The sequence below is a fragment of the Paenibacillus glycanilyticus genome (assembly GCF_023715145.1).
Classification (GTDB): Bacteria; Bacillota; Bacilli; order Paenibacillales; family Paenibacillaceae; genus Pristimantibacillus; species Pristimantibacillus glycanilyticus_A.
The window spans coordinates 288,358-519,043 of sequence record NZ_JAMBNP010000005.1; the positions used below are offsets into that span (position 1 = coordinate 288,358).

Genomic DNA, 230,686 nt, shown 5'->3' on the forward strand with positions numbered 1-230,686 from the left:
AGGAAAAGAATAACCGAGGTTCCCTGTCCCGGCTCGCTTTCAATGCGGACAATATCCTGCCTATTATAAAAGAGCCTCAGCCGCTTAATTACATTGCGGGTACCAAAGCCCATTGAATTTTTCTTAATCGGAGCCGTTTGAGGAGGATCCTGAAGAGCAAGAAGCGCATCCCGTTCTTCCATCCCCATGCCTGCTCCATTATCAGCGATCGTTACCTTAACGTCCTCGCCTGCTTGCTCCATCGCCAGCCGTATGACACCTCCGGACTCCAGACGCTCCACGCCATGAACAAAGGCATTTTCCACAAGCGGTTGAATCGTCAGAGCGGGGATCAGCACCCCCAGTACGGACTCGTCAATCTGCTGCCGGATTTCTACGCGGCTTCGGAAGCGGGCTTGCTGAATCGTGAAATATTCCCGAACATGCCTCAGCTCATCCCCGAGAGTAACGGGCCGGTCCAACCGGCTCAGATTATACCGGATCAGCTTGGACATCGACACGATCAAATCGCTTGTCTGATCGGCTCCTTCAAGGAGCGCCAGCTTGGACAGCACATTTAGCGTGTTAAATAAAAAATGCGGATTGATCTGGCTCTGCAGAGCCTGAAGCTCAAGCTCTTTAACGAGGCGCTCCGACTCCATGCGTTCTTTATCCTTGCCCATCAAATCCTTCAAATCCTTGATCATATGCCGGAACGATTCCGACAGGATGCCAAGCTCGTCATTGGAGCGCTCGGGAAGATATTCGGCATCAAGCTCCCCCTTGGACAGCTGCTGCGCGGTAAGCACAAGACGGTCCACCGGACCGGTAATGCTTCTGGAGATCCATAGCGCAAGCACAATACTGAGCAGGGTATTAATGATAAAGACTGCGGGCCCAAGCCAGTCCATTCGTACGATTTCCAATTGAATGCTCCGGTATACCGGCTCGTACGCGCTAAGCTCCAGATCGATGAGACGGCGCTCCTCCTCCCGGATGAAAGAGCTTGTCCTCTCCGCGTTCTCGTAATAGGAGAGCGCTTCGGTTGGAGACTCGGATTTTCCGGCAGCCTGCTCCTGCTCGGCCAGCGTTTCCAGCATATGAACATAGCCTTGCAGGACGCCGGCGATATCGGATTCCGTCCGCTGGCCCGCGAGCCGCTCCTTGATCCGGTAAAGTGCCGCCTGCTGCTGCTCAAGAGCCAGACGGCCGCTTTCTTCGGGATTAAGCAAATACGTATACAAAGCACGGACATTATCATCGGCGGTTTGCGCGGATTGCGTATACAGGAGCATGCGGTCCATCATCGTATTATAGCTGTGCTGCACGGTTTTGGAGCTTTCGAACAGGAAGAAAGTCACGCCGTTCGTAAGCAGAACCAGCAGCGGAATAAAGAACAGCAGTTTTTTGCGGAGCGTCATGGGGCCGCGACCTCCTTTTCCGTTATAACGGAAATCGGAGTGTACTGCTCCGAAGGGATAGGCTGCCCATGGAAATAGTCATTTAGGATGGCGACGGCTTTATAACCCATTTGAGAGGGCTTCTGCACAATAGAAGAGACGATCTCTTTGTTTCCGATAGCGGCCAGCGTGTCCTCCAAGTTATCAAAAGCATAGATCTTCACGCCTCCTGGTCTGGTCCGGGCAACCGCTTCGGCCATCCCGATTCCGTCCAGGGAGCTGAAGCCTACCAGGTAAATGATCTCCGGATGCTCCTTCAGCATTTGCTCAGCCTGCTGCGCGGCTTGAAGCCGGGAAATATTCGAGGAACGCACCTCGGCGATGGACAGCCCTTTGTAGGTAGCAATGACGGATTGAAAGCCTTCAAGGCGGAGCCGCTGATTGGCAGCCTCCTTGCTTCCGACAAGGACCCCAATCGCTCCGCTGGTTTCCTTGTTGCCCTCCGCAATAAGCCTTCCCATCTCTTCTCCGGCATGGGTATTATTGGTGCCAACGTATGCGAGGCGCTTGCTGCCCGGCTCATCGGTGTCCACCGTGATGACCGGTATGCCAAGCGCATTTGCTTTTTCGATTAATTGACGATCCTGCTCTGACCCGATCCCCTGCAGAATAATTCCATCCATCTTGGAGGCGATGGCTTTCTCCAGCAGCTTCATCTGCTCCTCGGCATTAATGCGGAAGGGTCCCATGTATTGCAGCTCCATATGAAATTGTCCGGCGGCTTCCAGGGCCCCTTGTTCGACCGACCGCCAGAACGGATTGTCCAGCTCCTGCGAGATGAGGGCAATCTGCAGCCTCGCGTCTTTATCCTGAACGCCTGCCTCAAGCGGGGTGACAAGTCCCCTGATCCGCCCGGTAGACAGATAGAATTGGACCAGCACATACACAAATACGATAAGCAATAGAAGAACGCCGATATTCCATCTTTTCCGGTTAGCCATCGCTTCTCATGTTCTCCTCAGATGACTGAATAATAGCCACATTATACATGAACGGCCTATAAACCCAAAATTAATCTAATTTCAATGATCATGTAAGCAGGGGATTCCTTCACTTTGTGGAATTGTTTTGAATAGCGATCACTTTGACTTCGAAAAGGTGGAAAATATTCGAATGGACAAGCATGGTCATTTTATGAAGCATTTCTTTATGGAATCCATATGGAATAATATCCCCGACGGGATTGTCGTGATAGATTTGGATGAGAACGTTCTTGATGTAAATCCGGGATTTGAAGCGCTCCACGGATGGACAAGGGATGAGCTGATCGGCAAGCCTTGCTGCTTCACGCCCGTTCATCTGCTTGAAGAGAGAAGGCTGATGATCGAAAAGGTAAAAAGGGGAGAGTCCCTGCAAAGCCAGGAAACGTTCAAGCTGCGCAAGGACGGTACGATGGTATACGTCAGTATTACCATTACCGCCCTGAGGGATGACAACGGAGAGATGATCGGGCTGATCGGGATCGAGAGGGATATTTCGGACCGGATCAAGATGGAAGCCTCTTTATTCGAAGCGGAAAGCTTGTACAGTCATCTGGCTGATAGCGCGCTTGCCGGCGTATTCGTCGGACAAAATAATCGTATTTTGTATGCGAATCCTTATTTGGCCGCGCTTTATGGTTATACGAATGAAGAATTGCTGAGGGTTAACCTGGAGCAGTTGATGCTGCCCGGCGAGCTGGATGCCGTCACGCGTGATGCGGAGACGACATTGCTCGAGCAAAAACAGATCTATTATCATTTCAATATAACAGGGGTGAAGAAGGACGGCTCCCCTGTCCACCTCGAAGGCAACTCCTGCCTGATCTCCTTCCAAGGCAAGCCGGCGCTGCTTGGCACCGTACAGGATATTACAATCAAGAAGGAGAAAGAACGATCTCTTCGAGACAGCGCCAATATGTATCAGCGGATTATCAAGTTCCTCCCTGAGCCGATTGTCTTGATCGACAACGGGGAGATTGTCTACGCCAATAAATTAGCGGTCAAGCTGATTGGCGCGGCGGATGACAGCGAGATGGTCGGAAGACCTATCCTGGATTACGTCGATCCGGCTTACAGCCGTAGTCTGACCAAAGTGCTGAACAAAGTAATCCACACCGATGATCCAACGAATTTTATCGAGAATAAGCTTTTGTGCAAGGACGGCCAGACCATTGACGTGGAGATGTCTAGCATCCGGATTCACAATTACCGCGGTAAAATGGTTATCTTGACCGTTATCCGCGATTTGACGGACCGCAAGCGGTCAGAGGAGATGCTCGTCCGCTCCGAGAAGCTTTCCGTAATCGGCCAGCTTGCGGCGGGCGTAGCGCATGAAATCCGCAATCCCTTAACCGCGCTTAAAGGCTTTACCCAGCTGCTTAAGTCAAAGGCGGAGGGCAATTCCTTCTACTATGACATTATGACAAACGAGCTGGACCGGATTAATTTTATCGTGAACGAGTTTATGACGCTTGCGAAGCCGCATTTCTCCAAGTTTAGCACGCGCAGGCTGGATCATATCCTGCATGCGGTCATCTCCATCCTGGAGACGCAGGCTATCCTGATGAACGTGTCGATCCGAACCGAGTTCGAGAATTGCATTCCGTCGATCTATTGCGACGAGAATCAGCTGAAGCAGGTGTTTATCAATATTATTAAAAATGCGATTGAAGCGATGCCATTGGGGGGACAAATTACGATTTCGGCGGCAATGGAGCCTGACGAGAAGCGGGTAAGGCTCACCATTCGCGATGAAGGAATAGGAATCCCGGAAGCCATTATTCATCAGATTGGGCAGCCGTTCATTACGACCAAGGAGAAGGGGACCGGTCTTGGCCTGATGATCAGCTCCCGGATTATTGAGCAGCATCAAGGGTTGATGAATATTTCAAGCGTGCCCGGCGAAGGGACTACGATTGAAATCATCCTGCCGTTAAACATGGAAGAGGAATAACGAAGAAGGCTGGGCGAATAGGCTCAGCCTTCTTTCTCTATTCATGAAATCGTAGAGACCGACCGGCGGATGATTAATTCCGCGGGCAGGACGATTTTTTTCCAAGGACCGGCTTCATCCTTGTTCTGTATCCGGTCAATCAGCATCTGCATGCCGAGATAGCCGAACTGGTAAGCCTGCTGCGCGGCAACGGTCATAAACGGGTCCACCTCCGAGTATGGCCCGAAATCGTCAAAGCAGACAATCGAGATATGCTCGGGAATGCCGAGATTCCGCTTCCGCAGCAGGCGGATGACCTCGATTGCGAGCACATTGTTGCCGGCTACGATGGCTGTCGGAAGCGGATCCAGCGAGTCCATCCAAGCTTCCATCTCGGACAGATCGGTGCGCGGACCATAGCTGGTCTCAAAGACAATCTTCTCATCATAGGTCAGTCCGTTCAGAATTAACGCCTCCCTGTACCCTTCGAGACGAAGACGGGCGCTGGATATCGTGTCCGAACCGTTCACCATGGCAATCCGGCGATGTCCTTGACTGGCCAGGTGGTTAACCAGCTGCCGGGCGCCTTCCTTGCTGTCTCCGAGCACAATGTCGCATTCCACTCCCGGCACTTCACGGTCCAGCAGGACGAACGGAATGTTATGCCGCTGCAAGGATTCGAGGTGGGGAAGCGAAGGATCACCGGCAGGAGCGATCATAACGCCGTCTACTCGGGTCGTCAGAATGGTATTAATATAATCGGCTTCCTTCTCCAGACTTTCGTCGCTATTGCCAAACAGCAGCCGGTAGCCGTTCTTGGTGGCGGCATCCTCAGCCCCCCGCGACAGCGTTGTATAGAATGGGTTCGTAATATCGGTAATAAGCAGGAACAAGCTCCGGGTCTGCTGCAGGACAAGGCTGCGGGCCATTTGGTTCGGAACGTAGTTCAGCTCCTCCATCACCTTTTTAACCTTCGCCCTCGTTTTGTCGCTTATTCGGCCTGTGTTATTGATAACTCTAGAAACGGTCATCGCGGATACGTTAGCCTTCTCCGCAATATCATAGATGGTAACCATACAATACTACTCCTCATCGACAATTCATGCTTTTATCTTACAAGAGAAAACGATTGACAGCAACAGGACGCCTTGCTAAATTAGAGTTATCGATAACATTTTTATATGCTTTTTATCTTATTATCATTCATGTGGAGGGGTATTAATGACGGACATCGCTTATCGCTTTCAGAATGGTTTTCCTAAGATCGGAATTCGGCCTACGATAGACGGACGCCGCAAGGGCGTTCGCGAATCGCTTGAAGTGCAAACCATGAACATGGCAAGGTCGGTTGCGAATCTGATCGCCGAGCATTTGCGTTACCCGAATGGCGAACCGGTGGAATGCGTTATTGCGGATACCACCATCGGCGGAGTTGCGGAAGCAGCGGCATGCGCGGACAAATTCGCCCGCGAGAATGTAGGGGTATCGATAACCGTAACGCCTTGCTGGTGTTATGGAACGGAAACGATGGATATGAACGCCGCCATCCCGAACGCGGTATGGGGCTTTAACGGAACGGAACGTCCGGGCGCGGTATATCTGGCGGCCGTGTTGGCCGGTTACGCGCAGAAGGGGATTCCGGCATTTGGCATTTACGGCGAGGAAGTACAGGAAGCGTCGGATACATCCATTCCCGATGACGTAAGAGGAAAGCTGCTGTCGTTTGCAAAAGCAGGCCTTGCGGTTGCTTATATGCGCGGCAAATCGTATCTCTCGATGGGCTCGGTCTCGATGGGTATCGCGGGCTCAATTGTAAGCGATTCCTTCTTCCAGGAATACCTCGGCATGCGTACGGAATATATCGATATGTCCGAGTTTGTCCGCCGCTTCGAAGAGCAGATTTACGATCCTGCCGAATTCGAGAAAGCATTGTCATGGGTGAAAGAGAACTGCTTGGAAGGTCCAGACAACAACCCGGCAGCGATTCAAACCTCCCGTGAGAAGAAGGATCAGGATTGGGAGACCGTCGTGAAGATGACGATTATCGCCCGTGACCTTATGATCGGCAATCCGCGTCTTGCGGAGCTTGGCTTTGGTGAAGAAGCAATGGGTCATAACGCGGTTGTGTCCGGCTTCCAGGGACAACGCCAGTGGACGGACCATTTCCCGAACGGCGATTTCATGGAGGCGATCCTGAACTCCTCCTTTGACTGGAACGGCATTCGTCCTCCGTTTATCGTGGCAACGGAGAATGACAGCCTGAACGGTGTCGTTATGCTGTTTGGTTACCTGTTGACCAATACGCCGCAAATTTTCGCGGACGTGCGTACTTACTGGAGCCCGTCATCGGTAGAGCGGGTAACGGGGCATAAGCTTGAAGGTCTGGCGGCTAATGGCATCCTTCATTTGCTTAACTCCGGATCGGCAACGCTTGATGGCAGCGGCGAGCAGCAGATTGACGGCAAGCCGGCAATGAAACCATTCTGGGACATTACGGAGAAGGAAGCGGCAGATTGCCTTGCGGCTACTTCTTGGAGACCGGCGGGCGTTGAATATTTCCGCGGCGGCGGCTTCTCCTCCGACTTCTTGTCCCGCGGCGGCATGCCGATGACTATGTCCCGGATCAATTTCGTAAAAGGCGTTGGGCCGGTGCTGCAAATTGCGGAAGGTTACTCCGTTGAACTGCCAAGCGAGGTTCATGACAAGCTCGACAACCGGACAGATCCGACTTGGCCGACAACCTGGTTCGCTCCGAACCTGACAGGCAAAGGCGCGTTCACTTCTGTTTACGATGTGATGGATAACTGGGGAGCTAACCACGGCTCGATCAGCTATGGCCATATTGGCGCGGAGCTGATTACGCTTGCTTCCATGCTGCGTATTCCGGTGAATATGCACAACGTTCCGGAAGAGGATATTTTCCGTCCTCGCGCATGGGGTTTGTTCGGAACGAATGACAAAGAGGCGGCTGATTACCGCGCCTGCTCGAACTTCGGACCATTGTACAAGTAAGGGCCATGCTTTCGAAGTGAGAATTACCCAATATGTCCACTGGTGGTCCGAAAATATAGAATTTCTATTTAGGGGATGAGTGAGATGGATATCCGGCAGGAGCTGTGCAAATACGCAAGAAAGACGGTAGCAAACAAGCTGGTCGTTGGGCCGGGAGGCAATATCAGCGCAAAGCATGAAGGGAAAATGTATTTGTCCCCAAGCGGCTTTGCGCTCGACGAGATTGAACCGGACCAATGGGTAGCCGTTGATATTGAGAGCGGTGCCGTGGAGGATAACGGACTTCGTCCGTCCTCCGAAGTGCTCATGCATTTGTATGCCTATCGGGCCAACCCTTCCATTGGGGCGATCGTGCATACGCATCCGCCGTATTGTATTGCTTTCACGCTGGTGGAGGAGGAGCTTCCGGTTATGTTCCCGGATCAGGCAGCGCTTGTGGGCAAGACCGTCTACATTCCTTATGTATTGCCAACGACGGAAAAACTCGCGGAGGCGCTTGCTCCTAAGGTGAAGGAAGCAAGCAGCATTCTGCTTGGCAATCATGGTCTTGTGACGACGGGACGCAATCTGCGTGAAGCGTATTACCGGACTGAGGTTGTAGAGGAAAGCGCGAAGATCTTCCTTATTGCCAGCCAGGTGAAAGAGCCGAAGGTGCTCACGAAGGAAGAGTTCGAGGAAATTGCTTCGCTTGAGAGCGAGGCTTACCGGATTAAGCTGCTGCAGAAGCAGCAGTAACGGATAACGGCGGCTGCCGCTGCGAGGAGGAAGTCTGGCATATGACACAAACTTTGGCGTTTGATCTTGGAGCGAGCAGCGGCAGGGCGCTGATTGGCAAGCTGACGAGAACCGAAGCCGGGGAGCACAAGCTTGAAGTTGAAGAAATTCACCGTTTTCCGAATGTACCGGTCCAGGTTGGCCGACACTTGCACTGGGATATCCTGCGGCTGCTGCAGGAGATGAAGCATGCGCTGCGCAAAGCGTTCCAGCTCGGGTATCATCCGGTTAGCTTTGGCGTGGATACGTGGGGCGTTGACTTTGGTCTCCTGGATGCGAACGGCGAGCTGCTCGGCAACCCCTATCATTATCGGGATCCCCATACTGAGGGGCTGATTGAGGAGCTTGAAGCCCGATTTGGCAGAGAGGAGCTGTTCCGGCAGGGCGGCCTGCAGTTTATGCCGTTTAATACGGTTTATCAGCTGTATGCCATGAAGAAGGCAGCCTCTCCCAAGCTGGATACTGCGAGGACGCTGCTTCTTACGCCGGACTTGCTTGTGTATTTGCTCACGGGCCAGCGGATTTGCGAGTTCTCGATGGCGACTACCACGCAGCTGCTGCATCCTGAGAGCAGGCAATGGAATAAGGCCTTGATGGAGCAGCTGGGAATCCCGGAAGACTTGTTCCTTGATCCGGTCTATCCGGGTACCCGGATTGGTCCGCTGTCGGAGGAGGTCCGCGAGGAGCTGGGCATTCCGTCGGTTGAGGCGGTTGCGGTTGCCACACATGATACGGAGTCGGCGGTAGCCGCTATTCCTGCTTCGGCTGGCCCGTTTGCCTACCTTGTATGCGGCACCTGGTCACTGGTTGGGACTGAATTAGATCAGCCGCTTCTGACGGAGGAAGCCATGAAGCTGGAGTTCTCGAATGAAGGCGGAGTTGGCGGCAAATACCAGCTGCTCAAAAATATTATGGGGCTGTGGATTTTGCAAGAGTGCAAGCGGGAATGGGATGAGCAGGGAAGAGTCTACTCCTTTGCCGAATTGGCAAGTATGGCGGAGCAGGAGGAAGCCTTCCGCTTTCTTATTAACCCGGATGACCTTCGGTTCTTTGGCCCTTCCAATATGCCCGAGAAGGTAAGAAGCTATTGCCATGAAACAGGGCAGCCTGTACCGGCAACGGAGGCGGAGGTTGCTCGTTGTATCATGGACAGCCTTGCCCTCAGGTACCGGAGTGCGCTGGAGCAGATTGAACAGCTGCTCGGAGTTCGCTATAGCGGCATGCATATGGTTGGCGGCGGCATTCAGAACAAGCTGCTATGCCGCCTGACGGCCAATGCGATCGGCCGCCCGGTATGGGCTGGTCCGGTGGAAGCCAGCGCGATTGGCAACATGCTGGCACAGTTCATGGCGCTGGGAGAATGCGCGGATCTGGAGGAGGCGCGGCAGCTGTCCGCGGCTTCCTTCCCGGTTGATAGCTATGAGCCAGCGGATATGGATGTATGGAATGAGGCGTATGAAAGATTCAAGCAGATGAAGTAGCTGATCGACATGGGGAGGAGCACAGGCGATGTTAAACGGTATTCCGAAGATCATTTCACCCGAGCTCTTGAAGGTATTGGCAGAAATGGGGCATAGCGACGAAATCGTGCTTGCTGACGGTAATTTTCCGGCGGTGAGCCATGCGCAGCGTCTTGTCCGCTGTGACGGACATGGCGTGCCCGAGCTGCTGGATGCCATTCTTCAGCTGTTCCCGCTTGATCAATACGTGGAGAAGCCGGCAGCCCTGATGCAGGTCGTTCCCGGTGATCCCGCGGAGACACCGATCTGGGAAGAGTATAGAGCGATTATTACGCAGCGCAGCGGCCTCAAAGAGCCGTTTGAGGAAGTGGAACGGTTCGCGTTCTACGAGCGTGCGAAGAAGGCTTACGCCATCGTCGCAACCGGCGAAAGCGCCATCTACGCCAACCTGATTTTGAAAAAAGGCGTCATCAAATAGTTAATAACGAGAAGCTGCCCATTTGGGCAGCTTTTTTTGTTATCGGCAGATTCACTAGAGTTGAAAAGCCAAATAGCATGGAAAAACCGTGCTACAGAGGACGGATCGAGTTACCTTGGGATGGGAACAGCCAAATAGCAAGGAAAAACCGTGCTACAGAGGACGGATCGAGTGACCGTGGGATGGAAGCAGCCAAATAGCACGGAAAAACCGTGTTACAGAGAACGAATCTAGTTACCGTGGGGTAGAAGCAGCCAAATAGCACGGAAAAACCGTGCTACAGAGGACGGATCGAGTTACCTTGGGATGGGAACAGCCAAATAGCAAGGAAAAACCGTGCTACAAGCCGCAGAGGGGGCATACGTGGAGGGAGAGTGAACCATTAAAAGGCCGTGCCGAGAGTACGATCTCGGGCACGGCCTTCTGCGTTTATGAAGTCGTTTTGAACGTATAAGATTTGCGGGAGGCTTCGCGGTTCTTCGAATCGTAGACGATGATCTCGATTTTGTGGCTGCCTGCTGTCAGCTTGTCCGGCTGAATCGGGAAGGTGTAAGGATATTGCTGGCGTGTCAGAACAACAGCGCCATCCACCTTGATGACCACTTTTCCGATGTAAGGATCATAGGTTTTTACCCATACAACGCCGGTGGCGGCCTTCCCAATGGTGCCTTGGTTAGCGAACTTGCTCACGCTTTTCGTATAGCTGCTTGATCCCGATGCTACCTTCGATAAGTAATAAGGATCTTCAATCATCTTACTGTAGGAGCTGAGCAATGCCGGGCTCTCCGTCAAGCTGAAGTTGTTCAGGCTGCGTTCCGCGCTGTAGGAATCCGTCAGCGTATTGAGACTGAACCAGTTGATGGATTTCACCCGCGGATATTTCAGCTTTGCTCCGTGGTAGAGCATGTTCATCTTCGTGATGGCAAAATTCACGGCTGAAGTATTGCCCGCTTTGCTGAAGTGCGTGGCGCCAAATTCGCTGATCATCATCGGCTTGCGGGAAGCGTACAGCTTGTAGGTATAGTCCACGGAATCAAGCGGATTGACCTGGTCGGCAGGCTCTTTAACGTTGCCGTTGAAATATTTGACGCTGTAGATGCTAAGGCCTACCCAATCGACCCAATCGTCTCCGGGATAATAAGCGGCGATTTTTTGCTTCGGATTAGCCGCAGGCGACCAGACCATCGCGACATTCGGAGCTTCTTCCTTCATCACCTTCGAGACGAGCCGGAACTTTTCGATGTACAGCGACGGATTGCCGTTCCACTTCACCCAGCTGCCGTTCATTTCGGAGGCGAACCGAAGGAAGATCGGTACGCCGGCAGCTTTGGCATCGCGCGCAAATTTGCGTAAATACGCATCATCCTTGACCGCGGTTAGCCCGTTGTCAGGCTGCAAGGCAAGCTGAATAGCTCCGCCGGCTTTCTTAACCGTATCCGCCCAATGATAAGGAAAAGCGCTGCCGTATTTATGATAATTGAAATAGATAGCATGCTGCTTGCCGGCCAGCTTGTTGAAGGCGCCAAACTTGCCGTCCTTGGCCTTTTCAACACCGCTGTCTTTTTCGATATAAGCACCGATGTACATCCCCGATGCCGGCTCGAACTTCGCTAAATTGCCGGATCCTGAGGAGGAGGCACCGGCTTTCTCCAGGTAAAGATCAATCTGCGTATTAAGCGCGTCGGCTTTGGCCAATACGGCAAAATACGTGTTCAAATCGCCTGATTTTTCACCAATGGCCTTATGAATCTTGGCTTCCCGGTAATAGGCGTCGGCTGCCTTCTGGAACTGGTTGTCCTTCGTATAAGCTTCTGCCAGCTTCCGCAAATATCCGGCTTGCGCCGATTGGGCAACGGCAAGCTCAAACTCCCTGATTGCCAGCTTAATCTGACCTTTATTCATATAAGCAACGCCATTCGTATAATGCTTCCAGTGGTGAACGGTATCGGCTGCGCTTGCTGTCCGAGCAAACGGCTGTACCGTTAAGGCCAGAATAAACGCCATCACAAGAATGAGGCGTAATCCCCGCCAGCCTTTCTGCCGAGCGATTGTCATTTGTCATGCCCTCCTAATTTGTCCTATAGCTTGTTCTGTCTGCCTGGAATAGGCATATCTTTCTACAGTTATCGGCTTCATGCCTATACAGGTGAATACTTGTCCGCAATTGCCTACTTAAGACCTAGTAAGCCTTATTACACATGTACCTTTAAGTTTGAAACGGATCATAATCAAGCGCGCTTAAGCAACCTTTTTCTGGAAAATAAAGTCTATTACATGAATGATGAAAAAGGGAGGCTTAACGGATGAAGCTAACTGCTGTAACGAACAAAGTATTCATTGTTCTTGTCCTTCTATCGGGCTGCAGTTATGATCCAACTCCAAGCAACAAGGCCGTTGCGCCGCCAATAACCAAGGCTTCTGCCGTCAGTGATTTGCCGCCGGCATCTATTGAGCCCGCTGCTAGCGGAGATTTGCGAATAAATAGAGTCAAGCATAATAACGGCTTCTCCTTTCCTTTACATATTTCGGAAGGAGTTAACGGTTTTGTCGCACAAACATTGCCTGCCCCTCATGATCATAATCTTGTTGCCCATCTTGTTCGGAGGATTACGGATGAGGCGGAGGGCAAAAGGTTCCAGCTGGATATCGTAACCATTAAGCCCAAGGCGGAAGAATACCGCGTATTTCCGGTTGCGGATGTAATCGTACAGGATGATTACTCCGTGGATTCCATTGCTAGAGCATATGGATATAACGATGATGATCAGCTTGTTCTTGTCCAGCCTAAGGAACGGGATGACGGGCAGAAGGGCGTGCAATACAATGTGGTCTCAATCGATCTTTACACCGGCCGAATCCAGAATATTGCTGCGGATGCGGTGCCCGATGTATCGCCAACCTTCTTCGCGAAAGGATGGATGAACGATTCCGGGCAGCTGTATTTGAACAGCTATTCGGATGGCCGTATGTGGTCCGTAGATACGAGAAGCGGTCAGGTTCGGGAATTTGAAGGAAGCTTCAAGAATGAATGGCCGTTGTATCTGCTTACCGCTTCGCCAAACGGCAATCTATTCTGGCATGAAGAAGACGAGGGCTTCCGGCTGTACAATCGGAACGGGGAGCTTCTTAAGGTCATTCCTCAGACGCTTGGCTTTCATGCCTATCCGGCTTTCGAATGGAGCCCCGACAGCCGTTATGCGGCCTTAGCCTTTACCTTAAGCGACAGCCAGGGCAATGTTTTGGGCGGAGAAGAGGCGTACCTCATTGCTCCTGAAGCGGTGGCTTTCTATGACGAGAGCGGGAATTTAACTTGGGATGTGCAGGCGAAGCCTAAGGAAGGTCTGACGAATGTGGATTGGAACGGCTGGCTCGCGGAAGGGGATGAAGGAGTTCTGTCCTGGTACCGGCTGGAACGTTCGGAAGAGGGAGAGGCTCCCCGCAAAGCAGATCTGAGCTACGCCTTGGCTAATGTGACAACGGGCAAGGTGACTGAACTAACGCAAGCGGAACAGCTGGAAGAGTTGAAGTTGCCGGTTCCGGTAGTAAACAAGTCAGACCAGCTTTTGTTTATTGACCGTGAAGAGGGGCTGTACTGGTTACCGGGAGAAGCCGCGCAGGCGATCTATTATCAACTTCTCTCCAAACCAACGGATGCACAGCTCGTGTGGTCCATGTATGATTTTGATACGGGAAAAACGACGGTAACCCGCTATAATCCGGCGACTCATGCCGCATTTGCAACGGTACTTGAAGACCAGCTTGGGTATGAGCTCCAGCTGATCGACGATACGCTGATTGTCGACAACAAGATGAATTACAGATGGATACATGAAATAAAATAGAAAAGGCTAATAGCCTGCCCTCGCATTTAACGTTGGCAGGCTATCTTTATGGTCATGCTATATGAGTACCGCATCAGCTTCCACTGGTTATGCGGGCATTCTGTTGTTGTTTGCAAATGATTTTTCGTAAGCTGTCCCCGGATAAAAAATAAACCCGCTCAAGGTCAGCGATTGACTGCCCCTTGCAATATTCCGCATAGATCTCATCGTTGCGATCGTTGATCCGCGCTTTGGTGCCGCTCAGCTGTCCCCAGCCGGCACGCTCCTCGCTTTGTTTCGGAATGTAAAGCAATTCGCCATCAATATATTGCTGGATTTGCTTAAGCAGAGTCTGGGGAAGCACATCTTTCCCGTTTTTGTAACGCCCCATCGAGGCCCTCCTCTAAAATTTGATTCTTTTGGCTTTCGTTGGCTTGTTTAGCGTTAAACATGGCTAACCCTCCTCCTTTCGTATTTTGCATTGCAATTATATTCGAAATTGATGGGGGAACCGGGTAGGTTCCCCCTATATGGGACATTCGCTTACGCGAATGCCACCTCCTGGATCTGAATCATTTCGTTCAGCCTCCTTTCCGTTCATTTCGTCGGCCCGACATCTATATTAACGCATACAAAGGCGGCATCCCGCAAGGTCAAAAACGGTTAAATTTGTATTTTGCCAAAATCTAATTTTAAAAACATTCTCGCTTATGCTTCGTCTCAGCCGAATGCAGCGCGCCTCCAGTTGACATTCTTAAAATATTTAAATAAGATTCACCTATCTGACAGGTATAAAGGATGGTTGAAAGATGGACCGTAAAATTAAGAAGCAGCATACGCATGAACTCGTATCCGAAGAAATTATCAAATATATCGCGGAGAAGGAGCTGGAGGAAGGGGACAAGCTTCCGTCCGTTGACGAGCTCGTTAACATGTTTGGGGTCGGCCGTTCTTCTTTGCGCGAAGCGCTGCGATATTTGGAAGCGATTGAAATCGTCAAGGTCATTAACGGCAAGGGAATCTATGTAAGCGATTCGGGTTCTTACCGATACAGCGGGAAAGTGAAAATCGACAACGAAAAATCGTTCCTGCTGGATATTCTGGATGTCCGGAGAGCGCTGGAGGGCAAGGCCGTGGAGCTTGCCGCAAGGCGGATAACGGACGGCAAAATCGAGGAGATGAAGGCCTGCTTGGCGGAGTACGACGAGCGAAAACAGAAAGGCCTGGATACGTCCGCGATCGATTACGAGTTCCACCAGCATATTTACGACGCCGCAGCCAATCCGCTGCTTCACAGCGTGTATGATTCCATATCGGAGCTGGTCAAAAGGTTCTTTTCGGGTCCGTTTGGGGTGAAAGAGCTGTTCGATAATACGTATCCGTTTCACCGCACCTTATTCGACGGTATTGAAAGTCATGATTGGAAGCATGCGCTCAGCGAATTTAACAAAATGATGGATATTATCGAAGAAACGATACGGGATTATTGACTGAAAATTTAGATATTGACAATTCGTAAATACCTCACTTATATTAAACCTATCAGACAGGTATACAGTATGATACTCAAATATGAGGGGGATTCCAATGCATCAAAAGTCTTGGAAGAAATCGCTGTTATCCGTATCTATGATTGGTTTGGCACTCAGCTTGACAGTGACGGCCTGCAGCTCGTCCGGATCCAAGAATGGAGACGGTGGAGACGGCAAGGTAGTCACGCTTCGCATGATTGAAAGCTTGACGAGCCCTAACCGCACCGCAATTATTCAAGAAGGCATCAAGGCATTTATGGATCAGAACCCAAACATTAAGGTTGAATTGATTTCACCGCCGTTTGATCAGGCAGACAACAAAATCAGAACGATGCTAAACGCTAAGCAAGAGCTCGATGTGCTTGAGGTTCGCGATCTCAACGTGGCGGAATTCGTGAACAATGGCTACGTGGAACCGCTGAACGAGTATACGAAAAGCTGGGATGACTTCGGTACCGTCACCTCCGTTGCCCAGTCCGTCGCTTCCGTTGGCGACAAGCTGTATTTTATCGCGAACGGGCTTTATCAGCGGCAGCTGTTTTATCGCGCGGATTGGCTGAAGGAAGCGGGCATCACGGTTCCGGCTACATACCAGGAGTTAATTGATGCTTCCGTGAAGCTGACCGATCCTTCCAAGAACCGCTTCGGCTTCTCGTTCCGCGGAGGCTCCGGCGCAAACGCGGTTCCGGATACGATGATTCAGGCGTACGACTCGGAGAAAATCAATATCGATGACGCGATGTTCCTGAAGGACGGCGGCACCATCTATTCGTCTCCCGAAGCGAAGGAAGCGGTTGAGCAGTACGTGAAGCTGTATAAGGAAGGTTCTCCGCCGGACTCCATTAACTGGGGCTTCCAGGAACAAGTGCAGGCGTTTACGTCCGGGGTAACGGCATTCCTTCTGCAGGATCCGGATGTTATACAGACTTTAACCGACAGCATGGAAGAAGGCACATGGGCAACCGCCCCGATGCCGAAGGGTCCGCAGGGCAAGGCGCTGATTTCAGCCGGCGGAGCGGGCTGGGGCATTACTTCTTACTCCAAAAACAAAGAAGCAGCCTGGAAGCTGATCAGCTTCCTGTCCTCGCCGGAAGAGAACACGAAGCTGTCGAAGAGCCATGGCACCGTGCCTATTCATTCTTCCGCCACGGAGGACGCTTTCTTCCAAAGCGGTCCATACAAGACACTGCTGGATATGACGGATCAGCCGGAAACGTTCATTAACTTCAAACCGCCTTTCCAATATCCTGCCAACGGACAATGGGGTACGGTTGCCATGGAATCCGGACAGAGTATGCTGCTAGGCCAGACAAGCGTGGAAGACACGCTGAAGAAATGGGACGAATACTGGGTGAAAGCGAAAGCACAATTGAACAACTGATCGGCATAAGCGGTGGGCGGCATACGATCCGCCCGCCGCATTTTACGAGCGGGGAAGGTGTTTGGTGTGAGCAAGCAACGAACGTACATATTACTCAGTCTACTCCCGGCATTGGCATTGCTGCTGGTGTTCACGTTCTATCCTTTCTTGCAAGGGGTAGTGATGGCGTTTCAAAATTATGTGCTGTTTGACCTGACGAACGTTCAGTTCATCGGACTTCAAAATTTCGAAACCGCGTTTCGGGACGCGAAGTTTCTTTCGGCGCTCGAGAACAGCGCGTATTGGGTGTTTTTCTCCCTTGTCTTGCAGTTCCTGGTTGGATTGTCGCTTGCGCTTCTGCTGCGCAAGAACTTCAGAGGAAGAGGCGTCTATCAAGGCTTCGTTTTCTATTCATGGGCTTTGTCCGGCTTCCTGATTGGCCTCATCTGGAAATGGATGTTCAACTCGCAGATTGGCGTCATCAACGATCTGCTCATGCGGGTGGGCTTCATCGATACGCGTATCGGCTTCCTTTCCGATCCGAAATGGGCCATGACGTCGGTTATCATTGCGAACGTTTGGTACGGGATCGCTTTTTTTGCCATCATGCTGCTGGCCGCGCTGCAATCGGTACCCGCGGATTTGTACGAAGCGGCGGAAATGGATGGAGCCGGCGGGCTGCGCAAGTTTTTTAACGTTACGTTTCCTTATATTCTGCCGACGGTTATTGCCACGACATTGCTTCGCGCTATATGGATATTCAACGATCCGTCCATTATCTATGGTCTTACGAATGGCGGGCCTGCCGGAACGACCCACATTCTCTCCTCGCTCATGCTGGAGAAGATTATCTATGGCGGGGATTACGGGATGGCAGCGGCGATTGGCGTTATCATGATCATCATTCTTATGCTGTATACCGTGTTTTATTTATTCGCGACCAGGTCCGAAAAGGCAGGTGACTTCTAGATGAAGCTGCGCGTGCTGACTGGTCTGAAGATGCTGTATCTAGCCGGTTATTTCCTGATCATGGTTTTTCCGTTGTATTGGATCGTGATCACTTCGCTAAAGCCGAAGAAAGAGATTTTTTCGTTGCCGATCCGGTATTGGCCGGAGAGGTTTACATTCGAAAATTACGCCAACATTTTTAAAGTATCAAAGTTCCATGTCTATATCGGAAACAGTCTGCTCATATCGGTAATTGCTGCTGTTATCGTGATCTGCATTGCGACGTTAAGCGGATATGTAATGGCGCGGTTTCAATTCCGCGGGCATAAGCAGATCATGATGGCATTTTTCTCGACGCAAATGCTTCCCGGTTTTATTTCGCTCGCGCCGCTGTATCTGCTCATGTCCGACATGGATCTGATCAACAACCGGCTGTCCCTGGTTCTTACTTATACGGTCATGCTTATTCCTTTCTCTACGATCATGCTGCGAGGTTTCTTCCAGCGCATTCCGAGCAGTCTGGAGGAAGCGGCGATGATCGATGGCTGCTCCCGTTTGACGGCGTTGATCCGGGTCATTATTCCGGTCATGCTGCCGGGGATCGCATCGACTTTTATTTTTGCATTCGTGCAAAATTGGAACGAGCTGTTTATGGCGGTTATGTTTATTGACGACGAAAGCCTGAAGACGCTGCCCGTGGCTATGAATTCCTTTGTCATGAAATTCGACGTGGATTGGGGCTCCATGTCCGCCGGCACCGTATTGTCGGTTATTCCGACGGTTGTTCTGTTCGCGTTCGCGCAGCGCTATATCGTGGAAGGGCTGACGCAGGGTGCCGAGAAGGGTTAACGCCGGATTGCACAATAACGGAAGGAAACAAACCTAGCAATGATACAAACAAAGGGATGTATACCTATGGAGAGAAAACAAATGGATGAAGGACTGCATACCAAAGTGTCACATGACGGAGTGGATACGAAGCATCACGGCGCCGTCAACATCCCGATTTATCAAAACAGCCTGTTCGCGTTCGAAAACTATGAGTCTTTCGAACAAGCCATGCAGGACGTATTGGCGGCCACCGTCTATTCCCGGGGCAATAATCCGACGGTTCAATATTTGGAGGGTAAAATCGCCGATCTGGAAGCGGCGGAGCGGGCGCGCTGCTTCGCGTCGGGGATGGCAGCCATCGCCGGCTCCCTGCACGCGCTATTGCGATCTGGCGACCATGTGATCTGCGTCAATCAAGCCTACGGTCCGACGAGACAGTTCCTGGACGAATTGTCCGAACGGTACCGGGTCGAAGTCACCTATGTCGACGGAAGTCTGCTATCCGACTTCGAAGACGCCATGCTGCCAAACACGCGTCTGATCTATCTGGAGAGCCCGACATCGGGATTGTTCCAGCTGCAGGATCTGGAGGGGGTCGCTGCGCTTGCCAAACGGTCGAACATTCTCACAATGATTGATAACAGCTGGGCGACGCCATGCTTCCAGCGTCCGCTGACCTCAGGCATTGATCTTGTGCTTCACTCGATGTCCAAGTATTTCTCGGGTCATAGCGATTGCTTGGGAGGCGTCGTGGCAGGGCGCGCGGACCTGATTAACGAAATAGAAAACAAAGGGTACATGCTGTTTGGCGGCGTCATGACTCCGCACACGGCCTCCCTTATGATACGCGGGCTGCGAACGCTGCCTTTACGGATGGAGAGACATCAGCGGAACGGCTTGATTATCGCGGAATATTTGGAGAAACATCCGCTCGTGAACCGGGTGAATCATCCCGGCTTGCCTTCGCATCCGCAGCACGCGCTTGCACGCAAGCAATTGGACGGGTTCAGCAGTCTATTTTCCTTCGAGACGCAGCTGCCTGTGGAATCACTGAAGAAATGGGCGGATGCCTTGCGTTACTTCCGAATCGGTGTCAGCTGGGGCGGCTTCGAGAGTCTGGTGACGGTCGGCCAAACGCCGGCGAACCGCAATTTGACGGGGACCAACCCTTCGGTAGCCCGTTTGTTCATCGGTTTGGAGGATCCGCAGACATTAATCGAGGATATCGAGCAGGCTTGGCGGCAAGTCATCGGAACATAGTTTCTATATGGATTTGAATGAAAAGAGAAGGATCGCAGGAGATGGACTGATCCCGCCGCCAGGCGGGGTCTTTTTTATGCTTTTGCAAGGTTAAGCCGTGCATTGGAGTCCTGTTACTTAATTGATTTTAGGAAATGATATACAATTAACTGCCCGGAAAAGTAGTGGGGCTTTGGCGCATGTGTTATTTTTATAGTGAAGGACAGGAATCTATTTAAGGAGAATCAATGAAATGAAATCATCCCTTCCAATTATTGTAAGATCAACCGAGATAGATATCAACGGGCATGTCAACAACGCAAAATATCTGGAGTATTTCGAATGGGGACGCGAGGAATGGTACGAGCTATGCGAACTCCCCTATGAAGCGTTCGAGAGCATGGATATACAAACGGTTACCGTGAACATTAACGTGAATTATAGAAAAGAATGCAGACAAGGTGACAAATTAACGGTCACCTGTCAGCCCGAGAAGATGGGTCGTTCCAGCTATGTTTTGAAGCAGGAAATCAAGGACGAGCGCGGCGAAGTGCGGGCGGATGCGTTTGTAACAAGCGTTACGATGGATCGTTCAACCCGCAAAAGCCGCGAGGTTCCTGACGAGTTAAGGAAGTTCTTTGCGATTGAGGAGTAGCGCATTACCCCGCCTGTTTCAGGAATAAACGGCCTCATTGTGTAAACCGCAGGCTTCAAGCACCCCGGTCATAATCTGTATCATCTTCTCCACCTCTTCAGCCGTTACGATAAGCGGCGGCATTAAGCGGATTGTGCGCGCGTTAGGCGCGTTCACAAGAAGTCCTTCCTTCATACATTCGGCGGCAAGCACCGGGGCAGTTCCTTCCGGAATGTCAAAGGCTAGAAGAAGCCCTTTGCCGCGGATCTGGCTGACCGCGTAATCCTCGGACAGCGCCGTCAGCTTCTCCTGGATCAGCGCGCCTTGCTTGGCAGCATTCTCCGCGAGCCCTTGCTGGAGGATCTCGCTCACAACCGCATGACCGGCCGCCATGCTGATTGGCGCGGCGCTATAGGTGCCTCCCTGGTCGCCAGGCTCAAACAGGTCATACTGCTCGGTGGTCAGCATAGCCGAGAGCGGGAAGCCGCTGCCGATTCCTTTGGCCAAGGTCATGACATCAGGCTTCACGCCGTAATGCTCATAGGCAAACAGCTTGCCCGTTCTCCCCAGACCGGTCTGCACCTCGTCGAAAATCAACATAATATTGTATACATCGCAGGCTTTGCGCAAGGCTTGCAAATAAGGAGCCTCCACCGAATGGACGCCGCCCTCCCCTTGCACAAGCTCCAGCATAATCGCACAGGTACGGTCGCTGATCGCCGCGAAGCAGGCGTCGAAATCATTAATCGGCACATGCTTGAAGCCGGGAACTTTAGGCTCGAACAAGGGCTCAAACGCCGGCTTCCCGGTTGCGGACATCGTAGCAAGCGTTCTTCCGTGGAAGCTGTTCGTCATTGTAATTATCTCGTAGGCACCGTTCAAATGGAGAGAGCCGTGCTTGCGGGCAAGCTTTATCGCGCTTTCGTTCGCTTCGGCGCCGCTGCTTGCGAAAAATACTTTATCAAACCCGGAAATCTCCGTCAGAAGGTCCGCAAATTCAATCATGGGCCTGTTAAAGAAACCCGGGCTTGCATGCACCAGCTGACTGCTCTGATAAGCCAATGCCTCTTGCAGGACGGCAGGAGAATGCCCCAGACTGGTTACCGCCCAGCCACCGATGTAGTCCAGATAGGACTTGCCCTCGGTATCCCACAAATACATGCCTTCCCCGCGGGTCATCACAACATCAGGACGATTAGCCGTATATAGCAGCGATTGCTTGGCGGACGCGAGCAAGCTGTCGGTTGTTTTGTTTAACGATTGCATGAATGATCGAACCTCCATCTCTTACATGATGTGAATTAATATACAGTATAGTGAATAATAATTCAATATCCAAACCAGCCCTTTGCAAAAAGAATATTTTTCCGGCATAAGCGCATAAAAAAAGCCAACCTGCATAAGCAGATTGGCCGCTGGCGCTGAATTAACCGATTGTAATTTTACCTTCCGGATGACGGTAAAGCTCTCTCGACTGATTGGGTACTAATGTATAAGCAAGGGTAAGAGGGCCCATACGTCCGATAAACATTACGATAATAATCAAGATTTTGCCGATATCGGTCAAGTGTGGAGTGAGTCCCATCGATAAGCCCGTTGTTCCGAAGGCGGAGGTGACTTCAAACATAACGGTTAAGAAATCCGTCGTTTCCGTAGCCGATAAAATCATCGTAAACAAAACGATGGTGGCAACGGATACAGCCGTAATCGTCAAGGCTTTATGAACGCGGTCCTTTGCCAACCGGCGCTTGAAGAAGACAACATCGTCTTTCCCCCGGATCATGGCGATAACCGCTCCTATCAGAATGGCAAACGTGGTGACCTTAATGCCGCCTCCGGCAGATCCCGGGGATGCTCCGATAAACATCAGAATAATAAGCAGGAACTGGCTGGCATTCCGCATGTCCGCAATATTGAGCGTATTGGCTCCTCCCGACCGTGGCGAGATCGACTGAAACAGGGAGCTGTACAGCTTGCCGGCAAAGCTCAGCGGCTCCAGCGTATTGGTGAACTCGAAGATGAAGAGGAGAACCGCTCCCCCAATGAACAGAAATCCGGAGGTGTACAGCACCACCTTGGAGTGGAGCGACAGCTTGCGGATTTTGGGATAATCAATGACCTCGGCAAGCACGATAAAGCCGATGCCGCCAAGAAAAATCAACATCATCAATACCGTATTAATGACCGGATCATCCACATGATTGGTAAAGCTGTTAAAAGGGCCATGAATGGGTCCCATAATATCGATGCCGGCATTGGTGAACATCGAAACACTATGAAAGACGCCGTAATACAAAGCTTTATCAAACGGCATAATGGCTGACCAGCGTATCGCCAGCAGCAAGGCACCGGCAAATTCGATCGTAAACGCGTAGATCAGCACGCGGCGGATAAAACGAACGATCCCTTCAAGCGAAGTATGACTCATGGATTCCTGCAGCCATAACCTCTCCCGGAGCGATATGCGCTTGCGGAAGGCAAGCGCGAATAAAGTCGCCATCGCCATAAAGCCCAGGCCGCCAACCTGCATCAGCATCAAGATGACAACCTCACCGAATGACGAGTAATGCGTTCCGGTGTCCACGACAACCAGCCCGGTTACGCAAGCCGCTGTTGTGGCCGTGAAGAAGGCGTCGATAAAGGGAGTATGGCTGCCGTCTTCCGCGGCATAAGGCAAGGACAGCAGAATGGAGCCGATCAGAATAATGACAATAAAGCCTGCGGTCAGGATTTGGGGCGGACTGATTTTCGTTAGCAGCGATTTCTTCAAGCCTATATCACCTTTCATGGAAGCATCGGACTTAAGCCGAATTCTAAGTTCTCAATATTATCTGGTATAATTAGTATAAAGCAAACGGTACAGGAGGACTACAGCTTCATGAAATCGAGATATATTGCGAGTTTGTCACTGGCCATTATGTTTATTGGCTTCATCGTAACCAAATGGTGGCTGCCGGATAATTGGTGGATACGGCTCCTTGAGAGCGGCTTTGAAGCAGGGCTTGTCGGAGGGATCGCCGACTGGTTTGCGGTAACGGCTTTGTTCCGTCATCCGTTTGGCATTCCGATCCCGCACACCTCTCTGCTGCTGAAGAACAGGGATAAGATCGTCAATTCCCTTATTTCGGCGATGGAAAACGAGCTTCTGAACAAGGAAAGCATCAGCAAAAAGCTGAAGGAGCTGAAGCTGTTCAAAGGAATAGCGTCGGCGATAACCGGACTTATCAGCAGAAGAAAATTACGGGTAAGCCTGCTTCGGTTCGCCCAATCCGCGCTTGAGCAGATCCCGCTCGAGAAGCTGAGCATCAAGCTCCAGGAGGTTGCCGTCGATTATATCCGCAAACAGGATATCGTTCCGGTCGTAGATAAGCTTACGGACAAATTGGCCTATGACGGCTGGGATGAGAAGGCATTGGATTTCGTGCTGCTGCAAGGCAAGGAATGGGTGAAGAAGCGGGAGACCGAGCAGTTCTTCGGTAGACTCGCCCACAGCAAGATGGAGGAGCTGCAGGTCGGCGGTTTTATGGGCTTTGCCGTACAGGCTTTTGTTGGCTTTATGAGCCCGGAGAAGCTTGGGCCAATCATTCAGGGCATGCTGCTCTCCAGCATCAAGGAGCTTGGCACGCCGGGCAATCCGAACAGGCAGAAGCTGCTTGAAGAACTGAAGAAGCATGCGCTGGGCTTGTCTGCGAACGAAGAACTGATGGCACGGCTGAAAGCCGGAATAGAGTCCGGCGCCGAAAGCGTTGGGGTAGAGCGGTTTATTCATCTTCGTCTGGAAGAGCTCAGGCAGCTTCTGCTCGACAAGCTGGAGCAGGAATGCTCAAACGGCGGCCGCTCGCTTGTGAGAGGATATCGCTTCTTAATTGAGCAGGCGAAGAGCAAGGAGGAGCTTATCAACCGCTGGGAGCAGGCTGTTCTTGGATACATGGTAAGCTGGATCGAGAAGAATCATTACCGGATCGGCATGCTGGTCCGCGACAATGTCAACCAAATGGACGATCAGGCATTGGTTCATATGCTGGAGCAGAAGATCGGCAAGGATTTGCAGTGGATCCGCGTAAACGGCGCGGTATGCGGCTTTATTGTGGGCGTTATCCTTTTCTTCTTCTAATTTAGAATTGGAGGAGAGTCTGCTTTGCAGTTAAAGTTAAATGATATTTCGAAATCTAAATTTGATAGTCAGAATCAATGGTTATTTCGGGGGATTACGGCAGAGATCGGTCCGAATGACCGGATTGCCCTGATCGGAGGCTCCGGCCAAGGGAAAAGCACTTTGCTTCGCATTCTTTCGCTGCTTGAGCCGTTTGACGGGGGCATACTGCAGCTGGACGGTCAATCAAGCTCGGCATCTAATCCGCAAAGCTGGCGCAAGAAGGTCACTTATGTAGCGCAGAAGCCGGTAATGCGAAGCGGCAGCGTCGGGTTTAACCTCCGTACAGTCAGCGAGCTTCATAACCTACCCTTCCAAGAAGAGCTGGCACGCCGGTATATGGAAGCTGTGGGGCTTGGGCAGACGGATTGGAACAAACAAGCCGCAGACCTGTCCGGAGGCGAGCAGCAGCGGCTTGCTCTTGTTCGCTCCCTGATGCTCGATTCCCAGCTGCTGCTTCTGGATGAGATCACCTCTTCGCTTGATCCGGGAAGCAAGCAATCCGTCGAAAAGCTGCTCCTCGAATGGGTTTCCGGAACTGCCAACGGAGCAAACAAAGCTTATGTTTGGATAACCCATGATTTGGAACAGGCTCGCGCTATCTGCAATCAGGTATGGTTTATGGCTGAAGGGTGTCTGCTTGAGAAGGCGGAGACAGAGGGCTTCTTCAGCAATCCGGCTACCGAACAGGCCAGACAGTTCATTGCCGGTCTGCAGGAGGAAAGGGTGGAAAAACAATGAGCAATATGGCCCTGATCTGCACGGTATGCTTTGTTGCGGTTGCCGCATTTATTTCCATGAAGCAGAAGCTTGGATTGGAAAAGGAAATCCTGATTGGCACCTTCCGCTCCGCCGTCCAGCTTCTGTTTATCGGATATGTCCTTCATTTTGTGTTTGAGACAAGCCATCCGGCGTTTATCGTTATTATTATTCTATGTATGATTCTGGTTGCTGCATGGAATGCCGGGGCCAAGGCTAAGCATGTTCGCGGGATACGCAGCCGGATTGCGATAGCGCTTGCCTGCACGGAAGGGGTAACGATGGCGATTCTGCTTGGTTTCCGGATCATTTCGCCAACACCGCAATATATCATTCCGGTCAGCGGGATTATTGTCGGAAGCTCGATGATCGTATGCGGCTTGCTCTTAAATCACATGAAAAGAGAGATGGAGACGGCAAGGGGAGAGATGGAGATGCTGCTCGCCCTTGGTGCAACGGAAAAGCAGGCGATCCACAGCTCCTTGCGGCGCTCCGTCAGGGCCAGCATGATTCCGACGATTGACGGCATGAAGACGGTTGGCTTGGTACAGCTGCCCGGCATGATGACCGGGATGATTGTTGCGGGAGCAGATCCGGTTGAAGCGGTCCGCTACCAGATTCTGATTATGTTTGTGCTAGCTTCCTCGGCGGCAATGACCGCAATGGTGCTTAGCTTGATCAGCTATCGGTTATGGTTTGCGAAGGATGCCAGACTGCTGCCCTTGCAGCCAGCCGAGAAGCCGTAACGGGTTACCTATTGCGACGGAATGGCACTCCCCGCCAAGGGAGGTACTCGCATCCTGAAATCCAAACAACATTAAATATGGCATCTGGTCATTGTAAAAACAGAGGATGCGAATACCCGGGGCTTAATGGGAAGGGTACAGCCAAGAAACCCAATAAGCCAAACATACCAATGTAAAAATAACGGTTGGCGGTATAACGAGAAACGTTACTTTCACATAGTCCTTCCAGCTAATCTTCACTTTGTACTGCTTTAGAATATGAAGCCATATGAGTGAAGCCAAAGTGCCGATCGGAAGCAGAAGGGATCCGATATCACTGCCGATAACGCTCGCCAGGTAGGCAATTTTCAGCGTCAACGGGTCCAGCTCCATATGGGTAAGAGTCAAGGTTCCTACCATGAGGGCAGGGTGGTTATTAAAGAGCGTTGACAGAAGCGAGATCAGAGTGCCCATTAATAAGCTGGCATTCATCAAATTCCCGGAGACAAGCGGCTCAAATACATGAACAAGCAGATTGGTTAATCCGATATTATTCAAGCCGTATATGATGACATACATGCCAAAAGCGAAGATCAGAATATGCCAAGGGATCTTCTTGAGTACATCCTTCGGCGGCATTTTCAAGTGAATCCAGCGCCATGCCAGCAGGATTAGCGATCCGGTAACGGCAATCCACTCAATTGGAATATGAAGATAGGAACCGGCAAATAAGCTGATGCGTACGGCAAACACAAATAATAAAATATTGCGCATAAAGCTGTTGCTGTATTTCCGGTTATAGCGTTCATCGGAAGAATGTCGCAGGGGATGGCTCGTAATGGGAAGGCGGGGAATGGTAACGGTCATCGGGATTTTCTTCGGCAGCTGGCGGTAAAAGTAAAAGAACATCAAGGTGACCAGGAACAAGAGACCTAGGGTTGCAGGTACAAACATCATTAGGGTATGCATGTACAAGTCCATATGAACGATCTTCAAAGCGATCAGATTGACGATATTGCTGACGCCTATCGGCGCGCTTGAAGCGGTGGCAACTAACGCCCCGGATAACAGATAAGGGATTTTCTGGCGGTTCTTGAGGCCAAGATGCTGGAGCATGATTAACAGTATAGGCGTTGTAATGAGGATGCTCCCGTCATTATTAAAGAAGAGAGTCATCAAAAAACATAGGAGATTGACATACCAGAACAAACGGATCCCCGAGCCACGCGCCCGTACAGCTAGTCCTTCGGCTGCCCAAATAAAAAAGCCAAAGCTCTCCAGGACAATCGCCATAACGATAGTTGCCATAATCGTTATTGCCGCTCCGCTTACCGTAGTGCCAATCTGTGCAAGATCCTGAAAGGATACTGCTCCGCTTAGTATGACCAGCACTGCGCCAATGGTCGCGGGTACCGCCTCGTTAAGGCCTCTTGGCCTCCAGAGGATAAGCAGCAAAGTAAAGGCAAATGAAAGTAGCGTGATTGTGACCGCAGCGGAATTTACCATTTGTAATCACCTCATTTCAGACTGGATGCTTTTGCGGTTTCCAGCCTCCTTTCCTCCTTATTCTCTACCACAACTATCCCTAGTAGATATTGATAGTATATTTATATGTGCCTTGTTATCGGGACGTACTAGTCTAATGAATCTATTAATCTATAAATCCGCGATTGATATAGAATGAAAAGACTATATGTTAAATTTTTATTGATGAATTGAAAGTTGCGAACATTTGTTCTATAATGAAGGCGGTAAGCTGAAAACAGCCAAATAAAAAAGCCCGCCTTTTCCCTGACGGAAAAGACAAGCTTTTATAAAGGTATTGTATTATTCAGAAAGGACTGCCGCCTGCTCCATGGGGATCCATTCTTGCGACCACTTCTGAATTTCTCTCACTACAGGCTCCAGTGCTCGCCCCTTCTCGGTTAAGGAATATTCGATGCGAACAGGAATTTCAGGATAGACCACTCGAGTGACGATCCCTTCATACTCCAAATCCTTGAAGCGTTCGGATAACAGCCTGCCGCTTATCGGAAGCGCGGCTTGAACAGCGCAGAAACGCTGCGGCCCTGCTAACAGCTGATAAATAATCAGGCCGATCCAACGTTTTCCAATGAGATCCATCCCTTTCTGCACGCGCGGACAAAGGTCAGATTGCTCCATAAACGATCACCTCGGGTTGATTTCCACTTCATTATAGTCACAATATCAAATGATTACAAGCAAACTTTTGTAGGGCTTGTAACTTGACGTCACTTAATTATGAATTTATAATTAGTTACTATTAGTAACGAAGATGTAATAAATTTTTCCATACCAGCCCGGTTAGGCTATTGGCGGATGGACCAGCCGCCTGTTGCGCGATTGCTTAATTCTCAATATACTGGTATCTACTGCAAGGATTTGGTCAATTATATGTGGTTTATTATTCAGCTAAAAAGAAGGTGCGGTAAACATGTCTAATCAACATATCTTATCGATATTAAAAAATAAAATTAAAACGATCGACAACGGCGATCATTCGATCCATGTCGTGGGTCCAATTAAGCTCCCGGTCGACCTGGACGGAGAGACCGTTACATTCCAATGGTACAGCTGGCTGCGCCGCGATATTCAGAAGAGCGAATCCGTTGAAGAGCTGATCACAGAGCTGAACAGCGTTCATTACGCAGATTTCCAGCAATCCAGCGTTCTTGTCTACGGAGACTTTGAGCAAGAGGAAGAAGTACTTATCCGGATGCACAGCATCTGCCATACCGGCGATATCTTCGGCAGCCAGCGTTGTGACTGCGGCTTCCAGCTTAAACAATCCATGCGGATGATTATGGCAAACGGTGCAGGGGCATTGTTCTATCTGGCGAACCATGAGGGCCGCGGAATCGGCTTGTTCAGCAAAGCGATGGCCTATCTGCTGCAAGAGGAAGGGCTCGATACCGTCGATGCGAATCTTGAGCTTGGTTTTGCAGAGGATGCACGGGATTACTGCGAAGCGATTCATGTCTTGAAGCTGCTCCGTCAGGCGCCTGTATCGATTATTACAAACAATCCACGCAAAGTGGAAGCCTTGCGCGAAGCGGGTATGAATATTGTGTCCCGGGTCCCGTTATGGGGAGAGGCTTCGGTTCATAATGAGAAATATTTGTCTACAAAAGTTGTCCGTTCGGGCCATTTCGAACGGGAGCTGGCGGTGAAATAAGGAACAGGCCGGACTATCGGCCTGTTTTTTTTTGCATGATGACCGAAACCAATCGATCTGTCCTGTCGTCTAATGGATATGCTCAATCTGGCATACACTATATGGAACGGAAGGTTGGGTGCATATGAACTCTCGTCTAAAACAATCCTTATATATATTACTGACGATCTGTATCGCTTTGGGTCTGATGGGATGCAGTAAAGCAAAGCAGAATGAAGATGCCGTTCGGGGAGTCCAAGAAGCCAAGGAGCCTGCTTCCATTGATGCCGTTGAGAAAAACTCGGATCAGGACGACCTTATACATAAATTCAATACGGTGGTCGGCACCGCCAAACAAGCATCGGATATTGTGTCCTTCCTAAATGAGAATTTGAACAAAGCGGGGCAGAATAATGCGGACCAGATGGTAAGGAAGCTGTATGCTTTCTATGCCAAGGATCTGCAGTCATCCCAGGAAGCTTTCTTTGGCGAGAATGTGCAAAAGGTACTGACGGAGATGGATTGGCCCATTACATCCGCCAATGCGGGCTCCATTCCCGATGAGACGGTCAGGCAGCTTGTCGTGACCAAATTATCAGGGGGCTATAAGCTTGTATGGGTAGAAGGGACTATCTATCCGATTGTGGATTACAGCAACCAACAGAAATACAGCATGTACTTGTCCAAGCCGTTAAACAGCTATATCGCCCTGAAGGCAGCGGAATCAACCGGACCGGCCGCTATGGATGCCGGACTAGTCATTACGTGGAATGAATTAGAGAACAGAGCCATAATGGCGGAGACCTTCCTGAAGGACTATCCGGATACCCCGGAATATCCCGAAGTGGAGGGGATTTATTTGGACGGCTATTTAAAAATGTATATGAACGGGCTTCCAAACACGCCAATCTTTAATTCAAGCAGCTTGAAGCTGGTAAAGGACGTGAAGGCAAGTTATGTTAATGCATCAAGCAATAATCCGAATATGATTACCGGCATCATGGCAAGCCGCTTCCTGGAAATATTGGAGAAGACTGGGGGTGTAGCCATGGTCCGCGGACCGGGCGGAATACAGCTGCTGCCGGAGGTCGATCAATTCCAGAAAAACTATCGGAGCGAGGCTTTGAAGCTTCTGCACGATACCTGATGATCATCCAAAAAACGACAAAATTATTTTGCGTTCCTCATCCATTTCAAGTATGATGGGATGTAATATATCGAACTAGAAGGAGTAGGACATGAACTCGAAAACTAGCCATTGTAAAATTGTCGATTGTACAGTCCGCGACGGCGGCCTTGTGAACAACTGGGATTTCAGCGTTGAATTCGTTCAACATCTTTATAAAACCTTGAACGAAGCTGGCGTAGATTATATGGAGATCGGCTACAAAAACTCGCCGAAGCTGCTGAAAGGCGCCGACACGGCTGGTCCTTGGCGTTTCCTGGATGACAACTTCCTGAAGCAAGTCATCCCGAACAAAGGCAACACGAAGCTGTCCGCTCTTGTAGATATCGGCCGCGTAGACGAGAATGACATCTTGCCGCGCAGCGAAAGTCTTCTCGACCTGATCCGCGTAGCCTGCTACATTCAGGATGTTGACAAAGCTCTTGAGCTGGTTCAATTGTTCCATGACCGCGGTTATGAAACAACGCTGAACATCATGGCGCTCTCCAATGTAATGGAGAACCAACTGATTGAAGCTTTCGAACTGATCAAGGAAAGCGTAGTGGACGTTGTCTATATCGTTGACTCGTACGGAAGCCTGAAGCCTAACGACTACAGCTACCTGATTGATAAATTCCAGCATTATCTGCCTAACAAACGTCTGGGCATTCATACGCATAACAACATGCAGCTTGCTTTCGCAAACACGCTGATTGCTGCCGAGAAAGGCATCGAGCTGTTGGATGCTTCCGTATACGGCATGGGCCGCGCGGCAGGCAACTGCAACACGGAGCTGCTCGTTGCTAACCTGCAAAACGCGAAATACAATGTACGTCCGGTTCTCGACATGATCGAGAAATACATGATTCCCCTTCGTGAGAAGGAAGAGTGGGGCTACATCATTCCTTACATGATCACCGGCATGCTGGATGAGCATCCGCGCTCGGCCATGGCGCTGCGCGATTCGGAGGACAAAGATAAATGCGTGGACTTCTACGATCGTCTGACGACTCCGGAAGTTGCTCATAGTAAATAGTTGTTTAAGGGCTGCCTGGGTTTAAGGCAGCCCTTGTTTATTTGGTTATTGTTTCGGGGATTGTTTATGCTCAGGAAGAGGCGTGCTTCGGGATGCTCAGGCCGGGAGATGTACCTCCTTCGGCTGCTGTTGCCATTCTGAATATGGTACTTACTCGTCTAACGAGTATTCAGAATGGCAAAGGCAGACGCTCCGCTCCTCAGGAGGTACATCTCCCTTTCTTCGCACCCTTCGCACTCTTCACATACACAACCTTCCTTGCTTCTCATAACCCATAAAGAAAGGGCTGCCTTAAAAATAGGCAGCCCTTTTTTGGGTGAGGCGTTAGTGGCGCCTGACAATGGACAGGCGCCTGTCTGAAAGAGGCAAAGAAAGGAGCTGCCGGCAATCGGCAGCTCCTTGGGAATTATAACGTTTTTTTCATGGTAACGTGGGGGATACCCTCTTCCAGGAAGATATCGGAGACCGTGCGATAGCCCAGCTTGTTGTAGAAAGGCTCGGCATGGGTCTGGCCGTTCAGCTTGGCTTCTTTGAGGCCTCCGTCGCGGGCGATGGATTCCAATGCTTCCATGACAGCGCGGCCAAGACCGTACTTGCGGTGGGACTCAAGGACGCAGATGCGCTGCAGCTTCGCAACGCCGTCTACTTCTCTGAGGCGTCCTGTTGCCGCAGGTTCGCCATTATAGAGGACGAGAACATGCTTTGCTGTTTCGTCGAATTCGTCGTATTCATTTTCCGCCGGTACGCCTTGCTCGTCCACAAATACTTTTTTGCGGATATCAAAAGCCGCCTTCAGATCCTCTTCGTTGGTAATAAGTCTCGAAGTAATTGACATGTTGTTCTGTTCTCCTTCCATATGTACAAGAGGCTTTAAGTTTCGCGCAGCTCTCCGTCTCCCCGAAGAGCAGCCGCCTGATGCGGCTCGTTCGGATGCAGATAGGCAGTTCCGTTAAAGGTCCGACCGTCCGTCGCCGTAGCGTATAGCTCGACCCGGATGTCCTCGCTTTGTCCAAACCACTCGAGCAGCTCGGTATCTTGTACCCCGTTCACATCCACATACCAGAGCCTGGAACCGTAATCCGACACCAGTACAAGCTCAGCTGACCGAAACGGAAGCTCCTTCATCTGCTGCTGGTACACAATCTCAATGTCCTCTAATTGAATAGTTTCCATTATTGCAGCCCTCCATGACTGGCATAGAACGGCGTCCGATATTGTCTGCCGGGGATGCCTGCTTTTGATTGTAATGTTGATTGGCGGTTAATGCAACAATCCCTCTTTTGGTTGCGTCTAATTAGAAAAAAAGGGGGTTTATGGAAAATGGGAATACATGATATTAAAAGCAAACTCATGACCATGATCATTTCTCTGCTTGCGCTCCTTCTGATTCTGGGAGGCTGTTCTGCTTCTAACGGGAATAACGGCGCAGCGGCTGACAAAGGCGCTCCGGCGCGCGGGACCGACAGCAGCACAACCGAATCTGCTGCCGATGACCGGGGGCGGGTCGAGAACAAGGCTTCCGAACCGGAAGCACACCAGGAAGAGGTGCGCCGCCAGGGACGGACAGACGCGCCTATCGAGGCAGGTCAGCTGACCGCGGGCGAATGGGATGATCTTGCCGCCTGGGAACGTTTCAATAATGTAATGAACAGCTATGAAGGAAGTAACAGCTCCACGCATTGGGGCTTTGAATATTTTAACCGGCTGGAGGTGTTGGTGACTTCGGACGGCCGGGCTGTATCCGATGCGACGGTTAAGCTGATCGGACAGCAGAAGGAAATCGTATGGGAAGCGAGGACCAATGCCGAAGGCAAAGCGTATTTGTTCGCCGGCTTGTTCCGGGACCATAACGACGAGCAGTTTAATCAGAGAACGCGTTATTCCGTGGAGGTGCTGGCGGAACAACAGAAGAAAAAGGTGTCCAATATCGAGGTTCCGGGTCAAGGCGCTCTGAAGGTGGATCTTGACGGCGAGCTGCCTGTATCGGATCAGGTGGATGTGATGTTTGTCCTGGATACGACAGGCTCCATGCAAGACGAGATGGACTACCTGGAAGCGGAGCTGAACGATGTCATCACGCGGGCCAAGGAGCAGCATGCCAATCAGCTGGATATTCGGATGAGCACGAATTTTTACCGGGATATTCATGATGACTATGTCGTGAAGGCGAACCCTTTTACAACCAACATAGATCAAGCGGTACGGCTCATCGCGATGCAAAAAGCGCAAGGCGGCGGCGATTATCCGGAAGCGGTTGAGCAGGCTTTGCGAAACGCGGTCAGCGAGCATAAATGGAGCGAGAATGCGAGGGCCAGATTGCTGTTCCTTGTACTGGATGCGCCGCCTCACCACGAGACCCAGATCATGCAGGAGATGCATAGCGTCATAGCCGATGCGGCGAAGGAAGGCATCCGGATTATCCCGGTCGCGTCAAGCGGGGTTGATGCGGATACGGAGTATTTGCTGCGGTTTGCGGCTGTTGCAACGGGTGGCACTTATTTGTTCCTGACCGATGACAGCGGTATTGGCAGCGATCACCTAGAGCCTGCGGTAGGCGAGTTTGAGACCAAGCTGCTGAATGATCTGCTGGTTGAAGTTATTAACCGGTATGTGCATTGATATCATTAGCAAGGGCTTAATCATGGGAGAAAAGGAGCTGTCTTCATGGGACAGCTCCTTTTTCTGCGTTCGGGATGGCCGCCATCACGGATTTCTTTTACAATGGGGAGAAAGATGAGAGCGGGGGTGCGGATCATGACTGTTCAGGTAACACCGCTTGGCGACCGGGCAATTGTTCTAAAGCAGGATGATGCAGCGGGCGCGGCCGGCTGGAAGCAGATGGCGGATCTTGCTTGGGCGCTTGAGCAGCAGGGCGAAGCATGGATTATTGAAATCGTGCCGGCTTACGAGACCGTAACCGTGGTGTATGATTCCGCCTTGCTGTGGCGGGAGATTGAGATCGGACCGGAGGCAGACAGCCTTCTGCCGTACCAATTGGCGGAGCGTAGGCTGAGATTGCTTATCAAGAATGGAAGGACGGCGGCTGAGCGGGATGTACAAGGAAGAAGGATTGATCTTCCGACCTATTACGGAGGAGAATATGGCCCGGATCTGGAGGAGTCGGCAGCGCGTGCGGGGATGACGGCGAGCCGGTTCATCGAGGAGCATTCCAAGGCGGAATATACGGTAGCCATGATCGGGTTTATGCCGGGTTTTCCGTACTTGAGCGGATTGCCCGAGAAGCTGGAGCAGCCGAGAAAGCCGGTGCCGAGAGCTGTTGTGCCTGCTGGATCCGTTGGTATTGCCGGGAAGCAGACCGGCGTTTATCCGATTGCGACACCGGGAGGCTGGCAAATTATCGGTTACACGCCAATTGCGATGTTCAACAAGGAGCGGAAGGACCCAGTGCTGTTAAGAGCGGGGGACCGCATCCGGTTTATTCCCATATCCGGAGGTGAAGGCAGCATATGAAGGAGCAGGGCAATAGAGGCGAAGCTGCTGTAAATATCGGGGCGGAAGGCTCGCGCGGCGGAATAAAGGTGTTAAAAGCCGGTCTGCTTACGACGATTCAGGATTTGGGAAGAACGGGCTACCGCTCGTCCGGGATTACGACAGGCGGGGCGATGGACGCTTATGCGCTCCGGATGGCCAATCTTCTTGTTGGCAATGAAGAAGGGGAGGCCGCGCTTGAGGTAACGCTTATTGGACCGGAGCTTGAGGCGAACACCGATCTTCTTATCGCCGTCTGCGGCGCTTACTTGGAGCCAACAATGGACGGCGAAGAGCTGCCGATGTGGCGGCCGGTCTTTGTGCCGCGCGGCGCGGTGCTTCGCTTTGGCCGCGCCGTCAGCGGCTGCCGCGCATACATAGCGGCAGCGGGGGGCTTCGGCGTGCCGCGCGAGCTCGGCAGCCGCAGCACGGATGTGCGCGCCGCTCTGGGCGGGCTGGCCGGGCGGCGCCTTGCCGCCGGCGATGTCCTGCCCTGCGGCGCAGGGCAAGGCGCAGCTGCCCCGTCCCGCTGGGCAGCTGCTTGGGCCACGGCGCTGGCGCGGCAGGGCGAAGCCGCCGCCGCGTCAGCGCCGGAAGCGGCCGGCCGCCGCCTGCCATGGGCGGCCGCGCCGTGGTTTGCGCCGCCGGGAGCCTATAGCGGCGGCGACGGCGAAGACGGCATCGTGCTTCGCGCGATGCCGGGGAGCGAATACGGGCAGTTCAGCGTTGCTGCCCGCGAAGCCCTGTTCCGGGAGCGGTATACCGTCGCTCCCGCCTCGGACCGGATGGGGTGCCGCCTGACGGGCACCCCGCTTGCAAGAGAGACCCGTGCGGAGCTGCTCTCGCACGGGGTAACGCCCGGCGCCGTGCAGGTTCCGCCCGGCGGCGGGCCGATCATTCTGGCCGCCGACTGCCAGACAACCGGCGGGTACCCCAAAATCGCGCATGTCGCAGCCGTCGACATGCCGCTTCTGGCCCAGGCGAAACCGGGGGATACGATCCGGTTTCAGCCTGTCACACTAGCCGAAGCGCAGCGGCTGGACCGCCGTCGCGAGCAGGACATCCGCTATCTGGCCGCTGCAATACGCAGCCGCCAGCCATAAATGAAAGGAGCACGACATGGCTTCTACGACTAATCGCGCAGTTGATCTCAATTGTGATTTCGGAGAGGGGTATGGCATCTATTCCTTCGGACAGGATGCCGAGCTTCTCCAATATGTAACAAGCGTAAATATCGCCTGCGGCTTTCATGCCGGGGATCCGCATACGATGCGCACCGCCGTCAAGCAGGCAATAGCAGCCGGCGCTGCGATTGGCGCCCATCCCGGTCTTCCGGACCGGCTTGGCTTTGGCCGCCGGGAGATGCTGGTAACGGCATCTGATGTCTATGACTTTGTCTTGTATCAGCTTGGCGCACTTCAGGCATTCGTCCGGGCTGCAGGCGGGAAGCTTGCTCATTTGAAGCCGCATGGCGCGCTTTACCATATGGCGAACCGGGATAAGCCGATCGCGGAAGCGATCGTGAAGGCTGCGCTGGCTATGGATGACCAGCTGATTGTTTACGGCCAATCCGGAAGCTTGCTGCTGGATACGGCTAAGGCTTGCGGCCTGCCTTCCGCCTCCGAAGTATTTGCGGACCGGGCATACGAGCCGGATGGCAGCCTCGCATCCCGCGGCAAGCACGGAGCTGTTTTGCAGGATGCCGATGAAGCAGCTGCGCAGGCGGTAGCCATGGCATCCCAGGGTACCGCGTTTACGCCTGAAGGTGCGCCGGTCAAGGTTCAGGCAGATACGATATGCCTGCATGGCGATGGCGCTCACGCGGCTTTGTTTGCTTCCCGTATCCGGAAAGCGCTGGTCAAGGCCGGCATCACTCTCCAGGCACCAGGCAGGACATGAGGCATGGAGACGCGAGAGAAAATAACCGTATTTGTGTACGGCTCCTTGCTGCCCGGCCTAATCAACCATTTTGTTATCGCCCCTTTCCTAATAGACAGTGAGGAAGGCGTGATAGCCGGGAGGCTGGTGGATGTCGGGGCTTATCCTGCCGCGGTAAGGGATCAGGCAGCCCGGCTGAGCGGCTCACTTATTCAAGGCGTATGGTTCACGATTCACCGGAAGGGACTTGCTGTCCTCGATGAGCTGGAGGAGTTTGTCGGCATTGAGGAAAGCAATGACTATGAGCGGGTTTGGGTCCAGGATGAGAGAAATCCGCAGCGTGCGGGCTGGGTTTATATTTGGCCGGAAGACCGCGGATTTCCGCCGGTGCCCGGTTCCTTTTGGCCGGACCATCTGGATCAATTGACCAGTAAACCAAAGCTTTCATGAAATGTTAATTTTCTGCTAGACTGGAATCACAAAATCTCCTAAAATTAGATATGATGTAGTGGCATGATCTAGGGCTAGGGGAGAGATTAACTATGACTGAAGATGGTATTACGGGAGAATTCTTTGAAGGTTATAAGGTCACCTTCCCCATGGGACGATATGATGTATCGGTCTATATGACGAAGGTATATTATGAAGCCTGGAAATACTTCAGAGATGCCGAAATTACAGATGTCTGGGTGGAAGAGGTTAAGCTGGATCTGGTGAAATTTTTGAAATAAGCGGATAGATGTTAACAGGAGGATGCGCCTTGCGGAGGGCATTCTCTTTTTTTTTTTTTTTTTTGCTTCAAAAGTCTGGAAATCCCAAATTTTGTACTAATTCACATTAGGTCAAATCTCCTGAAATAAGGATTGATTATGTTGTTAAATTATGGAATTAGTGGAATAAAGCGAAAAGCTCTTAACTTTTAGGAAACGCATCCGAGTTATGTATCGAACTCACGACAAGAGGTGTAGGAATGAAGTTGACCGTAAGCAGGAAGTTATTTATGGGGTTTGCCATTAAGAAGGAGCAGCTTAATGCCAGGGGGTATCTGATTGTTAAGGACGAGTCCTCCGCGCAAAAGTTCAACACAGCTCATGAAAGCTTCTTGACGTTGAGCAGAGAGCTCGGCGATATCATCAAGCTGCCTGAAGCGAAAAAGCTGCTTGCGGAGCTGATTGAACTGGAGAAGCAATTCCGTGAGATTGCGGTTCGGGAGATGCAGCTGAAGGATCAGGATAAAACCGATGAGTACTTGAAGCTGCTTACCACGCAAGGACATGAAGTCGCTGCGTCGTTTGACAGCAAGATGGATGAGCTGACGGCGTATCAGCAGAACGTTATGGATGAAGGTCACAAGTCAACATCCGTTCCCGAACAGCAAAAAATCTCGGACAATTCCTTTCAAAGGAACAGTCCGAGGTTTTTTTATCCGCTTAAGCCTGAATCGTAACATCCTTGCGTTCCGCAAGATGTCTTTTAACCCGGATAGCCATCAGTGAGGCGAAGAAGCAGGTGAAGCCCGCAATTACAAAAGCCTGCGAGTAGCTTCCGAGCCAGTCGCGCATGACGCCAGCGCCATAGGCAGCGACTGAAGCGCCGATCTGATGGGCCACGACGATCCATCCGAAGATCATGCCCGACTTCTCTCTGCCGAATGTTTCACCGGCAAGCTTCGCCGTTGGCGGCACTGTAGCGATCCAGTCCAGACCGTAGAACACCGAGAAAACAACAAGCATAGCCGGAGTGGCATTAAGCGCATAAGGAAGGAACAGCAGGGACAACCCTCTCAGCCCGTAATACCAGAACAGCAGCCAGCGGCTGTCGAACCGGTCCGACAACCAGCCGGAGATCGTTGTGCCAAAGAGATCAAAGATGCCCATCATTGCCAGCAGTCCGGCAGCGGCCACTTCCACCATCCCATGATCGCCACAGGCCGCAATGAGATGAGTGCCGATCAGGCCGTTTGTCGAAAACCCGCAGAAGAAGAAGGTTCCGGCGAGTATCCAGAACGTTTTATTTTTCATCGCGTAAGCAAGATTCTGAATAGGAGACAGGAACAGATTCCCCCGGAACGGCGTTGGCTCAACGATCTCTTCCGTTCCGTAAGGAGCGGCACCAACATCGGACGGATGATTCTTCATCCAGATCGCAACAATGACGAAGACCGCAATGATACCGGCAACCGCCGTATACATCGCATACCGCCAGCCGTAATCGGAGGTCATCTTTGCAAGCAGCGGCAGGAACAGCAGCTGACCGGCGGCAGCGCTCGCTGTAAGCATCCCGACAACCAGCCCTTTTCGTTTCACAAACCACAGATTGCTGACCGTTACGCCAAGCACGTTCGCCATCATCCCTGTTGCAAGACCGGAGACAACGCCCCACAGCAGATCAAACTGCCACAAGGCAGTAATGAACGGGGTGACCGCAAGGCTGACCGCAAGTACCGACAAGGATAAGAGAACAACCTTGCGGATGCCGAAGCGCAGGAGCAGGGCGGCAGAGAACGGACCAACCAAGCCGTACAATAGAATGCCGATGGAGGCAACACTTGAGATTTCACCCCGGCTCCAGCCGAATTCCTCCTGGAAAGGAATCATGAGTACGCTAGGCATGGATCGGATGCCTGCCGACACCAGCAGCGTTACGAAAGTGAGCAGAACGATGATCCACCCGTAATAAAATTTGCTTTTAACCTGATTCATTATTCCGCACCTCTATTTTGTTTGTACATACAAACGTATGATGGTACAAAGTCCCCATCAAGGAACTTCGCTTGGGACCTTGCCTGGAACAATTATGCACTTACTTTTCTAACTGCTCGCTTGTAGACTCTTGGGTTTGCGTCAACATCCTTGCTACATCAGAACCGAGAATCTCTTGATAAGTATCATGAAGCCGCTTGGAAGCAGCACGTATGGAAGGCTCCAGCTCACGGCCTTTATCCGTCGGATAGACGAGGACGGTCTTCCCCTGCACCTTGCGCTCTACAAGTTGTTTGCCTTCCAGCTTATCGATAAACCGGGTTAGAGTGGAGGGAGTAATATACAGCTTTTCGGAAAGCTCCTTTTGCGTAATGCCGGGCTTTGCGACAACGAGCCGAATCACATAACCGTAGCCTGGCGCAAGGCCTGTCGTTGCAAAAGCTTCATCTGCCATCCGGGTAATCGCTCTGCTCAGCCGATTAGTTGTGAAATAGAGACAGCTATGCAGAAAGCCTTCATTATCCTCTTCGTACGCCGGGAGATTTATTTCGTTTGTCATATCCTATGCCCTCCTTGCCTATTGATGACTTTTATTTTGTATGTACAACAAAGATAAGTAAAAAATAGTTCCCTGTCAATAGAAAAAACGCCCCCGAGCCAGAAGCGGAGGCGTAAAGCAAGTAAACTACTTATTATCGTCCTCAGACTCATAAGCGATTAAGCTGATCGTGGATCCCATCTGATCGGTCAGCTTTTGCTCCAATTGACGAATTTCTTCAAGTGCTTCGGTACGGTCCTCGAGCTCTGCCAGCTTGAAATGGTTATTAGTCATTTTGCATCCCCCCTCTATTTCTCATTGTGCTCGCAGTCGAACGTTCTTATACGAATTGTTCTTTGTGAAAGGGTCTAGTACACTTGGAGAAGCAGCCTTTTCCATTACCCGGGAAATGTTATCCACATTAATCATTTATTACGTTTAATTGGCCCGTTTACGGCCATCAAATCCGCAATTCATTTTAGGAGACGCTTACGAAGTATGAATCGCTTTAATCGGCCAGTTTTACGGCCATCAAATCCGCAATTCATTTTAGGAGACGCTTACGAAGTAAGAATCATCACAAATGGCCCAAATATGGCCGCTTGTGTGATCATTCTTTTTAGGAGGGCATCATGTCCTACAAATCGCTGAAATTTTTAATTTTATGGATACCTACTATCGTGGTTGGCTTATGGGAGTACGTCCGGCATGTCTTCCTGCTGCCGTACATTTCCATGGAGCTTGGCAACTTCCTGGCCCCGGTTCTTGTCTTTCTCTTCACCCTGACTTTATTGCGCGGGCTGTTCGCCAAGCTGGAGCAGACACAGGAGGCGCTGCAGAGGGAGCGGATGTCCAAAGCGTCCTTCCAGCAGCGGGAGCAGCTTGCCCGCGAGCTTCACGACGGCATCTCTCAATCGCTCTTCCTGTTGTCGGTTAAGCTGGACCGTCTGGAGCATATGGAGCTTAATGATGAAGCGAAGGAGACTACGGTCCAAATTCGCAAGACGGTAAAGCATGTCTATGAGGATGTGCGGCACTCGATTGCGAATTTGCAGTCGCCTTCCGTTGCAGCGGATGATTCCTGGCTGAACGCCATCCATAGCGCGGCCTATGACCTGCTGCAGAACAGCGGAGTTCGCGTTCAGCTGGACTGGCGGCTGCCGGAAGGAATATTAACGAACAAAGAGCTGGTGGAGCTGCAGGCGATTATCCGGGAAGCGATGATGAATGTACGCAAGTACGCGCAAGCGACGGAGGTTCAGGTCATAAGCCGCCAGCAGGGGGATGAACAGTTTTATTGCGAAGTGAGAGATAACGGAATCGGCGCCTTGCAAAGCGAGCTTGATTCCAAAGACCGGTACGGCGTCCGGATGATGCGGGACCGGGCGGAGCAGATGGGCTGGACGTTTGAGATTCGTAGCACGGAAGGCAAAGGGACAATGGTTCTTATTCGATCTGGAGGTGACAGGCAGTGAATGAAGCGGGAGCGCAGATTCGAGTTTTTCTGGTGGACGATCATCCGCACGGAAGAGAAGGCATGCGGGAGATTATCGGCACTGGCCCGGAATTTACGGTAGTAGGCGAAGCGGCGAGCGGGGAAGAAGCAATTGCCCGGATTGACGATGTCTTGCCCGATTTGGTTCTGATGGATATTAATATGCCCGGCATGGGCGGGCTTGAGGCAACGCAGCAATTGAAGTTTCTCTACCCGTCTCTTAAGATTGTGATGGTGACGGTCTCCGACGACATTACCCATCTGTTCGAAGCGATCAAGAGAGGCGCGCAAGGCTATTTGTTCAAAAACCTGTCGCCTTCGGCCTGGCGGGAATACCTCCGTGCAGTGGTGGATGACGAAGCGCCGATGTCGAAGGAAATTGCCTTCAAGCTTCTGCAGGAATTCTCATCTGCTGCCTCGTCGAGCGGGGCAAGCGCCGCAAAATCAGGCGGCCAGCCCGCCGTCAGTGATCCATCCGTCATGACTACGCCGCTTACTTCCCGCGAGAAGGATATTCTGGAGCGGGTGGTGACGGGAGAATCCAATAAGGAGATAGCAACCGCCTTTGGATTATCCGAGCATACCGTCAAAAACCATCTCAAAAACATTTTGCAGAAGCTGCATCTCGACAACCGCGTTCAGCTTACCCGTTATGCCTACGAGCAGGGGCTCTTGAAAAAATAAGTTTGTACGGCAGTGAATGGTTGCAAGGAAATGCGGAAATGCATATAATATAGATTATTGTGTCCAAGTGTAAACGGTTATGCTATTCTAAGGAGCAGCATGCGTTTCGCGGGTGAAATTTTTAATAATCATCAAAGCTTTGATGGAGATAAGTAAGCAGAGCTTCCGTACAGGGAGAAGGCGCCATGGATTGCGAGCGTCTTTACGGGATTAGGCTGCCGAAGTTCACTCCGGAGCAGACGCCTGAACCGCTGAAGCAGCTATGCCGAGGCAAAGTAGGGAAGGTCCGGTTCCCGCCGTTAACGGGGCTAGAGGGATTGTCTTTGCGCCTGCGTTCGAAGCAGGAGGAATCGGCAATCCGAATTAGGGTGGTAACACGGTCTTTCGTCCCTTACGGGGAGGGAGGCCTTTTTTTGTTGATTGAAATTCAATGATGGAGGCGAGATTTTACGATGAAAGAACGTTTGGAAGCATTGCGCGCAGAAGCGCTGCAAGAGCTGCAGTCGGTCGATAATCCGCAGCAGCTGAATGATTTGCGAGTAAAGTATTTAGGAAAAAAAGGGGCGCTGACCGAGATTTTGCGCGGCATGGGCGGCTTAAGCGCTGAAGAGCGTCCGATTATCGGCCAAGTGGGCAACGATGTTCGCGCGGCTATTGAAACGGTTATCGACGAGAAGCAAAATGCTTTCCTTGCCGCGGAGACAGAGAACCGTCTTCGCGCCGAAACCATTGACGTGACGCTGCCAGGCAAAGCTTTGCCTACGGGCGCTGTGCATCCGCTGAACAAAGTAGCGCAGGAAATCGAAGACGTATTCGTAGGCCTTGGTTATTCCATTGCTGAAGGTCCGGAAGTGGAAACAGACTACTTCAACTTCGAAGCTCTTAACCTGCCGAAGAACCACCCGGCCCGCGATATGCAGGATTCGTTCTATATTACCGAGGATATTCTGATGCGCACGCATACGTCTCCGGTTCAAGTTCGGACGATGCAGCAAATGAACGGCAAGCCGATCAAAGTTATCTGCCCGGGCAAAGTATACCGCCGCGACGATGACGATGCGACGCATTCGTTCCAGTTCAATCAGATTGAAGGACTTGTAGTTGGTCCTAACATCCGCATGAGCGACCTCAAAGGCACATTGCTTCAATTTGTGCAGCAAATGTACGGGGAGCAGGCGCAAATTCGCCTTCGCCCAAGCTTCTTCCCGTTCACGGAGCCAAGCGCGGAGGTTGACGTAACCTGCGTACAATGCGGCGGCCATGGCTGCCGGATGTGCAAACAAACGGGCTGGCTCGAAATTCTCGGCTGCGGCATGGTGCATCCGCGCGTTCTCGAGATGGGCGGTTACGATCCGGCAGAAGTGAGCGGTTTTGCATTCGGTATGGGTGTGGAACGTATCGCGCTTCTGAAATACGGCATCGACGATATCCGTCATTTCTACACGAACGATCAGCGGTTCTTAAGCCAATTCGCGAGAATGTAAGGGGAGGGGAAACAAGCAATGAAAGTATCTTACCAATGGTTGAATAAATATATTGATCTGACCGGCTTCACAGCCGAAGAGCTAGCGGAAAAAATGACGCGCGGCGGTATTGAAATCGACGGCGTGGAATCTCTGAATAAAGGCGTAACCGGCGTTGTTGTCGGCTATGTCAAATCCCGGGAGAAGCATCCGGACGCCGACAAGCTGAGCGTCTGCAAGATTGATGTGGGTACGGGAGAAGAGCTTCAAATCGTATGCGGAGCCAAAAACGTCGATGCCGGTCAAAAAGTGCCGGTAGCGACGATTGGCGCTAAGCTGCCTGGGGATTTCGCAATCAAACGCGCGAAGCTGCGCGGCGTGGAATCGCAGGGCATGATCTGCTCGGCGAAGGAGCTTGGCATTAACGACAAGCTGCTGCCGAAAGAGCAGCAGGAAGGGATCCTTGTGCTGCCGGAATCGACGCCGGTTGGCACGCCAATCGGCGATGTTCTCGGCATCAATGACGAAGTGCTCGAGCTGGATCTGACGCCTAACCGTTCGGACTGCCTCAGCATGCTGGGCGTAGCTTATGAGATTGGTGCCTTAACGGGCCGCGAAGTACGCCTGCCCGAGCCTGCTGTTAACCATGCGGCCGATCGTGCAGACAGCCATATCGCGGTATCGATCAGCGCCAAGGAGCAATGCTCGCATTATAGCGCGCGTTACATTAAAAGCGTTAAGGTAGGCCCGTCCCCGCAATGGCTGCAAAACCGCCTGATCGCTGCGGGTATCCGTCCGATCAGCAATGTGGTTGACGTGACAAACTTTGTTATGCTCGAGTACGGCCAGCCGCTTCATGCCTTTGACGCCGATTCCATTACAACGGGCCGCATTGATGTCCGTTTGGCTAATCCGGGCGAGAAGCTTGTCACGCTGGATGACCAGGAGCGTACGCTCGAGCCTCATATGCTTGTCATTACGGACGGCGAGAAGCCTGTAGCCTTGGCGGGCGTAATGGGCGGAGCGAACTCGGAAGTATCCGAGAAGACCGTTAACATTCTGCTTGAGTCGGCGAAGTTCGACGGCGGCACCGTTCGCAAAACATCCCGCCAGCTTGGACTCCGTTCGGAATCGAGCATCCGCTTCGAGAAGGAAGTGGATCCTGCCCGCGTCATTCCTGCCTTGAACCGCGCTGCGGCTTTAATTGCAGAGCTTACCGACGGTCTGGTTGCAGAAGGCATCGTTGAGGTTGTTGCTGCGGAAGCGAAGCCTGCTGTCATTGACGTAACGCTGGGCAAAATCAACGGTTATCTGGGCACGGAGCTGTCGCGTCTTGAAGTTCAAACGATTTTCGACCGCCTGCACTTTGCATACCGTTTGTCCGATGCGAATGATTTGTTCTCCGTAACGGTACCTACCAGACGCGGCGATATTACGCGCGATGTTGACTTAATTGAAGAAGTAGCCCGTTTGTTTGGCTATGACAATATTCCTACTACTCCAATTCACGGCGATGTGACCCCTGGCGCGCTGACTAAGCCGCAGAACATCCGCCGCGATCTTCGCAGAAGATTGACCGATGCGGGTCTGCATGAAGTGATCAGCTACTCGTTCACGGGTCCATCCCGTACAGAGCTGTTCCCTGATCTGTCCGGCAAGAATCTGAAGCCGGTGAAGCTCGCAATGCCGATGAGCGAGGACCGCAGCGTTCTTCGTACAACCTTGATCGCGCAGCTGATCGAGACAGCTACGTATAACCGCAACCGTAAGAACGAATCGTCTGCTATTTTCGAGATCGGCAGCGTATTCCATACCGAGGAAGAACAGCTTACGCGTCTTCCGCAGGAGAAGCATCGTCTGGCTGTTCTGCTGACAGGCAACCGCGTGGATGCTCAATGGAACCGCAAATCGGCTCCGGTTGATTTTTACGATGCAAAAGGCGTTCTGGAGACTGTCGTTGACGTGCTTGGTTTGACATCGAAAGTGCGTTACGAATCGGCTCGGCCTGCTAACTTCCATCCGGGCAGAACGGCAGCCGTTATCGTGGATACGGCTCATGGTCCGGAAACGATCGGCTATGTCGGCCAATTGCATCCAACGCTGCAGCATGAGAGCGATCTTGCCGATACGTACGTGGTCGAGGTTGAACTGGGCCTATTGTATGAGCTTGCCGATCCAGGCATTGAGTACAAGGCGCTTCCTCGTTACCCGGCTATGCAGCGCGATATCGCCGTTGTGCTTGACCAGGCTGTTCCGGCAGCGAAGCTGACGGCAACCGCTTGGGCGGTTGCGGGTGAACTGCTCGAATCTGTCAAAGTGTTCGACGTGTTCACCGGAGAGAAGCTGGGCGCGGGTAAAAAGAGCGTTGCTTTGTCGCTCGTTTACCGTCATGAAGGCCGCACGCTGACCGATGAAGAAGTGACGGAACTGCACGGCAAAGTCGTTGCGGAACTTGAACAATCTTTTGCGGCAGAATTAAGAAAGTAGGCAGGAAACCTTTTAAGTCGCATCGAAATAGTTCCTTGTGAACTTTCGATGCGGCTTTTTTGTGCTTTTTGCCCTTAAAAACGGCTTGAAAGATGAGTTTTTTCACATATTTGAAACTTTCGCAATCGATTTTTGTTACATAGATGAAGGCAGATTGTTCGATTTGCTTAGCAATTCATAAAAACATAAGAAAGTATAAGATTCCGATGTGCTTTTCTTATTTTGATCCGGGACATATTTTAATAGGAGGTTACCCAGAATGGATACTGATCAAACCGTTGTTACCGTTGATATATACGGTCATCAATATAAGCTAAAGGGCCACAACAATGCTGATTATATTAAAAGGGTAGCCGGCACGATAGACGATGCAATGAAGAAGCTTGCGATCGGCTCGCCTCGTCTTGATATGCCAAAGCTGGCTGTGCTTGCTGCCGTGCAAATGACGGAGGAAGTGTTCCGTCTGCGCCGTGAAAATGATAATTTGCATGACGTGGAGGCAAAGCGTCTTGTGCTGGTTGATTTGCTGGAACAGGCAAGCAGGCTGGAAATCTCGCTTCGCGAGGAGCTGGCCGCTGTTCAGCAGAAGTCGAAAGTCGAGCTTGAAGAGCTTCGCAGCGAATATGAGACGGAGCTTGCTGCGGTCCAGGCTGCCGCAGCCGAAGAGCTTGCCGCAAAGCTGGAGGAAGCGGCGGAGCTTCTTGCATTAGCCCAAGCGGAGGCGACGGAAGAGATCGAGCGCGTTCAGGCGCTGGCCGCAGAGCAGCTTGAGCAGGAGCTCGAAGCAGCCTATGCGAAAGCGGAAGCTGATCTGGAGCGCGAGCGCGCGAAGGCAAAGGAAGCGTTGGCGCAGCAGCAGGCGCAGGCGGAGCAGGAGCTTGACCGCGAGCGCAGAAGAGCCGTGGAAGCGGCTGAAGAACTGGCGCTGGCGCAAGCGCTGGCGGCGGAGGAGCTCGAAAGCGAGCGCGCGAGAGCCGCGGAAGTGCTGGCGGAGCAGCTGGAGCGTGAGCGAGCGAGAGCCGCGGAAGCGTTGGCGCAGCAGCAGGCGGCAGCGGCGCAGGAGCTGGAGCTGGAACGCGCAAGAGCGGCGGAAGCCGCGGACGAGCTGGCGCTGGCGCAAGCGCTGGCGGCGGAGGAGCTCGAAAGCGAGCGTGCGAAAGCGGCGGAAGTGCTGGCGGAGCAGCTGGAGCGAGAGCGTGCGAGAGCCGCGGAAGCGTTGGCGCAGCAGCAGGCGGCAGCGGCACGGGAGCTTGCGCAAGAGCGTCTGCGAGCTGAGGAAGCTGCCGGCGAGCTCGAACTCGAGCGTGAGAGAGCAGCGGAAGCATTGGCGGTATTACAAGCGGCAGCGGCGCAAGAGCTTGAGCAAGAGCGCCGGCGTGCAGTAGAAGCGGCTGAAGAGCTGGCGTTAGCCCAAGCATTGGCCGCTGAGGAACTCGAAAATGAGCGTGCGAAAGCCGCTGAGGTATTGGCAGCGCAACTGGAACGCGAGCGAGCGAGAGCAGCGGAAGCGTTAGCGCGGCAACAAGATGCGGCCGTGCAGGAGCTTGAGCAAGAGCGCGTAAGAGCGGCAGAAGCATTGACTCAGCAGCAGGCGGCAGCGGCACAGGAGCTTGAGCAGGAGCGTCGTCGGGCAGTAGAAGCGGCTGAAGAACTGGCGCTGGCGCAAGCGCTGGCATTGGAGGAGCTCGAACGCGAGCGTGCGGAAGCTGCGGAGATGTTAGCGGAGCAACTGGAGCTTGTGCGGGCGAGAGCCGCGGAAGCCCTTGCTCAGCAGGAGGCGGCAGCGGCGCAGGAACTGGAGCGAGAACGTGCGAAGGCTGCGTCAGCGGCAGAGGAGCTGGTGCTGGCCCAAGCATTGGCCGCGGAGGAATTGGAACGCGAACGTACGAAGGCCGCGGAAGTGCTGGCCGAGCAAGTGGAGCGCGAGCGTGCTAGAGCTTCGCAAGTACTTGCGGAGCAGCAAGCTTCGGCAGACCAAGCGCTTGGAATCGAACGTGCCAGATTGCAAGAAGCGGCTGAAGAATTAGCTTTGGCGCAAGCTTTGGCAGAGGAGGAACTGGAGCGCGAGCGTGCAAGAGCCGCTGAGGCGTTAGCGGAGCAGCTATCGAAAGCAGCACAAGAACTGACTATGGCAAAAGCGCTGGCCGCTGAAGAGCTTGAGCATGAACGTGCGAAAGCTGCTGAGCTGGCAGAAGAGCTGGAGCGCGAGCGCGCAAGAGCGGCGGAAGCCGCAGAAGAGCTGGCATTAGCGCAGCTGTTGGCCGCGGAAGAAATCGAGCGTGAACGTGCGAAAGCGGCGGAAGTCCTAGCCGAGCAGATGGAGCGCGAGCGTGCAAGAGCCGAGCAGCGCCTTGCGGAGCAGCAAGCTCAGGCGGCACAGGAGCTTGAAAACGTGCAACTGAAAGCAGCGGAAGCCGCAGACGAGCTTACGCTTGCTCAGGTGATCGCAGCCGAGGAGCTTGAGCAAGAGCGCGCGAAAGCGCTGGAGCTGCTGCAGTCTAAGGAGCAGCAGTGGCAGGAACAGCTAGCTTCGCTTGAACAATCGTTAAAGGCTGATCTGGAGCGCCGCCGCAACGGCTGGATCGAGGAGCGTACAAGGCTGCTCACGAAAGTGTCGGAGCTGGAGCAGGCATGGAATAAAGATAAGGAATTGCATGAATTGCGTCTTCAGGCTGCTGATGAGCATCTGATGCAGGCAATGGAGCAGGAAGAGGCGCTTCGTGCTACCATTCAGGTTATGGAGCAGAGAGCACAGGAGCTTGACCAGCTGAACTCGGATATCAAAGAACAGCTGGAGGAAGTGTCCGGACATTTTGCGAAATCGCTTGAGTCGATCGGGCAATTGGAACAGCAAGCTGCCAAGCAGCAAGAGCTGCAAACCGCTGTGGAAGTATTGGCTGCGGAACAAACCGGGAAGCTCCAGCAATTGCAGGCGCAATACGACCTTCTTCAAGATGAAATGGAGAAGCAGCATCGCGGGTTCGAAGCGGAGCGTTCAGCCATTGAGCAGCTTCATGCGGATCGATATAATGAAGCGGAGCGCCGTCTGGAAGAGCAGGCTCGTCAATTGAAAGAAGCCTCCGCTATTTTTGAAGAGAAAGAGCTTGAACTGGAGCTTCAATATGAAGAAGACAAGCATAAGCTGGAGCGCAAATATCAAGAGCAGCAGGAACAGCTTGAATTGCGCAGCGCTGAGCAGCAGTTTGAACTCAAAGAACGTTATGAGAAGCAGTTTGCCGAGCTTAAGCAGCAGCTGGAAGAGAACCAGTTGACGCAGCAGGAGCTGGAAAGCCAGCTGCAGGCACAGCATTCAGCAATGGAAGCACAGCATGAGCAGAAGATCGCCGAGCTGGAGCAGCGTCATCAAGAGCAGCTTCGTTCCCTTGAGAAGCAGTTTACGGAGCAAAACGAATTACTGGAGCTTCAATATATGGAGCAAGTGGACCAATTGGAACGCCGGGAGCGGGAGCTGAAAGCCGAGTGGGATGAACGGGAGCAGGAGCATACCCGTAAATTCGATCAGCAAAAACAGCAATACGAGCATCGCTACGAAGAACGACTTTCCAAGGCGGATGAGCGTTACTCCGAGCTTATGGCGAAGCAGGAAGAGCAGCAGCATAATCTGCGTGCTCGGATCGGAGAGCTGCAAGCAGCGATAGAAGAAGCAGAGCTCCGCGGACTTGAAAAGGAAGAACAGCTCGAACTCTCCTCGAAACGCGAAAACGAGCTTATGGAGCAGCTTGAGTACACAGCAGCCCGGGAACGGATTACGGTACAGCAGATCGAGGCGGCTTCCCAACAAATCCAGAGCCTAAGCGAGCAGCTTCAAGCCGAGCAGCGGCTGGTGCGGCAAGCCAAGCAGGATGCGGAACGTTTAACGGAATCCGAGCGTGCCCGCGAAGCGGAAGAAAAGTCCCTTCTCGAACAGCTGGAAGCGGCACGTAAAGAAGCGGCTGCAGCCGCTGAGCTTCGTGTATTGCTGGACGAGCAGGCGCAATCGCTGTCCGTTGAGCATCGGGATGCATCCGGTGAAACGGAAGCGCTTCGTGAAGAATTCCGTGCTCTCTCCGTGAAGCATGAGAAGCTCGAGATTGAGTACCGTAAGCTTCAAACCGAGTACAATGAATGGATTGAACTCATTGAACATAGTTAACCAAGCGTTGAGAAGAGCCATCAGCTTACGGGCAGATGGCTCTTTTGTTTGGCCGCCGACCGATTCGATCAGCCAATTAAGATGTAAAAACCGTGCTACAGAGGTTGGACGGTGCGCACCAAAAAAGCCCGTTCCAATTGGAACGGGCTTTCTCACGGTTTAACCATAGCTTACTATAGTCCCCGTAGGACCGCCTACCGGCAGGCTGGCCAGGCGGATGAGATCCGGGGTTACGACGGCCGGATCTTTGCCTGTAGCGTGCATTTCGGTACGCAAGGTACCGGGATTATAGAGATTGACGAGAATGCCATGCTCGTGCTCTTCATCGGCGAGAGTACGGGTCAATGATTCCAGGCCGGCTTTCGCTGCGCTGTATGCGGCGTAACCGCCAGCTCCATTCCAGGATAAGCCGGAAGTTATATTGATAATGCGGCCGTATTTGCTTTTGCGCATAGCGGGAAGCACGGCTTTTGTCAGAAGGAATGGTCCTGTCAGGTTCGTCGCCACTTGCACATGCCAGTCTTCAGAGGTTAACTCCAGCACAGAGCCAGCCTCAAATACGGCAGCATTATTTAGTAGTACATGAATGGAACCCCATTGGTCGATAACCTGCTGGACAGCGGCTTGTATTTGTTCTTCCTGTGTAATATCGGTAGGGATGATAAGCGCCTCTCGGCCCGTGGTCTGCTTGATTAGCGCGGCAGTTTCCTGCAGCTTGCTCTCACGGCGGCCTAACAAAGCAACTTCGGCTCCCTCTTTTGCGAATGACAGGGAAGTTGCCCTGCCGAGTCCAGAGCCTGCGCCGCTCACGACGGCAATCCGCCCGTTTAATAAGCTCATATGATCACCCTCCTTAAATGAATAATCCAATAATAGCCATATAAGAGCTATTGATGATTATTCATACCTCGTAAGCATCAGCTAATGAATAATCCAATAATAGCCATATAAGAGCTATAGATGATTATTCATACCTCGTAAGCATCAGCTAATGAATAAACGAAATCCTAAAAATAGCCAAGCATGAGCTATAGATGATTATTCATACCTCGTAAGCATCAGCTAATGAATAACCCAATGCTAGCCATGCATGACCTGTGGATGATTATTCATACCTCGTAAGCATCCGCTAATGAATAATCCCAATCCCCAAATAGTCATGTATAAGCATTGGTTAAGATGGATTTATGAATCATCTTATCAGACCGGAAGGTGATAGGGGAAGTGTTGCAACCATCAGTCTTTCTTACCCTTTTGTAAAGGAATCATTATAATTCATATGTGGCTTGGAGCCATGCCATGTCGTGAAAACAAAAAAGACCTCTTCGCAAAGAGGTCTTCATTCCTTCATAACCTAACATTCCTTAAGCTTCTTCAACAATAAGCTTCGCCGTCATCTTCGAGTGTCCCTGACCGCAAGGGATGTTGCAGCTAATTTCGTATTCCCCGGCATCGAGGGTAACGGTTTTTATTTTATTTTGAGCCAGCTTAAGATTGGATTTCTCGATTTCGACGCCGTGCACGCCATCAATAAGCTCGAGCTTTATCGACTGGCCTTTCTTAATATGATATTCTGGTTGATCGAATTCCCAGCTGCTTGCTTTAATAACAACGTCTGCAACCGTCGAGCTTGCCGCGTTTGATCCGTCATTATTGCCATTGCTGTTTGAACCGCAAGCGGCAGCAACGAACACAAGGCAAAGCACGGATGCAAAAATGAGCCACTTCTTCATTACCAATACCCCTTTCGTAGCGATAAAGCTAGAAAATTGAATTCTTTTCCTATTGTAGCTTATCCCCATCCGTTTTGCAGTGACAGCCACGTGACAAATAAAAAAAGCCCCTGCCTATCGTCTCCGATAGGACAAGGGCGGGAGGGGGAAGGCTGCTAGTCGCGATTGCGGTAATCGCTTCTGCCAGCTTCGTACGGGGTTGCGACCGGTATGAACAGGTCGATGATCCCGATAACAAGAGCTGCTAAGATGGCGCCAAGCCATGTTACAGACACTCCGCCTACGATAAACTGCGCAATCCAGATGACAGCTGCGCTGGCGATGAAACCAACTATACCGCGTCCGAACGGGGTAACTTTTTTGCCGAAAATGCCTTCAATGATCCAGCCAAGCGCCGCGATAACCAGAGCCAGCAGGAGTGCACTCCAGAATCCGCCGACACTGAACTGCGGAACGATCCAGCCGACAACCATCAAGACGATGGCCGCAACGATAAAACGGACTACATGACCAAGAAAACTCATATCGTTAGCCTCCTTATGTTAGGTTAGCCTAAGTATGGTGCGTTTCCCCTCCTATTATGACCATAAATCCGTTAAACATGTATGAAACGGGATGTGACATCGTGCATCCTAAACCTTGATCAGCTATAATAAAAGGGCGAGAGGAGTGTTCACTTGGACAGCAAAATTTTATCCACTTTGGAATTCCATAAAATAACGAATAAATTAGTGCACCATGCCGCTACATCGCTTGGGAAAAGCGTAGCGGAGCAGCTTGCTCCGAATTCCGATTTGGAAGACGTCAAGCTCATGCTGCAAGCGACCGACGAGGCTTACAAGGCTGACCGTTTGAAAGGCAATGCACCGTTTGGCGGGATTGTTAATATTAGCGCTTCCCTGCATCGCGCGCGGATCGGCGGAACCCTGAACCCGGTGGAGCTGCTGGATATCGCTGCGACGGCCAGAGGGGCACGGCGCGTTAAGAAGCATATCGACAATCTGCATGAGGATGATCCGATTCCCCTTCTGTTCCAGCTCACGGAGCAATTGTCCGAGCACAAGCCGCTGGAGGATGCGATCTTTGACTGCATCGACGATCAAGCCGAGGTTATGGACAGCGCAAGCCCGGAGCTGGCGTCCATCCGGCGCGAGCTGCGCAGCGGGGAATCGCGGATCCGCGAGAAGCTGGAGCAGATGATCCGTTCGTCCTCGGTACAAAAGATGCTGCAGGACGCGATTATTACGCTTCGGAATGACCGTTATGTTATTCCAGTCAAGCAGGAATACCGTTCGCATTTTGGCGGTATCGTTCATGATCAGTCCGGCTCCGGCGCTACGTTGTTTATCGAGCCGGAAACGGTGGTAGCGATGAATAACAAGCTGCGGGAAACAAAGGCCGCCGAGCTGCGCGAGATCGAGAAGATCCTGCAAAAACTGACCGCCCGTGCCGCAGAGCATGTAGAGGATCTGCTGTACAACCAGGATCTGCTCGGGAAGCTGGATTTCAATTATGCGAAAGCACGGCTTGCGCATGAAATGAAAGCTACCTTGCCGCGCATGAACGACAGAGGCTTCCTCAAAATCAAGCGCGGCCGTCATCCGCTTATTGCAGCGGACAAGGTAGTGCCGCTTGACGTAGAGCTTGGCAACCAATTCACGGCCATTATTGTCACCGGTCCAAATACCGGCGGCAAGACCGTGTCATTGAAGACGGTAGGACTGCTCAGCCTGATGGCAATGTCTGGTCTTTTTGTACCGGCTGAAGACGGCAGCCAGCTTTGCGTATTTGATTCGATCTACGCGGATATCGGCGATGAACAAAGCATCGAGCAAAGCCTCAGTACATTCTCCAGCCATATGACGAATATTATCCGGATCTTAGGATCCATGACATCCAAGAGCCTTGTGCTGCTGGATGAGCTTGGTGCGGGAACAGACCCTGCCGAAGGTTCGGCACTTGCGATCGCCATTCTGGAGCATATCCACAAGCTCGACAGCCGGATCATTGCCACAACGCATTACAGCGAGCTGAAGGCTTATGCCTATAATCGTAAAGGCGTCATTAACGCCAGCATGGAATTTGATGTGGCTACCCTCAGTCCGACTTACCGGCTGCTGGTTGGCGTGCCTGGCCGAAGCAACGCTTTCGCGATAGCAGAACGTCTTGGTCTCAGCCAAGCGATTATTGATCATGCGCGCGGCGAGGTAAGCGAGGAAGATCTGCGCGTTGAGAACATGATCGCGTCCCTCGAGGAAGACCGTCTAAGCGCCGAATCGGATCGCAACACGGCTGAGTTGATGCGCCGTGAGATGGAAGCGCAGCGCACGCGCCACGAAGCCGAGCTGGAGCGCTTCGAAGAGCAGCGCGACAAGATGATGCAAAAGGCGCAGCAGGAAGCCAACGAGGCTGTTGCCAAAGCCAGACGCGAAGCCGATCAAATCATCGCGGACCTGCGTAAGCTCGCGATGGAAGAAGGGGCCTCCGTTAAAGAGCATAAGCTCATTGAGGCGAAGCGCAGACTGGAAGAAGCAGCGCCTGAGCTGGCTTCGAAGAAGAAGCGCTCCGCAGGCGGCGGAGGAGCGAAGAAACCCGCGAAGATTGGGGCAGGGGACGAGGTTATGGTCTACAGCCTTAATCAGAAAGGCACGGTTGTTGATATCGGCGGCTCTGACGCTACGGTTCAGCTTGGGATTATGAAGATGAAGGTTGCGCTTGATGATCTGGAGCTGATCAAGACGGTAACACAGGTCAATAAGCAGCAGCAGCCAAAGCAGACGACAAGTCTCAAACGGTCCAAAGACGATAGTCTTCGAATGGAGCTGGATCTTCGCGGCGCTAATTTGGAAGAGGCTATAATTGAAGTAGACCGTTTCTTGGATGAATCTTATCTGGGTGGTCTTGGCCAAGTATATATTATTCACGGAATCGGAACCGGTGTGCTCCGCGCCGGCATCCAGCAATATTTGCGCAGACACAGCCTGGTGAAAAATTACAGGCTTGGACAATACGGTGAAGGCGGCGCAGGCGTGACGGTGGCGGAACTGAAATAGCTTCGCCGCCAAGCTTGCGGTAAAGGAAGCAAGCCATAGGAGTGATAAAGATGGGTAATGAAGTCGATCGTTTGCTCAGCAATTCGTATGCGGCATCTCTCGTTTATGTATCGCTGGTCGTGCTGTCGCTAATCGTCTTTTTGTCCGTATTTGAGCTTGTGACCCGATATAATTGCTGGAAAGAAATCAAGAACGGCAATTTAGCGGTAGCCATGGCGACAAGCGGAAAAATATTCGGCATATGCAATATTTTCAGATTTTCGATTGAAGCGAATGATTCGATTTATCAAAGTCTGATTTGGGGTATATTCGGCTTTATCCTATTACTTGCGGCCTACTTTTTATTTGAATTTCTTACCCCGGTATTTCGCATTGACGATGAAATCGCGAAGGATAACCGGGCTGTAGGCTTCATTGCCATGATTATTTCGATTTCATTGTCCTATGTGATAGGCGCAACGGTTATTTTGTAACTGGCAATTCTTTTTTCTTTTCAGGAGGGCAGTCATGAAGTATCTATGGGGGATCTTGCTCGCGATTGCAATTATATTTTTTGGACTAGGCGTTATCTATATGATGAACAATTAAGCTTGTGGAGGTTATTGTAATGGAAGAACAGAACATTTGCCCATGGTGTTATACAGAAATCGTATGGGATGAGGAAATTGGACCGGAGAAGCATTGTCCGCATTGCGAGAATGAGCTTAGCGGTTATCGCACCATGCAGATCGGCATCGATCGCGATGAAGATGATCGTGAAGAAGAGTGGGAAGAGAAGGAGGAAGCGCAGCAAGACGAGTCCTATAACGATGACTCCAATGAAGGCTTCCGCCAGATGAATGTTTCCTGGCTTGCGGCGGAACAGACGATCCGTCAAATTACCGATAGCCAGGACGAAGCGCCGGAATGCCCGACATGCCGCGAGTATATGCTGGAGGCGGGCAAGCAAAGCGTGACGCTTCAGCCAACCGTTCATGCGGCAACAGGCAAACCGGTTATTCAATCGCCGTTTGAGACCGTTACGTATATTTGCCCTTCATGCTTCCAAACCTCGACCGTACTAAGTCAGGAAGCCCGCGATCAGATGCTGGCACTGCTCACGCCAAAAGAGTAATTATTGGCAAGTAAGCATGTACCCTGCTCAATCGGGAAATCTAACAATGGATCATCATTGTTAGCTGATCCTACGAAGCAAGAATGACCACCTACAGCCTTGACGAAGCTTATCGTGTGGGAATTCTTATTAGGAGGAATCGGATTGAAGCAGAGTCATCATGGCGTTAAGACCGGCGGGCGATTGCCGGGCGGAACGGCCCGACGCAGCGTCGCGACAGGTTCTCGCCAAGGCGGAGCGCTGGGAGCGCAGGCTATCCTGCTGCTCACCGTACAGGGACTGTTCGGCGTGGCAAGTGCGCTGTCCGGAACGTTCATCCCGATCTATCTCTGGAAGGCAAGCCAGTCTTTTATGCTGATCGGCTGGTTTACGCTTGGGCAATACGTCACGGGTGCCATCACCTTTTGGCTGGCTGGCAAATGGGTGAAGGAACATCATAAAATGTACAGCCTCCGTCTTGGCATCGTGCTGTCGGGGGCGTTTTATTTTACCGTACTGATGCTGGGTCAGCAGGCCAAAACCTACAGCATTCCGATTGGGATGTTAAGCGGTATGGCGCTTGGCTTTTATTGGATGGCGTATAACGTCGTTTACTTCGAGATAACCGAACCGGACAACCGCGACAGGTTTAATGGCATTGCCGGAATACTGGGTGCATTGTCAGGGATCATCGCCCCATGGGTGTCGGGTTTTCTGATTACGACGCTTCAAGGCGAGCGAGGCTACAAGCTGATTTTTACCATATCGCTTGTCATCTTTGGTTTAGCCGTTGTCGGGAGCTTTTGGCTCACGAACCGCGGCGTAGTAGGAGAGAAGTACAAATGGTTCCATGGATATGAACAGCTTAAGGAGAAGGGTAATCCTTGGCGGCGGATGTTTGCTGCAATTGTAACGCAAGGCGTTCGCGAAGGCGTATTTATGTTCCTGATCGGACTTGTCATCTATATCGCGACCAAAAACGAAGGCAAGCTTGGCAACTTCTCGCTTATTACTTCCCTGGTTGCCTTAATCAGCTTCTGGTTTGTCGGCAAGCGGCTCAAGCCGGGCAACCGGAGAATCGCGATGCTGGCCGGCACCATTATGATCGGTTTGACCATATTGCCCCTGTTCTATAAAGTAGACTACAGTACGCTGCTTATTTTCGGCATAGGTACTTCATTGTTTATCCCGCTGTACATTATCCCGATGACCTCCCGCGTCTTTGACCTGATCGGGAATTCCGAGCAGAACGTCAAAAACCGCGAAGAGCTGATTGTTCTCCGCGAGGCGGGTCTTATCATCGGTCGCGTCATTGGCCTTGCCGCCTATCTGATCGTGTTATCCCAGACGCAGTCACCGGTCGCGATCGTCACTCTAATGTTCTGTGTCGGCATCGTCCCTATAGCCGGATGGTTCTTTCTCCGGCCGTTCCTGTCCGCCGACAATAAATTTCGTTAAGTGCTATTTAAAGGTTTTCGGTCGTCCGATAGGGTACGACTGAAAATCTTTAACTCACGCAAAGGAGAAGTTATGCCACGAATTGTACATACCATCACCGATCTCATCGGCGATACGCCTGTCATTAAGCTAAACCGCCTGGCAGAAGCGGGAAGCGCGGATGTCTGCGTAAAGCTGGAGCGGTTCAACCCGAGCGGAAGCGTAAAGGATCGCGCCGCATCCGCTCTCATTCATGCTGCCGAGCAAAGCGGACGGATCAAGCCGGGCAGTACAATCATCGAGCCGACGAGCGGAAATACCGGCATTGGCCTGGCGATGAACGCTGCTGCCATAGGCTATAAGCTCATCCTGATTATGCCCGACAATATGTCGGCGGAACGGATTAAGCTGCTGCAGGCTTATGGAGCGGAGGTTGTCCTCACGCCGGCCGCGGAAAGAATGCCCGGAGCCATAGCCAAGGCGCTTGAGCTGCAAGCGCAAATTCCGGACAGCTTTATCCCGAATCAATTCGAGAATCACGCGAACCCGGATATTCACCGGACAACAACGGCCGTAGAGATTCTTCGCCAAACAGACGGCAAGCTGGATGCTTTTATTGCCACGGCAGGTACGGGAGGCACCATTACGGGAACCGGCGAAACCTTAAAGGCCACATTGCCCCATATCCATATCGCGGTTGTTGAGCCGGCCGGATCGCCAGTCCTGTCGGGAGGCCAGCCTGGTCCTCATAAGCTGGTCGGCACAAGTCCCGGATTTGTTCCGGCTATCTTGAATACCGGGGTTTATGACGAGATCATCCGGGTAACGGATGATGATGCTCTTCAGACCATGAGAAGCCTGGCACGCCTGGAAGGCTTGTTGCTGGGACCGTCCTCCGGCGCTTCCGTATGGGCGGCTATGCAGGTGGCCAAGAAGCTTGGACCAGGAAAGCGTGTCCTCTGTATTGCTCCGGATACCGGCGAGCGGTATCTGAGCATGAACATATTCTAAGAAGAGAAAGCCCTTAGAGCTTATTTCCAAGCTCTAAGGGCTTCTTTTATAAGTCCCCGGCGTTCCCTCACATAATCCAGTATAAAAGACGGCTCGTTCATATACGTGTCAAAGCTGCTTTTTCGCGTAAAATCCTCGCGGATAGCGGGCGTAATCTCCTTATACATCCGGTTAATAATAGGATCGATGCGTTCTACTGTAAATGCTGATTTTAATAGATTTTGCAAGATGGCCCGGTATTTCATGCGGCAGAAGGAGAAGGTGAACAGCTTGGCGGTCAAATCATTGTAGCCCTGCAGGCGGACAAGATCGCTGCCGCATGGCTTCCCATAGCAGTTTCTCCCCCAGGTCCCCTCATAATCCCAAGGAATGATGCGGTATTTACGGCTCTTCTTATGCTCATAGATGGCATAGTTCTGGTCAAATCCGTCATAATTGCCAGTCAGAACAGCTCCGGCAAGCCATAATAGATACTGGCCAATGTCAAGCCGTTTGGCGGTGTAGACACTCAGCTGTTTGCTTGTAAGAGTATTAATATTGCGGATAAACCGGACAAGCCGGTATTTGGTGTTTGTTTGTCCCGTCACGATTTCATAGCCGTCAAACAAGGAATCTTTTTTCGTTTTGGTATTCTGATCAATCAGACTGAAGTCCGCACTGTCATTAACGGCATAAATCAGGGAAGTATAGCCTATCCCCCGCTTTTTGAAGAAACGTTGATCGACCGCTTCGATCTCTAAGTAAACTCCTTGCGGATAGCCGTTAATCTCAACGGAAATATGATGGGTATCGGGCGACGGTACGCCAATCGCGTTAAAGAACTGAAAGGATAAGGCATTGCGAATCATGGAAGGGTCATCAAATTCGGCGTTCCAGTGCAGGGTCTTGCCTCCGTCCAATCTTATTTCGAAGGATTTCTTATTGTAATTGCGCGTATGGCCGCCCCGAATGCCGCATGTTGCAGCATATTCTTTTCCATCTATTTCAATACGGATGGGTTTAAACGATTTGCTCCAAGGATTATTCTTCAGATCCCTCAGATCATCCTCGTCAATTTCAATTTTGCGTATTGGCAGCTGTGCCACGGGCTTCACCTCATAGACCGAAATCTAAGCCTATCGTGGCCGATAGGCTCCTGTGCTTATTTACCCTATTCGGAGAAGGGGGCAAGTGACACCCTTTACGTCATGATTTTGTTTTTTTCGCCCGTTTGAACGCATAAATGGTTACTAATCTAGTACCTCTCATATACGGGTTACATATAGATATATTACAAACCGTCACCAATGGTAGATGACTAGAGAGTGAAACACCAGTAAGATCAGCCTATTAGTGGTAGAAGGTCAATTGGATGGCACGGTTGTAAATCTATTAAGCAAGTATTATCGGAGGGATTTATTACATGTACGAATGCAATTGGCAGCAAGGAAACAACAGCCACAGAAATCACAAAAGCCACAAAAGTCACAAAAGTCACAAAAGCAATGGCGGTGGCGGCAATACAGGAAACAACGGCGTAGAGATCAAAAACCTGGTAGGCGATTTTGTTCGTATTAACCGTGGCGGTCCAGAATCTCTGGAAGGTAAATTGCTTGCAGTAAAAAGTGATTACCTGGTGCTTTGTTCAAGAGAAGGCGTTGTGTACGTTGACCTCGAGCACGTAAAAAGCGTAACCGGATTTGCTACAGGCAAGAGCGGCGGCTACTGCGAAGAATATATCAACGCCAACAACTTCAGAGGTGTCATTAATGCACTAACGAAAGAATTCGTCCAAATCAACTGGGGCGGACCAGAACGCGTGCAAGGTTTCCTCGCTGAAGTGCAAGGCAATACCGCACTGGTTGTCGTAAACAATGAAGTAGTTTATATGCTTGTTGACCATATCAAAACCATCAAAAAATTCGGCGGCAACAAATCCGGCGGCAAATCCGGCGGCAACAAAAACAACAACCAATCCGGCGGCAACAAAAACAATAATACCGGTACTCAAGGTCAATCCGGCGGGAATGGCAAAACAGGCAACCGTGCAGGTGCTCAAGCGCAAGGTCAATCGACAGGCAATAAATCGAAAAAATCCGGCAGCAGCAACCGCTCGAAAAAAGGCTAATCGATAGATGCCGGGCATGCACTCCAGTGCCCGGCATCCTTAGTCGGATTATGCTTTTGAAAAGGAGGTCGAGCAGTTGAAGAACCAGCATCCTTTCCTCGATTCGCAGGTTGAACTTGTTATTTCCGGCAGGTCGGGCATTAGAGGCAAGCTTATTGATTTTGGTCCCGATATACTCGTGTTATATAACGGCAACCAGTTTTTTTATATCCCGCTTATCCATTTGCAGCAAATGAGAATTGTCTACGATGACGAGCAAAACTACGGTACGCCGGAGCTTCCTTTTGAGCCCTACAATGACTCCATCTCTTTTCGCAAAATATTATTGAATTCCAAGGGGATGTTCTCGGAAATTTATATAACGGGCAATCAGTCTATACATGGCTACGTAACTGCGGTTATGAATGATTTCTTTGTCTTCTATTCACCTATCTACCATTCTGTCATGATCTCGATGCGGCATCTGAAGTATCTTGTTCCCTATAATGCGAACGTTACCCCTTATTCGTTGTCATCCGAACAATTTCCGCTGAAGCCGACGCCGTTAACCCTTGCCCGCACCTTTGATCAACAGCTCCGCAAACATATGGGTCAATTTGTAGTTCTTGACCTGGGGGAGAACCCTAGAAAAACAGGTGTGCTCAAAAACGTAGATCTAAACTTGCTTGAAATCGCGGATGCGAGCGGATCATCGGTGTTTATCCATTTTGATCATGTAAAAACCATTCATTTGCCCTAAACAAATAAAGCCCTTTTGATCGCGATTAGCCAATCAAAGGGCTTATTTGCGTGCGCCTAGACATGCATCACTTTCCTGCCTTGGGGGAATGCTGGAAGCGAAGGTGGTGAATGTCTGTGCAGCTTGCTTCCAAACCGATCGGTTTATGGCCAATTGTCATGATGACTCTGCTAAGCGTTGGCCTTGTTAATCATGTTATCGTGGTTCCCCTGCTTCTTGCCGAAGCGAAGAGAGATGCCTGGCTGAGTATTCCCGTTGCGCTGATTATCGCACTTCCTATCGCCGTATTTCCTTTGCAGCGGGTCATGCACAAGATGAACAGGGTACCCTTTGACGAGTGGCTCAAGCAACATATTCCGGGCTTTTTTGCTTGGCTGATTCTAGCAATTATTAACTTGGCCCTGCTGTTTGTCGCCATTGGTACTTTGGTGGACGTGGTTGCCTGGACGTCAAACACCTATCTGCCGGAAACTCCTCAAATGGTGGTCCTGTTTATCTTTTGCTTTCTCTGCATGTTTGCTGCCTTGAACGGGCTGCGGACGATTGCCTATGTATCCTGCATATTGCTGCCTATTGTTGTTGTCCTTGGAGATTTTGTCATGTCTGCCAATATGCCGGCCAAGGATTACAGGTATTTGCTTCCGATGTTCGAAACGGGGATAACTCCTATATTCAAAGGGGCTATGTATTCGCTTAGCGCCTTTATGGAGCTTTCCTTCTTGCTGCTTATCCAGCATGAGATGAAGAAGAGCTTTAAGAAATGGCATCTCTTGCTGTTGACGATCATGATTATGCTCCTGACCCTTGGACCAACCGTGGGAGCCATTACGTTGTTTGGACCTAATGAAGCCAGTTTTATGCGTTACCCGGCTTACTCCCAATGGCGGCTCGTGAAGATTGGCAAATATTTCGAGCATGTTGACTTCTTTGCGGTCTTTCAATGGCTGTCCGGGGCCCTTATCCGGATCTCACTGCCGCTGTATTTAATTCAGTTATATGGACCCTTCAGGAAGCTGAAGCATAAATGGATAAGCATGCTTATTACCGTTCTTGTTATTGCGGTTGCAGGCTTTGTAGTCCTTATGAAGATGAAGTGGTACATGGTTCTCATGCAGGGCTATTTCTCGGTTGCCTGGATCATATTCGGCCTTATTTTGTTGCTGCTGTGGGGACTTTCCTTCCGAAAAGTCAAGAAGAAAGCAAATCCGAATGCTCAAGGAGGTTACAGAAATGAGTCGGGAGACGACGGATCAAGTCCGCAGACGGGATCGTCTGGATAAGATTTATGAGGAGCTTGCCGGATCCGGCGATGTCGTCATCCAAACGCTTGAGGTTGGCGAAGAACCAAAGCGTGCGTTCCGTATTCTCATGTGCAGCGGCATGGTCGATATGCAGACGGTATTTATTGCCTTGCTGCCTCAGATGGACAAGCTCGCAATAAATCTAAATAAACATATCGGGCAAAACGAGCAGGAGAGCGATAGCCATTCCACGGTAACGATGGACAAGAACCATCCGAATACAGAGGGATGCTCGTTTGGCGCGCGACTGTCGCTTGATAATGACCGCGAGGTCTCCTATTTCTTCTCTAACCTCTATTCGGGCAGTGTGATGGCCGTTGATGAAGCCACAAGAACGGTCTACGCATTCGATATTGCGAGCGTCCCGGGCAGACAGCCGGAAGAGTCAACCATGGAGCTCTCGGTTAAAGGGCCAAGGGACGGATTTGTTGAAGGAATCGCAACGAATATTGCGTTAATCCGAAGAAGACTCCGGACACCGGATCTTCATGTAGATTATTTAAGAATAGGCACAGAAACGCAGACCGAAGTTTCGATTATGTTCATGAAGAGCAAAGCGGAGGCTTCCCTCATTAAAGAAACAAGAAAGAGACTTGAGGCCATCCATATCGAAGCGTTGTACAGCTCAGCGGAGCTGGAGGAGCTGGTATCGGACAAACCCAACAGCCTCTTCCCGCTGGTCGATTACATCGGCCGACCCGATTATGTCGTTCAAGCGCTTATGAAGGGAAGGGTATGCCTGATTGTTGACGGCAACCCGTCCGTTATCATTCTTCCGGGTAATCTGACGCTGCTGATCAAATCGCCCGAAGATGCCCATCTGCCCTACTACTATGTTTCGATGGAACGGCTCCTCCGTATATTCGGGTTTATTCTTGCCATCTGCCTGCCTGGATTCTGGATTGCGTTGTCCGCTTATAACACGGATCAAATTCCGTTCACCTTGCTGGCTACCGTGACGAATTCAAGGATCGGGCTGCCGATATCCGCGACGATGGAAATGTTCCTCATGATGATGATGTTCGAGCTGTTCCGGGAAGCGGGCGTCAGACTTCCAAGGCCGGTTGGTCAGACGGTGTCCGTCGTAGGCGGTCTTATTATCGGGGATGCCGCCATCCGTGCGGGCATCACTTCACCAACAATGCTTGTAGCGGCTGCTGTTACCGCTGTATCAACCTTTACGCTGGTAAACCAGACCTTAAGCGGTACGGTGAGCATACTGCGATTCTTCGTATTGATTCTCTCTTCGATATTTGGGATATTCGGATTCTTCGTCAGCGTGTTTATCATCCTGATCTATATGTGCTCTCTAGAAACCTTCAATCAGAACTACATGCAGCCGATTGCGCCAATCAAGTGGCGGGAGGTTATAACGGGGCTGTTTCAGAAGCCGTGGAAGGCCAGGGCTAAAGGTGAGAAGCGATGAGAATTCATGCGAACATCCGAAGCTATGCGAAGTCGGTAAAAATCATTTTGGCATTGTGCGCGATGCTGATCACCGGAGGCTGCTGGGATGAAGTAAACCTGCAGGATGTCAGTTATATCTCTGCCATAGGCGTGGATTATGTGGACAAGCACTTTGTCGTGTATGCCCAGATGATTTCATTTGGCGTGATTGCCAAGCAGGAAGGGGCGCCTCCGCCGGGAAGCCCGATCTGGGTAGGGAAGCATGAGGGAGATACCAATCTGGCCGCCATATTCAACCTGATGGATTCCTCCCAGTACAAGCTGTCCCTTAATCACTTGAAATCGGTTGTGATCCATGAGCGTGCATTCAGCGAAATGCAGCAGATTATCGACAGTCTTAACCGGTTGAGCTCCACAAGGTTTAACTGTCTTGTATTTGGGACCAAAAGAGACATTAACGACTTGTTTACGATGGATATGCTCTTTAACAAAACGCCGTTAACAACCCCGCTATATGCGCCGCATATCGAGAATAATCAGAACAGCTACGTTGAGCCTTTGACGCTGCAGACGTTGGTGCGCGGAGCGCTTGAGCCTGCAATGACGGTAAAGCTGCCTTCGCTGTCACTGCTGCCGGACGACTGGGAGAATAATAAAAAGCGGCTGAATTTCTTAACCATTGACGGAACCTTTTTATTTAACGAAAAGAAGCCGGCTGGTTTTGTATCAAGAGGGAACTCCAAGGGACTTATCTGGACGAGCGAAGCATTCAAGCGTTCGCTGGTACCTATTCGGGTCGAAGACAAAAGAGGTTCCGTTGTTGTGGATTCCGCCAAATCAAATGTGAAGGTGAACTGGGAGGATGGTCAGCCCAAATTCGTGAATAAGGTCCATGTGACCGGACATTTAATTGAGGCATCTAACGATTTTGCGGACCAAGAGCTGATTAAGTATGTGGAGCAGGTTGTTCAGACGCAGCTGAAGGAGACCTATTTGAAAGGATTAGCTTTAAATACGGATATCTATGACCTCGAGCATGAACTTTACCGGTACCACAATAAAGCGTGGAGACGCCTGACGAAGGAAGAATGGAAGCTTAGCCCAAAAGATTTGACGATTGAAGTAAAATGCCGGATCAAGAAGGAATCGGAGCTTCGTTCGCAATCAGAGCTTGATAGGCATACATAATCCATGGGATTTGCGCCCATAATACGTATGCTATCCCAATCTTGGTATGAAGGAGACGAAACCATATGCTTCAAGCATTAACCGCGAAAGAACTGGAATATATCGCGGACTCGATGTCCAATGAAGATCTGCTGATCAAGCAAAATGCACTTCTTGCTTCCCTTGCAACTAACCCTGCTTTAAGACAGGTAGGCATGGCCGAATTGCAGACGCATCAGCAGCATTATCAAACCCTGCTGCAGTCCCTGCAGCAGCACCAGCATCTGGCGCCTACGCAGCCTCAATAATGTAGGGGCGTGCGTACGAAGCAAGAATCATCCCGATGGCCGGGCGGCTATTAGGGTGATAATTCTTTTTAGGAGGATATTAGATATGTACCAACAACAGCATCATTTGCCGGATGAAGATTTGGCTTATACGGTTCTATCCGATTTGAAGCGCGTCGTTCGAGAATACGCAACTGCGGCAACGGAATCGTCTTGTCCCGAAGTTCGCCAGATGTTCACGCATCTGCTGAACAGCACGCTGAAGCTTCAAGGAAACCTGTTCCAGGTTATGCAGTCGCAAAATATGTACAACACGGCATCCTCGGCTTTGCGCCAGGAGATTGACAAGCAGACGAAGGAATATCAGCAAACGCAGCAAAAAACAACGCAATACTTGCAGCAGCGCATGGGCGGAACTCAGCCGGCCTTCCCGCAATACGGCCAGTTCCAACAGCAGCAGCACCAGCCGCATCAGCCTTATTTCATGTAAAGACCCTTCGGGGTCTTTCGTTTTTTTTCTTTGCAGGAACCTTTATTTCGTTGTAAAATATTTTAATAACCGCAGTTTTGGAAGGAGTTTGACGATGAACGAACTACAGCTGAAAGTGCTGGAGCTGCTTAAGGAAGATGCGCGCCGCGACGCCGATCTGATCGCCGCCATGCTCAATGAGCCGGTGGAGAGCGTGAAGCAGGCAATTGCCTACATGGAAGAGGAACATATCATCGTTAAATATGCCACGGTTGTGAACTGGAGCAAGGTTGATGACGAGAAGGTTACGGCATTGATCGAGGTTCAAATTACACCTGAGCGCGGGCGCGGCTTTGAAGGCATTGCCGAGCGCATATACTTATACCCGGAAGTGAAATCGGTTTATCTGATGTCCGGGGCGTATGACCTGCTTGTCGAGATTGAAGGTAAAAATTTGAAAGAGGTTGCCTCTTTCGTTTCCAATAAATTATCGCCGATCGACAAAGTGCTGTCGACCAAAACAAACTTTATCTTGAAAAAATACAAACAGGACGGAATTATCTTCGAGGAGCATGAAGGTGACCATCGATTGATGATTTCGCCGTAAAGGGTGACGGCTATGATTAAAGACGAGGTAACATCCAATCATCGCCAATCAATGGCTGATTACTTGTCGCCGCTTGCACGGAGCATTAAGCCGTCAGGCATCCGGCGCTTTTTTGATTTGGTCAGTACCCGCAAGGATGTGATTACCCTTGGCGTAGGCGAACCGGATTTCGTAACGCCATGGCATGTGCGCGACGCAGCTGTCTATGCGTTGGAGAAAGGCAAGACGCAATATACGTCCAATGCCGGCATGCCGGAGCTGCGCGAAGCCATCGGACAATATTTGAATGATTCGTTTGCCGTTTCTTATAATCCGGCGAACGAAATTCTGGTGACGGTTGGCGGCAGCGAAGCGATTGATCTTGCGCTGCGGGCGCTAATAAGCCCCGGTGACGAGATTCTGATTCCGGAGCCGTGTTATATCTCCTATTCGCCAATTACTACGCTAAGCGGCGGCAAAGCCGTTGGCATTGAAACCTTTGCGAAGGATAATTTCAAGCTGAAGGCGGAATCGCTGCGTGCAGTCATTACGCCAAAATCCAAAGTTCTCATTTTATGTTATCCTAGTAATCCAACCGGCGGCATTATGACGTACGAGGACTGGCTGCCGATTGCGAAGGTTGTTGAAGAGAATGATCTGATCGTTATTTCCGACGAAATCTACGCGGAGCTGACTTATGGCTCTAAGCATGTAAGCTTTGCCGCAATACCGGGCATGAAGGAACGGACGCTTCTGGTGAGCGGCTTCTCCAAAGCTTTTGCAATGACCGGCTGGCGCATGGGTTATGCCTGCGGACATCAGGATCTGATTGGCGCAATGCTGAAGATTCATCAATATACCGTGATGTGCGCGCCGATTATGGCGCAATATGCTGCGCTTGAAGCATTAACTCCTCATGGACTGGAAGAGAAGGACCGGATGATGGAGTCCTATAACCAGCGCAGGCGGCTTGTTGTGAAGGGCTTCCGCGATATTGGCCTTGAATGCCATGAGCCGGAAGGAGCCTTCTACGCGTTCCCTTCGATTACATCTACCGGTCTAACCTCCGAGCAATTCGCGCAGCGGCTGCTGGAGGAAGGGAATGTTGCGGCCGTGCCGGGCGATGTATTTGGTCTTGGGGGAGAAGGACATCTTCGCTGCTCCTACGCAACCTCCGTTGCGCAGCTGACCGAAGCGCTTGACCGGATCGGACAATTTGTCCGCAAGCTGAAGCAGGGTTAATACGTGAACGTGAGTAAGCAGGCAGGGCGCCGCCCTGTCTGTTTTTTTGTAATGGAGCCAAGTTGATTTGTGATATGATGAAGGGAATAACCCTTACAGGAAAGGGCGGATCAGTGTGAAAATTTATACACGTACGGGAGATAAAGGCCAGACCTCTCTTATCGGCGGACGCGTACGCAAGGACGATATCCGGGTAGAAGCTTACGGCACGATCGACGAGCTGAATTCTTTTGTCGGGCAGGCGGCAGCGGAGGCTGCGAAGCATGAGGAACTAAAGGAGATGGCGCAGCTCCTCATTGATATTATGCAGGAGTTGTTCGACTGCGGATCGGATTTGGCTTATGCAAGTCCCGGAGCGCCGCTCAAAGTAACGGAGGAGCTTGTGTCGAGACTCGAAGCTATGATTGACCAATATACCGTCGAAGCGCCGGAAATTACGAGATTTATATTGCCGGGAGGAAGTCCGGTGTCGGCCTTGCTGCATGTGTGCAGGACCGTATGCCGCCGTGCGGAGCGCCGCGTTGTGACCCTTGCTGCCGAGCATGAGGCTAATCCCGAAGTGCAGAAATATTTGAATCGGCTGTCGGACTTCTTCTTCGCCGCGGCAAGAGCGGCTAATGCAAAGCTTGGCGTGCCGGACACCGAATACGTACGGAGTGCGGAAGTCTTCCGCAAGAAGTCCAAATGACCGCAGCGGATATTGCGGGTTATTATAAAGCGCTGGTCGTTGAGGTTGGCGCTGATATGGCGGGGAAAGATGTCAGAACGGTCCTGGAGCGGAAGCTGGGCGTCTCGCGCTCGCTTCTGTCCCGGCTCAAGCTGACGGAGCACGGAATTACGATCAATGGCGTTAGAGCTTATACAACGGCCAAGGTTGCCCAAGGCGATCAGGTGGCCATTCGGATGGAGGAAGAGACGTCGGAAGATATTTTGCCGCAGGAGCTTCCTCTGTCGATTGTGTTTGAGGATGATTATTTGCTTGTCGTGAATAAGCCCGCGGGGATTATTGTCCATCCGACAAAGGGCCACTACACGAATACGCTGGCGAATGCGATTGTGCACCATTGGCAGCTACGGGGCGAGCGTGTCCGGTTCCGTCCGGTACACCGATTGGATGAGGATACCTCGGGACTTGTCGTCATCGCGAAAAATCCGTATATTCACCAGCAATTGTCCGAGCAGCTTCAGGCCGGAACGATTATGAAGATCTATTGCGCTTATGTCTATGGCAAGCCTTCACCGGAAGAGGGAACGATTGATGCGCCCATCGACCGGGATCCGGGCGACCCGCATGTCAGAATCGTAACGCCTGAAGGTTATCCTTCAGTGACGAATTACAAGACGGTAACTATCTTTGGAGAAGGTCAGGCTTCCAGAGTTCGGCTTAAGCTGGAGACCGGACGGACCCATCAAATTCGCGTCCATATGAAGCATATAGGCTGCCCGCTTATTGGAGACCGCATGTATGGGCTTCAGTCGGGCAAGGTTGAGGCGTGGGAAGAGGCCGCGGGCCGTCAAGCTCTGCATGCGGAGACGCTTGGACTGACCCATCCGATGACCAAAGAATGGATCGAATGGACGGCAGCGCTGCCCCCGGATCTTGTGGAGCTGGAGCAGGCATTAACTTAAGGGACTAATCAGGAGGATTTATACAAGATGAGCAAGCTGACGATTTATCAATATCCGAAATGCGGCACATGCCGCCAGGCCGTGAAATCTTTGCAGGCGAAAGGCAATGAGCTGGAGCTGAAGCATATCGTGGAAGAGACGCCTACGCCGGCTGAACTGAAAGTATTGGTTCAGAACAGCGGGCTGGAGCTTAAGAAGTTTTTTAACACATCCGGTGAAGTGTACAAGGCGCTTGGTCTTAAGGACAAGCTTGGCGGCATGAGCGAGCAGGAGCAGCTTGAGCTGCTGGCTTCTCGCGGCATGCTGATTAAACGGCCAATCGTGACGGACGGCAAAAAAGTGACGGTTGGCTATAAAGAAGAACAATACGAGCAAGTATGGAACGGGTGATCGAATGAGCAAACAATGGCGTTCTGAACGTTTGTCGCAGCTTGGCTCGTCCATCTTCGCGGAGGTTGCGGAGTGGAGATCCGAAGCGGCCGGCAAGGGCCGGGATATTATCAATCTGAGCATCGGCAGTCCGGACAAGCCTCCAACCGAAGCGGTAAGGAAAGCATTAAGCGAAGCCGCGCTCCGTACGGACATGTACGCTTATCCGGGCACGCATGGAAGCGGAAGCTTCCGCCGTCAGGCGGCCGCCTGGATGGAGCACCGGTTCGGGGTAAAGCTGGATCCGGACAAGGAGCTTGTATCTCTGATGGGCTCGCAGGACGGATTGTCCCACTTGGCGATGTCGCTTTGCAATCCGGGTGATGTGGTCATTGTGCCTAATCCCGGTTATCCGATTTATACGGCGGCGCTGGCTTTGGCAGGCGTTGAGCCGTATTTGCTGCCGCTGAAGGAAGAGAATCACTTCCTTCCGGATTTGGATGCGGTGCCGGAAGAAGTGTGGCAGCGCGCGAAATTTATTTTGCTTAACTATCCCGGCAATCCTGTATCCGCTGTTGCCGATCTGGCCTTCTTCGAGCGGCTTCTTGCCAAAGCAAAGCAATATGAAGTACTGGTTGTGCATGACGCGGCGTATTCGGAAATGGCCTTCGAAGGCCATGAGCCGCCAAGCATCTTGGCGGTACCCGGTGCTCTGGACGGAGCGGTAGAGTTCCATTCCTTGTCCAAAAGCTTTAACATGGCCGGCTGCCGAATTGGCTTCCTTGCAGGCAACCGGGAAGCGGTCGGCGCTCTTCGCGAGCTGAAGGAAAACATCGATTACGGCGTGTTTGGCGCCGTGCAGGAAGCTGGCGTTGTCGCGCTGCAGGAAGCCATGTCTGCTTCTGCGCCGCCAAAAGCCGGCGTATTATATGAACAGCGGCGAGATTCCTTCATCGAAGCGCTGGCCGCAGCGGGATGGGTTGTCGAGAAGCCCAAGGCGACGATGTTCATCTGGGCGAAGCTGCCGAAGCGCGGCGACGGCACAACATGGACATCTCGCGAGTTCGCCCGCTCGCTGCTCGATCAGACGGGAGTTGTGGTTATTCCCGGGGAAGCGTTTGGCAGCGAAGGCGAAGGATTCGTGCGGATTGCTTTGGTCGAAGACGAAGCAAGGCTGCTTGAAGCCACTGGTAGAATCGGGGAGTTTTTGAATCGCGGATGATGCGAGGGCACTCGGCAAACCAATACTCATCCGACCGCTGGAGTTCTTTGATATGTCATCACTCGTGAACTGAACGATGATTTTTCATAAGTTGTCATCACTCGGGAATGGAGTGATGGCATACGGCCCAAGCCCGTACAGGGTTTGGGGTTCATCTTCATGCAAAGTCAGCGGCATGGCTTTGTTGGCTGGTGAGCGGTGAGCGGAGTAAGGGAATGTTCTTGAGAAGCGGAGCGCTCGCCTTTGTGTCCGGATTCGGACCATTGGCCGAATTGTTCAAGGAATCCGGACACAACAGCGATCGAAAGAATATTCCCTTACGCAGCGAGAACAGCCACTCCCCTCTAGCGTGAACATCCCCTTGCGCAGCGATCCAAGCGACCCATGCCAAGCCAAGTCAATGCCAGCTTTTGCATTACAATGAACACCAAATCTACTGTACAATAGAATCATATTATTTGTAGAGGATGGCCTCCTAATGAACGAAAATAAAATTCTTATCGTAGACGGAATGGCGCTGCTGTTCCGGGCGTATTTTGCGCAGCAATACAGTGCCAGGCGACTGGCTGACGGCACGCCGACAAACGCGATTTACGGGTTCATGCAATACCTGTTTGATGCGGTGAACCAATTCCAGCCAACCCATGTAGCTTGCTGCTGGGATATGGGAAGCAAGACGTTCCGCACGGAGATGTATTCCAATTATAAAGCAAACCGGCCGGAAGCCCCGGACGATTTGATCCCGCAATTTTCGCTTGTAAAAGATATTGTAGCCGCTCTTGGCATTCCGAACATTGGTATTGAAGGTTACGAAGCCGACGATTGTATCGGGACCGTCTCGAAGCAGCTTAGCCAGATGGCGCATGTGTACATCCTGACAGGCGACCAGGATATGCTTCAGCTGGTAGAAGAACGCATTCACGTTGTCATTATGAAAAAAGGCAGAGGCAATTATGCGGTCTATGATCTGGATTTCCTTAAAGAAGATAAAGGCGTCCATCCTTTCCAAATTATCGAGATGAAGGGATTAACCGGTGACACAAGCGATAACTATCCGGGTGTTAAAGGGATCGGCGAGAAAACAGCCCTAAAGCTTCTTCAAGAGTTTGAATCGATCGACGGCATTTTAGGCAATCTGGACTCTCTGTCCAAAAGCATTAAGGCAAAGATTGAGGCAGATCTCGATATGCTGCATCTGTCCCGCACCCTTGCACGGATTAATATTGAAGTACCGGTAGCATGCAGCTTGGAAGAATGCGTATGGAGCGTTCCGGCCGAAGCCGAAATCGTTTTTGAAAAATATCGTTTGGCCTCATTATTAAAAATAATCGTTTAACATGAAGGCAGCTGTGCCAAGCACAGCTGTCTTTATTTTTTACCAAAAAATACTAAGTTTTCGTCTTGGAGACAGGAAACTGGAAGGAAATGTCGAACTGGTAGTCAGGACCTATTTTCGCTAAAAATAAGCAACCTCTCATGTTAGCATTGCCCTTTGGTGATAACAGGGCAGCAGTGCGGCTTGAGAGGGTTTTTGGCGCGAAATCCGGCGGACATGCGAGCATTAAAAGGGAGACGAACGGTACGGGGTCAAGGGTCATCTGAACAACTAAGGAGGCGGATTATGAAAGGTGTTTTACGAAAAATAGGGATGGCGGTTATGTCAGTGCTGCTGGCATTGATCGTATTCAGACTGCTGCCCGCGCAAACGGGTTATGCGGCAGCTCTGGCCCCCATTCCGGCAAGCGTGGATTATTTCCACGATAATTCCGGTTATTATTTTAATGGGGATGATTCCGTAGGTCCTGGATATAACTGGATTGGAACTTATTTTGATTCCGCGTATGGCAACTCTGTAACGGTTATGCAATTTGATCTGAGTTCTATACCAGTCAACGACACCGTATCGAGTGCAATACTAAAGCTGTATGTGCCGTATATAGACTACGACCATACAGACATAACCCCACTATTTGTAAATGTCTACGGGTCTAATGACGACGTTGTATCGGAATCTTCGCAAAAGATCCCCACCAAAGACGTTACCATTATTAATGGACAGACCGGCATTGCGCAAAATCAGTTTTTGTTGCTTGATCTTACTTCCTATATTAAAACCCAGGCTACGGGTGACAGAAAAGCAACCCTTGTGCTGACAAGCAAGGACACGCCGGGAAAAAGCAATCAGTTCGCGATTAATTCCAACAATGCGCCTTCCAATAAACCAGCGCTGGAAGTGACCACCGCAACAAACGCAAAAGTACTGTCGGTGGCTGCTCCGCCGAATGGAACATACACAGCCGGACAAAGCCTGGACTTTACGGTGAATTTTGACCGAATCGTCAACGTAACGGGGTCGCCTTCCATCTCTCTGACGATTGGTTCGACCGTTGTACAGGCAACCTATGCATCAGGTACCGGCACTACCGCTATTACCTTCCGCTACACGGTAACAAGCGGACAGCTTGATGCGGATGGCGTATCCTTAGGAGGCTCGATCAGCCTCAATGGCGGCACCATTAAAAATGCCAGTAATGAAGACAGTATTCTTACCCTCAATAATATTGGCTCTTTAACCAATGTAAAAGTTGACGCCGCAGCTCCAACGGTAGCCTCAGTAGGTGTGCCGGCTAACGCGACTTACGGCAGCGGGCAAAGCCTCGCATTTACGGTCAATTTCAATGAACCCGTAAACGTAGCGGGGGGAGCGCCTAGCCTTGGCCTTACTATCGGTTCAACAAACGTACAAGCCAATTATTCAAGCGGTTCGGGAACAAGCTCGCTTGCTTTCCGTTACGATTTGCAAGACGGGCAATCGGATGCCGACGGAATTACTTTAAATACGCTGGCCCTCAATGGAGCCACCATTAAAGATCCGGCTGGCAATGCGGCAACTTTGACTCTCAACAGTGTTGGCAGCACGGCAGGCGTAAAAGTAGATGCCGTGGCGCCAACCGTCAGTTCGGTAGATCTGCCTGCTGGCGGTTCGTATAAGACGGGCGATCAGCTTAACTTCACGGTCCGTTACGCCGAGAACGTAAATGTAGCGGGCAGTCCTTATTTGCCGGTTATAATCGGTACATCTTCGAAGCCAGCAATCTATGTATCCGGATCGGGAACCCAAAATCTTTCTTTCCGCTACACGATCCAAGCGGGCGATCTTGATACCGACGGGGTTCAGCCAGGGGCAAATCTGGTGTTGAACGGGGGAACCGTTCGGGATGCGGCAAACAATAACGCAAATCTCGCTCTCTCCGGCATCAGCGCCAATATCGTATGGATAGACGCGATTGCCCCAACAGTCAGCAGTGTAACCGTGCCTGCTAATAAAACTTATCTCGCCGGGCAAGATCTCGAATTCACGGTTCAGTACGATGAGCTGGTAGCGGTAACGGGAACGCCTTATTTGCCGTTAACGATCGGCAGCAAGACCGTTCAAGCAGCCTATGTATCCGGATCGGGAACGCAAAACCTTCTTTTCCGCTACACCGTTCAAGCTGGGGATCTTGATGCCGACGGAATTGCCGTTGCGTCCGGCTTGAACTTAAACGGCGGTACCGTAAGAGACGCCGCCACGAATGTTGCGAATCTAGCTTTAAACCATGTAGGCAGTACGGCTGCGGTGTTGGTGGACGCGACAGCCCCAACCGTTAGCAGCGTTGATGTGCCAATGAGCCAGACCTACGGGCCAGAGGCTAATCTGGACTTTAGGGTTCATTTTAGCAAAAAGGTGGTCATTGCGGGCGGAACACCCTCAATTCCTCTAACGATTGGCTCCTCCACGGTGCAGGCACAATATTTGTCCGGAACGGGTACGGATACGATTGTATTCAGCTACGCCGTGCAAGCTGGCGACAATGATAATAACGGCATTGAAGTAGGAAGCTCTATTTCTTTGAATGGCAGTACGATAAAGGATGAATCGGATAATAATGCCGTTTTGACCTTGGCTGGCGTTGGCGGTACGACAGCCGTCCTGGTTGATACGGCTGCACCGGCGGTTACGAGCGTAGCTATACCTGCGGATAACAGCTACAAATCAGGTGCCACTCTGGAATTTATTGTCCATTATTCGGAGAACGTTGAGGTTACCGGAACGCCAACCTTGCCAATCGCCATTGGTTCTTCCTCGGTTCAAGCCGAATATGTATCCGGAACGGGGACTAGCGCTCTTTTATTCCGGTATACGGTGCTGAGCGGGCAAGAAGATCAGGATGGCATCGAGGTTGGCAGTGCGCTGGCACTTAGCGGAGGAACGTTAAAGGATGCGGCAGGCAATGCGGCAAACTTGACCTTGAATGGTGTTGGCGATACCAGCCAAGTACTGGTCGATGCCGTGGCACCTTCCGTTGCAAGTATCGATGTGCCTGCGGCGGGCTTTTACAAATCGGGCAGCAGCTTAAACCTTACGATTCACTATGATGAAAAAGTGACTGTATCCGGGACGCCTTATATCACGATAACGATCGGAAGCGCTGCGGTTCATGCCGTTTATGCTTCCGGATCAGGCACTAAGGATATTACGTTTACTTATTCCGTTCAGACGGGAGACGAGGACACAGACGGCATTGAATTAGATGCGGTTGTTTTAAACGGCGGATCGCTAAACGATGCAGCGGGCAATACGGCTAGCTTATCGCTTACCGCTGCGGGAAGCACCAACGGGGTTTTGGTCGATACGGCGGCCCCAACTGTTGCCAATGTAGAGGTACCGGATTCCGGTATTTACAAAGCAGGGGACATGCTGAGGTTTACCGTTCATTATAAGGAAAAGGTTACGGTAACCGGCGGAACGCCTTTCTTGCCTCTAACGATTGGCTCAGCATCCTTCCATGCCGTTTATGTGTCTGGTTCGGGCACGGACTCTCTCCTGTTCGAGTATGAAGTGCAAGCAGGAGATAATGACGCGGACGGCATTGAAGCAGGCAGCTCTCTTGATTTAAACGGAGCTATTCTTCAGGATGCGGCAGGCAACGCGGCTGTTCTGACCTTAACAGCAGGGGGGACTGGCGGAGTGAAGGTGGATACCGCATCTCCTGCCGTCAACAGCGTTCAAGTGCCTGGCAACGGTTATTACAATGAAGGTTCGACTTTAAGCTTTACGGTTCACTACAGTGAACAAGTAACGGTTACCGGGTCGCCAACCCTTCCTATTACGATTGGTTCTTCTGCCGTTCAAGCGGCATATGCAACGGGAACGGGTACGGATTCTTTAGTGTTCAGCTATACCGTTCTATCGGGCCAGTTGGATTTGGACGGGATCTCTATAGGCAGCTCCCTGAACTTGAACAGCGGGGCTGTGAAAGATACGGCAGGAAATGGAGCAGGTCTGACGCTGGTTTCCGTAGGCAGCACAAGCGGTGTCCTCGTGGATGCAATTGCTCCTGCAATTGAACTAGTAGACCTGCCTGCGGATGATACGTATGTTGCAGGAGAACAGCTGGACTTCACGCTTCATTATGACGAGGCGATTGCCGTTACCGGAACGCCATCCATTTCGATTACTCTTGGCTCGACTGCTGTACAAGCCCAATACGTCTCAGGTACGGGAACAAAAGCGTTGCTGTTCCGCTACGCCGTGCAAAACGGTGACATGGATGCAAATGGCATCGAAGTTGGAGCCCTGAATCTGAACGGCGGAACACTGAAGGATGCAACAGGCAACAACGCGGCTGCCGTTCTTACCGGCCTGGGCAGCACGGCTGCGGTGAAAGTAGACGCGGTGTCCCCGGCTGCAACAAGTATTGATGTACCTGCTGACGCTACGTACAAAGCAGGAGAAGCCTTAACCTTCGCGGTTCATTACGACGAAGCGGTTAACGTAACCGGCGGAACGCCATATTTATCAATAACAATTGGTTCCGCTCCAGTCCAGGCCTTGTACGTGTCGGGCACCGGAACCAATGAATTGGTATTCCGCTATATGGTGGCGGCAGGACAGGAGGATACCGACGGTATCGAGATAAGCAGCTCGGTAAATCTGAATGGCGCTGCCATTAATGATGCCGCTGGGAATGCGGCTGGTCTTGCTCTAACTGGCGCAGGCAACATTAGCGCAGTGCGAGTGGATGCAAACGTACCGAAGGTTACCAGCGTTAGTGTCCCGGTGAGCGGAATATATAAAGAAGGAGACCAGCTGGATTTCACGGTTAACTTCAATGAGAATGTAACGGTTAGCGGGGGAACGCCGTTTTTGACCATTACGATCGGTACAACTGAAGTACAAGCCCAATATGCGTGGGGTACGGGGACCAACGCTTTGCAGTTCCGTTACACCGTGCAAGCCCGGGACCTTGATGCCGATGGCATCACGCTAGGCAGTGCAATTGGACTGGGCGGAAGCGCGATGAAGGACGCAGCCGGCAATGCGGCGGATCTAACGCTGATTTCGGCAGGAAGCACAAGCTTTGTCTTCATCGATGCAATTGCTCCATCGATTGACCATGTAGACTTACCGGCAGATGATACCTATGTTGCAGGAGACCAGCTGGACTTCACGCTTCATTATGACGAGGCGGTAGCCGTTACCGGAACGCCATCCATTTCGATCACTCTTGGTTCGACTGCTGTACAAGCTCAGTATGTTTCGGGATCGGGAACAAAGGAGCTGCTGTTCCGTTACACGGTTCAAACGGGTGATAACGATTTGAACGGCATTGAAGTAGGAGCCCTAAATCTCAACGGTGGAAAACTGAAGGATGCAACGGGCAATAACGCGGCAAGCGTCCTTAGCGGCTTAGGCAGCACCGCTTCGGTGAAGGTAGATGCCGTTGCGCCAACCATCACCCAGGTGGGTGTTCCAGCAAGCGGATCTTACAAAGCAGGAGCAAATCTGCCATTCATTATTCGTTACAGCGAAAGCGTGAATGTAACCGGAGGAACGCCAAAACTGGACGTAACCCTTGACGGGAAAACGGTTCAAGCGGAGTATGTATCAGGCTCGGGCACCAGTGCGCTCGTATACCGCTATGAAGTACAAGCAGGCGATACGGATTCGGATGGCATAGAGCTGGCGGCAGGCATCTCCTTGAATGGCGCTGCAATAGCTGACCAGGCAGGCAATGCGGCCGTTCTTACTCTTGCGGGTACAGGCGATACAGGCGGTGTATGGATTGACACAACAGCGCCGGTTGTAAGCCTGGTCAGCGTTCCTGTTGACGGAACGTATCATGCGGGGGCTGATCTGGTTTTTCTTGTTCAAATTAGTGAACCTGTTACTCTTGATGTAACAAACGGAACTCCTTACATTCAAGTACAAATCGGATCTTCCGTTGTGAAGGCTGAATACCTTGGAAATGCATCATCAAGCGTGCTTAAGTTCCTTTACACGGTACGTCTGGAAGACCAAGATTCGGATGGGATCAGCATTGATTCCGGCGCATTGGCCCTTAACGGGGCGGTTATCAAGGATGCTGCGGGCAACGTTCTCCTTGCAACGCTTGATAATATCGCTCCTACTCAGAACGTCAAAGTAAGCAACAACTTCTCCATTACACTAAGCGAGACAGGCTGGACGAAAAACGATGTAACGGTGACGGTCTCAACCGACCCGGGCAACACGGTTGAGTATAAGCTTGGCGACGCTGGAACATGGACAAGCTATACCGCTCCTGTCGTTATAGCTCAGGAAGGACTGACGACTTTTAGTGCGAGAGTTATCGATCCTGCGAATCATACAAGCGAAGTCAAGTCCGTTGAAGTAAAGGTTGATAAGACGGCTCCGGTGATCGTGCTTAATGGCAATGATACGGTTAATGTCTACATCGGGAATACCTATACGGAGCAAGGAGCCAAGGTTCAGGATGCGAATCCAGCAGCTCCTACGGCAACTGTTACAGGAACGGTCGATACCGCAACGACTGGTACGTACACCCTGCATTATAACGCGGTCGATCTCGCAGGCAATCAAGCCGTAGAAGTCATACGTACGGTTAAAGTAGTTAATAAGCCAGTCAGCAACACGAATGTGCGCCAAGTAACGGTTGAAATTGGCGACCCGGATCACCCGCAAGTAGTCGTTCAAATTGATATTGTTCGGGAAGTTATCGGCGGCAAGAAAGTGGATATCGTTATTATGAACGAGGACAAGATCAAACAAGCGGTTGAAAGCGCCATTGGAGCACATCAAGGAGAAGTAAGAATTATTGTGGATGATATTCCGGGCGATCCTGCAGATCTGGTGAAAGTGAAGCTGACGGTCAATTCCATCAAATATCTGCTCGACAGCTCGATTCAGGTCGAGATTCAAACGGAAAACGCAACGCTTCATCTGTCGACCGAGGCATTGGGTGCAATGAAAGGCAGCCAGGAATTCTTCTTTGATATCGTGCCGATTCGGAAGAAGGATGAGCAGGATGCGGTAAAAGACAGGACGGTTAACGCTGAAGCTATCCGCAAAATCGTGAAATCCGGTCATGTAAGCATCATAGGCATGCCAATGAAGATTGAGACGAATATTCCAAAAGTGGCGGTTCAAGTTACTTTCCCGCTTGATTCCAGCGTAATTCCAAGCGATTTGAATCAAAGAAAGCTGTTCCTCGCCAGCCTTGGCGTATATATCGAGCACTCGGATGGCGACAAGGTATTCCAGCGCGGTAAAATTGTCTATAACGACAAAGGTTATCCGGTTGGCATCCAAATAGAAGTGAACAAGTTCAGTACGTTTACGGTTGTTTCCGCAGAAGGGGCAGGCGTTCACCATGACGCGTATATGACGGGTTATTCCGATGGCACCTTCCGTCCTAATCAGTCTGTGACAAGAGCGGAAATGAGCACGATGCTGTATCGTCTTTTATCCGGAACTCTTCCGGGCAAAGGCTCCGTTACCGCCTTTAAAGACGTATCCAGTACCTTCTGGGCTTCCGAAGCAATCCGGTGGGGTCAGCAGGTTGGTATTCTGAACGGTTATCCGGATCATAGCTTTAAGCCTAACGCGACGATTACGCGTGCGGAAATGTCGGCGATTATTGCCAAATGGCTGCAGCTGGATCCTGCTGCTGCCAATCCGGCGTTCCGCGATGTGAAAGGGCACTGGGCTTCCGTCCAGATTGCTGCTGTAGCAAAGCTGGGCTACATGACCGGCTATTCCGACGGCACGTTCCGTCCTGACCAGCCATTAACGCGTGCCGAAGCCGTTGTCATTATTAACCGTATTCTTGACCGCGGCCCGTTGACCGGCGTAACAACGGCTTCCTGGAAGGATGTACCGATTTCGTTCTGGGCCTTCGGAGCTATCGAAGAAGCATCAAGATCCCACGATGCGGCAAGAGATTCCAACGGGAAAGAAGCTTATATTCCGGAATAAATCCATCATTTTATCCGTCCCTGCCCCGTATAGAGCAGGGACGTTTTTTTGATTTCATTTATATTTTTATACATTAATTGACAATATCTAGCTTTTCTATCTATAGTAGAATTGCACTGCTTTTTTTCTAATTTTTACTATTTAAAACATGGGGGTGCGATGCTGGCATTAGAATTTGCTTGTCCAGAAGACGCTGGTTTTTTGTTTGAGGTTTATGCCGATACAAGGCGCGAAGAGATGGAAGCGTGGGGATGGCCCGCAGAGGAGACAAATGCCTTTCTGCGCATGCAGTTCGAGCTTCAGGCCAGGTCCTATAGGATGCAGTTTCCGGAATCCGTTACTCAGGTCATTATCCATGAAGGGAATAGGGTTGGACGGTTGATAGTGTCCGCCAATGATTCTATTCATCTCATTGATATTTCTTTGCTGACTGCTTACCGGAACAAAGGAATAGGGACAGCGGTTATAACAAGCTTGCAGCAAGGAGCGGGACTACCGATTAAGCTAAGCGTACTGGAGCATAATCCGGCAAAGCGGTTGTACGAAAGACTTGGCTTCAAGGCTATAGGAGAGGCATCTCTGTATATCTCTATGTCCTGGCAGCCAAATATGAGAGAGGGGAAACGATTATGAGCGAGCAATATCTTGGAGAAATTCGCATGTTCGGCGGCAATTTTGCCCCGGAAGGCTGGGCTTTCTGCAATGGACAGCTATTGTCTATCAGCCAAAATGATGCATTATACACCCTGCTTGGCACAACTTATGGCGGGGACGGCGTGAATACCTTCGCGCTCCCGGATCTTCAGGGAAGGTTACCCGTACATACGGGACGCAGCAGTGCGTCAGGCAAAACGTATACGCTTGGCGAAAAAGCGGGTTCGGAGTCCGTCACGCTGATTATGAATCAGCTTCCTGCTCATTCTCATGCAGCTTATAGCTCAAGCCTTGCAGGAACAACCAGCAGTCCCGAGAATGCGTTCTGGGCTGCCAGTGATAAAAGTCTTTATTCCGATGCAGCCTCTAACGCTACGTTAAATGCTGCAGCTATTGGAGTAACCGGGGGCAGTCAGCCCCATGACAACATGATGCCTTATACAGCTATTTCGTTTATTATTTCGCTGACCGGCGTCTATCCGTCTCAATCCTAGTCAAAGAACAAGGAGGAAATATAATGTCAGAACCATTTCTTGGTGAAGTAAGACAATTTCCGTTTAACTTTGCACCAAAAGGCTGGGCATCATGCAACGGCCAGCTGCTGTCCATTGCGCAGAATCAAGCTTTATTCTCGATTTTGGGTACAACCTATGGCGGTAACGGCACTACGAATTTTGCCCTTCCTAACCTGATGGGCCGGGTTCCCGTTCATGCCGGACAAGGCGTTGCGTTAGGGCAAACGGCGGGGGAGGAATCCCATACGCTGACGATCAACGAGATTCCTCAACATAATCATTTGGCTAAAGCAGGCTCGGATGCAGCGGGTTCGGGTCCTGACGGGAAGACCTGGGGCACCTCGACCAGCATTACGCCATTTGCTTCGCAGTCCAATACGATCATGTCTCCAAATGCTATTGCGCCTGCTGGCGGGAGCCAGCCGCATAGCAATATGCAGCCATATTTGGTCATCAATTTCTGTATTGCAATACAAGGAATATACCCGTCCAGAGATTAGGAGAGAGGGCTGAAGAATATGTATCCATATATCGGCGAAATTCGGATGTTTACAGGTAATTTTGCACCAAGAGGCTGGGCGCTCTGTAATGGACAAATTTTGCCCATCTCCCAAAACACGGCTTTGTTTTCATTGCTTGGCACAACGTACGGAGGAGATGGCCGTGTGACCTTTGCTTTGCCGAATCTTCAAGGACGCGCGCCTATGCATTGGGGGCAAGGACCGGGACTTACGCCTAGAGATTTAGGCGAGACGAGCGGAGAAGCAAGTGTAACCCTGCTCCAAACCGAAATTCCCTCGCACAACCATCTGGCAAATGCGCAAACCGTTTCTAACAAAACGGATGCACAAAATGACATTTGGGCCATGTCTGGCGCACCCGGCAGGGGTGGAATCCAATATTATTCGGATAAAACGGATGTTACTCTCAATCCGATGGCGGTTGGTTTAACGGGCGGCTCTCAGCCTCATAACAATACGCAGCCTTTCCAGTCACTTAATTTCATCATCTCGCTTGAAGGTGTTTTTCCTCCACGGTCTTAATGACAAAACCCCGGCCAATCCAATGGGCCGGGGTTTTGTTCATTTAATTATGGTTCATCCATTGCGTCAGGGAGAGCGCCGTAATCATCGTCACCCGGATAATCTCGTCCCAGATCCTCGTGCAGGGAGCGGTTCTCGTAGCCGTATGGCTTGGAAGAACGCTGATCGATACGCCACGGGCCGCTTTTTCCAGTTGGCCCCGTAATGCTTGAGCCGTAGGAACCGTCCGGAAATTCCTCATGCGAGAGATCATTCCGTTGCGATTCCACCGTTGATAAATCCGTATATTCTCTGCGGTCTTCATTGCTAAACCGATCCATCCGATATCTCCTCCTGAAATGGCGTAAGTTTGCTTTTGCCCTCTCAGTGTACCCCTGATTAATCGGTAAAATTCACCGTTCCTACTACAAAATATAAAAATTGGGCAAGCTCGGCGGCTTCTTCCTCTGACAGCTTAAATGTGTATTCCAGGTAACCTTCCTCTTCCAGGTCATCAGGTCCAATAATGGCGGTACGTCCGGCTTGAAGGTCGGTAATCAGCTTCTTGCCGTAGAACCTTGCCGTCGTCATGACAGCAAGATCAAATCGTTTCATGCTGGGCGTAATGAAGGTCACAAATCGGGTCGATGTATCTTCGGTGGTATCGGACATAAAATCATAATCAGGCAGCAGCATCGTAAAGCCTCCACTATTCGTTTCCACACATTATACAATAAGAAAACGCTTGTAAGAAAGGGACGGTTATGATAGCATTAAAACTAATCGAATGAACGGACGTGAGGAAGCACCTCTCTTGCATATTGCAGGAGGGGTGCTTTTTTTTTGCGTCTTTTTATTCGCGTGATTACCTAATTTGATAAAGGAGTGAAGCGTGTATGCAAATCGTTTTTTTGAACACATTCGAAAAGCCTGCAGAAGACGGCACCATTGTTACGGGGAAGTTATCCATCTGTGAGAGAGACGGAATATGGGCTGTCTTATGGTCGGAGGGAGCGGATGAGGCGGTCAGCTGGTTTGAAGGCACCTCCTGGGAGGAGATGCTGATCGGATTCCGTCATGGCGTGGCGGTGAAGATGGGAGAGGGCTACACGCCCGTTGTAGACGGTATGCTGGAGGAAAAACGCGGCGGAGCGGGCAGCCTGCTGTCCATGCTGCAGTGCTACGGCGAGCTTCACGCAAAGCAGGAGCTGTTCGAAGCGCTTCGGGAATGGCGGCGCAAAAGGGCCGTATCGGAGAAACGCTCGGCTTACCTGATCGCAACCAACCGGATGTTATGGATGATCAGCGCTTTTGTCCCGTACACGACGGAGGAATTGCTGCAAATTCCGGGCTGGGGCGAGCAGAAGCATGCTGCCTATGGACAGGAGCTGCTCGAAATTACCGTACAGCACAACCGGGAGACCGGCTTCCCTCTCAAATGGGTGGCCGAGAAGCTGGAGCCTTCTGCTTATACACAATGGATGTATAAGCAGAAGGAAACGCGATACAAGAATGATATGATCAGGCAGCAGCAGAAGAAGCGGATATTGAGCTTTGTGTTGGATGGCGGTTCGATGGATCAGCTGCAGTCGGAGCTGGAGCTGCCCCGCAGGGAGATTATGGACCGGATCGAGCAGCTTGAGACGGAGGGCTACGACTTTGAACCGCTGATCGCCAGAGAGCTGGCCGATATGCCGGATTCGGAGCGAGAATTGATCTGGGAGACGTTCACCCAGGCTGGAGACCGCTATTTGAAGCCTGTGCTGCAGCGTGTATATGGGGAAGACAGCGTGAAGGAAAAACAAATGGATGTGCTGTACGAACGGCTCCGCCTTGTTCGCCTCCACTACCGCAAATCGGCGAAACAGCAAGCAATGTAATCCGATTGAATAAGCAAAGGAAGCACCCTGTCAGGGTGCTTCCTTTATGCCTCCGTCTGGCCAGACAGGTTCCGCGTACCGGATTATTGCGCCGGAATCACAAGGCAACCCGGTTTCGTAGGACAGATTGCCAATCCGCTCCGCCGCTGATTCACGCAGCTTGGAATCGTCATTGCCGCTTCTCAAATAAGCAAGGACGGCTGGAATGACAACCAGCGCATCCTCCATTGCCCGGTCCCAAAGTGTCCAGGCCGTCTCATTACGGATAATCGTTTTGTCCGAAGGATCAATCCAGGGATGGCCGGTTTCATTTAATACATCGTAAGGAACGTTCTTCCGAAAGACAAAAGGCTCGATCTGGCCGAAGGTCACGGATCGCTTGATAGCGGCAGGATCATGGAACAGCCGCTGAGCCCGGATCATATCCCGAATTGCCTCCTTCCAATCTTCCCTGCGAATTGCAGGCGCGAACTCGGAGTAGAAGCTCTCCGTGATCGTCTGGAAAGCCTGAACGACAGCCTCCGGCAGCCTTTCTCTCACATCGATTCTGCGCCAGACCGGTGTCTTCCAGGTTTCAATCCCCCATAACCGCCTCGCAACCAAAGTATCCATCATCACCTCATAACGCTGATGATCCCATTTGCGGAAGCCGGATCTGCTGAATACTAGCGGATGCATATGCCGGTCTAGCACATGATGGAGAACAAAACCAAGCGAATAGACAATGGCAGGATCGGGATGCTCCGCATCTGCCGAGCGTCCGAGAACCGAATCCAACAGCTTCATGATGACGGGGCCGCATTCCCGGTTATGCATTTCGGTGCCAAGCTGGAGCATAGGCGATTTGCCCTGCCAAGGCAGAAAGCGATGATAGAACAGGAAATCGGGTCCCTGACACCCCATATTGAATAGCCGTCGATCGGATTCAGAGGAAATCAGCCCGGATTCCTGCAGGTGATCAAGTACTTTTTGGCCAAAAATAAGATGGGTCCACACGTTGGGCATGGAAGAAAACCTCCGGATATTGTCAAAATTAGTATGATAAAGTGACCATTTACATAGGACTTAAGTTTCATTAATGAGAATATTAGTATACTTGTCCTACATATTTCAGTATAATGGAAAACAGAATAGACTACGTGCGAATTTTGTCGAAAAGGAGCGTTCCCGCTAATGAAGGCAGAATACATTAATCCGTTTCTTGAAGCCGCAACGATCGTTATTGAACAGGTGATCCAAATTCGGCCTTCCACCGGAAAGCTGGGCCTAAAGAAAATCGAATTGGTAGAAAATCATATTTGGATTCAAATTGGGATTAACGGGCAAATGAATGGCGATATTGTATTCGGGCTGAGTGAGCAGGTGGCTCTGAAGATGGTCTCTGCCATGATGGGCGGATTTATGATCTCCGAGATAGATGAGATCGGCCGCAGCGCAATATCGGAGCTTGGTAATATGATTAGCGGTAACGCGAGTACCATGCTGTACAATCAGGGCGTTCATATAGATATTACGCCTCCAAGAATTATTCAGTCGGCAAGCGCTGAAGGCTTATCTGCCGGACAGGCATTATCCGTGCCGCTAATTATGGACGGCATCGGTGAATTTGATATTCAGGTCCTAGTCGCATCGTAACATAGAAGCAGGCTCCTTCGGGAGCTTTTTTTTTTTGCTAATCCATGACTGATCAAGTACACTGAAGAGATAGAGAATGAGAGATGCGGATGCAGGTGATGATGAGTGTTAAAGGGTAAAATTATCCTTATTTCCGGAGCTTCCAGCGGGATAGGGGCGGTCACGGCAAAGCAGCTCGCAAAGCTTGGAGCGGTCCCGATTCTAACCGGACGCAATCTGGAGCGGCTGCGCAAGCACGCGGCCGGCATCGGAGCCGCTTGTCCGATGTACCAGATGGATGTGACGGATATGAAGCAGGTCCAGCAGACCGTAGATGCCATTATCGCAAAGTACGGCAGAATCGATGTTCTGCTCAACAATGCGGGCTTTGGCAAATTCGAAACCTTTCTGGAAGCAAAGGTAGAGAGCTTCGAGCAGATGATGGATACCAACTATATGGGGGTTGTCCGTTGCACCAAGGCCGTCTTGCCTTACATGCTGAAGCAGGGAAGCGGACATATTGTTAATATCGCTTCCATGGCGGGTAAGATCGGCTCCTCGAAGTCTACCGGCTATTCGGCAACCAAGCATGCGGTGCTTGGCTTTACCAATTCGCTGCGCATGGAGCTCAGAGGTACAGGAATTATGATATCGGCCGTTAATCCGGGCCCGATCCGTACCGAATTCTTTGATGTTGCCGATCCTTCGGGCACCTACGTGAAGAACGTCAATTGGTTTATGATGAAGCCCGAGTATGTGGCAGGTCAAATCATTAAAGTTATCGAACGCCGCAAAGCCGAGGTGGATCTGCCAAAGACCGCGGCTGTCGGCATTAAGCTGTATCAGCTGTTCCCGCGAATCGCCGACCGCGTATTCGGCGGCTGGTTTAATCGAAAATAGCGGTGAAATAAGAGAGGAACGTATATGAGTCAGAAAACATGGAATGAACTAGGCGTTACAAATGCACTAAGCGAAAAGCTTGAGTCGAATAACATAAAGGTACCTTCGGCCATTCAGGCTGACGCGATCCCGACTTTATTGGAAGGACGGGATGTATCTGCACGCTCGCAGACGGGCTCCGGCAAAACGCTTGCGTATTTGCTGCCGATGCTGCAGCAGCTGAATGCATCCTCTGGTGCCATTCAAGCGATTATTCTGGCGCCGACACAAGAGCTTGCCATGCAAATTGTGCGTGTGGCGGACAGTTATGCAGAGCCGCTTGGACTACGCGTTCAGCAGCTGATTGGCGGTGCGGCCATGAAGCGCCAGATCGAGAAGCTGAAGCTGCGTCCGCAGATCGTGATTGGTACACCTGGGCGTATACACGAGCTGCTTAAGCTGCGCAAGCTGAAGCTGAGTGAGGTTCGTCATATCGTTATTGATGAAGCGGATCAGGTATTTGAGCTGGGTTCAACACGCGAAGTAGAAACGATTTTGTTTGCCATGAGCCAAGAACGCCAGATGGCGTTCTTCTCCGCGACCTATCCCGATGTCATGTCTCGCTTTGAGAAACGCTGGATGAAGGATCCCGTTCGCATTCAAATTGCGCCGGAGCAGCGGGTGTCGGAGACGATCAATAACTTTTATGTCGTATGCGATAAACGGGACAAGCCGGATGTCGCAAGACGAATTGTCCGCATGCTGAAGCCCGAATCGGTGCTTCTGTTCCTGAACATAACCGAGAATATTGCGAACTGGGAAGCAAAGCTGAGTTATGAGGGCTTTACCGTTGAGACCTTGTACGGGGATTCGGATAAACAGCGCCGTGCTGCCACGCTGCAAAGGTTCCGTGAAGGAAAAATCCAGCTTCTTCTGGCGACGGATGTAGCAGCCAGAGGTCTCGATATTGAAGGTCTGCCGCTCGTGATTAATCTGGAGCCGCCAATTGACGCGGATCACTACGTTCACCGTGCCGGCCGTACCGGACGAATGGGCCGGACAGGGACCGTTGTGTCGCTTATTACACCGCAAGAGCGGTTCATCATGGACAAATTCCGCAAGTCGCTTCATATCGAGCTGCCCGAGAAGGCGATGTACAAGGGTGATTTTGTTGCGCCAAGCGAGCTGCCTGAAAAGGTAACGTCGCGGCCGGCTCCACGCAGAGCTGCCGAGCAGCAGGAAGCAAGCTCCCGTTCATTCGCGGCACCGCAGAACAGCAAAGAGTGGGAAGCGCTTCTGAAGGAACCAAAAAAGCCGAAGAAAGAAAATGCAGCGAAGCCTGAGGGCGCTGCCCCGGCGCCACGACCGAAGCAGCCTGCGACCAAGCAGGAACGGCTTCGCGACAAGAAAGACAAGGGCGCTCCGAAATGGCTGAAGGCCAAACGCGAGAATAAGGAAAACCAATAAAAAGAATTTTTTTTATAAGCCACCCTCCCAAAACTTTAGACCTTCGACGAAACGTATAGGCGAAGGTACAAACGGAACATATTTCCGTAAACAAGTTTAAGGGAGAGTGGCTTTTTATGACGAAGCGTACGGTATGGAAAAAAACGGTGATTTCATCGCTTGCAGTTATGATGCTTGCTGGTGGTGCATCCTCGGCATTCGCAAACGGTGACGGCGGAAGAAAAGGCGACGATCGTGACGACAAGAAGCAAGAAAAAGAAGTAAAAGTGAACTGGAAATTCAAAGATGAAGACGATATGAAATGGGCGATGGAATATATTATGCGCCTTGCATCGAAGGGCGTATTTACAGGTTATGAGGACGGTACGTTCAAACCGCACCAAAAAATTTCCCGTATCGAGACACTTGTTGCGGCTGTTCGCCTGATGGGCCTTCGCGAACAAGCGGAATCCACGGAAGAAATGAGCACGAAGCTTAACTTCAAGGATGCAGACCTGCTCGCGAAAAAATATCCTTGGGCAGTTGGTTATGTGGCAGTAGCGGTTGAGAACGATCTGTTCTCCGAAACGGAAACTGCGGTAAATCCGCAGGCAAATGCAACTCGTCTGTGGGCGGCAACGATTCTCGTTAAAGCGCTTAAATTGGAAGATGAGGCGAAGGCTCTCAATAATACACAACTGGACTTCAAGGATGCGAAGAACATTCCTGCAGGTTCTGTCGGTTATGTTGCGCTTGCTATCAAGAAAGGCATTATTACAGGTTACAACGATAATACATTCCGTCCGAACCAGCCGGTATCCCGTGCAGAGCTTGCAGCCCTGCTTGACCGCACAGATTCCGAAATTCCGGATAACGATGGACAAGCCATTACAGGCAAGCTGAAAGCCGTGGCTTCGAACGGTCAAATCACGATTACGCAATCAAACGGTACGGACTTGACGCTTGGCCTGGACTCCAGTGTCTTTATTTTCAGAGACGACAAGAAAGTAGCGGTTAGCGCGCTGAAAGCCGGCGATGAGCTTCTTGTCCGCACTTATCAAAACAAAGTGGTATTTATCGAAGTTACGAAAAAAGTAGTCGACGAATCCAAAGTATTTGACGTAACGGGCAAAATTAACACGATCACTTATAATTCAAACGGCAAGCTGTCCACGATCTCCATCTCGAAGCCAGATGGCAATCAAACGACAGTAACGATCTATAACGTTGCGGACAACGTTCTTATTGCCGGCGACCGCGATGATCTCGTAATGGGTCATGAAGTCAGAGTTCAAGGCAAAGATGGCGTTATTGCAGGAATCACTATTATTTAATAGAAGCAAAGTGGCAGGCATTCTCTTCCGGGTGGAAGGGATGCCTGTTTTTTTTGATATTAACGCCGTAATTCGGTATGCTGGTAAGAGATTGTTTATCTTGTAACTGTAGGTGACGGAACATGAGTGAACCCATTTTGCAGGTTGCCGGTTTGACCGGCGGTTACAGCCCGCGTCGTCCCGTGCTTCATGACGTGACGTTCGAGGTTCGGGCTGGAGAAATGGTAGGGTTAATAGGTTTGAACGGTGCGGGCAAAAGCACAACAATCAAGCATGTGCTGGGCCTAATGAAGCCCCATCAGGGGCAGGTGAAAGTAGACGGCGTTACGCTTGAGGACAATGCGGAGCGGTACCGGTCTGCTTTTGCCTATGTGCCGGAAACGCCGGTGCTGTTCGATGAGCTGACGGTAGAAGAGCATTTGCGCTTGACGGGAATGGCTTATAATGTGGCGGAGAAGGAGTTCGGAGAGCGGCAGGAGCAATTGCTCGATGAATTTCAAATGGCGGCCAAACGCAAGGCCTTTGCTTCTCATCTGTCCAAGGGCATGAAGCAGAAGGTTATGATTATGAACGCACTGCTCTCAGAGCCGCCGCTGTATATGATTGATGAACCTTTCCTCGGGTTGGATCCGCTTGGTATCCGTTCTCTGCTGGAACGGCTTGTCGAGGTGAAGAAGCGGGGGTCAGCGATCCTGATGAGCTCTCATATCCTGTCGACGGTGGAAGCTTATTGTGACCGGTTTATTATTTTGCATCAAGGCCGGGTGGCCGCATACGGCACACTGGAAGAGGTATGCCAGGCAGCCGGAATAGAAGCGCGGGGCGGGGCGCTGGAGGATGCCTTCTATAAGCTTGTAACAGAGGGAAGCCAATGAGCGGAGCAGATCGATCCCTAGAGTTTCTATGGCTGAAGAGGTCAAGCGAATTCCGCAAAGAAGTGACCCCTTACTTCGGGTATATGGCACAGAGCGGATTTCCGTTGTTTGTCTCGTTTATTGTTCTGTCTTCGGCGTTTGGTTACATCAAGTTAATCCGGGATTTGCCTAGCGGCTTTCCGATCGCGCTTGTTGGTACCGTTGCGCTGCTCCTCGTTCTTGGCTGGAGTCCGCTTCGATCCTGGTTAATGATGCCGGATCTTGTCTTTCATATGCCTCGGGAGGCGGAGATGGGGAGCTATATGCGAAGATCCTTCCGGCGCTCCGTCATGATGACTTCCTTGCTGGTTATAGCTGTCCTGCTGCTGTACTGGCCGATTTACCGGCAAGGCGAGGGGGAAGCGGGCTTTTGGACTATCCTTGTGTTCGCAGCCATTATGAGGGCAACAAACCTGTGGGGAGCATGGAAGGAACGGAGAATGGCGTGGTCCGGTGTCCGCCGGCTGCTCCGGCTCATGCGGTGGGCAGCAAACGCTCTGGCGCTGGCGGTATTGCTGACAAGCGCAGTTTGGCAGTCGGCTTTGTTCCTGCTGCTCCTTATGGGCTTGTTTAAGTTGCTGTACCGTCTGCCGGACAAGCATTCCTTCCCGTGGGAGCGGTTAATTGAAGAAGAATCCCGTACCCGGAGAAGCTACTATTTATTTTTCGGCTTATTTATTGATGTTCCAACGCTGCCTTCCCGTACGGCTTCCAGGGCTTACCTCGCATGGATTCTCAAATACATTCCGAACCGGCACCGCCTGACTTACGTGTATCTGTATGCGGCATCGCTCGTCCGGACCGAGATTGGCGGAATCGTGCTGAGGCTCACCGTGTTATTTGCGCTCATCGTGTATTGGTTTGCGGAAGACGGCTGGTTGTCAGGCTGGGGAGCCGCCGGGGCATATATTATCCTGCTGCAGCTCGTCGCCGTACAGCTTGGGGGATTAAGGCATGCGCATCGTTACACCGTATGGCGGCATGTCTATCCGCTGCCCGATGCGGAGCGGACGAGCAGTCTTCTCCTTGTAGACCGTTGGTCGCTGGCGGCTGCCGCGTTATTGATGTGGCTCCCGGCTGTCGTTATGCTGCTGGTTCAAGGTCTGATTATTCCGGCATTGTTTGTGCTACTAGCTGCTTATGCGCAAATATGGTTTGTCCGGCCAGGCCGTTTGCGCCACAAGCTGGCGGAGGATGCCGAAGAAGAGTAATAGAACGCACAAAAAAAGCTGTCCTCTGCAAGGACAGCTTTTTCTAATTTAACCGATCAGCTCGGTAACGGCTTTGTAGATGGTATCAAACAGCTCTTCAAGGTTAGGCTCCTCGATGCAGGAGAACGCAACGCGCAGATCGGTCTCGCCAAGCGCAATCGTTCCGATTCCGTATTCGTCGAGAAGACGGGTGCGCACTTCTTCTGCCGATACGCCTTTGAGCTTCAGGCACATGAAGTAGCCGGAGTTAAATGGATAGTAGCTCCATACGTCGCCGTAACGTCCGCTGTCGAGCAGCGATTTTACTTTGTTGGCGCGTTGCTTCATGACATCGTATTTCTCCGCCTTTTGCTCATCGAACTCAGGCGATTGCAACGCGCGCAGAACGAAGGTTTGCGAAGGATGCGGACCGCTCGAGATCGTCGCGCGGATAATGCCCGTTGTTTTTTGCTCAAGTGCGGCAAGCGTTTTATCGGAAGGGTTAGCGTACGTAATAAAGCCGACGCGGAAGCCCCATACATATTCTTCTTTTGTAGCGCCGTCTACTTTAACAGCGAGTACGCGCGGATGCAGATCGGCAAGCTTGCCGAACAGCGATTCATGCAGGGAATCTTCAAAGAACAAGCCGAAGTAAGCATCATCGGTTACCGCAACAACATTAATGCCCGCTTCTGCCGCATCGCGGATAGCCGCAACGATTTCTTCGCCTTCCTGAGGACCCGGCGAGTAGCCCGTAGGGTTATTCGGGAAGTTAAGGATGACAATGGCTTTGCCTTTGTCCTTTTGCTTGAGCAGAGCTTCTCGCAGACCGGCACTGTTGAAGCGGTTTTGCTCATTGTAGAGCGGATATTCAACGATCTCCGCACCACGGCGGATGTTGAATGTCAATTCGTAGTTCTCCCAGTTCTTGTTCGGGATGATGACAGCATCGCCAGCATCGGCGAACAAGTCGGCAACAATACTCAAACCGTGTGTCAATGCATTCGTAGCGACAGGGTTGCTGAAATTTTTGCCTTCCAGAGACGGGTTTTCCTTAATCATTTTGGTGCGCCATGCGGAACGCAGCTCCTGCTTGCCTGCTGGAGGAGCGTATTCATATATATCTTTTGGTTCATAAGAAGACAACGTGTCTTGAATAACCTTAAGGTGCATGGGCTGACCATTTTCAATTGCTATGCCGATCGTGGCGTTAAACTTCTTGGCCTTGGCCTTTGCTTCTGCGGATTGGCTGAGTATGCCTTCTTTCGGGAAATAGATCGCTTTTCCTAAAGCGGACAACATGTCGTAGACGTTCGGACTTTCGGCTTCGAGCGTCTCATTCAACTGCTGAGCAAGTGGGTTCATGGACTTCATTCCATCCTTCCGGGAAATCAATTCGTCATTTAACGCTTATCGGGTGCTATTATAACATTTTTTTAATATTTCAAACCATCTCAAAATGCAAATTTTTTTGTCTTTTGTGCAAACGAGCTTCTAAACACGCTTGCGTGGAAGATTCCGGCTGTTGTATGATGTCGGCATAAACGCCATTTTTCGACGAAAAGCTTTGCGAAGTTATGTGAATAGATAAAGATAAAAAGATTTATTATGCTTACGAAGTACGTTTGCTTCATAACCAAGTATGGACTTGGTTTAGGGAAATAATCGTTTCAGCTTACGATGCACGTTTGATCCTGCAGAGGAAAGCTCAGCATAATGAATCATACGTTAGATTACGCTTACGAAGTTAGATTGTTTAATAACCAACTACGTTATTAAACAATCTTTTAGGAGGAAACCCATGCTGCACTTATCTCCGGATTCGTACATTAAATTACCGCCTATTGCCAAGATCGTATGTGAACCTAACTGGAAATGGCAGCGGCGGGAAAAGCCAATGGCGAACTATGATTTATTTTATGTATGGAGCGGCGAAGGGGAAGTGGAAGTTAACGGCACGACGTATCCGGTCGGGAAAGGAAGCTGCTTTCTGTTCCGGCCGGGTGATTACACGAGTGCGACCCATAACCCGCAGAAGCCCCTTGTATTGACTTATATCCATTTTGACGTACGTGAGCCGGCGCAGCTTGTGCCGCAGCGTTACCGGAAGCTGACGGATACGGTTGATTTCGAATATTTGCTTTCCCGTTATGTTCGGCTGTTCCTCGTTGAGACTTACGCGGCAGAGGAAGAGGCGCTGCTTGTGCTCAAGCAGCTGATGATTCATCTGCTGCGGGGGGACCGGGAGCTGCCGATTGAGCGGAAAGGAAGCAACCAGCTGACGGAAGCGATTCATGAGGTAGCGAATTTCGTGAAGCAGCATCCAAGCGTGGCTCACCGGGTTGAGGATTTGGCGATGCGAGCGCAGCTGTCTCCAAGGTATTTTTCCGTGAAGTTTAAAGAGATGATCGGAATGTCGGTGCAGTCGTATATGATCCGGACGCGGATTGAACGGGCGCAGCATCTGCTCATGCATGAAGGGATGAACGTCACGGAGGTCGCGGATGCGCTTGGCTACCGGGATATCTTCTTCTTCAGCAGACAGTTCAAGCAGTATACCGGGCGCAGCCCGTCCGAAATCCGTTAACAACAAAAGGCGCCGCGGGGTATCCCGCAGCGCCTTTCAATTATTATCAGCCATTCGAGCAATAAATGGCCGTCATTCGGCCCTCCAAAAATAAGTTGATGTGGGTACTGTGCGATTGAAGCGTTAAATGTTTCTGTAGAAACGGAGTGTTCGCTTTTGCTAGGGGATTCCAATCCGCTAGGATTGTTCAAAGGAATCCCCTAGCAATGGCGATCGGAAGAACATTTAATGCGTAGTGAGCATGCACTACCCTTCAATCAACTTCCCCAGCATCTCACCCATACGAACCTTTAATCCCGGAGCAAGATCCTGCCTAGGGATAAAGGTGTCGTCCTCCATCAGCAGGACGACGGTTGAGCCGAATTCGAAAAAGGCGAGCTCGTCGCCTTTTACGGCCTTTTCGCGAATTGGCTCCACGTAGCGGATACTGCTCACATTCATGGCGCCAACCTTGACGACGGCCGTCTCTCCTCCGGCATGCTTAATGTAGGTGATAAGTCTTTCATTCCGGCTGAGAACCCGGCGCATGCGGCGGAGGCCAAAATCGTTAACCGGGTATACCTTGCCCGGAACATGCTCGCGCTCCACAATCCGTCCGTCAACCGGCGTATGTATGCGGTGATAATCGGTTGGACTTAAGTATAAGACGATGTAATACCCATCGCGGTAATGATCCGTCCGGGGAGACCGGTTAAGCAGCTCCTCGATCGTATAATCCTGCCCTTTTACATTCACAATGGTTCCGGCTTTAATGGGACCCGCTCCCGTAATTAAAGCATCAACCGGACTTATAAGTGCCGTCGTATCTTCATGTATAATCCGGGAGCCCGGCTTCAGGCGCCTCGTGAAAAATTCATTTAGCGTGCTGTATGCATGCAGCGGCTTTTCCGCTTCCTCGACTTGAATATTGTACATGCTGGCGAATCTCGGAATCCATCCGCGGCTTGCTTTCGACTGTGCGAAGCGGCCGGTCAGCCTGGATATCCATTTGCGCGAACTAAGCTCCGTCATGGCTTGGAACAACCATCCCATCATGCCCGCACCTTCACGTCCTTTCCTTGCATCTTGCCTTATCATTTGTTCTCCGAACAGTGTGACACAACCTGCCTTACAAATCAATAGCGTAGGCGTCCGCGCAACCTTGTGGCAATATCGGGAGGGCTCGCGTATGCTAACTGCAAATTGATAACGAAGGAGGCCTTCCTTCGACATGTCGCCTGTGAAAGTGGCATTCGTTACGCCAGGAGCCTATCCCATCCCTTCAGGGAACAGCAGCTCTGTTGAACGGGTTGTTGAGAAATTCGTTCCACTTCTGCGTCCTAGTGTCGAGCCTCGCATATATGGTAAAATCGGGCGGAATTTACCCCGCAGAAGTCTAGTCAATGATGTTGTATGCGAGAGATTCCATACAGCCAAGCGCTCGGCCTATGTTACGAAAGTAGGACACGCTTTACGGAAGTTTGGTCCCCAAATCATCCAAGTCGAGAACCGCCCGACCTATATCATAAAACTGAAGCGTTCCAACCCGAAAGCCAAAATATGGCTTAATCTGCATTCTTCCACTTATATAAGCCCGAGGCATATCTCGGAACCCCAGCTTCGCAAGAGCTTTGCTCTGGCGGACCGGATTATTGTAAACAGCGAGTTTCTGCGCACCCTGGTGCTCTCCAAGGTGCCGGAAGCAAGGCTTAAGATCCGCGTCGTGTATCCGGGCGTGGAGACGCGGAGATTCCAGTCCCGTTATACCTCGGAGGGGGAGGCGGCCCGCAGGTATCATCGGGAGCGGAAGGGCCTCACTCATCGCAAAGTGGTTGTATTCCTCGGCCGGCTTATTCCGCTTAAGGGCGTGCATCACTTGCTGGCGATTGTACCAAGGCTTATTAAAGTACATCCGGATCTGCTTGTTGTGATTGTCGGGAGCCCCTTTTACGGGTCTCACCGCACAACAGCCTATTCGCGCAAGCTGATGAAGATGGGCGAAAGGTTCAGGAAGCATGTCCGTTTCGTCCCTTATGTCCCTTACTCGGAGGTGCCGGGCTGGTTCATGGCAGCCGATATTGCCGTCATGCCTTCAGGCAAGCGGGAAGCTTTCGGGCTGGTGAACGTTGAGGCGATGGCAACCGGTCTGCCTGTTATTGCAACACGGGCCGGCGGAATGCAAGAGATTATCCAGGATGGAGAGACGGGTTATCTCATCAATCAGAAGGAAATCAAGACCGAGCTGACCCAGAAACTTCTGTTGCTGCTCCATAATGCGGCGCTGCGCCGGCAGATGGGGATCAAAAGCCGGCAGCGGGTAGAGCAGCTGTTTACATGGGAACATACGGCAAAGCGGTGGTTAAAGATTCAAAGAAATGAAGCGGATCTCAAATTCTATGACAACCCGGAGTTATTCGAGGAAAAAATAGATATGGCGCCAAACCTTGAGAATAAACAAGATGACGCTAATGAGGCTGATCAGGATATTAGCTTTGATATGGGCTTCGTCAACCAAAATTTAATTCGCAATGATCCCCCCGAGGACGGCAGGTAAGCTCTGCTGTCCTTTTGTTTGCCGTTTGGGTTATTCGAAAAAAGGGCAGTAGCGCGCCCATGGGTATACGCATATAGTGAAATAACTTTGAGGAGGAAGAAAGAAGGAGAGGTCAATGACTAAAGGAAAATCGTCGAAAAACGCCAAAGGGCGTAAGCCGAGTTATTATGTCGATAATCCCAATGCATCGGAATTAAAGTGGCTGGATGAATTAAACCGCAAAAAAAATACGGTGCAAAGCAACAACCGCCTTGTTCCGCAGCCTAAGCTGGAAGAGAACAGGTCGGTAACGATTAACGCTGTTGTTCCGGTTGAACAGGCACCCCCACCGGAGACGTTTGTCATCCCTGCATTGACGGAAGAATTGATCCTTGCTGCCGATGCCTCCTCATCGGCTGAAGTGAGCAACGCTGAAACAGAGCGGCTTATTGAGGAAATTGCTTCTTATCATGCAGAGCCGGTCAAGGTGGCGGAGCCGCAGCCGCAGCCGGAAACGCAGCTATTGCCGCAGCAGAAGCTGCCAGAGCCGCAGCCGGAGCCGCTGCAAGAGGCGAAGCCGGAGTTTAAGCCAGTATCGCCGTCAGAGCCGACTTATGATCAGAAGATCGATAAATTGGTGGAGAAGCAGGATCTGTACAAACCGTTTCCGTTTATTTATACAGACGATATCGTGGATGGCGCCGTGACCGTAAGCAAGCTTGCTCCCCATTCGATCGATTCGGACAAAATGCGCCCAGGCAGCATAATCGCGTCATCCATCGCGGACTATGCCGTGAATAATATTCATCTTGCCCCGGGGGCTGTCACGGGGAATAAGGTTTCGCCTTCTGCCATTACGGGCGACCACCTTTCAAACAGCTCGATCACCGGGGATAAAATCGTTGATTCTTCCATTAACGGCGGCAAGCTGGAAGACGGAAGCATTACTTCCGAGAAGCTGGCCGACCGGACCATCGACTCCAGCAAGATTGCTGACGGCTCGATTAATTCAAGGCATCTGGAGCCTTTCCTGATTACGGAAGAGCTTATCGACAACCATGCTGTTTCGCCCGATAAGATCCAGAACAGTGCCGTTCGCACGGAAAAGATCGCCAACGAAGCGATTACGAACTCCAAGCTTGGCGAAGCTTCGGTTACCCACTCCAAGCTGCGCGACGGATCCGTTACCGGCAGCAAGCTGGCCTCGGATACGATTGAATCCGTTCATCTGAAACAAGGACTGCTTCTCGCGGAGCATGTCTCCCTTGGTGCTATCCTGGGGAAGCACGTAGCTCCAGGCGCAATCACGCAAGAGCATCTGGCGGAGGGGGCAGTAGGGACAGGAGCCCTTCAGCCTCAATCCGTAAACGCCGAGCGGATCGCACCCGGAGCCGTTAATGCCTCACATCTTCAGCAGGAGTCAGTAACCGGCGAGCATCTTGTAGCCGGACAAATCGGCACCAAGCATCTTGCGGATCAAAGCGTTAATTCCATGAAGCTCGCGAATGAAGCCGTGCAAACGCGGCATGTGGGCCGGAGCAGCATTATTTCGGATCATATTGCCATCGGTCAAATTGAACAGCGCCATATCGCCCATCAAGTGGTATCCCGCCAGCATCTGCAGTCCAGCTCGGTAGGCAGGGAGCAGCTGCAGGATGGCTCTGTAAAAGGGGAGAAGATTGCAGCTCAAGCCATTAGCACGGAGCATTTGAACGACTCCGCGGTTGGAACCCATCAACTGGCGGAGCAGTCCGTAACCGATAAGAAAATCGCCGACGGCGCGGTTAAGAGCTCCAAGCTGTCAGCGGGAGCCATCGAGAACAGCCACCTGAAGAACGAGATCGTTACCTATCAGAAGATAGCGCCGGAAGCGCTCAGGGCGTACCATTTCTCCGCGGGCGCGGTTACGGGAGATGCGATCTCCCCGGAAGCGGTCTCCGGTGAGCATCTGAAGCCAAAGCTGATTGAGAAGCAGCATTTTGCCAATCAGGCAGTTGGCACGGATGCCCTGCAGGATCTCTCGGTCACTAGCGGCAAGCTTGCGTTCGGGGCTATAACCGAGTTCAACTTAGCTCCAAATGCGGTTCATCCGCATCACTTGGCCGACCATAGCATCGGCTCACAGAAACTTGCTCCGGAATCGGTCACATCCGATAAGCTTGCGGAGTTCAGCGTAAATTCGTCGAAGCTGGGCACAGGCAGCGTAAATGAACAGCATATTGCACCGGGCGCCGTGAATGCGGATGCGATCCAGGCTTCATCGATTCGCAGCGGTCATCTACAGTCGTCTTCCATTGATAGCGTGCATGTCAAGGATGGCGCGATCCATTCGGTGCATCTGGCAGGCGAAGCGGTGACAGAACAGCATCTGTCGGGCAGCAGCGTAAAGACGGAGCATATCTCCGATCTGACAGTAACAACCGGTAAGCTCGCTATCAGCGCGGTGACAAGCGAGAAGCTTGCGGATGCAAGCGTTACGTCTTCCAAGCTTGCCAATGGCAGCGTGCTGTCGAATCATCTCGCAGCCGGTTCCGTTAACTCCGAAATCGTCCGCGCGGAAGCGATAACGTCGGAGCATCTGCAAGCGAGAATTATCCATGCCGAGCATATGGGCTATCAATCCGTTACCGAGATGAATTTGTCCTATGACATTGTGAATACGGACCATATTATCGATCAGGCCGTAACCGCGAGCAAGCTTTCGAAGGATGCGGTGACAACGGAGAAGCTGCTTGACTCAAGCGTGACGACCTCCAAGCTGTCGGACGGCAGCGTAACGGCCAGCAAGCTTGCGGAAGGCTCTATCTACTCGGAATTAATTCGTCCGTTCTCGATTCAGAGCGACCATATCGAGCCGCTTGCCATCCAATCCGAGCATTTAACGGATGATGTTATCGGGGCTGACCATATTCGCAGCGGGGCGGTTGGCACGGATGCTTTGTCTAACCAATCGGTAACTTCATCCAAGCTGACAACGGGAGCCGTCCAGTCCAGTCATATCGGTAACGAAACGGTAACGAGCCGGCATCTGGCGAGTGATTCCGTCCTTGGCATTCATATCGGCCAAGGCAGCGTCCGTTCCGTCCACCTGACCGATGAAGCCGTGACGGAAGCCAAACTGGCACCTCTTAGCGTCGGGGAGACTCACATTCAAGACGGATCGGTACGTTCAGAGGCGCTGCAGAAGGGGATTGTAGGCACGGAGCATCTTGTGGATGGCGTCATACTTGAATCCAAGCTTGCCTCCTTATCCGTTCATACCCGCCATCTCCAGCCGCAGTCCATCCAAGATAAGCATTTGACACCGGGAAGCGTGGATGAGAGCAAGCTGCAAAACGGTGCGGTAACTTCCTCCAAGCTGGCGGTTGATACCGTATCCGGTGATCATCTGCGGCTCGAAACCATTACCAGCAAGCATATTAAGGCGGATTCCATTCAAAGCTACCATATTCGCAAAGGCACGGTTTCCTTCGATCACTTGAGTGCGGATGTTCTGAATGAGTTTAAGCCGAAGAGCATCTTGAGCGAGCAGCTGCCCCAAGGCATCATTGTTTCCTCCAAGCTGTCGGACGACAGCGTAAGCACGAGTAAGCTGATCGATGAGAATGTAACGACAGACAAACTGGCAGACGGAAGCGTCACTAACCTCAAGCTGGCTGATGAGAGCATAACAAGCGGGAAGCTTTCGGATGCGAGCGTGACGACTGAGAAGCTGTCCGATGGCAGCGTAATAGGCAGCAAGCTGGCTTTCGGAAGTATTACAAGCGATAAGCTGGCGGACGACGGCATTACAACCGACAAACTGGCAGACGGCAGCGTTACGGGCAGTAAGCTCGCCGACGAGAGCATAACAAGCGGGAAGCTCGCCGCTGAGAGTGTCACGGGAAGCAAGCTGGCCTTCGGCAGCGTTACCGGAGATAAGCTGAGTGACGATAGCGTTACGACAAGCAAACTAGCAGACGGAAGCATTACAAGGAGCAAGCTGGCGGACGAGAGCATCACGGGCGAGAAGCTTGAAGGAAGCAGCGTTACCGGCGATAAGCTGGCAGATGACAGCATTACAAGCAGCAAGCTGGCCTTTGGCAGTGTAACGGGCGTTAAATTGGCGGACGACAGCATCACCGGCAGCAAGCTGGTCTTCGAGAGCATAACAAGCGATAAGCTGGCAGACGGTAGCGTCACAAGCAGCAAGCTGGCGGATAACAGCATTACGGGCGAGAAGCTTCTGAATGAAACGGTGACACGCCGGAAGCTCGCCGACGAGAGCGTCACGGCCGAGAAGCTTGCCGACGATAGCATCACAAGCCGCAAGCTGGTTGATGAAAGTGTGACAAGCGAGAAGCTTGCCGATGAAAGCGTCTCGACGATTAAGCTTGCCGACCAGGTCATCATCAGCAGCAAGCTGGCTGATGAAGCCGTCACGGCCAGGAAGTTAGCCGACGAGAGTGTCATCAGCCGCAAGCTGGCGGAAGAAAGCGTGACAAGCGAGAAGCTTGCCGGCGGAAGCGTCACGACTGCGAAGCTGGGCAATCAAGCCGTCACGAGAAGCAAGCTGGCCGACGAGAGCGTCATAACGGAGAAGCTCGCCGATGATAGCATTACAACACGCAAGCTGGTAGACGAAAGCGTGACAAGCGAGAAGCTTGCGGATGAAAGTGTCACAACCCTGAAGCTTGGCGATCAGGCTGTAACAGCGAGCAAGCTTGCCGACGAAGGCGTTACAACCGGGAAGCTGGCAGGCGGCAGCGTCACAACAAATAAGCTTGGCGACCGGGCGGTTACCAGCGTCAAGCTTGCCGATGAGAGCGTCACGGCCGAGAAGCTTGCGGACGACAGCGTTACAAGCCGGAAGCTGCTGGACGAAAGCGTAACGAGCGAGAAGCTTGCGGATGGAAGTGTCACCGCCCATAAGCTTGCCGATCAGGTCATTATCAGCAGCAAGCTGTCGGATGCGAGTGTCACAACCGGAAAGCTTGCGGATGACAGCATTACGAGCCGGAAGCTGGTGGATCAAAGCGTAACCGGCGAGAAGCTCGCAAACGGCAGCATCACAGCCGATAAGCTTGTTGATCAGGCTGTCATCGGCAGCAAGCTCGCCGACGGCAGCGTCACAACCGGCAAACTCGCCGACGACAGCATTACAAGCGGGAAGCTGCTAGACGAGAGCGTGACGACCGCGAAGCTTGCGTTTGATAGTGTCACAACGGATAAAATTGCGGATGAGAATATTACGTCCGGCAAGCTGGCCTTCGGCAGTGTGATAACGGAGAAGCTCGCCGACAACAGCATCACCAGCGAGAAGCTGCTCGACGAAAGCGTAACAACGGAAAAACTTTTGGACGAAAGCGTGACAAGCGAGAAGCTTGCCGATGAGAGCGTGACAAGAGAAAAGCTTGCGGAAGGCAGCGTATGCGGCTGGCATGTTGCTTCTGAATCCATTACGATCGATAAATTGGCACCGGAGCTTGTATCTGCCTTATTCCCGGAGATAGCCGAGGAAATTGACGAAGTGCAGGAAACGGAGGACGAAGAGGAGCAGGGAGAGCCGGAACCGGCCCCATCCTTCATCCGTTCTTCCGGAGCCGGTCAGGTGCTTCAGCAGTTTGGTCTTGCGCCGTATTCGTTCTTCAAGAAAGGCAAGCAGCTGGACGTAGAAATTACGTTCGACGAGCCGTTTAGCGATACGAACTATGTTATTACGGCCATCTGCGATAATCCGGAATGTTATGTATCTGTCTTCAGCAAATCGAAGGATAGCGCCATTCTCAACATTATCCGCTCAAGAGGTTCATTCGAACCGGAGGGCTATATGAACTGGATAGCCATTGGCCGGTGAACTTCATAGTTTCAATAGGGGATTGGGAGCGCGATATACGCTCCTATCCTCTTTTTTATTTGGGAGGGGGACAGACGTCTTGGAAGTTGTACAAATGCCGTTGCGCCAGCAGTCTGCATACATACTATGTGATGTACATCAATCTTCTTGCACATTTTAATAGGCGTAAACTGAGGTGATTCAGTGGATGAAACGCGCGAAGCGATTGATAGGCAGCCAGACGGGAGGCCGGTCATCGCAATACGGGATTCCCGCTTCTTTCAAGCCTCATCCTAATCCGGTCGTATCGGTGATTATCCCTGTTATGAACGAAAAATCGACCATCGGGCGCGTAATTCGCGAAGCTGCAAAAGTACATCCCCGGACAGAAGTCATTGTTGTTGCCAATGGTTCAACAGATGGTTCTATCGCAGTTGCTAGAAAGATGGGGGCTAGAGTGCTGCAATTTGAGAAGCCTCTTGGTCATGACGTAGGAAGGACGATAGGAGCGCTAGAGGCAAAAGGCGAGGTTCTGCTGTTTATAGACGGTGATATGGTCATAGCGGCTTCCCAGCTGCGGCCTTTCATTCATGCGGTGAGAGAAAAAGGGGTAGATGTTGCGCTGAACAACTATTCCGGTCCAGTCCATAAGGCGAAGGTTCATAGTGTTGTGCTGGCCAAACATGCCTTGAACGTTATTCTTCAAAGACCTGATCTGAAAGGGATATCGTTTACCGCCGTGCCGCATGCCATCAGCCGCAGATGCCTGGAGACGATAGGCGCGCAAGCCTTGTCCGTTCCTCCGCTTGCCCATGCGATGGCAGTGAAACAGGGACTGAGGGTAAAGGCTGTTCAAACCGTTAACGTCGGCAAAATCAATAAACCCCGGCCGGAGCGGGAGAGGAAAAATCCGCTGGAGCGGTTAATTCTTGGCGATCATTTGGAGGCGATCTATTGGCTGCTGTCATGCACAGATGAACGGGGCGGATTCGAGGATCGGCTGCGCAAGCGCGAGATGGCCTTGTAAGTCTGCACATGGATAGGAGGATTGCACGATGAAAGCTGTTATATTGGCAGGTGGTACCGGGTCTCGGCTAATGCCTTTAACTTCTTATATTAACAAGCATATGCTGCCAGTCGGCAGACATCCGATGATCCAATATGGCATAGAAACCCTGCGCAAAGCGGGGATTCAGGACATTCTGATTATTACCAACCGCCAGTCTGCGGGAATGTTTATTCAATATTTCGGGAGCGGCGCTGAACTATCGGTTTCCCTGGTCTACCGGATTCAGGAGGGAGCCGGGGGGATTGCGGACGCCTTGCAGCTGGCAAGACCGTTTATAGCGGAAGGGGAGAAGTTCCTTGTTCTGCTTGGCGATAATTTGTTTGAGGAGGATTTAACTCCTTATATCGAGGAATATCAGCAGCAGAAAGGCGGGGCAATGGTGCTTCTCAAGGAAGTAGACGATCCTCACCGGTACGGTATTCCGGTCTTCCATCCGGACGGCGCGATCAAACACATTGAAGAGAAGCCCGAGAAGCCGGAGTCCAATCTATCGGTTACTGGATTATATATGTATAGCTCCGATGTCTTTCAGCGGATAGAGAATATCAGTCCTTCAAGCAGAGGGGAGCTGGAGATTACGGATCTCAATAATCTCTATGCGGCAGCCGGCCTCTTAACCTACCGGACCTTATCCGGCTGGTGGATGGATGCCGGGACATTCGAGTCGTTGAAAGAAGCATCTGCCCGATATTGGGATATAGAATACTAGACGGGAGAGATTATGAGTGAGACGCAAACCGCGTGGCATCAGTCGTCTCAAGCTCGCACCATCGCAAGAGGGCAGGCGCTCGGCCAATTATCAGGCCGGCTTGCAAGCGGGATACAATCAGGGACTTCAAGCCGGTCAGAGCAGCTATCATTCTTTGTTCGAAGGAACGAGCATTATTATCCCGAGTTACAATCAAGTGAATTATTTGAGAGGCTGCATTGACAGCATTATCGATAATACGGAGCAGCCTCATGAGATTATTGTCGTCGACAACGCTTCAACGGACGGAACGGCCGAATATCTCGAGCAGCTTGACGGACAGGTGCGTTTCCGCGTGCTCGATCAGAATTATGGATTTGCCGGAGCCGTCAACATGGGGCTGATGATGGCTAAGGGAACAACGATGCTTATCCTGAATAACGATACTCTCGTGACGGATAACTGGCTTGGCAACCTGCTGATTTGTCTGCACAGCGATCCAACGATCGGGATGGTAGGTCCCGTCACCAATTATATCAGCGGCGATCAGCAGATTAAGGTGCCGTACGAGAAAATCGACGATATGCCCGAATTCGCCAGGCTGAACAATATCTCGGATCCGAAGCGCTGGGAAAGAACAGACAGGCTGCCGGGCTTCTGTCTCTTATTCCGCCGCGAGCTGTGGGAGAGAATCGGCTTCCTCGACGAAGGCTTCGAGTTCGGCAACTACGAAGATGATGATTATAATATTCGAACCCGGCTGCTCGGCTACTCTCTTGTCATTGCGAGAGATTCCTTTATTCATCATTTCGGGAGCGTCAGCATCAAGGCGCTGGGCGATCAGCTCGAGCAGGTGACGACCCGGAACATGGTTTACTATATGACCAAATGGAATAATCCGTACGCATGGATTCATCAGGTTCGCGCAAGCGAGTCGCATATTCCGGTTCTTGCAACAAGGGGAGAAACCGCTTTTTACCCGGAAGGCGTTGTAGTGAAGGGGATTGGAGCTCAGGCCTTCTGGATTGAGAACGGGGTCAAACATCCGATTGAAGGGGAATGGTCCGGACCGGTTGTGCGTCTGCCGCAAGTTCTGATCCGCAGCTGGATGACGGGCACGGCGCTTGCTGCCGTTGAAGCCGAATCCAAATGGCAATCGCTTCACCGGGTTCATCGCGGGGCTCCTTTGCATGGCCAGATCACAAGCGGGCTGGACGGCTTCCTGTATTATCTGGAGAACGGCACCAAGCGGAAAATTATTACCGAAGCAGCCGCTGCTGCCTGGTGCTTGAACGAGAGAACCCAATATCCGCTGACCGTGGAACAGCTTCAGGAGCTGCCGGAAGGACTGCCGCTGATTCCTCCGGTCAAGCTGCGCCAGGTGCTATAGGTTATCCGACTGCAAGTATCACCCTATTTCGAAGATGCATATGCTGGTATGACGACAACGGAAGAGAAACGTTATGGCTGCAGAGGAGGGACTTGACGTGCAGCAGATCGTAAACGAAATTATTGAACATTTATCTCATTCTCATAATCAAATGGCTCGTATGATCGATTCCAAGCGCCATGTTGTTGTTCGGATGGCTGAGGTTGTGAAGGCCATTCCCGACAACAATCCGAACTTCGGGGGGACGGAAGGGCTGCTCACGAGTACTCAATCCCTGCTTGGAGGAATTGTTTCCTATTTAACGACAATTGCCGAATTGCAGGAGACGCTTGCTGCCCAGCTGACGTTTACCGTTCGCGAGCTTCGGTTAGAGGAAGACGAGTGAGCGGCCGGAAGGAGGATGTTTGTCATGAATCGGGAACAGGCTTATATGCGAATGCTTGGCGCAACCGCCAATATGCAATGGAATATTGCCAAGATGCTGGAGGCCAAAGCGGAAGAAGCGGAGAAAGCGCGTAATTGGATATGCAATCATATTTCAGCGGCATCCTTTCTTGGTGACCAGACGCAGATCAAACAGACCGCCCAAATCAACGAACAGGTTATCGAGGTATTGGACGGCGTTAACAAAATGAGTCAAGGGATCCTCTCCGTTATGAAGTCGGTACTGCCAAGAAATGACGGCGGAGGCGACAATGACGGGGATGACGATGAGATGCTGTACGGCATGGGTGACATGAATTGAATACAATCACCCAAAGAGAGCGGGAAGTGAAGCTTCAGATTCTATCTTCCCTGGCCCAAAGCCAAGCGGCGCTTGCCCGTATTCTGGACAGTATAGCTGACGTATCGGCGGCTTCTCCGGCGCTTGCCGGAAGGATTGCCGAGAATGTGAAACTGCTGACATCCATGCAGAAAAATATTGCGGAAACCGTAACGGGGCTGACCATGCGCCGCAAACGTCTGAAGCATGGAAGCCCCTGCGGTCCTTGGCTGAACGCTAAAATCAGAAAGCAGCGGGTTAGATCAAGAAGGAGGCGTTTGATATGAAGAAGAAGAGTGCTGCTGCAGCAAAACGGAGATCCAAACGCAAGCCTCATGTCCGTACCAAACGCAAAGCAAGCGGAGCGCGGAAGACAACGGGCAAGAAGTCGGGCAAGGGTACGATGAGCCGCCGTAAGTCATCGGTCAGAAAAAGAAGAAGAAAAAGCGAAAGCTTTGATCCCGTCAGCTACGATGACGGCTTTAATCAGGCTTATAACGACGGTTACAACAACGGCTTTGCCAAAGGCTTTGAAGACGGGCATCTTATTGCCTACGAGTCGCAGGTTTAATTGCACGGCTTACGATAGAGGTCTTAGATCTGCCTTGTTCATGCCCAGGATGGACAAATCAGGATTAAGGCTTTTTTTGTATAACTCTTAAGATGCGGGCAGGAGAGTGGAAATTTTGGATACGGCAGCAGCAGCTTCCTTTCAAAAGGGCAAGCAGCATGGCTACTCGGCCGGATTTCATGCAGGATGGCGGGATGGCGCCTGCGAATGGGCAAGGTCGGCTTCCATAGCTCCGTTGCCGGCAGTGTTGCCTCTGCGTGTGTTGTATATACCGCAAGGCTCGTTAGGGTTCGACGCGATTGACTCCGGTATTATTCAGGCGCTTCAGAGATGTGCCGGCGAGGTGCATGTAGGATCGCAGGAAGGCCTGCTGCAGCAGGCGGCGGCCATTCAGCCGGATATCATGCTCGTGTTGAATGGTTTATATACGTTTCCGCCGGATCATCTTGAGCAAGTGGATGCGATCAGGCAGCTCGGAATCAAGACGGTTATCTGGTTTGTGGATGATCCTTATATGACGGCCCATACCGTTCAAATTGCGCCCCATTACGATGTTGTACTGACCCATGAGCGCGGCACGGTGGAGCTGTATCGGCAGCAAGGCTGCCAGCAGGTGTTTCATCTGCCGTTAGCCGCAAATGATGCGGTATTCCGCCCGTTCCGGGCAGCCAAGCAATATGAATATGAGGTCTGCTTTATCGGAGTCGCCTTCTGGAACCGCGTCGAGCTGATCGATTCGATCGCGGAGCAGCTGTCCCGAAGGAAGCTGTTTATCGCGGGGGGACATTGGGACCGTCTGCAGCGCTACCCGCTGCTTAAGCCGTTTATTCATCCGGAAGCGATCACGCCGGAAGCGGCAGCCCATTATTATAACGGCTCCAAGATCGTCATCAATCTGCACCGCACGGACGTACCCGGGAAAGACAATCAGATTGAGGCGCAGATGCCGGGATTGTCGGTCAATCCAAGGACGTATGACGTATCGGCTTGCGGAACGCTGCAATTAACGGATATTCGGGATGATTTGTTTTCCCAATACCGTCCGGGTCGTGAGATTGAGACGTATAACGGCGCGCAAGAGCTGGTGGAGAAGATCGATTATTATTTGACCCATGAGGAAGAACGGCTTCGTATTGCCATGAGAGGTTTATATCGGACATTGAGAGAGCATACGATGACGACGAGAATGGCATCGCTATTGAATTTATTGACGTAGGAGTGACGAATATGGCGCCAGGACTCAAAAGGAAGACTGATGAGGAAGCTGGACGGGCGGCAGGTTACCAATTGGGATGGGATCATGGATACTGGTATGGGCTATGCGAGGAGGCGATCGGCCGTATTCCGCAGGTAAACCAGGTCTGGCCGGTTCATGCCATGTTTGTGCAGACCGGCAAAGGCTTTCCTTATTCCCCCATTGACGATGCCGTAAGAGAGACGTTGGCTTCTCTGGTCCAGCGGTTAACCGTTGTGAATGCCACGCAGCCGGTGGCGGAGCTTGCGTTAACCGATAGGCCGGATGTTGTTATTGTGCTTGACGGTCTGCAGTTTGATGTTGGGCAGATTGCGGCACTGAAAAGTAACGGAATCCGTACGGCGATTTGGCTCACGGACGATCCGTATTATATGGATATCACAACTTCGATAGTTCCTCATTACGACACGGTGTTTACGCTGGAACGCAACTCGGTGGATTTCTATAAGCAGCTTGGCTGCCAAAATGTGCACTATCTGCCGTTCTGCTTCCATCCGGGACAATACCGTCCAGCCAACCCCGACCGTTCGAGCCGCAAAGAAATAACGTTTATTGGCTCTGCTTATTTGAACAGAGTCAGCTATTTCAATGAATTAACGCCTTATCTGGCCGGGAAAGATACTTTAATATCCGGCATCTGGTGGGACCGTCTGTCCAAATACGACATGCTCCGCTCCAAAATCAAGCTGAACCACTGGATGGGTCCGGCAGAAACCGCCTTAACTTATAATGCTTCCCAGATCGTCATTAATATGCACCGGGCGCATGATGATGCCTTGTATAACAGCAACCGGATTGGATTAACGGCGGTGTCGCCAAATCCGCGCACCTTCGAAATTGCCGCCTGCGCCGTGCTGCAGGTATGCGATACGCGTGACGATCTCGCTTCGTTTTTCAAGCCTGGGGTGGAGATCGTCACGTATTCCTCGCCGTCCGAGCTGGTGGAGAAGATGGAATATTACCTGAAGCATGAGGATGAACGCAAACAAATTGCTCTTCGCGGCATGTACCGGGCTTTCCGGGATCATACGTACGCGAATCGTCTTTCTGCCATGCTGTCGATTTTATTCCCCATAACTCCTCCATCTCTCCCTATATTAAATAGACCAGCGGAGCAGAACGCCAGATTGGGTTAATCCGCCGCCAAAGCCATAGAGCAGCAGCAGATGTCCAGGCAACACGCGGCCGTCCTGGACAGCGGCATCAAGAGCAAGCGGAATGGAAGCTGCCGATGTATTGCCGTAACGCTCAATGCTGGACAGAGCCTGCTGCTCGCTTATGCCGGTCCGATCGCACAAGGCGTCAATGATGCGCTGATTGGCGTTGTGGGGCACAAACCAGTTGATTTGGGATGGTTCATATCCGCTGTCCCGCAGTAATTCCGTAATGCCTTCCGATACGTGGCTGAGAGCCCATTTGTACACTTCGCGGCCATTTTGCACAATGCGGCTCGTTGTATCGATGTCCGCCGCGTTAATGGAAGGGGACAAGCCGCTCCGGTATACATGATGCCCGCCAGCGCCTTCCGTATGGGAAGAGATGGCCAGAATGTCGCCTTCGGCAGCCGTTCCTGCTTCCATCAATATAGCGCCTGCCCCGTCACCAAAGAGGATGCAGGTCGTCCGGTCCTCGTAATTCGTTACTTTGGACAAGGTTTCCCCGCCGATTACCAGAATTTTACGGTAAACGCCGGAGAGGAGCAGACCGTTCGCCAATTGGATCGCCGAGGTAAATCCCGCGCAAGCCGCTTGAATATCAATGGCCCCGCTATGCTTGATGCCAAGTCCAGCCTGCACCTGCGCCGCTACGCTTGGGATTACGTTATCCGGGGTAGAGGTGGCGACAATAATATAATCAACGTCTTCGACTTGAACACCGTAACGCTCCTGCATATTCCGTACTGCCCGGATACATAAATCGCTTGTATATTGGTCATCCGCAGCAATGCGCCGTTCCTGAATGCCGGTACGCTGCACAATCCATTCGTCCGAAGTATCAACCATTCGTTCCAAATCCGCGTTAGACAAAATTTTATCAGGCGTATAAGTGCCAATGGCGGTAATAGCTGCATTGGATTGCAGATGCTTTTCCATAGTAAACAGCTCCTCTGTTTTTATTGTTGGTACCAGGTACTAATACTTGATATTAAATTACTGAAATTGAACGGATTTGTCAAGCTTTATGTCGGATAGGTTCTTCATAACCGAGCACAATAAGAAACGGGTCAAAGCCTAACTAAACGAATGGAGGAGTGGCGAGTTCATGAGAAACAAATTCATTCTTCTTACAGCAAGTGTGGCTTTAGCAACGACGTTAGCGGGATGCGCGGCAAATCAGGGAGGAATCGGGAACAAAAATTTCCAGCCGAACAGCGTGCGTTATGATGCTAACGGAAATGGGATCCGTAATCTGGCAGCTCCGGGAACATTGAACAACAAGCGTTTCGCGAACGATCAAATGAACGAAATGAACCGCGTCAATGGCCGCCGTCTCAACAGCAACAACATCGTTGGCAGTCATAAAAATTATAAAATGGAAATGAGCGATGAGATTGCGAAGCGGCTGGTCGCCATGAACACGGTAAAAACAGCCAATGTCATGCTGACGGACAATAATGCTTATATTGCCGTATCCTTCGAAGATCATACGCGCGGCTTAAGCGCAAAAAGCTACAGCCGCACGAATCTGAGCAGCCCGATTACCGATACGAACCGTCGCATGAACGGCACGTACGGAACGAACGGGAAATACGGCATGAACGGCATGAATGGCACGTTTGGCATGAATCCCGCGATGGACGGTCATTCTAATAACAACGGTATGCGTGGCTTGAGCACTACTGAAACCGGCGAAAGCCGTCTGACAGAAAAAATCAAAAGCGATATCGCTGCCGAAGTTAAGCGTCTGCATCCATCGGTTCAGCATGTTTACGTATCCGCAAACCCGGATTTTGTGGACCGCATGAACAGCTATATGGGCGACGTCCGTCTTGGCCATCCCATTCAAGGCTTCGTATCCGAATTTAATGCGATGGTCGAACGGATCTTCCCGGCCAATGCCACGCATTTGAGCGCGAAGAACACGAAGCATACCACTCCGTATATTTACGATCACCGCTAATAAAGGAATATAAACAAAAAAAAGGGCCCGCTTGCGAAAGCGGGCCTGTCCTAGAAATGGTATCAACTGTGGGGTTGATGCATATGATTGTATCGAATAAACCTTAGTCTAAGATTAAAGAACTTTGTCGAAATTGAAACAATGTGACTACATAGTAAATCCCCGCTCCTTCCAGGAAGGTGCGGGGAAACTAGAATAGCCCAAATCATGAATGGGATGGTTAGATTTGTAACTCCCCAAGCTTGATCAGCTCGACAACCGCTTGCGAACGACCTTTAACATTTAACTTTTGCATGACATTCGAAATATGGTTGCGGACGGTTTTTTCGCTGATAAATAATTGCTGCGCAATGTCTCTAGTTGTTTTGTCCTGCACCAGCAGCTCAAATACCTCGCGTTCACGATGCGTTAATAAAAACTTGCTCTTATGGTCGCTACCCTTCAAGTTTGTCACCCCTCCTTGCTCGGGTTTTTATGGTTTAACAAGGTTAAGGGATACAGTCAAATTATAGTATGAATCGGCTATAGTAATGGTGCTGTATGTAGGGAAAATGGGCGCTTAATAAAAAGAAGGGCTGTCCTCCGGTCATATCCGATGACCTGGGGGACAGCCCTTCCTGTTTGCTGTGGCTTGTTAATACCCGTCTGTTTGGTGACCCAGCTCCTCGGCGATTTCCATGCCCTCGCGTGCGGGGAAGGTGCCTTCGTGATCGGATTTCATGGCGGCCGATTTCTTGATCGCTTCTGCGACAAGGCGGCCGTACTCCGGATCTGCCTGGGTCAGATTCGTCAGCATCTTCTCCTGAATAACAGGCGCGCAGGTGGACAGCGCATCCCCCAGATTATGAATAAGCTCGTCGCGTTCCCACTGCTCCAGCTTCCGGAACGTATCGCCGGCCTGGGCGTAGTCATTGGTCCTGTCGATCGTTTGTTTAACGAGGCTAGCCTCGTAATGCGGCTCATGCGGTTTGCCGGAAGGCTCCGCTTCTGTCAGTCCGTTCAAGCTTGAGGGCTCATAGTTGATATGCGGATTTTGTCCTGGAGCGACATCCACATAGAAGGCCATTTGGCCGTCGCGCTGATTGGTTGCCGCGCGCTTCTTCGGCGCGTTGATCGGCAGCTGCAGATAGTTCGAGCCAACGCGGTAGCGCTGGGTATCGGAGTAGGATAAGGTGCGACCCTGCAGCATTTTATCATCGGAAAAATCAAGGCCGTCCACGAGAACGCCGGTGCCAAATGCCGCCTGCTCGACCTCGGCAAAATAGTTTTCCGGATTTTTGTTCAGCACCATCTTGCCCACCGCCACCATCGGGAATTGCTCCTCCGGCCACAGCTTCGTATCGTCGAGCGGGTCGAAATCCAGCTCCGGATGCTCGCCGTCCTCCATCATTTGAACCTTCAGCTCCCAGGAAGGGAAGTTGCCCCGTTCAATCGCTTCAAACAGATCCTGCGTGGCATGATTGAAGTTCTTCGCCTGAATCTCTTCGGCTTCCGCTTGAGTCAGGTTTTTGATGCCTTGCTGCGGATCCCAATGATATTTGACCAGCACGGCTTCCCCATTGGCATTTACCCATTTGTATGTATTCACGCCGGAGCCTTGCATCTGGCGATAGTTCGCCGGAATGCCCCATGGCGAGAACAGGAACGTAATCATATGGGTCGCTTCCGGCGAATTCGAGACAAAGTCGAAGAAGCGTTCCATGGATTGAAGATTGGTGACCGGATCGGGCTTGAAGGCATGCACCATATCGGGGAACTTCATGGCATCGCGGATGAAGAAGATCTTCAGGTTATTGCCGACCAGATCCCAGTTGCCGTCCTCGGTATAAAATTTGGTTGCAAAGCCCCGCGGATCCCGGAGCGTCTCCGGCGAATGCCCGCCGTGGATCACGCTGGAGAAGCGGACAAACACAGGGGTCTGCTTGCCTTTCTCCTGGAACAGCTTGGCTCTCGTATATTTGCTGATCGGCTCGCCGCCGAATGTTCCGTAAGCCTCGAAATAGCCGTGAGCGCCCGCACCGCGGGCATGGACGACACGCTCAGGCACGCGTTCCCGGTCAAAGTGAGTGATTTTCTCGATAAATTGATAGTTTTCAAGCGTTGCCGGGCCCCTATTGCCCACTGTTCTCGTATTCTGATTGTTGGATACCGGATGACCTTGTCTTGTCGTCAGCGTCAAATCCGTTTCGCCTGCCGCTTTGCGGTTATCCGTTGACCCGCCAGCGCCTGTCGCATTTGTGCCGGTTGTATCATTTGCAGACATTCTGACCTTTCCTCCATTTCCAAATTCAAGTTAAATTAGCCGTTTACTCCAGTACTATTCCTCATTCCAAACGAGATTATGAAAAAGATTGGAAACCGTCCCGATGGCCTATCCCCCTATTCAAGCGCTGTGGTGCGTAGTACTGTATATAGAAAACATCCCGCATGGATGGGGAAAGGACGAGAATCATGAACATATTGATCGTTGATGATGAGCCGCGGCATCTGAGAGGCATGGCCGGCATGGTTCAATCGATGCGTCCGGATGCGAGGGTTACGACGGCGAAGGACGGAGAAGCCGCTCTTGCCCTTGTTAGAGAAGAGCAGCCTGACGTGGTGCTAAGCGATATCCAGATGCCGAATCTGGACGGGCTGGCGTTCCTTCAGAAGCTGAAGGAAGAAGAGCTGAAGTCCAAAGTGGTCATGGTATCCGCCTACAATTTGTTTGAATATGCCCAGACGGCCATTCGCCACGGAGCTTACGACTATTTGCTCAAGCCTGTTGATAGGGACAAGGTGGAGCTTCTGCTGCAGCGGCTGGACCAGCAGCTTGCGGAGGAAGAGAGGGAACGCGGCGAATCGGCCGAGATGAAGCAAAGGCTTGAGCTTGCCGCTTCTGCTTACCGGAGCCGGCTGCTTCATCAATGGCTGAGCGGCGAGCTGCCGTCAGAAGCTTTGGAAGAGCTGAAGGAATGGCCGCTGCTAACCCGGATGAATGCGCTAATTCTGACGGAAATAAGAGGCTCGGAGCAGCTTCAGGCGCAGGCCCTTGCGGAACAGCTCGAGCAGCGGATGTCCGCGATCGGGGATGTCTGCGTATTCCCTCTGCAGACCGTTCCAATAGAGAACATCCGGCTTGTTTCCGTGCTGAAGCTTGAGTGTCCCTCTGGCTTGCGGAAGAAAGAGCTGCGCAGCACCTTGATGGGACTGACGAAGGAGTGGAGAAGCTGCGGCTTTGCGTCTCATGGCGTCGCAACGGTTGATGAGCATGAGCAGAACCTGTCGGTGTCGGAAGGGCAAGCGCCAACAATGTACCTGCAGGCCGAAGAAGCCTTGAATTACGCGTTCTACGAGGAATGGGAAAGCGTTGTTGTCTTCGATCAGGCGTTGGGGACGACAAGCGGCGTATTCCAACTGGACGGCGAGCTGCTGTTTGAAGTTCTGCAGGAGCCATCTCTGGCTAAGGCGGAAGCGATGTGCAGGGAAGCCTTCGCCAACCTCGCCTCGCAAGGGCGTACAGAGCCAAAGCTGATGAAAAATTATGCGTCTCTGACGCTGATGAAGCTGAAGAGCCGGACCTCCGGCATCATAGAGCAACAGGTTGGAAGCGCTCTCGCAGGCACGGCATCTTCCGATATTCCGGCATGCTTGACCAGCGCAAAGCTGATGGAGCTGATGCTAGGCAGCCTGGCGGACGTGCACAAATCGCTGACGGAACGGAAGCAGGGAAGCGGCGAGCTTGCGGTAGAGCAATGTCTCGGCTGGATTCAGTCGCATTTTGCGCAGGACCTGACGCTCGAGATGGCGGCGGAGCAGTTTCATTTCAATCCATCCTACTTCAGCACCTTGATGAAAAGCCGTACCGGCCGCTCGTTCTCCGATCATCTGACGGAAGCGCGCATGCGGGAGGCGAAGGAGCTGCTGGCGGGCGGACGGCACAAAATCTATGAAATCGCGGAGCGCTGCGGCTACCGGGACACCAAATATTTTACCCGGATCTTTAAGAAGCAGGTTGGCTTGTCGCCGGAGGCTTATAAGCATACGCAGCGTCCGCAGGCAGGGAGTGGGGATAAGTCATGACATTTCGCATGAGGCTGCTGCTCAGCTACCTGACGCTTATCGCGCTGCCGCTGCTGGTGCTGAGCACGCTGTTTTACAACTCAAGCTTGAATGTGGTCACCGAGCAGGCGCAGAACAATGTCCACGACGTGGTGATGAAAAATAACGACGTCATTGATACCAAGCTGGGGATTGCCGATCAGAACAGCCGGGCTTTGTTTGTCGACAAGGACTTATTTCAGATCTTTAATAATCTGGATCCCGATAAGGAAGAGGAGCTTGTTGCGGCCGACCGGCAAGTGACGGCTATCTTGAGCAAATATTTCTCGCAGAATGCGGATGTCTATTCCGCGCAGCTGTGGACCTCTTATTACACGTTCGGAAGCTCCATGCTGATGCCGCTTGGCAATCCGGTACAGTCAGCGATCTACAAGGAAGCGGTTAAGGCGGGAGGGAAGATGGTCTGGTACCCGACTTATGATTTTATCCAGATGTTCGATCAGCCATGGCTTCAAGGCGGGACAATAGACTACCGTTACTTGTTTTCGGCAACCCGGCTGCTCAACTTCTCCCATATGGAGGACAGTACGCTCGTCAAGCTGAAGCCGGAAGTCGAACGTCCCGTGCTTACGATCAGCTTCAAATCGACGGTAATGGACGAGCTGTTCGAACGGAGTATTCCGTCGGGGTCGTCTTATATGGTGCTTGATCCCGAGAATATCGTGGTCGCCGCAAGCGACAAGTCGCAGGTCACCAAGCGTTTCGAGGAGGACTGGGTGAACAGCTTCCGGGAGCTTGGAAGCGGGAGCGAGCGGATCAAGCTGAACGGGCATTACCAGATCGTCAGCTTCGCCCGCTCGGAAGTGACGGGCTGGATGTCGATCGTTGTGACGCCGCAATCCGCGCTTGTAAGCACCCTGGTACCGGTGCTCCGCACCTCCACGTTAGTCAGCGCCATTGCGCTCAGCGCGGTTGCTCTTCTGTTCGCTTACTTTATTCTCAGCCGGATGACGGGTCCGATCAAGAAGCTGATGAGCGCGATGCGTTCGGTTGGAGAAGGGGATTTCGAAGCTCGCGTGGAGGTGGACCGCAAGGATGAGTTTGGTCTACTGTCGCAGCGCTTTAACCGGATGAACGACAGGATCGCCATGCTGGTGAAAGAAAACTACGAGATCAAGCTGAAGGAGAAGGAAGCGGAGATTCAGGCGCTTAACATGCAGATGAATCCGCATTTTCTGTACAATACGCTTAACATAATGAATTGGACGGCGCTCGAGAATAATCAGACGGAACTTAGCAAAATGCTCGTCGGTCTGTCAAATATGCTGCATTACACGTCCCGCAAGGACTGGGGTGCCGTTCACCTGACGGATGAGCTGGAATGGATGCGCAATTATTTCTTCATTATGGCCGCGCGCTTCGAGGGCAAGTTCACCGTTGCTTATGAGATCGAGCCGGCTATGTATGAAGAGAGGCTTCCGAGACTGCTGTTCCAGCCGTTTGTGGAGAATGCCATCTTGCACGGGTTTAGCGGCATGGAGAAGGGCGGGTTAATTACGATCCGGGGCTGGATTGAAGAAGGCAGCCGGTATTTCGAAGTCCGCGACAACGGACGGGGGATCAGCAAGGAAGGGATTGACGCGATTCTGTACAAGGAATCCGCATCGATCGGAATTAAAAATACAATCTCTCGCATTCGGATGGCATACGGCGATGAATACGGCATCCGCATTCATTCCGGTCCCGGCAAGGGAACAAGCATTGTGATTCATCTGCCGAGCAAGACCCAATAAAAGTCCACCATTCTAAAAATGCTCGGGTTTTGTAAGCGCTATCCATCATCTACAATAAAGACAATCATAGACTGCAGCTATGAGCCATGAGGATGAAATGAGAGAGGGGCTCGAAATAATGATTATGAATCGATGGAAATACACTTCCGCATTTATGGTTACTGTTCTGTCAGCCGTGCTAGTAATGTCCGGCTGTACCAAGTCCGATAGTTCCAACAATAGCAATTCCTCATCCAGCAACAACGCAAGCAGTTCCGCAGACAATAGCAGTGCCGGAACCGGCGCTAGCAGCGGCGAGAAAATTACATTGAAGCTGACCGGATGGGGAGCACCGGCAGAGGTAGCGGCGTACAAATCCGCCATTGCCAATTTCGAGAAGACTCATCCGAACGTAAAAGTCGAATTTCAGGCGATCAGCAGCGGTGATTACGATACGAAGCTGACAACGATGGTTGCCGGCAACGACGAGCCGGATGTCGCTATGATGGAATCCGCGACCATTGCCTTCCCTCTTGCGGAAGAAGGCAAATTCCTGAATTTACAGGACTTCCTTGCAAAGGATCAGCAGATCACGTTGGATTCGCTCGTTCCGAATATTACTTACTCCCAGGCGCCGGGCAACATTATCGGCATCGGTCCTGGCCCGGAGACATTCGGACTGTTCTATAACGAAGATGTATTTAAGGATGCCGGCATCGAACCGCCTCCTTCCGAGGTTTCCAAAGCATGGACCTGGGATCAATTCGTCGACGTTGCGAAGAAGCTGACTCTGGATAATAAGGGACGCAATGCGGAGGATCCAAGCTTCGATCCTAAAAATATTAAGCAATTCGGCATCAACCTGCCAACCTGGTGGGGCGCTTACAGTAACTTTATCTACTCCAACGGCGGCGACTTCCTGTCGGCCGACGGCAAAACGTTTGCCTTGAACCAACCGGAAGCGGTAGAAGTGTTTCAGAAGATGGCCGACCTGATTAACGTGTATCATGTCGCTCCATCCCCGCTTCAGTCGAAGAATATCCCGGGAACAAACGTTGCGCTTCAGACGAAGAAGGTTGCGATGGCTATTGACGGACAATGGGCTTCGTCTTCGCTTGCGGAATCCAAGTTCAACTATAACGTAGGCGTTCTGCCGGTTATGAAAGAGCCGGTAACAACCGTAGTAGCCGGCATGTTCTCCATCTTCAAATCGACCAAGCATCCGCAGGAAGCATGGGAGCTGCTGAAGGCGCTGCTTGATCCTGAAGCTTCGCTTGACATGCTGACGAACGGAACTTGGATGCCAGCCCCTAAAGACTGGTACACCGAGGGCGAGAAGCTGGACAAGTGGACGAAGGATCTGGCTTCCCGTCCATCCGGCTACAACGGCGCAGTTATTGACATGCTTCTGAATCACAGTCATGCAACGCCAACGGCTTACGTGAAAAACTTCAATAAAATCATGGATGTCGTTAACCCCGCTTTGGATAAAGTATGGCTGGGCAAGCAATCTGCCCAGGAAGCGCTTGATTCCATTGCCGCGAAGGCGCAGCAGCAGGTACAAGGCCGCCGCGACGTCGAGTAAGCTGTCCGCAAACCGCGGATAACAGGAGAGGGCAGCGGTTTAATGTATCGCTGTCCTCTGCCATAGACAGGGAGGGTTACGGCATGGAGATTTCGGCAAACACGGGCAATTCGGTTAAGACAGCCGCCAAAAAGAGCACTAAAAGGGAACGCAAGGCGCTGTTCTACGGTCTGCTCTTTACATCGCCTGCGATCCTCGGCTTTATTATCTATACACTGGGGCCGATGATCGCCAGCTTGTACTTAAGCTTAACGGATTACAACGTATTCAAAGACACGACCAGCTTTATCGGTCTGGACAACTATATCAAGCTGTTTAGCGGCGAAGACGATTTGTTCTACAAGTCGCTTGGCACAACCTTTTATTTTGTTATTCTGCGCGTTCCGGCGGTTATCATTATCTCGTTCTTTCTGGCTATTCTGCTGAACATGAACGTGAAGGGCCGGGCGATCTTCCGGACGATTATCTACCTGCCGAGCATTGTTCCGGCGGTTGCCGCTTCGATGATCTGGCTGTGGCTGATGAATCCGGATCTGGGCTTGCTCAATATGGCGCTCAGTTGGCTTCATCTGCCAACAAGCAACTGGCTGTTCGGAGAGGGCAGCGTTATCCCTTCCATCGTACTGACGACCTTGTGGGGGATTGGCGGTACGGTCATTATTTTCCTTGCCGGCTTGTCGGGCGTACCGAAATCGTATTACGAGGCGATTGACGTTGACGGCGGAGGATGGTACAGCAAGCTGCGCCACATCACGATTCCGATGCTGACGCCAACGATCTTCTTCAATACGATTATGACGATTATCGGCTCCTTCCAGGTGTTCAGCGAAGCTTACATTCTGACTCAAGGCGGACCTAACAACAAAAGCTTGTTCTTCGTCTTCTATCTGTGGCGTACCGCATTCCGCGATACGGAAATGGGCTATGCTTCCGCGCTCGCTTGGGTATTGTTCATCATCATTATGATCTTTACGGTGCTTGTCTTTAAGACCTCGAAATCCTGGGTGCATTATGAGGGGGAAAAACAATGAGAGAGTCCAGGCTAAAGCTTACTGCCGGGTTTACCTCCCTGCTGATCGTTTCCGCGATGTTTATCGTGCCGTTCCTATGGCTGCTGCGCAGCTCGGTGATGGATCTGTCCCAAATTTTCATCATGCCGCCGCAGTGGATACCGAAGCCTTTTCACTTTGAAAACTTCAAGGAAGCCTTGACTGTCGTGCCGTTTGGGGCCTTCTTCAAAAATACACTCATTATCGTGGCCGGAGTTCTGATCGGCACGGTCGTCTCGAGTACAATTGCCGCATTTGGCTTCTCCCGCATCAAGTGGAAGGGACGCGATATGGTATTCGCCATCCTGATGTCCTCGATGATGCTTCCGGGAGCGGTAACGCTTATTCCAAGCTTTATCGGCTGGAAGGAGCTAGGCTTCTACGATACGTTCTACCCGCTCATCGTTCCCGCGTATTTCGGCGGCGGCATGTTTAATATCTTCCTGCTGCGCCAGTTCTACATGTCGATCCCGCAGGACTTTGACGAGGCGGCGCTTGTTGACGGAGCGAATTACTTCCAGATCTATTGGCGCATTCTGCTGCCGCTCAGCCGCTCGGCCGTTATCGTTGTTGCGCTCTTTACGTTCCTCGCCTCATGGAATGATTTCATGGGTCCGCTCATTTATTTGAAGAGCGACAGCCGCTTTACGCTCGCGCTTGGCCTGCAGATGTTCCAGGGCAGCTATAACGCGCAATGGGATTTGTTGATGGCTGCTTCAACGGCCGTTGTCCTGCCTTGCGTGCTTGTCTTCTTGCTCGGTCAGAGATTTTTCCTTGAGGGCATTACGTTGACGGGACTGAAAGGGTAATAAGGAGCAAGAAAATAAGGGAGGAATAAGCATGACCTTAACGAAGCAGTCAAGCGGGATAATAGGCTGGAAGGGCGTTCCGTTCTCTGAAGTAAAGATTAGCGACGCTTTTTGGCGCCCGCGTCTTGAGACGTTGAAGAACGTAACGATCGGCGTTTGTCTGGACCAATGCGAGAAGACGGGCCGGATTGCCAACTTTGCGCTTGCAGGCGGGTTGATCGAGGGCAAATACGAAGGCATGTACTACAATGACTCCGACGTGTACAAGGTGCTCGAAGGCGCAGCCTACTCGCTTATGACGGACCGCGATCCTAAGCTGGAGGCGGAGATTGACCGCATCGTGGAGCTGATCGAGGCGGCGCAGGAGAGTGACGGGTATCTGTCGACCTATTACACGCTGGAAGCGCCGGATCTCAAGTGGACCGACATGGAAAAGCATGAAATGTACAACGGCGGCCACTTGATTGAAGCAGCGGTTGCTTATTATCAGGCGACAGGCAAGCGCAAGCTGCTTGATGTAGCCTGCCGGATGGCGGATCATTACGACTCTGTCTTTGGTCCCGGCAAACGCCACTGGGCGGAAGGGCATGAAGAAATTGAGCTTGCGCTGGTGAAGCTGTTTGGCGCAACCGGAGAGGAACGTTACTGGAAGCTGGCGCTCTGGCTGCTGGAGGAACGCGGACACGGCCATGGGGTAGGCGCCATCTGGGATAAAGAGGACTGGGGTCCGGCGTATTGCCAGGATGATGTTCCGGTCAAAGACATCCGCGAAGTGAAAGGGCATGCCGTCCGGGCGATGTATCTGTATACGGCGATGGCCGACGTTGTTCTCGCTTCCGGGGATCCGGCCTATATGGAGGCCCTTGACCGCGTATGGGCGCATACGGTTGAACGGAATATGTACGTGACGGGGGGCATCGGGCCGTCCGTCCATAATGAAGGCTTCACGCATGATTACGATTTGCCGAACGAATCGGCTTATTGCGAGACCTGTGCAGCCATTGCGATGGCGTTCTGGAATCACCGGATGAATCTGCTGCACGGTGACGGCAAATATGCCGATATCGTGGAACGGGAGCTGTTTAACGGCGCGTTATCCGGGATCTCGCTCTCCGGCGACCGTTTCTTCTATGTGAATCCGCTGGCATCCAAAGGGGAGCATCACCGGGTGGAATGGTTCCATACCTCCTGCTGTCCGACGAACCTTGCGAGGTTCCTGCCTTCGATCGGCCAATATATATTTGCAGCGGCAGAGGACGGCATCTCGGTCAACCAATATGCGAGCAGCGAGACAACCGTTAAGCTGCCCCTCGGCAGAAGCGTGCAGATTGCCCAGTCTACCGCCTACCCTTGGGATGGCAAAGTGGAGCTTCGATTATCACCGGAGCAGGCGGATGAATTTACGCTGCGCCTCCGCCTGCCGGGCTGGTGCAGAAGCTACCGGGTCCTGGCGCAGGGCGAGCCGGTGACGGGCGGGGAAGCGTTGTCGGAGAACGGCTATCTGGCATTGAAGCGGCACTGGTCGCCTGGCGACACGGTGGTGCTTGAGCTGGATATGCCGGTTGCCGCGGTGCGATCCCGTCAAGAGGTAGAAGCCAACGAGGGGCGGATAGCCTTCCAGCGCGGGCCGGTCGTCTATTGCATCGAGCAGACCGGGAATGAGGGACTTGTCTATGACGAGTTCGCCATCCGGGCATCCGAGCCGTTTGTCGCCGAGCATCGCGGAGACCAGCTTGGCGGCATAACCGTACTGCGAGGCAGAACGGAAGACGGCCGTCCATGCGAGCTTATCCCTTATTATGTCTGGGATAACAGGGAAGCGGGCTTCATGCAGGTATGGGTGCGCGAAGCCGAGGATCGCAGGCTGTACCGGTAGCCTCTGCTGGGGAATATAGAAGTGAAATATAGAAGTGAAATATAGAGCTGTTTATATGGCCGTTTGCCCGGCTGTATGAACAGCTCTTTTTTTCGTGTTATAATCATCATTCCGCCAATTTTAATGTTAATCGGGCAGTGAGGGGAATATCTTGTAACAGGCGCTTATGCGTTCGATGAATAAAGTGATCGATTAAATCTATTTCTCAAGAAGATAGGGTTATGTTAATATTGTTAAATACATATTTCACCAAAAAACGCGGCTTGTAAGCGCATGATTTCGAAAAAAGAAAGCGCTACAAACCGCCACATAACAGCCTTTTTTATAACAATAATTTCCAGGAGGAGTCCAATGGGAAAACTCTTTTTATTATTTGTTTTTTTCACATGGATCTTTGGCAATCCCTTTATCGCAATTCTCGTTATGTTATTCATTGTTTATGTATTGGACCGCAAATTTATAGGTTTAACGCCAAGCTTATTGAAGCCGATCCGCAGGTCTTCCAGGCTGCGCAAGCTGAAGCGGCATATTGTGCAGTCTCCAAACGATACCTCTTCCAAGGTGGAGATTGCCCGGATACTGATCGAAAAGAAGAAATACAAAGAAGCGCTGAATTTGCTCGAGCCGCTGGAGCGGATGCTTGACGAATCCGCCGAGTATTGGGATGATCTTGGCCTTTGCCTGATGCAGACCGGACAGCCGGAGGCAGGTGAAGCGGCGATGAGCAAGGCGCTGCTGCTTAATCCGAGAGTGAAGTACGGGGCTCCTTATTTAAGGCTTGCCGCGCATTACTCAAAGCTTGATGCAGAGCGGGCGCTCTCCTATATCGAAGCGTTCCAGGAAATCCATTCTTCCTCTTGCGAAGCCTACTACCGTCTTGCTGCCATTTACGAGCAGATGAACCGCAAAGAAGATACTGTCGAAGCCATCCGGGAAGGGCTCCGGATCTATCGCTCCCTGCCGCGGTACAAGAAACGGGCGGAGCGCAGGTGGGCTTTGCGCCTGTTCATTCGGAAGACGCGCGGTTGATGGAAAGAACTACTTGTTTATTTTGCCTTACGCCATATTGTTGTTTCCGCGAAAATCAGCCATAATCGAAGTACATTACGAGAGCTTAAAGGAGCATCATATGCCGCGCAATACTTGGCTCATGGCGATTAGCTTGAGCGTTATCATCGTTTTACTAAGCAACGGAGCTTATTATTTTCTGACCAAAAAAACGCTGGAAGATGCGCTAAACCATGAGATGCGGGCTGTTGCGAAGCAAATTGAATTTTCCGTCGAACAATCCCGGCTTGGTGCCGAGAAGTTCCAGGATCAGATCGGGCGGGAGCTTCGGGTGGTATCCATCGCGGCGCAGTATGCGCTTGATCCGGACGTCGAGAAGGTTACGAACGATCAGCTGAAGGAGTTAAGCGCCAAGCTTGGCGTCGAGCATATCACGCTGATGAAGCGGACGGAAGACAATATTATATTGTACAAGTCCTCGGACGAGAACGAGCTGGGCAAAGGGACGAAGACCTGGGATCCCTGGTATGTCGCGTTTAATCAGCTGTTTGACGATAAAAAGGTGAACATCGACTGGCTGGGCCAGACGCTTCCCAACTTCTGGAGCGGACCGTTCGAGGTCGCTTCGACGGACCCCGATCACATCTACAAATGGGGCTATTATTACGACGGCACAACCAATTACATTATTGATCCTTACGTCAGCTATAGGTCGCTTGCCGAATACGAGAAGCTGACGGGCATTAACGAATTGATAGAGAAATCGATTGGCAGCAGCGACTCCTTGCTGGAAGCCACCGTCATTAATCCAATGACCTTTGGCAAAGGATCCTTTGATACGGAGAACGAAGACGGCGAAGTGCAAGGGCATTTGCTGCAGCAGGATATCTTCTACGGTACATACCGCTATAAGTCGGATAACGATGTGAATGATGTACAGAAGGCTTTTGACAGCGGCGACATTATTTCGACCAAAGACCATATCGACGGCAAGCATGTGCTCAAGATGTTCATTCCGGTATCGACCGGGGACGAAGTTAACCTGGTTGACGAGAACGGGGAGCCGATTCACGGCTACGTGTTGTCCCTTGTCTCCGATTATCAGGTCATTCAGGACAGGCTGGACAGCCAGTTTCTGAACATCGGTATCGTCATCTTCCTCGTTACAGGCATCAGCCTTCTTATTGCCGCCTTTGCCATGCGGTATTTCCGGCAGTCTCGCGAGAAGGTGGTAGAGGTGACGCAGCAAACCTACGTCGATGAGATCAACGGCATGTTCCAGTCGATCCGCGCGCAGCGGCATGACTTCCTGAATCATGTCCAGACGATCCATTCCCTCGCCGAGCTGAACAAATCAAGGGAGCTTGTCGCTTATACGAAAGAGCTTACGGGAGAGATCCGGCTGATGAACGATATTATTAATATCGGGAATCCGGCGATTGCCGCGCTGATCCGCTCTAAGATCTCGCAGGCGGAGAGCTACCGGATAGCCTTTACCTGCTCCTTCAGCGGACTTAACCGTCTGGAGATGGGAATCAAGACGCTTGACGTGAACCGAATGCTTGGCAATCTGATCGATAATGCGTTTGACGAGGTTATGAAATATAGCGAGGATTGCCGTGAGGTGGAGCTGTCGGGCAAACAGATGGACGGCTTTATCGAGTTCTGCATCAGCAATACTTGCGCGCAGGCGCATGAGGTTAAGGATAAGCCGCTGTTCCAGGCAGGCTTCTCGACCAAGGATGATGCCCATCAAGGGCTGGGCTTGTTCACCGTCAAATCGATTACCGAGCAGTACAAGGGAAGCATTCAGGTTAACGCAGATACAGAGAACAAAATTACGTTTAATATTCGTATCCCGCACTAATAGAATTTTAATCCTTCAGCAGTCCATTGCTCTTCCGAGAGTGAAATGGGCTGCTTTTGTCTTTTCAGAGGGCGCATTTTTTGTGGTATACTAATAAGATGCTAGGTGAACGGAAGAGGGCGGGTGAACGAACTTGGCAAGTCTTGATGATAAGCTTCATACAGCGCTTGAACACAGTCTGGGGCAGCATTTGAACGAAGAAATCATTCGCCGCGGATGGGATTATTATCGGAGCGGCCAGGTGCTGAATGTCAAGCAGGCAGATGAAGAGACGTTATACGGCGCCGTGCAGGGGTCGGATGTTTATTCGGTGCTGCTGGACTCGGACCATTTTCGATACAGCAAATGCACTTGTCCCTTTAATGATTATTGCAAACATATGGCGGCAGTCTATTTCGCCTATTGTCACAGTCTGGACGGGGAGTCCGCGGCGAAAGCTGCCTATGACCGCATTCGCGGCATAGACGGGAAGCCGCAAGGCTCGGTAACGGTAAGCGTACCGAAGTTCGGCGGGCGCCATGCCCAGCCATCCGATGATGCTCCGCCGGAAGAGTGGGGATTGTGGATGGAGGCCGAATACGGCGAGACCTGGCGCAGCTGCCGCCATTCGCTTCATGCCCTGCAGCCGGTACTGTCGGCACTGAAGGGAACGACGAAGCATTGGAATAAAAGCAGCCAGCGGCTGCACTGGATGAGCGTAATTTTGTTTGTGCTCGATCAGGCGGAGCAGGCGATCAAGACGGTCGATACGTTCAGCCGTTATTATCATGAAATGTCGTTTCTGCGCATGGCTGAGCCATGGGTAGAGCATTATTATACGCTGGCGCTCGAGCTCGAGCCGTCAGAAGTGACCGGCCTTGAACGCAGCTGGATCGATTATTTGGCAGGTTACGCGAAGAACAAGGCAGTGAAGCAGGAGCAGCAGCTGTTCGACTGGACCTATATTTACTTGGCAATCTGCGAGCGGATGTCTTCAAATGCTGAGTGGTACGAGAATGAGCTGGATGCGATTACGAAGGAAGAATTCCGGGAATCGGCAGAGCTTGTAAATCTGACTTTTGTTCATACGGCTGCGGCAATGCTCTGCTTCTTTGGCCGGGATGATGAGAAGGCGCTCGTGCATTTCGGCAAGACGGATTTCCAGCGTTCGCAGAAGGTGATCTACCCTTGCGTCGCGCAGCGTCTTGAAGAAGGCGACTGGAAGGTAATTGGGCACTGGATGAGCTTCTTGTATGACCATATCATGAAAGTGAAGAATGCGCGGACCATCGGGCCGTTCATGACCTTGTGCAGAAGAGCGGATACGGATCAGCCCGATGAACCGCGCTGGACCCGGTATATGGTGGAGATGCTGCCTCACTCTTATTCCGACCTGTCGGATCATTGGCTGGCCGTGAAGAAATACGAGGAATGGGCGGATCTGCAGCTCTTAATCGGCATGAAGCCGGACGATCTGGGAATTCAGAATGTGCGCGAGGTCGCAAAGGCTGCTCCAAGCGTAATGATCCCGCTGTATCATCAGTCGATTGAAGAATCGATCAATTCGCGCAACAGGCAGGGCTACCGCCTCGCGGTGAAAGAGCTGAAGAAGCTGGAGAAGCTGTATAAGGCAGATAAGCATTCGGATAAATGGGATCGATACATCGCAGGAATCGTGAGCAAGTATCAACGGCTTCGCGCGTTTCAGGAAGAGCTGTGGAAAGGAAAAATCGTAACATGAAATCATTCATCGGCGCCCGGACGTTACTCGTGGACGGATACTGGAAGCAAGGCGATCAAGCAGAGAATAATGGGCTCCTGCTCATGGCGGCAGACCGGGCTGAAAGTCCGGCAAGGCTGAAGCAGGTTCTATTTGCCTGGCATCAGGCATCCTGGTACGGTGCGGAGATAGAGGAAGTAGACGCGGATGGCGGGAAAGCGCTCAGGCTGCCTCCGCTTATCGCCGTTGATTATTTGTCTTCGCCGCAGCATGTACGGCTGCTGCAGGTAGAATGGACGGCTCGGCTGCAAGGCTTAATGAACATGGCAGGCATGCTCCGCGAGGCGCTGCTCGAAGGATGGTTTCAGCCGGATTGGAGCGGGTGGTCGGAGCACCGGCGTGCCTGGAGGCTGGAGATTCCGGCGGAGAAGAATGAATTTGCAGCCGAATGGGAGCGGCAGATACGCGAGACCGGGATAACCGGCGCGGATCAATGGTTAAGCGAAGCGGTTGAAGAAATTCTGGCGCAAAACGATCAGGCCGCGGCCGCATGGCGCAAAATTGCGGCGGCGGCAGGCGGAGAATCGGTGCTGCTGCATAAGGCGGCGGATGAAGAAGACTGGCTGATTGCCCTTGGTCTGCATAAAGATACGATGCCGTTCAAAGTTGCGCTTCAGCTGGCTGAGCCCGTGGAGGGTGCAAGCTGGCAGCTTAGGCCTGCCTTGCAGGACCGTAATGGCGGGCCGTGGATTCCAGTCGCAGCAGTGAAGGGGCAGTGGCGGGCTCTATTCGAGCAGGACGGTCCGCTGCCTGAAGATTGGGCGCCTCATCTGGAGACGAGGCTTGCGAAGGAGCATAGCAAATGGCTTGCTGTTTTGCCGGACTGGAGAGACGAAGCCGAACCGGAGAAGCTGCGCAGGCAGCTTACCGATAACGATGCCTGGTTCTTTATGGAGAAGGCGAGCCTGAAGCTGCTGGAAGCAGGCTGTCCCGTATTGCTGCCGGGCTGGTGGGAAGCGGTCCGCTCGCGCCGCCTGAGACTGAAGGCGAAGATGAAATCCTCGGTTGGTTCGGATGCGCAGCCGATGTTTGGCCTTGATCAGATTGTTCAATTCGACTGGAAGATGGCGCTTGGCAATATCGATTTGTCGGAGTCGGAGTTTATGCGCCTGGCCGAAGAAAACCGCAGGCTGATGAATATCGGCGGGGAATGGGTTCATCTGGATCCGCAGGATGTGGCCCAGATCCGCGACTGGATGAAGCGCGTTGGGAAGCGCACCGGGCTGTCATTCCGCGATGTGATGGAGATGCATCTGCTTGGAGGCGCCGTCATGGAAGACGGAGAGGATGCTTCTATTGCCCTTCGGGCAGAGGTTGAGCTTAATGACCATCTGTCGAGATGGCTGGAGCAGCTTCAGCATACGGCGGAGATTCCTATGGCTGAAATACCTTCCAGCTTCCTCGGCTCCCTTCGCCCTTATCAGCTGCAGGGGGTATCCTGGCTGCTGTTCCTGAGGAAATTCGGGCTTGGCGGCGTGCTAGCGGACGATATGGGTCTTGGCAAGACGATTCAGTTCATGGCTTATTTATCCTATGTGAAGGCGCATGGAGACAAGAGCCGCGGACCGTCGCTTCTGATCTGCCCGACGTCCGTTATCGGCAACTGGGAGAAGGAGCTGGAGAAATTCGCCCCTACGCTTCAGGCGTATCTCCATTATGGACCAAAACGGGAAAAAGGCGAGGCGCTCCGGGAAGCGATCAAGGATGCCGATATTGTAATTACGTCTTACTCCCTTGCCCAAATTGACGAAGAAGAGCTGAACCAGATTCAGTGGGATGCGTTATGTCTGGATGAAGCTCAAAATATAAAAAATGTGTATACCAAGCAGTCGGCCGCGATACGCGGGCTGCCTGCCAATCATCGGATTGCGCTTACGGGTACTCCGATGGAGAACCGGCTGACCGAGCTTTGGTCCATCTATGATTTTATTAATCCTGGTTATCTGGGCAGCATGGGCGAATTCCGTAAAGCGATTGTACTGCCGATCGAGAAGAACCGCGACGAACAGGTCATCAGCGGTCTGCAGCGCTGGGTGAAGCCGTTCATGCTCCGCAGGGTCAAGAAGGATCCGGCTATTCAGCTGTCGCTGCCGGACAAGAATGAAGCGAAGACGTATTTGACCCTGACGACTGAACAAGGCGCCATATACGAGAATATCGTTGCCGACCTGCTGGAGAAGCTGGATAAGCTTGGGCCGATGCAGCGCCGCGGAATAATTCTGGCATCGCTCACAAGGCTGAAGCAGCTTTGCGATCATCCTGCCATGCTAAGCGATGAGCGCGAGCTTGCGCAGTGGGATGACACCCGCTCGAACAAGGTGGCGCGCCTTCTGGAGATGGTGGAGGAGATCGCTTCGGAAGGAGAGCGCTGCTTGATCTTTACCCAATTTGTCGATATGGGCGAGCAGCTCAAGAAGCTGCTGGAAGAGCGGCTGGAGCTGCCGGTTCCGTATCTGCACGGCGGCGTGCCAAAGGCAAAGCGGGATGAGATGATTGATAAGTTCCAGAATCCGGAGGAGCCATGCTGCGCGTTTGTGCTGTCGCTCAAAGCCGGCGGAACCGGTCTGAATCTGACGGCGGCGAACCACGTCTTCCACTTCGACCGCTGGTGGAATCCGGCTGTTGAGAATCAGGCGACAGACCGGGCATTCCGAATCGGGCAGACGAAAAAGGTTCAGGTTCACAAGTTCATTACACTCGGCACGCTTGAGGAGAAGATCGACGAGATGATTGACCGCAAGCAGCAGCTTAATGAGCAGGTGGTAGGGCAATCGGAGCAGTGGATTACCGAGCTTTCCACGGATGAACTGAAGGAGCTGTTCGCGCTTCGCAAAAACTGGTTGAAGGGATGAGGGGGATAAATGCCTGAGGAGAAGGACAAGTGGGCCAAAGCAATGGCCGAGCGGCATACCGGTTCCCCTGAGCCGAAAGAGCCGGATAAGGGAAGCGCGGAGCAGGTAGTGTCAGGTTCTGTACAAGGAAATGAAGAGTGGCGAGCTTTTTACGAGGCAATCCGAGCTCATGTTCAAGGTATGCGTAAGTAATATGTGAACTATCATTACACAGTCTGTCGGAAATAGTAACCCGAGAGGCTGTGTTTTTTTATCCCTGTTTCGAAAAATAATAGAATTGTATCCCTCAACGGGCTTATTTTCGACCTCCCGAGTATGCAAATCCGGAATCTATAATAAAGGTGCAAGGCAAACAAGCAAGATCATATCGAGGAGGTCTTCCTAAATGAAAAAAAGTACTTTGCTCATCGCCACATTGCTTGCCTCATTCACCATGGTCGCTTCGGCTTGCGGCTCGAACAATAACGGCGGGAACAATGCTCCTGCAAGCACAGAAGCTTCGCAAGAGCCGGCAGCTACAACGGAAGCTACACCAAGTCCGGAAGCAAAAGACGTAACCCTGTCGCTGCGCCATACACAAATTAAAGAGACAAGCAAAAACCGCCTTAAAATTCTCGAGGATGTCGTAAAGAAAACACAAGATGAGAATGCCGGCCTTACCTTCAAGCTTGAAGGCATCGACGAAGTCGTCAACCGTGATCAGAAGCTGAAAGCGGAAATGACGGCAGGCAACCCGCCCGATATCTTCGAAGTGTTCGGCGGCGCTGACCTGAACCTGTATGTAAAAGCAGGCCGCATGCTTGATCTGACCCCAATTATTGAAGAGCTTGGCATTAAGGACAAATTCGCCAGCCTTGACGAGTTCACGGTTGACGGCAAAGTATACGGCCTGCCATTCGGCGGTTACTCGGAAGGCATCTTCTACAACAAGAAGATCTTTGCCGACCTTGGTCTCTCCGTTCCTACAACCTGGGAACAGCTGATCGAAGTGGCCGATAAAATCAAAGCGGCTAAGATCACGCCGCTGGGTCTCGCTGCAAAAGACGGCTGGGTTAACGGCATGCTTTGGAATACCGTTATGGAGCGTAACGTTGGTATCGATGCGATCAACAAGCTGGTTACCGGCGAAGCGAAATGGACGGATGAAGGCTTCGTCAAAGGCTTCACCGACTACGCTGATCTTGTGAACCGCGATTACTTCACAAAAGGTGCGCTTGGCCTTGCTTATGCGGACCAAGGCGCGCAATTGCTCTCCGGCAAAGCAGCGATGGTATTCACGGGCTCATGGGATGCTAACCGCTTCACAGGCGAAGAAGCCGGCGACCTGAAAGGCCAAATCGGCTACTTCAACTTCCCGTCGATCTCAGGCGGCGCGGGCGATCAAACGTCGATCAACGCATCGTATTCGAACGGCTTTGGCTTCTCGGCTAACCTGAACGAGGATCAAGTTGCCATGGTTAAAAAATTTATCGCCAACTTCTACAGCGAAGAAGTTCAAAAACGCACGCTTCTTGAAGACAAAGTCCTTCCTTCCATGAAGCTGTCCGATCTGTCCGGCGTAGATCCGCTGATCTCCGAAGTGCTGACGGTTATGGCTAACGCTTCGACTTCCTGGAAAGCTTATGACGCTATCGTTCAACCGGCTGTAGGCGCTGTTGTTAACGTAGGCCTGCAAGAGTTGATCGGCAAGGTGAGCAAGCCTGAGAAGGTTGCTAAGGATATTCAAGCAGCTCAAGACAAGGCTAATGCTGCGAAGTAAGAATTAGAATGGATCGAATCGCATGTTGACCGCTACGCGGAAGTATCATTCTTCCAATCGCCATTGCCACCGAATTTCATCCGCTTCAGCGGATGAAATTCGGATGGCAAAAGCGAACGCTAAAAGCTTTCTGAAAGAAAGCTGCTTCGGAAGCATAAACTTTTTTTCCAGAATGATACTTCCGCTCCGCTAAGACGTCGCGAGAAGATCCAGTTCTAAACAACTTCACAGGCAAGGGAAATAGGAAGGGAAAAAGCTAAGGTTTATCATAAACCTTAGCTTTTTTAAAGGAAGCAGGAGGCGAAGTTATGAACAAGGCTCTCAGAAATCCGTTAACGTACATCGCGTTCATTATACCAACGCTTGTATTGTATGCTTTGTTTTTTGTATATCCGGTTATCGTATCGTTTGTTTACGGATTCTTTCAATGGGATGGCATTACGGAAAAAGTGTTTATCGGCGTGGACAATTTCACGCGGCTGTGGAAAGACGATGTGTTCCTGAAATCGCTTGCTAACAATTTCTACTTTATGGCGTTCTCCCTGGTGGTGAATATTCCGCTCGTCTTCCTTATCTCGATTCTGATCAGTAAGGTTGGCCGTATGCGTGACTTTTACAAGTCGGCCGTATTTGTTCCCGTCGTCATCTCGACAGCAACGGTCGCTATATTGTTTGGCGTGTTATACAACTATGATTCCGGTCTGATTAACCAGTTCATCCGTTTGGTCGCTCCAGACAGCTGGGCGCGCGAATGGCTGTCGGATCCCAAGCTTGCCATGCTCTCGATCCTGATCGCGAACGCTTGGCAGAACATCGGATTCTTTATCGTCCTCTGTCTTGCCGCGATCTTGAACATTCCGAAGGAGATTGTGGAAGCTTCCAAGATTGACGGCGTGAACGGCTGGTCGGAAACCTGGCTGATTACCCTCCCGCTGATCCGTCCCGTATTGTTCGTTATGCTGCTGCTCACCGTGTCCGGCACGATGAAAGTGCTTGATATCGTTCAGATTATGACAAACGGCGGTCCGTTCCAGTCCACGGAGGTTATGTCCACGTACATGCTGAAGGTCGGCTTCCGTTCGATGGAGCTTGGCTACGGCAGCGCGATTGGCGTAACGATGTTTATTCTGATTCTCGTGCTTACGGGCATCCTGCAAAAACTGACGAAGCATGAGGAGGTGCAGTACTAATGAATGCGGCAATAACGGGTTTTCGCAAAGGGAAGTTCTGGATTCATTTTTCTCTGATTGTTTATATCGTTGCAAGCTTATTCCCGCTCGTATGGCTGCTCATGTCCTCCTTCAAGACGAGCCGCGAGATTACCGTCAACACTTGGGCGTTCCCGAAGCAGTTCAACTTCGATAACTACAGGCAAGCGTGGGAAACGGCGAAAATCGGACTATATGCCTGGAACAGCTTTTATGTCACCATTACAGCTTGTCTGGTTACGCTGCTCTTTGCGGCGATGACCTCCTTCGCCCTGGCCCGGATGAAATACTCCCGGATGAACAAGGCCGTCTATCAATTTATTCTGTTTGGCCTGCTTGTTCCGCCGGGCGCCTTGTTCATTCCGCTGTACCGTTTGATCCAGCAGATGAGCCTTGGCGGCATTCATTTGTACAATTCGCATTTCGGCCTGATTTTGGTATACTGCACATATGCATTGCCCATTACCGTATTTATTATTTATGCATTTATGTTATCTATTCCGGGTGAATTGGAAGAAGCGGGCATTATGGACGGGCTTTCGGCCGGCGGATTATTCGTCAAGGTTGTGCTGCCGATCTCTATGCCTGCGCTTGTTACGGTTACGATTCTTAATTTTATCGGCAACTGGAATGAATACATTTTATCCCAATTATTTATAACGTCCGAATCGCTCCGCACGCTGCCGACGGGGATGGCGAGCTTTAATGACGGCTACCGCACGAACTTTGCCGCATTGTCCGCTGCCGTCATTATGAGCATTATACCGGTGCTTGTTGTGTACTTCTTCTTGCAGAAGCAAATTATCGAAGGCATGACGGCGGGGAGCGTGAAGGGCTAAGGATGATCGGAAGGGGCCCGCTAGATGAATTTGAGACCGAAGTTGATGCTTGCTTTTATTTTTCTGGTCGTGGTTCCCATGATAGGACTTGGCATCGTGTCTTTTCTGAATACGGAATCCGTTCTGGAGAAGAAATACAGCGAGCAGACCGAGATCTCGCTCAAGGCCGTCGGAGGGAATATCAAGTACTTCTTCAAGGAGCTTGATCAGCTCTCCGACGGTAATTTAACGAGCTCCGAGGTGCAGGACACGCTGAACTACAGCAAATATTATTCCAGCGATGATGCCAGCACCTTAATTGCGATTAACCAGTCGGAGAAGGAAATGAAGCGGATCCTGTTCCAGCATCCGGCAGTCAGCTTTGTCGTGCTGTATGCCATGGATGGCACGATGTTCCGCGCCTTCCGCAACGATCCGACGACTTTTCGGCCGATTGCCTTCGAAGCCTTGAAGGACCAGCCCCTCTATAATGAAACGATTCAGCTGGGCGGCCGTCCGAAGTGGATCGGCCCTTATGAGCATCAGGAGCTGACGGGGGTGGAGCCTCCGTTATTTACCCAGCTCAGGCTGGTCAAAGATTATGAGACGCTTGCCGATCTTGGACTGATGATTACGCAATATAAGACCGAAGAGGTCTACACGATGCTGAATACGTTCCTGAATCCGGAGGCGGAAGGTCCAAATTCCAGGTATGTCATTGTAAATTCCGAAGGGCTTGTCATGCTCGACAGCAGCAAGCATTTCGAAGGAACGAATATAGCGGAATACTCCAGCGAATTGCCGCAGAACACGGCTGATTATTCCAGCGCCAGACTGCGCTTCGACGGGGAAGACAGCCTTGTCTCCTCGTATAATCTTGGATTTAACGGCTGGGTTCTGGTGTCGGTGAAATCCTGGGATATGCTGACGAACGAGAATGAACGTTTTGTCCAATGGATCGGCATGATTACGATTCTGTGCATTTTGTCGGCGATCCTGTTTAATATTTTCTTCGTGAACCGGGTTGCCAAAAGTATTATTAAAGTCGTTCGAAAGATGCGTCTTGTCGAGCAGGGTCTCCTGGATATCCGCGTAAACGCGCATGGCAAGGACGAAACGGTGCTTCTCGCCAACAGCTTCAACAGCATGGTGGAGCGGATCGGAGATTTGCTCACCGAGGTGCGAACGGAGCAGGAGCGCAAGCAGCATGCCGAGATGATGCTGATGCAGGCGCAGATTAAGCCCCATTTCTTATTTAACACGCTGGAATCCATTAATGCCCTTGCTGCTCAGAATGAAGGCGGGAAAATCATGATGATGGTGCGGCGCTTAAGCAATCTGCTGCGCACCAGCATGCATCATACCGAAGAGATCTTCCTCAGCCAGGAAATTGAGCATGTACGCAGTTACCTGGAAATTCAGAAGTACCGGTTCGAGGATTTATTTACTTATGAATTAAACGTATCGGAAGAAGCGTTTGATTATTCGATTCTTAAGCTGACGCTTCAACCGCTTGTTGAGAATAGTATCCAGCATGGCTTTGAGGGGCTTGAAGACGGGGCGGGCATGATTACGATTGAAGTCACGGTCGAGGCTCATCAGATTGTCATCATGGTTAGCGATAACGGACATGGCATGAACGAGCAGACGCTCAAGAAGTTCGCCGAAAGCAAGCAGCAGCTGCCAAGCGGGAAGCGGCGCAATGCCGCGGAGCTGGGAGAAAGGCGGGGACTGGGGCTTCGCAATGTGGCGGACCGCCTTCGTATTCATTATGGTCCATCTTACGGATTAAGGATTTGCAGCGCAGAAGGATACGGCACAGTTATTCGCTGCACCATTCCGAAAAACAGAGGTGAACGATTATGAACGGCAAAGTATTGCTCGTAGACGATGAACCGCACATTACCCGAAATCTCGAGAAGGTAATTCCATGGGAGATGCTTGGCCTAACTGTTGGCGGGACAGCGAAAAACGGGATGGAGGCGCTTGAGCTGCTGGAGTCGGAAGCGTTTGATCTCGTCTTGTGCGATATTCGGATGCCGGTCATGGATGGACTGGAGCTGGTGAGGCATATTCGGGAAAAAGGAACGGAAAGCGACATCATTATGCTGTCGGGTTATCAGGATTTTGCCTATACCCGGGCCGCCATTCAATATGGGGTGAAGGATTATGTCTTAAAGCCTATTCCTTATGACGAATTAACGGGAGTTATTGCCCGGGTAATGGCGAATCAGCGGCAGAAGAAAAAGCAGCAAAGCGAGGAGCGGCAGAAGATTGGCCGGATGATCGACCTTGCAAGCGAGAAGGTTCTATACGATATTCTGATGGACTATACGGAAGTCACGAGCGGCAACTGGCTGTTTAGCGGGGAAGAGCAGGAGCTGGATAAGAAGTACGTGCTGATCGTTCTTGATCTGGATGTAAGCTCGGAGCGGACCAAGGATTGGCGGGAATGGTCGGATAAAGAGCGTAAGCTGTGGAATTTCGCGGTATGCAATGTACTTCGGGAGAGGCTGCAGCAGAACGGCCTTCATCATGCGGTTATTCAGATTCGCGACGGCGAGTGGTGCGTGCTTATCGAATGCGAGAAATCGCAGTGCTATGATTTGAAGCAGATTACGGCATGGACGGAGCTTTTGCTCAGCGCGGTAAAAAATCACGTCAAATTGTCGCTTTATGCCGGCATTTACCGTGATTATGCGGATGTTACAGCCTTGTCCCAGGCTTACAAGCTGGTTCAGCAGGGAATGCAGCTTACTCCGGTTCAAGAGCAGATTGCCGTATACCCGGACGACCGTGTAGGTTCTTCGCGGGAAGACCAGGCTTTTTGGGATACGTCGGAGAAATTGATTGGCGCGGTCAAACGCGGCGATACCGTTGTTGTTGACGATGAGCTGAAGCGGCTGACAACTCAGCTCCAGCGAATGAACGAGACTTCTCTTGGACGCTTCAAGCCGATGCTGCATTTCTTCGTGCTGAACCTGATGCGCGAGACGAAGGAAATGGGGATTTTCTCGCGCGAGCAGGAGGATCTGCTGTGGCTGAAGCTCGACCGGCGGTTTGGCATCAAGGATCTGCTGTCGGTGATCTTGCAGGTGACCAAGGCGGTTGCCGAGAAATCAACGGATAAGAAAAAGCAGTCCGAACGTTCCATGTCGGAAGCCAAAGCGTTCCTCGGCCGTAATCTGTACCGGGATTTAAGCGTGGAGGAAGCGGCGACCCATGTCGGATTAAGCACTTCTTATTTCAGCCTGCTGTTCAAGCAGACCTATAACGAGACCTTTATCGAATACGTAACCCGCGAACGGATGGAGAAGGCGAAGTCGCTGCTTGCCGATACCATGAAAAGCATTGCGCAGATCGCCAAGGAAGTTGGTTACGCGGAACGGCGGTATTTTACGAAAGTATTTATGAAGTACACGGGGGAGAATCCGACGGATTACCGGAATAAGCATCAGCAGAACGCTTCCGGTCAAGCGGCGAAAGAAGGGGACGGGGAATGGGAGAGTTGAATTGGAGCAGCTGGACGCTGCGGGAAAAGGTTGGTCAGCTGTTTGTGTTCGGGTTTCACGGGTATGAGCCAACCGGGGAGATTACATCGTTAATCGAAAACTACGGCATAGGCGGGACGATATATTTCGGCCGCAATGTGCGGAACGCGGAGCAGGTTCATCAGCTGTCCAGTTCGCTGAAGGAGATTGCGCATAAAGCCGGACGGCCTAATGTGCTTGTTGCCATTGACCAAGAGGGCGGCATGGTAGCCCGCATAGTGGAAGGTGTTACGCTGATACCCGGCAATATGGCGCTTGGCGCAACCGGATCGGCGGAGGGAGCGAGAGAAACGGCCCGCGTCTGCGGCGAAGAGCTTCGCTTGCTTGGCGTTACGATGAATTATGCGCCATGTCTGGACGTAAATAATAATCCGGATAATCCGGTTATTAACGTGCGCTCATACGGTGATCGTTCCCAATTGGTAGGAGAGCTGGGGAAAGCGGCCTTGTTAGGCTACCAAGCCTCTAAAGTAGCGGCAACGGTCAAACATTTTCCCGGACACGGCGATACCTCGGTAGACTCGCATCATGCTTTGCCTGTGCTGCCTCATAGCCGGGAGCGGCTTGATGCGATTGAGCTTGCGCCGTTCCGTGCGGCGATTGCGGCGGGAACGGCTGCTATTATGACGGCTCATGTCTGTCTGCCTGCGCTGGACCCGTCGGGGAAGCCGTCAACCTTGTCGCAGCCGGTATTAACCGGGTTGCTCCGGGAGGAGCTTGGCTACAAAGGAGTTATCGTCACGGACTGCCTCGAGATGGATGCCATTGATCAATTCTACGGACCGGCGAAAGGCGCGGTATTGGCGCTTCAAGCCGGAGCAGACATGGTGCTTGTCAGCCATACGTACGAGAAGCAGGTAGCTGCGCTTGAAGCCGTCGTTGCGGCTGTGGAGAGCGGTGAGTTGTCCGAAGAACGCATCCATGAATCGCTCGCGCGGGTCATGCAGCTGAAGCGGGATTATGAAGTCGATGCGCCTCTTCCTGCATGGGAAGAGGCAGAACCAAAGATGGCGACTCCGGCAAGCAAAGCGGTTGCCCGTCAGTGGAGCGAGGCTTCGGCAACGCTCGTGAAGAATGACGGCCCGCTGCTTCCCCTTCGCAGAGAAGCACGTACGCTGGTGCTGTGGCCGGATATTAAGCCGGTATCGGTTGCCGATGAGATGCTGACGGGCGACGGTACGCTGGGCGATCACTTGAAGATTCGCCTTGATCAGGTTGAAGAGCGCTTAATGAGCGGAACTGATCCGCTTGCGGGTCTCGAGGCGTTCGAGCAAATTGTAGTTGTCACCTACGACGCAACTAAGCATCCGATCGAGCGTGAGATTGCAAACCATGTCGTTAAGCTGGCTGGTGACCGCACGGTTGCCGTATCCGTCCGCAATCCGCTTGACCTGAAGGTATATCCGGCTGCGAAAGCTTATCTGGCCGTGTACGAATGCCGTCCGCTCGCGCTGGAATCGGCAGCCAAGGTATTAACCGGCGAGCTTAAGCCAACCGGTTCCCTGCCGCTGGAACTGTCCGCGCAATATCCGTTTGGCTGGAACGTAACGCTGTAAACAATAGCCGCCTCTGATGGTCATAGCTGACCGTTCAGAGGCGGTTTTTTTGTAATATCCTAACAAATAGGAATAGTTGCCCGCGTTGATTTCGTTATACCATATTTGTAAAGGAAAGCATGGGATCAGAGGGAGGTCGTCTATGAGAATAGCTGTCTATCTTTTTCTTATCATCGGCATTATTCCTCTGTTAGCCGGGTGTGCAAATACGCTGAATGATCCGGTAACGGAGAAAAGAATCAAGGAAATGCAAACCCCGGATCCCTCCTTGACCAAGGTCAAGGTAGAAACGGATGGGATGCTGTCCGATGTCTATGTAAACGAGAGGCATCCGTTTGGATTACATGAGTATGTATGGGCCGACATGGAATATTACAAGAATCATGATGTAACGCGCGGAGACATCGTGGTGTTCCGCACAAAGAATAATCCTGAGCAACGGACCGATATAGCCAGAGTTGTGGGACTGCCTGGAGAATCCGTGAGGATTAAGAAGGGGCAGGTTTATATCAATGATAAAAAGCTGGTTGCTTTTTATGGGAATGATCCAACTTCCGACGATATTAATGATTCATGGGAGAAGCTGACTTTGAAAAGTGATGAGTACTATATTTTAGCTGATGTACGTTGGAGAGGGCTTAATGACAGCCAGACAAAGGGACCTTTTCACAAGGAAGATCTATTAGGGAAAGTTACGGGCTATCTGAAGAAATGAGAATGTCCGAAATAAAGAGTGTGTTGTCGGATTTCCACAGTATCCTGAAGTAACTAAGTAAATAATTTTTCACTTCTTATTCGGTAAAACCTCTAATGTTATAATGAATTGAATTATATGTTATATCAAATGTTGACTATAATCTCTCTTAGGGGTGATATTCGTGGAATACCGGGTGTTAGGACGTTCGGGCTTGCGAGTGAGCGAGGTCAGCTTGGGCTGCTGGGCAATAGGCGGGCCGTCGTGGCGGGACGGTAATCCCGTAGGCTGGTCCGGCAATGACGATAACGAGTCTCTTGCGGGCTTGCGCAGAGCCCATGAGCTTGGCATTAACCATTTAGATACGGCGGATGTCTATGGAGACGGCCATTCGGAACGGGTAATCGGACAATTTCTGCAGGATGTTCCGCGCGATTCCATTGTTGTCGCCTCGAAAGTAGGCTGGTTCAGAGGGACGGCACCCAACGCCATGCAGCCGGTACATATTCGTCATCAACTGGAGCAGACGCTTACGAATCTGGGGACGGATTATGTCGACCTTTATTTTTTCCATAATACGAATTTCGGACCGGACGACCGCTATTTGGAAGAAGCGGCCGACACGATGCGCGAGCTCCAAAAAGAAGGCAAAGTCCGGGTGATTGGCCAGTCGGCTTACAGCTATGCGGACTTTAAGCGGGTATGTCCCGTAACGCGTCCGGATGTGCTGCAATTCCATTATAATGCGTTCGGCAACGAGTTCGATCGGCCGGAGACGAACCTGTTCCAATGGGCGGAACAAGAAAACCTTGGCATGGTGCTGTTTGGGCCGCTTGCTCAAGGCTTGCTGCTGGATAAATTCGATCCGGAGAATCCTCCTCAATTTGGCGAGGGCGATATCCGCTCGACGAACCAGTCCTACTCGAAGGAGCGTCTGCTCGAAATCCGAAAGCAGCTTCAGCCACTTAAAGAGCATTTCGGCGCCGATGCACAGGAACTGGTCCGCGCCGCTATTCAGTATGCTTTGGCGCAATCCCCGAATGCATGCGTAATTCCGGGGTTCAAGAATATCCGTCAAGTTGAATCCAACGCTCTGGCCGCAGGCAGACCGCTTAATGCTCAGGAAGTAGAGCTCGTCAAACAAGCTTTGGGCAGAAAATAATAAAAAATAAAGCTCCCTCGAACCCAGTGTCAGCTGGATGTGAAGGAGCTTTGTTTTGTCATACCCACTGTCTTGGGCCAATCGCATGGAAGAGAGTATGACGGTTTGATTGAAGAGCATCCCGGATGCGATTGCAGGTGAAATCGCTAATCGGCCGAGGGAGATCATCGGGAGAACAGTAGCGGCATTCCAATATTTCCGGAGAGCTAGGAATAGGCTGCTGATTGCCATCGCTAACGGCGATAAAGACAAAATGATGCATATCATACGCCGGATCATAGTAAATCCCTGTTAATTCGCCAATCTCAACCTGCAGTCCGGTCTCTTCCAGTACCTCTCTTGCTGCGGTTTGTTGTGCGGATTCATTCACTTCCGATTTGCCTCCCGGCAGATCCCAGTTGTTCTTGCCATAACTGTGTTTGACAAGGAGTACCTGGCCTTCGGTATTTGCAATAATTGCTGCTGCACCCATTAGCTTGTCTGACATTTCGAATTCCTCCTCGATGTTTAATCTAATGGTTAAACGCCAGATTATGGAATTTAGTTGCGGTAACGCTTATTGGGAGGCTCCCATTATTTTTTAGCAGTCACATCGATCTTACTAGGAGGAAATGCTGATGAAAGATACGGCTTGGAAGGCGGAATGGATATGGGGAGGAGAAGAGGATAGTCCGCGCAATGAATGGCGCTGCTTCCGTTCGACCTTCGAAGTAACGGAGGGAGCTGCTGCCGCGGCAGAGCTTCGCATAAGCGCGGATTCCAGATATGTAGCTTACGTGAATGGCGTGCGTATCGGCAGAGGTCCGGTCCGATCCTGGCCGGAGGAGCAATTTTACGATTCGCATTCCATCGGTCATTTGCTAAAGTCTGGCGAGGAGAACACGATAGCCGTTCTGGTGCTGCATTTTGGCGTGACGAACTTCTATTACTTGCGGGGCAGAGGAGGCTTGCTAGCGGAAGTGAATGCCGGAGGCTCCGTGCTTGCGGCGACGGATTCGTCCTGGCGGACGGAGAAGCTGAAGGGTCAGCTATCCTCTTCCCCCCGAATGTCCTGTCAGCAGGGCTTTGCCGAGGTGTACGATGCAAGGGGATGGGATGACAGCTGGACAGAAAGCGGATACGATGACTCGTTATGGTCACGGGCTACTCGCGTTGCAGAAGTTGGGGAAGGTCCTTGGAAAAAGCTAATTCCGCGCGATATCCCGTTCCTGACAGAGGAAAAGCTGTATCCTTCCCGCATCGAATCCCTGCAAAGGGTTAAACCGCCTGCCTGGACCGCGGCTATTGACCTTCGGAATGCAATGGTTCCCGAATCGGTGGAGCATGCCAATCATATGCAATATATGGGCTACATCGCCACGAATTTGTCGCTTGCGGAAGCCGGGAAAGTGACGATTGGCGTTTTGCAGTCCCGCGGCGAGAAGCTTTGGATTAACGGGCAGCAGATTGAGAAGAGTCATGGCGTCGATCCGGAGAAGTATTATGAGATAGAGCTAAACGCCGGCGAGCATTTCATCCTGCTTGATATCACTCAGCACGATCATGGAGGAGCCTTCCACTTGGTCATTCACTCGGAGCAGAGCTTCTCGCTTCATGTACCAGATGGCGGCGGGGATACGCCTTGGATCATCATTGGTCCTTTTGACCAGACGGTCTTCTACGATACGAAGGAAAACAGAAATGTTGACCGGCAGGAGCCAAACTACCTACGTGCGGCCGGAGCAGCTTCAATCGAGGCATTGGCTGCGGTTAAGGATTGGATCCGCCCCCTGGAGTCCTCTTATTATACGGAGCAGGATGTATTCGGCTCCAATGTGTGGCGTCCCGAAGCGGAGCGTTACGGATGGTCAGCCAGCTTGAACGCTTGCTTGACGGCGACACCGGAATATGCGATTATTCCGCGTTTCGCGAGCGGGGATACCGAACTGGTTATCGATCTGGGCAAGCAGCGCTCCGGCTTCTTCGGATTCAAGATTGAGGCGCCTGCAGGAACGATTGTGGATGTCTACGGCCTTGAATATTTGAAAGGCGATTTCCGCCAGCACACGTATGGACTGGATAATACGTTCAGGTATATCTGCAGGGAAGGGCGGCAGATATACGAGTCGCCGGTTCGGCGCGGCTTCCGCTATGCGGTAGTAACCATAAGGGGAGCGTCAGAGCCTGTAAAGCTGCATGAGGTCTATATGGTGCAGAGCACTTATCCCGTTGTTGAAGCCGGAACGTTCCAAAGCTCCGATCCTCTGCTTAACGATATTTGGACCATCAGCCAGCATACGACGCGTCTTTGCATGGAGGATACTTTCGTCGATTGTCCGGCCTACGAGCAGACCTATTGGGTAGGGGACAGCCGCAATGAAGCGCTTGTGAACTACTATATCTTTGGCGAGCTGGATATCGTCAAACGTTGTTTGCGGTTGGTTCCGGGGTCGAAAGACAGATCCCCGCTGTATATGGATCAAGTGCCAAGCGGCTGGACCAGCGTGATTCCGAATTGGACGTTCTTCTGGGTATTGGCGACCATGGAATATGTGGAGCATACGGGAGACAAAGCTTTTGCAGCCGAGATGTGGCCGCATGTCCGCTTCACGCTGGAGCATTATTTGACCCATATTAATGAGCAAGGACTGCTGGAGATGCGGGGCTGGAATCTCCTCGATTGGGCACCGATTGACCAGCCTAATGAAGGAATCGTTACCCATCAGAATCTATTCCTGGCGAAGACGCTCAGGCAAGCGGCGCATATGGCAGCAGAAGCAGGGGAGGCAAGCGAAGGGAATTCGTTTGTAGAAGCTTCCTCCTTATTAGCCGCAGCCATAAACGATCATCTTTGGGATCGGGAGCGGGAAGCGTATTTGGATTGTATCCATGCGGACGGCCGCCGATCGGACATCTTCAGCATGCAGACTCAAGTGGTTGCCTTGTTATGCGACGTTGCTCAAGGGGAGCGCAAAGCGAAGCTGGAGTCGTACCTGATTCAGCCGCCGGCATCGTTTGTGCAAATCGGAAGCCCGTTTATGTCCTTCTTCTATTATGAAGCGCTGGAAGCAATGGGACGAGTTCCCGTGATGCTGGACGATATCCGCCGCAATTACGGCTTGATGGTTGCAAGCGATGCAACCACATGCTGGGAGATGTATCCGAACTTTACGGAAAACCGCGCCAATGCAGATCTGTTAACCCGCAGCCACTGCCATGCCTGGTCGGCAGGACCGGCTTACTTCCTGGGCAGAAATGTCCTTGGCGTGAAAAGGCTGGATCATGGCTGGAACAAGGTAAGCATCGAGCCCGTACCGTGTGACTTGAAATGGGCGAGAGGCGCGGTTCCTCTCCCGAATGGCGGCGTTATTGAAGTGAACTGGAGTATTTCGGGCGATGAAATGTCCCTTCAAATCTCGGCTCCGGAGGATGTCGAGCTCGATGTCCGGCTTCCTGCAGGACTGACAGGGCAAGTATCCATTGTGACTACGAAGAAGCTGCCTTTATAAAAAGTTAAGCCGGGTCGCGAATTGACCCGGCTTTTTATTGTTTTATACTAACTAGTTACCGTACAAATACTGCATGATTTCTTTCTCTTTAAACTTGATTCTGTATGTTTTGGCGAGGTATCGGCCGAGCGGTTGTCCTTTATTGCAGAAGAAGGCATCCAGTTTATAAGTGCTCAAATCTTTAAACTGTAAAAGATAATAATCCTCCGTTGGCCCTTTGGTGAGATGAAGATAGATGTAGCCCATTTTCTTTTTGGTTATGGCTTCAATGGACTTAATGTCTTTGATTTCGAAGCTCCTCTTGAAGAAGAACAAAGTGGTTTTCGCGAGGACCCCGTCGTTGATTTCAAAGCGCACGCTTAGCAGATACCCCAAGAATAACGCCGTGATGCTTCCCATCCAATAAAAGCCATAAAACCATAACCACCCAAGAAAGAACAGCAGGATTACGATTCCGAATAGAAGAATGGCAGTCCCTCTAGCAATTCTAAACGTCATGATATTCTCTCCGTTTACTGTTGAGGTTTTTATCGTTGAGGTTTTTATTGTTCAAGCGGCTAAATGAATAGCCGCTTAACACTTGGTCCCCAACCAAGTCGATAAAGAGCAGAGGTAAATGTATCTCCTGGAAGAGCGGAGCGTTTGCCTTTGATTACATTTTGCAACCTTAACAAATTGTTCAGGCAAAATGTAATCAACAGCAACTGGAAGGAGATACATTTCCGAATGTGAGCGAAATCGACTCCTCCTCCCTGCATGTCCGAATGTGAGCGAAATCGACTCCCCCTAACTCAACTCATCCAACGTCATCCCCAAACTCGGAGCCATATGAGTGAGGAACCACTCCGTTTCAGGCAGACCAAGCCGTTCGATGGCTGCTTCCGTCTGCCCTTTGGCGACGAGGAATTCGCGGTTGCCGGTGGATACCTCGCTTAAGCATTTCAAATAGGCGTCAAGCAGGTCGGCAGCCTTCACGATTTTATGCAGCAGTTGTTCTTCCTCGGTCAACTCGCCGCCAGGCTTGCCGAGCAGCGGGGCGTACGAGGCTTGAAGCGGCTCTGGCACCATGCCGAGCAGCCGTTCTGCCGCCATGGCTTCAATCTCTCGGAAGTTCGCGAGCATCTTCGGATTATGATGCTTGACGGGAGTCGGGATATCACCGGTAAACACTTCGGTGGCGTCGTGGAACAAAGCCAGCGTCACAGCCCGGTCTGCATTGTAGCTCCGTCCATAGAAGCTATTGCCAATCTCGCACAGCATATGGGCAAGCAGCGCAACATGGAAGGAATGCTCCGCAACGGTTTCCTTGGTGGTATTGCGCATCAGGCTCCAGCGCTCAATATATTTGAGGCGATACAAATAAGCGAAAAAATGACTTTCCATGATCTCGAAAGCTCCTCTCTATTCCGCAAGAAGTCATAATTGTTCTACTATATCCTACCATAATCGATCTTCCTAACGAATCCTCGGATCATATTGGACTAAAATAACGGATTGTATTATTTTCCTGCTTAACAATTTAAATATTTTTCTTGTTTTCATTTAAAAAAATCATTAAAATATGGCTAAGGCAAAGGAAATTTGCCTACTCACAATTGATAACTATTAATTTGGCATTAATGAACCAGAGATGGCGCTGGACATAAGCCTAAATAAGAGTTGTTTATTACAACTTTTGTTTAGGCTTTTTTTTGTGTCTTTATTGCTATTAAATAATTGAAGGTAAAAGAAAAGCTTTACCTAAACTGAGGATGAGAATTTTTGGATAAGAATGAAAAGCAAATTCAAAACGAAATCGCGAGTCACATAGGGAGATTGCTGCGAGAAGCTTTCGGAAAAGGACCGCAATCGATATTTGTGAACATCAGCCGCCCGTTTATTGTCATTTACTTAAGAAACTTCTTATCCCCGACGGAGAAAATACTTCTTCAGCAAGATCAGGTGAATTCCGTGCAGCATACAAGAGACCTGGTGATGAAGTCGCTAATCCCGGAAATCAAAGCCTATTTGCTGCTGCTGACAAATATGAACATCCGCGAATTTTACTATGACTGGGGATGGGATAACCATTCCGGCATACTGGTCGGTATGGAACCGGAAATGTTGGATGCCAGACAGGAAGAGTGGTATGCGGGGAAAGAGGAGCTGCACCGCGAGATTGACAGGATCAGTCAACTGATTCAGAAGAAACCGGATAAAACGGATTCTTACATGATTAATGACAGGACGCTGCTGATTGTCAGAACGGGGATTCTGATTAGCCTGGGCAAGGAAATGCTCCGGCTGGGGTTTGAAGAAAGCTTAAAGCTGGCCGAACGAAACCTGGAAAAAAATTATCTGTTTAATAACAATCAGTTCCAAAACATCATCAAATCGCAGATTCTGGAGGTTTTTGTGGATTGGGATTTCCATTTGGATAAAAGCGTTATCGTATTTATTTTAAATCCGAATCAAAAATAAACGAAAAAAGCTTAATAATGGATAGGATTTTGCCGCTAGTAAATAATAGGCGAAGTTTGTGTTGTTTTAATCCAAATAAGAAATTACAATAAATTCGGGGTGAAAGAAATAACGCTTTTGCCTTACTTTAAGGATGAATGATCTTGGATAAACAGGCTCAAACCGAAATTGCGAGCTACGTAGGCAGATTGCTAAGAGAGTCTTTCGGAAAAGGACCACAGTCGATTTATGTTAGCATTAATCGTCCTTTTGTCGTCCTCTATTTACGGAACTTCTTATCGCCGACAGAAAAGATCCTGCTCGAGCAGGATCAAGTCCACTCTATTCAATCAACCAGAGACTTATTAATGAAGTCATTAATTCCGGAGATCAAAGCCTATCTGCTGCTGCTTGCAGGGATGGATATCCGGGAATTTTATTATGACTGGGGACTTCATAATCAATCCGGCGTAATGGTCGGAATTGAAGCTTGCGAGGATTGGGAACAAGCCCTTCCCGTTGCAAGTTATAGAGGAAAAGAGGAGCTTCAGCGCGAAATTAATACAATCAGTCAACAAGTGCAGAAACGGCCTGACGAATTGTATTCTTTTCTGATTAACGACAGGACCCTGCTTGTCATTCGGGTTGGGATTCTGATCAGCATTGAAAAAGAGCTGATTCGGATTGGACATGAAGAGAGCTTAAGGCTCGCCAAGCGGAATCTGGAGAAAAGTCATTTGCATAATAACGGTCATTTCCAGGAATTTTTAAACGCAAAGGTTAAGGATTTGTTTGTCGACTGGGATTTTCATCTGGATAAAAGCGTCATCGTGTTCATTTTAAATCCGGATTAATAATGTTGGCGGTAATGAACCAGATTGATCGCTGGACATAAGCCTAAATAAAAGCTGACCTACCAGCTCTTATTTAGGTTTTTATTTTGGGGAAAATGAGGGGGATATATGGTCCAATTTCAAGAACAGAACGAGGTTCTGGGGCGAATAACGGACGCCATCTTTGCAGTCAATAACTCCTGGGAATTTACTTATATGAATAAAGAAGCGGCAAAATGGTTCTCGCGCAAACCTGAAGAACTCATTGGCAAATGCATTTGGAGTGAATTTTCGAAGGATGAATACTCTATTTTCTTCGAGCATTACGATAGGGCTATGCGCGAACAGGTCCGGGTGGAATTCGAAGCGTATTGTCTTCCCATATCGGTGTGGCTGGAGGTTAAAGTTTACCCATCCGCCAATGGGCTCTCCATTTATTTGGAAGACATTACGCAGAAGAAAGGCTTATCCTTGCTCAAGGAGCAGCACTACGAGTCGCTGTTTAAATATAATCCTGACGCTGTCTTTGCATTTGACGTGGAAGGAAATTATCTAAGCGTAAATCCGGCTATGGAGCATATGTTAGGCTACCGTGCAGAAGAGTTTCTGAGGATGTCGTATACGCCATTGATACCGGCGGAAGAACTGGACAAGACGAAGAGTCATTTTCAAAAAGCAGCCAAAGGCATTACGCAGCATTATGAAACGAAAGCATGCCACAAAAACGGTACGGTTATTGATGTAAAAGTAACCAACATGCCAATTATTATCAACAACGTAGTAGTGGGGGTATTTGGAGTTGCCCGGAATATCACCCAGGAGAATCATAATGAGTTATTGCTGCTGCAAGCGGAAAAGCTGACCGCGGTAGGCCAGCTTGCCGCGTCCATCGCGCATGAAATAAGGAATCCCCTCACGTCGCTGAAAGGCTTCGTACATCTTATCGAACAGGCTGTTTCCGGGGTCAACAAAAGCTATTTCGAAATTATGAAGGACGAGCTGAAAAGAATCGAGCTCATTACGAGCGAGCTGCTTTATTTGGCGAAGCCGCAGGCCCAGGAATTCAAACATGAGCAAATCAGCCAGATCATTGAGGATGTGATATTGCTCATGGGCTCGCAGGCTCTAATGAACAATGTGGAGTTAAGAACGTCCAATCTGGAGGATCTGCCAGCCATGCATTGCGTCCCGGCTCAGTTGAAGCAGGTATTTATTAACCTCATCAAAAATGCGCTGGAAGCTATGCCGAATGGCGGGTCAATCGATATCGTGGCCACGAGGCCTAATGATGATGCGGTTGTCATCCAGGTTATCGATAATGGCAAAGGCATTCCTCAAGAGCTCATTTCCAAGATCGGCTCCCCTTTTTATACAACGAAAGAAAACGGAACGGGCCTTGGCATGATGGCTACGCAGCAAATCATCTATTCCCACAAAGGGGCTTTGGAAATTTCGAGCATCGAAGGCGAAGGGACTACGATTCATATTACTTTGCCGGCAGCGAAATAGGGTGGGATAGGTTTGTCCATTTGAATGGGAGTATCACCAAGGCAGCCGGCAAGCCCGGATGCTTTTTCTCTGTTTAAGGGCAGTTATCCTTATGCGAGTGTGCTATTATTAAGCTTACTATTGTTGATCGCCATATTTTAGAAGTGAGGGATGGCTTACGAGGGAGTTTGGATTGCAATTCAATCAGTTTTTCGAACGATGGATGTTTCTGCTGATCCCGGGATCGCTTGTCCTGGGGTTTCTTTTTGCGGATACGCTTGCTCCGATGGTGGATGCCGTGCCTTATCTGTTTGCTTATGTGACGCTGACGATGGGGATCGGCTGCGGCCTTCGTCATCTGTATGAGGTTATAAAAAAGCCCGGCATTCTGGTATGGACGCTAATTCTCGCGCATCTTATTTCGCCGCTTGTCGCATACGGTCTTGGTGCTCTTCTCTTTGGAGCATCCTCTCCTTACGTCGTGGGGCTTGTCTTGTTTACGATTATTCCGCTTGGCGTTTCCACCGTCCTATGGGTTGGCATGTCGGGCGGAAGCGTTCCGCTTGTGCTTGCGATGGTCGTGCTCGATTCCGCTTTAAGTCCGCTCGTCGTTCCTTACGGCATTCATCTATTCTTTAATACGTCCGTTGATATTGCGATAGGACCTATCATGTTTGATTTATTCGTTATTGTTGTACTGCCGACGATTGTTGGCGTAGCGCTGTATGAGCTGAGCAAGGGACGCATTCAGGCGAAGGTGAAGCCGGTGGCGATGCCCATCTCGAAGCTTTGTTTTGTAGCGGTTGTTGCCTTGAACGCATCGGCCATTGCGCCGTATGTCGATCAGTTGAAGCAGGATATGCTGAAGCTGATTCCGCTTGTTATCGTGCTGGTAGGGGTATGTTATGCAGTAGGGTTCCTCGGAACGGCCAAATTTGCGGGCAAAGATGTACAGGTCACCGTATCTTACGCCACGGGCATGCGTAACATCTCGCTTGGGATCGTCCTCGCGTTAGGCTACTTCAGCCCGCTGGCTGCCGTGCCGGTCGTACTGTCCATCCTGGTGCAGCAGCCGCTTGCGACGGTGCATCATTTTGTTTTACAGAAACTTAACAAAAACAAGACTAGCGAAGCCGCGTGAGCGCATGTACGATAAAACGGGTGACAATGAGGCAAAAGGAGATGGACTTTAGCCATGAACAGCTTTCGTAACCGGCTGACCTTTACCATGATTATTATACTTGCTTTGTCCGTTACGGCAGCAGGTCTCTTCATGGCAAAGACGTTTAAGGATAATCATATTAATGCGCTGGAAGACAATATGGTCCGCGAGATGCATATCATTCTGGCCAAAACCGAATGGAAAGAGGGGGATAAGGCCAGTCTGTTCCCTTATTTCACGAAGGAAGCGGAGACCCTCAGGACGTATGCGGACTCCAGGGTTACTTTTATCTCCGGTGACGGCACGGTCCTAGGCGATTCGGATCATGCTCCGGAAACGATGGATAATCATAGCAAGCGGATCGAGGTCATCGAGGCTCATAAAAACGGCGTCGGACGAGCTATCCGTTATAGTGACACGTTGAAGGAAAATTTATTATACGTAGCTATTGCGGCCGACCCCTCCGATCCGAACTCCAACATCATTCGGCTTGCGATGAGTCTGAAGGAAGTGGACAAGAGCATTAACCAGCTGTGGACGGTATTAATTATCGGCCTTCTGGTCTTGTTTATCGTTGCAGCCTTTATCAGCTATCGGATCGCGCTTAGCTTAACCCGCCCTCTGGAGCAAATTACGAAGGTTGCCCAGCGCATCAAGCAGCTGGATTACAAAGCGCGGGTGAAGGTCAGAAAGCAGGATGAGGTTGGGGAGCTTGGCCATGCGATTAACGCGATGGCGGAGAGCCTTGAGGTGCAAATGACCCGTATCCGGCAAAATGAAAGCCAGCTGGAAAGCGTCCTCGATAATATGATTAACGGCGTTATGATGATCGATCCTACCGGGCGGATTGTGCTCATGAGCAAGCGTGCGGAAGAGATTCTGGGCTTCTCGGCGCGCGAACTGGTTGGACGCAATTATGCGGAAGCCAAGCAGCAATATGAGCTGTCCCAGCTCATTCAAGAGGCATTGGCGAGCCGTGAGCATATTAAAGAGGAGATTACGTTCTACTTCCCGGAGGAGCGTCTCTTGGAGCTGAACCTGGTTCCGATTCACCAGGAAAATAACGAATTCAGCGGCCTGCTGCTCGTTCTTCAGGACGTAACGGCAATCCGGCGCCTCGAGAGAATGCGCAGCGAGTTTGTGGCGAACGTATCCCATGAGCTGAAGACGCCTATCGCGGCGGTAAAAGGCTTTGCCGAAACGCTGCTTGGCGGAGCGGTGAACGATGAGGAGACCGCGCGTTCGTTCCTGCAAATTATTTTTGACGAGAGCGACCGTCTTAACCGGCTGATCGGGGATATTCTGGCCTTGTCCAAGATTGAATCCAAACGGGTTCCGCTGTATTTCTCGCCGGTGGAGCTTGATTCCTTTATGACCAAGACCGTTACGATGATGGAAACCGAAGCGGCGCGCAAATCGATTATGCTTGATCTGCAGATGGAAAACGGTCTTTACGTCGAAGCCGATGAAGACCGATTACGACAAATTATGATGAATGTGATAGCAAATGGCATAAACTATACACCAGAGGGCGGCAAGGTCTCGGTTAATATCAAAAGCATCGACGAGGATCATATCCGGATCCTGATCAGCGATACCGGAATCGGCATTCCGAAGAAGGATCTGCCCCGCATCTTTGAACGGTTCTACCGGGTGGACAAGGCCAGATCCCGCAGTTCAGGCGGTACCGGCTTAGGACTCTCCATCGTGAAGCATTTGGTCGAGCTGCACAAAGGAACAATATCGGTTACAAGCGAGGTTGGCATGGGCTCAACCTTTGTTATCGAGCTGCCTGTTTTGCAACAATAGTCAGCCTTACTTAAATATTTACCCATTCTTCATGAAATCGTGATAAAATAAGGTTGAAAAATTGTGTGTCCCAGGCTGGACAGGCTGGAGGTTATCATGTCGCATAAAGTGCTGGTTATTGAAGATGAACCAACATTAGCTCGGCTTCTGTCGTATAATCTGACGCAGGAGGGCTATGCCACGACAGTTATAGATCACGGGGCAACAGGGCTGCAGACGGCTCTGCAGCGTACCTTTGATTTGATTATTCTGGATATTATGCTGCCAGGCTTGAATGGCTTTGAAATATTGACGCGCCTTCGTCAGAATGGCGTAAAGACGCCGATTATTATTTTAACGGCGCGTAATGCGGAAGAAGAAGTGGTACAAGGGCTGAAGCACGGAGCCGACGACTACATCACGAAGCCGTTTGGCGTTGCGGAGCTGCTGGCCCGCGTGTCTGCGGTGCTGCGCCGGACCCAGCAGGATGATGTTGTTCCGATCGAAACATCGGAGAAGGTTATTACGATTGGCGACCTGTCGATCTATCCGGAGAAATACGAAGTTACGTTAAACGATGAGACCGTTCCGCTTCGTCCGAAGGAGTTCGAGGTGCTGCTGTACCTGGTTCAACGTCCGGGGATGGTTATTACGCGGGATGACTTGATGAATGTCGTATGGGGCTTCGATTACATCGGCGGCCAGCGTACGGTTGACGTTCACGTAAGCTCGCTCCGCAAGAAGCTGGAATTAGGGCAATCGGTTCAGATTGAGTCGATTCGCGGCGTTGGTTATAAGCTTGTTATGTCGAAAAAACTCGTCACACCAAAGAGTTAAGGTGGACGAGTTTTTTTTGTTATCGCTATTGCCGGTTCCAGTCGAGCATCTTGCGCTGGAATTGCTTCGGTGAGCAGTCGTTGTATTTCTTGAACATCTTATAGAAGTGGGCCATGTTCGGCATTCCGATCCGCTCTCCGACTTCTGTTATGCTCAGATCCTTGGTCAGAAGAATACGCTCGGCCCATTTGATCTTCCGGTAGTTCACGAATTCCGTGAATGACATGCCAATCGTCTTTTTGAAAAATTTCACGAAGTAATAATAGCTCATGTTGGCGATTCGGCATACTTCCTCCACCTGGATCCGATCGGTCAGCCGGTTCTCGACATAATCAAGGACGGGCTTGAGACGGAGGCGGTCAAAGTCATCCTGCTCGGCAAGCATCTTCCGGTGATCGTTCCGAAGGAGGGTCAGCAGAATCTGCTTGATCAGAACGCTTACCGCAATCTCATAGCCGGTCTCCTTGCGGTCCGCTTCCTGATGAAGCTGGCGGATGAACTCACCGATCTGCTTCTTCGCATGGCTGTTTTCCTGAAATATATAATTGGCCTGGCTGAGAGGATTTTCCGTCTCGGAGAAATAGCGCATATACGCTATTGTGCTTTGATCGAAAAACGGCTCCAGCTCGAATTGCAAAACGATGTAATCGAGATGCCCGACGCTCTTGTCGCGGTGAAGCTGGGAGGCGCCGATCATAATGATGTCGCCTGCTTCCAGATGATAGCTCTCTTCCTCGACATCGACGTCCAGCTTGCCTTTTATAATATAGAGCAGCTCCAGCTGCCGGTGATAATGCCAGTTGGTGAAATCGTCATCCTTTCGAATCGGCTGCCAGACACGCAAGGATAACAAAGGGTTCTCATAGACAACTTTCTCGTTAAACGGCTCCACCTTTGCTTGTCCCACCTTACGTTGAAGTTTGGTTCTGCACTTGCCGCCATAGCGTTATGCAGCCTTCTTCATTGTAGTGGGGTTCCGCTTTAAAGGCAACCATTCGCCAAACCGCTTTGGACATAGGTATAATAGAGTCAGAACTCGAGAGGAGATGACGGCATGCGGCCAAAAGTATACATATCATCTAAAGTATCCGACGAGGTAAAAGCTTACCTCGATCAACATTGTGAATGCGAAATGTGGCAGAATCCGGAGAGAGCGATAACCGGGCAGGAGCTTGCCGAGCACATCGGAGAGGTTGAAGGACTGCTTGCCGCCGGCAATGCGATCAGCGAGCGTTTGTTAAGCGCGGCGCCTAAGCTGAGAGCAGTCAGCAATATTTCGGTAGGCTACAATCATAATGATCTCGACGCGATGAAGAAGCGCGGCATTATCGGCACTCATACCCCTTATGTGCTGGATGACACCGTAGCGGATCTAACCCTTGCTCTGATGCTGGCAGCAGCCAGAAGAGTAACCGAGCTGCATAACTTGGTCCGTGAAGGCGGTTGGCAGCGCGGGGTTGGCGAGCAGCTGTTTGGCTTGGACGTGCATCATGCGAAGCTTGGCATTATCGGCATGGGCCGGATTGGCGAGCAGATTGCGAAGCGGGCGAAGTTTGGCTTCGAGATGGAGGTCTCCTACTATAATCGCAGCCGCAAGCCGGACACGGAGGAGCGGCTTGGCGTCAGCTATCAGCCGCTGAACGAGCTGCTTGAGCAGTCGGATTTCATCGTGCTCATGACTCCGCTGACGCCGGAGACAAAGCATATGATCGGCGAAGAGCAGTTCAACCGGATGAAACGCAGCGCGATCTTCATTAACGTATCGCGCGGCGAGACGGTTGACGAAGCTGCTCTGATTGAAGCGCTGCGCAGCAAGCGGATTTATGCGGCAGGACTTGATGTATACGAGAAAGAGCCGGTCAGCCCGGACAATCCGCTGCTGCAGCTGGATAATGTGGTGACCCTTCCGCATATCGGCTCGGCAACGAAGAAGACAAGGGACGACATGGCCATGCTCGCTGCGCGCAATCTGGTGGATGCGTTATATGGCAGAGAGCCGCAATATGTCATTCCCGAACTGAAAAACTAATTGCGAAAGAGGCTGCTCCCATACGGGACAACCTCTTTTTTCGCGTTTATGAGTTAGTGTCTGTCCTGATGACTCTTTTGGCCCTGGCCGAAAAAATTAACGATGATTCCCGTGGCTTTTTTCGTCCCTGGCCGAAAGAATCATCGAAGATCCTGATGACTCTTTTGGCCCTGGCCGAAAGAGTTATCGAAGATCCTGATAACTCTTTCGGCCTTCATAAAACATTTTCGGGGGATTTACTTCGCTCTCCTTCGCTGTGATGGAGCTTGCGGTCAGCTTGAAGACGGATGTTTTGCTGCCCATCGAGGAGACGTACCGCTCCAGATGGCTTTTCGCAAGAGGGCGGTCGAAGTAGCCGGGAACGTATTTGTTCAGCATAACCTGCATGGCCGCAGTTGCTTCGTCCCCATCCGTTACTTTCTCAATAGTGCCGTAGAGGATGACGCTCATATAAGCGGTATCGATATGGGCAGGTGTCGGGTCGGTAATGGTGCCGTATTCTTCGCTGACGGTAAAGCAGCCTTCCGGATTGTCTTCAATCATATCGATTTTCCGCCCTTCGGAAGCGACGTGGAAATAGATGGCGTTATCCTTCCAGACGAAGTTTAACGGAACAACATAAGGAACATTGCCCGAAGCAAGGCCAAGAAATCCGGTTTTTGCCTGCTCGAGGAAGCGATGGATCTTGCCTGTATCGGTACAGGCTCTTTTTTGTAAACGGATCGGAAACATCGTTAATTCCTGCCTTTCGCGCGGTGGATTGTGCTATCATTGTAGAAGGAATCTGTCCTTATCGAAAGGTACAGTTTTGTTGAAAATAAGGGGTACAGAATGAGGTTGTCGTATGATCAGCGTAACGCCGGAATTGGATAAGCAAAGCGATATTCCCCTGTATCAGCAGTTATTTGTCTATTTGAAGGGGCAGATTGAATCGGGCCTTCTGCGGGAGAACGACCGTCTGCCTTCGATCCGCCAGTTGTCCGCTTATTTGTCCGTCAGCAAGAATACCGTTGAAACGGCTTATCAGCAGCTGCTGGCGGAGGGTTATATCCAGAGCAGACTTCGCAGCGGATTGTATGTAATGCCGATAGAGAAGCTCGAGAGGGCGGCAGCGGAACCGGCCGTAGTCCGAACGGGGACAGCGCAGAAGTCCGAGGATCTGCCGCCCCATGCGATTAATTTCGAGTATGGCGACGTAGAGCTTGATCATTTTCCGGTGCGGCAGTGGAAGAGATGTCTGATGGATGCCCTTGAGGAATGTACATCGGAGATATACGGCTACGGCGACCGTCAGGGCCATGCGGGACTGAGGTCGGAGATTGCCCGTTATTTGTACCAATCCCGCGGAGTGGTATGCACGCCTGATCAAATCTTCCTTAGTGCGGGGACGCAAACGACGGTCAGCCTGCTGGCCCAGCTGCTGCCGCTGCCCGGGGAGGTTGCGATGGAGGAGCCGGGATATAACGGAGTCAGAACGGTACTGATGAATATGGGCCGTACCATTATTCCGATACCGCTTGACCATGACGGAATCTCGGTGGAGCACCTGAAGCGAAGCGGTGCCAAGACCGTATATGTAACGCCTTCCCATCAGTTTCCCCTTGGCATGATTATGCCGGTCCAAAACCGGATTAAGCTGCTGCAGTGGGCGTATGAGCAGGACGGCTACATCATCGAGGATGATTTCGACAGCGAGCTGCGGTATCAGGGCCAGCCGATTCCGGCTCTGAAGGCGCTCGATACCTGTGACAAAGTTATTTACTTAGGAACATTCTCCAAGTCGTTCCTGCCGGGAATACGGCTCAGCTATATGGTGCTTCCGGAGCGGGCCGCGCTGGATTACCGAAGCAGGCTGCAGGCATACAGCCAGTCGGTCTCGCCGCTTATTCAAGCTGCGATGCACCGGTTCATGAAGGAAGGGTATTTCGCAAGCCATATCCGGAAGATGAGGAAGCTGTATCAGTCCCGGCATCGCGTGCTGCTTCGCTCGATTCATGAACAGCTTGGCGGCCAGGTTGGCATCATTGGCGAGCGGTCGGGCATGCATTTGCTGCTGGATGTACACGGACGTTCCAGCGAAGAGCTGGTGAAGAGGGCGCTTGAACACGGGGTTATTGCATACGCGCCTAGAAAGCATTGGCTTCACCGGGAGGCTTGTCCGCCTTCGTATATCATGCTAGGCTTTGGCGGACTTAGCGAGGAGAAAATCCGCGAAGGGATTATTCGCCTTCGCAAGGCTTGGTTCCCTTAAGATGTGGTACAATACGGTATATACCTAACCAGGAAAGAGAAGTGAACGTTGTTGATTACGATTACGATTCCGGAACCGGACGTTACGATTTACAAGCAAGTGAACCCCGAGCTCAGCCATATTTATAACTTTACCGATTTCCATCTCATCACGCGCGAAAAGGGCGGCTTCTTCATGTTCTACAATTTCAAGGGCGACGTGCTGTTTGTCGGCAAAGCAAGGAAGCTGAGACCGCGCATCAAGAAGCATTTCGAAGATACGGTATCCCCAATGAAGGATCACCGTGACGAAGTGACCAAGATCGAGATTTATGTGAATGAAGATCCGGTGGAGCGCGAAATTTACGAGACCTACCTGATCAATCAATTCCGGGCGAAATACAATGTGGACAAGGTATTGTTCCGTTAAAGAAACTTCTAATGACGAAGGCTGCTCAGCAATGGGCGGCCTTTTTGTGTTATTTCATAAAAGCTGAAGTACGCGCAGAAAGTTCTATAGTTTCAGTAGTTACTCATAGGGGAAGATGGGATATAATGTAGCGGCTTGATCTATTCTCGAAGAGGAGAGGGATTCGCTCATGCAACAGGGTAAACGGGAAACGATTGCGGTTAACCAGCTTGGCTACCGGGTCAAGGATTCGAAGATCGCCGTTATAACAGGCGAAGCCGGGCTCTTTAGATTAATTAAACAAGAGACAGGCGAAGTGGTGTGGAAGGGACGGACCACAGCTGCGCGGGAGGATGCGGCAAGCGGAGTGACGGTTTGCAGAGCGGATTTTTCAGGCTGGGAGCAGGCCGGGACGTACAGCTTGGAGACGGAAAATGGACAGAGATCTGATTCGTTTGTTATTGGGGAAGAGGTATATGGCGATGCTCATCAGGCCTTATTGAAGGCGTTTTATTTCTTCCGGTGCGGAATGGAGCTGGAGGAACGATATGCAGGGGACTGGAAGCATGGCGCTTGCCATTTATCGCCGGCCATTGTGTATGGAGACGAGAAGAGGCGCGTGGATGCCTCAGGCGGATGGCATGACGCGGGAGACTACGGCAAATATGTTGGACCGGGAGCGAAAGCGGCGGCGGATTTGCTGCTCGCCTATGAATGGTATCCGGCTGCGTTCGCGGCAGCCGTGCCTGTGCCGGAATCGGACGGCGTGATGCCGGATGTGCTCCATGAATGCCGGTATGAGCTGGAATGGATGCAGCGCATGCAGGATGCGGAGAGCGGGGGAGTATTCCATAAGCTGACTACGCTGCGCTTCCCTGCGCCGGATACGATGCCGGAGGCCGATGCCGATGAACTGTACGTTTCGCCGGTGTCGGCGACGGCAACGGGCTGTTTTGCAGGAATTATGGCCATGGCGGCTCGCGTGTATGAGCGGTTTGACAGAGTGTTTGCTGCCACCTGCAAGGCTGCCGCGGAGCGGGCATGGGACTGGCTCGAGCTGCACCCGGAAGCTCCCGGGTTTCGGAATCCGCCTGAGATCGCAACCGGAGAATACGGGGATAAACAGGATGCCGATGAACGGTATTGGGCAGCGGCAGAGCTGTACCGCACGACGGGGGAAGAACGGTATCATGAGGCTTTCCTGCGGTTGTCGGAGCTGGCATTCGACAAGTATGAGCTGGGCTGGGCCGATATGGGCGGCTACGGGACAATATCTTACCTGTTATCGGAGCGTGCGAAAGACAGCGCTGTGGCAGAGCGGCTGCGCGTTGGTTTGCACAGACATGCCGAGCAGCTTGCTGCAGTCAGCCGGAATGATGGATTTGGCATCTCGCTGCGGCCGGAGCAGTACATATGGGGCAGCAATATGCTGGTGCTGAATCATGCGATGCTGCTGTTAATCGCAGATCGGCTGGCCGAGACTGCCGGCTATGAGAAGGTAGTGCTTGATCATATCCATTACTTGTTCGGGATGAATGTGATAGGCATGAGTTATGTGACGGGGTTCGGGAGCCGCCCGGTTAAGCATCCGCATCATCGCCCGTCAGAAGGCGATGGGGTAGACGAACCGGTACCGGGACTCGTATCCGGCGGGCCAAACCTTGGTATCCAGGATGAGTATGCCCGGGAGCATCTGACCGGCAGAGCGCCGGCTGCCTCCTTCGCCGATGTGATGGAAAGCTACGCCACGAATGAAGTGACTATTTACTGGAACTCACCTGCGGTGTTTGTTCTGTCTCATTTTGTCTAGCGGCATACAAACGAAAGGGCTGTCCCAAAAGCCATTGGCTAACGGGACAGCCCTTGTTCGGTATCCTTATTCCTTCTTGCGGACCATCAGCACCTGCTCCATCGTTGTTGCCAGCCCCATCTCGGTCAGCAGCTCGACGAGCAGCGTATGAGATGCCCGGATATTAAAGGCGGAGCGCCGGCAGGTCTCGCCGGGCTGCCATACCTCATGCAGGGCGGCCTTCATCACGGCCTTGGCGTCGGTACGGCCAGGAGCGACTTCCAGCCGGAAGAGGAAGATGCCGGTCAATTCGCCAGCCATGCTGAACGTCCTCCGGTACAAGGCATAGCCCGCTGCTTCGCCGCCATCGAAGACAGCTACGCTTTCCCCATCCCTCAAGCTCGGCACGTCAGCCTGCCATACTTCGCCTTCGCAGTAGAACGGGAGCCTTGCGGCCTCCGCTGCCATGCCAAGCGCGATTTGATAAGGATGCTCGTAGGTATCATCCATATCCGGAATCGGCTGCTCCGTCGACATAATCAGCAGGCGGTCGATTTGCTCGTAACCAACCCCTTCATAGAGCCGAATGGCATATTCATTCCGGGAGATCGCTTCTAGATTCGCTTGGCTGACGCCTAACTCTTCATACAGCTCCAGATTCCTGTTCATCAGCGCTCTGCCGATTCCTTTGTTGCGGAAGGCCGGTATGATCGCCGTTCCGCCGTTCCATGCCAGCTTCCTGTCCTCCTGCTCGCGGAAGCCGTTCATGACAAGGCCGGCCGCTTCGCCGTCCACATAACAAGCGAAGGAGTGCTCAAGCGACAGACCTTCGGAAGCTGTCCTGCCGATGAACCGGTCAAGCGGAACGGCAGCCGGCACAAAATAACCTTCGAAGGCGCGGTTCCACAGCTCCGACGCATCCTTAACCGGAAGCTCGCTGAGAGGCCGAAACGTAATAGTCATGCTCCGTCCTCCTTACAGCGCTTTATCGTCAACGCTTTCCAGCCAGCTGTCAATGCTTCCGATAACGGAAGTGACGCAGCCATCCTCGAACGGCGAGATCAGGCCGGCAACCTTAACCAGCTCGGTAAAGGAGAGGCTTCCGCCTTGACGGCACAAGTTGAGGTAGTCTGCCCATGCGGCGCTCCGGTCCTCATGCATTCTTTTCCAGAACTGAAACGCGCAGATTTGCGCCAGGGTATAGTCGATATAGTAGAACGGACTGCCGAAGATATGGCCCTGCCTCTGCCAGTAGGCGCCTTGCTCCAGATAGCGGTTCTCTTCATAGTTGCGGTGCGGCAGGTACTTCTGCTCGATCTCCCGCCAAGCGGCTTTGCGTTCAGCAGGCGTCGCGTCCGGATTCTCGTAGACGAAATGCTGGAATTCATCAACCGTTACGCCGTAAGGGAGGAAGATCAGGGAGCTCGCGAGATGCTGGAATTTGTATTTATCAACGTCCTCCTTGAAGAACAGGTCCATCCACGGCCAAGTGAAGAACTCCATGCTCATCGAATGAATCTCGCAAGCTTCGTAGGTAGGGAAGGCATATTCCGGTACGGCATAGCTTCTGCTCTCGTACACCTGGAAGGCGTGGCCGGCTTCATGCGTCAGGACGTCAATATCTCCTGAGGTACCGTTAAAGTTGGAGAAAATAAACGGTGCGCCGTATTCGCTGATGTAGGTGCAGTAACCGCCGCCTTGCTTGCCTTTCTTCGCGACCAGATCCATCAGGCCGTTGTCCTGCATGAACCGGAAGAACTCATCGGTCTCCGGCGACAGCTCGGCATACATCTTCGCCCCGTTGTCCACAATCCATTCCGGGCTGCCTTTAGGCTTGGCGTTACCGGTCAGGAAGGCGAGATTCTCGTCATAATAGTAGAGCTGATCGACGCTGATCCGCTCGCGCTGGCGTTCCTTCAGCTTGGTCGCAACAGGGACGATATGCTCCAGCACCTGATTGCGGAAGTTTGCGACCATCTCCGCCGTATAGTCGGTACGGCTCATGCGGGCATAACCAAGCTCAACGAAATTCGTGAAGCCGAGCTTCTTCGCAATTCGGGTCCGCACCTTCACAAGCTCATCATAGATACGGTCAAACTCCCCTTCATTCTCCGCCATAAAGCCGGAGGAGGCTTCCGATGCGCGTTTGCGTACAGCGCGGTCGGTCGATTGCTGGAATGGCGATAATTGCGACAACGTGCGCTCTTCGCCGTCGAACAGGATTTTGGCCGAAGCAATCAGCTTCGAATATTCGGTAGACAGCTTGTTCTCCTGCTGCAAATCCTCGATGACCTCCGGGCTGAACGTCTTCAGCGACAGCTCGGCCAGCTGGAACAGCTGACGGCCCCATTTGTTCTCGAGCTCGGCACGGAACGCGGAGCCTACCAGCGCCCGGTAATAATCGGTTATGTATTCCTGCACGACAGGTCCGTTCTCGTCGAAGAAGTCCTGTTCGGCTTTATAAAATTCATCGTTGGTATCAATCGAATGACGGATGCTCGCAATTTGCTGCATCGTATCAAATTCGCTCCGCAGCTTGTTGATGCCGGTCATCGCGGCATCTTGCTCCTCGAAACGGCTTGCCGCATTAAATGCGGATAATAGCTCCTTGAACTGCTTTTCGAAAGACGCTACATCGGGACGTTCGTAACGATACTCATTAAATTTCACTTGGATACACCTGCCCTCTCTTGAACGGTAATTTGATTACAGGAAATGGATGGATATACCATCGTCCTTGAAATGTCTATTCGTTAGACGATGCGGCTAATCCTGCTTCATCCGCATGCGAAAAGGCCTCCTTCACCTATGCTCAGGCGAAGCGAAGCCTCTGATGAACGTATGTTCAATATACCGGTTATTTCTGAGTCTTCAGCTCGAATTCCTCGCGAATGCGGGCAAGCAGGGCCGGATTGGCAACCACGTCATACGCGGTAGCGGCAAGCGTCTTGGCGGCGAAGATCATCCGGTCAAGTGCGCGCTCGGTCATTGCTGCATCACGGAATTCCACGGTATGGAGGAGGAAGCGTTCCTCGACGATCTTCACATAAGGATGAATAGCGGGACAACGAACGGATACATTGCCCAGATCAAGAGAGCCGTGATCCTTGCCGGTCTCCACCTCTTCCGGTTTCACGCCCAAATCAATCAGATTGGCCGTAAAGCATTCGGACAACGCCTCATTCGTAAGCAGCTCGTCATAGGAAAATTCATAGTTATTCATCTCCAGCCTGCAGCCGGTCTGAAGAGCGGCTCCTTCGGCGCAGCGGCGAACCTTCTCGGCCAGCTCATTTGTGTAAGCACGCGAAGCGGAGCGCACATAAAACTGGGCGGATGCATAATCCGGGATAACGTTAGGGGCTTTGCCCCCGTTATCAATGATGCCATGGATGCGGGCATCGCTCCGGGTCTGCTGGCGGAGCGCATTTACGCTGTTGAACAGCTGCAGTACGGCATCCAGCGCGTTAATGCCTTCATATGGGCTTGCTGCCGCATGAGCCGGCTTGCCGAAATATTCGAACCGGATCGCGTCAAGCGCAAGCGAATCGCCGGACTTTTCGAAGGTATAATACGGGTGGGCCATAAGAGCGAAGTCGCAGTCGTCGAACAACCCGGCTTCGGACATCGGCACCTTTGCGCCTTTTGTTTCCTCAGCAGGCGTGCCGTATACGCGGATAGTTCCGCCATAGGAATCAAGGACAGCCTTTAAGCCCACGGCTGCCGCAATCCCCATCGTACAGATCAGATGATGGCCGCAGGCATGTCCGATTTCGGGCAAGGCGTCATATTCGCACAGAAAGGCAACCGTTGGACCCGGTTTGCCGGTAGAATAAGTACCAATAAAAGCAGTCGGGATGCCAAGCGTTCCCCGTTCCACGGTGAAGCCCTGTCTTTCAAGCTCTTCGCAAAGCATGGCTGACGACTTGAATTCCTCGTGACCAAGCTCCGGGTTCGCGCCAATCGTCCTCGAGATTTGTTTGAATGATTCCGCATGGGATTCGATTGCATGGAATATAAGCTGTTTGTTGCCGCTTGTCATGGACAAGCCTCCTTCTGTTAAAGCGTTATCCCAACCATTATAACCGAAATGGCGATCTATTGCCTGTCGGAGCCGTCCCGGTTAAGCCGATTTAATGAATACCGTGCAGCTTCTTGAACTGCTCCGGACTTATCCCTTCCTGCTTCTTGAAGACGGTGCTGAAGTAGCTCGCGCTGTCGAAGCCAACCATCGCCGCGATTTCGTGCATCTTATGCTCCCTTCCGAGGAACATCAGCTCCTTGCTGCGGTTGATGCGTTCCCGGTTCACATATTCCATCGGACGCATGCCCATCAGCTGCTTGAACAGGCGGCACAAATACTGTGGGGTAACGCCTATGCGGGAAGACAAGTCCTGAATGGACATCACGCTGTCGATATGCTCTTCGATATAGCGGATAACCGGATGAAGCCTCGTGTAATACTGCTCCGCGGATTGGGTGCTGACCTGAACAACCTTCATCAGATCCAGCAGGAACTGGTACGCAAGCTTTGAGCATTCGATTCCAAGGAACGGGAGCCCGGACTCCGCCATTGCGGAAATGCTCCGCAGATGGGAGACGATCATCTCGCTGTCGGTGACGGAATACAGCCCCGGTTCTTTAATGCCGGCCTGCGCAAGCAAATCCTTCGCCTGACTGCCGCCAAAGCTGATGAAGTAAACATCCCATGGCTCGCGCACAGCATAATAGCCGTGAGGTACGCCGGGGAACAGGCAAAAGCCTTGTCCGGCCTTCACCGTATACTTCTCTTCGCCAATCCAGAGCTCGCCTTCGCCGGCCGTTGCCTGCAGCCATTGATAATAGGGAAAGCCCTGCCGCCGGTCTATTGTCTCCTGGTTATTCCAGTGTCCGATTATGTCTACATAGAGGGGAAGCTTAAGATCGGAATCGGCCAGAATCGGAAATACCAATTTATCCATAATGGAGCCACTTCCAGTTTCATATTTTAAAAGTGATGTGAATATAATGTGATTTTATTGGATTTGAAAGCGTATTACAATATTAATATCGTAATAGACATATCATTCGTATGGAGGTTAATAGCAATGACTTTGAAATTCCCGCCACTCAGCAAGAAATTCCCTCAGATGCTCCACGGAGCGGATTACAATCCTGATCAATGGCTAGATTATCCTCACGTTTTGGAGGAAGATATCCGTCTGATGAAGCTGTCGAGCAGCAACGTGATGTCCGTCGGTATTTTCTCCTGGGCGGCTTATGAGCCTGAAGAAGGCGTATATACGTTTGAATGGATGGACCAGCTGCTTGACCGTTTTGCAGCGAACGGGATCTATGCTTTGCTGGCAACGCCAAGCGGCGCAAGACCGGCCTGGATGTCGCTGAAATATCCGGAGGTTCTGCGCGTAGAAGAGAACGGCATCCGCAACCTGCATGGCGCCCGCCATAACCATTGCTTCTCCTCTCCGGTATACCGCGAGAAGGTGCAGGAGATCAACCGCAAGCTGGCCGAGCGTTATTCGGATCATCCGGCCGTCATTGGCTGGCATATTTCCAATGAGTTAAACGGGGAGTGTCATTGCAACTTCTGCACAGAAGCATTCCGGGGATGGCTGGAGAAGCGTTACGGCACTATTGAAGCATTAAACAATGCCTGGTGGACATCGTTCTGGGCTCATAAATATACAAGCTTCAGCCAAATCGAAACGCCAACCTACCGCGGCGAAAAAGCCGTTCACGGCATGAATGTGGACTGGAAGCGTTTCGTCACGGATCAGACCGTGGATTGGTGCCGTCATGAAATGGAGCCGCTGCGCGAGATTAATCCGGAGCTGCCGATTACGACAAACTTCATGCTGGATTTTGAACCGCTCAACTACTGGAAATTCGTTGATCTTCTCGATATGATCTCGTGGGATGCGTATCCGACCTGGCATGACGCGAAGGATCAAAGCGAGCTTGCGGCCTGGATCGGCTTCAATCATGACGTATTCCGCTCCCTCAAAGGCGGCAAGCCGTTTATGCTGATGGAGAGCACGCCAAGCATGACGAATTGGCAGCCGGTCAGCAAGCTGAAGAAGCCGGGCATGCATTTGCTTGCTTCCTTGCAGGCGGTTGCGCACGGTTCGGATACGGTTCAATATTTCCAATGGCGCAAAAGCCGCGGTTCGAGCGAGAAGCTGCACGGCGCCGTAGTTGACCATGTCGGTCATGAGCATACGCGCGTATTCAAGGATGTTACGGACGTCGGCCAAGCGCTTGAACAGCTGCAGGACGTAGTGGGAACATCCGTGAAGCCGCAAGTAGCGCTCATTAATGACTGGGAGAACCGCTGGGCCGTGAAGGATTCGCAAGGTCCCCGCAACTGCGGCATCCATTACGAAGAGACGCTCAAGCGTCATTACCGTCCGTTCTGGGATATGGGCGTGCCTGTTGATATTATCGATTCGGAATGCGCATTTGACTCGTACAAGCTGCTGATTGCTCCTATGCTGTACATGGTGCGTCCGGGTGTCGGCGAGCGGATTGAAGAGTTTGTGCGTAACGGCGGAACATTCGTAGCGACGTACTGGTCCGGAATCGTGAACGAGAGCGACCTTTGCTTCCTCGAGGGCTTCCCGGGACCGCTGCGCAAGACGCTAGGCATCTGGTCGGAGGAGATCGATTCGCTGCATGACGGCGAGACGAACCGCGTTGTAATGTCGGCAGGCAACAAGCTGGGGCTTCAAGGCGAGTACGAGGCGTATGAGCTGTGCGATCTGATCCACCTTGAAGGCGCGGAAGCGCTGGCGGTTTATGGCGATGACTTCTACGCAGGCCGTCCGGCACTGACGGTGAATCAGCTTGGCGAGGGTAAAGCCTATTATGTAGCCTCCCGTAACAAGGCGCAGTTCTTCACGGACTTCTTCAAGAAGCTGATCGAGCAAGAAGGGCTGAAGCGCGTTGTTGAGACGGAGCTTCCGCAAGGCGTGACGGCGCAATTGCGCTCTGACGGCGAAACCGACTACGTATTCGTTATGAACTTCAGCGAGACCAAGCAGCAGGTGAAGCTTGACGAGCAGGAGTACGAGGATGTCCTTGCCGGAGGCAAAGTAGGAAATGAGCTTGAGCTTCCGCTGCATGGCGCACGTATTCTCAAAAGAAAAGCGAGCTTCCATTCCTAAGCCGGCTGGCCTGGATGATTAACGATTGACATTTAATGCGCCTTTCTCTATACTTTCTGTAACTTGATATCCTATATGCGGCGAACGAGCGCAGTAGCGGATTAATCCCTGTTCTAGAAAGCCGGGGGGCGATGGAACCCGGCACACATTAATTCCGCGAAGTACACTCTGGAGCATCCCGGGTAATGCCGGGCGGAAGCGGCGAACGATATCTCGTCCGAAAGCGGTATGACGTTTGCCTGCGCAAGGCGGCTTCATGCAAGTTGGGTGGTACCACGGTAAATAAATCGTCCCTATGTCTATATAGACTAGGGGCGTTTTTTTGTTTTTTATCACCATTACAAAGGAGAGTTAACCAATGAACATTATTGACGAGCTGGAATGGCGCGACGCCATTAATCAGCAAACCGACGCAGACGGACTGCGGGCTTTGACAAACGAGAAGGCCGTTTCGCTCTATTGCGGAGTGGATCCGACGGGAGACAGCATGCATATCGGCCACTTGATCCCATTCATGGTGCTCAAGAGATTCCAGCTGGCCGGCCACCGTCCGGTCATTCTGATCGGCGGCGCGACGGGTACGATCGGCGACCCAAGCGGCCGCACATCCGAGCGTTCCTTGCAGACGCTGGAACAGATCCAAGCCAACGTCGATGCGTTATCCGCGCAGCTTGGCAAGCTCTTCCTTACGGAAGGCGACAATAATTTCCGGATGGTCAACAACTACGACTGGACCCATAAGATCAACGTCATCGAGTTCTTGCGCGACTACGGCAAAAACTTCAGCATCAACACGATGCTGGCGAAGGACGTCGTATCGAGCCGTCTCGAGAGCGGGATTTCGTTTACGGAGTTCTCGTACCAAATCCTGCAGTCGCTCGACTTCTTGCATCTGTTCCGGGAAGAAGACGTGCAGCTGCAGATCGGGGGCTCCGACCAATGGGGCAACATAACGAGCGGCCTTGACCTGATCCGCAAGAAGGAAGGCAGCGAATCGAAGGCGTTTGGCCTTACCATTCCGCTCATGCTGAAGGCTGACGGCACGAAGTTCGGCAAGTCGGCGGGCGGCGCGATCTGGCTGGATCCGGAGAAAACAACGCCTTACGAGTTCTACCAGTTCTGGGCCAATACGGACGACCGCGACGTCGTCAAATACTTGAAATACTTCACGTTCCTCTCGAAGGAAGAGATTGAAGGTCTGGCCGAGAAAGTGGCTACGGAGCCGCATAAACGCGAAGCTCAGAAGAAGCTTGCCGAGGAGATGACGCGCTTCGTCCACAGCGAAGAGCTGCTGCAGCAAGCGCTTCGCATTACGGCCGCGTTGTTCAGCGGCGACATCAAGTCGCTTAGCGCGGACGAGATCGAGCAGGGCTTCAAGGAAATGCCGACATACGAGTCCGCGCGCGATGCGAAGAACATCGTCGATTGGCTTGTTGATCTTGGCATCGAGCCTTCCAAGCGTCAAGCGAGAGAGGATATCACAAACGGTGCAATCTCCATGAACGGCGAGCGCGTAACCGACCTGACGCTCGAGGTGTCCACGGAACACGCAATCGGCGGGCGCTTCATCATTATCCGCAAGGGCAAGAAAAACTACAGCTTGGTGAAAATGGCCTAGGCAAATTCGACGCCTCTGCTTCTATTCCGTTTCCGGATGAGGCAGAGGCGTTTTTATTTTCATGAGCGCGATATGTGCAGCAACAGGCATGTCAGACCTGCTTGTCCACATAGAATGAGAATAAGGCAGGGGTGAATTCTGGAGATGGGGTGTGAACATGCTTCGCAATTATAAAGGATTTATTATCGGCTTAGTAATGGGTGGGCTGCTCATGACGGCTTTGCCGTCGATGGCGGCTACGAATGAAACGGTTAAGGGGAGCAAAACAACCTATTCGTTGACGGAAGCGGGTTATCCGATTGAAGTAAATGGCGCAGTCTATGCAGGCCAGGGACTGCCTGTCCTAAATTATAAAGGGAACACCTATGTGCCGCTCCGGGCGATTGGGGATATGCTTGGCGCTTCCGTAGCCTGGAATGACAGGCTGGGGAAGGTTGTCATTCGATCTGAAGCAGCGCCGGCTCCATGCAATACGGCGTTCTGCGAGGTGAGCGTCAGCGGCTCGGGTGGTCATTATACCGTGTCCGGAAAGGGAAGAGTGTTCGAGGCGGTTATGCAATACGCGGTGGAGGACGGGCACGATTATGTGCTCGAAGGCCATCAAATGCTGGATGAAGGGGCGCCAGCTTGGTCGGCGTTTTCACTGGACATCAAGATACCGCCAGAGAAGCTTCCTTCGAACGGAACGCTGACGCTCGAGCTGTTCGAATACAGCGCGAAGGACGGTTCGCGCATTAACGTGTTAAGCATTCCTCTGGAAACGTTCTAGCCAGATCGCGTGAATAAACGTGCCGCTTCGGCGGTTCACACTGAAACTGCAGGCATAAGCGCATCATGCGTTTATGTCCGCGGTTTTTTTGCCGTAAACGTCCAAAATCTTGATGCTTCCGCCCTAAATCGATGCTGGTGCTTATGGAGTCTATAGACATTTGTCAGAATGACTAGCGGAAGCGGCAAGCGGGTATCGGCCGGTCAAGCTGCATATTAGCGAATTCCGCAAATAAAATTCTCAGCCATATCGGATATGGAATGTCGTACTATTAGATATATTAAATAAGTCGATAAATGGCATTGAACCGGGAGCTTTGCACCAAATATAGCGAAAATTCTCGAAAATTAGGTCCAATATATGTCTTGATTTTGTCGAAAAGTTAGTATAACTCGTTATAAATGAAATATTGATTATATCTAATATTTATATTAAGATGTGGGCAAGAACTCATCGCACTCATCATGACGTTAGAAGAAATCGTCACACTCAAATGCCTGACTAAAAGTGGGGCAGTTAAGGAGGAAGCATGGGAATGGTCAAGAATCAAAAGCGGGCAGAATGGACGGGCTTTCAGGAATCTCGTCCTTACGGGCCAAAGTATGATCTTCGAACCGATTTCGTAATGGTGTACGGGTTATCGAATCAATTGGAGGAACGCATCGAAGGCTGGAGGAAAGCAGGCTACACGATTCATCTCATGACCGGTGTCTCCTGGGGCGAATATCAGGATTATCTTTACGAAAAATTCGACGGCAGGAATCATTGGGACGAAGCTCAAATGGACCGGTTCGGCAACTATATTCAGCACGGCAAAGACGTGCCGTATATGGATCCAACAATCGCTTTCTCCGAGTATCTGGCAACTTATATCAAGAAAGCGATCGACTGCGGCGTGGAAGCCATTCATCTGGAGGAACCGGAATATTGGGCGCAGTCCGGCTATTCGGAGGCGTTCAAGCGAGAGTGGCTGACCTATTACGGGGAGACCTGGACGGCCCCCCACCTCTCGCCGGATGCGCAATACCGGGCTTCAAAGCTTAAGGCTTACCTGTATTACCGGGCGCTTGACCGGCTATGCGCGCAGATGAAGGAATATGCGCTTGTGACGTATGGGCGCGAGGTGCGTTTCTACGTTCCTACTCACAGCTTGATTAACTACACGCAGTGGCGCATTATCAGTCCGGAAGCTTTGCTTGTGTCGATGCCATCCTGCGACGGGTTCATCGCGCAGATTTGGACGGGTACGGCGAGAACGCCAAATGTATATCGGGGTATCCGGCGGGAGCGCACCTTCGAGACGGCCTTCCTGGAATACGGCGTTATGCAGGAGCTGACCCGAGGCACGGGCAGAGACATGTGGTTCCTGCATGACCCAATTGAAGACAACCCCCGCTATAGCTGGAGCGATTACCGCTATAACTACCGGGCTACCGTTGTGGCTTCCCTGCTTCATCCCGGCGTATCGAAATTCGAGGTATGTCCTTGGCCATGGCGTGTATTCACATTGGGGTACCCAACGGAAGACGGCAAAGGGAAAGAAGGAATTCCGGCCAGCTACAAGACCGTTCTCCTTACGGTCATGAACGTGCTTCGGGATCTTCATCACCATGAGGAAGTTGTGCAGGATGATGTCTATACGAGAGGAATCGGTCTGCTTCTATCCAACTCGGCCATGTACCAGCGGGGCGATGTTGTGCCGGGAGAGACGGAACCTTCGGACGGCAAAAAAGCGGATGGGGTGACGACATCGGATATGCTGTCTCCCGAGAAGCAAGAGCTTCTCGATTTCTCGGCGTTTTATGGTCTGGCGCTGCCGCTTGTGAAGCACGGCATTCCGCTTCGTCCGGTACAGCTGGACAATGCATTGACCTTCCCCGGGTATCTGGATGACTACAAGGTTCTGCTGCTCAGCTATGAGTTCATGAAGCCGGAGCATGCAGGACTTCATCCGACCTTGGCGGGATGGGTCAGAGACGGCGGCGTGCTTGTCTATGTCGGCGACGGCTCCGATGACTTCCATGGCGTGCGGGAGTGGTGGAACCGGGAAGGCAGCCGGCGGATCTACGATCGTCCGGACCAGCATTTGTTCGAGACGCTGGGGCTCAACGCGAATCAGGAGGACGGCGAGTACGCTTTAGGCGAAGGATTCGTTATCGTGCGCCGCGTGCATCCTGCCGCCCTATCGCGTACTAGCGATGGCGCGGGCGCGGTTCGTGACAGCGTGCGGCTGGCGCTGAAGCTCAGAGGCGAGGCGGAAGCATACCGCGAAAGCGGAATGCTTCGAATCAAGCGCGGGCCTTATGTCATTGCGCAAGCGCTGGATGAGACGGATGAATCGCTCCTCGAGGGGAATCGGTTCGAGGGAACGTTTATCGACCTGTTCGAGCATGACCTCCCGGTTGTGAACCGCATAGAATTGAAGCCGGGAGACAATTGCTTGTTATACGATCTGAAATCCGCCGAGGCAAACGGCATAGCGAAGGTTCTCGTCAGCTCCTCGCGCATCGAAGACGAGGCGGCGAACGCTAAATCGATCACGTTCCGTTCGGAGAGCCCGTCGGATATGACCGTCAGCACGCGCATTCGCGTATCCTCCGCTCCGGCGCTCGTTACTGCGGATGGCCTGAAGGCCGATCATGCCTATGACGAAGCATCGGGAACGCTGCTTGTCCAGCATCCGGGCAAGCCGGAAGGCGTTCTGATTGAAGTAGCCTGGAAATAAATAATCACTTTTGCGAAGAAGAGCGGTGCATGCTTGCATCGTTCTTTTTTCTTTTATTCCCATGCTGCAGTCTTACTGGAAATTTTTAACGCTGCGAAAACATTTCTATGAAATGGAATTGATGCTTAAGCCCTATAGTAGGTCTAAAGTGTCTATCCAAAGCGAGAATTACGACAAATGCTTGAGGAGTCCACAGAGAGAAAGGTGAGAGACTATGACCAATGCCGTACTGGATCGTCAACCGCAAGAAAGACAAGGTGAAGCTGCCGCCCCCATCACAACCCGCCTGCTGGGATTTATCCGCAAGGTACCCGTAATTGCTGCATCCTGTTCCTGTAAAGAGACGATTGCGCTATTCAAGCAATATCCGGACAGCGAGTGCGTAGTAATCAGCGGTGAGGGAGCGGATAAGGACAAGCCGGCAGGCCTTATGATGCGCAACCAATTTTTTATGCGGCTCAGTCAGAGGTTTGGCGTAGATCTGTATTACGAGAAGCCGATCTCGGAGCTGATGGATCCTTCTCCTTTAATCGTGGATCAAAGTTATTCTCCGCAGCAACTAATCGATAATGCGCTGAAGCGTGACGACAGCGTTCTGTACAATTGCGTCATCGTGACCAAAGAAGACCGCGTGACCGGAATCCTGACCGTATCTGACCTGCTTCGCATGTCCAGGCAGCTTCAACAGGAAGCGGTGGACGGGCAGGTAAAGACGATCAACAGCGTTGGAGGACGGGTGAAAGAAATCGATGAGGCGGTAAGCTCGGTCCGCCAATCGGCACAGGATGGGAAGCAGATATCTGCGGACATGGTGGACTTGACGCTAAGCGGCAAGAATCAGCTGGACAAGGTGACCGCTGCATTCGGCAAGCTGGCCGCGAACTCCATGCAGCAGGAGAAGCGCATGAACGAGCTGCAGGCTGAAGCGGGTTCCATCAGCCATGTCTCCAAGCTGATTAAAGAGCTGGCGGAGCAGAGCAACCTGCTGGCCATTAATGCTTCAATCGAAGCGGCGCGCGCGGGCGAGCATGGCAGAGGGTTTGCCGTCGTAGCAGGCGAGGTTATGAAGCTGGCAAGCGAAACGAAGCGCTCGGCAGAAGCGATTACGACCTTAACGAAGACCATTGTAGAAGCCATTGAGCAGACCGCGTCGCTTGCGCGAGAGGGTCGTGAAGAGGCGGTTGTCAGCGAATCCTGCGTGCAAGAGGCAGGCAGCGTGTTTAATCACCTGTTGCAGGCATCGGCAAACAGCAAGAATAGCACGGAACAGATTGGGCGGCTCTCGGAGCAGGCTTATCAGCAGACCGTACATGTCTCCAAAGAGATCGATAAGCTTCTGGAGTCCTATTTTTAACATGGAATTTACAAAACGGCAATACGGGATTTACAAACGGCTAGTAGGATAGATACGTCAGGGTAATTTACGGTTATCAGATAGGTTACCCTTTTTTACTACGGTTATGATATTCGAAATGAATGGCCAAGCCTCAGTATGAAACTGTTCATCTGGGGCCGCTGTTCATTATCTATGTATATGCGGAGGAGAACGATCATGCAAACGACCTTATTGCAGACGCAACCCTTAATCAACATTAACAACCTGAATCTGTATTATGGAGCTTTCCATGCCTTAAAAGATGTTTCGCTTACTATTCCCGAGAAGGCGATTACCGCCTTTATCGGTCCTTCCGGCTGCGGCAAATCCACGCTGCTCCGCACCCTGAACCGGATGAACGATATGATTCCGGGGACAAGAATTGAAGGCAGCATCGCGATTGGCGGAACGGAAATTTATTCGAACGATGTGGATGTGGAGACGCTTCGCAAGAAGGTGGGCATGGTGTTCCAGCAGCCGAATCCTTTTCCGAAATCGATTTATGACAACGTGGCTTACGGTCCGCGACTCCATGGCATTACGAGCAAGAAGCAGCTGGATGAGATTGTAGAGACAAGTCTGAAGTCGGCTGTACTCTGGGATGAAGTGAAGGATTACTTGAAGCGCTCGGCGCTCAGCCTCTCCGGCGGTCAGCAGCAGCGGCTTTGCATTGCGCGCGCCATTGCGGTTAATCCGGACGTTCTTCTTATGGACGAAGCTACTTCGGCGCTTGATCCAATCTCCACGCTGAAGATCGAAGAATTAGCGCAAGAGCTGAAAGACCGTTATACGATCGTGATGGTTACGCATAACATGCATCAAGCGGCGCGTGTCTCGAATCAGACGGTCTTCTTCTTGAACGGCGAGGTTGTGGAGTTCTCCGAAACGGAGAAGCTGTTCTCCAACCCGACTGACCAGCGGACAGAAGATTATATTAGCGGACGTTTCGGCTAAGACAAGGGGGATGAAGTAATGATGACGACGAGAAAAGAGTTTGACCATGGCTTGGAGCAGCTCCATAATCTGCTCGTTGAGATGGGAACATTCGTGGAAGAAGCGCTGGTGGATTCGATGAAGGCGCTTAGCGGCACGGATGTAGAGAAAGCAAGAGCGATCATCAGCAATGACCAGCATTTGAACCATCTGGAGGATCAGATTACGGATCTTGGCTCGAAGCTGATTGCTACGCAGCAGCCGGTTGCGAAGGACCTTCGCCGGATTTTGGCCGCGTTCAAGATTGCGTCGGATCTCGAGAGAATGGGCGATCTTTGCGTAAACATTGCGAAGTTTGTTGTTCGTCTTGAAGGGCAGCCTCTCATCAAGCCTTTGATCGACTTGCCTCGCATGGCGGAAATCGTGCAGACGATGACTTATGAGTCGATCCAATCCTTCGTACAGGAAAACGTGGATCTGGCTTACAAGCTGGCAACGGAAGATGATCAGGTTGATGCGCTTTGCGCGCAAATCTCGCGCGAGCTGTTGTCGCTTATGATGGAGAATCCGCGCAACATTACGCAAGCGACGGTTCTGAACTTTGTAGCCCGCAACATCGAGCGCATCGGCGACCATGCCACCAACATCGGCGAGAGCGTCGTTTATCTCGTAACGAACAAACGTCCGGATCTGAATATCCAGCACAATATTTAAAGGTTAGCAAAAAAAGCCTGTTACCCGAGCGAGCTGCTCGGATGACGGGCTTTTTTGCGTTGGGTTACAACAATCGGAAACAAAAGATACCCTAGCGGTATTTACCCGGCCGATGGCGAGGAGTTTGCTTCATAAATATGGTATGATAGAGGGTAGAAATGTTTAGTGAGGTGTCGGAATGGACAAGTGGATATTAATTGACGGCAATAGTATCGCGAACCGTGCATTTTATGCGATGCCGCCGCTTACAAACTCAGCAGGTTTACATACGAATGCGGTGTTTGGATTTACAACGATGCTGCTTAAATTGCTGGAAGACGAGAAGCCAACTCATGTGCTTGTTGCATTTGATGCGGGGAAAATCGTGTTCCGCCATGAAGGCTATACGGAATATAAAGGCGGGCGGGCGAAGACTCCGCCTGAGCTATCCGAGCAGTTTCCGGTGATGAAGGATTTGCTGAAGGCATTTGGCATCTCGCAATTCGAGCTGTCCGGCTATGAAGCCGACGATATTATCGGCACGCTGACGCGATTGGCAGATGAGCAGAACGTTGAAACGCTTGTTGTGACGGGCGATAAGGACATGCTGCAGCTGGCCTCTGATAATGTGACCATTGCGATTACACGCAAAGGGATTAGCGAGGTGGAGCATTTTTCCCCGGCTGCCATCGACGAGAAGTATGGGCTGAAACCGATGCAGATCATCGACCTGAAGGGTCTGATGGGCGACGCGTCGGACAATATCCCGGGTATTCCGGGCGTTGGCGAGAAGACTGCGCTGAAGATGCTGCATGAATTCGGCTCGGTAGAAGAAGTGCTGGCGAACACGGGAAGTCTCAAAGGCAAGATGAAGGAAAAGGTTGAGACCCATAAAGACGATGCGGTTATGAGCAAAAAGCTCGCGACAATCTTCCGCGAAGTGCCGCTTGAGCATAGCACGGAGGATATTAAGTATGAAGGCTACCAGCCGGCCGTACTTGCCGACGCGTTCCGCAAGCTGGAGTTCAAGTCGCTTATTGAGCGCCTGGATCTCAACGGCGCCGGTTCCGAAGGCGGCGGTGCAGCTCCTCCTGCCGCCGAGTTGAACTTAGTTGTTATCGAATCGGATAATGACGGCGAGGCGCTGCAAACGATGCTGTCGGCCTTGCAGACGGATGGCGAGGAGCATGGCTTGTATATAGAAGCGATTGGCGAAAACCCGCATCAGGCCGTAGTGCTAGGCCTAGCGGCAGCGATAGGCGATACGGCTTACGTAGTGCCCGTAGCAGCCCTTCAACAGCCGTTTGCCAAGGAACTGCGGGAATGGCTGGCTGATGCGGACAAGCCGAAAAACGGCTTCGATACGCACAAGACGGAGCTGGCGCTCGGCTGGAGCGGGATTCAATGGAGAGGCGTAGCTTTTGATGTGCAGCTTGCCGCCTATTTGCTGGATCCGACAGACACGAATCTGACGCTTAATGCTTTATGCGACCGATATGGCCAAGCCTCGGTGCCTCATGATGAAGCGGTATATGGCAAAGGCGCCAAATTCAAGGTGCCGGATAACGATGCATTGTACCGCCATTTGGCAGTTAAGGCGGATGCGGTCCGCAAGCTTACAGCACTTATGCGTGCCGATCTCGAGAAGAGAGGCATGAATCAGCTGTATTACGAGCTGGAGCAGCCGTTATCGGTCGTTCTGGCAGGAATGGAGCGTCAAGGGATTAAGGTTGAGAAAGCCGAGCTTGAGCGTCTCGGAAGCGAGCTGGAGAGCAAGCTGTCGGTAGCCGTCAGCGAGATTTACCGCTTGGCTGGCATGGAATTCAATATTGGCTCTCCCAAACAGCTGGGAGAGGTTTTGTTCGAGAAGCTGGGGCTCAAAGCGCAAAAGAAAACAAAGACCGGTTACTCCACAGACGCGGAAGTATTAGAGAAACTGTCGTCGGAGCATGAGATTGTTCCGCTTATCCTGCATTACCGTACTTTGTCGAAGCTGCAGTCGACTTATATTGAAGGACTTCTTAAAGAGGTTCGTCCTGAAACCGGCAAGATCCATACGTATTACCGCCAGACGATTGCGGCAACGGGACGTCTCAGCAGCCAGTTCCCGAATCTGCAGAACATTCCGATCCGTCTTGAAGAAGGCCGTCAGATTCGCAAGGCATTTGTGCCTTCCGAGCCGGGCTGGTACATTCTTGCGGCGGACTATTCGCAGATTGAGCTGCGCGTGCTTGCCCATATTTCGGGCGATGAGCGGCTCAAGGAAGCTTTTATCCACGACATGGATATTCATACGAAGACGGCAATGGACGTATTTGGCGTTACCGCCGATCAGGTCGATTCGAATATGCGCCGTTCAGCGAAGGCGGTTAACTTCGGGATCGTGTACGGAATAAGTGATTTCGGCTTATCTCAGAACTTGAACATAACGCGTAAGGAAGCGGCTCATTTTATCGAGCAGTATTTCGAAGTCTTCCAAGGTGTACGCAAGTATATGGACGATATCGTCATGCAGGCACGCCGTGACGGCTATGTGACGACATTGCTGGAGCGCCGCCGTTATCTGCCTGAGATCAAGGCGTCCAACTTCAATCTCCGTTCCTTCGCGGAGCGTACGGCTATGAATACGCCGATTCAGGGAACTGCGGCTGATATTATCAAGCTGGCGATGGTTCGCATGGATGAGACGCTTCGCGAGCGCGGGTTGAAGAGCCGCATGCTGCTGCAAGTGCATGACGAACTTGTCTTCGAGGTTCCGGAAGAAGAGTTAGAGCTCATGAAGGAGCTTGTGCCAAGCACCATGGCCGGCGCGCTGAAGCTGGACGTGCCGCTGAAGGCGGACGTGAATTACGGCGTTAACTGGTACGAAGCGAAGTAAACGGTTGGATGGCGAAAGTTTCGCATAAGCAACGGGATTGACAAAAGTATCCCGTCCCGCATGCTATTCAGATCAGGTATAATGGGTGTTGAGGTGAATACAAATGCCCGAATTGCCAGAGGTAGAAACGGTTAGAAGAACATTAATTGAGCTTGTCGCCGGTAAGCGAATTGCTTCGGTGACAGTTAAGCTGCCGCGTATTATTCAACGTCCCGGTGAGCCGGAGGCGTTTGCAGCGGCATTAGCCGGACGGACGATTCAGACCGTTGAGCGGCGCGGAAAGTTTTTGAGAATTCTGTTGGATGGTCTCGTGCTTGTCTCTCATCTTCGGATGGAAGGACGTTACGGCGTTTTCCCAAGCGATGAGCCTGCAGAGCTTCATACCCATGTTCTGTTCCACTTCGATGATGGAACGGATTTGAGATATAAGGACGTACGGCAATTTGGCACGATGCACCTGTTTGAGCCGGGAACGGAATTTGAGATGAAGCCGCTGAATAAGCTAGGCCTCGAGCCGCTGGATAATGATGCTTTTACGGCAGATGCACTTAGAGGACTGCTCGGGAAGAAGTCAGGTCTGATTAAGCCTCTTCTGCTGAATCAGGAATATGTGGTAGGGCTTGGCAATATTTATGTTGATGAGGCTTTGTTCCTTGCGGGCATTCATCCCGAGCGTACGGCAGATTCCTTGAAGAAAGCGGACTGGGTCCGGCTGCATGAAGCTATAATCACGACCCTGGGGAAGGCTGTCGATGCCGGCGGCTCATCCATCAAATCCTATGTCAATGGACAAGGGGAGATGGGCATGTTCCAGCACCAATTGCTCGTATACGGCCGGAAGAATGAGCCTTGCACAAGCTGCGGCCGCTTAATCGAGAAATCCGTTGTAGGCGGCAGAGGCACGCATACTTGCGCGAGCTGTCAGCCATTGCCGAAAGCCAAGAAGAAGGCTGTCCCGCAGGTTTAATGCACCGTAACGAATCTCCCGCATATGCTGTTGTTGTTACGAACAATAGGCGGATGTCTAGATAAGCGCGTTTGCGCAGGTAAGACATCCCGGTGTGCGGGGGAGGGCTGCGGGTTGTTCGCGCATTTTGCTTCTTTGCTGGTGCTTGCTTTTGCTGTCAGTGTGGACGGCTTCGGAGTAGGCGTGACTTACGGTTTGCGGCGAATAAGAATACCGCTGATGTCGGTTGTCATTATCGCATGTTGCTCTGGTTTGGTTATATTTTTATCTATGCTGGTCGGGTCCTGGATTACGGGCTATTTATCCCCTTTTGTGGCTAAGCTGATCGGAGCGGTTGTTCTTGTGGGCATTGGCACATGGGCGCTCTTGCAGCTGAGAAAAAGCGGACGCGAAGCTGGTGCAGCGGAAGGCGAGACTGAGCAGGCAGCAAGCATCGATCCGGAGCAGTCTGAGCGGTCACATCCGGTTCTTGTCGTCATTGTTGAATTGAAGCGCTTGGGATTGGTTATACAAATATTGCGGACTCCGCAAGCGGCCGACGTGGATAAGTCGGGTACGATTTCTGCAGCCGAAGCGGTTATGCTGGGGGTTGCCCTGTCGTTTGATGCTTTTGGCGCGGGAATCGGAGCTGCAATGATTGGATTATCTCCGGCATTAACCCCAATTATGATTGCTGCGGCGAGTGCGATTTTCCTGCTTGGCGGGATGCGGTTTGGCTTCCGGTTCTCGAACTGGAAAGGCATGCAGGCAGTATCGATCCTGCCGGGCATTTTATTGATTGTTATCGGAATTTGCAAGTTATTATAGGGCTGTAAACAGTGGGCAGGATCACTTGAACGGGGTGAAAGCTAATGAAGATCGGTTTAACCGGCGGGATCGCTACCGGCAAAAGCACCGTTGCTGCCATGCTGGTAGAACGAGGTGCCATGCTGGTCGATGCTGATCAGGTTGCGAGAGAGGTTGTTATGCCCGGCGAACCGGCTTTAGAAGCGGTCGCCTCTCTGTTTGGACAAGCTGTTATACATACGGATGGGACGCTCGACCGGAAAGCACTTGGCGGCATTGTATTTAATAACACCGAATTGCTGGAGAGGCTAGAGGGTATCCTGCATCCGGCAATACGTAGTCGCATGCAGAAGCGTATCAGGGAATATGAAGAGCAGAACCCGCATCAGCTGGTTGTTGCAGACATTCCCTTATTGTATGAGACGGGACAAGTTGAGCTGTATGACGGTATAATGGTCGTCTATGTTCCGCAGCAGCTCCAATTAAAGCGTTTAATGGAACGAAACGGTCTGGCAGAGGAAGAAGCGGTTAGGCGCATTGGACTTCAGATGGATATCGAGCAGAAGAGAAACCGTGCGGATTGGGTAATCGATAATAGCGGCTCACTTGAAGAGACAAGGCGACAGGTGGACGATTTTTGGAAAAGCAAGGGTTTGCTATGAAGTGGTTAATTCGAAAAAGAGTGCTGCTTCTTCTGCTCATCGGTCTCATCGGTATATTATTCCTTAATTCCAATTGGCTTGCCCGCATGATGTATCCGATTGAGTTCAAGGAAGACATTCGCGCAAGCGCATCAAATTATGGCGTTGACCCGCATCTGATTGCGGCAATTATCAGGACGGAGACCAATTATTCGACCGGACAAGTCTCGAAAAAAGGGGCACTCGGCCTCATGCAGATTATGCCTGATACGGCAGACTGGATCGTTCAGCAGGCAGATTTCTCCAATGTAACGAAAGATATGCTGCAGAACCGGCCGGATGTGAGTATTGAGGTTGGGGCATGGTATTTACAGTCGCTGCATAAGCAGTTCAAACAAAACACGGTAGCGGTAATCGCTGCCTATAATGCCGGTCCCGGAAATGTACGGAAGTGGCTTGATTCGGGCAAATGGGATGGCAAGCTGGAGACAACCGATCAGATTCCATATGGGGAAACCCGCCACTATGTACAACGCGTTATTTACTATTATAATAAGTACAAAGATCTTTATCCGATTATCTGACCTAGACAAGAAGAAGCCTTGGCCGTCCGTCGCTTCAGGACGGAACAGCCAAAGCATCTGTTATACATGACTGATGAAATCATTATTGACGGCCTGCAAGGGATTGTTCGGCAATTTGCACCAAACGGCGAGTAATGTTACCCCCGATGTAGCCTGCGTCTTTAGTCAGCAGGTTGCCATGATAACCGTCTTGCGACAAAGCGATACCCAGCTCTTGAGCGACCTCATATTTCATTTGGTCCAGTGCTGCAGTAGCTTGCGGTACAAGTACAGTGTTGCTGTTGTTCGAGCTCATTGATGTTCACCTCCTTGCGGTTGGTAAATGTATTATGTGCGGAATTCGCATCTTCATTCAGGTAACGATTGGAAATGTCTCGATAAAATAAAAACAATATCCGGAAGGAGTGAAAATGATGAAATGCCCATACTGCGATTTTGCCGGTACAAAGGTGCTTGATTCCAGGCCAGCGAATGAGAACAAGTCCATCCGCAGACGGCGTGAATGCGAGAAATGCAGCCGCCGTTTTACGACCTTTGAGATGATTGAGGAGACTCCTCTAATCGTGATCAAGAAGGATGGCAGCCGGGAGGAATTCAGCCGCGATAAAATTTTGCGCGGTTTGATCCGTGCCTGTGAGAAGCGTCCGGTCTCGGTCGAACGTCTCGAGGTTATCGTCTCCGAAGTGGAGAAGGAGCTCCGTACGACTGCCCTGGCGGAAGTCGAAAGCCGTGAAATCGGCGAGATTGTGATGAGCCAATTGTATCCGGTTGACGAAGTCGCTTATGTGCGCTTTGCATCCGTGTACAGACAGTTCAAGGATATCGATATGTTCATGAAAGAACTGAACAGCTTATTGTCCAAGCACCCAATGAACAATTAACGGCAAGGCGGTAGTCCTTCCCTTTCGGGAAGGGCTATTTTTGCATTTGCATAGAGGAAAAGGAGTAACGACATGTTAAAGATTGAAGCACTCGATCATCTTGTACTGACCGTAGCGAGTATAGAGAAGACTGTTGCCTTTTATGAAAAGGTGTTGAACATGGAGGTTATTGTCTTCGGAGATAACCGCAAGGCACTGCAGTTCGGCCTGCAGAAGTTCAACCTGCATGAAGCGGGCAAGGAATTCGAGCCAAAGGTAAAGAATCCACGGCCTGGATCGGCTGATTTCTGTCTAATTACGAAGACGCCCATGGAAGACGTTATCCGGCATCTGGCAGCCTGTGATGTCCAAGTCGAGGAAGGACCGGTTGCAAGAACGGGGGCTGTCGGCAAGATCGTGTCTGTCTATGTCCGCGACCCGGATGAGAATTTGGTGGAGATTTCGAACTATGTAGAATAATTTTTAAGTGGAGACGAAGGGAAGGATTGACAGCAGTAATTTCCGTATGCTATTATTTTGCTATTCTAGCATTTGGGGCCATAGCTCAGCTGGGAGAGCGCATCGCTGGCAGCGATGAGGTCAGGGGTTCGATCCCCCTTGGCTCCACCATAATAAAAACACTCAAAACCCTTGTGTATCAAGGGTTTTTCTTTATTTTTGGCAAGATAATTATTAGCGGTAAAGTACCTGTATTCAGTAATTGGGGACGGATTGGGGATGAAAAAATATTTGATGCATTTAAGATTTTTTAAAACCGAAATTTTTATTAGTTAATTTTCAACTGACTCACGAATGTTAATTCAACTCAGTTAGAGATCTGGGCTTGCAAGCAGCAGCTCCAATTTCATTTAACTATTGGGCAAGGACCCTGTTAGTATTAATAAGTATTTTTCTTGAATACCCGATCAGATGTTCGTTATAATATAGCTACTATGACAGGTTAATTGGAGGGGCATATGTTTCAGTCTTCAATGAAACTTGATGAAGTAAGAGTAATTGGCAGGGATAGAGCAGTGGAGCAATTGAAGTTCTTGGTGGTACAGCAAATTAGAGCAGCTGGTAAAGAGGAAAACAATTATAGTCGCTCCATAGAAGAAAATGATCAAGACTTAATAGTAGCTGCAATTCCAAAGTAGGTTTAGATACAAAACCGCTGTTTAAAGCTGTGAGATTTAATATAGAAGTAGTAGCAGAACATCAAAAAGTTATAGAAAGACTTAGCATATACTACATAATCAGTAGTAGGATAATTGAAGGTTATGTTATAAAGCTCACATAACCACAAAACAGGCCTCATTCAGAGGTCTGTTTTTTGTTTTCTCATTTCATAATAATTTCATAGTTTATTGATATATTTAAGATCTATGAATTTTGCAGGAGGTAAGATAAAATGCGCGTCTTGCTTGCGGAGGACGATGAAACGCTTGGTGAGTTAACAGAGCATCAACTGAAGCGAAGATACCATGTTGTAGATTGGGTAAAGGATGGCTCTCAAGCTAAAGAAGTCATAACAAAAGGTCATTATGATGTCTATGTGCTGGATTGGATGCTTCCCGAGATGACTGGAATTGAACTAGTCAGGGAGATTCGAAGTAAGGATGATCACACCCCAATTCTGCTTTTGACAGCAAGAGATGCTGTACAAGACAGGGTGGAAGGACTGCATGCTGGTGCAGATGACTACATGATAAAACCTTTTGCATTTGAAGAACTGGAGGCACGGCTTATCGCTTTATTCCGTCGTCAGGAACGTGGTTATCAATCGGATATAATATCGCTTGGGGATATAACGGCACATTTGAACAAATTGGAAGTAAACCGTGGAGGGGTGGCAATTTCACTTACGAGGCGCGAGTTTCAATTGCTTGTCTGTTTGATGCGTCATGCTGGACAAGTCTTGTCACGCGAGCAACTGCTTGATCATGTATGGGGGATCGGCTCAGATGTTACCCTAAACGTCGTTGATGCCACCATCAAACTACTTCGGAAGAAATTGGATGGGCCCTTTGAGTCGAGAAGCATTCAAAGTGTATATGGTGCTGGCTATCGGCTGACAGTGGGCGGGGGCACACATGTTTAAACAAACAAGAACACGTCTAACGCGTGAATTCTCACTAACCGTAGGTATTATCTTGATGATAACTGCGTTTTTTTCGCTATGGATGGTACAGAATATGCTGACGACGACAGAGGATAATCAGCTTACGACGTTAAGCGGTCAGTACGAATCAGAATTGCAAAAGCTGTTGGACTCACCAAAAGGTGATGTCTTGTTCGATTCTTATGAGAATCCAGAAAAGGGTTATGCTCCCTCAGGCTTGCAATTGAATCAAATGGCATGGTTAGTTGATCCGAATGGGCAAATCATTTTTGAATCCCCTTCGGCAAATAAACTGGGTTTAAATGATGAAGCGGCAGAAGTGGTTTTTCCTAAGAATGCGTTATTGCCAAGTGTTCTCGAAAAACCTGCTCATGACTATCATAATGTTCGAGCGAATGGTCGCACCTTTCGAATGGGAGGGTTGGTCATATCAAGCGGGAAGCTCAATGAATATAGGATTATTGTCGCACAGGAAATAACGAATGATGCTGTACTGATAACGCAATTAAGATGGGCGTTCGCGGGGCTTGCTCTTGTTCTGCTGATAGCTGGCGGAATTGCAGGTTATTTGTTAGCTGGCCGGGCCATGAAACCGATCGCGAATGCTTTCCAAAGGCAGGAGCAATTCACCAGTGACGCGTCTCATGAGCTCCGAACACCTCTAAGTATATTGAGATCCGCTTATGAAGTGCTTGATGAGCAAAGTGATAAGCTTCCGGAGTTTCATCGTCATGTACTTATGAAGTCGGGGCGGGAAATTCATCATATGAGCCGGCTTGTTGAAAATCTGCTTATACTTGCACGCAGCGACAGTGGTCGGATTGAGCTAGCGGTCTCACGTTTCTCTTTGTGGTATACCATTAACCAAGTCATTGAGCAGCTTCAACCGATCGCATCTTCGAAGAATGTATCTCTGGGATGGGATGCCAGCCAAGGGAGAGCTGCAGAGGACAATGTAATGATTCAGGCGGATGAAGTGAGAATAAGGCAGCTAATCCTCATCCTGGTTGAAAATGGGATACAGTACAATCGTGAAGGCGGCAGGGTAATGGTTGGATTGAATGTGAGCACACAGGAGACGTCCTTCACGGTAAGGGATACGGGGATCGGGATCGAGAATGAGCATTTGCCACGTATATTTGAACGGTTTTACCGCATGGATAAAGCCCGCACGCGTCGTTCCGAAGGAACGGGACTTGGACTTGCGATTGCTAAACAAATTGTGGATGCTCATCACGCAAAGATTGAAGTGTGGACTCAGCCGCAGACAGGAACAACATTTAGGGTAACCCTTCCGAATATTTCATAATCCTTTCAGATTGTTTTCTTATCTTATACCACGTAGCCTTCCGAGGAAGGCAATTATAAAAAAGGCAGGGATAAATCAATGAAGAGAAATTGGAAGCTCGCAGGCGCAGCGCTATTGGTCGCGATTGCAGTACCGGTATCCGCTTATGCAGCTGACAACAGCCAGAACAGTAAATCACAAGAGAAAGTAAGCTATGCAGATGCTCAAACAAAGCAGACTGGAAAGCAAGAAGACACAGTCAAAGGCAATAAGTTAAACCTGGATGTGCTGGAAATCGCTAAATCCAAGCTTGGTCTGGATCAAGCAGCATTCGAGCAAGCTCAGAAAGCCGGAAAGTCACTGGCAGACATCGCAAAAGAAAAAGGCAAAGAGCTTCAACTGCTGATTGATGATCTGACTAAAGAAATCAGTGCTGCGATTCTGGTCAATCTTGATACTGAAAAACTCACTGATCAGGAGAAGGAGAACGTACAGAAGAAGGCTTCCATGGAGGCAGGACGGATCCTCAATGAACCGCTTAATAAAGAAAATGTTAAACAAGAGGGTAAAGATTGGAATCTGGCGGCGGCGCTTGAGCTAATCGGAATCGACAAAGCTGCTTTTGCCGAGCAGGTTCATTCAGGCCAATCATTCGTTGATATTGCAAAAGCCCACAATATATCCCGCCAGCAGCTGATCGATGCTCTAGTGTCTGATGTGATCTCTAAAATGGATGATCTTAAGGCGAACGGAGATCTAACACAGGAGCAGGCAGATAAGAAGAGGCAAGCAATACTTAAAGAAGTAGAAGATTTCGTCGACCATACACAGGTGCTGTTCGCTAAGAAGGAGAGCTCTGCAGCGGTACAGGGGAAACAGGATAAGCAGATCCGAGCTGAAGGGATTAGAATTGATTTTCAACAAATCGCTGCAACTAAGCTTGGTTTAGATAAAGAAGCTTTCCAGAAAGCGCTTGAGGCTGATAAGTCGTTAGCTGATATTGCGCAAGAGCAAGGTAAAGAGGTTCAGCCGTTGATTGATGAGCTGACAGGGGAAATTAGTGAGGAGATCCAGGTTAAGAGCACGAAGAGTCTTACGGATGAAGAGAAGGAGAACGTGCATAAAAAAGCAGCAATAGAAGCTGAGCGGGTATTCAAGACTCCTCTAAACAAGGAGCAAGAAGTGAGGGAGCAGGGATTTGGTCAATATAATATGCAAGCGGCTTTCGAGCTGTTAGGCATTGAAAAAACGACCTTCGCCGAACAAGTTCAAGCAGGTAAATCATTTGTGGATATCGCTAAGGACCATGGCGTATCCCGTCAGAAGCTCATTGATACATTAATGTCCGACTTTACTGCCAAAATTGCTGCATTACAAGCAAAAGGCGATATTACACAAGATCAAGCAAATCAGAAAAAGCAAGCTGTGCTGAAAGAAGTTGAGGATTTTGTTGATCATACACAGACAAAATTTGAGTTAGAAGAGAAGAAATAAGGTAAGGATGAAGGCTGCCGATGGCGGCCTTTTTTAATTAGCAGAGGCTTTTAAGTCGTCAGAATTTACAAGAATAGTAGAAAACTCACCTTGATGAGAAGGGCTAAATCAGCCGTGTACTCTAGCGAATGCAATTGATAAATCCCTCTGATGAGCTTTTCTGCCACGGATAGAATCCGACGGCATTTACGTTAATCTAAAAGCAACAATAGATGTTATTATATATCATACAAGTAACAACAAATGTAATATCTACTTAATGAATAACGCCGTTGAATGTTACTTAATTGATAATTATTTTTATGAAAATGTAAATAAAATTAATATATTGACGCTTTATAGGCTGCCAATATATAATCTACTCGAAATTTGTTATTTTTAAGTCATATTACATTACACAACTTGGTAGTTTTTGTTGCTTTATAGGCAGTTCTTGTCTCGTCGCAACAAAGGCATTGTCCAAGCCTCGGAGGTGGTAGGATTTCCAGTACTATGTCTATCCGTATTTAACGGTTTATTTTATGCTTCGAGTTGCTCACGACAAAACAAACAGATTAATGATTCTCCCGTACTCTCAGGCTGTGCCTTCATATACTCAGCCTAGGCTCCTGCCGCACTCCCTCCTAAATGTACTATGCGAATAATTGCAAAAGTGCTGCGCTGCTTTTCCGATGTGCTTGACAAATCGACGAAAAAGAGATGCATTCTTTTCTATCCATTTCAACTTGCCCGCTTTACACACTTGGCGTACCTCGCAAATTAGTCGTTCATACATACCACACACCTACTTGGTTTCCGACGTCACGTTCGAAAATTCCGTCTAAATACATGACAGAAGGAGCAAAAACTTGAAAAGAAAAGCAGCGAAACGTTCTTTCGCGATCATTCTATCCGCGTTATTAACGCTGTTGCTCTTCCCTCTAACCCTCTATGCGGAGGCGGATATGTTCGAGGGGACGAAATCCGAATTGCCCGTATCACAGGTCGGCGCTCCGCATCTTGACATCTCGCCGGATGTGACCGCGAGCAATCGAATCATCGTTAGATACAAGGATAACGCCAACCGGAGTGAAATCCGTTCGGCAACCGAGGCGGAGCGTTTCGAGCCGCTCTCAAGGCTCAATATGGAGGTTCTTGATTTGGCTCCTGGCGCGGATGCCGGCAGCGTTGTTGCGCGCCTAAACGCAAACCCGGACGTGCTGTACGCCGAGCCAGACATAAAAATTCGCAAGCATGCCACGAAACCCAAAGACGCTTCCCGTGACAGCACCTCCATCGATGAGGGACAGGCCGCGAAATCGGCAGTCTCCACCGTTACCCCTTTCTATCCAAGCGATCCGTTGTTCCCTTCCCAATGGGGCTTGCACAATGAAGGACAAAGCATAGAGGGTTCTTATGGCAGTTACGACGTTGACATTGACGCGCCGGAGGCATGGGGCTATACGAAAGGGAAGCAGGAGACAATCGTCGCTATTTTGGACACGGGCGTAGATGTCAATCATCCGGACCTGGCCGATAATGTATGGCGAAATCCGGATGAAATTCCGAGCAACGGCATTGACGATGATGCCAACGGATTTATAGACGATTATTACGGCTGGAATTTTTATCAGATGAACAACGAGCCGTACAGCATTTATGACGATGACTTTTACGGCACGCAAATTGCCGGCATTCTCGCCGCGAAGGATAACGGTCTTGGAATTACCGGCGTCGCGCCCGGCATCCGCTTTATGCCGCTCAAGATAATGGGTTACGACGGGGGCTACGTCTCCGATGCCTTGAACGCAATTGATTACGCCGAAAGAATGGGCGTGAAAATCGTGAACATCAGCTGGTCGACGGAAACGTTCAGCCATGCCCTGAAGGATGCGATCGATGCTTCGGACATGCTGTTCATCGCGAGCGCCGGCGACGATTACGTAAACATCAACAAAGACATCTTCCCTGAATATCCAGCGGCGTACGACAGCGACAACGTGTTGTCGGTCGCCGGCATCGACATGCATGGCGGCTTCAGAAACGCCTATGGCATCAAGTCCGTCGATCTCGCCGCGCCGAGCGACAAGATTATTACAACCCTTCCGACTCGCGATCCGGGTATCGGTGCAGAAATCGATAACGGTACCTACAAGGCGATTTACAACGAATTGGGCTTCGAAGGCATGTGGACCGGGGATCCCTCGGTAATCGGGAGCCGCCAGGACGGATTTAATCGCGCGCTGAATTATTTGGGTAAACAGGACGGAAGCTCTTCATCCATTCTATTAGTCAGCGATGAAGAACTGCCCGAACAAAGCGATCTCAGCGTGCTTCGGAAGTACAAAGCCCTTCTGGACGCGACGGATGCCCGTTACGATGTCGTCAAGGTTGCGCCAGGCGCAAACGGGCCTTCGCTAGAAGAGCTGAAGCCCTATGATATCGTAATTTGGTTTACCGGCTACGGAACCGGCTCCTCCCCAGACGGTCTGCCGACGACCCTGCTGCGCAATGCGGACCAGACCAATTTAACGGCGTATTTGAACGGCGGGGGCCGTCTGATGCTGACGGGGGATGGGGCGCTGACTAACATTGAAACCAGCGATTTCGTAAGTAACGTCCTGCATCTGGACTTCGTGCGGTACGACTTCTTCCGCGGCAGCGGTGATTACAGCCGTTGGCGCGCTGCCGACGGGCAGGCCGGCACGATCTACGAAGGCGGGCATTACGATATTTCGGCGCGCGTATATGCCGATTACAAATCCAACGACGACAGCGTGACCCATATAAATTTGAAGGCTTCGATGGACGATTACGACTATGATAACGGCGCGTATATGGCACCGGCCTTTGTTTCCGGCGTAGCAGCCCTCGTTCTCGGTCAGGATCCGACGCTTGACGCCAAGTCGGTCAAAGAGCGCGTCATCGTAGCCGGCAAGCATCTGGAATCCCTTTGGAATCCGGAAAGCCAGGATTACATGAACAACGGCCGCATAGTCGACGCGGTGAGGGCGGTTAGTGACGACGACGTACCCGGCAAGCTGTTGAAGCCGCTGCAGACGGATTCGCTCGATCAGGCCTCCGGCGACATGCAAGACATCTACTACGTGCATTTGAATGCGGGCGATACATTAAATCTATCGCTGACGAGCGACGCTGCTAGTTTCGCGCTAGCGCTCTATAATTCCGATTTGAAGTCGGTGCTTGATTGGGACGCGCAGGAAAAGGTAGTAGGCTATGCCATGATGAACGGCGCGCCGGCAACGATTTCCTATCAAGCCGACAGGACGGGCTATTATTACGTGGGCGTCTTCTTCACCGGCAGCTCCGGTGATTATACGCTGGGCATGAATACGGATTCCGTCAGCACGAAAGGCAATTACGAAGATACCGATCTCGCTATTAAGTTCGATGGTCCATGGAGCGAAAAAGCGGCAGCCGGCTACTCCGGGGGCACGATTAAAACCATCGACGCAACGGGAAGCGCGAAGTTCGCATTCACTGGCAGCATGATCGAATTAACGGCACTCAAGAACGATTCGATGGGTATAGCGGACATATACGTGGACGGCGTCAAAGCGGCTTCGCCTTCGTTGTACAGCAAGACAACGCAAGCCAAGCAGTCCGTGTTCAAACAATCGCTGCGCTATGGCTACCATACGGTTGAAGTGGCATGGACGGGAAAAGCGGATCCGGCCGCGAAGCGGACCGTACATGCGATCAACGTCGACGCTCTGGTCGTTGGCGACAGCGACGCCTTTGCGTCCGTCATGGAAGAGTCGGATGCGGCATTTACGTTTAACGGCGCGTGGTCCCTGCAATCCAACGCGAATTATTCCGGCTCGCATGCGCAAGTCACTAACAGCTCCGGCGCTTATGCAGAAGTCTCTTTCACGGGAACCAATGCCATACTGGTAGCCGCGACGACGCCGAAAAGCGGCAAGGTGACGGTCATGGTCGACGATGATCCCGGCACGGTGAAGACAATCGATCTGTACAGCGAGGTCTCGCGCTACCAGGTTTCGGTCTTTGATACGGGTGAATTATCTTATGGTCCGCACACGCTTCGAATCGTGAACGAGCATGCGAAGAACGAAAAATCCGGCGGTTACGAAACGACCGTTGATGCCGTCGTTGTCGAGAAACCGGCCGGCGAAAATCTATCAGTCTATCAAGACATGAATCCGTTCGTGAAATATGCCGGCGTCTGGACGTTGCATTTGTCCTCCAAGAACTCCGGCGGCAGCGCGAAATATACGGACGGCATCGGCAATTCCGCGAAGCTCTCCTTCCAAGGCACCAAGGTTACGCTATTGTCTCAAACCGGAGCGAATCGCGGCATGATCGATATTTATATCGACGGCGAAAAGGCAAACGAGCATCCGGTCGACTTGTACAGCGCGCAGTTCAAATCCAAGGTTCCCGTATTTGAATCCGCCGTTCTGCCGTATGGAAGCCATGAGGTGAGGGTCGTGAATACAGGGGAGAAAAATCAGCAGTCCTCCGGCCATGTGATCGCAATCGACGCGTTTTACGTCATCAAGTAGGTTTTGCGCCGCAAGCGCACTACTACTCTCTTGCTTTTGAACTTGTCTATCATTTTGCGGAAATGGGGAACGAACCTTTGAAAAACGCACTCCTAAAACATTTGGCTGCTTTCGCTGCCGCCGCCATGCTGCTGACAAACCTGCCTTCGCAGGCCATGGCCGAAGATCGTGACGTGACCGCTGGCGTAATGAGCGTGCATCCGGAAATCGATTATAAGAAACTGAGGGAAGCGCTTGCCGATACGAAAGCATCTAGCATGTCAATGCCAATTTTATCGCCGAACCTCAATACGAAATCAGCGAGCGAAGTAAACGTCATTGTACGGTTCAGCAAGGAGCCGATTGCTGTCGGCAAATATTCAGCCCAGTTGCGCAGACAGGCTTTCTCCGCGCAGGCTGCGACGCAGGCGATTCAACAGGAACAAGCCTCTTTCGTTACTGCCTCTAAGGCGAAGGGGGTATCCCTGAAGGTGAGTCGCAAGTTCAATACGATCCTGAACGGAATGGAAATCACGGTGCGCGCGGATCAGCTTCCGACGCTGGCGAAGCTGCCGGGCGTCGTAGGCATTAGCGAAAACCTGACGTATTATCCGCTTGCCGCAGACGGAGGCGGAGCGGCCGTCGCAGCAGAGCCGTCGTACGAGGAAGCGCCGCTCAAGCAAATCGGAGTCAACAAAGCGTGGGAAGAGGGCTATACGGGCAAAGGCATGAAGGTGGCCGTCTTGGATACGGGCGTTGATTACATGCATCCGGATTTGCGTATTGCGGGTGGCTACGATACCTTCTATCAGGACGAGGATCCTTACGAAGAGCCGCCTCTTACGCCTATGCAAGATCCTCTCGGCATCGGATTCGAAGGCACGCAGCACGGAACGCACGTTTCGGGGACGATCACGGGCCGGGCAAGTAACGCTGGGGCGGCGCAAGTTCAGAAGGGTGTCGCTTATGAAGCGGATCTTTACGTTTATAAGGTTCTGGGTCGAATTGACGATGGACGGGTAGTAGGGTCCTCGGCCACGATCATCGATGGTCTCGATCGGGCGGTTCGAGCTGGCGTTGACGTCATCAACATGTCGCTCGGCTCGGACGAGAACAAGAACCCGAATTCGCCGGATTCAATCGCGGTCAACAACGCGGTACTGGCGGGAGTGACCGTTGTTGTCGCGAACGGCAACGCCGCGACGCAGGGTCCTTATTATTATTCGATGGGTACGCCGTCGGGAGCTCAGCTCGCCTTCTCCGTCGGCGCGGTTACGAGCCCAAGCGATATTCCGATCTATAACGCGATAGTCAAGCATCAAATCTCGGGCGGCGCGCCATCCGAAGCGAAGCCGCTGAAACTTGGCGAATGGAAGTTAGGCCAAGAAGACTTCGGGACTCTATTCGGAGCAGATCCGATTGAAGCGGTGTACGTCGGCCTCGGCAAAGAATCCGATTATAAGAACGTGAACGCAGCAGGCAAGATTGCGTTCGTGTCACGCGGCGATATTACGTTCGTCGAAAAAATGGCCAACGCCAAGAATCATGGCGCGCTCGCCGTTATCATGTTCAACGGAAACTCAAAGCTTGTCGACGGTCAGTCGGTTCCCGATCTGACCGAGGATCAGGTCGGGCGCAATGGTTTGATCGGCCTTGATTCAGGTCCTGGCGCTGACAGCATTCCGACGTTTGACATGTCCGGTGTTGAAGGCCGATCGATCGCGCGTCAACTCGGCACGGGCAAGACGCTCAACTTCACTTTCGAAGCTTTTCAGAAGCAGAGAAACGAAGGCGACCATATGGCCGATTTCAGCTCCCGCGGGCCGAACTCGGACGGCAATTACGGCATCAAGCCGGATCTTGTGGCGCCTGGCGTCAATGTTTACTCGACTTGGCCAATGTACGGCAAAGTTAACCCGGGTGCAGATTACAGCAAAGCTTATATGCGCGAATCGGGAACGAGCATGGCCACGCCTCACGTAGCGGGACTCGCGCTTCTCGTGAAAGAGGCGCATCCGGATTGGGGTCCCCTCGATATCCGCGCCGCGCTGGACAATACGTCCGAAGGCATTCTCGACGAGTCGGGAACGCGTTATGACGTGTATTCCCAAGGCACTGGCCGGGCGAACGTAGCTGGCGCGATCGCGACGCCCGCATTGTTGAAATCGATGGATCCCATTACGGTCTACGACAGCTATATGAACGCGACCCACATGGCAAGCGAGGCGGGCAGCGTCAGCTTCGGCATGATCGACGCCGGAATGGCGGCATCGAAGCCGCTGGAACTGGAGAACAAGTCGGATGAGGCGCTGGCCTATAAGGCCAAAGTGGAGATGCATCCGCTGGTCACTTCGGATCCGGATCCGCTTCGAGCCGTACCGACCCCGGACGTGACCAAAGTCGACATGACCTTGGAAGGTGTGGGCGGCGACGGAACGATCATGGTCGGTCCTTATGGGGCTACGGACTTTACTCTAACGGCTAAAGCGTTGGCAGATGCGGCGGATGGCGTTTATGAAGGGGAAGTGGTCCTGGAAAGCGAAGGATTGCCGAATCTCCGCCTGCCGTTCGTCATTCACGTCGGCGAGGATTCCGACCCGACGGAATGGGGCGTATCCGACATGAGGACGTCGGATGTCATTGCTGCTCCAGACCACCCTATCGATGTGTCGGCGAAGCTTAACGCTAAAGACATGCAGCAAGTATTGCTCGTCGCCTTGCCGTTTGATCCGAACGGATTGGAGTGCATGGTGTCCAGCATGTACGATGAAGAGCTTGCGCCGATTGCACCGGGACCAATCAAGTTTGAGCAGATCGATGGCAGCTGCTGGGGTTTCCCCGAGTATGACGACGAAGGAAATTATAATCTGGAGCAGCTGGACGGAATGTATGAGCTTGCCATTATTGCGCAGCATATCGACAAAGTAACGGGCGAAGCCGATTTTGAGCACATGTCAATCGCTTACTCGACTATGAAGTTCAGTAAGTCGAATATCGGCGATCCCGGTGACGGCGACCCCGGTGACGGCGATCCCGGTGACGGCGATCCCGGTGACGGCGACCCGGGTACCGGCAATCCGGGTACTGGCAATCCAGGTACCGGCAATCCGGGTACTGGCAATCCGGGCAATGGAGGTACAACGGGCAGTGAGGGAGATACGCCGCCGGCAAGCGTTATCGCGCCGACCGTTGTTGAAGATGGGCAAACGGTGGCAGCCGCCAAGACAGCCTCCGCTCTCCAAGGCGATCGGCTAATCGCGACCGTGACGGACGAGGCGCTACAGCAGGCGCTCGCTGCCGCGAAATCCTCTCCGGTAGCTATCTCGCTGAGTGCGTCAGACAAGGATGCGGCGGAAGCGCAGCTTCAACTGACGCCTGCGCAAGTCGACTTGCTGCGCAAAGCGCCTGCGAACAGCTCGATCATCTTCACATGGAACGAATCATCGTCCGTTGCTTTCCCGTTGTCGGCGCTCGCCGGCGCTTCCGAAGGCGCGGCATTGAACATTCAAATCGCGAAGAACAGGGAAGCTAAGGCCATATTCCAAGCTGCATATCCGGAAGCTACTCTTTTGGGAGACGCTTACGCGTTTGAGGCGGAATTCGCAGTAAACGGCAAGTTGACGCCGGTATCCTTCCAGCCGGAACAGTCGTTCAAGCGTTCCTTCGTAATCGGGCAAAGTGCGGATATCTCTTCAGCTGGCGCATTGTATGAAGAAGACGGCATGGTCAGTCCTGCAGCCGCGAAGGTCAAAACGGTTGGCAGCACGGCGATCATGACGGTCGACCGTCCGGGCATGTCGACTTATGCAGCGGCAAAACGCCATGTTGCATTTAACGATATCGACAAATCCTGGGCAAAGAGCCAAATTCAATCGTTGGCCGACATGTTCCTGCTGAACGGCACGAAGGCGGGACAATTCGAGCCGAAGGCGAATGTCACGCGAGCTCAATTCGCGTCCATGCTCGTTCGTGGACTTGGCTTGCAGCGGACAACGGAGCCGGCACCGTTCGGCGACGTGACGCCGAAAGATTGGTTTGCCAAGGACGTCGCCGCGGCGTACGAGGCGGGTCTCGTCGAAGGCGCGGACGGTAACTTCCGTCCTAACGCCCAAATCAGCCGTCAAGATCTGACGGTTATGCTGGCCAGAGCGGCCGAGCTCCTCAAGCTTACCAAAGTGTCCGGTACGCATAAGCCTTATGAGGACGCGGCGCGGATCAGCCCGTACGCACAATCCAGCGTACAGAAGGTAAGCGACCTCGGTCTAATGGAGGGGTATGCAACGAAGAATGGCATCGCGTTTGATCCGCTCGGCGCGACAAGCCGCGAAGCCGTAGCGAAGGTGCTTCACAACTTGTTGACAGCCGCTGGTTTAATTTAATTGTCATTTGGGATTGCACGCAAGAATGGGGAGGAGAAGGGAAGCGAAGGATCTGCTTCCCTTACTCGGCTCAAAGCTTGTAGGCGCAATATTATCTATGACAGAAGGAGCCCAAAACCTTGAAAAGACATAGAAGCAAACAAGTGCTTGCCGCGGCGCTTTCATTGGCGACGGCGTTCGGTCTGACGGTTACGAGTTTCGCTGCTGGTGCGGGAGCGGCGGTCGATCAGGAGCCGGTGAAGCAAACAACCCTAAACCAAATGCGAAAAAGCCAATGGCCTCCGACTGCTTCGATTCCTGTCATTACGGACAGCTTGTCGTCGGACGACGGCATCGTGCCGCAGACGGTGTTTTCGATTCCAGTGACCGAGCAGGACAAATTTCTAACCAGCCTCCGAAAACAGCGGGAAGCGACGGCAACTGAAGAACGAAGCCGGATTATCGTCAAATTCAAGCAAGGTGCGGCCGACGCGACGTACCGCTCCGAATTCGCCGCGACCTCGGAAGCTCGGATGCTTCCGGGCACGGATCTGATGGTGTTGGAAACGATGCCCGCCAACGCAACAACTATTTTAGCCGAGCTGAAGGACGATCCGAATGTGGAATTTGCGGAGCTGGACGTCAAGGTCCGTATGGCCTCCGTGCCGAACGATCCTTTGTTCCCCAACCAATGGGGACTTCACAACGTTGGACAAATCATAGACGGACCGATTAAAGGTTTGCCCGGCTTTGATATAAACGTCATGAAGGCGTGGGAAATGGGGCATGACGGCAACGATGTTGTTGTTGCTGTTCTGGATACGGGCATTGACATTTCTCATCCCGATCTGAAAGCCAACATTTGGCGAAACGCGGGAGAAATTCCGAATAACGGCATGGATGATGACGGGGACGGTTACGCGGATGACGTGAACGGTTGGGACTTCTATAACGACGATCGGACGGTCTTTGACGCGAGTCAAGGGGATTTCCACGGCACAGCGGTGGCCGGCGTCATCGCAGCATCGGCTAATAACGGCGTCGGGATTTCGGGTGTCGCTCCAAACGTGCAGGTTTTACCGCTGAAGGTACTCGGTCCGGACGGAACGGGATACGCTTCCGATGTCATTCGCGCCATTCACTATGCAGACCGCGCGGGAGCACGCATTGCGAACATGAGCTGGACGACGGATACGTACAGCAGAGCGCTCGAGGATGCGATCAAAGCTTCCTCGATGCTATTCACCGTCTCTGCGGGGAATGAGGTAAAGGAAGATAATACCTTAAAAGCGCCGAAAAACCTGGACGAATACCCTGTATATCCGGCATCGTATGACAGTCCGAATCTCGTATCGGTCGCTTCGGTAGGCGCGGATGGATCTTTTGCCTATTTCAGCAACTACGGACAAAAGACGGTAGACTTGGCTGCTCCGGGCTTCGCGGTGCTTAGTACGGTTCCGAGCCGGAATATCGGACTTGGTGCACAGATCGATAACGGTACGTTTAAGGCGGTTTATAACGTTATCGGGTTCGAAGCCATGCAAATCGTTGAACAGCGGCGAGAGGCTTTCAACAACGCGATGCAATTTCTAAGCAACACCGACGGCGAGAAGCCGTCCGTGCTGCTTGTGCAGGACGATATGCATGACATCGGCAATCCGGACACGCTCCCGGTTTATGCCAATCTGCTGGAAGACGCCGGTTATGAGTATGACGTGGAGACGGTGCCGATGGGAGCTAACGGCCCGGCACTCGACAAGCTGACGGACTATGAAGCGGTGATCTGGTTTACGGGCTTTGGCAATTCGTCCCTCGAAGAGGCTGATGTCGAGAACATGACCGCCTATTTAAATGGCGGCGGCCATCTGCTTTTGACCGGTCCCGGCTCATTATTCCGATTGGCAGATTCGCCGTTTGTGCGCGATACGCTGCATTTGGACTTCGTTCGTTTTGAGGATAGCGAAAACGAAAGCTGGGGCTTTGCATCCGGCGTTGCCGGCACGATCTATGATGGCGCTAATTACAGTCTGAAGGATCAAGGCATCTTCAGCGACGTAGAAACAAACGACGCTGCTGTCGCTAGAATCAACCTGGAAATTCCGGTGGAGGATTATGGCAAGAGCACGGGAACGTCTATTTCCGCTCCGTATGCCGCGGGAGTCGCCGCGCTGCTGCTTGGTCAAGATCCGGCTCAGGATGCGGCTACCGTCAGAACGCGTCTCTTGCTTAGCGGCAAACCGCTCGATTCGTTGAAAGGCAAAACTTCGAACGGCAAAATGCTAGATGCCTTCGGTGCGCTGAGTGACGACGAACTGCCGGGCAGGTCGCTTGAAGGCGGGAGCCTGTCAGGCAAATTGGATTTAACCGAGAATTGGGATGATGTCTATTTCGTCCATCTGCTTCAAGGCGATACGCTGTCGTTAACGCTGACGGGGAGCGCGGAGTCGGATTTTGACCTTTACCTATATGATAATTCCGCCAAGACGATTCAATCCAGCGTTGGAATGGTTGCGCATTCGGAGACGGAGGGCAGCTCGGGAGAATCCATTGTCTACCGGGCTCTCGAGACGGGCTATTACTTTGTAAACGTGCACGCATTCGAAGGGGCCGGGACCTACAAGCTCAACGCTACCCTTGACCGCACGTCGACGCATGGCGAAGGCGTCTATGAGAATAACGATCCGGCGCTTGAGTACGTCGGCAAATGGTCTACGGTTTCCGACGCAGGCTATTCGAACGGCACGCTCAAACGCTTGGATGCCGCTGGCAGCGTAAGCTTTGCGTTCTATGGCGGTGAAGTGGCTTGGCTGGGCATGAAAGGACCGGATCAAGGCATCGCGGACGTCTTCATCGACGGCGTGAAGGTAGCCTCCCCGTCCTTATTCAACAAGTGGAAACAATTGAACCAAGTTATTTGGAAGCAATCCGTGCCGAAAGGCCCTCATACGCTGACGATCAAATGGACGGGAATGAAGGATTCGTTATCGACCGGTACGTCCATTAACGTCGACGCCATTCAGGTGGCCGTTCCATCTGAAGCGTATACGGTCCGGCTAGAGGAGAATGATCTGGATTTCGAATTCAAGGGCAGTTGGAAGAAGCGGTCGGACGCGGAGTTCTCGAATGGGCATGCCATGGAGTCGAATACAGTCGGTGACGAAGCCGTGCTTTCTTTTACCGGGACGAGAGCCGTATTGTTGTCTAAACAAATAGCAAGCGAAAATCCGATGATTGCCGTAACCGTCGATGATCGTCCCGAGTCGGAAGTCATTATCAATTTGAATGCGGTTAAGGATGCCTATCAGGCTGCGGTCTTCGATACGGGCAAGCTGCCAAACGGGAAGCATTCCATACGGATCATCAACGTGACGGAAGTTGTCTCAATCGGGAAAAAGCCGGTCATCGTCGACACTCTGATCGTGACGAAGGCGACGAAGGAGGAAGCGGTCAATACGAGTACAACATCCATTGAAGACACGAACGCTTCTGTCAAATTCGAAGGATTGTGGCAGACGAATCTGTCGCCTCGCAACAGCGGCAATAGCGCCAGGTATTCGAACCAAACGAATAGCTCGGTAGAGGTAAAGCTGCGAGGTACCAAGATCATTATAATAGGGACCAAAGGACCGGATCGTGGCAAAGCTGACATTTATGTAGACGGCGAGCTCGTGACGCCGAGCCATATCGATTTGTACAGTCCGTCCTACGAATTCCAGTCTCGCTTGTTCGAGCTGCCCGATTTGGGCAGCAAGCAGCACACGATCAAAATCGTCAACGTTGGCGATAAAAACCCGAAATCATCGGGCTATTACATTTCCTTCGACGCGATTAAGGTCATTGGCGATCAATTTGATCTGGATTGAAACGGTTAAATTAGGTGTAAGCATAAATAGAAGGAATAGACTCATGAGCAAGTGGGATCTTTATAAAAACGATTAAGACAATTCGCGAAAAGCCCAGCAGGATCGGTTTTTGATCTGCTGGGCTCTTTTTTATATATTGCCGTAATGTAACATCACTTATATATAATCCTCCTCAACAGGTTCGAGCTGCTATCACCTATATATGACTGAATGTGGTTCAAGTGCCTGGATAATAAACGGGGTGTCCCATAAGTCATGAAAATGACGATAGGACACCCCTGTATATCTCTTCCCATCCTTATTGCTCAAATGAACACCCTTCTTAAAGCAAATGTCCGCCAGACACTTCAATGTCCTGGGCTGTAACCCAGCTGAAATCATCGGACAATAAGTTCACAATGACCTTCCCAATATCTTCGGGTTGGCCGATTCTGCCAAATACAGATTGCTCAGCCAGCGGCTTAATGAATTCAGGATGTTTATCGAATGCTCCATCACCAAAATTGCTGTGCGTAGGACCAGGAGAAACGGCATTAACCCGAATTTGGCGAGGGGCAAGTTCTTTGGCGATGTAGCGAGTCCAAGTTGAGAATGCTGCTTTTAACGATCCGTAGGCAGAGTAGCCTGGAAATGATTGGTTCTTTGATGAACTCGTAGTATTTACAATGGCTCCAGCATCCTCCATGAATCTGACAAGCTGTTGTGTTAAAAAAATCGGTCCTTTGAAGTTCGTATTAAGAATCTTGTCGAAATATTCTTCGCTCATCTCAGAGAACATCATTGGCCCGCCAATACCGCCATTATTAACTAAGTAATCAAAAGTCGTTCTGTTCCAAATTTCTTTGAGGCACTTTTTCACTTCTAGAACGAAACCCTCGAATGATGATAGTTGAGTGAGATCCAACTTCAGTGCTACTGCCCGAACTCCACTATTCTTCTCAATTTCCTTAACGACAGCTTCCGCCCGGTCCTTATAGGAATTGTATGTGAGAATGACGCTAATTCCGCGCTGGCCAAGCCCAAGAGCCGTCGCCTTTCCAATGCCATTACTTCCGCCTGTTACAATTGCAATTTTCATAAGTTCACTCCTTTTTTGTGTTCGATCTGGATTTAATATTAGTCGCATCTGCTGAGTTAATATAGATCTAATCATGCCTTCTTATTGCCTAAAAACACCATAGACCCGTTCGAATAACCTCGATTATCCCTAATATTTATCATAAGAAGAGCCTAAAAGTGCCGAATCATTTCAGAGTGGTGTTGAGGAATAAGAAGTCGTGTAATAAAATAAATGTATGAATAAAATCCTTGATGAAATTATTGATCTAATGAAAAGTGCAGGCACTCGACCAATTGAAAGCGGAGTACCCGGGCTAAGTATGATTAAGGGAGACATTCCCGCACATCAGCTTGCAGCGCTCTACGAGCCGATGATTGGTTTTACGGTTCAAGGAACAAAGATTCTTTCCATCGGGGAGCGTTGCACTGACCTCAAAGGGCCATCCTATTACGTGTTACCGGTACATGTTCCTGCAACGGCGAGTGTACACCCAGATCATGAAGGCCGTCCTTACATGTCCCTTGGTCTTAGGTTAAATCAGGATGTTCTTCAGAGTTTATTAAGAGATCTGCCTGAGAATCTAATCCCAACTGCTTCCGAGCATTTCGCAGCTTGTGAAATAGACATTGAATTTATGGCGGCATGGCTGCGCTTATTGCGATTATCGAAGACACCAAAAGATATTCCAGCTCTTGCACCAGCTTATGAGCGCGAAATCCTTTATCGCGTTCTGATGGGACCACAAGGATGGAATCTGAGGCAATTTGGTCTGCAGGAAAGTAATTTATCTAAGATTTCCCAGATTGTAAAATGGTTTCGCGCAAATTTTATGAAGCCAATAGACATTGGTGATCTGGCATCAAAATCTGGTATGGCTGTGAATACCTTTCACCGTCAGTTTAAAAGGGCAACCGGTTTAAGTCCTATTCAATTTCAAAAGCAATTAAGGCTTTTGGAGGCAAGAAACCTCATTGCATTTGAGGGCTATTCAGTAACCAGTGCCGCATTTCATGTTGGCTATCAAAGTCCTTCACAGTTTAATCGAGAGTACTCCCGCTTCTTCGGTTCATCTCCAGCCCGGGACACGGAGAAACTAAGACGAATCGAAAGCACGAGGGATTAGATCATGGGGTCTTTTTTGTACAATTCGCACATGTAGATGGTGGGGGAAATAAAGATGTTTAACGAAGGTCCAACAAAATGTCCAAAAGTGAAAGAGAACGTAAATCATACAAATACAACATACTCATTATCAAAGAAATCAGTTGAATAGTTTTACCGGATGAAACTTACGGACTACTTTTGTTTGCAACTCGCGATCAGAGTCAGGAGCAGCAGCGGAACAAATCCAGCTGCACCAATCCATAACGGCCATTTGCTCGAGACGATATCGAACCATTGAATCTCGCTATCGAATATGACAACCGACAGGAACAAGGTGATAAGAGCAAGAGGGAATATCAGAAGCCGATCGTTCTGCAGGGCAAATAAACGATTTAAAGTTAGATTCAAAACAAACAACACGACTGTCGCTTTCATGTAAGAACCGGCGATTAATGTCATGCCTATAACGGATTCTATTCGCTGAATAATGTCCTGAAAGTCAATTAGACGCGCAACCATATATAAAGAATATTTGACATCGCCTGAGACCGGTCCGGCTACAAAAATGACACAAATCACGGATAAGATTAAAATGACGGTGTTGAGAAGTAATGCGATATACATCCATCGGTTTAAACTGTATTTTTTGCCCGGATTCTTCTTTGCGAACGGCAGCAGCATGGCAAACAGAAAAGATTCCGCGAACGGAAATCCAAACGAAAAGTAGGCACCGTGCAAAACCGGCTTAATGCCGTCCGGCATGATTGGTAATATATAGTCAGGATGATAATTGGGTATCGAGAGCAGCAGCACGATAAATACGAAAAACAGCATAATCAAAATAAGGTTCGTGAACATGCGAACCATTACTTCAATGCCTGCCCGAACTGTAAAAGCAATGAGCGTGAAGGTGAAGGCGTTGAACACAAAGATTGGCGTTTTTTTCATCATCGTTGTGGTTAAGAATAATCCCATATCAAGCACGATTCCGGAAGCCATATGACACATAGTCAGGATGAGAGGGACCGATAATAATGCGGTCAACCAAGGTCCCACCATTTTCTTGGCATAATCAATATACGTAGAGCCCGGATATTTATTATGCAAATAAAGCATACAGGCCAAAGCAAAGAAACCAAAAGCGCTTGAAATGAGAAGAGACAGCCAAGCTCCGTTTTTTGCGAAGCCGATGAGCGGACCTGGGATGTTGATAATAGCGGATCCGGTCATGAAGATAAAAAACAAGGTGGACATTTGCACGGGACTGACCGTTTCTTTTACATTCATAACAAAACCCCCACACGATAGTTGAACCATATCAGGACTTGGATTCAAAATAGGTTGTGATCATTTTCGCCGGCGCGGAAAAAATAAAATCGGCAACGTTATGAAGATCCGGCCAATCTTTTCCTGCAGCATAATCAAGTCCCAGATAGATGGCTGCCGTGATGGAGATCCCGTAAACGGCACGCCCTCGCTTGTTGCTTTTTTTATAGTTAGGAGCGTCAAAGACGAGTACTACCGCGATGATCAGGATCACAATAGCGAGTCGAATTAACATTCATTCACTTCTCCTTATACTCGGAGTATGGTTTTCCAACGTTGACGCCGGTATGAAGTAATTGAATCTCAACGTGGCACTCGAAAGTAGCAAGGTCGAAACGCTCGTCCCAATTCTCTCTCCAACGTTTCCATACTGCAGGATGCTTGGCGAATATTTTGTTGCCAATACCTATCGCGTCCAGCCGTTTGGTTTGTAGTTCATCTATTAAATCCAAAAATTCCTGTTCAACCGCTTTTCTAATTCTTTCTTTAAATGCGCTCTCATCTTCTCTAGTAACAATGGAGGAACAATGCATCTCGCTAACCGTTCCTGTAATTTTCGTATTGAACTTAACGGTCAGCGAATCTTTCTGAATAAAAGTCGCAGTCTTCGTCTTTGCCGAGAGGACTTCGAGACCGTCCTTCACTTTGTCGTTCCCTTTACCGCAAGGGATTTCAATACTGCCCTCCTTGAATTGATTGGTCAGCATCAAGAGCTGCTGAACTTTTGTCGGAGACAGGGAACTTACCTGCTTACCGCCTTTTATAATAGAAATGCCCGAAGCTGAAAGCTCTTCGGTCTTTTTGGATAATTGAATGTAGGGGAGCAGGGCAATTCCGACCTCGCTGTGCAGTTGGATGCTTAGATCCAGAAGACTCGAGTGAATGGACTTTGCCGAATAACGGGTTGCCGCAATCTCCAAGGACCGCAGCTGCTCACCGAGTGTTGATTCGATTATCGGTTTTACTTTCAAATAGTCAGCGGCTTCTCCCTTTGTAGCAAGTACTAAAGCCGTCCCCCGCGGTTCATGATCTCTGGCGAAAAAATCCATGATATCCCCGATATCCCGCTGCTGGAGAACTTTTTCATTGATTAGAATGACGCGCATATGATCCCACTTGGCTTTACGCCCGAAATGTAGCGAGATGTCCCTGATCGCTTCAAAAACCGTATAGGCCTCGGATTGAATCGTAAACGATCTTGGACCTGATTGTTTACCAGCTTCGCTGCCTTCGCTCCCCCCGGTTGGTTTGAAGAAAAGCGTGGTCAATTTCAGTTTGCCGGCTTTTGTTTTATCAAAAGCTACGGCCTGAACATAGCCGAACTCAACCAGCTCGGATTTATCCCAGCACCCGGTTAAAAGGAACAGACAGAGGAGTATAATGGCTATTGAATGGATTGTTCTCATAATCATTTTTCTCCTCTACGGACGGTCTCGAATCGTTATGATTTCCGCTGTTTGTGCATGTGCTTGTTCCGCGGCGACCGGAGAAGAGTCTTCAAAGGAGCGCGTATCCATACATCACGAAGCTCGCGTATGCGCAGCGGAGCGAACGTTGCCAAATAAGGCTGCCCAAGGGATCTGAGAGACGTCAAATGCAAGTGAATAAACAGCAGCCCCATCATTAATCCGAAGCCGCCCAAAGTTCCGGATAATATCATTAACGGAAAACGCAGTACCCTGAGCGCTACCCCGAGCGAATACTGAGGCATGGAAAAGGAAGCGATTCCTGTCAAAGCTACTATAATAATCATTATAGGCGAGGCAATTTTAGCTTGAATGGCAGCTTGTCCAATGACTAAAGCCCCAACAATACTAACAGCTGAGCCGACAGGTCGGGGGAGGCGTATACCAGCTTCACGCAGAAGCTCGAAGAAAAACTCCATTAACAAAGCTTCCACAAGTGCTGGAAACGGGATGCCTTCACGAGTTTCCAGAACAGCCATCAACAGTACGGTAGGGATCAGCTCTGAGTGAAAGGTGCTCATTGCAATATAAATACTTGGTAGCGTAAGCGCCATGAAGAAAGCAATAATCCTAAGCTGCCGCAATAGAGTTGCCTCGACCGTTCGGTAATAGTAATCCTCGCTTGTCGCAAAAAATTCGGCGAACAGACCGGGACAGATCATAATGGATGGCGAGCCTGAAACCATAACGATGATTTTGCCATCTAATACGGCGGCGATTCCCGTATCGGGCCTCTCCGTATAGCGATACTGCGGGAAAGGGGAATAGGTGCTGTCTTCTATTAATTCCTCAATAAAAGAGGTATCCAGTATTTCAACATCTTTTGTTGCTTCAAGTCGTTTTTTGAACTCTTTCAGCGTTTCTGGATTAACGGCGCCTTCTAAGTAGCCGAATGCGGCTGTAGTCTGGCAATCACCGCCCGTAGAAAACATCTCAATTTTAAAAAGGTGGTTTCTCAATCGAGTCCGAAGCAAACCAATGTTTTTCGTTAGATCCTCTGTGGTGCTGTCATGTGGACCACGTACTACAGGCTCTGTAATTGGCTCGTTTACCGCTCTCGATTCAACAGAAAAAGCGTTAAAGCTGAGAGCTTTATTCCACATGTCAAAAAAGATAACCACATGTCCGCTCATCATTTGTTTTACGGCATCGGTCAGTGCTTCTACGATTGAAACGCGGTTCGAGGTTACACCTCGGCTTTCAAAAAAATGCACGATATTCTCAGGTTCGATTGTATGAAATACCTCTGATTCTTGGGCGACAATATCCAGGAAAGCAGATCTTAAGAAAAGAACTTCCTTCTCTTCCACAATGGTGCTGCAATGAACTGAGAGTGCTTCATATTGATACGCGGCACCATACCGGGAGGGCTGCATGACAATGTCGTGACTATGTGAAAAAATCTTTTCCAATTCTTCTCGGGTACAGGACAAGCTTTGTGAAATCGATTTTTGAATGTCGCTTTCGGGCGTATCGCTAACAGGGGTATTTTTGATTTGCTTATTTTCCCCGGACCTGTTGTTAGACGTCATAGCTGTGTCCTTTCTTGAGGTAACCTAGGATATATTGTTCCAATATCCGGTAAAGCTATTCATTATCATGAACTGCCCAATCGGCTCGAAACAGCGGAATTCATGATGTACTTGTCTATATGACGAGTCAGAATCAACAAACTGCAGCGGATTGGAGGATCTACTGCAGCTTTGTTGAAGTAAAGGGCAGCATTTCTATATGAAGAATAACAGAAGATGGAATGGAGTTTGTCGGACCATATAATTTTAACTTTGTACAAGCAGTCAAAGAACTCAAGAAAATAGATAATATAAAAAATGACCCAACATTGAAAAGTTGGAACTCATTCGATGATGCTTGTTATTTTCTCTATAATGACGGGCAGTACAAAGTTGAAATTGAATTAAATGTTGGCACTCTATCTGAAAAGGCTGAGATGATATCTGTCATAACTAATTACTATAAAATAGAAGGAAGTGTAACTGAAGCAATACATATTTGCAAGGTGCTATGCAACTCCTTGAACTTAGATTGTTGGAGTATGAAACTTCGCAAGATTGTTGATTTGAATGATGCACAAGATGTAGAGAGAGAATACAATTAATAACTTCAACAAACTAAGAAGTAAGTCTTAATTCATCATTGAACTACCATGAAAATTCATTGAAGTAACATTGTTTGCCGACATCCAATTTCTTTGAAAGAGAAGACTTGTCAATATGGTGTTTGGATATACGAAAATACAGAAACATGAATGAAATTTTTTCTCAATCAGTAAGCTTCTGTATACGTTAAGGGATCACCTCTCATAATGATGAGATACTTTTGACATAATAACCTCAAAATGCATAAAGAAAGCGGAAACCGAGGTGCCTTCCTTGATACAGTTCAATAATGTCGTGAAGAAATATAAAGACGGCGCTCCTGCCTTGAAAGGAATAAATCTAGAAATAAAAAAAGGAGAACTAGTTACGCTTATCGGCCCGAGCGGTTGTGGCAAAACAACAACCATGAAGATGATCAACCGTCTTGTTGAGCCCACTTCCGGCAGTATCCGAATTGATGGACAAGATATATCGAAAATAAACCCGATCGAGTTACGTCGAAACATTGGTTACGTTATTCAGAATATCGGTCTTTTTCCGCATATGAAGATAAAGGATAATGTTGAAATTGTCCCAAGATTAAAAAAAATGGATAAGAATGCATATCAAAGCAGAACGAATGAGTTGATGGATTTGGTTGGGCTCGATCCGAGCCTGTACAAAAACCGTTATCCGGCGGAATTAAGCGGGGGTCAACAGCAACGAATCGGAGTCATTCGCGCAATGGCTGCAGAACCTTCCATCATTTTAATGGATGAGCCATTCAGCGCACTCGATCCAATCAGCAGAGAGCAACTGCAAGATGAACTTATCCGCTTGCAAGAGGAAGTAAGGAAAACGATTGTCTTTGTTTCCCACGATATGGACGAAGCGTTGAAAATTGCTGATCGTATTGTTCTTATGCAAGAAGGAGAAATTATTCAAGCAGATACTCCAGAGTATATTATTAATCGGCCCAAAAACGATTTCGTCCGTACCTTTATCGGTGAAGATCGATTAAAACAGCCGGCAAAGCTGCTGGTCGAGCACGTGATGCTGTCTAATCCTGTAACTGTTGATCCGACAAGAGAATTGGTTCACGGATTAGAGCTAATGAGAAACCACGATGTGAACAGGCTGCTTGTAATCGATAACGATCGAATTATAAAGGGTATGGTAACAAAGGAAATGCTAGAGGAGCAGTTTCGTCACGAAGAACTTGTCATTCAAGATATTATGAACACTAAAGTTGTGTCCGTCCCTGTCGGAACCGACATCGCAGAAGCCGTGGAGATGATGGAGCAACATGATATTCAAAACCTGCCAGTTATTAATTGTGATGGAAAACTGACCGGTTTGGTTACTAATTCTAGTTTAATTACTGCTTTATTAAAACAGCAATGATGCGGAGTTGAACCATGAATCTATTGGAAATATTTACAAGTAGAAAAGAAGATATCCTTCGCGCGACTTTGGAACATATCCAGATTTCTTTAATTGCGCTGATCATTGCGATCGTTATTTCGATCCCTACCGGTCTGTTGCTGACTAGATTTCCTAAATTGGCTCCACCCGTAATCGGAGTGGCCTCTTTATTCCAGACTATCCCTAGTTTAGCCTTACTGGGCTTCATGATTCCAATATTAGGGATCGGCGTAACACCGGCCATAGTAGCTTTAACAGTGTATGCCCTTCTTCCTATACTCAGGAATACATATACAGGAGTCATGAACGTGGAAAAGCCGATCAAGGAAGCAGGAATCGGCATGGGCATGACCAGCTTGCAGGTAATGTTAAAAGTGGAGCTGCCACTAGCGCTGACTGTCATAATGGCAGGTATTCGCACAGCAACGGTTATGATCATTGGCGTCGCCACGCTCGCTTCACTAATTGGAGCAGGGGGGCTCGGAGACTTAATTTTTCGCGGAATCTCTACAGTCAATACAGATTTAATTTTGGCGGGTACGATTCCGGTAGCGTTAATTGCACTGTTGTTCGATTACTTGTTGGGGCGGATGGGGAGGTGGATGACGCCTCGCGGACTGAGGAAACGATCAAGGAAACCAAAACTTATCAAGGGTTTGGAAATCGCGCTGGGATCTCTGTTGATAGTAGCATTGGTAGCTGGATCCATGATGCGTCTCGGGCAGACTGGTGGTGCCAGTACCGTAGTTGTTGGGGGGAAAGCTTTTACCGAACAGGATATTCTTGTCCATTTAATGTCATCTCTGATAGAAGCAAAGACTGATTTGAAGGTCATTCGCAAACCATATCTGGGAGGTTCGGCCGTTACCCACAACGCGCTTACCGGAGGGAATATAGATGTATATCCTGAATACACCGGAACGGGTTGGACGGAGATTCTGATGGAGAAACCAGTCGGTGGGAATCCCGAACTAACGTATCAAAAAGTAAAGAAAGCCTACGAACAACAATTTAGTATTACTTGGCTGCAGCCTTTCGGCTTCAATAACACTTATACGTTGGCAATGAGGAGCGACCATGCACAGAAGCTTGGCATAACTACGATTTCGGAATTGACTCGACTAGCTCCAAATCTTGTTTTTGGAGCAACGCAAGAATTTCTTGAGAGGCCAGACGGTTATAAAGGATTGCAAACTACATACGGAATAAAGTTCAAGGGGACGAAGGGATTGGATCCCGGAATAACGTATGCAGCTGTAAGAGATGGAAAGGTTGACGTTAATGATGCATACTCCACTGATGGGCGTATTGCGGCATTCAATCTGAAGGTAATGGTGGACGATAAACAGTATTTCCCTCCCTACTATGCGGTTCCAATCATTCGCGACGATACCTTGAAAGCTCATCCTGAGTTGGAGCAGACGTTAAATCAACTGGCAGGTAAGCTTGATGAAAAGGTCATGTCCCAATTAAATGCAAAGGTAGATCTGGAAGGCAAACAGGCGCGTGAAGTGGCTGAAAATTGGTTGAAATCAGTGGGGTTAATACAATGATTTGTAAATCGCAATATCGTAAAGACAAATAGCTCAGGGAGCAGGTCCCTGAGCTATTTGTTATCCATTGCTTTAAAAGCATTGTTATTAGTGCGATTGGATCTTACGATGAATCTCAATCGTTGTTGGAGCTTGTTTCTAATTAATGTGGTAGAGAACCTGTCGTTACGTCCTTTACACCAAACAATTTTACTTTAATTAGGATGGTTAGCAATGTTGCTGCAAAAAAGATGATACCTGTCCATAAAATATTATGCGTACCATAATGAGAAATTGTCCAGCCTCCGGCAATAGATCCGACCGAAATACCAAAGTTGGAAAAAGAGACAAACAAGCTGTTGCCGAATTCAGGCGCTTCTGACGCTTCCGTAGTAAACCAACTCTGGCTAATAACGAAACCTGAAGTATGAACAGCTCCCCATAATATGACTATGATGAGCATAGGAATGAAGGCATGCCCGGCAAAATAGACGAGAAAATAGATGAGAACCATAAGTAAAGGGAAGTAGATTGCTGTTCGAGTAACGCTTTTGCTCAAAAACTTGCCAGTTTGCAAATTCCCAATTACCCCACTAACTCCAAATACAACAAGCATAATACTTATCAAATTGTTATTTAACCCTGAATAGCCAGTAAGATACTCGGAAAAATAACTGTATACAGTAAACATAGCTGAAAGAGTTAGGAGTAAGGTTACGATATTAAACCATAGACTTGGCTTCGTCAGCACAGATAATTGCGAACGATACGATAATTTTGCTGTAACTGGGAGACTTGGTATAAAGACGGCAAGTCCGATGAATGCGGCAGTATTAATGATCCCAGAGAATAAGAAGGAAGCTTCAAGGGAGATATGACTAGCGATAAAAGATGTAATTGGAACCCCAAGCACAAGACCGATGGTGCCTCCAGTAAACACTTTTGCGATGGCCTTAGTGGGCTCACTCGAATAAAAGCCGACTGCTACGACAAAGGCCAATGAAAAGTAAACCGGATGAAGAAATGCGGGAACTATTCTAAGTAGCAATAGTATGGGAAAACTAGTTGTAAATGCGGCTAAGACGTTGGCAACAGCGAAGATCGCTAAGACGAACAACATTATCTTTTTGCGGTTAATGCCTGATAATAGTAAGGTCATAATAGGACCGAAGATAGCAATCGTTAGAGCGAATAAACTTACCAATAATCCTGCTTGAGAAACACTAACTTGATATTTCTCAACGACATAGGGGAAAATCCCGATAATACCAAATTCCGTATTGATAATACTGAATAGACCTAATGCAACTACGTAAATCAAGAATGTTGCGGATCTCTTGTTGTTCATGGCTCTATCGACCTCCATATATTTTTACCGTACCGATCGGTATTGTAATACCCTGTAAACTTTACTTACCCGGTGGGTAAAAGTCAAGAAAAATATACTGATATGATTTTCCACTTTTATAGGCGCTTCTAATCCTTAAATGCCGTGTATTTTAAATCGCAAATACTGTACACTGAACATTAATTCGTAGTTAAACTTGATTGGGGAGATGTTCAAATGCCAAGGGGTAATTTCCGTGCATTCAATTTGGATGAAGCTTTGGACCGTGCTTTGAAAGTGTTCTGGGAGAGGGGATACGAAGGCTCTTCTCTTACTGTGTTGACAAAAGCTTTGGGTATTAGCAGGCCTAGTTTATATGCGGCATACGGCAATAAAGAAGAATTATTTCAAAAAGTGTTAGACCGTTATGAGGTTGGGCCGATGATGTTTAGGACTAATGCTTTACAAGAGTCAACTGCACAGGCAGTGGCTGAGCGCCTGCTTTATGGGACAATTGACAATATAACCAATGAAGGGAACCCTAAAGGCTGCCTTTTCGTACAAGCCGCTCTTTCTTGTGGAGAAGAGTCAGAAGATATACGGCAAGAATTGAATTTACGACGGGCATCGACGGAAAAAGTGCTGGTCAAAAGGTTTGAAGAAGCTATCGATGAAGGTGACTTACCTTCCCACACGAATCCAGAATGTTTGGCGAGATACGTAACGACCGTTCAGCATGGACTCAGTGTCCAAGCCACAGGCGGATCCACTCGCGAAGAATTACTGGAAGTGGTAAACATGGCGATGAGGGCTTGGCCAAAATAAAGCCAAGCTTAATTGTCATGTTAACAACCCCGATGCAACCTGGATCCGCAGGTTGCATCGGGGTTGTTTTTTTATAAATTGACGTTGACTCTGTTATAGGACTTTTCAAATGTAATGTATCTTACTGATAACAATTCGAATTCCTACTAAACTAAGGTTGTTCACAAACGATGCGGAATCAAATGCAGAAATAAGAAATACTACTTGGTGAAATGGGAAAAGCTATTAGATGATGACTGCAGAGAAAGGGGGAATGTTCATGAATCAATCCATCATTGAAAAGCACATGTTCTCGGTATGGAGCGAAACCGATCGAGAAAAGAGAAAAACAGCTATTAATGAAGTGTATACGGAGAATTGTTTGGTCTACGACCCCATGTTCCCTGATCCTTTCCAAGGACGCAGCAACTTATTGGATCTGATTGATAACGTGCAACATCAATTTCCGGGTTTCGTCTTCCGCATCGAATCTTACGACGCTCATCATCAAGCTGTCCGCCTTCACTGGTCCTACGGGCTTCCAGGAGAGGAACCTGAAGTTAAGGGTGAGGATTTTATGCTGTTTGAAAATAACCAAATTCAAACCATGTATATTTATATTGACCAGCCTCCTGCAAAATAAGTTAATGGATAAAACTTTGCATGAATTAGCCAATGGTATCAGAAAATCGAACTTTTAATCATGGAAAGTCATGCTGTCCACGTTCAAATACATGGTTACAAGATTTTCGGAACCAGGAGGCTTAAGCGAAGTGATATTAGACAAACGCTTATATTTATCAAAAATGAGCATTTTTGAAGTGTTGACTGCTGATGATCTGACGGAGTTAGACCATATATCGCCTATTTCCCATTTTAAAGCTATCCCTAAAGGAATCATTATACAGAAGCCTGAAGGGGCTAAAGATGGATTGTTTTTTCTTAAAGAAGGTAAGCTGCGTCTATACAGAGAGAATTTGGAAGGAAAGCAGTTTACAGTGGGGATTTTGAGTAAAGGGAATATCTTTGGTGAGATTGACACGTTTTCTTTTGGGACAAAAGGACTTTATATCGAAACCATGGACGAAACGTTAATTTGTTCGGTGCCTAAGAAGGCTTTTGAAGACTTTTTATCTGAACGACCGCTGCTTTCCTTGAAGATGTTAACGGAACTGAGTAAAATCCTTAAGGAACGCGATGAGATGCTCGAGAAGTTGACCCTTGGGGATGTCCAGGATCGCATACTTCATTTATTACTTAAGCTTTCCGAACGATTTGGAGTCGAGGATGAGGGAAAAGTAAGAATCGATTTGCAGTTAACGCATCAGGAAGTTGCGAATATGGTTGGAGCCACACGCGAGGCGGTTTCCGGAATCCTTAAAAAGTTAATGAAGGATGGGGTCATTAATACGGGAAGGAAATCAATATCGATTTATCCCATCAAGGTAGCAGACATCCTTGAATTAACATACACGATGTGAATTGAATTTACCTTTCACGTGTAGAAGTGTTGGCAAAGATAGCGTAACGGATTGTGCATAAATGACTAATGCATGAATAGAAAAAACAATTTTCTAATAAAAAGGAGTAGTTATTATGAATCAAACAGAATTGCAGCAACGCCGCATTGATGCGGCAATTAATTATTTCAGATATGTCGATAATGCTGACCCAAGCTTGATTTCCCTCTTCACAGAGGATGCAATGGTTACTTTTCCAAAATTAGGTGTAGCGCATGGAAAAGCTGAAATTGGTTTACTAGCTCAAGGATTCGGATCAGAGATCATTAGAATCGAACATGATATTGAAAACTTTAATGTCATGCCAAGCGGTAATCATGTCATTATCGAAGGACAAGTCAGTGGCGAAACTTATTCTGGCGGTGCTTTCCCAGATAACGTGTATTCGCATGGTCGTTTTTGCAATGTTTTCGAATTTGTGGGGGATCTCATTAAACGCATTAATATATACGAAGATCCGGATTTTAATAGTGCCGATGCTCCACGCATAGAATGGGCTAAAAAGGTTCATGACTCTCTTGCGCAGCACAGAGCGTCTCTATAAAAAAGCAGATCGGCATTTGCGAAGCGCATTGATACTAATCAATGCGTTTTTTTTAGTTGTTTACATTTTATCGGAGCTTATAGACAAACACTTCTACGCGGTCGATTCGGAACAATTTGAAACATTAGCTGAGATATGCGAGGTTCGAGGTATACCATGTATTTTAGTGTTCAAGGACGGAGAAAAATCAGCTCACTTGCATAGTAAATTTGCAAAAACGCCAATACAAATCAGGGAATATCTATATAGTTTACTTTTAACAATAGCTTAAAAAAATAGCGACTGAACAGGTCTAATCCCGTTCAGCCGCTATTTTGCTTTAAGACAGATATATCAGCGTCTAGGAACTCATCTAATTAACCTAATTGGATGCCAATTGATGCATTATCGTCTGGTGTTCCCAGCCAATATCCATAGGCGATGGCTACTTGAACAAAATGTTGCAGCACTTCTGGAGAAGGAGGACCCGGTGGAACTGTATCCGAAGGACGTCCGATTTCAATAAAAAATTCTCCCATTTTCGCAGTTGATGCGACTAACAACGTAACGGTTTCATTTGAGGAGTTTCTCCATGCATGCTTTACGTCTCCAGGAATATCAACTGTATCGCCCGCTCTAACAGTTTGCCAGCTGTCCTTCGTGAAAGCTTCGAGTTCTCCCGAAAGAACGACAAAGGTTTCGCGGTCATCATGACTGTGAACGGGAACGACCACACCTGGCGGTACTTCAGCCTTCATTAGGCTGTAATCCCGGTTTTCTGCTAAATCGGTCAAAAGTTTAATGCGTGGTCCCATAACATCCAAAAATGTCGACATATGTGTATTCCTCCATGATTATAATATATTTTTGTAATGCTCTGTTTTAACCATTGGTACTTTATAAAACGAAAAGTTTGCGTGTTATGGCAGTTTTATTAGCAACACGGCAAAATCATCGCTCCTTTCTTGCCTGAGTCCTATTTTAGAGTCTTGCAGTTTTTTTATCTGTAATGTTTTTTACAAAACACATATTCACCATTTACTTTTACTTAACTTCGAAAGTATCTGTAAATATCTTTGTTCTTATTCATATTAAATGAGCTTTTCAATAAATAGCGACCGATTTGATTGCTTAGTAATCTGGATTACAGAAACGGAAATTTTGGTGATTTATGATGAATGTAGTAATCAGGAACAGGTTATGTTACATGAAGAACGGCAATTAAGAGGAGGATTAGCATGGAACATTATGATGCCATTATTATTGGTTTCGGAAAAGGCGGAAAAACGTTAGCCGCTGCTTTGGCCGATCGGGGGCAGAAGGTAGCAGTCATTGAACAATCTAAATTGATGTATGGAGGTACATGCATCAATATTGGCTGCATTCCGACAAAGGCACTGGTGCATCATTCAAAACTTTCTCGATTGAAAAAGCTATCGAATTTCGAGGAACAAGCTGAGGAATACCGTTCAGCTATCGAGAAGAAAACGGATCTGATCGCTGCATTGAGGCAAAAAAACTTCGAAAATCTCGATAAGAAAGTTACACTCTATACAGGCAAAGCTTCATTTGCGTCCCAACATGAAGTCTCTGTTCAATCGGAGAACGGTTCCCTTTCAATACATGGCGAGCGTATTTATATTAATACCGGAGCTACCATTAATATTCCTGATATTGACGGCATTCGGGAAAGTCGCCTTGTATACACTAGTACCACAATAATGGAGGAGACATCTCTTCCCAAGCGCCTCCTTATTATTGGTGCCGGCTATATCGGATTGGAATTCGCCTCTATCTATGCTGGTTTTGGTTCTGAAGTTGTAATTTTGGATTCCAATTCCCACTTGCTCGATCGGGAAGATCGAGACATTGCGAAAGCTGTGCAAGGCTCGTTAGAGAAAAAAGGAATTATAATCCAACATGGTACTGCCATCATATCCGTGCGGGATACGGAGCATGGAGTCACTGTTGGTTATCTTGATGCCGATAATAATCGGCATGAAATAACGGCGGATGCAGTCTTGGTTGCAACTGGAAGAAGACCCAATATTGATGGCTTACAACTAAAAAACGCTGGTATTGCCGTTACCGAACGAGGCGCAATTCAAGTGAATGAATACCTGCAAACAACAGTACCTCACATCTTCGCGATGGGGGATGTCGTAGGGGGACTTCAATTCACGTATATTTCCCTTGATGACCAACGAATTATTTTAAATCACTTATATGATGACAAACGTCGGACGGTCAATGACCGTCACCGTCAATATATCCCGTATTCAGTCTTTATCGATCCGCCGCTGTCTCGTGTGGGACTTAGCGAGCAAGAAGCCATCGCAAAAGGGCATGAAGTAAAAGTTGCGCTCTTACAGGCCGCAGCCATACCGAGAGCCAAATTAAACGAAGAGACTGAGGGACTTCTGAAAGCGGTCGTTGATAAACGCACCGATAAAATTCTGGGATGTTCATTATTCTGTGCAGATTCTCATGAGATGATTAATATCGTTCAAATGGCGATGGAAACCGAACAATCCTATACCTTTCTCCGGGATCATATCTTCACACATCCTTCAATGAGTGAATCCTTGAACGATTTATTTCAATTAATTTCGCATTGAGTGTCATAAAAAAATCCATGCGCCAAAACCGGCGGGAGAACGGCAGTGAATCTGGGGAATGTATAAATCTTATGAGGAAAAATATAAAAATGAGATTATCGATTTGATTCTGCACGTTCAAAATTCGGAATTTCAATTGAATATCGGCTTAGAAGAACAGTCCGATATTCTTGACATTCCAAAGAATTACTTGGCTAACGGAGGTAATTTTTGGGTAGCTCTAAATGAAGACGGTGAAGTAATCGGATCTATTGGATTGCAGAAACTCTGGCAAGATTTTTACATCTTAAAAAAGTTTTTTATCTACAAAGAATATCGGGGCAAGACTTTTTCAGAAGGATTATTTAATGAAGTAGTCCTTTATGCCAAACATCATGGTATAAAGACGATAATTCTAGATACGCCTTCCATTGCGACGAGATCACATCGTTTTTACGAAAAGAAAGGATTCGAGCGAATATCCGAACATGACTTGCCGGTACGTTATGATTATCCAGATCGGAACTCGTTACTATACCGCTTGACCTTACGGGATTAAAACTTATGTAAATTAGGTTACAGATAAAAGCAGCATACTGAGCTATGATAAATCACATAACAAGGAGGGATACACAATGGATAGAATCAAAAATCAAGCGCAATTCCAAGAGCAGATCGATCAAGATAAATATACGATCATGAAATTCGATGCGACCTGGTGCCCGGATTGCAAAAATCTGGATCGTTTTATCGGAGATATCATCAGCGAGAATAATGATAAATCCTTCTTCGCCGTTGACTCGGAACAATTCGAAATGCTTGCACAAAAATATGATGTAAGAGGAATTCCAAGTTTGCTTGTATTTAAGAATGGGGTGAAAATAGATCATTTGCACAGCAAATTTGCAAAAACGCCGAATCAAATCAGAGAATATCTTAGTAAGTTGAATGTTCCCTCGGCAGATCAGTAAGCGGAAGAAGAATATGAAGCAAGATAATAACCGAATGTCACTATTGTCGCAAATTAAAATATTCGAATCGCTTCCTGGAGAAATTATTCAAGAAATCGATCAATCGATTAATGAATCTAATCAGAATATGCTGCCTAAAAACTCTATTTTTCAAACACCTGGTAATGAGAAAGATGGCCTGTTTTTCGTAATAGCTGGCAAACTTCGAATATATAAAACAAATCCAGCCGGTAAACAATTTACGGTATGCATTCTTAGTGAGGGTGGAATGTTTGGCGAAGTCGAGTCGTTTTCATTAGCGACAAGAGGAACTTACGTGGAAGCGATGGAAAAAACGCTTCTGGTATGGATGCAGACGGAGCAAGTTAATCTTCTTTTGAGTAAATATTCGGAATTAGCTTTGAGATTTTTATCAGAGATGAGTACGAGATTGCGAGAACAAGATGAACTATTGGAAAAGCTTATCTTTAGAGATCTTAGAGGAAAAGTACTTTACTTTCTTAACAGGCTGTCTAAAAAATTCAGCGTCGAAGTAAATGGCTACAGGAAAATTGAGATCCCGCTGACCCATCAAGAATTGGCGAATATGATAGGTGCCACAAGGGAAGCAGTCTCGCTTGTATTACAAGATCTTTCAAGCGAAGGTGTTATCGTTACCAGCAGAAGAATGATTATGATCCATTACGATAAAGTCATGGAAGAATTGTCTTGATTATATAGATAGTTAAGAACTTACAACTTGTTAAGTATCATTGTATTCCCTATATCAAATAATAAATGTCGTCGTGCTCAAAACAATAAAACTCTATAGGAGGAGTCAACATGTCAAATCAACATATCCAACTAAATATTCGTTTTAAAGCTAAGCCGGGAAAGAAAGAAGAATTTCGCAAGGAGCTATCTTCCCTTATCGAAGAAATGTCATCTGAGAAGGCATTCATCAGCGCCATTGTTTCTGATGATTTGGATCAGCCAGATGACTTGATTATTTATGAAACTTGGCAAGGCACAAGAGAGAGTTGGCTGGAGGAAGAATTTGTGAAACCCTATCGCAAAAATTATGAAGGAACACTAGGTGATCTGATCTTAGAACGAAGCGTCAGCTGGCTGGTACCGTGGGGCGAATGGGGAAGCGAATTAACAAATTGATAAAAATAAGGTCCTTAAATGGAGAGGAGAGAAAGTCATGAAGAGATTTGATGGTAAGGTAGTAGTCGTTACTGGAGGAACAAGCGGCATTGGACTTACAACGGCACAACAATTCGTTGCGGAAGGTGCACATGTCTTTATTACCGGCCGCAGACAAAGTGAATTAGACGCAGCAGTGAAATTAATTGGAGAACGGATCACTGGAGTTCAAGGTGACGTTTCTAATCTAAGTGATTTGGACAAGCTTTTTGAAACGGTAAAAAAGGAAAAAGGGCAGTTAGATATTCTTTTTGCAAATGCTGGACTTGGAAGTATTCTTCCATTAGGACAAATTACAGAAGAGCAGTACCAGCTTACCTTCGATGTTAATGTAAAAGGCACCCTGTTCACCATCCAAAAAGCTCTACCTCTGTTTGCTAATCAGACGGGCTCAATTATTCTAACCGGTTCTACGGCAGGAACGGTCGGCGATCCAGGGTTTAGCGTTTACGGAGGAACGAAAGCCGCGCTTCGTCAGATGGTGAGAAACTGGATCTTGGACTTGAAAGGCACCAAAATAAGAATTAATGTACTAAGTCCAGGAATGGTTCATACGCCAGCTTATGATGATCTATTTGGTGAAGCGCTGGATCAAGTCCTTGAGTCAGCCAAGAATACCGTTCCGCTAAGCCGCGTAGGTAAGACGGAGGAAATCGCCAACGCCGTGATGTTCTTGGCATCCGAGGATAGCAGCTATGTAAATGGAGTCGAGCTGTTTGTGGATGGTGGAATGGCTCAAATCTGACCTAGAGCTTATCAAGTTTAATTCTGAAGCAGGGAGTCTCAAAATAGGCTCCCTGCTTATTTCTAATATTCAAGCTCAACAGGATTCACGAATTAAATTAGATTTGAGAAAAAATGTATAAGGGGACGTTGTTATGATTAAGGTTTATCCGGCAGAGTCAAGGCACTCATTCGACCTTGGTTGGCTTAAAGGCAGTCATAGCTTTTCATTCGGAAATTATTTTGAAAATGATAATATATCTTTTGGTCCTATGCGTGTTTTGAACGATGATACGATCTCTCCGAAACGCGGATTTGGCGCGCATCCACATAGCGATATGGAGATTCTATCTATCGTTCTTGCTGGAGATCTCCGTCATGAGGACAGCTTAGGCAACGTAATGGTTACGAAGTTTGGCGGCGTACAACGAATGTCGGCTGGTACTGGAGTGGTCCATACCGAACATAATCCATCCGAGACCGAAGATGTGACACTGCTTCAGCTTTGGTTTGAGCCTGAACAAAAAGGGCTGGTACCTTCCTATGAGGCGACAAGTTTTGATCCCGATGCACTCTCCGGCCAATTGCTGCCAATTGCTTCATGTAATGCGGTCGAAAATTCAGTTGCCAAGTTACATCAGGATATGACGGTATATCTGAGTAAGCTGAACGTAGGTACTAAAGTAACATTCAAACAAAAACCGGGAAGACGGGTATTGCTGTTTGTCATTGAAGGACGACTTAAGGTGGTGGACGAGAGTGAGGCATGCAAGTTGCTATCCAAACGGGATTCCGCACGAATCGTTAATGAAACCTTGTTGAGACTTGAAGGAGAGCAAGGAGAGGATGAAACGTTTTTTATGTTGATTGACTTGCCTTAAGGAGGAGCCACGATGTCCAGATTATTAATCAAGCATGCTGTAGGCGGACGAACATTCATAGATTCAGATACTAATCAGCAAATCCAGTTTGAGCTGAAGACTCATGATAACGGTAAATTGCTGATAACGGTGTATCTAACGATGGAAATGGAGCAGGAAATAAACGAGTTGCTGAGGTGGAAACAAGAGCTGAATGTTTTTATTTTCGACAAACTTCATGACGGACGTCTACAGAAGACGTGGTATTACACGGGAGATGGAGAACCACAATATAATGTGGCAGAAAGAGTATTAAGAATCGAAAGCAGTCGCGAAATTCGTTACTTGCCTTCTAATTACCTGGAGTAAACCAGGTTAATAAAGCCCAAAACCCGGTAGTCTTACATAGACGGCCGGGTCTTTGGCTTCAGTTTAAAGTATTATTTATACTGATTGACTCCAATCATGCACCGCATGGCCATCAAGAAACTTCTCGCAATCAAGAGCAGCCATACAACCGCTTCCTGCAGCAGTAATCGCTTGCCGATATGTACTGTCTTGAACATCACCACACGCAAATACACCAGGGATATTTGTCTGAGTTGATCCCGGCGTAGTAACAATGTATCCGATTTCATTCATCATAATTTGACTTTTCAGGAAATTTGTATTTGGAGTGTGACCAATGGTGACGAAAATACCGTCCGTTTCTAAAAATTCTTCCATCCCGGTTTCATTATTCAATACTTTAAGACCTTTAACGCCATGTTCGTCGGCTATAACCTCTAAGGGCATTTTGTCTAGTTCCCACGTGATCTTGGGATTACCACGAGCGCGTGCTTGCATGATTTTCGAGGCTCGAAGCTCTTTGCGGCGATGAACAAGGCGCACTTCGGTTGCAAACTTGGTCAGAAAGTGAGCTTCCTCCATTGCTGAATCCCCGCCTCCTACTACAATAATTTTTTTGCCGCCGAAAAAGAATCCGTCACAAGTAGCACAAGTGCTGACACCACGCCCGATATTTTCTTTCTCACCAGGGATCCCAAGGTATTTAGCCGATGCACCTGTAGAAATTATAATCGACTCGGTTGTCAATTCCTCTCCGCCTTCAATTATTAACGAAAATGGGTGCTTGGACAAATCAACCTGATTGACCCATCCGGTACGAAATGTGGCACCAAAGCGCTCAGCCTGTCTGCGCATGTTGTTCATAAGATCAGGGCCCATAATTCCGTCCGGGAAACCAGGGAAATTTTCTACCTCTGTTGTTGTAGTCAATTGACCACCAGGCTCTGGACCTTCGATAATAATTGGTTCCAGATTGGCACGTGCTAAATAAATGGCTGCCGTCAGTCCAGCTGGTCCAGTACCAATAATGATACATTTATTCATTTGAGACCCTCCTTTATTATTGTCAGCTTCTTATGTCTATTCTGAGTTAAAAGCCTAAAAGCTATCCCATTTAAAGCATGACGATAGGCATGAATGGAAGGTATAAAAGATATTTTTGTGAGCCTGATCCTTAATCCAAAAACTGAATCAAAACCCATTATGAGGACATAATAGTGTTGATTTCAAAGAAAGGGGAAGAGGAAATGAGTCAAGAACCATTGCGTACGTTCTCCAACAAAAATCTGCAAGAACTAAAAAGCATTTATGTTGGAAACGAACTGTTATTGTTCCGAACTCTAGCTGACAAGGATAACATCAATGAAGCTGTTATTGTCTATTTGAACTCTCTTGTGGATGAAAAGCGCTTAAACCAACAAATTCTTCGGAAAATGAATATGGATTTACGGATGAATGACGGTCCAACTGGAGAAGTTTTATTGGAATCTCTACATACGCTTGGTGATGTTAACATTCTTACAGAGATCGATGAAATAGAAAATCATTTAGCTGATTCCAATTTCGTTTTGTTTATCGAAGGGTACGACGAAGCATTCGGGATGAAATTGCCGGGCTTTGAAACGCGTGCAATAGATGAGCCGCAAATTGAACTTAACATTCGCGGTCCCCGTGAGGGATTCACCGAAGATTTGCAAAAAAACTTGGGTATGATATTGCGTCGAATGAAATCAAAAAATCTGAAAGCGAAATCGTTCTTGATCGGACAAGAAAGTCAAACGAAAGTGATGATCCTTTATCTCAGCGATCGCGTCGATCACGAAGTGTTAGATGAGCTCTGCCAACGAATAGATTCCATTCATTTAGATGTGCTATCGGACAGCGCGCAGATTGAAGAATGGATCCAAGACAGCACATTTTCTCCATTCCCTCAGATTTTAAATTCCGAAAGACCCGATCGTGTCGTTACAGCAATGAACAGAGGAAAGATCGTTATTATGACGGACGGTACGCCAAATGCCCTTATCACCCCGAGTACTTTTTTTGAAATGCTTCATCCCAGCGAAGACCAATTTGAACGGTTCTATTTCGCTAATTTTCTGCGTATTATCCGACTTCTTACACTAATAGTATCGTTAATTGGTCCATCCTTCTATATAGCATTCACTACGTTTCATCTCGAGATGATTCCTACGCCGTTGTTAATGACTTTTTTGTCAGCGAAAGCGGGGATTCCCTTCCCTACTTTCATTGAAGCTTTGATTATGGAAGTCGCATTTGAGGTGCTTCGGGAAGCGAGTATGCGTCTGCCGCGCATTATGGGACAATCAGTCAGCATCGTAGGAGCTCTTATCATCGGGGAAGCTGCCGTTCAATCAGGTATTGTTTCACGTCCGATGGTAATTGTCGTCGCGATGACGGGAATTGCCTCCTTTACGATCCCTTCGTATAATACAGCCATCTCACTTCGTCTATTGCGTTTTCCGTTAATGTTTCTTTCCGCCCTTAGTGGTATGTTCGGATTATCGGTAGGCATGTTCATAGTCATTTTCCACTTATGTTCCTTGCGTTTTTGCGGTGTTTTGTTTTTAGACCCGCTTGGATCGGAAGGCTATTGGAGTGCGATGAAGAAATTTTTCTTGCCTCCTGTTAAGTACAAAGAGGGTTTGCATAGCGAGGGGAGTAGGCCTAATGTGTCAAGGATACAATCACAAAAATATCGCGGTAAGGATTGGGAATAGTCTGAAAAATTTCGTGCGTTTTTCTTTATTGTGCCTGTGCTGTATGTCGTTAGCGGGTTGCTCCCCGGACGTAAACGAAATCAGCGATATTGCTTTGGTTACGGCAACTGCCATTGATTACAATGCGGATACAAAAAAATATACGTTCAGTGCCTTTTGCGTCATGCCTTCGAACACAAGCCAAGAAAAGAGCTCGACACTGACCCCATGGATCTCTAGCGCCTCAGGAAAAACACCGTTAGATGCGGCAAGAAAAATGCGATCACGCGTTGGGAAAAATTTGATTTTCCAGCATAATAAATTTTTTATTATAAGTGAGAGCGCCGCAAAACTTTCGCTATATGAAGTGATGGATTACCTAACGAGGAAAAGAGAATTTCGGATTTCGGCATATCCGATTATTGCACCAGGGCAAGCTTCGGACATATTAAAGCTCAGCACCGAGTCCGGCGATATGTTGCCGAATGACTTGCTTGGTCAAGTGCGTAACAATAAGCTGTCAGGTCAAATAAAGCCGTTAACTATAAAAGATTTTGTAGATTTATTTGAGAATCCTAATCGCGGATTTGTGTCTGGCAGATTAAAAGTAAAATCTTCGGAAACAAGTGACAAAAAAATTCTTTTCCTAAACGGAGGTGCTGTCATATACAAACAGAAATTTGCTGGATGGTTGGAGGGAAACGATGTATGGACTCTTAATGCCTTGTCAGGAAAAAAATATTGGAGAAATATAGAGTTTAATGAAGTTATCAATTCGAATGACGGTTTAGAATTTTCCGCATTATTCCACGTGAAAGAATCGAAGATCCAAGGCAACATTCAAAACGGAAGTCCGAGATTGAGCATTTATCTGAAATTCAGTGCATCCGTTGAGGACTTAAATGAAGAAACTGATGTTGGTGACTCGGGTGTCACTTTGCAAATGGAGCGAGCAGCATCCAATTACTTGGAAAAGAGTGTGGAAAAGAGTCTGAAGCATTTTCAAAAAGACTTAAAAATAGATGTTCTTGGATTGTCTGATTATTATTTGCAGTATCATCCCGCAGCATGGAAATTAATCGAAAAAGACTGGGAGAGCCTTTACCCCATGATTCCAGTCAAAGTTCATGTTGCTGTTCAATTCGAAAAATACGGAATGTCTACATCAATAAAGGAGCGTTTATAGATGCTTAACGAGGCTTTGTTTGTTGGCTCCCTATGTTATGGTGTTGTGAGTTTTTTTCTGTTAAATAAAAAAGGTAAGCGTTATGATGCCGTGATCATATTTCTCCTAAGCTGTTTTATCGCGGGTTATAACGCGCCTTTTATTGAAGGGAAATGGCCAACAGTCGAAATTTTGTATAGTGGCTTGTATAAGTCACTATCACAGTACATTTTTCAGCAAATATTGATTAAGTAAAAAGGAGGATAGATGAAAGTGCGGGAGAAAATATCTCATCTACAGTTGGGCTGTTTATTGTTTGGGTATATTGCCGGTTTCGAAAGTTTATTTCTAACAGAAACGAAGTTAATGAAACAGGATGTATGGATCGCTAATGTATTTAACATCTTAATTGGAATTGCATTACTAGGGATTATTACATACGTTCAACGTCAGTTCCCGGGCTACAAAATGACTGAAATTTGCGATAAATTGCTCGGAAAGTGGCTTAGTAAAATAATGCTCTTCATATATCTGCTAAGTAACTTGGAATCCGCATCGGGAGGTTTCCGCGCGGTATCCATGTTCTACACGACTGTGATTTTGCCAAATACGCGGTCGGACTATTTGATTTTAATCTACGCGGTTTGTTCAACTTATGCCGTGTATATCGGCCTTGGTACATTAGCACGAACAAATCTAATCATTATTCCTTTCTTCTTAATTGGCTTTCTTGCTACTTGCTTGTTTATTATTCCAGAAATACAATTGAATCCGTTTCTTCCTCAGCTTCAAAGTTCCAAATCGGATATAGCTATTGGGAGCATGCATCTGTTTACCTTTACCTTCTCACAATTGATCACGTTTGGATTTCTTATGTCGCGGGTTGAAAACATGAAAAAAATTTTCACAAGCTGCGCAATAGCTATTTTAATGTCGGGTCTATATTTGGTTATGATTTCCTACCTGACTTTAAGCTCGCTGGGATTTAATTATGTAGAAACATCCACGTATCCGTTCTTTTCGACGATACAACTGGTGAAATTAGGGGAGTATTTGGAGAGGATTGAAATTCTGTTGATTGGGCTGTGGACAGTTCTTACCATGGTCAATATCATTATTATGCAATATGTGTTTACTCTTGTGGCGGGGCATGTCTTAGCAATCTCTAAGATGAAGCCGTTTGTATTGGCGATTGGACTTCTTTTCTTTGTACATGCTTCTAAAAGTTATATTCGAACAGCAGATCACTTCACGTATGGAACAAAAATTTATCCCATTTCTTCGTTACTTCCTTGTGTCGTATTTCCCGTTGTATTGGGCTTAATAACTTTAATTAAAAAGAAAGGGAATATTAAGGCCTCTTGAGGATGTCAATGTAAGTTCGCAGTGCAGAAGTATTTAGTAGGAATTTTAAATTTGAATGAATATGGGGTTGTTCGAATATGCAGACTGAATGGCGACTATCATTATCCAAGCTATTTGCGTCGCTCCCAAGCGACATACTAAATGACCTTGATCAATTAGCTTCCATAACGGATTTTCATTTTCCGAAGAAAAAGGCTGTGATTCAAACACCAGGCAGCGAAAGAGAAGGCCTGTGTTTCCTCATTGAAGGCAAACTGCGCCTATTTAAAACAAATTCAGCTGGTAAGCAGTATACCGCTGGTATACTAGGTCCGGGGAGTATGTTTGGTGAAAGTGATTCTTTCTCATTGGGGACGCATGGTAATTATATTGAAGTAATTGAAGACGCATGCTTTTGCTCAATTCAGAAACAGCCATTCGAGGATTTATTATTAAAATATCCGGAGTTGATAGTACGTATTCTGAAGGAGTTAAGCACGCGATTGGCAGAAAGGGACGAAATGTTGGAAATTATTTCTTCTAAAAATCTTCGAGATAAAGTCTTGTTCTTTATAACAAAATTATCTAAAAAAATTTCAATAGATAATGATCAATTCCAAGAAATCGTCTTGTCCATAACTCACCAGGAGCTTGCTAATATGATCGGCGCTTCGAGAGAGTCCGTATCGGTTGTTTTGCAAGAGCTTTCTAACGATGGTGTAATAATGAGAGGCCGTAACTCGATACTTGTCCATAAAGAAAAAATGAAACATTACCTGCATCGAGAGAATAATTAATCACTTTCAAACGCTAAAGATCAAGTTGGAAGAGTTATAGTGAAGGTTGACCCTTGCCCAAGCACGCTGTCGACGGAAATTTCCCATTTATGTTTGTCGATTATATTTTTTACTATGGACAAACCAAGCCCTACTCCTCCCATTTTATGTAATATTAGTGAACTGTGAATGGGCATTATAGGAAGCGCTAATAGTCAGGATAACTGAACATAAAATCAAAACAACTCCCGTCAACAATGTGATACGTATTCTCAGGGAAAATTTGCATGCGAGTTTCATTCTGTTTCCTCCTCAATTTTATACCCCTTGCCTCGGACATTTCTAATAAGCTCCTTTTGGCAATGAGCTGCTACCAATTTCTTTTTTATTGAGTGAATGTAATATTTTAAGGTGTCTGGAAACAGATCAGTATGGCTGTCACATGTATGATTCATTAGTCGCTTTGCACTGATAACTTGCCCTTTTTGAAGCATCAAATATTCCAGAATAGCAAATTCTTTTTTTGTAAGAGAAATGTTGTTTTCATGATAAGTAACGTTTTTAGTTGCCATATTTAAGCGAAGGCTACCGCATGTAAGTACATTGCCCTGTTGAATATATGAAATTCGTGATAATGTTCGGATTCTTGCTTCCAGTTCCAAAAAATCGAACGGTTTCGTCATATAATCGTTTGCTCCCATGTCCAGGCCATTCACCCGTTCTTCTATAGCATACCGCGCGGACAAAATCAATATTTTTGTCTCCTTATCCTTTTGCCTGATATATTGTAAAACCTCTAAACCATTTCGATTTGGCAATCAAATCAAGAACAATCACATCATAGGTGTTTACACTATAGTAGTCCAGTGCTTCTTCTCCATCGTATGCCTTATCAACGGCGTAACCGCTCTTATGTAGCCCACGGTCAATGATCTTTGATAATTCTTCTTCATCTTCAACAAGCAAAATTTTCATGAATTCCTCATATCCTTATCCGATAAGGTGAGCAACTGATCAAATGGTTGAGAAATCGTTAGTTTTGATTAAAAATATTTTACTCTGCAAAGACGAATCCACCTAATCTACAACAAATTTTTAAAGTGAGGGGGCAGGTATTGCTTGTGGTTCAACAATCATACACACTTGCAATTACAACTGGCAACCTTCAGGGTCTTAACTGGGCACAACGTTCATACTTATAGTAAGACTGTTGAACCCTGTAAGGAGGGCGAACTACAGATGCAAATGGTGGTACAGTTTAAGAAAATGAAAATTGAGGGGATTGAAGTCTTCTATCGCGAAGCTGGGGATCCTAGAAATCCAACTATTGTTCTCCTTCATGGATTTCCTAGCTCTTCCCACATGTTCCGTGATTTGATTTCACTACTGGCTGATCGCTATTATGTCATTGCGCCGGATTATCCTGGGTACGGCAACAGCAGTATGCCTTCAGTTGACGATTTCTTGTACACATTCGAACATCTTTCTTTGGTCATTGAACAATTGATTAATCGGCTCTGCATCCCTCGCTATATTTTGTATTGCCACGATTACGGCGGCCCCATTGGGTTTAGGATTGCCGTTAGGCATCCAGAACGTGTTTTAGGTTTCGTAATTCAGAATGCTGTTGCGCATGAGGTAGGCCTTGGTCAACCATTTGATTTGTTTAAGGCACTTTGGGCAAATCCGAGTCCTGAAAACAAGGCAGCGTTTGCCACACTTGTCGATGCTGAATTTACAAAGAAACAATATGTTTACGGCGTTTGTAAACCTTTTAGAATTAGCCCGGACGGGTATGCAATGGACCAGTACTTCCTCGATCGGCCGGGAAATGCTGCTATTCAGTTAGCACTGGGTTATGATTACCGGCATAACGTGGAACAATATCCGAAATGGCAGCAGTACTTACGCACCTATAAGCCTCCGACTTTGATAACCTGGGGGAAAAACGATTTTATTTTCACTTTGGCAGGGGCGTACGCGCTAGCCCGAGAGTTAACCTGCGTCGAACTCGTGTTGTTATGCGGAGGACACTTTGTCCTTGAAGAAGAGAGTTGTACAGTTTCCGAATTGATTAAATCTTTCTTTTGTCGTGTTTACGGATTTTAGTGAAGTAACTATTTTTAAAAAACGGGTGGCGTGCGCCAACCCGTTTTTTTTTTTTGCATGTTCTGATTAATTGAAATGCGTAATAAATCGAAAACTGTCGGGAAGGTTCAACATCCCACAATGGGATAAGGAAAACATGTTAATCCTTATATTTGTCTTAAAATATCCGCTGCTAAGTTTAAGTTTTAATGTTAGTTGTCTTACAGATAAAACAATGCTTACCTTGCTATTATGAATCACATAACAATTGAGATTGCATAGATGAAATGCCTTGAAATGCCTTAAATTTATTTACTAGGTTATTAGTTTGATAGTTTCAAACTAAGGGAGGAGGAAGGAAGTTAATGGGTGCAACTTCAACATCAATGGAGAAAAGAGAAAATATTCCTGAACTACTACTCGTAAGGGCAATGGCTATTATCGGCGTCCTGTCTGTTCATTCAACATCGTTTGCCACTGTTGATATGGTGAACTCGAATTACTTTTTCCTTTATAATTTTTTTAATATTTTTATGAAAATCGGTACAACAACTTTTATCTTTTTAAGCAGCTTTGTCCTCTTTTACAATTATTATTCCCGTCCTTTGGACAAGAAATTGCTGGGGAGCTTTTATAAGAAGCGGCTGATGTATATTATTATTCCTTACTTGGTCTTCTCTTTGTTTTATTTTACGATACTGCATTTTCTTTATTATCCGGAACGGTCTCTATCAACAGAAGTTCACAATTTTTTTGATAAAGTTCTTACCGGAAAAGCGTATACACATCTCTATTTCGTTTATATCAACATTCAGTTTTATCTAATGTTCCCGTTGTTTCTGTGGATCATGAAGAAGTATCCCAAAACGGTTAAATGGGCGATTCCTGCAGGCTTTGCCTTGCAGTGGGGATTCTTCATGCTTAATAAATACGGCTTGGAGACACCTGTAGCTAACCGCGGAAGCTGGTCGTTCTCTTACTTCTCGTATTATTTGCTCGGCGCAGCTATAGGAATTTATTATCCGAAATTAAAAGAGTGGATTATCATTGCAAGAAATCATGCAACTTCAGTCCGCGTGACCACTTGGATTGTTTTGTGGGCATGCTGGATTGCAGCCGGCTTAACGCATGTGTACCTGTATTATGAGACTAGACTTCACGGGCATTCTTTCAACACCACACTGTTTGATCTCGTGTGGAATATTCACGGGGTATTAACGGCACTTGTTCTAATCCAATTAGCATTTATTTTATCCAAGAAGTTGCCGCCGATTCTATCCAGGCTTATTTCAAGACTTGGTCAATTGTCGTTTGGGGTCTATCTAATTCATCCGTTTTTCCTGCTCGTCTACCGGCAGCATCCGCTTCATACAGGTATGGCTTGGTTGCTTCATATCTGGTATCTGGGTGGCTTCCTGCTTGCACTTACCGGTTCTTGGATAGTTGTTGGATTCTTCGCACGTTATGTGCCATTTAACTGGATTGCCTTTGGTAGTTTGTCACATCCACAGAAGAGGCCTTCACAACCAATCATTCCTGAAAAACATCTAGAGGCATAAGTATCATAGGAGGAGATAATTTGTGAAAACAAAACTAATTGGAGCAGTGATTATCATCGCCCTAGCGATCCTTTGGCCGTTGACCAAGTACCAACTCGAAGCTTCTACTAACAAACCTGCCCATTATAAGAATAAGGTTATTGTTCTTATGTATCATCATATTGATACGAAGGAAAGCGGAGCTACAATATCACCTGGCCGTTTCGGTACTGATATGAAGATTCTGAAGGAATACGGCTACAATGTCATAAGCGCTGAGCAGCTCTTGAGTTTCATGCGGAATAAATCCAAGGTACCGGATAATGCAGTTGTTATTACCTTTGATGACGGCTACGACAGCTTTGATCAGTATGCGGTTCCGATTATGAAAAAATATAATTTTGTCGCCACTGACTTCATCATCGGATCAAGTAGTGACAAACAAAATGTACAGACGAAGCATTTGTCCTGGGAAACCATGCGCAAACTTAAAGCACAAGGTTTCAGCTTCTACAGTCATACGTACAATCAGCATGACTATGCTCCCCTTGATAAGAAAGGCGATAAAACAGGGCCAAAACTGTGCAATCCCATCTTTCTGCCAGATAAAGGCCGCCTAGAGACCACACAGGAATACAAGGATCGTGTGGAAGCAGATGCACGGCTGATGGAGAAACGTTTGAAGGAAGAGCTGAATAACTCTTATCAAATGATTGCTTTCCCATTTGGAGTATTTAATTCGACAGCTAAGCAGATTGAAAAAAATGCAGGCGACAATCTATTCTTCACCACTCAACCTGGTATTAACAAGCCGGGATCCGATGAAGTATTTCGCATAAATGCCGGAACACCGAGACTCACGGCCAACAAATTCCTCCATATGATGAAGCAATACGGATAGTTTCTAAAAAAAGAATTTTCTATACCCTGGGACAAGCAGGTTTAATATAAAAAATTTCTATTGTCTAAAAATCCGATATCATGCTACCGGAAAG

General features: G+C 50.1%; 196 protein-coding genes, 1 tRNA gene and 1 other annotated feature (1 of these 198 cut by a window edge). Of the genes, 150 read left to right on the forward strand and 47 right to left on the reverse strand.

The window, feature by feature from the left end:
- Positions 1–1,400: the 5' portion of a sensor histidine kinase gene (locus M3194_RS16355; protein WP_251655134.1), read on the reverse strand. The gene continues 70 nt to the left of window position 1, outside the view; the window shows 1,400 of its 1,470 coding nt (coding positions 1–1,400); its start codon is at positions 1,398–1,400; the stop codon falls past the left edge of the window.
- Positions 1,397–2,380 carry a substrate-binding domain-containing protein gene (locus M3194_RS16360; protein ID WP_251655135.1) on the reverse strand — a complete coding sequence of 328 codons (984 nt, stop codon included), beginning with the start codon at positions 2,378–2,380 and terminating at the stop codon, positions 1,397–1,399. Before M3194_RS16360 ends, M3194_RS16355 begins: the two co-directional genes overlap by 4 nt.
- 172 nt (positions 2,381–2,552) lie before the next feature.
- Here M3194_RS16360 and M3194_RS16365 point away from each other — a divergent pair, with 172 nt between their 5' ends.
- A complete protein-coding gene (locus M3194_RS16365; RefSeq protein WP_251655136.1) occupies positions 2,553–4,373 on the forward strand; it encodes a PAS domain-containing sensor histidine kinase in 1,821 nt (606 codons plus the stop codon).
- A 41-nt stretch (positions 4,374–4,414) separates the two neighbouring features.
- Here the strand turns inward: M3194_RS16365 and M3194_RS16370 are convergent, their stop codons facing one another.
- On the reverse strand, positions 4,415–5,428 hold the full coding sequence (locus tag M3194_RS16370) for a LacI family DNA-binding transcriptional regulator (RefSeq protein WP_251655137.1): 1,014 nt from the start codon (positions 5,426–5,428) through the stop codon (positions 4,415–4,417).
- 145 nt (positions 5,429–5,573) lie between these two features.
- Here M3194_RS16370 and M3194_RS16375 point away from each other — a divergent pair, with 145 nt between their 5' ends.
- From M3194_RS16375 to M3194_RS16390, 4 genes are all read left to right on the forward strand, one after another.
- Positions 5,574–7,364, forward strand: a complete 1,791-nt coding sequence (locus tag M3194_RS16375; RefSeq protein ID WP_251655138.1) for an L-fucose isomerase — start codon at positions 5,574–5,576, stop codon at positions 7,362–7,364.
- 75 nt (positions 7,365–7,439) lie between these two features.
- Positions 7,440–8,099 carry a class II aldolase/adducin family protein gene (locus M3194_RS16380; protein ID WP_251655139.1) on the forward strand — a complete coding sequence of 220 codons (660 nt, stop codon included), beginning with the start codon at positions 7,440–7,442 and terminating at the stop codon, positions 8,097–8,099.
- A gap of 41 nt (positions 8,100–8,140) precedes the next feature.
- The gene (locus M3194_RS16385; protein WP_251655140.1) at positions 8,141–9,619 is read left to right on the forward strand and encodes a rhamnulokinase; all 1,479 of its coding nucleotides are present in this window, start codon (positions 8,141–8,143) and stop codon (positions 9,617–9,619) included.
- A 28-nt stretch (positions 9,620–9,647) separates the two neighbouring features.
- Positions 9,648–10,076: an RbsD/FucU family protein gene (locus M3194_RS16390; RefSeq protein WP_251655141.1), complete on the forward strand. Its 429-nt coding sequence runs from the start codon at positions 9,648–9,650 to the stop codon at positions 10,074–10,076.
- A 429-nt stretch (positions 10,077–10,505) separates the two neighbouring features.
- Here the strand turns inward: M3194_RS16390 and M3194_RS16395 are convergent, their stop codons facing one another.
- Positions 10,506–12,131 carry a glycosyl hydrolase gene (locus M3194_RS16395; protein WP_251655142.1) on the reverse strand — a complete coding sequence of 542 codons (1,626 nt, stop codon included), beginning with the start codon at positions 12,129–12,131 and terminating at the stop codon, positions 10,506–10,508.
- A 248-nt stretch (positions 12,132–12,379) separates the two neighbouring features.
- On the opposite strand from M3194_RS16395, the gene M3194_RS16400 reads away from it, so the two are divergent.
- Positions 12,380–13,918: a TolB family protein gene (locus M3194_RS16400; RefSeq protein WP_251655143.1), complete on the forward strand. Its 1,539-nt coding sequence runs from the start codon at positions 12,380–12,382 to the stop codon at positions 13,916–13,918.
- A 73-nt stretch (positions 13,919–13,991) separates the two neighbouring features.
- On the opposite strand, the gene M3194_RS16405 is transcribed toward M3194_RS16400, so the two are convergent.
- On the reverse strand, positions 13,992–14,288 hold the full coding sequence (locus M3194_RS16405; RefSeq protein ID WP_251655144.1) for a CD3324 family protein: 297 nt from the start codon (positions 14,286–14,288) through the stop codon (positions 13,992–13,994).
- 418 nt (positions 14,289–14,706) lie between these two features.
- Between M3194_RS16405 and M3194_RS16410 the strand changes: the two genes are divergently transcribed.
- The 6 genes from M3194_RS16410 to M3194_RS16435 all read left to right on the forward strand — a co-directional run bounded on the left by M3194_RS16410 (position 14,707) and on the right by M3194_RS16435 (position 20,462).
- A complete protein-coding gene (locus tag M3194_RS16410; protein ID WP_251655145.1) occupies positions 14,707–15,387 on the forward strand; it encodes a FadR/GntR family transcriptional regulator in 681 nt (226 codons plus the stop codon).
- 97 nt (positions 15,388–15,484) lie between these two features.
- Positions 15,485–16,810: an ABC transporter substrate-binding protein gene (locus tag M3194_RS16415; protein WP_251655146.1), complete on the forward strand. Its 1,326-nt coding sequence runs from the start codon at positions 15,485–15,487 to the stop codon at positions 16,808–16,810.
- 66 nt (positions 16,811–16,876) lie between these two features.
- On the forward strand, positions 16,877–17,758 hold the full coding sequence (locus tag M3194_RS16420) for a carbohydrate ABC transporter permease (protein ID WP_251655147.1): 882 nt from the start codon (positions 16,877–16,879) through the stop codon (positions 17,756–17,758).
- Positions 17,759–18,586, forward strand: coding sequence for a carbohydrate ABC transporter permease (locus tag M3194_RS16425; RefSeq protein ID WP_251655148.1), 828 nt, complete (start codon positions 17,759–17,761; stop codon positions 18,584–18,586).
- A 66-nt stretch (positions 18,587–18,652) separates the two neighbouring features.
- Positions 18,653–19,828, forward strand: a complete 1,176-nt coding sequence (locus tag M3194_RS16430) for a trans-sulfuration enzyme family protein (protein ID WP_251655149.1) — start codon at positions 18,653–18,655, stop codon at positions 19,826–19,828.
- 232 nt (positions 19,829–20,060) lie between these two features.
- Positions 20,061–20,462: an acyl-CoA thioesterase gene (locus tag M3194_RS16435; protein WP_251655150.1), complete on the forward strand. Its 402-nt coding sequence runs from the start codon at positions 20,061–20,063 to the stop codon at positions 20,460–20,462.
- A gap of 18 nt (positions 20,463–20,480) precedes the next feature.
- Here M3194_RS16435 and M3194_RS16440 read toward each other — a convergent pair whose 3' ends face one another.
- Both M3194_RS16440 and M3194_RS16445 read right to left on the reverse strand, forming a co-directional pair.
- Positions 20,481–21,707 carry an aspartate aminotransferase family protein gene (locus tag M3194_RS16440; RefSeq protein ID WP_251655151.1) on the reverse strand — a complete coding sequence of 409 codons (1,227 nt, stop codon included), beginning with the start codon at positions 21,705–21,707 and terminating at the stop codon, positions 20,481–20,483.
- A 160-nt stretch (positions 21,708–21,867) separates the two neighbouring features.
- Positions 21,868–23,229: a TrkH family potassium uptake protein gene (locus tag M3194_RS16445; RefSeq protein ID WP_251655152.1), complete on the reverse strand. Its 1,362-nt coding sequence runs from the start codon at positions 23,227–23,229 to the stop codon at positions 21,868–21,870.
- 90 nt (positions 23,230–23,319) lie between these two features.
- On the opposite strand from M3194_RS16445, the gene M3194_RS16450 reads away from it, so the two are divergent.
- From M3194_RS16450 to M3194_RS16460, 3 genes are read left to right on the forward strand one after another with little or no spacing between them, the layout of a single operon-like run.
- Positions 23,320–24,555 carry a DUF445 domain-containing protein gene (locus M3194_RS16450; RefSeq protein ID WP_251655153.1) on the forward strand — a complete coding sequence of 412 codons (1,236 nt, stop codon included), beginning with the start codon at positions 23,320–23,322 and terminating at the stop codon, positions 24,553–24,555.
- Between the two features lie 24 nt (positions 24,556–24,579).
- On the forward strand, positions 24,580–25,335 hold the full coding sequence (locus tag M3194_RS16455) for an ABC transporter ATP-binding protein (protein WP_251655155.1): 756 nt from the start codon (positions 24,580–24,582) through the stop codon (positions 25,333–25,335).
- Positions 25,332–26,099: an ABC transporter permease gene (locus M3194_RS16460; RefSeq protein WP_251655156.1), complete on the forward strand. Its 768-nt coding sequence runs from the start codon at positions 25,332–25,334 to the stop codon at positions 26,097–26,099. The genes M3194_RS16455 and M3194_RS16460 overlap by 4 nt, the downstream gene beginning before the upstream one ends.
- A gap of 123 nt (positions 26,100–26,222) precedes the next feature.
- Here M3194_RS16460 and M3194_RS16465 read toward each other — a convergent pair whose 3' ends face one another.
- Complete coding sequence (locus M3194_RS16465) at positions 26,223–27,584, reverse strand: arsenic transporter (RefSeq protein ID WP_251655157.1); 1,362 nt, start codon at positions 27,582–27,584, stop codon at positions 26,223–26,225.
- A gap of 321 nt (positions 27,585–27,905) precedes the next feature.
- Complete coding sequence (locus M3194_RS16470; protein WP_251655158.1) at positions 27,906–28,241, reverse strand: winged helix-turn-helix transcriptional regulator; 336 nt, start codon at positions 28,239–28,241, stop codon at positions 27,906–27,908.
- A 292-nt stretch (positions 28,242–28,533) separates the two neighbouring features.
- Between M3194_RS16470 and M3194_RS16475 the strand changes: the two genes are divergently transcribed.
- The 3 genes from M3194_RS16475 to M3194_RS16485 all read left to right on the forward strand — a co-directional run bounded on the left by M3194_RS16475 (position 28,534) and on the right by M3194_RS16485 (position 31,454).
- A complete protein-coding gene (locus M3194_RS16475) occupies positions 28,534–29,274 on the forward strand; it encodes a GTP cyclohydrolase II (protein WP_251655159.1) in 741 nt (246 codons plus the stop codon).
- Positions 29,275–29,398: 124 nt separating this feature from the next.
- Positions 29,399–30,400, forward strand: a complete 1,002-nt coding sequence (locus M3194_RS16480) for a hypothetical protein (RefSeq protein ID WP_251655160.1) — start codon at positions 29,399–29,401, stop codon at positions 30,398–30,400.
- A 91-nt stretch (positions 30,401–30,491) separates the two neighbouring features.
- Complete coding sequence (locus M3194_RS16485) at positions 30,492–31,454, forward strand: aldolase catalytic domain-containing protein (protein ID WP_251655161.1); 963 nt, start codon at positions 30,492–30,494, stop codon at positions 31,452–31,454.
- A 406-nt stretch (positions 31,455–31,860) separates the two neighbouring features.
- On the opposite strand, the gene M3194_RS16490 is transcribed toward M3194_RS16485, so the two are convergent.
- Positions 31,861–32,283, reverse strand: a complete 423-nt coding sequence (locus tag M3194_RS16490) for a GNAT family N-acetyltransferase (protein ID WP_251655362.1) — start codon at positions 32,281–32,283, stop codon at positions 31,861–31,863.
- 41 nt (positions 32,284–32,324) lie between these two features.
- Positions 32,325–32,627, reverse strand: a complete 303-nt coding sequence (locus M3194_RS16495) for a hypothetical protein (RefSeq protein WP_251655162.1) — start codon at positions 32,625–32,627, stop codon at positions 32,325–32,327.
- 147 nt (positions 32,628–32,774) lie between these two features.
- Between M3194_RS16495 and M3194_RS16500 the strand changes: the two genes are divergently transcribed.
- From M3194_RS16500 to M3194_RS16530, 7 genes are all read left to right on the forward strand, one after another.
- Complete coding sequence (locus M3194_RS16500) at positions 32,775–34,073, forward strand: VWA domain-containing protein (protein WP_251655163.1); 1,299 nt, start codon at positions 32,775–32,777, stop codon at positions 34,071–34,073.
- Between the two features lie 135 nt (positions 34,074–34,208).
- A complete protein-coding gene (gene pxpB / locus M3194_RS16505) occupies positions 34,209–34,925 on the forward strand; it encodes a 5-oxoprolinase subunit PxpB (RefSeq protein ID WP_251655165.1) in 717 nt (238 codons plus the stop codon).
- Between the two features lie 62 nt (positions 34,926–34,987).
- Positions 34,988–36,046, forward strand: coding sequence for a 5-oxoprolinase subunit C family protein (locus M3194_RS16510; protein WP_251655363.1), 1,059 nt, complete (start codon positions 34,988–34,990; stop codon positions 36,044–36,046).
- A 16-nt stretch (positions 36,047–36,062) separates the two neighbouring features.
- Positions 36,063–36,842 carry a LamB/YcsF family protein gene (locus tag M3194_RS16515; RefSeq protein ID WP_251655166.1) on the forward strand — a complete coding sequence of 260 codons (780 nt, stop codon included), beginning with the start codon at positions 36,063–36,065 and terminating at the stop codon, positions 36,840–36,842.
- A gap of 3 nt (positions 36,843–36,845) precedes the next feature.
- Positions 36,846–37,271 carry a gamma-glutamylcyclotransferase family protein gene (locus tag M3194_RS16520; RefSeq protein WP_251655167.1) on the forward strand — a complete coding sequence of 142 codons (426 nt, stop codon included), beginning with the start codon at positions 36,846–36,848 and terminating at the stop codon, positions 37,269–37,271.
- A gap of 92 nt (positions 37,272–37,363) precedes the next feature.
- Positions 37,364–37,552, forward strand: a complete 189-nt coding sequence (locus tag M3194_RS16525) for a hypothetical protein (protein ID WP_015842998.1) — start codon at positions 37,364–37,366, stop codon at positions 37,550–37,552.
- A 239-nt stretch (positions 37,553–37,791) separates the two neighbouring features.
- Positions 37,792–38,268 (forward strand): MCP four helix bundle domain-containing protein, encoded by a 477-nt coding sequence (locus M3194_RS16530; RefSeq protein WP_251655169.1) that lies wholly within the window; start codon positions 37,792–37,794, stop codon positions 38,266–38,268.
- Here M3194_RS16530 and M3194_RS16535 read toward each other — a convergent pair.
- From M3194_RS16535 to M3194_RS16545, 3 genes are all read right to left on the reverse strand, one after another.
- The gene (locus M3194_RS16535; protein ID WP_251655170.1) at positions 38,252–39,523 is read right to left on the reverse strand and encodes an MFS transporter; all 1,272 of its coding nucleotides are present in this window, start codon (positions 39,521–39,523) and stop codon (positions 38,252–38,254) included. The genes M3194_RS16530 and M3194_RS16535 overlap by 17 nt on opposite strands.
- A 100-nt stretch (positions 39,524–39,623) precedes the next feature.
- Complete coding sequence (locus M3194_RS16540; protein ID WP_251655172.1) at positions 39,624–40,082, reverse strand: MarR family winged helix-turn-helix transcriptional regulator; 459 nt, start codon at positions 40,080–40,082, stop codon at positions 39,624–39,626.
- A 126-nt stretch (positions 40,083–40,208) separates the two neighbouring features.
- On the reverse strand, positions 40,209–40,355 hold the full coding sequence (locus tag M3194_RS16545) for a hypothetical protein (protein ID WP_251655174.1): 147 nt from the start codon (positions 40,353–40,355) through the stop codon (positions 40,209–40,211).
- Between the two features lie 338 nt (positions 40,356–40,693).
- Between M3194_RS16545 and M3194_RS16550 the strand changes: the two genes are divergently transcribed.
- The 6 genes from M3194_RS16550 (at position 40,694) to M3194_RS16575 (ending at position 50,343) form a co-directional block, all read left to right on the forward strand.
- The gene (locus M3194_RS16550; RefSeq protein ID WP_251655175.1) at positions 40,694–41,536 is read left to right on the forward strand and encodes a sensor histidine kinase; all 843 of its coding nucleotides are present in this window, start codon (positions 40,694–40,696) and stop codon (positions 41,534–41,536) included.
- Positions 41,537–41,598: 62 nt separating this feature from the next.
- The gene (locus M3194_RS16555; RefSeq protein ID WP_397334348.1) at positions 41,599–42,240 is read left to right on the forward strand and encodes a response regulator; all 642 of its coding nucleotides are present in this window, start codon (positions 41,599–41,601) and stop codon (positions 42,238–42,240) included.
- Between the two features lie 185 nt (positions 42,241–42,425).
- Complete coding sequence (locus M3194_RS16560) at positions 42,426–42,674, forward strand: hypothetical protein (protein WP_251655178.1); 249 nt, start codon at positions 42,426–42,428, stop codon at positions 42,672–42,674.
- A gap of 18 nt (positions 42,675–42,692) precedes the next feature.
- A complete protein-coding gene (pheS, locus tag M3194_RS16565; RefSeq protein WP_251655179.1) occupies positions 42,693–43,724 on the forward strand; it encodes a phenylalanine--tRNA ligase subunit alpha in 1,032 nt (343 codons plus the stop codon).
- 18 nt (positions 43,725–43,742) lie between these two features.
- Positions 43,743–46,190, forward strand: a complete 2,448-nt coding sequence (gene pheT, locus M3194_RS16570) for a phenylalanine--tRNA ligase subunit beta (RefSeq protein WP_251655180.1) — start codon at positions 43,743–43,745, stop codon at positions 46,188–46,190.
- A gap of 259 nt (positions 46,191–46,449) precedes the next feature.
- Complete coding sequence (locus tag M3194_RS16575) at positions 46,450–50,343, forward strand: hypothetical protein (protein WP_251655182.1); 3,894 nt, start codon at positions 46,450–46,452, stop codon at positions 50,341–50,343.
- Between the two features lie 159 nt (positions 50,344–50,502).
- Here the strand turns inward: M3194_RS16575 and M3194_RS16580 are convergent, their stop codons facing one another.
- The 3 genes from M3194_RS16580 to M3194_RS16590 form a co-directional block, all read right to left on the reverse strand.
- On the reverse strand, positions 50,503–51,183 hold the full coding sequence (locus M3194_RS16580) for an SDR family NAD(P)-dependent oxidoreductase (protein ID WP_251655183.1): 681 nt from the start codon (positions 51,181–51,183) through the stop codon (positions 50,503–50,505).
- A gap of 524 nt (positions 51,184–51,707) precedes the next feature.
- Entirely contained in the window at positions 51,708–52,076 is a 369-nt protein-coding gene (locus tag M3194_RS16585; protein ID WP_251655184.1) for a cupredoxin domain-containing protein, read from the reverse strand.
- Positions 52,077–52,231: 155 nt separating this feature from the next.
- Positions 52,232–52,600 (reverse strand): phage holin family protein, encoded by a 369-nt coding sequence (locus M3194_RS16590; protein ID WP_251655185.1) that lies wholly within the window; start codon positions 52,598–52,600, stop codon positions 52,232–52,234.
- Between the two features lie 153 nt (positions 52,601–52,753).
- Here M3194_RS16590 and M3194_RS16595 point away from each other — a divergent pair, with 153 nt between their 5' ends.
- From M3194_RS16595 to cysK, 5 genes are all read left to right on the forward strand, one after another.
- Positions 52,754–55,129 (forward strand): endonuclease MutS2, encoded by a 2,376-nt coding sequence (locus M3194_RS16595; protein WP_251655186.1) that lies wholly within the window; start codon positions 52,754–52,756, stop codon positions 55,127–55,129.
- Positions 55,130–55,179: 50 nt separating this feature from the next.
- The gene (locus tag M3194_RS16600; protein WP_251655187.1) at positions 55,180–55,602 is read left to right on the forward strand and encodes a DUF350 domain-containing protein; all 423 of its coding nucleotides are present in this window, start codon (positions 55,180–55,182) and stop codon (positions 55,600–55,602) included.
- 134 nt (positions 55,603–55,736) lie between these two features.
- Positions 55,737–56,243 (forward strand): hypothetical protein, encoded by a 507-nt coding sequence (locus M3194_RS16605; RefSeq protein WP_251655188.1) that lies wholly within the window; start codon positions 55,737–55,739, stop codon positions 56,241–56,243.
- Between the two features lie 144 nt (positions 56,244–56,387).
- Complete coding sequence (locus M3194_RS16610) at positions 56,388–57,680, forward strand: MFS transporter (RefSeq protein WP_251655189.1); 1,293 nt, start codon at positions 56,388–56,390, stop codon at positions 57,678–57,680.
- A gap of 72 nt (positions 57,681–57,752) precedes the next feature.
- Entirely contained in the window at positions 57,753–58,670 is a 918-nt protein-coding gene (gene cysK, locus M3194_RS16615; RefSeq protein WP_251655190.1) for a cysteine synthase A, read from the forward strand.
- Between the two features lie 20 nt (positions 58,671–58,690).
- On the opposite strand, the gene M3194_RS16620 is transcribed toward cysK, so the two are convergent.
- On the reverse strand, positions 58,691–59,755 hold the full coding sequence (locus M3194_RS16620; protein WP_251655191.1) for a CotH kinase family protein: 1,065 nt from the start codon (positions 59,753–59,755) through the stop codon (positions 58,691–58,693).
- Positions 59,756–60,072: 317 nt separating this feature from the next.
- On the opposite strand from M3194_RS16620, the gene M3194_RS16625 reads away from it, so the two are divergent.
- From M3194_RS16625 to M3194_RS16715, 19 genes are all read left to right on the forward strand, one after another.
- A complete protein-coding gene (locus M3194_RS16625; protein WP_251655192.1) occupies positions 60,073–60,777 on the forward strand; it encodes a hypothetical protein in 705 nt (234 codons plus the stop codon).
- 76 nt (positions 60,778–60,853) lie between these two features.
- Positions 60,854–61,516, forward strand: coding sequence for an adaptor complexes medium subunit family protein (locus tag M3194_RS16630; protein ID WP_251655193.1), 663 nt, complete (start codon positions 60,854–60,856; stop codon positions 61,514–61,516).
- A 110-nt stretch (positions 61,517–61,626) separates the two neighbouring features.
- Positions 61,627–62,796: a GerAB/ArcD/ProY family transporter gene (locus M3194_RS16635; RefSeq protein WP_251655194.1), complete on the forward strand. Its 1,170-nt coding sequence runs from the start codon at positions 61,627–61,629 to the stop codon at positions 62,794–62,796.
- A complete protein-coding gene (locus tag M3194_RS16640; RefSeq protein WP_251655195.1) occupies positions 62,747–64,243 on the forward strand; it encodes a spore germination protein in 1,497 nt (498 codons plus the stop codon). The genes M3194_RS16635 and M3194_RS16640 overlap by 50 nt, the downstream gene beginning before the upstream one ends.
- On the forward strand, positions 64,240–65,412 hold the full coding sequence (locus M3194_RS16645; protein ID WP_251655196.1) for a Ger(x)C family spore germination protein: 1,173 nt from the start codon (positions 64,240–64,242) through the stop codon (positions 65,410–65,412). The genes M3194_RS16640 and M3194_RS16645 overlap by 4 nt, the downstream gene beginning before the upstream one ends.
- Before the next feature lie 65 nt (positions 65,413–65,477).
- Positions 65,478–65,699, forward strand: a complete 222-nt coding sequence (locus tag M3194_RS16650; protein ID WP_251655197.1) for a hypothetical protein — start codon at positions 65,478–65,480, stop codon at positions 65,697–65,699.
- Positions 65,700–65,784: 85 nt separating this feature from the next.
- A complete protein-coding gene (locus tag M3194_RS16655; RefSeq protein WP_251655198.1) occupies positions 65,785–66,168 on the forward strand; it encodes a spore coat protein in 384 nt (127 codons plus the stop codon).
- A 94-nt stretch (positions 66,169–66,262) separates the two neighbouring features.
- Positions 66,263–66,754 carry an Lrp/AsnC family transcriptional regulator gene (locus M3194_RS16660; protein WP_015843024.1) on the forward strand — a complete coding sequence of 164 codons (492 nt, stop codon included), beginning with the start codon at positions 66,263–66,265 and terminating at the stop codon, positions 66,752–66,754.
- 12 nt (positions 66,755–66,766) lie between these two features.
- A complete protein-coding gene (locus tag M3194_RS16665; protein WP_285889305.1) occupies positions 66,767–67,975 on the forward strand; it encodes an aminotransferase class I/II-fold pyridoxal phosphate-dependent enzyme in 1,209 nt (402 codons plus the stop codon).
- A gap of 115 nt (positions 67,976–68,090) precedes the next feature.
- On the forward strand, positions 68,091–68,663 hold the full coding sequence (locus tag M3194_RS16670) for a cob(I)yrinic acid a,c-diamide adenosyltransferase (RefSeq protein WP_251655199.1): 573 nt from the start codon (positions 68,091–68,093) through the stop codon (positions 68,661–68,663).
- Positions 68,660–69,604, forward strand: coding sequence for an RluA family pseudouridine synthase (locus M3194_RS16675; protein ID WP_251655200.1), 945 nt, complete (start codon positions 68,660–68,662; stop codon positions 69,602–69,604). Before M3194_RS16670 ends, M3194_RS16675 begins: the two co-directional genes overlap by 4 nt.
- Positions 69,605–69,631: 27 nt before the next feature.
- Positions 69,632–69,994 (forward strand): arsenate reductase family protein, encoded by a 363-nt coding sequence (locus M3194_RS16680; protein ID WP_251655201.1) that lies wholly within the window; start codon positions 69,632–69,634, stop codon positions 69,992–69,994.
- 4 nt (positions 69,995–69,998) lie between these two features.
- Entirely contained in the window at positions 69,999–71,195 is a 1,197-nt protein-coding gene (locus M3194_RS16685; protein WP_251655202.1) for an aminotransferase class I/II-fold pyridoxal phosphate-dependent enzyme, read from the forward strand.
- A gap of 478 nt (positions 71,196–71,673) precedes the next feature.
- Positions 71,674–72,531, forward strand: a complete 858-nt coding sequence (locus tag M3194_RS16690) for a 5'-3' exonuclease (RefSeq protein WP_251655203.1) — start codon at positions 71,674–71,676, stop codon at positions 72,529–72,531.
- Between the two features lie 285 nt (positions 72,532–72,816).
- Positions 72,817–80,496 (forward strand): S-layer homology domain-containing protein, encoded by a 7,680-nt coding sequence (locus M3194_RS16695; RefSeq protein WP_251655204.1) that lies wholly within the window; start codon positions 72,817–72,819, stop codon positions 80,494–80,496.
- Between the two features lie 159 nt (positions 80,497–80,655).
- Positions 80,656–81,129: a GNAT family N-acetyltransferase gene (locus M3194_RS16700; RefSeq protein ID WP_251655205.1), complete on the forward strand. Its 474-nt coding sequence runs from the start codon at positions 80,656–80,658 to the stop codon at positions 81,127–81,129.
- Positions 81,126–81,644, forward strand: a complete 519-nt coding sequence (locus M3194_RS16705; RefSeq protein ID WP_251655206.1) for a phage tail protein — start codon at positions 81,126–81,128, stop codon at positions 81,642–81,644. The genes M3194_RS16700 and M3194_RS16705 overlap by 4 nt, the downstream gene beginning before the upstream one ends.
- Positions 81,645–81,667: 23 nt before the next feature.
- Positions 81,668–82,165: a phage tail protein gene (locus M3194_RS16710; RefSeq protein WP_251655207.1), complete on the forward strand. Its 498-nt coding sequence runs from the start codon at positions 81,668–81,670 to the stop codon at positions 82,163–82,165.
- 18 nt (positions 82,166–82,183) lie between these two features.
- Complete coding sequence (locus tag M3194_RS16715) at positions 82,184–82,708, forward strand: phage tail protein (RefSeq protein ID WP_251655208.1); 525 nt, start codon at positions 82,184–82,186, stop codon at positions 82,706–82,708.
- Between the two features lie 47 nt (positions 82,709–82,755).
- Here the strand turns inward: M3194_RS16715 and M3194_RS16720 are convergent, their stop codons facing one another.
- Both M3194_RS16720 and M3194_RS16725 read right to left on the reverse strand, forming a co-directional pair.
- Entirely contained in the window at positions 82,756–83,028 is a 273-nt protein-coding gene (locus M3194_RS16720; RefSeq protein ID WP_251655209.1) for a hypothetical protein, read from the reverse strand.
- Positions 83,029–83,086: 58 nt separating this feature from the next.
- Positions 83,087–83,383 (reverse strand): DUF3055 domain-containing protein, encoded by a 297-nt coding sequence (locus tag M3194_RS16725; protein WP_251655210.1) that lies wholly within the window; start codon positions 83,381–83,383, stop codon positions 83,087–83,089.
- A 200-nt stretch (positions 83,384–83,583) separates the two neighbouring features.
- On the opposite strand from M3194_RS16725, the gene M3194_RS16730 reads away from it, so the two are divergent.
- Positions 83,584–84,567 (forward strand): HRDC domain-containing protein, encoded by a 984-nt coding sequence (locus tag M3194_RS16730; protein WP_251655211.1) that lies wholly within the window; start codon positions 83,584–83,586, stop codon positions 84,565–84,567.
- 30 nt (positions 84,568–84,597) lie between these two features.
- Here M3194_RS16730 and M3194_RS16735 read toward each other — a convergent pair whose 3' ends face one another.
- Positions 84,598–85,572, reverse strand: a complete 975-nt coding sequence (locus M3194_RS16735; protein WP_251655212.1) for a zinc dependent phospholipase C family protein — start codon at positions 85,570–85,572, stop codon at positions 84,598–84,600.
- A gap of 168 nt (positions 85,573–85,740) precedes the next feature.
- Between M3194_RS16735 and M3194_RS16740 the strand changes: the two genes are divergently transcribed.
- The 6 genes from M3194_RS16740 (at position 85,741) to M3194_RS16765 (ending at position 91,965) form a co-directional block, all read left to right on the forward strand.
- On the forward strand, positions 85,741–86,202 hold the full coding sequence (locus tag M3194_RS16740; RefSeq protein WP_251655213.1) for a chemotaxis protein CheX: 462 nt from the start codon (positions 85,741–85,743) through the stop codon (positions 86,200–86,202).
- A 105-nt stretch (positions 86,203–86,307) separates the two neighbouring features.
- On the forward strand, positions 86,308–87,081 hold the full coding sequence (locus M3194_RS16745; RefSeq protein WP_251655214.1) for an SDR family NAD(P)-dependent oxidoreductase: 774 nt from the start codon (positions 86,308–86,310) through the stop codon (positions 87,079–87,081).
- A 24-nt stretch (positions 87,082–87,105) separates the two neighbouring features.
- Positions 87,106–88,527 carry a DEAD/DEAH box helicase gene (locus M3194_RS16750; RefSeq protein WP_251655215.1) on the forward strand — a complete coding sequence of 474 codons (1,422 nt, stop codon included), beginning with the start codon at positions 87,106–87,108 and terminating at the stop codon, positions 88,525–88,527.
- A 116-nt stretch (positions 88,528–88,643) separates the two neighbouring features.
- On the forward strand, positions 88,644–89,840 hold the full coding sequence (locus M3194_RS16755; RefSeq protein ID WP_251655216.1) for an S-layer homology domain-containing protein: 1,197 nt from the start codon (positions 88,644–88,646) through the stop codon (positions 89,838–89,840).
- Between the two features lie 122 nt (positions 89,841–89,962).
- Complete coding sequence (locus M3194_RS16760) at positions 89,963–90,715, forward strand: ABC transporter ATP-binding protein (RefSeq protein ID WP_251655217.1); 753 nt, start codon at positions 89,963–89,965, stop codon at positions 90,713–90,715.
- Positions 90,712–91,965 (forward strand): ABC transporter permease, encoded by a 1,254-nt coding sequence (locus M3194_RS16765; RefSeq protein WP_251655218.1) that lies wholly within the window; start codon positions 90,712–90,714, stop codon positions 91,963–91,965. The genes M3194_RS16760 and M3194_RS16765 overlap by 4 nt, the downstream gene beginning before the upstream one ends.
- A gap of 48 nt (positions 91,966–92,013) precedes the next feature.
- Here the strand turns inward: M3194_RS16765 and M3194_RS16770 are convergent, their stop codons facing one another.
- On the reverse strand, positions 92,014–93,309 hold the full coding sequence (locus M3194_RS16770; RefSeq protein WP_251655219.1) for an aminotransferase class I/II-fold pyridoxal phosphate-dependent enzyme: 1,296 nt from the start codon (positions 93,307–93,309) through the stop codon (positions 92,014–92,016).
- Positions 93,310–93,745: 436 nt separating this feature from the next.
- Between M3194_RS16770 and M3194_RS16775 the strand changes: the two genes are divergently transcribed.
- Complete coding sequence (locus tag M3194_RS16775; protein WP_251655220.1) at positions 93,746–94,531, forward strand: helix-turn-helix domain-containing protein; 786 nt, start codon at positions 93,746–93,748, stop codon at positions 94,529–94,531.
- A 246-nt stretch (positions 94,532–94,777) separates the two neighbouring features.
- Here the strand turns inward: M3194_RS16775 and asd are convergent, their stop codons facing one another.
- Positions 94,778–95,566, reverse strand: a complete 789-nt coding sequence (gene asd, locus M3194_RS16780) for an archaetidylserine decarboxylase (RefSeq protein WP_251655221.1) — start codon at positions 95,564–95,566, stop codon at positions 94,778–94,780.
- A 175-nt stretch (positions 95,567–95,741) separates the two neighbouring features.
- Here asd and M3194_RS16785 point away from each other — a divergent pair, with 175 nt between their 5' ends.
- From M3194_RS16785 to M3194_RS16835, 11 genes are all read left to right on the forward strand, one after another.
- The gene (locus M3194_RS16785; protein ID WP_251655222.1) at positions 95,742–97,064 is read left to right on the forward strand and encodes a glycosyltransferase family 4 protein; all 1,323 of its coding nucleotides are present in this window, start codon (positions 95,742–95,744) and stop codon (positions 97,062–97,064) included.
- A gap of 115 nt (positions 97,065–97,179) precedes the next feature.
- Entirely contained in the window at positions 97,180–102,879 is a 5,700-nt protein-coding gene (locus M3194_RS16790; RefSeq protein WP_251655223.1) for a WIAG-tail domain, read from the forward strand.
- 187 nt (positions 102,880–103,066) lie between these two features.
- Positions 103,067–103,885, forward strand: coding sequence for a glycosyltransferase family 2 protein (locus tag M3194_RS16795; RefSeq protein WP_251655224.1), 819 nt, complete (start codon positions 103,067–103,069; stop codon positions 103,883–103,885).
- Between the two features lie 28 nt (positions 103,886–103,913).
- Positions 103,914–104,636, forward strand: a complete 723-nt coding sequence (locus tag M3194_RS16800; protein ID WP_251655225.1) for a sugar phosphate nucleotidyltransferase — start codon at positions 103,914–103,916, stop codon at positions 104,634–104,636.
- Between the two features lie 16 nt (positions 104,637–104,652).
- Complete coding sequence (locus tag M3194_RS16805; protein WP_251655226.1) at positions 104,653–106,005, forward strand: glycosyltransferase family 2 protein; 1,353 nt, start codon at positions 104,653–104,655, stop codon at positions 106,003–106,005.
- 73 nt (positions 106,006–106,078) lie between these two features.
- Entirely contained in the window at positions 106,079–106,390 is a 312-nt protein-coding gene (locus M3194_RS16810) for a nucleoside-diphosphate sugar epimerase (protein WP_251655227.1), read from the forward strand.
- Between the two features lie 24 nt (positions 106,391–106,414).
- Complete coding sequence (locus tag M3194_RS16815; protein ID WP_251655228.1) at positions 106,415–106,750, forward strand: restriction endonuclease subunit S; 336 nt, start codon at positions 106,415–106,417, stop codon at positions 106,748–106,750.
- Positions 106,747–107,055 (forward strand): hypothetical protein, encoded by a 309-nt coding sequence (locus tag M3194_RS16820; protein WP_251655229.1) that lies wholly within the window; start codon positions 106,747–106,749, stop codon positions 107,053–107,055. The genes M3194_RS16815 and M3194_RS16820 overlap by 4 nt, the downstream gene beginning before the upstream one ends.
- Positions 107,052–107,339: a hypothetical protein gene (locus tag M3194_RS16825; protein WP_251655230.1), complete on the forward strand. Its 288-nt coding sequence runs from the start codon at positions 107,052–107,054 to the stop codon at positions 107,337–107,339. The genes M3194_RS16820 and M3194_RS16825 overlap by 4 nt, the downstream gene beginning before the upstream one ends.
- Before the next feature lie 115 nt (positions 107,340–107,454).
- The gene (locus M3194_RS16830; protein ID WP_251655231.1) at positions 107,455–108,555 is read left to right on the forward strand and encodes a CgeB family protein; all 1,101 of its coding nucleotides are present in this window, start codon (positions 107,455–107,457) and stop codon (positions 108,553–108,555) included.
- Positions 108,556–108,566: 11 nt separating this feature from the next.
- A complete protein-coding gene (locus M3194_RS16835) occupies positions 108,567–109,730 on the forward strand; it encodes a CgeB family protein (protein WP_251655232.1) in 1,164 nt (387 codons plus the stop codon).
- Here the strand turns inward: M3194_RS16835 and M3194_RS16840 are convergent.
- Positions 109,692–110,687, reverse strand: a complete 996-nt coding sequence (locus tag M3194_RS16840) for a ketoacyl-ACP synthase III (protein ID WP_251655233.1) — start codon at positions 110,685–110,687, stop codon at positions 109,692–109,694. The two genes, M3194_RS16835 and M3194_RS16840, sit on opposite strands and share 39 nt — an antisense overlap.
- A gap of 169 nt (positions 110,688–110,856) precedes the next feature.
- Between M3194_RS16840 and M3194_RS16845 the strand changes: the two genes are divergently transcribed.
- On the forward strand, positions 110,857–111,714 hold the full coding sequence (locus tag M3194_RS16845; RefSeq protein ID WP_251655234.1) for a YhcN/YlaJ family sporulation lipoprotein: 858 nt from the start codon (positions 110,857–110,859) through the stop codon (positions 111,712–111,714).
- Positions 111,715–111,934: 220 nt separating this feature from the next.
- Here the strand turns inward: M3194_RS16845 and M3194_RS16850 are convergent, their stop codons facing one another.
- Entirely contained in the window at positions 111,935–112,159 is a 225-nt protein-coding gene (locus M3194_RS16850) for a helix-turn-helix domain-containing protein (RefSeq protein WP_006040330.1), read from the reverse strand.
- A 189-nt stretch (positions 112,160–112,348) separates the two neighbouring features.
- Positions 112,349–113,977 carry a catalase gene (locus M3194_RS16855; protein ID WP_251655235.1) on the reverse strand — a complete coding sequence of 543 codons (1,629 nt, stop codon included), beginning with the start codon at positions 113,975–113,977 and terminating at the stop codon, positions 112,349–112,351.
- A gap of 188 nt (positions 113,978–114,165) precedes the next feature.
- Here M3194_RS16855 and M3194_RS16860 point away from each other — a divergent pair, with 188 nt between their 5' ends.
- From M3194_RS16860 to M3194_RS16950, 19 genes are all read left to right on the forward strand, one after another.
- On the forward strand, positions 114,166–115,776 hold the full coding sequence (locus M3194_RS16860; protein WP_251655236.1) for a response regulator: 1,611 nt from the start codon (positions 114,166–114,168) through the stop codon (positions 115,774–115,776).
- The gene (locus M3194_RS16865; RefSeq protein ID WP_251655237.1) at positions 115,773–117,548 is read left to right on the forward strand and encodes a cache domain-containing sensor histidine kinase; all 1,776 of its coding nucleotides are present in this window, start codon (positions 115,773–115,775) and stop codon (positions 117,546–117,548) included. The genes M3194_RS16860 and M3194_RS16865 overlap by 4 nt, the downstream gene beginning before the upstream one ends.
- 118 nt (positions 117,549–117,666) lie before the next feature.
- Entirely contained in the window at positions 117,667–119,112 is a 1,446-nt protein-coding gene (locus M3194_RS16870; RefSeq protein ID WP_251655238.1) for an ABC transporter substrate-binding protein, read from the forward strand.
- An 83-nt stretch (positions 119,113–119,195) separates the two neighbouring features.
- A complete protein-coding gene (locus M3194_RS16875; protein WP_251655239.1) occupies positions 119,196–120,143 on the forward strand; it encodes a carbohydrate ABC transporter permease in 948 nt (315 codons plus the stop codon).
- A complete protein-coding gene (locus tag M3194_RS16880; protein ID WP_251655240.1) occupies positions 120,140–120,970 on the forward strand; it encodes a carbohydrate ABC transporter permease in 831 nt (276 codons plus the stop codon). The genes M3194_RS16875 and M3194_RS16880 overlap by 4 nt, the downstream gene beginning before the upstream one ends.
- 31 nt (positions 120,971–121,001) lie before the next feature.
- Positions 121,002–122,846, forward strand: a complete 1,845-nt coding sequence (locus tag M3194_RS16885) for a glycoside hydrolase family 127 protein (protein ID WP_251655241.1) — start codon at positions 121,002–121,004, stop codon at positions 122,844–122,846.
- Positions 122,847–123,197: 351 nt separating this feature from the next.
- Positions 123,198–123,875 (forward strand): tetratricopeptide repeat protein, encoded by a 678-nt coding sequence (locus M3194_RS16890; RefSeq protein WP_251655242.1) that lies wholly within the window; start codon positions 123,198–123,200, stop codon positions 123,873–123,875.
- Positions 123,876–123,975: 100 nt separating this feature from the next.
- Positions 123,976–125,721, forward strand: coding sequence for a sensor histidine kinase (locus tag M3194_RS16895; protein WP_251655243.1), 1,746 nt, complete (start codon positions 123,976–123,978; stop codon positions 125,719–125,721).
- A gap of 133 nt (positions 125,722–125,854) precedes the next feature.
- Positions 125,855–127,441, forward strand: a complete 1,587-nt coding sequence (locus M3194_RS16900) for an SWIM zinc finger family protein (protein ID WP_251655244.1) — start codon at positions 125,855–125,857, stop codon at positions 127,439–127,441.
- Complete coding sequence (locus M3194_RS16905; RefSeq protein ID WP_251655245.1) at positions 127,438–130,332, forward strand: DEAD/DEAH box helicase; 2,895 nt, start codon at positions 127,438–127,440, stop codon at positions 130,330–130,332. Before M3194_RS16900 ends, M3194_RS16905 begins: the two co-directional genes overlap by 4 nt.
- Before the next feature lie 9 nt (positions 130,333–130,341).
- On the forward strand, positions 130,342–130,524 hold the full coding sequence (locus M3194_RS16910; protein WP_251655246.1) for a hypothetical protein: 183 nt from the start codon (positions 130,342–130,344) through the stop codon (positions 130,522–130,524).
- Between the two features lie 193 nt (positions 130,525–130,717).
- A complete protein-coding gene (locus M3194_RS16915) occupies positions 130,718–132,091 on the forward strand; it encodes an extracellular solute-binding protein (RefSeq protein WP_251655247.1) in 1,374 nt (457 codons plus the stop codon).
- Positions 132,092–132,399: 308 nt separating this feature from the next.
- Positions 132,400–133,281, forward strand: a complete 882-nt coding sequence (locus M3194_RS16920; RefSeq protein WP_251655248.1) for a carbohydrate ABC transporter permease — start codon at positions 132,400–132,402, stop codon at positions 133,279–133,281.
- Positions 133,281–134,138, forward strand: coding sequence for a carbohydrate ABC transporter permease (locus M3194_RS16925; protein WP_251655249.1), 858 nt, complete (start codon positions 133,281–133,283; stop codon positions 134,136–134,138). Before M3194_RS16920 ends, M3194_RS16925 begins: the two co-directional genes overlap by 1 nt.
- 24 nt (positions 134,139–134,162) lie before the next feature.
- Positions 134,163–135,983, forward strand: coding sequence for a cache domain-containing sensor histidine kinase (locus tag M3194_RS16930; RefSeq protein ID WP_251655250.1), 1,821 nt, complete (start codon positions 134,163–134,165; stop codon positions 135,981–135,983).
- A complete protein-coding gene (locus tag M3194_RS16935; protein WP_251655251.1) occupies positions 135,980–137,629 on the forward strand; it encodes a response regulator transcription factor in 1,650 nt (549 codons plus the stop codon). The genes M3194_RS16930 and M3194_RS16935 overlap by 4 nt, the downstream gene beginning before the upstream one ends.
- The gene (locus M3194_RS16940) at positions 137,617–139,224 is read left to right on the forward strand and encodes a glycoside hydrolase family 3 protein (protein ID WP_251655252.1); all 1,608 of its coding nucleotides are present in this window, start codon (positions 137,617–137,619) and stop codon (positions 139,222–139,224) included. Before M3194_RS16935 ends, M3194_RS16940 begins: the two co-directional genes overlap by 13 nt.
- A 142-nt stretch (positions 139,225–139,366) precedes the next feature.
- Entirely contained in the window at positions 139,367–139,939 is a 573-nt protein-coding gene (lepB, locus tag M3194_RS16945) for a signal peptidase I (RefSeq protein ID WP_251655253.1), read from the forward strand.
- Between the two features lie 163 nt (positions 139,940–140,102).
- Positions 140,103–141,080, forward strand: a complete 978-nt coding sequence (locus M3194_RS16950; protein WP_251655254.1) for an aldo/keto reductase — start codon at positions 140,103–140,105, stop codon at positions 141,078–141,080.
- 58 nt (positions 141,081–141,138) lie between these two features.
- Here the strand turns inward: M3194_RS16950 and M3194_RS16955 are convergent, their stop codons facing one another.
- Positions 141,139–141,567, reverse strand: a complete 429-nt coding sequence (locus tag M3194_RS16955) for an NUDIX hydrolase (RefSeq protein ID WP_251655255.1) — start codon at positions 141,565–141,567, stop codon at positions 141,139–141,141.
- A 130-nt stretch (positions 141,568–141,697) separates the two neighbouring features.
- Here M3194_RS16955 and M3194_RS16960 point away from each other — a divergent pair, with 130 nt between their 5' ends.
- A complete protein-coding gene (locus M3194_RS16960) occupies positions 141,698–144,568 on the forward strand; it encodes a family 78 glycoside hydrolase catalytic domain (RefSeq protein WP_251655256.1) in 2,871 nt (956 codons plus the stop codon).
- Between the two features lie 51 nt (positions 144,569–144,619).
- Here M3194_RS16960 and M3194_RS16965 read toward each other — a convergent pair whose 3' ends face one another.
- Together M3194_RS16965 and yfbR are read right to left on the reverse strand one after the other, a co-directional pair.
- Positions 144,620–145,066 carry a hypothetical protein gene (locus M3194_RS16965; protein WP_251655257.1) on the reverse strand — a complete coding sequence of 149 codons (447 nt, stop codon included), beginning with the start codon at positions 145,064–145,066 and terminating at the stop codon, positions 144,620–144,622.
- A 288-nt stretch (positions 145,067–145,354) separates the two neighbouring features.
- Positions 145,355–145,951: a 5'-deoxynucleotidase gene (yfbR, locus tag M3194_RS16970; protein WP_251655258.1), complete on the reverse strand. Its 597-nt coding sequence runs from the start codon at positions 145,949–145,951 to the stop codon at positions 145,355–145,357.
- A 378-nt stretch (positions 145,952–146,329) separates the two neighbouring features.
- Here yfbR and M3194_RS16975 point away from each other — a divergent pair, with 378 nt between their 5' ends.
- From M3194_RS16975 to M3194_RS17000, 6 genes are all read left to right on the forward strand, one after another.
- A complete protein-coding gene (locus M3194_RS16975; RefSeq protein WP_251655259.1) occupies positions 146,330–147,028 on the forward strand; it encodes a Na-translocating system protein MpsC family protein in 699 nt (232 codons plus the stop codon).
- A gap of 137 nt (positions 147,029–147,165) precedes the next feature.
- Positions 147,166–147,861, forward strand: coding sequence for a Na-translocating system protein MpsC family protein (locus M3194_RS16980; protein ID WP_251655260.1), 696 nt, complete (start codon positions 147,166–147,168; stop codon positions 147,859–147,861).
- A 108-nt stretch (positions 147,862–147,969) separates the two neighbouring features.
- Positions 147,970–149,349 carry a PAS domain-containing sensor histidine kinase gene (locus M3194_RS16985; protein WP_251655261.1) on the forward strand — a complete coding sequence of 460 codons (1,380 nt, stop codon included), beginning with the start codon at positions 147,970–147,972 and terminating at the stop codon, positions 149,347–149,349.
- 172 nt (positions 149,350–149,521) lie between these two features.
- Positions 149,522–150,469 (forward strand): bile acid:sodium symporter family protein, encoded by a 948-nt coding sequence (locus tag M3194_RS16990; RefSeq protein WP_311291104.1) that lies wholly within the window; start codon positions 149,522–149,524, stop codon positions 150,467–150,469.
- Between the two features lie 54 nt (positions 150,470–150,523).
- Complete coding sequence (pnpS, locus tag M3194_RS16995) at positions 150,524–152,299, forward strand: two-component system histidine kinase PnpS (RefSeq protein ID WP_251655262.1); 1,776 nt, start codon at positions 150,524–150,526, stop codon at positions 152,297–152,299.
- A gap of 96 nt (positions 152,300–152,395) precedes the next feature.
- Positions 152,396–153,115 (forward strand): response regulator transcription factor, encoded by a 720-nt coding sequence (locus M3194_RS17000; RefSeq protein WP_251655263.1) that lies wholly within the window; start codon positions 152,396–152,398, stop codon positions 153,113–153,115.
- Between the two features lie 25 nt (positions 153,116–153,140).
- On the opposite strand, the gene M3194_RS17005 is transcribed toward M3194_RS17000, so the two are convergent.
- Positions 153,141–154,007 (reverse strand): helix-turn-helix domain-containing protein, encoded by an 867-nt coding sequence (locus M3194_RS17005; protein ID WP_251655264.1) that lies wholly within the window; start codon positions 154,005–154,007, stop codon positions 153,141–153,143.
- A 162-nt stretch (positions 154,008–154,169) separates the two neighbouring features.
- On the opposite strand from M3194_RS17005, the gene M3194_RS17010 reads away from it, so the two are divergent.
- Positions 154,170–155,144, forward strand: a complete 975-nt coding sequence (locus M3194_RS17010) for a 2-hydroxyacid dehydrogenase (RefSeq protein WP_251655265.1) — start codon at positions 154,170–154,172, stop codon at positions 155,142–155,144.
- A 183-nt stretch (positions 155,145–155,327) separates the two neighbouring features.
- On the opposite strand, the gene M3194_RS17015 is transcribed toward M3194_RS17010, so the two are convergent.
- Positions 155,328–155,876: a pyridoxamine 5'-phosphate oxidase family protein gene (locus M3194_RS17015; RefSeq protein ID WP_251655266.1), complete on the reverse strand. Its 549-nt coding sequence runs from the start codon at positions 155,874–155,876 to the stop codon at positions 155,328–155,330.
- A gap of 112 nt (positions 155,877–155,988) precedes the next feature.
- Between M3194_RS17015 and pdxR the strand changes: the two genes are divergently transcribed.
- The 3 genes from pdxR to M3194_RS17030 all read left to right on the forward strand — a co-directional run bounded on the left by pdxR (position 155,989) and on the right by M3194_RS17030 (position 159,592).
- Positions 155,989–157,395: a MocR-like pyridoxine biosynthesis transcription factor PdxR gene (pdxR, locus tag M3194_RS17020; protein WP_251655267.1), complete on the forward strand. Its 1,407-nt coding sequence runs from the start codon at positions 155,989–155,991 to the stop codon at positions 157,393–157,395.
- A 51-nt stretch (positions 157,396–157,446) separates the two neighbouring features.
- Positions 157,447–157,803 (forward strand): nucleotide excision repair endonuclease, encoded by a 357-nt coding sequence (locus M3194_RS17025; RefSeq protein WP_251655366.1) that lies wholly within the window; start codon positions 157,447–157,449, stop codon positions 157,801–157,803.
- Positions 157,804–157,972: 169 nt separating this feature from the next.
- Positions 157,973–159,592, forward strand: a complete 1,620-nt coding sequence (locus M3194_RS17030) for a glycoside hydrolase family 9 protein (protein ID WP_251655268.1) — start codon at positions 157,973–157,975, stop codon at positions 159,590–159,592.
- 66 nt (positions 159,593–159,658) lie between these two features.
- Here the strand turns inward: M3194_RS17030 and M3194_RS17035 are convergent, their stop codons facing one another.
- The 4 genes from M3194_RS17035 to M3194_RS17050 form a co-directional block, all read right to left on the reverse strand.
- Positions 159,659–160,534, reverse strand: a complete 876-nt coding sequence (locus M3194_RS17035; protein WP_251655269.1) for a GNAT family N-acetyltransferase — start codon at positions 160,532–160,534, stop codon at positions 159,659–159,661.
- A gap of 12 nt (positions 160,535–160,546) precedes the next feature.
- Complete coding sequence (locus tag M3194_RS17040; protein WP_251655270.1) at positions 160,547–162,241, reverse strand: M3 family oligoendopeptidase; 1,695 nt, start codon at positions 162,239–162,241, stop codon at positions 160,547–160,549.
- Positions 162,242–162,428: 187 nt separating this feature from the next.
- Positions 162,429–163,610 (reverse strand): M20 family metallopeptidase, encoded by a 1,182-nt coding sequence (locus M3194_RS17045; protein ID WP_251655271.1) that lies wholly within the window; start codon positions 163,608–163,610, stop codon positions 162,429–162,431.
- A 91-nt stretch (positions 163,611–163,701) separates the two neighbouring features.
- Positions 163,702–164,529: an AraC family transcriptional regulator gene (locus M3194_RS17050; RefSeq protein WP_251655272.1), complete on the reverse strand. Its 828-nt coding sequence runs from the start codon at positions 164,527–164,529 to the stop codon at positions 163,702–163,704.
- A gap of 126 nt (positions 164,530–164,655) precedes the next feature.
- On the opposite strand from M3194_RS17050, the gene M3194_RS17055 reads away from it, so the two are divergent.
- From M3194_RS17055 to M3194_RS17110, 12 genes are all read left to right on the forward strand, one after another.
- The gene (locus M3194_RS17055) at positions 164,656–166,731 is read left to right on the forward strand and encodes a beta-galactosidase (RefSeq protein ID WP_251655273.1); all 2,076 of its coding nucleotides are present in this window, start codon (positions 164,656–164,658) and stop codon (positions 166,729–166,731) included.
- A gap of 71 nt (positions 166,732–166,802) precedes the next feature.
- Positions 166,803–167,029 (forward strand) — a binding site (T-box leader).
- Between the two features lie 60 nt (positions 167,030–167,089).
- On the forward strand, positions 167,090–168,349 hold the full coding sequence (gene tyrS / locus M3194_RS17060) for a tyrosine--tRNA ligase (protein WP_251655274.1): 1,260 nt from the start codon (positions 167,090–167,092) through the stop codon (positions 168,347–168,349).
- A 157-nt stretch (positions 168,350–168,506) separates the two neighbouring features.
- On the forward strand, positions 168,507–169,118 hold the full coding sequence (locus tag M3194_RS17065) for a Gmad2 immunoglobulin-like domain-containing protein (protein ID WP_251655275.1): 612 nt from the start codon (positions 168,507–168,509) through the stop codon (positions 169,116–169,118).
- Positions 169,119–169,653: 535 nt separating this feature from the next.
- Positions 169,654–171,843 carry a hypothetical protein gene (locus M3194_RS17070; protein WP_251655276.1) on the forward strand — a complete coding sequence of 730 codons (2,190 nt, stop codon included), beginning with the start codon at positions 169,654–169,656 and terminating at the stop codon, positions 171,841–171,843.
- Positions 171,844–172,057: 214 nt separating this feature from the next.
- Positions 172,058–173,197: a methyl-accepting chemotaxis protein gene (locus M3194_RS17075; protein WP_251655277.1), complete on the forward strand. Its 1,140-nt coding sequence runs from the start codon at positions 172,058–172,060 to the stop codon at positions 173,195–173,197.
- A gap of 198 nt (positions 173,198–173,395) precedes the next feature.
- On the forward strand, positions 173,396–174,172 hold the full coding sequence (gene pstB / locus M3194_RS17080; protein WP_251655278.1) for a phosphate ABC transporter ATP-binding protein PstB: 777 nt from the start codon (positions 173,396–173,398) through the stop codon (positions 174,170–174,172).
- Positions 174,173–174,193: 21 nt separating this feature from the next.
- Positions 174,194–174,865 (forward strand): phosphate signaling complex protein PhoU, encoded by a 672-nt coding sequence (gene phoU / locus M3194_RS17085; protein WP_251655367.1) that lies wholly within the window; start codon positions 174,194–174,196, stop codon positions 174,863–174,865.
- Between the two features lie 178 nt (positions 174,866–175,043).
- Entirely contained in the window at positions 175,044–177,722 is a 2,679-nt protein-coding gene (polA, locus tag M3194_RS17090; protein WP_251655279.1) for a DNA polymerase I, read from the forward strand.
- Positions 177,723–177,825: 103 nt separating this feature from the next.
- Positions 177,826–178,689: a DNA-formamidopyrimidine glycosylase gene (gene mutM / locus M3194_RS17095; RefSeq protein WP_251655280.1), complete on the forward strand. Its 864-nt coding sequence runs from the start codon at positions 177,826–177,828 to the stop codon at positions 178,687–178,689.
- Positions 178,690–178,803: 114 nt separating this feature from the next.
- Positions 178,804–179,496 carry a sporulation membrane protein YtaF gene (gene ytaF, locus M3194_RS17100; RefSeq protein WP_251655281.1) on the forward strand — a complete coding sequence of 231 codons (693 nt, stop codon included), beginning with the start codon at positions 178,804–178,806 and terminating at the stop codon, positions 179,494–179,496.
- A gap of 44 nt (positions 179,497–179,540) precedes the next feature.
- Positions 179,541–180,137 carry a dephospho-CoA kinase gene (gene coaE / locus M3194_RS17105; protein WP_251655282.1) on the forward strand — a complete coding sequence of 199 codons (597 nt, stop codon included), beginning with the start codon at positions 179,541–179,543 and terminating at the stop codon, positions 180,135–180,137.
- The gene (locus M3194_RS17110) at positions 180,134–180,700 is read left to right on the forward strand and encodes a lytic transglycosylase domain-containing protein (RefSeq protein ID WP_251655283.1); all 567 of its coding nucleotides are present in this window, start codon (positions 180,134–180,136) and stop codon (positions 180,698–180,700) included. The genes coaE and M3194_RS17110 overlap by 4 nt, the downstream gene beginning before the upstream one ends.
- Before the next feature lie 82 nt (positions 180,701–180,782).
- Here M3194_RS17110 and M3194_RS17115 read toward each other — a convergent pair whose 3' ends face one another.
- Positions 180,783–180,995, reverse strand: a complete 213-nt coding sequence (locus tag M3194_RS17115) for an alpha/beta-type small acid-soluble spore protein (RefSeq protein WP_251655284.1) — start codon at positions 180,993–180,995, stop codon at positions 180,783–180,785.
- Positions 180,996–181,113: 118 nt separating this feature from the next.
- On the opposite strand from M3194_RS17115, the gene nrdR reads away from it, so the two are divergent.
- The 10 genes from nrdR (at position 181,114) to M3194_RS17165 (ending at position 199,190) form a co-directional block, all read left to right on the forward strand.
- Complete coding sequence (nrdR, locus tag M3194_RS17120) at positions 181,114–181,581, forward strand: transcriptional regulator NrdR (RefSeq protein ID WP_015843146.1); 468 nt, start codon at positions 181,114–181,116, stop codon at positions 181,579–181,581.
- A gap of 72 nt (positions 181,582–181,653) precedes the next feature.
- Complete coding sequence (locus M3194_RS17125) at positions 181,654–182,040, forward strand: VOC family protein (protein WP_251655285.1); 387 nt, start codon at positions 181,654–181,656, stop codon at positions 182,038–182,040.
- Between the two features lie 74 nt (positions 182,041–182,114).
- Positions 182,115–182,190: transfer RNA gene (locus M3194_RS17130), tRNA-Ala, on the forward strand.
- 347 nt (positions 182,191–182,537) lie between these two features.
- The gene (locus tag M3194_RS17135; RefSeq protein ID WP_251655286.1) at positions 182,538–182,717 is read left to right on the forward strand and encodes a hypothetical protein; all 180 of its coding nucleotides are present in this window, start codon (positions 182,538–182,540) and stop codon (positions 182,715–182,717) included.
- A gap of 254 nt (positions 182,718–182,971) precedes the next feature.
- The gene (locus M3194_RS17140; RefSeq protein WP_251655287.1) at positions 182,972–183,661 is read left to right on the forward strand and encodes a response regulator transcription factor; all 690 of its coding nucleotides are present in this window, start codon (positions 182,972–182,974) and stop codon (positions 183,659–183,661) included.
- Entirely contained in the window at positions 183,654–184,991 is a 1,338-nt protein-coding gene (locus M3194_RS17145; RefSeq protein WP_251655288.1) for a sensor histidine kinase, read from the forward strand. The genes M3194_RS17140 and M3194_RS17145 overlap by 8 nt, the downstream gene beginning before the upstream one ends.
- A gap of 78 nt (positions 184,992–185,069) precedes the next feature.
- Entirely contained in the window at positions 185,070–186,464 is a 1,395-nt protein-coding gene (locus M3194_RS17150; protein WP_251655289.1) for a hypothetical protein, read from the forward strand.
- Between the two features lie 848 nt (positions 186,465–187,312).
- Positions 187,313–190,990 carry a S8 family serine peptidase gene (locus tag M3194_RS17155; protein ID WP_251655290.1) on the forward strand — a complete coding sequence of 1,226 codons (3,678 nt, stop codon included), beginning with the start codon at positions 187,313–187,315 and terminating at the stop codon, positions 190,988–190,990.
- Between the two features lie 77 nt (positions 190,991–191,067).
- A complete protein-coding gene (locus M3194_RS17160; protein ID WP_251655291.1) occupies positions 191,068–195,348 on the forward strand; it encodes a S8 family serine peptidase in 4,281 nt (1,426 codons plus the stop codon).
- A 119-nt stretch (positions 195,349–195,467) separates the two neighbouring features.
- Complete coding sequence (locus tag M3194_RS17165) at positions 195,468–199,190, forward strand: S8 family serine peptidase (protein ID WP_251655292.1); 3,723 nt, start codon at positions 195,468–195,470, stop codon at positions 199,188–199,190.
- Positions 199,191–199,512: 322 nt separating this feature from the next.
- On the opposite strand, the gene M3194_RS17170 is transcribed toward M3194_RS17165, so the two are convergent.
- Positions 199,513–200,268 carry an SDR family NAD(P)-dependent oxidoreductase gene (locus M3194_RS17170; RefSeq protein ID WP_251655293.1) on the reverse strand — a complete coding sequence of 252 codons (756 nt, stop codon included), beginning with the start codon at positions 200,266–200,268 and terminating at the stop codon, positions 199,513–199,515.
- 217 nt (positions 200,269–200,485) lie between these two features.
- Between M3194_RS17170 and M3194_RS17175 the strand changes: the two genes are divergently transcribed.
- A complete protein-coding gene (locus M3194_RS17175; protein ID WP_251655294.1) occupies positions 200,486–201,373 on the forward strand; it encodes an AraC family transcriptional regulator in 888 nt (295 codons plus the stop codon).
- A 173-nt stretch (positions 201,374–201,546) separates the two neighbouring features.
- Here M3194_RS17175 and M3194_RS17180 read toward each other — a convergent pair whose 3' ends face one another.
- From M3194_RS17180 to M3194_RS17195, 4 genes are read right to left on the reverse strand one after another with little or no spacing between them, the layout of a single operon-like run.
- Entirely contained in the window at positions 201,547–202,641 is a 1,095-nt protein-coding gene (locus M3194_RS17180) for a GerAB/ArcD/ProY family transporter (protein ID WP_251655295.1), read from the reverse strand.
- A gap of 31 nt (positions 202,642–202,672) precedes the next feature.
- Positions 202,673–202,915 (reverse strand): hypothetical protein, encoded by a 243-nt coding sequence (locus M3194_RS17185; protein ID WP_251655296.1) that lies wholly within the window; start codon positions 202,913–202,915, stop codon positions 202,673–202,675.
- A 4-nt stretch (positions 202,916–202,919) separates the two neighbouring features.
- Entirely contained in the window at positions 202,920–204,086 is a 1,167-nt protein-coding gene (locus M3194_RS17190) for a Ger(x)C family spore germination protein (RefSeq protein WP_251655297.1), read from the reverse strand.
- 35 nt (positions 204,087–204,121) lie between these two features.
- Complete coding sequence (locus M3194_RS17195) at positions 204,122–205,678, reverse strand: spore germination protein (protein ID WP_251655298.1); 1,557 nt, start codon at positions 205,676–205,678, stop codon at positions 204,122–204,124.
- Positions 205,679–205,899: 221 nt separating this feature from the next.
- Between M3194_RS17195 and M3194_RS17200 the strand changes: the two genes are divergently transcribed.
- The 3 genes from M3194_RS17200 (at position 205,900) to M3194_RS31285 (ending at position 209,220) form a co-directional block, all read left to right on the forward strand.
- A complete protein-coding gene (locus M3194_RS17200) occupies positions 205,900–206,262 on the forward strand; it encodes a hypothetical protein (RefSeq protein ID WP_251655299.1) in 363 nt (120 codons plus the stop codon).
- A gap of 274 nt (positions 206,263–206,536) precedes the next feature.
- Positions 206,537–207,646 carry a betaine/proline/choline family ABC transporter ATP-binding protein gene (locus tag M3194_RS17205; RefSeq protein WP_251655300.1) on the forward strand — a complete coding sequence of 370 codons (1,110 nt, stop codon included), beginning with the start codon at positions 206,537–206,539 and terminating at the stop codon, positions 207,644–207,646.
- A 14-nt stretch (positions 207,647–207,660) separates the two neighbouring features.
- Positions 207,661–209,220, forward strand: coding sequence for a glycine betaine ABC transporter substrate-binding protein (locus M3194_RS31285; protein ID WP_285889308.1), 1,560 nt, complete (start codon positions 207,661–207,663; stop codon positions 209,218–209,220).
- A gap of 142 nt (positions 209,221–209,362) precedes the next feature.
- Here the strand turns inward: M3194_RS31285 and M3194_RS17220 are convergent, their stop codons facing one another.
- Positions 209,363–210,547, reverse strand: coding sequence for an MFS transporter (locus M3194_RS17220; RefSeq protein WP_251655301.1), 1,185 nt, complete (start codon positions 210,545–210,547; stop codon positions 209,363–209,365).
- Between the two features lie 216 nt (positions 210,548–210,763).
- Between M3194_RS17220 and M3194_RS17225 the strand changes: the two genes are divergently transcribed.
- The 4 genes from M3194_RS17225 to M3194_RS17240 all read left to right on the forward strand — a co-directional run bounded on the left by M3194_RS17225 (position 210,764) and on the right by M3194_RS17240 (position 213,394).
- Positions 210,764–211,351, forward strand: coding sequence for a TetR/AcrR family transcriptional regulator (locus tag M3194_RS17225; protein ID WP_251655302.1), 588 nt, complete (start codon positions 210,764–210,766; stop codon positions 211,349–211,351).
- 259 nt (positions 211,352–211,610) lie between these two features.
- A complete protein-coding gene (locus M3194_RS17230) occupies positions 211,611–211,973 on the forward strand; it encodes a nuclear transport factor 2 family protein (protein ID WP_251655303.1) in 363 nt (120 codons plus the stop codon).
- 130 nt (positions 211,974–212,103) lie between these two features.
- Positions 212,104–212,811 (forward strand): Crp/Fnr family transcriptional regulator, encoded by a 708-nt coding sequence (locus M3194_RS17235; RefSeq protein ID WP_251655304.1) that lies wholly within the window; start codon positions 212,104–212,106, stop codon positions 212,809–212,811.
- Positions 212,812–212,926: 115 nt separating this feature from the next.
- Positions 212,927–213,394 (forward strand): nuclear transport factor 2 family protein, encoded by a 468-nt coding sequence (locus M3194_RS17240; protein WP_251655305.1) that lies wholly within the window; start codon positions 212,927–212,929, stop codon positions 213,392–213,394.
- Between the two features lie 356 nt (positions 213,395–213,750).
- Here M3194_RS17240 and M3194_RS17245 read toward each other — a convergent pair whose 3' ends face one another.
- Complete coding sequence (locus M3194_RS17245) at positions 213,751–214,209, reverse strand: cupin domain-containing protein (protein WP_251655306.1); 459 nt, start codon at positions 214,207–214,209, stop codon at positions 213,751–213,753.
- A 402-nt stretch (positions 214,210–214,611) separates the two neighbouring features.
- Between M3194_RS17245 and M3194_RS17250 the strand changes: the two genes are divergently transcribed.
- The 8 genes from M3194_RS17250 to M3194_RS17285 all read left to right on the forward strand — a co-directional run bounded on the left by M3194_RS17250 (position 214,612) and on the right by M3194_RS17285 (position 220,081).
- On the forward strand, positions 214,612–215,991 hold the full coding sequence (locus tag M3194_RS17250) for an FAD-dependent oxidoreductase (RefSeq protein ID WP_251655307.1): 1,380 nt from the start codon (positions 214,612–214,614) through the stop codon (positions 215,989–215,991).
- 58 nt (positions 215,992–216,049) lie between these two features.
- The gene (locus M3194_RS17255; RefSeq protein ID WP_251655308.1) at positions 216,050–216,529 is read left to right on the forward strand and encodes a GNAT family N-acetyltransferase; all 480 of its coding nucleotides are present in this window, start codon (positions 216,050–216,052) and stop codon (positions 216,527–216,529) included.
- A gap of 76 nt (positions 216,530–216,605) precedes the next feature.
- Positions 216,606–216,941, forward strand: coding sequence for a thioredoxin family protein (locus M3194_RS17260; protein ID WP_251655309.1), 336 nt, complete (start codon positions 216,606–216,608; stop codon positions 216,939–216,941).
- A 13-nt stretch (positions 216,942–216,954) separates the two neighbouring features.
- Positions 216,955–217,653, forward strand: coding sequence for a Crp/Fnr family transcriptional regulator (locus M3194_RS17265; RefSeq protein ID WP_251655310.1), 699 nt, complete (start codon positions 216,955–216,957; stop codon positions 217,651–217,653).
- Between the two features lie 110 nt (positions 217,654–217,763).
- Complete coding sequence (locus M3194_RS17270) at positions 217,764–218,090, forward strand: putative quinol monooxygenase (RefSeq protein ID WP_251655311.1); 327 nt, start codon at positions 217,764–217,766, stop codon at positions 218,088–218,090.
- Between the two features lie 37 nt (positions 218,091–218,127).
- Positions 218,128–218,874: an SDR family NAD(P)-dependent oxidoreductase gene (locus tag M3194_RS17275; RefSeq protein ID WP_251655312.1), complete on the forward strand. Its 747-nt coding sequence runs from the start codon at positions 218,128–218,130 to the stop codon at positions 218,872–218,874.
- A gap of 133 nt (positions 218,875–219,007) precedes the next feature.
- Positions 219,008–219,733: a pirin family protein gene (locus M3194_RS17280; RefSeq protein ID WP_251655313.1), complete on the forward strand. Its 726-nt coding sequence runs from the start codon at positions 219,008–219,010 to the stop codon at positions 219,731–219,733.
- A gap of 12 nt (positions 219,734–219,745) precedes the next feature.
- The gene (locus tag M3194_RS17285; protein ID WP_251655314.1) at positions 219,746–220,081 is read left to right on the forward strand and encodes a hypothetical protein; all 336 of its coding nucleotides are present in this window, start codon (positions 219,746–219,748) and stop codon (positions 220,079–220,081) included.
- Between the two features lie 75 nt (positions 220,082–220,156).
- Here M3194_RS17285 and trxB read toward each other — a convergent pair whose 3' ends face one another.
- Positions 220,157–221,104: a thioredoxin-disulfide reductase gene (gene trxB / locus M3194_RS17290; protein ID WP_251655315.1), complete on the reverse strand. Its 948-nt coding sequence runs from the start codon at positions 221,102–221,104 to the stop codon at positions 220,157–220,159.
- Between the two features lie 203 nt (positions 221,105–221,307).
- Here trxB and M3194_RS17295 point away from each other — a divergent pair, with 203 nt between their 5' ends.
- From M3194_RS17295 to M3194_RS17310, 4 genes are all read left to right on the forward strand, one after another.
- Complete coding sequence (locus M3194_RS17295) at positions 221,308–222,801, forward strand: spore germination protein (RefSeq protein WP_251655316.1); 1,494 nt, start codon at positions 221,308–221,310, stop codon at positions 222,799–222,801.
- Entirely contained in the window at positions 222,752–223,966 is a 1,215-nt protein-coding gene (locus tag M3194_RS17300; protein WP_251655317.1) for a Ger(x)C family spore germination protein, read from the forward strand. Before M3194_RS17295 ends, M3194_RS17300 begins: the two co-directional genes overlap by 50 nt.
- Before the next feature lie 246 nt (positions 223,967–224,212).
- The gene (locus M3194_RS17305) at positions 224,213–225,310 is read left to right on the forward strand and encodes a GerAB/ArcD/ProY family transporter (RefSeq protein ID WP_251655318.1); all 1,098 of its coding nucleotides are present in this window, start codon (positions 224,213–224,215) and stop codon (positions 225,308–225,310) included.
- A 77-nt stretch (positions 225,311–225,387) separates the two neighbouring features.
- Positions 225,388–226,086, forward strand: coding sequence for a Crp/Fnr family transcriptional regulator (locus M3194_RS17310; RefSeq protein WP_251655319.1), 699 nt, complete (start codon positions 225,388–225,390; stop codon positions 226,084–226,086).
- Positions 226,087–226,106: 20 nt separating this feature from the next.
- On the opposite strand, the gene M3194_RS17315 is transcribed toward M3194_RS17310, so the two are convergent.
- The 3 genes from M3194_RS17315 to M3194_RS17325 form a co-directional block, all read right to left on the reverse strand.
- Positions 226,107–226,262 carry an ATP-binding protein gene (locus M3194_RS17315; protein ID WP_397334344.1) on the reverse strand — a complete coding sequence of 52 codons (156 nt, stop codon included), beginning with the start codon at positions 226,260–226,262 and terminating at the stop codon, positions 226,107–226,109.
- Positions 226,263–226,361: 99 nt separating this feature from the next.
- Positions 226,362–226,883 (reverse strand): winged helix-turn-helix domain-containing protein, encoded by a 522-nt coding sequence (locus M3194_RS17320; RefSeq protein ID WP_251655320.1) that lies wholly within the window; start codon positions 226,881–226,883, stop codon positions 226,362–226,364.
- Positions 226,831–227,040 (reverse strand): response regulator, encoded by a 210-nt coding sequence (locus tag M3194_RS17325; protein ID WP_251655321.1) that lies wholly within the window; start codon positions 227,038–227,040, stop codon positions 226,831–226,833. The genes M3194_RS17320 and M3194_RS17325 overlap by 53 nt, the downstream gene beginning before the upstream one ends.
- 264 nt (positions 227,041–227,304) lie before the next feature.
- Here M3194_RS17325 and M3194_RS17330 point away from each other — a divergent pair, with 264 nt between their 5' ends.
- The 3 genes from M3194_RS17330 (at position 227,305) to M3194_RS17340 (ending at position 230,592) form a co-directional block, all read left to right on the forward strand.
- Positions 227,305–228,174: an alpha/beta fold hydrolase gene (locus M3194_RS17330; protein WP_251655322.1), complete on the forward strand. Its 870-nt coding sequence runs from the start codon at positions 227,305–227,307 to the stop codon at positions 228,172–228,174.
- A gap of 344 nt (positions 228,175–228,518) precedes the next feature.
- Positions 228,519–229,712 carry an acyltransferase gene (locus tag M3194_RS17335; RefSeq protein ID WP_251655323.1) on the forward strand — a complete coding sequence of 398 codons (1,194 nt, stop codon included), beginning with the start codon at positions 228,519–228,521 and terminating at the stop codon, positions 229,710–229,712.
- A 22-nt stretch (positions 229,713–229,734) separates the two neighbouring features.
- Positions 229,735–230,592: a polysaccharide deacetylase family protein gene (locus M3194_RS17340; RefSeq protein ID WP_251655324.1), complete on the forward strand. Its 858-nt coding sequence runs from the start codon at positions 229,735–229,737 to the stop codon at positions 230,590–230,592.
- Positions 230,593–230,686 lie beyond the last annotated feature (94 nt).

What these genes read in the sequence shown, in the direction of transcription:
- M3194_RS17245 (WP_251655306.1), bottom strand. Translation starts at nt 214,209, where the DNA reads ATGTCGACATTTTTGGATGTTATGGGACCACGCATTAAACTTTTGACC.
- M3194_RS17125 (WP_251655285.1), top strand. Translation starts at nt 181,654, where the DNA reads ATGTTAAAGATTGAAGCACTCGATCATCTTGTACTGACCGTAGCGAGT.
- M3194_RS16495 (WP_251655162.1), bottom strand. Translation starts at nt 32,627, where the DNA reads ATGGAAACTATTCAATTAGAGGACATTGAGATTGTGTACCAGCAGCAG.
- M3194_RS16965 (WP_251655257.1), bottom strand. Translation starts at nt 145,066, where the DNA reads ATGACGTTTAGAATTGCTAGAGGGACTGCCATTCTTCTATTCGGAATC.
- M3194_RS31285 (WP_285889308.1), top strand. Translation starts at nt 207,661, where the DNA reads ATGAATCTATTGGAAATATTTACAAGTAGAAAAGAAGATATCCTTCGC.
- M3194_RS16525 (WP_015842998.1), top strand. Translation starts at nt 37,364, where the DNA reads ATGACTGAAGATGGTATTACGGGAGAATTCTTTGAAGGTTATAAGGTC.
- M3194_RS16605 (WP_251655188.1), top strand. Translation starts at nt 55,737, where the DNA reads ATGGAAGAACAGAACATTTGCCCATGGTGTTATACAGAAATCGTATGG.
- lepB (WP_251655253.1), top strand. Translation starts at nt 139,367, where the DNA reads ATGAGAATAGCTGTCTATCTTTTTCTTATCATCGGCATTATTCCTCTG.
- M3194_RS16460 (WP_251655156.1), top strand. Translation starts at nt 25,332, where the DNA reads ATGAGCAATATGGCCCTGATCTGCACGGTATGCTTTGTTGCGGTTGCC.
- M3194_RS17075 (WP_251655277.1), top strand. Translation starts at nt 172,058, where the DNA reads ATGACCAATGCCGTACTGGATCGTCAACCGCAAGAAAGACAAGGTGAA.
- M3194_RS16500 (WP_251655163.1), top strand. Translation starts at nt 32,775, where the DNA reads ATGGGAATACATGATATTAAAAGCAAACTCATGACCATGATCATTTCT.
- M3194_RS16560 (WP_251655178.1), top strand. Translation starts at nt 42,426, where the DNA reads ATGGATTGCGAGCGTCTTTACGGGATTAGGCTGCCGAAGTTCACTCCG.
- M3194_RS16895 (WP_251655243.1), top strand. Translation starts at nt 123,976, where the DNA reads ATGCCGCGCAATACTTGGCTCATGGCGATTAGCTTGAGCGTTATCATC.
- M3194_RS17000 (WP_251655263.1), top strand. Translation starts at nt 152,396, where the DNA reads ATGTCGCATAAAGTGCTGGTTATTGAAGATGAACCAACATTAGCTCGG.
- M3194_RS16815 (WP_251655228.1), top strand. Translation starts at nt 106,415, where the DNA reads ATGAATCGGGAACAGGCTTATATGCGAATGCTTGGCGCAACCGCCAAT.
- M3194_RS16430 (WP_251655149.1), top strand. Translation starts at nt 18,653, where the DNA reads ATGGAGAGAAAACAAATGGATGAAGGACTGCATACCAAAGTGTCACAT.
- pheS (WP_251655179.1), top strand. Translation starts at nt 42,693, where the DNA reads ATGAAAGAACGTTTGGAAGCATTGCGCGCAGAAGCGCTGCAAGAGCTG.
- M3194_RS16445 (WP_251655152.1), bottom strand. Translation starts at nt 23,229, where the DNA reads ATGAAAGGTGATATAGGCTTGAAGAAATCGCTGCTAACGAAAATCAGT.
- M3194_RS16635 (WP_251655194.1), top strand. Translation starts at nt 61,627, where the DNA reads ATGTCTGTGCAGCTTGCTTCCAAACCGATCGGTTTATGGCCAATTGTC.
- M3194_RS16865 (WP_251655237.1), top strand. Translation starts at nt 115,773, where the DNA reads ATGACATTTCGCATGAGGCTGCTGCTCAGCTACCTGACGCTTATCGCG.
- M3194_RS17225 (WP_251655302.1), top strand. Translation starts at nt 210,764, where the DNA reads ATGCCAAGGGGTAATTTCCGTGCATTCAATTTGGATGAAGCTTTGGAC.
- M3194_RS16410 (WP_251655145.1), top strand. Translation starts at nt 14,707, where the DNA reads ATGGACCGTAAAATTAAGAAGCAGCATACGCATGAACTCGTATCCGAA.
- M3194_RS17240 (WP_251655305.1), top strand. Translation starts at nt 212,927, where the DNA reads ATGAATCAAACAGAATTGCAGCAACGCCGCATTGATGCGGCAATTAAT.
- M3194_RS17270 (WP_251655311.1), top strand. Translation starts at nt 217,764, where the DNA reads ATGTCAAATCAACATATCCAACTAAATATTCGTTTTAAAGCTAAGCCG.
- M3194_RS17275 (WP_251655312.1), top strand. Translation starts at nt 218,128, where the DNA reads ATGAAGAGATTTGATGGTAAGGTAGTAGTCGTTACTGGAGGAACAAGC.
- nrdR (WP_015843146.1), top strand. Translation starts at nt 181,114, where the DNA reads ATGAAATGCCCATACTGCGATTTTGCCGGTACAAAGGTGCTTGATTCC.
- M3194_RS16750 (WP_251655215.1), top strand. Translation starts at nt 87,106, where the DNA reads ATGAGTCAGAAAACATGGAATGAACTAGGCGTTACAAATGCACTAAGC.
- M3194_RS17265 (WP_251655310.1), top strand. Translation starts at nt 216,955, where the DNA reads ATGAAGCAAGATAATAACCGAATGTCACTATTGTCGCAAATTAAAATA.
- M3194_RS16740 (WP_251655213.1), top strand. Translation starts at nt 85,741, where the DNA reads ATGAAGGCAGAATACATTAATCCGTTTCTTGAAGCCGCAACGATCGTT.
- M3194_RS16705 (WP_251655206.1), top strand. Translation starts at nt 81,126, where the DNA reads ATGAGCGAGCAATATCTTGGAGAAATTCGCATGTTCGGCGGCAATTTT.
- M3194_RS16985 (WP_251655261.1), top strand. Translation starts at nt 147,970, where the DNA reads ATGGTCCAATTTCAAGAACAGAACGAGGTTCTGGGGCGAATAACGGAC.
- M3194_RS16920 (WP_251655248.1), top strand. Translation starts at nt 132,400, where the DNA reads ATGAACAAGGCTCTCAGAAATCCGTTAACGTACATCGCGTTCATTATA.
- M3194_RS17325 (WP_251655321.1), bottom strand. Translation starts at nt 227,040, where the DNA reads ATGAAAATTTTGCTTGTTGAAGATGAAGAAGAATTATCAAAGATCATT.
- M3194_RS16415 (WP_251655146.1), top strand. Translation starts at nt 15,485, where the DNA reads ATGCATCAAAAGTCTTGGAAGAAATCGCTGTTATCCGTATCTATGATT.
- M3194_RS16540 (WP_251655172.1), bottom strand. Translation starts at nt 40,082, where the DNA reads ATGACAAACGAAATAAATCTCCCGGCGTACGAAGAGGATAATGAAGGC.
- M3194_RS16940 (WP_251655252.1), top strand. Translation starts at nt 137,617, where the DNA reads ATGGGAGAGTTGAATTGGAGCAGCTGGACGCTGCGGGAAAAGGTTGGT.
- M3194_RS17150 (WP_251655289.1), top strand. Translation starts at nt 185,070, where the DNA reads ATGAAGAGAAATTGGAAGCTCGCAGGCGCAGCGCTATTGGTCGCGATT.
- M3194_RS16765 (WP_251655218.1), top strand. Translation starts at nt 90,712, where the DNA reads ATGAGCGGAGCAGATCGATCCCTAGAGTTTCTATGGCTGAAGAGGTCA.
- M3194_RS16385 (WP_251655140.1), top strand. Translation starts at nt 8,141, where the DNA reads ATGACACAAACTTTGGCGTTTGATCTTGGAGCGAGCAGCGGCAGGGCG.
- M3194_RS16755 (WP_251655216.1), top strand. Translation starts at nt 88,644, where the DNA reads ATGACGAAGCGTACGGTATGGAAAAAAACGGTGATTTCATCGCTTGCA.
- M3194_RS17140 (WP_251655287.1), top strand. Translation starts at nt 182,972, where the DNA reads ATGCGCGTCTTGCTTGCGGAGGACGATGAAACGCTTGGTGAGTTAACA.
- M3194_RS16530 (WP_251655169.1), top strand. Translation starts at nt 37,792, where the DNA reads ATGAAGTTGACCGTAAGCAGGAAGTTATTTATGGGGTTTGCCATTAAG.
- M3194_RS16735 (WP_251655212.1), bottom strand. Translation starts at nt 85,572, where the DNA reads ATGCCCAACGTGTGGACCCATCTTATTTTTGGCCAAAAAGTACTTGAT.
- M3194_RS16545 (WP_251655174.1), bottom strand. Translation starts at nt 40,355, where the DNA reads ATGACTAATAACCATTTCAAGCTGGCAGAGCTCGAGGACCGTACCGAA.
- pdxR (WP_251655267.1), top strand. Translation starts at nt 155,989, where the DNA reads ATGATCAGCGTAACGCCGGAATTGGATAAGCAAAGCGATATTCCCCTG.
- phoU (WP_251655367.1), top strand. Translation starts at nt 174,194, where the DNA reads ATGACGACGAGAAAAGAGTTTGACCATGGCTTGGAGCAGCTCCATAAT.
- M3194_RS16585 (WP_251655184.1), bottom strand. Translation starts at nt 52,076, where the DNA reads ATGAAGAAGTGGCTCATTTTTGCATCCGTGCTTTGCCTTGTGTTCGTT.
- M3194_RS16425 (WP_251655148.1), top strand. Translation starts at nt 17,759, where the DNA reads ATGAAGCTGCGCGTGCTGACTGGTCTGAAGATGCTGTATCTAGCCGGT.
- M3194_RS16770 (WP_251655219.1), bottom strand. Translation starts at nt 93,309, where the DNA reads ATGAACCCACTTGCTCAGCAGTTGAATGAGACGCTCGAAGCCGAAAGT.
- M3194_RS17250 (WP_251655307.1), top strand. Translation starts at nt 214,612, where the DNA reads ATGGAACATTATGATGCCATTATTATTGGTTTCGGAAAAGGCGGAAAA.
- M3194_RS17195 (WP_251655298.1), bottom strand. Translation starts at nt 205,678, where the DNA reads ATGACGTCTAACAACAGGTCCGGGGAAAATAAGCAAATCAAAAATACC.
- M3194_RS16910 (WP_251655246.1), top strand. Translation starts at nt 130,342, where the DNA reads ATGCCTGAGGAGAAGGACAAGTGGGCCAAAGCAATGGCCGAGCGGCAT.
- M3194_RS16555 (WP_397334348.1), top strand. Translation starts at nt 41,599, where the DNA reads ATGCGGGAGATTATCGGCACTGGCCCGGAATTTACGGTAGTAGGCGAA.
- M3194_RS16435 (WP_251655150.1), top strand. Translation starts at nt 20,061, where the DNA reads ATGAAATCATCCCTTCCAATTATTGTAAGATCAACCGAGATAGATATC.
- M3194_RS16575 (WP_251655182.1), top strand. Translation starts at nt 46,450, where the DNA reads ATGGATACTGATCAAACCGTTGTTACCGTTGATATATACGGTCATCAA.
- M3194_RS17295 (WP_251655316.1), top strand. Translation starts at nt 221,308, where the DNA reads ATGAGTCAAGAACCATTGCGTACGTTCTCCAACAAAAATCTGCAAGAA.
- M3194_RS17315 (WP_397334344.1), bottom strand. Translation starts at nt 226,262, where the DNA reads ATGCCCATTCACAGTTCACTAATATTACATAAAATGGGAGGAGTAGGG.
- M3194_RS17330 (WP_251655322.1), top strand. Translation starts at nt 227,305, where the DNA reads ATGCAAATGGTGGTACAGTTTAAGAAAATGAAAATTGAGGGGATTGAA.
- cysK (WP_251655190.1), top strand. Translation starts at nt 57,753, where the DNA reads ATGCCACGAATTGTACATACCATCACCGATCTCATCGGCGATACGCCT.
- pstB (WP_251655278.1), top strand. Translation starts at nt 173,396, where the DNA reads ATGCAAACGACCTTATTGCAGACGCAACCCTTAATCAACATTAACAAC.
- M3194_RS16825 (WP_251655230.1), top strand. Translation starts at nt 107,052, where the DNA reads ATGAAGAAGAAGAGTGCTGCTGCAGCAAAACGGAGATCCAAACGCAAG.
- M3194_RS17045 (WP_251655271.1), bottom strand. Translation starts at nt 163,610, where the DNA reads ATGACAAGCGGCAACAAACAGCTTATATTCCATGCAATCGAATCCCAT.
- M3194_RS16665 (WP_285889305.1), top strand. Translation starts at nt 66,767, where the DNA reads ATGATTAAAGACGAGGTAACATCCAATCATCGCCAATCAATGGCTGAT.
- M3194_RS17050 (WP_251655272.1), bottom strand. Translation starts at nt 164,529, where the DNA reads ATGGATAAATTGGTATTTCCGATTCTGGCCGATTCCGATCTTAAGCTT.
- M3194_RS16925 (WP_251655249.1), top strand. Translation starts at nt 133,281, where the DNA reads ATGAATGCGGCAATAACGGGTTTTCGCAAAGGGAAGTTCTGGATTCAT.
- M3194_RS16785 (WP_251655222.1), top strand. Translation starts at nt 95,742, where the DNA reads ATGTCGCCTGTGAAAGTGGCATTCGTTACGCCAGGAGCCTATCCCATC.
- M3194_RS17310 (WP_251655319.1), top strand. Translation starts at nt 225,388, where the DNA reads ATGCAGACTGAATGGCGACTATCATTATCCAAGCTATTTGCGTCGCTC.
- M3194_RS17070 (WP_251655276.1), top strand. Translation starts at nt 169,654, where the DNA reads ATGGTCAAGAATCAAAAGCGGGCAGAATGGACGGGCTTTCAGGAATCT.
- polA (WP_251655279.1), top strand. Translation starts at nt 175,044, where the DNA reads ATGGACAAGTGGATATTAATTGACGGCAATAGTATCGCGAACCGTGCA.
- M3194_RS16700 (WP_251655205.1), top strand. Translation starts at nt 80,656, where the DNA reads ATGCTGGCATTAGAATTTGCTTGTCCAGAAGACGCTGGTTTTTTGTTT.
- M3194_RS16935 (WP_251655251.1), top strand. Translation starts at nt 135,980, where the DNA reads ATGAACGGCAAAGTATTGCTCGTAGACGATGAACCGCACATTACCCGA.
- M3194_RS16720 (WP_251655209.1), bottom strand. Translation starts at nt 83,028, where the DNA reads ATGGATCGGTTTAGCAATGAAGACCGCAGAGAATATACGGATTTATCA.
- pheT (WP_251655180.1), top strand. Translation starts at nt 43,743, where the DNA reads ATGAAAGTATCTTACCAATGGTTGAATAAATATATTGATCTGACCGGC.
- M3194_RS16800 (WP_251655225.1), top strand. Translation starts at nt 103,914, where the DNA reads ATGAAAGCTGTTATATTGGCAGGTGGTACCGGGTCTCGGCTAATGCCT.
- M3194_RS16725 (WP_251655210.1), bottom strand. Translation starts at nt 83,383, where the DNA reads ATGCTGCTGCCTGATTATGATTTTATGTCCGATACCACCGAAGATACA.
- M3194_RS16860 (WP_251655236.1), top strand. Translation starts at nt 114,166, where the DNA reads ATGAACATATTGATCGTTGATGATGAGCCGCGGCATCTGAGAGGCATG.
- M3194_RS16470 (WP_251655158.1), bottom strand. Translation starts at nt 28,241, where the DNA reads ATGGAGCAATCTGACCTTTGTCCGCGCGTGCAGAAAGGGATGGATCTC.
- M3194_RS17260 (WP_251655309.1), top strand. Translation starts at nt 216,606, where the DNA reads ATGGATAGAATCAAAAATCAAGCGCAATTCCAAGAGCAGATCGATCAA.
- M3194_RS16885 (WP_251655241.1), top strand. Translation starts at nt 121,002, where the DNA reads ATGACCTTAACGAAGCAGTCAAGCGGGATAATAGGCTGGAAGGGCGTT.
- M3194_RS16480 (WP_251655160.1), top strand. Translation starts at nt 29,399, where the DNA reads ATGAACTCTCGTCTAAAACAATCCTTATATATATTACTGACGATCTGT.
- M3194_RS17015 (WP_251655266.1), bottom strand. Translation starts at nt 155,876, where the DNA reads ATGTTTCCGATCCGTTTACAAAAAAGAGCCTGTACCGATACAGGCAAG.
- M3194_RS16475 (WP_251655159.1), top strand. Translation starts at nt 28,534, where the DNA reads ATGTCTAATCAACATATCTTATCGATATTAAAAAATAAAATTAAAACG.
- M3194_RS16625 (WP_251655192.1), top strand. Translation starts at nt 60,073, where the DNA reads ATGTACGAATGCAATTGGCAGCAAGGAAACAACAGCCACAGAAATCAC.
- M3194_RS16690 (WP_251655203.1), top strand. Translation starts at nt 71,674, where the DNA reads ATGAACGAAAATAAAATTCTTATCGTAGACGGAATGGCGCTGCTGTTC.
- M3194_RS16685 (WP_251655202.1), top strand. Translation starts at nt 69,999, where the DNA reads ATGAGCAAACAATGGCGTTCTGAACGTTTGTCGCAGCTTGGCTCGTCC.
- M3194_RS16600 (WP_251655187.1), top strand. Translation starts at nt 55,180, where the DNA reads ATGGGTAATGAAGTCGATCGTTTGCTCAGCAATTCGTATGCGGCATCT.
- M3194_RS16880 (WP_251655240.1), top strand. Translation starts at nt 120,140, where the DNA reads ATGAGAGAGTCCAGGCTAAAGCTTACTGCCGGGTTTACCTCCCTGCTG.
- M3194_RS16465 (WP_251655157.1), bottom strand. Translation starts at nt 27,584, where the DNA reads ATGGTAAATTCCGCTGCGGTCACAATCACGCTACTTTCATTTGCCTTT.
- M3194_RS16450 (WP_251655153.1), top strand. Translation starts at nt 23,320, where the DNA reads ATGAAATCGAGATATATTGCGAGTTTGTCACTGGCCATTATGTTTATT.
- M3194_RS16400 (WP_251655143.1), top strand. Translation starts at nt 12,380, where the DNA reads ATGAAGCTAACTGCTGTAACGAACAAAGTATTCATTGTTCTTGTCCTT.
- mutM (WP_251655280.1), top strand. Translation starts at nt 177,826, where the DNA reads ATGCCCGAATTGCCAGAGGTAGAAACGGTTAGAAGAACATTAATTGAG.
- M3194_RS16760 (WP_251655217.1), top strand. Translation starts at nt 89,963, where the DNA reads ATGAGTGAACCCATTTTGCAGGTTGCCGGTTTGACCGGCGGTTACAGC.
- M3194_RS16645 (WP_251655196.1), top strand. Translation starts at nt 64,240, where the DNA reads ATGAGAATTCATGCGAACATCCGAAGCTATGCGAAGTCGGTAAAAATC.
- M3194_RS16835 (WP_251655232.1), top strand. Translation starts at nt 108,567, where the DNA reads ATGGCGCCAGGACTCAAAAGGAAGACTGATGAGGAAGCTGGACGGGCG.
- asd (WP_251655221.1), bottom strand. Translation starts at nt 95,566, where the DNA reads ATGATGGGATGGTTGTTCCAAGCCATGACGGAGCTTAGTTCGCGCAAA.
- M3194_RS16795 (WP_251655224.1), top strand. Translation starts at nt 103,067, where the DNA reads ATGAAACGCGCGAAGCGATTGATAGGCAGCCAGACGGGAGGCCGGTCA.
- M3194_RS16845 (WP_251655234.1), top strand. Translation starts at nt 110,857, where the DNA reads ATGAGAAACAAATTCATTCTTCTTACAGCAAGTGTGGCTTTAGCAACG.
- M3194_RS16955 (WP_251655255.1), bottom strand. Translation starts at nt 141,567, where the DNA reads ATGTCAGACAAGCTAATGGGTGCAGCAGCAATTATTGCAAATACCGAA.
- M3194_RS16660 (WP_015843024.1), top strand. Translation starts at nt 66,263, where the DNA reads ATGAACGAACTACAGCTGAAAGTGCTGGAGCTGCTTAAGGAAGATGCG.
- M3194_RS16715 (WP_251655208.1), top strand. Translation starts at nt 82,184, where the DNA reads ATGTATCCATATATCGGCGAAATTCGGATGTTTACAGGTAATTTTGCA.
- M3194_RS16365 (WP_251655136.1), top strand. Translation starts at nt 2,553, where the DNA reads ATGGACAAGCATGGTCATTTTATGAAGCATTTCTTTATGGAATCCATA.
- M3194_RS16870 (WP_251655238.1), top strand. Translation starts at nt 117,667, where the DNA reads ATGATTATGAATCGATGGAAATACACTTCCGCATTTATGGTTACTGTT.
- trxB (WP_251655315.1), bottom strand. Translation starts at nt 221,104, where the DNA reads ATGAATAAATGTATCATTATTGGTACTGGACCAGCTGGACTGACGGCA.
- M3194_RS17280 (WP_251655313.1), top strand. Translation starts at nt 219,008, where the DNA reads ATGATTAAGGTTTATCCGGCAGAGTCAAGGCACTCATTCGACCTTGGT.
- M3194_RS16550 (WP_251655175.1), top strand. Translation starts at nt 40,694, where the DNA reads ATGTCCTACAAATCGCTGAAATTTTTAATTTTATGGATACCTACTATC.
- M3194_RS16535 (WP_251655170.1), bottom strand. Translation starts at nt 39,523, where the DNA reads ATGAATCAGGTTAAAAGCAAATTTTATTACGGGTGGATCATCGTTCTG.
- pxpB (WP_251655165.1), top strand. Translation starts at nt 34,209, where the DNA reads ATGACTGTTCAGGTAACACCGCTTGGCGACCGGGCAATTGTTCTAAAG.
- M3194_RS16515 (WP_251655166.1), top strand. Translation starts at nt 36,063, where the DNA reads ATGGCTTCTACGACTAATCGCGCAGTTGATCTCAATTGTGATTTCGGA.
- M3194_RS17220 (WP_251655301.1), bottom strand. Translation starts at nt 210,547, where the DNA reads ATGAACAACAAGAGATCCGCAACATTCTTGATTTACGTAGTTGCATTA.
- M3194_RS17035 (WP_251655269.1), bottom strand. Translation starts at nt 160,534, where the DNA reads ATGACTATTACGTTTCGGCCTCTCAGCGAGCTTCCGGTTAAGGATGCG.
- M3194_RS16680 (WP_251655201.1), top strand. Translation starts at nt 69,632, where the DNA reads ATGAGCAAGCTGACGATTTATCAATATCCGAAATGCGGCACATGCCGC.
- M3194_RS16840 (WP_251655233.1), bottom strand. Translation starts at nt 110,687, where the DNA reads ATGGAAAAGCATCTGCAATCCAATGCAGCTATTACCGCCATTGGCACT.
- M3194_RS17300 (WP_251655317.1), top strand. Translation starts at nt 222,752, where the DNA reads ATGTGTCAAGGATACAATCACAAAAATATCGCGGTAAGGATTGGGAAT.
- M3194_RS17200 (WP_251655299.1), top strand. Translation starts at nt 205,900, where the DNA reads ATGGAGTTTGTCGGACCATATAATTTTAACTTTGTACAAGCAGTCAAA.
- tyrS (WP_251655274.1), top strand. Translation starts at nt 167,090, where the DNA reads ATGAACATTATTGACGAGCTGGAATGGCGCGACGCCATTAATCAGCAA.
- M3194_RS17115 (WP_251655284.1), bottom strand. Translation starts at nt 180,995, where the DNA reads ATGAGCTCGAACAACAGCAACACTGTACTTGTACCGCAAGCTACTGCA.
- M3194_RS16650 (WP_251655197.1), top strand. Translation starts at nt 65,478, where the DNA reads ATGCTTCAAGCATTAACCGCGAAAGAACTGGAATATATCGCGGACTCG.
- M3194_RS16640 (WP_251655195.1), top strand. Translation starts at nt 62,747, where the DNA reads ATGAGTCGGGAGACGACGGATCAAGTCCGCAGACGGGATCGTCTGGAT.
- M3194_RS16370 (WP_251655137.1), bottom strand. Translation starts at nt 5,428, where the DNA reads ATGGTTACCATCTATGATATTGCGGAGAAGGCTAACGTATCCGCGATG.
- M3194_RS16675 (WP_251655200.1), top strand. Translation starts at nt 68,660, where the DNA reads ATGACCGCAGCGGATATTGCGGGTTATTATAAAGCGCTGGTCGTTGAG.
- M3194_RS16930 (WP_251655250.1), top strand. Translation starts at nt 134,163, where the DNA reads ATGAATTTGAGACCGAAGTTGATGCTTGCTTTTATTTTTCTGGTCGTG.
- M3194_RS16915 (WP_251655247.1), top strand. Translation starts at nt 130,718, where the DNA reads ATGAAAAAAAGTACTTTGCTCATCGCCACATTGCTTGCCTCATTCACC.
- M3194_RS17285 (WP_251655314.1), top strand. Translation starts at nt 219,746, where the DNA reads ATGTCCAGATTATTAATCAAGCATGCTGTAGGCGGACGAACATTCATA.
- M3194_RS16590 (WP_251655185.1), bottom strand. Translation starts at nt 52,600, where the DNA reads ATGAGTTTTCTTGGTCATGTAGTCCGTTTTATCGTTGCGGCCATCGTC.
- M3194_RS17335 (WP_251655323.1), top strand. Translation starts at nt 228,519, where the DNA reads ATGGGTGCAACTTCAACATCAATGGAGAAAAGAGAAAATATTCCTGAA.
- M3194_RS16395 (WP_251655142.1), bottom strand. Translation starts at nt 12,131, where the DNA reads ATGACAATCGCTCGGCAGAAAGGCTGGCGGGGATTACGCCTCATTCTT.
- M3194_RS17110 (WP_251655283.1), top strand. Translation starts at nt 180,134, where the DNA reads ATGAAGTGGTTAATTCGAAAAAGAGTGCTGCTTCTTCTGCTCATCGGT.
- M3194_RS16710 (WP_251655207.1), top strand. Translation starts at nt 81,668, where the DNA reads ATGTCAGAACCATTTCTTGGTGAAGTAAGACAATTTCCGTTTAACTTT.
- M3194_RS16810 (WP_251655227.1), top strand. Translation starts at nt 106,079, where the DNA reads ATGGCTGCAGAGGAGGGACTTGACGTGCAGCAGATCGTAAACGAAATT.
- M3194_RS16520 (WP_251655167.1), top strand. Translation starts at nt 36,846, where the DNA reads ATGGAGACGCGAGAGAAAATAACCGTATTTGTGTACGGCTCCTTGCTG.
- M3194_RS16405 (WP_251655144.1), bottom strand. Translation starts at nt 14,288, where the DNA reads ATGGGGCGTTACAAAAACGGGAAAGATGTGCTTCCCCAGACTCTGCTT.
- pnpS (WP_251655262.1), top strand. Translation starts at nt 150,524, where the DNA reads ATGAACAGCTTTCGTAACCGGCTGACCTTTACCATGATTATTATACTT.
- M3194_RS16360 (WP_251655135.1), bottom strand. Translation starts at nt 2,380, where the DNA reads ATGGCTAACCGGAAAAGATGGAATATCGGCGTTCTTCTATTGCTTATC.
- M3194_RS16905 (WP_251655245.1), top strand. Translation starts at nt 127,438, where the DNA reads ATGAAATCATTCATCGGCGCCCGGACGTTACTCGTGGACGGATACTGG.
- M3194_RS17230 (WP_251655303.1), top strand. Translation starts at nt 211,611, where the DNA reads ATGAATCAATCCATCATTGAAAAGCACATGTTCTCGGTATGGAGCGAA.
- M3194_RS17030 (WP_251655268.1), top strand. Translation starts at nt 157,973, where the DNA reads ATGCAACAGGGTAAACGGGAAACGATTGCGGTTAACCAGCTTGGCTAC.
- M3194_RS16980 (WP_251655260.1), top strand. Translation starts at nt 147,166, where the DNA reads ATGATCTTGGATAAACAGGCTCAAACCGAAATTGCGAGCTACGTAGGC.
- M3194_RS16580 (WP_251655183.1), bottom strand. Translation starts at nt 51,183, where the DNA reads ATGAGCTTATTAAACGGGCGGATTGCCGTCGTGAGCGGCGCAGGCTCT.
- M3194_RS16485 (WP_251655161.1), top strand. Translation starts at nt 30,492, where the DNA reads ATGAACTCGAAAACTAGCCATTGTAAAATTGTCGATTGTACAGTCCGC.
- yfbR (WP_251655258.1), bottom strand. Translation starts at nt 145,951, where the DNA reads ATGGAAAGTCATTTTTTCGCTTATTTGTATCGCCTCAAATATATTGAG.
- M3194_RS17135 (WP_251655286.1), top strand. Translation starts at nt 182,538, where the DNA reads ATGTTTCAGTCTTCAATGAAACTTGATGAAGTAAGAGTAATTGGCAGG.
- M3194_RS16655 (WP_251655198.1), top strand. Translation starts at nt 65,785, where the DNA reads ATGTACCAACAACAGCATCATTTGCCGGATGAAGATTTGGCTTATACG.
- M3194_RS16875 (WP_251655239.1), top strand. Translation starts at nt 119,196, where the DNA reads ATGGAGATTTCGGCAAACACGGGCAATTCGGTTAAGACAGCCGCCAAA.
- M3194_RS17065 (WP_251655275.1), top strand. Translation starts at nt 168,507, where the DNA reads ATGCTTCGCAATTATAAAGGATTTATTATCGGCTTAGTAATGGGTGGG.
- coaE (WP_251655282.1), top strand. Translation starts at nt 179,541, where the DNA reads ATGAAGATCGGTTTAACCGGCGGGATCGCTACCGGCAAAAGCACCGTT.
- M3194_RS17180 (WP_251655295.1), bottom strand. Translation starts at nt 202,641, where the DNA reads ATGAATGTAAAAGAAACGGTCAGTCCCGTGCAAATGTCCACCTTGTTT.
- M3194_RS17190 (WP_251655297.1), bottom strand. Translation starts at nt 204,086, where the DNA reads ATGAGAACAATCCATTCAATAGCCATTATACTCCTCTGTCTGTTCCTT.
- M3194_RS16375 (WP_251655138.1), top strand. Translation starts at nt 5,574, where the DNA reads ATGACGGACATCGCTTATCGCTTTCAGAATGGTTTTCCTAAGATCGGA.
- M3194_RS17170 (WP_251655293.1), bottom strand. Translation starts at nt 200,268, where the DNA reads ATGAAAATTGCAATTGTAACAGGCGGAAGTAATGGCATTGGAAAGGCG.
- M3194_RS16380 (WP_251655139.1), top strand. Translation starts at nt 7,440, where the DNA reads ATGAGTGAGATGGATATCCGGCAGGAGCTGTGCAAATACGCAAGAAAG.
- M3194_RS16790 (WP_251655223.1), top strand. Translation starts at nt 97,180, where the DNA reads ATGACTAAAGGAAAATCGTCGAAAAACGCCAAAGGGCGTAAGCCGAGT.
- M3194_RS16775 (WP_251655220.1), top strand. Translation starts at nt 93,746, where the DNA reads ATGCTGCACTTATCTCCGGATTCGTACATTAAATTACCGCCTATTGCC.
- M3194_RS16960 (WP_251655256.1), top strand. Translation starts at nt 141,698, where the DNA reads ATGAAAGATACGGCTTGGAAGGCGGAATGGATATGGGGAGGAGAAGAG.
- M3194_RS16695 (WP_251655204.1), top strand. Translation starts at nt 72,817, where the DNA reads ATGAAAGGTGTTTTACGAAAAATAGGGATGGCGGTTATGTCAGTGCTG.
- M3194_RS16390 (WP_251655141.1), top strand. Translation starts at nt 9,648, where the DNA reads ATGTTAAACGGTATTCCGAAGATCATTTCACCCGAGCTCTTGAAGGTA.
- M3194_RS17185 (WP_251655296.1), bottom strand. Translation starts at nt 202,915, where the DNA reads ATGTTAATTCGACTCGCTATTGTGATCCTGATCATCGCGGTAGTACTC.
- M3194_RS17055 (WP_251655273.1), top strand. Translation starts at nt 164,656, where the DNA reads ATGACTTTGAAATTCCCGCCACTCAGCAAGAAATTCCCTCAGATGCTC.
- M3194_RS17255 (WP_251655308.1), top strand. Translation starts at nt 216,050, where the DNA reads ATGTATAAATCTTATGAGGAAAAATATAAAAATGAGATTATCGATTTG.
- M3194_RS17305 (WP_251655318.1), top strand. Translation starts at nt 224,213, where the DNA reads ATGAAAGTGCGGGAGAAAATATCTCATCTACAGTTGGGCTGTTTATTG.
- M3194_RS16440 (WP_251655151.1), bottom strand. Translation starts at nt 21,707, where the DNA reads ATGCAATCGTTAAACAAAACAACCGACAGCTTGCTCGCGTCCGCCAAG.
- M3194_RS16855 (WP_251655235.1), bottom strand. Translation starts at nt 113,977, where the DNA reads ATGTCTGCAAATGATACAACCGGCACAAATGCGACAGGCGCTGGCGGG.
- M3194_RS17175 (WP_251655294.1), top strand. Translation starts at nt 200,486, where the DNA reads ATGAATAAAATCCTTGATGAAATTATTGATCTAATGAAAAGTGCAGGC.
- M3194_RS16730 (WP_251655211.1), top strand. Translation starts at nt 83,584, where the DNA reads ATGCAAATCGTTTTTTTGAACACATTCGAAAAGCCTGCAGAAGACGGC.
- M3194_RS17010 (WP_251655265.1), top strand. Translation starts at nt 154,170, where the DNA reads ATGCGGCCAAAAGTATACATATCATCTAAAGTATCCGACGAGGTAAAA.
- M3194_RS16890 (WP_251655242.1), top strand. Translation starts at nt 123,198, where the DNA reads ATGGGAAAACTCTTTTTATTATTTGTTTTTTTCACATGGATCTTTGGC.
- M3194_RS17145 (WP_251655288.1), top strand. Translation starts at nt 183,654, where the DNA reads ATGTTTAAACAAACAAGAACACGTCTAACGCGTGAATTCTCACTAACC.